The sequence below is a fragment of the Acinetobacter sp. ANC 7912 genome (assembly GCF_039862785.1).
Taxonomy (GTDB): Bacteria; Pseudomonadota; Gammaproteobacteria; order Pseudomonadales; family Moraxellaceae; genus Acinetobacter; species Acinetobacter thermotolerans.
In genome coordinates this window covers 2935520-3139974 of sequence record NZ_CP156795.1, presented here as the reverse complement: position 1 = coordinate 3139974, position 204455 = coordinate 2935520, and the positions used below count along the sequence as shown (strand labels likewise).

The following is a 204455-nucleotide window of genomic DNA, read 5'->3' as shown; positions in this document are numbered from 1 at the left end:
GTGAATCCCCTATTTATTCCATTTTCAATTAAAGACATTACCGCATCCGAAGCGGGTCGCCATTCTAACCAAGTTATCCACATCTGTCATGGCATATTCTGCAGAAATCGCTCAAAAAAGCACTTTTCACGCATAAATTTAAATTTAAAACCTGGTGTGGATAAGTTTATCCGCAAGCTGTGGATAAAATATAGCACAAAGTTATCCACAAAGTATAAAAATTATAAAAACAGTTTTATCCACAATATAAGATAATGTTAATTATTTAAAAAAGTGGATTTTCCACAGCAAATCGGCTCCCTAATATTAATAAATTTAAATTTTAAAATTTGAATTTATTAATAAACCTCGAGCTTTCTGTGGATAACTAGATTGAGTTTAAATTTGAATTCAAAACGTGAGAATGAATTTAATATGTGAATAGAATTGTGGATAAATATGTTGATATAAGTGTTTATAACTCACAATAGATTATAAAACAATTGTTTACATTGTGATTAACTCTTTTTTAATCTCTTTGATTACACTATTTGAAAATGTAAAGACAAGTCTGCTCAAAGAGTTATTTGAAAAGAAAACCGCATTTTCATTGACAGCTCAAGCAATGAGCACTAAAATCGCGGACCTTCATAGAAAGATCATTTTGGGAGTTTCGACATGAAACGTACATTCCAACCATCTGAATTAAAGCGTAAACGCGTTCATGGTTTCCGTGCTCGTATGGCTACTAAAGCTGGTCGTCAAGTTCTAGCTCGCCGTCGTGCAAAAGGTCGTCACAGCTTAACTGTTTAATCGGTTAGGCTTCGCCGACTTTGGGTGTTATGACAACACTTTATGGTTTTGGCACAGAGTTACGATTACGCTGTGCTGCCGATTATAAAGGTGTCTTTGATGGTGCGCTTTTTAAAGTGCATCAACCCCATTTCTTATTTCTTGCAAAACAGTCCGAACTGCCAAATAGCCGTTTGGGTTTAGTCGTTGCTAAGAAAAAAGTGCGCCGAGCGCACGAGCGAAATCGAGTAAAACGTCTTGCTCGCGAAAGCTTTCGTCTGCACCAGCAGCAACTCAGCGATCTGGATATTGTCGTGATGCCTAAAGTCGGCATTGAAGCAGTCCCGAATGCAGAATTACATCAGCAATTACAATTTGCCTGGCAGAAACTCAACCGTCTCGCCAAAAAGCATACAAAAATAGCTCCCTCCCCACAAAAGTAGAGATGACCAATGGTACGTTTACTGCATTGGTTAATACGTTTCTATCAGATTGCGATTAGTCCTCTTCTTGGACCCCGCTGTCGTTATATTCCAACATGTTCTCAATATTCATTGGAAGCAGTCCATACACATGGAGCTGTACGTGGTGTGTGGCTGGCTACTCAGCGTATTTGCCGTTGTCATCCGTGGGGTGGCTCTGGATATGATCCGGTTCCTCCGAAAGCGATTCGTTTTATTTCATTTCAGCAAATAGATTCTCAAACGCTTCACGTTGCTGTACCCTTTCGTGATCGTTTATTGAACCAAAATCACTCTAACCACTTGGGGTAATACATATGCAACAATGGGCCAGGATTGCAATTCTCGGGGCTATGTTTGTTGTCGCATATTTGCTCATTTTGGCGTGGCAAAAAGATTATGGAAATGCACAAACCAATGCAAAGCAGGAAACTGCTGTGGTTTCGCATGAAGTATCAGCAGATTTGCCGAATGGTCAGACGGCGACAGCCGCTTCTGATGTGCCACAAGCAAATGTAGCAGCGCAGCAAGCCGCGGATGCAACAGCACCTGTAAGTCAGCAGCTTATTTCAGTACAAACTGACCTTTATCATCTTTGGATTAACCCTAAAGGTGGTGATATTGTTCGTGTTGAATTACTCAATCATGACAAAAACAAAGACAGCGATGAACCTTTCGTGATGCTGGAAAGCGATGCGAAACGTACTTATGTCGCCCAGTCTGGTTTAATCGGCCTGAATGGACCGGACAGCAGCCGTAATGGCCGCCCAACCTATGAAGTGGAAAAAACCACTTATACCCTGAATGATGCTAAAGCAGGCAAGAACAAAGATGGCGAGACAGCGAAAGTGCTGTCTGTACCAATGGTATTCAAGACTGCTGATGGTGTCGAAATCATCAAAACCTTTAACTTCACTGAAGGTGAATATCCTGTAGTTGTGAACCACAAAGTGGTGAACCGCAGTGGACAGGCTTGGCAGGGTCAAATGTTTGGCCAGATCAAGCGTGACAATTCCGAAGATCCAGGCAAGTCTGATCAGGGTATCTTTACACTAGGTACTTTCTTGGGCGGTGCATGGGGTACGCCGGATGAGCACTACAACAAGTTGAAATTTGACAATTTTGTTGAAGAAAAGCTCAGCACTGAAGCTAAAGGTGGCTGGATTGCCATGGTTCAGCACTACTTCGTGAGTGCCTGGGTACCGGGTAACCTGAAACTGACTCAAGCTCAGGGTGAAGCGTATACAGCGAAGCTGGAATCACGTAAATCGACTGATGACATGAACATCATCAGCTTTACTTCTCCAACCTTCAATGTACCAGCAGGTACGGTGGCAGAAATTGATGCGACCTTCTACTCTGGTCCAAAAATTCAGTCAGAACTGAAAGATCTGGCTGTTGGTTTAAACCAGACCGTAGATTATGGCTGGTTATGGCCAATTGCTAAACTGCTGTTCCTCGGACTACAGTTCTTCCACGGCTTGGTGGGCAACTGGGGCTGGGCAATCATTCTGCTGACAGTATTGGTCAAAGTGATTCTATGGCCATTGTCGTCTAAGAGCTACCGCTCTATGGCGAAAATGCGTGTGATCGCGCCAGAAATGCAGCGTATGAAAGAAGAGTTCGGTGAAGACCGTATGCGTTTCTCTCAAGAAATGATGGCGCTGTATAAACGCGAGCAGGTGAATCCACTTGCTGGCTGTTTACCATTGTTACTGCAAATGCCAATCTTCCTGGCACTGTACTGGGTATTGATGGAATCTGTAGAATTGCGTCATGCACCATGGATGTTCTGGATCCAAGATTTATCTTCAATGGATCCTTGGTTTATCCTGCCATTGCTGATGGGTGCGACCATGTACATCCAGCAGTCTCTGAACCCGCAGCCTGCTGACCCAATGCAAGCTAAGGTGTTCAAGATCATGCCAGTGATCTTTACGGTATTCCTGCTGTTCTTCCCGGCTGGTCTGGTACTGTACTGGATTGTGAACAACCTGATCACGATCTTCCAGCAAAGCCTGATCAACAAGTCAGTAGCGAAAGAACGTGAAAAACGTGAAGGTGCAACCCCAGCAAACTAAGTCTTGCTGACGGGCTGAATAAATCCGCTTAAGATGGTAATCTTAGGCGGATTTTTTTGGCTGTATTTTTAGATCTTCTGCAGGTGAATTGTATGCTCAACCCAACCACAACCATTGCTGCGATTGCGACACCACCCGGACGTGGCGGCGTTGGGGTGATTCGCCTGTCTGGCCCAAAATCCTATGAGATTGCCCAGGCTCTGACCCAGAAAGAACTGCCACAGGCACGTTTTGCTGCTTTCAGAAAGTTCTATGATGCGGCGGGTGAAATCATGGATGAAGGTCTAGTGATCTGCTTCCCGAACCCGCATTCCTTTACTGGTGAAGATGTGGTGGAACTGCAGGGCCATGGCGGCCCGGTGATCCAGAATGCTCTATTGGCACGTTTACTAGAGCTTGGTGCTACTGCAGCCAAAGCGGGTGAATTCTCGATGCGTGCCTTTGAAAATGGCAAGCTGGATCTGGTACAGGCTGAAGCGATTGCTGACTTGATCGATGCGACCTCGCAGGCTGCGGCACGTTCTGCGGTACGTTCCCTGCAAGGGGCTTTTTCCACCAAAGTGAATACAGTGTTGGAACAGCTGATTCACCTACGTCTGCATGTGGAAGCCGCGATTGACTTCCCCGAAGAAGAAATCGATTTCCTTGCGGATGGCAAGATTCTCAAACTACTGGATGGTGTAGCTGCTGCCGTAACCCAAGTCCAGCAATCGGCACGTCAGGGCCAATTATTGCGTGAAGGTTTACAAGTGGTGATCGCAGGCAAACCGAATGCAGGTAAATCTTCCCTGTTAAATGCACTAGCAGGCAATGAACGCGCTATTGTCACTGATATTGCTGGAACGACCCGTGACGTGCTGCATGAGAAAATTACCCTGAATGGCTTGCCAATTACCCTGACCGATACCGCAGGTCTGCGTGAAACGGGTGATGTGGTCGAGAAAGAAGGCATCCGCCGTGCGATTAAGGAGATTGAACAGGCGGATCTGTTGTTGCTGGTTTATGATCTGAGCCAAGGTGAGAATCCGTTACAATTGGCACAGGAATACTTTGCTGAGCATCTTGAGCCAAAACGCTTGATGCTGATTGGGAATAAATGTGACCTCACTGGTGCTGAGGCTGCGATCGGTGATTTTGAAGGTTTCCGTCATATCACTGTTTCAGCCAAGCAGGAAACTGGTGTTCAGGCGCTCATAGATACGATTACAGCGCATGCAGGCTTTCAGCCTGAAGAAGATGCCTTTATCGCACGTACCCGCCATTTAGACGCAATGAAGCGCACTCAGGCATATCTGGCAGAAGCACGTGAGCAACTGGTGGTGTATAACGCGGGTGAACTAGTCGCAGAATCGCTACGTCTGGCCCAAAATGCTTTGGGTGAGATCACCGGTGACTTTAGTGCGGATGATTTGCTCGGCAAGATCTTTGGATCATTTTGTATTGGAAAGTAATTTCAATTTAAGCCTATATTCCAGTAAATTCTAATAAGTTCCAATGATAATTAAATAGCATTAAGTTTTAATAGCTTAGTGCTTTTTTTATGTCTTTTTATTGTTCCTATATGTTCTATGAGTTCATCTAGTGCTATGATTTTTTTAGTATCTAAATGGTATCGGTACTAAAAAAAATAGATTTTTTCTCATGGGTACTAAATGATGTCAAAAAATAGCAGTCTTGGCTTTTCAACATTTAGAGAGCTTGAGGCACTAAAGCCGAAAGAAAAACGCTACTCGGTGAGATACACACCAAGTCAAAAATTGTTTATTGAGGTGCTACCAACTGGGGTTAAGTCTTGGTGCTATCGTTACACACTGAACGGTAAGCAGGATAAATTGGTTTTAGGGCATTATCCTGATGTATCAATAAAAGAAGCTGCACAGCTTAGAGATGAAGCAGCGTCATTGGTGGCAAAAGGTATTTCACCTAAACAAGATAAGGCAAAACCTAAAGGCATTTTGTTCAAGGACTACGGCGAACGCTATTTAAAAGAAGTCATTAAAAAAGACCGCAAAGACCCTTACAACATGGTTTTATGCCTGAGCAATGACATTTATCCAATGATGGGCCACATCCCATTAGATCAGGTCAGTATTGAAGATATACGCCGTACAATATGGCGCAAAAAAGAACAGGGATATGATGCAGCAGCTAACCAAGTCAGAGGCTTATTAAAGCGCATGTTTGATTATGCAATGACGCTGGGCCTTGTACCTTATAACCCTGTTTTGGCTATCCCATCACGGCACGTACACAAGGCAAAGCCTAGAGATAGATATTTAAGTACAAATGAAATCCGTACCTATTACACCACCTTACTAAACTCAAGAATCTACCGACCTAGAAAGCTGGGCCTTTTGCTGTCATTGCTGACATTGGTCAGAAAGTCAGAGCTATTGAGGGCTAAATGGGAGCATATCGACTTTGATAGCCGTATATGGCTTATCCCTGAAACCAAAGCAGACAGCACGACAGGCCATAGCCGTGAAATGGTCGTTTATATGTCAGATCAAATCATTGAGATATTTAAGGAACTCAAGGCGATTGCAGGTAATGAGCCTTTTGTATTTGTAGGCAGAAAGCCAGGTACTCATATCAGCCATAACGCTTTTAATACGGCGCAAAAGGCAGCACTGGCACTAACAGACTTGCCACCGTTCACAGTCCACGACTTGAGAAGAACGGCCAGCACCCATTTAAACGAGCAAGGTTTTAATAGTGATGCAATCGAGGCTTGTTTAAACCATACGGCCAAAGGTGTAAGAGGTATTTATAACAAGGCCAAGTATGAGAAAGAACGTACAGAGATGATGCAAAAGTGGAGTAATCATATTTTTAGTGTGATTTATGAACCAAATCTGATCTTTTTTAATCAGGCTAAAGGTGCTTAATTGTATCTAATTGTAACTTGCTGAATATTTTAATTATTGAGGAATAATAGGGAATAATGAGGAAAAAGATTAAAACGGACTAAAAATCCTGAGTCTTAAAATTGAAAAACTGTTTATAGCTGCATTAGCGCGACAACAATTAACTCACTTGTTGGGTAAAGAGGTAGCCATTTAAGCATAACTCTTATAAAGTAAAACATAGAAATCTAATACGTTCATTAAGAAGCATTTATGTCTAATGAGTGTAGGAGAAAAAGAAAAAGGTCAAACACGCCAATGCTTGACCCTTTTCATGGAACTGGTGGCTTTAGTAACGCCAATTACTAAATGCCATTAATTTTTAACCGCCGTTGAAAGGGCACAAAACTAAAGGAAATTTAGAAATGTAAAACGATTAAAAACTAATTTTTATCGGATTGCCGATAGTGGTAAGCGGACTTACCTCTTAGGTAAATAGTAGTTCAAACATGGCATAAGTCAATAAGAATGTTCATAAAGGTGAACATTCATTGCTAGTCATTAGAACCTATTGAATAGCTATACGCTGCTATATCTAATTAATAAAACTTAGTTTTTCCCTCTTAATTACTTTTCTATTCCCTATTTTGTGTCTAGGCATTTCCATTATGGAGAATGTTTAGATGACTTTATCTAAAGAACAAAAAAACGAAAATGTACGCCTGATCCGCCGTAAAGAAGTGCAGGCCAAAACTGGCTTGGGTGCATCGTCAATTTACGCAATGATGCAAAAAGGCACGTTCCCGAAAGCAGTCAATATTTCTGAACGTCGAGTTGCCTGGATTGAATCCGATGTAGACCAGTGGATTAATGAACGCATAGCAAGCCACAAAGCCACCATTGCAACGATGGAGGCTTGAGCTATGGAAATTACTCTACAGGATGCAATTAGCATCACCCAGCAGGCACAAAGCAGACTTGAGCAGATCAGCCATGCAGTAAACGGCGAGCAGATAAAGAGCCTTTTTACTGATGTATCTGACTTCACTTGCTTGGCCCTTGATTACTTGCCTGATGAACTTAAAACCGAAGCCAATGCAAGACAGATTGAACAGGCAATTGACCTGCTAGACCATGTTTCGATCCGAGCATCCGAATTAAGTGCAGAGGTATTTTCTAAGCCTTATTCAATTGATGATTACTTAAAGGCCGAGGCCAGCAAGCTAAATACCTTTTTACGCTTGGCGCTGGAAACCTTGAGTATTACAGACCCAGCCGATCTATACGCCTATGCCCTTGCCTCATATTGTCCAACTGGCGAAGCGGATCAGGAAGCGGATTTAATCGTAAATGATGAATCTATGAAGTTTTTAGAGCTAAGAGGCTTTAACGGAACGATTAAAGAGCTACTTAGTGAACATGCTGACATGGTGAAGAAATCAGGCGTTAAGGACGTTCTGATAATCCACATCGGAACGATTCACAAGCTGACCGATGCACTGTCAGGAATGGGAGCATAAGAACATGAACAACACCCAATTAAAACAAGTCCTAGCACACCTCAAGCAAGGCAAGACCATTTCACAGGCCGAGGCTATCGACCTTTTCAACTGCTACCGCCTGAGCGCAATTATTCAGCGTTTACGCAATGCAGGCTATGACATTGTGACCCATAGCGAGCGCAATAAGTCAGGCATTGGCAGACATGCACGGTATGAGCTTGTTAAAGAGGTGGCAGCATGAAACCAGCAGTATTTAATTTTAATGAGTACGGCGTTCGGATTGCCTTTGATGTAAACGGACAGCCTTTGTTTTGTCTGCCTGATGTTGGTCAAGCCTTAGATATTAAAAACGCGACAGCAAGCCGTTTTAAGCTAAATCCAAAGGGGGTACATGAAATGTATACCCTTACAAATGGCGGTACTCAAAAGCTAACTTTTATCAGTGAAGAAAACCTGTACCGCATTGTATTTAGATCGACTAAACCCGAAGCATTGAATTTCCAAAACTGGGTATTTTCTGAGGTATTGCCGAGCATCCGCAAGACTGGGAGCTATTCAGCACGGCAGACAGCCTATGAAGAACTGAACCGCCTATGTATGCAAGCAAAGACCCAAAAGGCTAAAGGTTCATTTCATGGCACTGGCTTGGCAAACCACCGCTATTCAATGCGAGATTTAAACCTAAGAATTACAACATGCAAAGCAAATTTACAGCTAACTTTTGAGGGTATACACAATGATTGAACATGTAGACCCTGAATTTTTCAAAGCCTTTGACCATTACAAAGCAATGCTTGAGCAGTATGGGGAACACCACCCCGTCACTGAGCAAGCCCTTATTTTGACAATGCACTACACGCCTGAGCATATCAAAGCAGAGATGCACCAAAAGGCTAAGGAATTAAACCTACTGCCACCGCCAAGCGGTTACACCGATGACGGCGAACCTATGTACCGCCTAGAGGACATTGCAAAGCATTTCAGCATTAGCTTTGAGGAAGCAGAACAGCATTTACTGCAAATGATGGATAACCGCGAAAAAGTCGGATTATCAAATGACGGTGTTTTGATTAATTCAAATATCCATATCAACCGTGTGCAGTGAGGGCCAATAATGAAAAATGAATCATTAGAAAGTGCGGTTGATGTTGTTATGGAGGGAGTAGTCACAATGCTTGATTATGACCACCCCAAAGAACTAATAACACCCGAAGCCATTTTAAACGAATGTACGCAGCTTGTATCGTTTAATGATGCTTATTCATCACATCCACTCATACAGCGTTTTGGCAGTCCTGAGCAGCCGATCTATGTCGATGATGGCAATGTGGATATAAACGGCGTTACCTATGAACAGCCTTTGATTGTACCTGTCTATGATGGACAAATGGAGCTTGTACAGTGTGCAGTCATGCAGGATGGGCAGCGCGTGGCTGTCATGCCTGATGGATTGGCTAGAGGCTTTGCAAGGTATGGCGATTTTGACCATGCCCAGCCTGTCATTATCACGTACAGCCTGGAGGCATTCTTTAAGGTCGCACAGACTGGCTACGCCGTTGTGTTGGTGCTACTGCCTACCCTATGCAGCAACCATAAAACAGAACTCAAGCCGTTTGATTTTGAACAAATACAGTTCGTGATTAACCAGCTATCACAGGCAGGTTATAAGCAGCTTTATTTGCCTGTCAGAATTGAACAAATGCACCTTGAGCCATTTAAAAAGCTGGAGCAGAGTACGGCAGTTAGGTTGCTATGCCAGTATTTAAAAATCGGTGTAAGCGAGTTCCAGATTGAATTAAGCCAGGATGAGAGTGTAAGTGAAGTGCTGGCGTTTATTGAGGAAGCTATAGAGGCTTTACCAGTAAAAAATATTTTGCCTAAAGGCCACTTGGCTAAACCGATGAAATGGGAAAACGGACATTTCCACATCACGCAGGATGGGCTTTATTTTGTTGATGAAGATAAGAACGGCATAAGCCACAAGCGTTTTATTTCAAGCCCTGTATTGGTTGTTGCTAAGACTAGAGATGATTCTAGTAATAACTGGGGTGTATTGCTCAAGTGGAAGGATGATAACAAGGTAGAACACACACAGGCCCTATCTATGGAGCTATTCCAAACGGACGGCGCAGACCTACGCAAAGCATTGTCTTATCAGGGTGTAATGATTGCACCTGACCAACGAGCAAGAAACCTTTTTCAATGCTATTTAATGAGTTATCAAACAGGTCAATATGCCTTATGTGTGGATCGGGTCGGCTGGCATGATGACGTATTTGTACTACCTCATAAGCAGATCGGACAAAGCAGTAGTGATTTAATAGTTTACCAGGCTAACAATGCCTTAGATAACCGTTATCAAAGCAAAGGTACATTAGAGCAATGGCGAAGCAATGTAGCGCAATTGGCAGAGAATCATAGCTTGTTGGCTTTTTCATTGTGTACGGCCTTTGCTGGACAACTGCTAGACCCTCTTAACCAGCAAGGCGGTGGCTTTCATATCAAGGGCGGTTCGTCCAAAGGGAAAAGCACAGCCTTAAACCTTGCGAGTTCCGTGTGGGGCAATCCAAAGCAATTTTATAGAACATGGAGAGCCACAGGAAACGCCTTAGAGAATACAGCCTATATGCACAATGATGGTTTTTTAGTGCTGGATGAAATCGGAGAGATAGCGAACCCCAAAGAGTTAGGAAACATTGTCTATATGCTTGCAAATGGCTTGGGCAAAGGTCGCATGACAAAGCAAATCACAGCAAAGCCTATGCACCAGTGGAAAGTTATATTTTTATCCAGTGGGGAGAAAAGCCTTAAAGACATTATGAGCGAGCAAGGCCAAAAGACTAAGCTGGGACAAGAAATACGCTTAGCTGATATTGATATAGATCAGTCTGAGTACGGTATTTTTGACGGTATAGACTTTGCAGAGGATGCACCAAAACAAGCAATTGAACTGAGTAAGCGCATGGCAGACTGCTACGGCGTGGCTGGCATTGCATGGCTTGAGTATCTGACCAGCAACAAAGGCGAGCGTATGGATGAAGCTAGAGAGCTTTTAGACCAGTACCGCCAAGCCTTAACCGTGAACCAGTCGCAAGGGCATATTGTCCGAGTGGCTAACTACTTTGCATTGGTGGCAACGGCTGGAGAACTGGCAACAAAGGCCAATATTACAGGCTGGAAAACAGGCACAGCGTTTAACGCCGTACAAAAGGTATTTAATCAATGGCTGGGCAGTTTTGAGCAGGTCGGAGATTATGAGAATCGGGAAATTGTGACCCATGTTAAAGCATTCTTTGAGGCGAATGAATCAAGCCGTTTTGAAGCTATTACACCCGATCCCGATCATATCGAGCGTATCAATAACCGTGTCGGCTACTGGAAGATAGAAAACGGCGAAAAGATATTTTATGTATTGCCTGAGCAGTTTAAAAATGAAGTCTGCAAAGGCTATGACAGTCGCAAAGCAGCAAGGGCCTTACTAGCTTACAACCTACTTGAGCATGACACAGGCAAGACCAGCAAGACAGCAAGAATCCCATCACGGAAAAATGCAGTGAAGGTTTACGCCGTCAAAGAGGCTATTTTTAGCTGGGAATAGTAAAAAACGAAGGTAACAGAGGTAACACAGGTAACAGCCGCATGAATAAAGGCTTACAGGCGTTACCTATTGAAAATGGTAACAGGTAACAGAGGTAACAAGTTCTAAATTTTCCCTCATTTGTTACCCATGTTACCCATCGTTACCCAAGCAAAAAAATATAGGTAACACCCTGAAACGCTGTCATAGCGAGGATGTTACCCATGTTACCTATGTTACCCATGAAAAATAGACATTCTGAGAAAATTAGAGAGATTTAAACCAATGCCAAACGTAAACAAAGTAACTGTGATGGGTGTACTAGGCCGTGACCCTGAAACAAAACAATTCTCCAACGGTGGCAGCGTTACGACATTCAGCGTTGCAACTACTGAGTTTTGGAAAGACAAGACCACTGGAGAGCGCAAAGAGGCCACAGAATGGCATAGAATCACCACCAGCAACCGATTAGCTGAGATTGCGAGTAAGTACCTCAAGAAAGGTGGAAAGGTTTATATCGAAGGCTCATTGCGTACACGGAAGTGGAAAGACAGTAAAGGAGCAGATCGGGAAGTGACTGAGATTAGAGCGGATGAATTGCAATTGCTTTAATCGAAGCTCCCTAAATATGGGGAGCTTTTTTTATTGAATAAACGCTTCTTTCATAGGGTTTGTTTCACAAAATCATTTCTTTCATAGGATTGTTTCGCAAATCGCATAAATGGAGTGATTACACCCCCATTTTGTCGTTCTACGTCGTACAAAATCCGTATCAGTAAATGGCCTTAAATCTTGCATGACAAGCCTTGTATATTTGTTTGACAAGATACTGATAAAAGTACCTATAAAAATGCACTCAATGCCAAGCCATACAAGGCATACGCCGTTTTAAGTAGATATGCAGTTCGTCAAACTACGTCCAACAAGAAAGGCGGTTTTGCCATGCTACGTCCTGCTAAATTTTGCTTTACAGGGTACTTGTAAGAAATGCCACCTATGCCGATTACAGCAAGGCATACAGCGATTTGATAACTTTGATTTCGTACAGCTACGTACAGCAAAGACCCCCTATTTTGTATAGCTACGTAAAGAATTTCTTGTTTTACAGCACCACATTAAAAAGACCATCAAAACCACACTCAAACATAGTCATATCAAGGTTTATCGGTATTTTAAGAGAAACTCATTTCGTATCAGTACGTATCACAAAGATCAGGTTTTATCAGGTTCAAACCTTATCAATTCTTAACAGTGCAGCAGAAAAACATGCCGTAATCATGCCGTAATGAAAGTGAGGTTTTGTGAGGTTCAAAGCGTTTGAGCATCTTTGAATATTAGGTTTTATAAGGTTTTGTATTTTTAAAGCAGTCTGAAAAAACTAACATTTACTAACAGTATGATGGCGCAAAATTGCGTTGGCTAAATCCTTGTTTTATAAGGTAAACGCAAAATTGCGTTGGCTAAATCTATGTTTTAAAAGCGATGCTCAAAATTGAGCAACGGTATTCACTGAGCGCAAAATTGCGTTGTGTTTCGGAACAACTACGCGCGCGCACGCGAGGGATGGATGCAACTGTGGTTTTAAGGCTTAAAATCCCAATAGAACTACAATGCGATTATTCGGGCGGTTTACTGCTACAAATAACCTGAACATAGGATTACCCCCACTGGGGGATATGGTCAATCTTGCTCACATTTTAAAACTGACCAAGTGAGTACCTCAAAGTCACTCACAAAGGATAAGATTCTAAATCTACCCCCCCACCTGAGCCACCAATAAGGGGAGCAGCTTCAATACTCAATTTCGCCTCACTCAAATAATGGCAGCGAAAAAACACAGCAAACAATTGTTGAAGTGCTAGAGAATTAAAAAAAGCGTGGGCGTGCGAGGCAGACTTCAAAACTCTATTTTTCTAACAGTAAAAGAGCAGATTCATGGGGCGCAAAAAATGCCTTGCCTTGCTTTGAAAAGTATCCAATTAGTATCTATTTATTGTTTAATTCTATATGTTATTGTATTTATTAAATAAAAACATTTTAATTATCTTCTGTATTGGAAAGTAATTTTCTTGTTCAACGAAAAAAGCCCTCGATTGAGTAATGCCAGTCAGTTAAGCAAATATTAGTAAAATGTAGTAAAAATGAGTGTATGTAAATACGCTCATTTTTTTTTATGACTTTATCTGAAAATTTAGATTGCACCCTTCAACATTCTTTACCTTCACTTAGCCATTTTAGTGAATTTATTGATTTCAACTGGATTGGGAAAGTCTGAATCAAACAGGTAAGGCATCAATTAGAAGAAGGAAGTTACCCGCTGAACATGTGGTATGGCTTGTCATTGGACTCGCTTTATTTCGAAATCAACCTATCGGATATGTCGTAGAACAACTAAAACTTGTATTTGGTACAACAGAATATTGTGTTCCTAGCGCAGTAGTACAAGCACGACAACGTTTAGGATCAGAACCTTTAAATGCGCTATTTTCTTTACTTAGCCAAGCCTGGTTTGAAGAATCTCAGCAGCAATACTCAAACTTTCACGGTCTGAGTGTGTGCGCTGTTGATGGTGTTGTTTGGTCTATGCCTTATACAGATGAGAATTTTGCACACTTTGGTTCATCTAAAGGAAAAACTGCTGATGCTCCTTATCCACAAGTGAGAGCAACCTGCTTAGTAAATACCGCGACCCATGAAATTATAGATGCTCAAATAGGCAGTATGGATCAAGGTGAACTCACACTGGCAAGCCAATTATCTCCTTGTTCACACAGTATTACCCTATTTGATCGAGCCTATTTCTCTGCAGATTTTCTCATCGGGTGGCAAAAACGTGCAGAAGAAAGTCATTGGCTTATGCGTGCAAAAGATAATTTACAGTATGAGATTGTGGAGCGTAATTCGCAACATGACTTTCATATTAGAATGCCGATATCAACAAGAGCTAAAAAACTTAATCCAGCCTTAGGAGATTATTGGGAAGCACGTCTCATTGAGGTTGAGCAGGCAGGTAAGATTAGACGTTATATCACTTCACTAATAGATTCAAAGAGATATCCATTATTAGCTTTAGCAAAACTCTATGCCCAGCGTTGGGAAATAGAAATGTGTTACCGAGAAATCAAGAGTAACTTACAGGAAGGGAAGCATTTAAGGAGTAAATAACCTACCTTGATTTATCAAGAGTTATGGGGAGTCTTTATTGCCTATAATATTCTAAGAAGACAAATGAAATATATGGCTCAACGTGCAAAAGTCAGTCCTTTGAGAATGAGCTTTCATATTACCTCTATTGCTATCCTTAACCTATTGAAGTTTGATTCTTTGGCTTCCACAGGCAATTTGCCTAAACATCTAGAAAGTTTAATGGAAAAATCTAAAAGGTACGCCAATCTCAACTTTTTAAGTCATTGAAATAAAAAGGACATAACCTCATTTTAAATCCGTCTATGAAAATAAAATTACAGTTATGTCCACTGAAGAATTTATCATCATTGTCTATTTAATCATAGAGGAAATTTACCCAACTATAGTCTCTGAACCATTAAGAAAACGTGGTTTTCCACCTGCTTTAACCGATATTGAAATTATCACAATGCAAATTGTTGGTGAGTGTCTCAAAATGGATACGGATAAAAGCATATGGATGTTTTTTAAAAACAATTACTTAAGTTGGTTCCCTCATTTAGGTTCATATCCTAACTTTTGTAAGCATTGTGCAAACTTATGGCAAGTTCATCAAAAAATCACAGCCCAATTAACTGCACATTATGGTCAGGATCATATTCATTTTATTGATGGATTTCCTATACCTGTTTGTCGTTATAGTCGAGCAAAAAGACACAAGAATTTCAAAGAACATGCAGGTTTTAGTTATTGTGCTGCACAACAAGAGAAATACTATGGTTTTAAAGGGCATCTTGTAATTAATTTGGAGGGTATGATTACTGGCTATACTTTCGCTCCAGCAAATGTAGATGAGCGTGATGTTGCACCAGAAATCACAGAAAATATTCATGGGTTACTAGGTGCAGATAAAGGTTACTTAAGACCCAGCTTGAAAGAATACTATAAATTTCAGTATGTTGATCTACAAACTCCTTTAAGAAAGAATATGCCGGACTCTAGATCTCAAGAATCAATGAGGTTGCTTATGAGAGCACGAAGGAAAATTGAAACGGTCATTGGTCAATTAACTGATCGCTTTAATATTCAAAAAGTAAGGGCAAGAGATTTATGGCACTTATCGCATCGTTTTATCAGAAAGATTTTGTCACATACGGTCTGCGTCGTTATGAATAAAAAATGTGGTTATTCACCGATTCAATTTGAAAAGCTTATTTAAAGTTGAGATTGGCGTAAAAGGTATGTTTTACCGAAAAAAAGAAGTAGAAACTACCCACGAGTTGTGAAAGGGAAACCACAGAAATACCCAAAAAAATGCCAGTCAATCTCTTAACTGACTGGCATTACCTCGATTGAGGGCTTTTTTTTATGGTCATGATGCTTGATCAGCCATATCGCTTTAACAGCTTTAAAAATTCCTGCAGGTCCTGTTCATTGACTGCTTCTGGATCTTGAATCACATGTTCCCGCAGGTGTTCTTCAATCAGCTCACTCATCAGACCATTCACAGCGCCTTTAATCGCAGCAACCTGCTGCAAGATATCAATACAGCTCGGTTCTGGTTGGGTCAGCGCGGCTTCCACTGCATGAATCTGACCTTTTAACCGCCGTACACGATTTAATATTTTTTTGTCTTCATGCAAATGACTCACCACAAGTCTCCAAAAATAAATATACTAAGGGGGAGTATATAAACAAGACCGGACGAATGCAAAACAAGACCAACCTGCCGCATAGTCATCAGTTCGATGAAGGCAATCCACTGGCACAGAAGAAGATGTTGTTTGCCATTATCCTGACTGCGGTGATGATGGTGTTTGAGATTCTGGGTGGCTGGATTTTTAAGTCTATGGCACTCTTGGCCGATGGCTGGCATATGAGTTCGCATGTGCTGGCACTGGGACTGGCCTATGCAGCTTATAAGGCGGCTCGTCACTATGCCGATGATCCGCGTTTTAATATGGGTACCTGGCGCATTGAAATTCTGGCAGGTTATAGCAGTGCGATTCTGTTGCTGGTGATCGCGGGCTTGATGGCCTTTCATTCTTTCGAACGGCTGTTTTTTCCGGTGGAGATTCACTATAACGAAGCGATTCCAATTGCCATTCTGGGCCTGCTAATCAATCTGGTTTGTGCCTGGTTGCTGCATGAGGGTGGACATGAGCATTCTCATGGGCATGACCACGATCACGGTCATCATCACCATGAGCATGGACATAGCTATGAACAGCATGATCTAAACCACCAGGCCGCCTTTATGCATGTGGTTGCGGATGCGCTGACTTCAGTATTTGCCATCATTGCCCTGTTTGCAGGCAAATATTTTGGCTGGGATATTCTGGATTCGATTCTAGGGATTGTTGGTTCGGTGCTGGTCGCACGCTGGTCGATTGGTTTGCTGAAACAGACTGGAAAAACCTTGCTGGATGCCGATATGGATGCGCCGGTGGTAGAAGAAATCCGTGAAGTGATTGCCGGTTTTGGGCCAAAGGTGCAACTGACCGATATCCATGTCTCTCGGGTGGGTAAAGGCAAGTTTGCCTGCTTTGTGGCGTTAGATACGACTTTGGATTTAAATCCGGATCAGGTGCGTGATGCTATTTCCATTCACGAAGAAATCGTGCATATTTCGGTAGAAATCAATCCGATAACGTCAGGGTAAACAGGCTTTTATGTTCCACGTGAAACAACAGGAAAAGTCACTCAACAAGGACGCTACATAATTCATCTGATTTTCCTAGCTAAAACGCCTAGAATCAGGACACATTTATATACTGACATGAGCGGGAGATTCATGCTGAAACCTACCCTACTGCTGGCCATGACGGCGCTGGCTTCAAGCTTAAGCTTTGCCGATATTAATACCGTAAAAGCCAATCTGGCCAAGAACAGCCCAGACCTGAAAATTGAAAACCTGCAAACCACTGAGATGAAAGGCATCTATAGCGGTGTACTCGATGGTCAGGTGGTCTATCTGAATGAAGATGCCCAACATCTGATTGGCGGCAGCATGATTCGGCTGGCTGATAAGCACAATCTGACCCGGGACTTGGTCCTCAAACAGAATAGCATTGACTGGAAAAAACTGCCGCTACAAGACGCATTGAAAACGGTTAAGGGGACGGGTAAACGCCAGATTGCGGTATTTTCTGATCCAAATTGCCCGTATTGCAAACAGCTTGAGTCTGAACTGAAAAAACTCAATGATGTGACCATCTACACCTTTGTGCTACCACTGAAACCTCAGTCAATTTCACCATCGAAACAGCTGTTCTGTGAGAAAAATCCAGCGCAGGCTTGGGAAGACCTGATTGGCAAAGGTATCCAGCCAAAATCAACAAAAAGTTGTAGTAACCCCATTGAACGCAATATTGCCTTGGCGAAATCTTTAAGTGTACAAGGTACCCCAGCAGTGATTTTTTCTAATGGCTTTAAACTGATGGGTGCCTACCCTGCAGATCAGATCGAGAAAATCTGGAAAGAACTTGGGCTATAATTCCAGTCTATACAGATTTGACATCCTCTCCGACCTAAAGGACGGAGATTCCTCCTGCGAGACGCCCATGTCCGAGCGCAAGAATATTCAGTGCTGAGTTTATATCTCTATCGTGGAATGTACCGCACTCCACACACTGCCATTCTCTTATTCCAAGTCCTGCTCTACCTTTCAGACTACTGGAGCGTGAGCCGCAGCACGAGCAAGTTTGGGTGGTATAGGCTTCATTGACTTCTTCATACCATACCCCTGCGTTCTCGCATTTATACTTGAGCATGGTTCTTAAGGTCGTCCAACCTGCATCGAGTACAGACTTAGCTAATTTTGTCTGTGCCAATGCTTTGGCATTCACATTACCAACGAAGATGGCTGCATGTTCATTCACCAGTTTATGACTGAATTGATGCAGCATATTTTGACGTAGATTTTTGATCTTGGCATGAATCGCTTTGACACGTTTTTTATTTCTTGCTCTTTGAGCAATACCAAGTTTTTGTTCATATTGACGATAGATTTTAGGCGCTTTGAACTTTACACCATCTGAGCAAGTCGCAAGGTCTTTGAGTCCTAGATCAATGCCAATTGAGGTTTTAGCGGTGGTTTTCTCTGTTTTAATTGAATCAACCACAAGACATACATACCAACGCCCTCGGCTATCCTCGACAAACGAGCCTGTTTTAACATTGTATTTACTTAGTCCGTAACTGTCCCATAGCTTGAATTGATGCTTGCCGTATTGGACATACCCATCGGCATATTTCACCGCCACTTTTTTAAATGGAATCCAACCGAGAGAACGTCTAGCATTTTTTTGTTACTGACACGCCATTTTAGCTTGGCTTTTTTAAATTGCTTTCTTCGAGTAACTAATTCTTCCGCAACTGCCTGTATGGTTTGGCTGTGCAAATTGCACTCTTTTGATGTACCTTTCGTGTATTTAGCAATATCGTAAGCTGAAAAGAATTGTTGTTTTCTTTGCAAGTGTTTAAAACACAAATCATTGACATAGTTCCAGACAAAATTAACTTCAGATGCCAATTGGTCTAGCACCTTGCAATGTTTGTCTTTTATGCGTAATTTAAGTGTCTTCATCACTAAAATATATTTGGTCTATGGATAATAGTCAAGAGATTAGAACAGGTCGTCACTGTGTTTTTAATATGCACGTTCATTTAGTCTTTGTGGCTAAATATCGTAGAGATGTTTTTACCAAAGCTATGCTCGAAACTATGAATGAAGTATTCAAGCGCATTTGCTTAGACTTTGAAGCTAAGTTGGTAGAATTTGATGGTGAGCATGATCATGTTCATTTACTTGTGAACTATCCACCAAAAGTAGCTATTTCTAGCTTGGTTAACAGCCTAAAAGGTGCATCTAGTCGTATTTTAAGAACTAAACACCCTGAAATTAAAAACAAATTATGGGGGAATGCTTTGTGGTCGCCTAGTTATTTCGCTGCATCGTGTGGAGGTGCTCCCATTGGGATTATTAAACAATATATCCAACAACAGCAAACACCGCATTAGCAATCCTAGCTAATCCCCACAAGGGAGACTAGCGGATTGCAGCCTTATATCCCCGCCCTGAAGGGCATAGGTATCTACACAATTTCCATGTTTTGCGTTAAATTGAAGAGCATGCTCTTCAATTTTAACATCTCTCGCTTAGATCAGCGCCTTGTCAAACGTTACAACAACCTCGTTCAACTCAATATGAATCCTCTTGCTTCACTTGCTCCTGCAATCAAAGATATTGCCTCTGCTCAAAAAAATAGTTTCGCAACGACGCAAGCTGTATGGCGGTTTTTAAATAATGATAAAATCTCATTTAAACAATTAAATGAACCTATTCAAAAACTTGCTTGTGATCAGATTAAGACATCGCTGCATCGTTATGCTTTAGTTATTCATGATTGGTCACAAATCCAATATGTGACACATCGTAATAAAACCCAAAAACTCCAAAGGACACATCAGTACGACTCAGGCTATGAATTACAAACGAGCTTACTTGTTGATGCTGCTTCTGGACTACCTGTTGCTCCATTAGCTCAGACCCTTTCTAGTGCTTCAGGTTGCTATTCGACATTCAATGAGCAACAGACCGAACGTAAAACCCATTTAGACTCCCTTTCTGAACAAATTCAAAAAGTTGAACAGTTTCCTCTTGATAAAACCTGCGTACATATTATTGATCGTGAAGGAGATTCCATTGCTCATCTCAGGGAATTAAGCAGTCATGGTTTTCAATGGCTTATTCGAGCAAAGGAAGGAAATCGGATTGAGCATCAGGGTGAAATATGTAAAGTTGGAGAAGTTGCTGAACGTATCGAAATACAGCAAGTGAAACCCATTTCTTATAAGGGTAATCAACATATGCTTTATGTTGGAGAAACCAATGTTCGGCTTACCCGTGCTGCAAAATCAAATAAAAAAGATTGTTTAGGTCAAAGAGTTGCTCCTCAGAAAGGTGCTGCAATTGAGGCTAGACTGATTATTGCGGTGGTTAAAGATATTAATGAAAAGACAGTTGCAAGATGGTCATTGATCAGTAATGTACCAACTGAGATTACCGCAGTAGAACTGACGACTTGGTATTACTGGCGTTGGTCAATCGAATGTTATTTCAAACTTCTCAAGCAAGCAGGCCATGATATTGAGTCATGGCTTCAGACTACGCCAGAAGCGATTTTAAGGCGTTTGCTAATCAGTTGTATGGCTTGTGTGTTGACGTGGAGAGTACAGCGTTGTACAGATGAACAAAATCAGAAAGTCCGTGCATTTTTGACTAGACTTTCAGGTAGACAACAGAAAAGAGGCAAGGTAGAGAGTGCGCCTGCCATATTGGCAGGACTCTCGATTTTACTAAATACTCTTCAACTGCTCTCAGAATATTCAATAGATGAACTGAATGAAATCGCAACTATTGCACTAGGTACCTAAAGATGTGTAGATACCTATGCCCTGAAGGGCGAGGTTTTACGGCTAAAGGGATAAAAAAGCACCCAAACCGGGTGCTTTTTTATGGGAGAGATTTAAGGTTGTTTAAACATGTCTACGCTTGGTAATCAGGTTATAGATAAACAGAATAACGATAGCACCAATCACCGAAGCGATAAAACCGGCTGAGGAACCTTCATCATACAGACCTAACAGACGTCCACCGTAGGTGGCTAGCAAGGCACCCGAAATACCCAGCAGGGTCGTCATAATAAAGCCTGCTTTATCCTCTCCTGGATGGATGGCACGGGCAATTAAACCGGCAATAAAACCAACTACAATGGCAACAATCAGTGACCACATCAGCATGCTCCTTATTATCAAGTCTTTATTTTTACCTCATGTATATGACTGATCATCAAATAAAAAACTGTTTCGATCTAGCCGTGTACTGCAACGGCATGTTGTTTTTTTGTTCATGTGAAGCAGACATAAAAAAAAGTGGCTTGAAGCCACTTTTTTACGTATTCAGTCTTAAAGGCCAATTTCACCAATGAATGGAATATGGCGATATTTCTGGTCATAGTCCAGACCATAACCGACAATGAATTTGTCTTCGACTTCAAAGCCCAGGAATTTAACGTCCAGCTCGATTTCGCGGCGTGAAGGTTTGCTGACCAAAGTGCACAGCTCAATCGAATTTGGCTGACGAGTTTGCAGAATTTCCAGTACTTTGCTGAGAGTGTTACCTGAGTCGATAATGTCTTCCACCACCAGCACATCCTTACCACGGATTTCACCGTCCAGATCTTTCAGGATTTTGACATCACGCGTTGATACCGTACCACCACCGTAGCTGGATACAGTCATGAAGTCGAGTTCATGCGGCTTGCTGATGGCACGACACAAGTCCGCCATGAAGATCACTGAACCGCGTAATAAACCGATGAGCACGAGCTCTTTATCACTATTGGCATAGTGTGCATCGATTAGAGCACCAAGCTCTTTGACTTTAGCTTGAATTTCTTCAGCGGAAATCATTACGCTCATTTGAACGGTCATGGGTAGATACCTAAAAAAGTAAAAATAGCAAAATAAAAAAGGTGTTGACCTGCAACACCTGATATATCAGCAATTTTAATACATCCGGCAGGCAGATGCACCTGTTTCGCCCTGTGTTAATGTAATCATTTTTTCGGCACTTGTGAATCACGCTTGAGTAAAAAAGCACAGCCGAGTGCTATCGCCGACAGGATTAGCTAGCGACGACGTTTTGATTTTTCAGGCTTTTGGAGCGGATTGTTCTTTGACATAGACGGCTGTTCCGTAAACATAAGTCGCGGCAATATTGCGGTCATCACCAAGCATCATCAGGGCAAAAAAAGCATCTTCGATGTTTTTGGCCCGACTTTGACGTAATTGCTGTAACGCTGTTGCATTCAGATCCAGCACCACAAAATCGGCTTCTTTACCGACATTAAAATTACCCAGACGATCATCCAGACTCAGGGCTTTGGCACCTCCTAAGGTAGCATGATATAGCGACTCAAAAGCCGAGAGTTTTTCACCTTGTAACTGCTGTACCTTGTAGGCTTCATTCAGGGTTTGCAGCTGGTTAAATGAAGTCCCCGCGCCGATATCGGTACCAAGTCCCACCTTGACCTGCTTGTCCCAGGCTTTTTTCAGTGGGAACAAGCCACTACCGAGGAACAGATTTGATGTCGGACAGAAAGCGATGGCGGAGTCGGTCCGATGCATACAGTCCCATTCCTGCTCTTCCAGATGTACACAGTGCGCAAACACAGACTTAGGCCCGGTCAGGCCATAATGATGATAGACATCCAGATAGCCTTCGCGTTCTGGAAACAGCCCTTTGACCCAGGCGATCTCGTTTTTGTTTTCACTGAGATGGGTATGCACATACACATCCGGATATTCGGCTTTCAACTTGCCGGCTTGTTCTAGTTGCTCTGGTGTCGAAGTCGGTGCAAAGCGTGGCGTAATCGCATACAGGTTACGACCCTGACCATGCCATTTTTCAATCAGGACTTTAGAATCCTGATAAGCCGATTCTGCTGTATCGGTGAGTGCTTCGGGTGCATGACGGTCCATCAGTACCTTACCTGCGATCAGGCGCATATTACGCGCTGCAGCAGCACTAAATAGAGCATCTACCGACTCAGGATGTACGGTACAGAACACCAGCGCTGTCGTAGTGCCATTTTTCAGTAATTCTTCTACAAAAAACTCGGCGATTTTGCTGGAATATGCTGGGTCGGAAAATTGGATTTCAGTCGGGAAGGTATAAGTATTTAACCACTCGAGTAGCTGCTCGCCATAAGCTCCCACTATCTCGGTCTGCGGGAAATGGATATGGGTATCAATAAAGCCTGGCACAATCAGCTGTTCAGGATAATGCTGAACCTCAATTCCTTCCGGAAGGTACTGCTGGCCCTCTTTCCAGCTACCAAACCACTGAATCTTGCCGTTCTGGGTGATTAGCAAACCATCTTCTACATATCGCACTTGGTCGTGAATTTCACGCGCTTGGGCAACCGTATTCTTGATATCGAGGAAGCGACCGCGTACTGCCGTCGTTGCAATGATAGAAGACATTTAAAACCTGCACTTTGTGATTTTTTCGATTGATTGTAACTGATATTGTTCACTTAAACTGTATTGCATTTTATCTTCCCTGCTCTGCCGGAATATGACATGAGTTGAGATAAATGGAGAAAAAAGGAAAAGTCTGCATACCTGATTGTCCTGTGAAAGGTAATAGACAGATGCAATTTCTTTGCCACTCGGTCAAATCAGATAAAATGGGCGACACAAAAAAGCCTTCCAGAAGGAAGGCCTTTTGGGGTTCTGAGCTATGGAGATACTTAGAGTTTCTGTATATTGTATTTCTTGTTGTGACGAATTGACAGGAACGCAGTGATCGCAAGTACCAGTACAATCACACTTAAGGACAACCAGATTGGCACATGGAAAACGTCCAGCATCAACATCTTGAAGCCAATAAAGACCAGAATGATACCCAGGCCATAGGGCAGGTAATACATTTTCGATGCTGCACCGGCGAGCAGGAAGAACATTGCACGTAGGCCTAGAATTGCCATCAGGTTCGCGGTCAAGACAATAAATGGATCGGTGGTCACGGCGAAGATGGCCGGAATCGAATCGACTGCAAAGATCACGTCCGATGCTTCAACCAGAATCAGGACCAAAAATAGCGGTGTTGCCCATAACAGGCCATCTTTACGCACAAAGAATTTGTTGCCTTCCATTTGCGGTGTTAACCGCAGATGTTTACGCAGCCATTTCAAGATCGGCATGTCTTCAATATTGCTGGGTTCATCATGATGACCACGCAGGAACTTAAAGCCGGTATAAACCAGAAAGGCGCCAAACAGGTACAGCACCCAGGAGAACTCCTGCACGAACCATGCACCAATAAAGATGAAAATCGTTCTAAGAACAATCGCGCCCAGTACCCCATAGAGCAGCAGCTGGCGCTGTAAGGCTGGCGAGATGGAAAAGGCCGAAAAGATCATCAGCCAGACAAAGACATTATCAATCGCCAGGGATTTTTCCAGCAGATAACCGGCAAAATATTCCATGACTTTCTGGTTAGCGAGGGCAACACTGGCCGTCTGTTCCAGATATAGCCAGAGTCCGCCACCAAACAGAACGGCCATCGTGACCCAGGCCATGCTCCAATAGGCCGCAGTCCGGACTTTGACTTCTTTGCCGTGGTGATGTTTGAAGCCAATAAAATCAACGATTAGCATCACCGCGATGATGCCGAAAAAAACCAGATACAGCCACAGCGTACCAACAGTTTCCATGTGTATTCTCCACATCGGAAAACCGGCCATAAAAAAACCTTGACCCGTTGTCCGATGAAAAACATCCATAACAACATGATCAAGGTCTTGCCTACATCGTACTGTTGAAATTTTGCATAGCGAATTTTGCAAAATGCGAGTGACGATGCTCAGATACCGACTTTTTGCAAAGTGTAATGACGATATTCTGACACGTTTTAATTATCCCGCTGGGATACTTGTAACGTTTGGAGGAGGCTACTCCCCTTGTTCAAACTTAAATTTTTTTTGAGCAAAAGCTCAGTTACATCGAGTATGACAGATTTTTAAATGAGGTACAGGTTTATTTACAAAAATCATGGATTAAGAGCGAATAAAGTCTGGACGGTGCACCAGTGCTAAAGTCAGCATAAAGCCCAGAATGGTGATTAAGCCTCCAACCCAGCCAATACGGTCTAAACCGATCTGCGCAGTGACGATCCCACCGAGCAATGCTCCGCCCCCAATACCCACGTTATATAGCCCGGAAAAAATCGACATGGCGACATCGGTAGCATCAGATGCCAGATTCAATGTTTTGGCCTGTAGGGCCAGACTAAAGCCAATAATGCTGATGCCCCAGATCAGACTTAAACTGTTTAAACCAAATAAGCTCGTTGACATCGGCAAAAGCAGTAACATGGAAAGCCCCAGTCCCAAGGTGAAAAATGGAATCGTCAGCCTTGGAAATTGCGGTGCAAATTTGCCAAACAGATAGGAACCAAGAAAACCTGCTCCCCCGTAGATTAATAACAAAGTGGTGGTTTGTACTGAACTGAATTCCGCAACCTTTAAGGCGAAGGGTTCGATATAGCTATAGGCAGTAAACTGGGCAGAAATCACGATAATGGTCAGGGCAAAAACCAGCATCAGGCTGGGACGTTTCACCAGACTTTTTAGGCTGCTTAATGAGCCAGAATTGACGCTAGGTAAACGTGGCAAGGTTTTGACTAGGATTAGGCAGACCAGTGTGGCAATCACCGCAATCAGGCCGAAACTGTTACGCCAGCCATAACTTTCACCAATCATCCGGCCGAAGGGAATGCCCAGCACCATTGCCATGGCGGTACCAGTAGACAGTAAACCCAAAGCCTGAAATTCCTTGCCCTTCGGTGCGACCCGTACCGCAAGCGAAGCCGTAATCGACCAGAACAGTGCATGGGCAACCGCAATTCCGATCCGGCTAGTGACCAGGATGCTAAAGCTCCAGGCAAAATAGGACAGCACATGGCTGGCAATAAATACGATAAACAGTAAAGTCAGCAGGAAACGCCGTTCAATACTTCGAGTCAGCAGCATGATCGGCAGGGATAGCAAAGCCACCACCCAGGCATAAATGGTCAACATCAGCCCAACTTCGGTGGGTGTCATGGCAAAGCTATGCCCAATATCACTCAGCAATGCGACCGGGATAAATTCAGTGGTATTAAAAATAAACGCCGCGCAGGCCAGTGCGATCACGCAGATCCATTGACGGGTGACAGAAGGTGGTTGGGCAGAACTGGACATGTTGAATCATCATTCAGGAATTCCGGCATTTTAAGCTTTTGTTGGACAATTTCACATGAATCAGTATTAAATTTAGCTCATCCGGATTAAAAAAAATCCAACATTGTAAAGCTAAGGACTATGGCAGTCTCACTTAAAATCAAGAGTCACATGTATGCAGATTGAACACAAACAACATGACGGTAAGGGTGAATGGTTTATTGAACAATCCGACCAGCGCCTGGCAGAAATGACCTATTCTCGGGCGGGTGATGATAAATTGATTATTGATCACACCTGGGTGGATGACAGTTTACGCGGACAAAGGATTGGACAGCAGCTGGTTCAGGCAGCAGTCGCTTATGCCCGGAATCAGCAACTGAAAATTATTCCACTCTGCCCTTTTGCCAAGTCGGTATTTGATCGCGATCACAGCATACATGATGTTCTTGCTTAAGGATGTCATCTGAGGTTTCTGGGATCTAAAGATCATTGCAGATATGCAGCAGATGAAGAGGTTAATCACAGGCCGAGCCTGTTTAAAAACAAGAATAGGAATGAACATGAGTAGTATCAAACATCAGGATTCAAAACGCGGCGGTGTGTTCTATATGGAACAAGAAGGCGAGCGCGTTGCAGAAATTACCTACCAGTGGCGCGAAGCAGACACTATTGTCGCCGACCATACCTGGGTTTCACATGCCCTGCGCGGTCAGGGTGTCGCTCGTAAAATGCTGGATATACTGGTCGAGTTTGCCCGTCAAAAACGGCTGAAAATTATTCCCCAATGTTCCTATGTACATGTCATGTTCAAGCGTGATCGGAATTTGCAGGACGTAGCAGCTTTAGCTTTTTAAGCCAAGTCTTTGGCATGAACAGGTTCCAAGTGGTTAAAGTCCACCGACCGTCCTGTCGGATCTGTGGCAGTCGATAGATCAGAATCCCAATAAACAGACCGAGCCCTGTCCAGAAGATTTGCTGATACTGTTGCAGCATCAGCAAGATTACAATCATCAGGGCAATACTGGTCTGGAAAAAGACACGGCGGTCGATAAACTGTAACAGGCCCCAGCTCAGCACCACAGTGCTGATCAGTAGGTTGATTTCAAGTCGCAGGTCCAAATGATGCATCACGATCAGAAGCATGAAACACAGGCATAGCAAACTTAGCGTAATGATCAGGTCCTTCAGCATGATGTTTCACCCTCATTAAAAGCATTATCATTCGAATAATTGTGTTTCAATGATGTCTCTTTAATTTTTAATTACAAGACCTGAGTGATATTTTGGCCACCGCCCGAAAGTTCAATCATGAGCATCAGATTTATGGGGTGCTGTATTATGCGCAGGGGAAATTTTTCCAGTGTCTGCAGGGCGAGCCTGAAATTGTCGAACAGCTATTTCAAAGTATTTCCAAAGATCGCCGTCATCATCAGGTCTACCGCTTTGCCGATACCACCGTGGAAAAACCACGCTTTGCCGAGTGGTCGATGAAATATGTGCATAAGCATAGCGAGATTGCTGCCTATTTTTCCAGCTTGGGTCATTCCACTTTCCTGCCACATGAACTGAATCAGGATGATTTAAATGGCCTGCTGGATTTGCTGTATCAGGTGGATGAAAACCATCAGCAGCTGGTTTCACCGCAGGGCTATAAACAGCGTGGCTATGTCCCGTATTTCTAAAACTGGCTGAAATAAAAAAGCCCGCAATGCGGGCTTTTTATTGGATTAATCTAGGAATAATCAATCATCACTTTCAAGGCTTTTTCATCCGATGCATGTTTAAACACATCATAAGCTTTTTCGAATTCATTGAACTTAAAGTGATGGGTGGCCAGTTTTTCCAGCGGCAGTTTACCGGAACAGCAGGTTTTCAGCAGCATGCCGGTGGTATTGGTATTCACAAGACCGGTAGTAATGGTCAGGTTCTTGATCCAGAGCTTGTTCAGCTCAAAATTCACCGATTTACCATGCACGCCGACATTGGCCAGATGTCCGCCCTCTTTCACGATGTGCTGGCAGATATTCCAGGTCGCTTCCAGACCGACGGCTTCAATGGCACAGTCCACCCCTCGCCCATTGGTCAGTTCCAGTACGCGCTGAATCGCATCTTCCTTGGCTGAATTCACGGTATGGGTCGCACCAACGGTTTTGGCGAATTCCAGCCGGTTATCATCCACATCGACCATGATGATATTGGCAGGTGAATAAAACTGGGCGGTAAGCAGAGCACTCATCCCAATTGGCCCGGCACCAACGATTGCCACATTGTCACCGGGTTTGACTTGACCATACTGTACGCCAATTTCATGTGAGGTCGGCAGAATGTCGGACAGGAATACCGCGACATCTTCATTTAGGCCTTCAGGCAGATGATACAGTGAGGTATCTGCAAATGGCGTACGTACATATTCAGCATGGGTACCATCAATCATATAGCCCATGATCCAGCCGCCATCATTCAGACAGTGGGCATACAGCTGTTTCTGACAGTTTTCACAAGTACCACAGCGGCTGACACAGGAAATAATCACCCGATCGCCTTTCTTAAAATTTTTGACGGCAGAACCGACTTCTTCAACGATACCAATACCTTCATGACCGAGAATCCGGCCATTAAAGCTACCAGTCTTTTCTTTTGCTACCTCTTCAATTTCCGGGTTTTTGCCTTTCCAAATCCCGAGATCTGTCCCGCAGATGGTGACCTTGGTCAGCTTGATCACAGCATCATCAGGCTGCAGGATTTTTGGGATGGGACGTTCTTCAAAACGGATGTCATTGGCGCCATAGTAAACCATTGCTTTCATTGTATTTGACATGGCAACTATCCTTCTTTGTGATTATTGGGAATGATTGACCGTCGTTTGTATGGTGACGATGGTCAGCTGAGAAAGACGCAATGGCTTTAAGCTAGCAGGGCTTTATGAACAGTTCATTGGCAAAATGGTTAATTCCTTAAAAAATGTAAGTATTTTTATTACCCATGAAAAAAGGACCGTAGATATTGCTCTACGATCCTTTAGAAGTCTTAGGAAATAAAGACTAAAACGATTTAGACGCTTTGCTTTAAGGCACTAATCAGTTTCTGATGTAGACCACCAAAACCGCCGTTAGACATGATCACTACGGCATCACCCTCACCTGCTTCAGCTACTACCGTTTGAATGATCTCATCCAGCGTACGTGCTACGATCGCTTTGTTTGGTGCAGCATCGACCACCGGTTGCAGATCCCAGTCCAGACCTTCCGGTTGGTACCAGATCACTTCATCGGCCAGACGCGCGGAATGTGCCAGACCCTCCTTATGGCTGCCCATACGCATGGTGTTGGAACGTGGTTCAATAATCGCCCACAGTTTACGCTCACCCAAACGTTTGCGTGCGCCGTCAAGTGTAGTATCAATTGCAGTCGGGTGATGGGCAAAGTCATCATACACTTCAATGCCACGTACGGTATCTAACAACTCCATACGACGTTTAACACCACCGAAATTGGAAAGTGCTTCACAAGCCGTTTCAATAGAGACACCGACATGCTCGGCTGCCGCAATGGTTGCCAGTGCATTGGCTACACTATGTTGACCGGTCATATTCCATTTCACTTCACCTTTTACTACACCATGTTGCAGTACCTTGAAGTGAGAACCATCCGCAGAAAGTTGCTCCGCGTACAGTTCTGCATTTTCATTGGCATCTAGTGAAGTCCGTACTACCGGTGTCCAGCAGCCTTTTTCCAGCACTTCATCGATATTGGTTTCGGTAATTGGCGCAATAATACGACCTTCAGATGGAATGGTACGAACCAAGTGATGGAACTGCTTCTGGATCGCTGCCAGGTCTTCAAAGATATCGGCGTGGTCAAATTCCAGATTATTCAGAATTGCGGTTCTTGGATGGTAATGCACGAACTTGGAACGCTTGTCGAAGAAGGCAGAATCATATTCATCGGCTTCGACACAGAAGTATTTACCACCACCCAAGCGCGCGCTTTCAGAGAAACCAAGTGGTACACCGCCAATCAGGAAACCAGGTTCCAGACCGGCCTGATCCAGCACCCATGCCAGCATGGTAGTGGTGGTGGTTTTACCATGCGTACCGGCAACGCCTAACACGTGTTTGCCTTGCAATACGTGATCGGCTAGGAACTGTGGACCTGAAATATAAGGCAGGCCTTCGTTCAGCATGTATTCCACAGCATCAATGCCACGTTTCATTGCATTGCCGACAATTACCAGATCAGGATGTGGCTGCAGATGGCTGCGGTCATAGCCCTGCATTAAAGTAATGCCTGCATTTTCCAGCTGGGTTGACATTGGTGGGTACACGTTCTGGTCTGAACCCGTCACCTTATGGCCAAGATCTCGCGCTAACAAGGCCAGCGAGCCCATAAAGGTGCCACAAATGCCCAAGATATGCAGATGCATTTACTTTACTCCATTTATTAAATGACACATCACTTTGTATTTTGTGCTGTTGTCTTGATTTATTCGATTTACAGGCAACGATAGCAAGGCTTTGCGGGAAAAGATAGGCATATCTGGCGGATTTTTTATGTGAAGAAACGATGCTAAATACGATAAAAAAACCAGAGTCGCGATTATCTTTTCACGGAATAATCCGTAAAATATCCGGTAAATTTTTAACTGGCATTCGCTATGTTCTGGCCCCTACTCCTGCTTGTTTGCGCAAACTGCTTTATGACCTTGGCTTGGTATGGCCACCTGAAATTTTTGCCGCACGATGCACCGATGTGGCAGATCATTCTATTCAGTTGGCTGATTGCACTGTGTGAATATAGCCTGATGATTCCGGCGACCCGGCTGATGGCTCAGCAAGGTCTGGCAGTGGGACAGATGAAAATCACCCAAGAAGTGGTGACCCTGCTGGTCTTTGTACCGTTTATGCTGTTCCTGTTTAAACAGCCCTTCAAACTGGATTATCTCTGGGCAGGGCTGTGTCTGTGTGGCTGTGTCTATTTTGTCTTCCGCAGTTCCTAAAATGTCAGGAATCCCCTACTTTCCTATTTTTATTTAAAATTTTAAAAATCCTATAAAAAAACAAGAAAAATCGAGCCTTGCTTTGACCGTTAAATTTTATGAAGCTGAATTTTCAGTCTATAATATGCCTTCCCATTAAAGCTTGGCTCTCTCGTCGAGATTTATCTTCTCTTACTTTAATCTCTGGAAACATTGCAATGAATGCGGCTGCTGCACAAGATGCTCCTCTAGTAGGTATTATCATGGGTTCTCAATCAGACTGGGCAACTCTCGAACACACTGCCAATATGCTTAAGCAGCTTGGTGTCCCATTTGAAGCCGAAGTCGTTTCTGCACACCGTACCCCTGACCGTCTGTTTGAATATGCGGAAACTGCACGTGAACGTGGTATCCAGGTGATTATTGCCGGTGCTGGCGGTGCAGCGCATTTACCAGGTATGTGTGCAGCCAAAACTGATCTGCCAGTACTCGGTGTGCCAGTCAAATCTTCAATCTTAAATGGTGTAGATTCATTGCTTTCCATCGTACAAATGCCAGCAGGTATCGCAGTCGGCACCTTGGCGATCGGTCCTGCAGGTGCAACTAATGCAGCGATTATGGCCGCACAGATTCTGGGTCTGACCCGTCCGGACATCGCGAAAAATGTCGCCGATTTCCGTGCTGCACAAACTGAGAAAGTGGCAAGCAACAATATTCCAGGCCAAATGTAAGGCCAAGCTTAAATACGGGATCATACACAATGGATAAAACCATCGGTATTTTTGGTGGCGGTCAGCTCGGTCGCATGATGGCGCAAGCAGCCCTGCCCCTGAATATTCAATGTACCTTCTTTGAAGCCAATACAGATTGCCCTTCTGCGGCTTTGGGTCAAGTTTTCTCGACCAAAGCCGAAAATGGCTTACAGGACTTTATCAACAGTGCGGACGTGTTCAGCCTGGAGTTTGAAAATACCCCGCTGGCTGATGTGGATGTGCTGACTCAAACGAAACAGTTACATCCCCCTCGTCAGGCATTGGCGATCGCACAGCATCGTCTGTCTGAAAAAGCCCTGTTTGATGAACTGGATATTCCGGTTGCGCCGTATAAAGCGGTGACTTCACTGGAGAGCTTGCAGGCAGCTGTTGCAGAACTGGGCTTGCCGATCGTCCTAAAAACCTCACGTGGCGGTTATGACGGTAAAGGCCAGTTTGTCCTGCGTACAGCGGATCAAATCGACCAGGCTTGGGCTGAACTCGGTCCTGCCGGTGAACTGATTGCCGAAAGTTTTGTGACTTTCTCGCGTGAAGTTTCGATTATTGCGGTACGTGGTCAAAATGGTGACGTGAAAACTTGGCCATTGGCGGAAAACCATCACCACAACGGTATCCTGTCTCACTCCATCGTTCCGGCACCTAACAGTGTAGATCTGCAGCCAGTTGCGCAAGACTACATCACTCGCCTGCTCAATCACTTGAACTACGTTGGTGTATTAACGCTTGAACTGTTTGTGACAGACAAAGGCTTGTATGCGAATGAGATGGCACCACGTGTGCATAACTCAGGTCACTGGTCGATTGAAGGTGCGGTATGTTCACAGTTTGAAAACCATATTCGCGCCGTAGCCGGTCTGCCGCTCGGTTCAACCGATGTGGTACGTCCAACGGTGATGGTGAATATCATCGGTCAGCATCCAAAAACTGAAGATGTACTGGCACTGGAAGGCGCACACCTACACCTATACAACAAGTCAGAGCGTGAAGGTCGCAAGATTGGTCACATCACTCTGATGCCAACTGATAGCGCGCAACTGACAACTTTATGTCGTCAACTGGCGAAGATTTTGCCAAATCCGCTGGCATTGAGCGAAGATATGACCATCTAAACTTTAAGCTGCTGATAAAAAAAGCGATCACACCTGTGGTCGCTTTTTTATTTGTCTGGATTCAGGCATGATTGCGCCTCTCTGAAAACCAGCTGCCATTTATCGGAATATTATCAAAATCAATTGCTTATAAAATGCACAATCATTTATAAATAATTGGCTAAAATTTGATCTTATAACGTCTGAAATGATGTTCAGGATTTAAATTCAAAAATGAATTTAAAACGTACAAAAGTACAGTTATGAATTTAAATTCATAAAAATAAATTCAAATTTAAAATGAGAAGTTTGAATTCAAATCGATCTTTTGAATTTAAATTCAAAATAATAAATTTAAAAACTGAGGAATAAATTCAAAGTTTTGAATTTAGAAATTGATCCTGAAAAGTTGAATGAATTTAAAACTTAAGCCCTCAAATACTACAGTTTTGGGCTTTTCCTTCCTTTAGTTATCCATAAACCTATTTTTGAATTCAAATGAGTGATAACTGGTTTTGAATTTAAAACCACTCTGTGGATAAGTTTTTAAATTCAAAAAAGCGCGAATAAATTTAAAAATGTAGAAAATATGAATTTAAATTTTACGTTTCTAGACTTTAATTCTGTTCACAAGCTGATAAGGTGAATAGGAACATAATTCGAAATATAAGATTAAGGGTTCTATGCAACGGCTTGCACTTTTTCTTGGCTCAATCATTCTGTCTGCCTCCCAGGCGAATGCTGAACTGATTATTAATGGACAGCGTTTGAGTTCTTCTGAACTGTCTACCGGTTCGAGTGCCTATACGCCAAGTTCCAGCTCGTTCCAAAATTGTCTGGCAGGGCTAAAATCCCAGGCGCTGGTCAAAGGCGTTTATGGAGCAACGTATGACCGCTATACCCAGAATCTCACCTCAGATTATTCTGTGATTGAAAAACTGAATTATCAGCCGGAATTTTCGACGCCGATCTGGGATTATCTGTCTGGTCTGGTGGATGATGAGCGCGTGCAGCAGGGCCGTCAGAAATTGCAGCAGCATCGTGATGTATTGAATCGTGTCAGTGCTGCTTATGGTGTTCCTGTAGAAACAGTAGTCGCGGTTTGGGGCGTGGAAAGTAACTATGGGGATATTTCCGGTAAATATCCTTTATTACAGGCTTTAGGAACTTTGAGTTGTGAGGGACGTCGCCAAAGCTATTTCCGTGGTGAGTTCTTTACCACCATGAAGCTATTACAGCGTGGCGATGTCTATGAAAGTCAGCTCAAAGGTTCATGGGCAGGGGCTTTTGGGCATACCCAGTTTATGCCATCGACTTATGATGAACTGGCGGTAGATTTTGATGGGGATGGTCGTCGTGATCTGGTTGGTAGTGTACCGGATGCCTTGGCCTCTACAGCCAATTTCCTGAAAAAACGTGGCTGGCAAACTGGTCAGCCATGGGGCTTTGAAGTAAAACTACCTGCAGGTGCTTCAACTGCAGGTGAAAGCCGAAGCAATAAAAAGCCGTTGAGTTACTGGATGCAACGTGGTTTGCTGCGTGCTGATGGTTCATCCTTATTACAAGGAAATCTGTCTGAATATAGTCAGGCGGGGCTGATTGCCCCGGCAGGACAAAATGGCCCAATCTTCTTGGTGTTTAAAAACTTTGATGCCATTTATAGTTATAACGCTGCGGAAAGTTATGCCTTGGCAATTGCACATTTATCTGACCGTTTACAAGGCAAGGGTGCTTTCCTGACCGCTTGGCCAACGGAGGACCCGGGAACTTCACGTGCCGAACGTCGTGAAATTCAGCAGTTTTTGCTATCAAAAGGCTATGACATTGGTGAAGCAGATGGTTTGATTGGCGATAAAACCCGACAGGCGATTCGTCAGGAACAGATACGCTTGGGGCTGAACCCAACCGGACGTGCAGGGCAACAGATTTTAAAAGCATTCCGTGCTGAAAAAGCGCGGAATATGCTGCGCTAATGATTAGTTGCTTTGAAACCTAATTTTCAAAAAAAGGTCTGCATATGCAGACCTTTTTCATACCTATATATAGTTATCGTTTTTACACAGCAGTAATGGTACCAAGAACACGATAGCCAGATGCACCGGTCACAGCAGGCAGGTTGCCACTCTGATGATTCATGAAGCGCATGGCTAGCCAAGCAAAAGCGGTGGCTTCGACCCAAGTCGGGCTTAAACCTAAATCAGCTGTGGTTTGAACGCTCCATTGATGTTTGCGTAAACGCCAGCGGAGTTGTTCCAGTAAATGTGAATTATACGCACCGCCACCACAAACATAGACTTCGCCAGTATCCAGTCCGGAACGGTAAATGGCTTTCTTGATCGCGCGGGTCGTGAGCTTCATTAAAGTTGCCTGAACATTTTCAGGATTATCTTCCAGCTCGTCATATTCTAAAGAACTGCGCCAGTCGGCAATCTGTTCGTCCAGCCATTCCAGGTTGAAGTCTTCACGGCCGGTACTTTTTGGTGGCTCTTTGGAAAAATATTCATGTTCCTGCAGGCGGTCCAGCAGGCTGCGGATCGGGGTGCCATAAGCTGCCCAGTTGCCATTTTCATCATAAGGCTGGCCGGTATAGCGTTCACACCAGGCATCCATCAGGATATTGGCAGGACCGGTATCAAAGCCATACACCTTGTCAGGCTGGCCTGCCGGCAGAATACTGACATTGGCAATACCACCCAGATTTAGAATCACGCGGTGAATATTTTCGTGCTGGAACACATCCTGATGGAAAGCCGGAACCAGCGGTGCGCCTTGACCGCCCGCAGCAAGATCGCGGCGGCGGAAATCGGAAATGGTCGGAATCTGGGTAATTTCAGTAATAATGTTGGGATCACCAATCTGCAGGGTAAAACCATGTTCCGGACGATGGCGAATGGTCTGTCCATGAGAGCCAATGGCCTTAATTTGTGTACGGTCCAGATTATTTTTTTCAATCAGCGCATTAATCCCATGACCGATCATTTTCGCCAGAGCTACATCGGCCTTGCCCATGCGGTCAATTTCATTATCGCCAGGCAGAGTGAGCGCCATCAGCTCATCACGCAGATCCGGGTCAAATGGCAAGGTGAGGGTAGCATGAAGCTGTAAAGGATCAAAAGAAGCAGCAACAATATCGACACCATCCATGCTTGTGCCGGTCATTACCCCAATATAGATCGCCGTCATGATTATTCTTAAGCCTGCAATGTGCTGAAAAAGTGTTAGTATATCGCACAAATTGAATAACTGATGTATTTGGGTTTTGTGATGTCAAATTTCCTGCCGGCTGAAGAACAACTTGCCCTCATCCAACGAGGCACACATGAAATTATTTCTGAAGAGGACCTTCTAAAGAAATTAAAGCAGAATCGTCCGCTCAAAATTAAAGCGGGCTTTGACCCAACTGCACCAGACCTGCACTTAGGTCACACGGTATTGATCAACAAGCTGAAAGTATTCCAGGATCTGGGCCACGAAGTATACTTCCTGATCGGTGACTATACAGCGATGATTGGTGACCCGACTGGTAAAAGTGCAACCCGTCCGCCTCTGTCACGTGAACAGGTGCTGGAAAATGCCAAAACTTATCAGGAACAGGTCTTCAAGATTCTTGATCCCGAAAAAACCAAAGTGGTGTTTAACTCTGAATGGTTTGGCAAGAAATCTGCAGCTGACCTAATCCAGCTGGCTTCTCAGCAAACTGTAGCACGTATGCTGGAGCGTGATGACTTCACCAAGCGTTATAACAACCAGCAACCGATTGCGATTCACGAATTCTTGTATCCACTGGTACAAGGTTATGACTCTGTAGCACTGGAAGCTGACGTAGAGCTGGGTGGTACGGATCAGACCTTTAACCTGCTGATGGGTCGTACCCTGCAAGGCCGTTATGACCAGGAACCTCAGGTATGTATTACCGTGCCGATCCTGGAAGGTTTGGATGGCGTGAACAAGATGTCTAAATCTTTAGGTAACTACATTGCAGTATTTGATGCACCGGGTGCGATGTACCAGAAAGTGCTGTCTATGCCGGACTCGCTGATTGAGCGTTATTTTGATCTGCTCAGCTTTAAATCGGTTGAAGAAATTCAGCAGTTACTCAAAGAAATCGAAGAAGGCCGTAATCCGCAGGAAGTGAAACGTATTTTGGCGCTGGAACTGGTAGAGCGTTTCCATGGTGCTGAAGCCGCAGCACATGCACATAAAGGTGCGGGTAACATCATTACTGAAGGTGAATTGCCAGAAGGTACCCCAGAAGTAACCATTTCTCGTGGTGAATTTGGTGGCGAAATCTTCATTGCCTCTATTCTGCGTGCCGCAGGTCTGGTGAAAAATGCAGCACAAGCCAAAGATGCAGTTGGCCGTGGTGCTGTAAAAGTAGACTGGAAACCGGTTGATGCCTCTTTCTCAGTGAAAGAAAATGTCACTTTAATTATTCAGGCAAGCAAGAAAGCAATTGCGAAAGTCACTTTCGTTGACTAACAAACTTTCTAAGTTGTTGAAAAGAAAGCAGGCTTCGGTCTGCTTTTTTGTTGATTTCTATATTAATATTTCAAATAAGTAAATTCAAAAAAAACCTTATAAAAACAAGAATTAAATTTTGCCAAATACTTGCCTTTCCGCCATATTATGTTTAGTATTTATTCATCTGGAGAATTCGCGTAAGCGCATCTAGAGGGTAGTGGGAATAACAATCAGCTCCACAACTTAAAAAGTCTCTTCCCCAAGAGACTCTTTTTAAGATATTTAAAGCGAATAACTATAATAACGACATACTGGATCGGGTAAAGATTCATTCTAAGGGAGAGATTTTGGGAGAGATCTCTTCCTTTTTTATTTTCAAAATTTCCGTTTATTCATGACACTTTTATCATTTTTTGTGACTGCTGCTTTTATAGATAGACATTGGCCCTGGATTGTCGAAGTCAAAATTAGCTGGCATGATCAAAACACACATTGATGAGATCTCGCAGAAGATCGATAAAATTAAAATAGAGGGCTGCGCTGTATATGTATCATTATCAAACTCAGGACATCTTTGATGAGGAAATCGACTTTGTTTTGCGATTTCTATTTGAATACGGCACACCTGAGCAAAAAGAACAGTCTTATCAGCAAGCCTTTAGCCTGTTTCAGCAACTAGATTTAGCTTCTCATTATTTACTGTTTTCTCTGGTCAAGGAACGTTTACCGCGTCGGGCCAAATTGTTGTTTGCAGCAGAAGACTATACCGGTAAGAAAGAAGTGATTATAGAAGTGATGCAGCACTGGTTAAGTCACCATACTTTAGAGCAGGCCAGTTAAGTTCTTATTTTAGATTTAAAGCACATGATCAAAATTAAGTTTAATGTCTAGATAAGTCATTAAGCCTATAGAAATACCTCTCTCAAATATTTTTACTTACTTCTCACTCAAAAAAGACTTATATAAAGATAAAACTCAAGAAACTTTAAAAGTATCAAAATATTTTTAAAGTTTTGTATAAAACGATTCCGGAAAAATTTAAGTTCTTGAAATCATCATTATGAAAAGAGCTTAAAATAAGTCTTAGAGTGATCGTTATTAGGTCTTAAAAGATATAAGTGATTTTGGCTGTGTTGTACTGAATTAAATGTTTATTGGTTAAAAATGCTCAAAATTTAGATAAAAAAGCGATTTTTTGGCGATTTTCGTAGAAAAAAGATACATACGTGAAAAATATAGTGAATTGGGGGTTGCAATGATTCTGAAATCCTCTAGAATGCATCCCATACCGACGCGATACAGCGAAACGAACGAAGCCGATGGCTGAGTTGTTGAGTGTATTGAGTCCAGCTTCTAACACTGACGAGGTGTTAGAAAGATCATTAAGAGATTATGAAGAACAACTTGTGTGGATTTTTACCGGTTGATCGATTGAATATATTTTCATTGATTAATGGTAGAAATTACTCGAAGTTTATTTGAGCGAATTTTTGTCAGTAATTGATGAGCCAGAATTAAGTACTTTGTCTTAACTAAAGTACAAAATGATTTTAACTGAAGAGTTTGATCATGGCTCAGATTGAACGCTGGCGGCAGGCTTAACACATGCAAGTCGAGCGGAGATAGGTAGCTTGCTACCGATTCTTAGCGGCGGACGGGTGAGTAATGCTTAGGAATCTGCCTATTAGTGGGGGACAACGTTTCGAAAGGGACGCTAATACCGCATACGCCCTACGGGGGAAAGCAGGGGATCTTCGGACCTTGCGCTAATAGATGAGCCTAAGTCGGATTAGCTAGTTGGTGGGGTAAAGGCCTACCAAGGCGACGATCTGTAGCGGGTCTGAGAGGATGATCCGCCACACTGGGACTGAGACACGGCCCAGACTCCTACGGGAGGCAGCAGTGGGGAATATTGGACAATGGAGGCAACTCTGATCCAGCCATGCCGCGTGTGTGAAGAAGGCCTTTTGGTTGTAAAGCACTTTAAGCGAGGAGGAGGCTCCCTTGGTTAATACCCAAGGTGAGTGGACGTTACTCGCAGAATAAGCACCGGCTAACTCTGTGCCAGCAGCCGCGGTAATACAGAGGGTGCGAGCGTTAATCGGATTTACTGGGCGTAAAGCGCGCGTAGGCGGCTTTTTAAGTCGGATGTGAAATCCCCGAGCTTAACTTGGGAATTGCATTCGATACTGGGAAGCTAGAGTATGGGAGAGGATGGTAGAATTCCAGGTGTAGCGGTGAAATGCGTAGAGATCTGGAGGAATACCGATGGCGAAGGCAGCCATCTGGCCTAATACTGACGCTGAGGTGCGAAAGCATGGGGAGCAAACAGGATTAGATACCCTGGTAGTCCATGCCGTAAACGATGTCTACTAGCCGTTGGGGCCTTTGAGGCTTTAGTGGCGCAGCTAACGCGATAAGTAGACCGCCTGGGGAGTACGGTCGCAAGACTAAAACTCAAATGAATTGACGGGGGCCCGCACAAGCGGTGGAGCATGTGGTTTAATTCGATGCAACGCGAAGAACCTTACCTGGCCTTGACATACTAAGAACTTTCCAGAGATGGATTGGTGCCTTCGGGAACTTAGATACAGGTGCTGCATGGCTGTCGTCAGCTCGTGTCGTGAGATGTTGGGTTAAGTCCCGCAACGAGCGCAACCCTTTTCCTTACTTGCCAGCATTTCGGATGGGAACTTTAAGGATACTGCCAGTGACAAACTGGAGGAAGGCGGGGACGACGTCAAGTCATCATGGCCCTTACGGCCAGGGCTACACACGTGCTACAATGGTCGGTACAAAGGGTTGCTACTGCGCGAGCAGATGCTAATCTCAAAAAGCCGATCGTAGTCCGGATCGCAGTCTGCAACTCGACTGCGTGAAGTCGGAATCGCTAGTAATCGCGGATCAGAATGCCGCGGTGAATACGTTCCCGGGCCTTGTACACACCGCCCGTCACACCATAGGAGTTTGTTGCACCAGAAGTAGGTAGTCTAACCGTAAGGAGGACGCTTACCACGGTGTGGCCGATGACTGGGGTGAAGTCGTAACAAGGTAGCCGTAGGGGAACCTGCGGCTGGATCACCTCCTTAACGAAAGATTGACGATCGGTAAGAATCCACAACAAGTTGTTCTTCATGACGATGTATCTGAGGGTCTGTAGCTCAGTTGGTTAGAGCACACGCTTGATAAGCGTGGGGTCACAAGTTCAAGTCTTGTCAGACCCACCATGACATACTTTAGATACATTGACTTATTGATAAGCTGGGGACTTAGCTTAGTTGGTAGAGCGCCTGCTTTGCACGCAGGAGGTCAGGAGTTCGACTCTCCTAGTCTCCACCAAATTTCAAGAGTATAAAAGCACTGCTTTTACTTGAAATTTAAGCAAGAAGCTACGCTTCGCGCAGTATGTGATCATACGGCAGCGATGTTGTTTAGTTCCTAAGCGATCAAGTGATCAGATTATAGAGATTATCCAATGGATGCGCTAATATACGCACCACTTGATAATCTCTGTGATTTATCACAGTAACGTAGTCTGACGAAGATACGTTAAATCATTAACAGAATATATTTGAGTTGAAATAATTTGTTCAATCTCATAAGAGAGCGGAAACGACACAACTTTGGTTGTGAAGTTGAAGTGATTGAATGAGAACTAGCGAAATTAACTGAATCAAGCGTTTTGGTACGTGAATCTAATTGAAGCTGTACGGTGCTTAAGTGCACAGAACAACAAACTGTAAGAGAAGCCAGTTTACTGGTGGAACTTGTTGCTACACTGACTTGTAGGTGTAACGACTGTTTGGGGTTGTATAGTCAAGTAATTAAGTGCATGTGGTGGATGCCTTGGCAGTCAGAGGCGATGAAAGACGTGATAGCCTGCGAAAAGCTTCGGGGAGGCGGCAAATATCCTGTGATCCGGAGATGTCTGAATGGGGAAACCCACCGGCTATAAGGTCGGTATCATAAACTGAATACATAGGTTTATGAGGCGAACGCGGAGAAGTGAAACATCTCAGTACCCGTAGGAAAAGAAATCAATTGAGATTCCCTCAGTAGCGGCGAGCGAACGGGGAACAGCCCATTAAGTCATATCAGTTTTAGTGGAATGCTCTGGGAAGTGCAACCATAGTGGGTGATAGTCCTGTACACGAAAGGGCTGATATGATGATGTCGAGTAGGGCGAGGCACGTGAAACCTTGTCTGAATATGGGGGGACCATCCTCCAAGGCTAAATACTCCTGACTGACCGATAGTGAACCAGTACCGTGAGGGAAAGGCGAAAAGAACCCCTGTGAGGGGAGTGAAATAGATCCTGAAACCGCATGCATACAAGCAGTGGGAGCCCTTCGGGGTGACTGCGTACCTTTTGTATAATGGGTCAGCGACTTACATTCAGTAGCAAGGTTAACCGTGTAGGGGAGCCGTAGAGAAATCGAGTCTTAATAGGGCGTATAGTTGCTGGGTGTAGACCCGAAACCGGGTGATCTATCCATGAGCAGGTTGAAGGTTGGGTAACACTAACTGGAGGACCGAACCCACTGTCGTTGAAAAGCCAGGGGATGACTTGTGGATAGGGGTGAAAGGCTAATCAAACTCGGTGATAGCTGGTTCTCCCCGAAAGCTATTTAGGTAGCGCCTCGGACGAATACCATTGGGGGTAGAGCACTGTTTCGGCTAGGGGGTCATCCCGACTTACCAAACCGATGCAAACTCCGAATACCAATGAGTACTATCCGGGAGACAGACTGCGGGTGCTAACGTCCGTAGTCAAGAGGAAAACAATCCAGACCGCCAGCTAAGGTCCCAAAATCATAGTTAAGTGGGAAACGATGTGGGAAGGCATAGACAGCTAGGAGGTTGGCTTAGAAGCAGCCACCCTTTAAAGAAAGCGTAATAGCTCACTAGTCGAGTCGGCCTGCGCGGAAGATGTAACGGGGCTAAAACTATGTACCGAAGCTGCGGATTTACGCTTATGCGTAAGTGGTAGGGGAGCGTTCTGTAAGCCAATGAAGGTGTGTTGAGAAGCATGCTGGAGGTATCAGAAGTGCGAATGCTGACGTGAGTAACGACAAAACGGGTGAAAAACCCGTTCGCTGAAAGACCAAGGGTTCCAGTCCAACGTTAATCGGGGCTGGGTGAGTCGACCCCTAAGGCGAGGCCGAGAGGCGTAGTCGATGGGAAATTGGTTAATATTCCAATACTTCAGTGTAATGCGATGAGAGGACGGAGAAGGTTAAGTCAGCCTGGCGTTGGTTGTCCAGGTGGAAGGAAGTAGGCATGCATCTTAGGCAAATCCGGGGTGCTCTATGCTGAGATCTGATAGCAAGCCAGTTTACTGGTGAAGTGGCTGATACCATACTTCCAGGAAAAGTCTCTAAGCTTCAGTTACACTGGAATCGTACCCGAAACCGACACAGGTGGTCAGGTCGAGTAGACCAAAGCGCTTGAGAGAACTCTGCTGAAGGAACTAGGCAAAATGGTACCGTAACTTCGGGAGAAGGTACGCTGTCGATGGTGATAGGACTTGCTCCTTGAGCTGTTGACAGCCTCAGAAACCAGGCCGCTGCAACTGTTTATTAAAAACATAGCACTCTGCAAACACGAAAGTGGACGTATAGGGTGTGATGCCTGCCCGGTGCTGGAAGGTTAATTGATGGGGTTAGCGTAAGCGAAGCTCTTGATCGAAGCCCCAGTAAACGGCGGCCGTAACTATAACGGTCCTAAGGTAGCGAAATTCCTTGTCGGGTAAGTTCCGACCTGCACGAATGGCATAATGATGGCGGCGCTGTCTCCAGCAGAGGCTCAGTGAAATCGAATTCGCCGTGAAGATGCGGTGTACCCGCGGCTAGACGGAAAGACCCCGTGAACCTTTACTGCAGCTTGACACTGAACTTTGATCTTACTTGTGTAGGATAGGTGGGAGGCTTTGAAGTAGCGACGCTAGTTGCTATGGAGCCAATCTTGAAATACCACCCTGGTAATATTGAGGTTCTAACTCTGTCCCGTAATCCGGGACGAGGACCGTGTCTGGTGGGTAGTTTGACTGGGGCGGTCTCCTCCTAAAGAGTAACGGAGGAGTACGAAGGTGCGCTCAGCGTGGTCGGAAATCACGCGTAGAGTATAAAGGCAAAAGCGCGCTTAACTGCGAGACCCACAAGTCGAGCAGGTACGAAAGTAGGTCTTAGTGATCCGGTGGTTCTGTATGGAAGGGCCATCGCTCAACGGATAAAAGGTACTCTGGGGATAACAGGCTGATACCGCCCAAGAGTTCATATCGACGGCGGTGTTTGGCACCTCGATGTCGGCTCATCTCATCCTGGGGCTGAAGCAGGTCCCAAGGGTATGGCTGTTCGCCATTTAAAGAGGTACGCGAGCTGGGTTTAGAACGTCGTGAGACAGTTCGGTCCCTATCTACCGTGGGCGCTGGAAATTTGAGAGGATCTGCTCCTAGTACGAGAGGACCAGAGTGGACGAACCTCTGGTGTACCGGTTGTGACGCCAGTCGCATCGCCGGGTAGCTATGTTCGGAAGGGATAACCGCTGAAAGCATCTAAGCGGGAAGCCTACCTCAAGATTAGATTTCCCTAGGACTTTATGTCCTCTAAAGAGCCGTTCGAGACTAGGACGTTGATAGGTTGGGTGTGGAAGTGCAGTGATGCATGAAGCTGACCAATACTAATTGCTCGTGAGGCTTGACTATACAACGCCCAAGCAGTTGTATACAAAGCAACAATTGATTCATAAAGCATCAAAGCAACTTGATTTAGTTGAAATGCTAGATACAATGTTCAACTCAGATTATCCTGTTAATAACTCATTTGGAAAAAACCTTGGCGCAAACCTAAGACCAAGCGAGTATCCATCCCAGTTGTGCTGGCGACCATAGCAAGAGTGAACCACCTGATCCCTTCCCGAACTCAGAAGTGAAACCTCTTCGCGCTGATGGTAGTGTGGCGTTTGCCATGTGAGAGTAAGTCATCGCCAGCTCATTATTCTAAACACCCCCGATCAAAAGATCGGGGGTGTTTTTTTATGGCTGGATTTTAGCTTTTATTCATCGACTTTTTGCTAATGACTAATCTGTGTTCAATAGTAAAATGCTATACTAATAACTTAACGTGTCATTCTTACTGATGTCATATGCAGCAGTTTCTCCTTCAAGCCTTTCTGTTCATATGGCTCAGCCTGATCCATAGCCAGCTTTATGCGATTACAGAGCTTCATTTCACTCAACAGCAGAATATGAATCTGGATGGGGAGTGGGATTTTTATCCGAATCAGTTAATTGATCCGATTTCTCATAAAACAGTCTTTTTAGATCACAATAAAAATCAGAATACTGTAGAAAAGGTTCAGTTACCCAATTCATTCCAGACCATCACAGGGCATAAAGACGGGATCGGGACTTTCCAGAAAACTTTCCGTCTGCCTGAATCTGTACTTTCTCATGCCATTTATATGTATGTGCCATACCAGTATGGTGCTTACCGAATGTATGTGGATGATCATCTGCTGATTAATGCTGGACAGGTTGGGAAAGAAGGGCAACATCAGACTATGATGGCGCCTAAACTGGCTTCCTTTTTTCCGTCACAACGTGATGTCACTATTACCATTCAGGCCTCAAGTTACCAGCATATTCGTGGTGGATTGGAAAATAGTATTCTGATTGGTTTTCCGCGCCCGATTCTGCACAAGTTTTATCAGCAGGTCATTCCATTAAGTGTGGTCAGCGGCGTTCTGCTGATGATTGGCAGCTTTATGGTGTTCTTTGCCATGTTCCGCAGTATTCGCACCAAAGCGGGCAATATTCTGTTGTTTTTGGGCCTGTTTATCCTGTGCTTGAGTGTGCGTAGCTTTTTTGCGGTACCGTTTATTTATACCCTGTTTACCGATATTTCCTGGGTCTGGGGGACACGCTTTGAATATCTGCTGACCGAACTGGCCTGCCTGTTCTTCCTGATCTATATTTATTTATTACCTTATCGCCTGCTTAATCCGTATTTATTAAAGATTACCGCAGCGATTATTACTGTAAATGTAGCAGTGACCCTGTTTGCACAGCCGTACACCTTTCAGAGCTTCTTTTTTCAAAGCTTTAGTATCGCGCTTCTGGTTTTTATCAATTTGCTGTTTGCAGCCTATCGCATGCACAAATCTAATGTGAAGTATTCCAAGGTCAATTCCATTGCGGTGTTGCTGGTTTGTCTGACCTTCCTGCATGACTATCTGCTGGCACTCAAGCTGATTGATTCGGTGGAAATCGCTTTTTATACCTCTTGTTTGTATTTCATTCTGATTACTTTCCAGCTCAGTCGTGATTATGCGGTGCAAAGTATTAATACCGAGGTGCTGAACCAGAAACTGATCCGCTGGAATAAGGAACTAGATCAGAAAGTACAGGAGCGTACCCGGGATATTAGCCTGCTCAACCAGAAACTGGCGGAGCAGGTACGTCTGGATTCTCTTACCGGTGCTTATAACCGTTTTGCCCTAAATGAGCAGATCCAGCAACAATACGAGCAGGCGGGTGCAACACAACGTTCGCTGGCCTTTTTTATGATCGATGTGGACTATTTTAAAAACTACAACGATTACTATGGCCATCTGAAAGGTGATTATGTTCTAAAAACTATTGTGCAGACTATTCAGCAGATTCTGCCGGAAAATGGCTTTCTGGCACGTTATGGCGGGGAAGAATTTGCGGTGTTATTGCCAGAAATTAGCTATCAACAGGCCAAAACTTTTGCCGATCGGTTGTGTCAGGCGATTCGTGAACTGAACATGGAACATGCCAATCGTGATGACAACCGAACCTGGATTAGTATAAGTGTCGGGGCTGCTGTGATGGATGCCGAGCATATCTATCACAATGTGGACCGTCTAATGAAGACTGCAGACCAGCAATTGTATGAAGCGAAGGTTGAGCGCGATAGCGCCTGTATCAAATGATGGAAATAGCACAGGAATAATTCTATATCTGGGCTGGATTTAGTTAAATCTGTTAACGATTTCTTAACCTTTTTATGCTTTTAGCGTGCCCCTGAAATGCTACATTGTGGTTAATCCATTTTAATAAGTACGCAGAATAACAATGAATCAGGTCCATCTCGCAGCACTGTTATTTCTAGGTTTTATTCCTTATAGTCTAGGCTGTCATGCACAAGATAATACTTCTTCAGAACAAGGTAAGAGCCAGGAACAGGCTAATTCAGAGACATCAACCTCGAATACTGCCCAAGCCCAGCAGGCCTATAAGGTCAACAATATTGCCCAGTTTAATGAACCATGGGCAATCACCTCTTTAAAGGATGGCCGTTTGCTGATTACTGAACGTCGTGGCCGGTTGTATTTATTTGGTCCAAACACCAACAAAAAGACTGAAATTAAGGGTATTCCAAAAGTTGCCTATGGTGGTCAGGGTGGCTTGGGGGATGTGACTTTGCATCCTGATTTTGAACGTAATCAATGGGTCTATCTGAGCTATGCTGAGCAGGGACGAGGTGGCTATGGCGCTGTGGTGGTTCGTGGCAAACTGGATTTAACCAAGAACACACCACAACTCACTCAGAACAAAAAAATCTGGACGCAGGTACCGAAGTTTTCTTCCGGGCAGGGCCATTATGGACACCGGATTATCTTTGGCTCAGACGGCAAACTGTGGATCAGTTCGGGTGAGCGCCAGCAGTTTAACCCTGCTCAAGACATGAAATCTAATGCTGGCAAGATTATCCGCCTGAATGATGATGGTTCGGTTCCATCCGATAATCCATTTATGAATCAGGGCGAGATTGCCAAACAGATCTGGAGTTTGGGACACCGTAATCCTTTAGGTCTGGCTTTTGATCCACAAGGGCAGCTCTGGGTGATTGAGATGGGACCGAAAGGCGGGGATGAGCTGAATAAAGTGCTGAAAGGCAAAAACTATGGCTATCCGATCGTATCTAATGGCGATCATTATGATGGTAAACCAATTCCCGATCATAGTTCCCGTCCGGAGTTTGAAGCACCGGCTATCGACTGGACACCAGTGATCTCACCATCCTCCTTGATGTTCTACACGGGTAAAGTATTTCCACAATGGCAGAATAAGGCGATTGCTACAGGGCTGTCCTCTAAAGCCATCATGATCGTGGATACCACGCAACAACCAGTGAAAGAAGTGCAGCGTCTGGATATGAAAGCCCGGATTCGTGGGGCAATTCAGGCACAGGATGGTGGGATCTGGGTGATTGAAGATGGTCCACAGGCAAGACTGTTAAAGCTAACTGCACCCTGAGGTACTGGCTGTGAAATAAGGTCGGGAAGCGTCCTCTTTTCAATGATGCAGACCTGAAAAAGAAAAAAGCCCGAACATCCTGTCCGGGCTTTTTCCAGATTCATTCTAAAGGTATAACTCCTGTCATACCGGTCAGCTTCCTGCTGCATTTATTGTTTTTTATTCTTCAAGACTTCCTGTCCTGTATGTCTGTACTATACGTGCAGGTTAGTAGTCAGCATAGCCTCAATTCTCCCCAATCTATGTGCGCTACAGCGTACAGTAGTGCTGAATTTTGCAGCAAGGCAGTGGGATGACTCAGCTTGGTAAAAACTGATAAAGTAAAAGGCCCCGACATCCTGTCGAGGCCTTTTGAGTGTGCTATGACGATCTGACTCCTGTCGGATCTAACAACTTCCTGTTGAGATGCGCTTTTTCTTGTTCTTGTATCGCGGGTGGACATCCTGTCCGGCTATGGCTCTAATATAGCCCGCTTGCCTGTCACCCCATAGCCGTTATCTCTGCTTCCCGTGTAGGTTAAAACTGACGTGGCTGTCGGATTTTATTTAGGCACTGACATACTGAATCAGCTTGTCGATCACAGCGCGTAAGGTTTTATTGTCAAACTCATTGCCTTCAAAGGTGTAGTCCTTGTTACGGTTAAAGATGTCACGAATTTCGACAATGGCATTGGTATCGATCATGCCGAGCTGGGTACCGACCTGTCGGATCTGGTCGATGGAACGCGAGCCATTGGTGGCGCCATAACCCACATAAGCTGCTGGTTTGCCCTGCCATTCCTTGCCCAGATAATCCAGGGCATTTTTCAGGGCCGGGCTATAGCCATGGTTGTATTCTGGACTGACAAAGATAAAAGCATCGGCCAGCGCGATAAAATCGGCCCATTCCTGCTGTTTCGGCTGGTCATAAATTCCGGTGAGTGGTGGATGTGCCCCAGCAAAAATAGGCAGATTCCATTCTTTCAGATCGACAATTTCGGCCTCTACTGTACTGAAGTGATAGGTTTTCATCTGCTTAAAGATCCAGTCAGCCACTTTAATCGCGGTACGTCCCTCACGCACACTGCCTACTATGATGTAAATTTTCATCTTATTATCCTGTTCTACTTCACTAATTTTAAATTAATCAGAATTTTGCGGAGTGAATAGAGAGGATTTGTATCAGGCATGAAAAAAGCGCCCGAAGGCGCTTTTTGATTTGCATTGATTTACATCAACTGCACACCTTGCTGACCAGCAGGGGTGACCTTGAAGATTTCTACTTCAAAAGTAATGTTTTTGCCCGCCAGTGGATGGTTAAAGTCCACTTCGGTGATGTCATCATTTACCGATTTCACCACGCCATACAGGCTTTGTTTGGCCTTGTCTTCAAACTCGATCATGTGGCCTTCGACTGGACGTTCAGCAAATTTAACCGTGTCAAATTTCTGTATGTTTTCAGGGTTCCATGGACCGAATGCTTCTTCTGGAGGAAGGCTAACGGTACGGCGGTCACCGGCACGCAGACCAAACAGGGCTTTTTCAAAGCCAGGTAGCAGGCTGCCATCACCCATCACCAGACTGACCGGTTCAGGACGGCTACGGGTGTTGTCAATTTCAACACCATTTTCAATAGCGACAGAGAAATGAAGGTCGACTTTAGAGCCGGCTTCGATACGAGTTTCCTCGTTAGGATTAATAAAATCAGTCATTTTTCGCCTGTAAACGTTGAATTCGGTGTTTTTCCAGGAAAAACGTATCAATCAGCAGCAGAATAGTGCCAAGGGTAATGGCACTGTCTGCCAGGTTAAAGGCAGGGAAGTGGCTGTCCTGATAATAGACGTGAATAAAGTCGACTACATAGCCGAGCGTCACGCGGTCAATCAGGTTACCAACAGCGCCACCCAGAATCAGGGCAACAGCCAAAGGCAGGACTTTCATGTTCTTTGGCATACGCATTAGCCAGAACACGAAAATCACCGACACCAGACCTGCCAGTGAGGTAAAGAAATAACGTTGCCATCCACCAGCATCGGACAAGAAACTAAAGGCTGCGCCATAGTTATGCAGTAATGTCCAATTTAAAAAGGGCAGGACCGGTACTGGGTCTGCATAATTCAGACTAGTACTGGCAATCCATTTGGTCCATTGATCCAGAATAATTGAAACAATAGTCAGACCTATCCACCACAAATTGTGGGGATAGAACTGAAACAAGCCCTTTTTCTGCTGTGAATTAGGCATATTTTCTCTCTTCGCCTTGGCCTGTAGGCAAGTTGATGATACAGCGACCACACAAGCCTGGGTGTGATGCATGGGTGTTTACATCAGGCAGCACGTGCCAGCAGCGTACGCATTTTTCGCCGTCTGCAGCAGAGACTTTCACGTTCAGGCCTTCCAGATCAGAGGCTTCACCTTGTGCCGCATCAAAGCCATTTACGATCACTTGAGAAGTAATCAGGACGAAACGCAGCTCATTGCCTAACTTGTCGAGTACAGCTTTCAGCTCGTCATTGGCCCAAAGCTCAACTTTAGCTGACAGATTAGAACCGACAGTTTTAGCGGTACGTGCTGCTTCAATAAACTTGTTCACCGCAGATTTTACTGAAATCAGGGTTTGCCATTCAGCCTCAGTCAGGATATTCGCTTCAGAAGCCAATGGAATGTCATACCATTCCGCAGTGAATACGTATTTCTCTGACTGTTCAGGAATCAGTGGCCAAGCTTCCTGTGCAGTGAAGCTCAGGATTGGCGCCATCCAGCGAACAAATGCCTGTACCAGATGATACAACGCAGTTTGTGCAGAACGACGGGCTTGAGAATCCGCTTTGGTGGTGTACTGACGGTCTTTGATGATGTCGAGGTAGAAACCACCGAGGTCATTGATACAGAAGTTAGTCAGCGCGCTGGTGACGATATGGAAGTTCATATCTTCGTAGGCTTTCTTGATGATGTCCTGAACTTCATTGGCACGCTGCAGGATGTATTGATCCAGTGCAATCAGTTGATCCACTGGTAATGCATCAGTCGATGGTTTAAAGCCATTCAGGTTAGCCAGCAGGAAGCGTAGGGTGTTACGGATACGACGGTAACCATCTGATGCACGGCTGAAGATTTCCTTACCGGCAGTCATTTCATAACGGTAGTCTGAAGAGGCAATCCAGAAACGTAGACCGTCCGCTCCCATATCTTTGATAATGTCTTGTGGCGTGATCACGTTACCGATCGACTTCGACATCTTGCGGCCTTTTTCATCCACCACGAAGCCGTGAGTCAGCAGGCCTTTGTATGGCGCACGTTCGTTGATGGCCATAGATGTCAGCAGTGAAGACTGGAACCAGCCACGGTGTTGATCCGAACCTTCCAGGTACAGGTCTGCTGGATCTTGCAGCTCTTCACGTTCACGCAGTACCGCGTAGTGTGTTGTACCAGAGTCGAACCATACGTCCAGAGTATCGCGAACCGCATTGTATTGCTCAGCATCATCACCAATGAAGTCTTTGGCTTCACGGTTATACCAGCCATCAATGCCTTCTTTCTCGATCAGTTTTGCAACTTCTTCGATCAGTTCAGGGGTACGTGGGTGCAGCTCGTTGGTATCTTTATGTACGAAGAATGGGATTGGCACGCCCCAAGTACGTTGACGTGAGATACACCAGTCTGGACGGCCTTCGATCATGGCCTGGATACGGTTTTTACCCCAATCTGGTACGAAGCTGATCTCATTTTCGATCGCATTCAATGCACCTTGGCGTAGACCTTTATTGTCCATGCTAATGAACCATTGTGGTGTCGCACGGAAGATAATTGGAGTCTTGTGACGCCAGCAATGTGGGTAGCTATGTTTGATTGGCTTATGCGCCCATAGCTTATTGGCTTCACCCAATGCTGCAATAATTTTTGGATTGGCTTTGTAGATGTGTTCGCCTGGGAAGATCGGTGAAGTTGGTAAATACACACCATTTCCACCAACAGGATTATCCACTTTCAGGTTGTATTGCAGACCTACTTTATAGTCGTCTACACCGTGGCCCGGTGCTGTATGTACTGCACCAGTACCGCTAGTTGCGATGACGTGTTCGCCTAGAATTACAGGCACTTGACGATCTGCAATTAAAGGATGCTGCAGCACCAGATTTTCAAGTTTAGCTCCGGCAAATTCAGCAATCACTTCAACACTGTTGAATCCATAACGTTCAGTTGCAGATTCAACCAGATCTTTGGCTAGGATAAAGTTTTGATCCGCTTTTTCCTCACCGCGTGCTTTCACCAGCTGGTATTCAATTTCAGCGTGCAGGGCAACGGCCTGGTTGGCAGGCAATGTCCAAGGTGTCGTGGTCCAAATCACGATATCAGTTGAATCTTTAACTTCAACGCCCAGACGTGCAGATAAATCAGCTAGGTCAACGACAGAGAAACCAACGTCGATCGCGTCTGATTTTTTGTCTTCGTATTCAACTTCTGCTTCAGCCAGAGATGAACCACAGTCCAGACACCAGTTGACTGGTTTCAGGCCTGGCTCGATATGACCCGCTTTGGCAATCGCACCTAGGGCACGAACGATGTCTGCTTCCTGCTTGTAGTTCATGGTCAGGTAAGGGTTGTCCCAGTCACCGAACACGCCCATACGCACGAAGTCTTTTTTCTGTAATTCGACTTGGGTATACGCATATTCTCGGCAGTGTTTACGGAACGTTGCCGCATCTACTTTCACGCCGACTTTACCGACTTTTTCTTCGACTTTCAGTTCGATTGGAAGACCGTGACAATCCCAGCCTGGAACGTAAGGCGCATCATAGCCGTCCATCACACGGCTTTTAATGATGATGTCTTTCAGAACCTTGTTTACCGCATGGCCAAGGTGAATCTGACCGTTGGCATATGGAGGGCCGTCATGAAGTACATATTTTTTCTTGCCAATACGCGACGCACGAATCTGCTGATAAATGTTGTCGGCATACCACTCTTCTAACCATTTCACTTCACGTACTGCCAGATTTGCCTTCATTGCAAAGTCAGTACCTGGGAGGTTCAGCGTGGCTTTGTAATCCACTGCATTTTCAGGAGTTTGCTTATCGCTCATGCAAGTTGTCTTCCAATTCAATCTGTCATTTGACAGACACGTTTTACAATAAAAATACGGGGTATTAAAAGGGAAATTTGGGATGATTTCGACGAAACTCAAGCAGTTTCTCGACATCGTCATCAATTCCGGCTTTTAAGGCTTCTAGCGAAGGATAATTCTTTTCGCCATGTAAATAGTTTAAGAATGTCACCCGCATTAACAGGCCATACAGATTAGCAGAAACCTCGGGGAAATGTACTTCTAATCGCCATTCCGGATGTTCCTGCTGGATAGCCGGTCGGGTACCGACATGACCGGCACCAAACAGGCCGGTTGGGTCATAGCCAGCGATGCCTTTTTTACTTGGATCGCTGGTCTGGACTTTCGCTTTTAAGGATTCGGTTTCACAGACCACTTCCACGCCGTAGATGCCGTGCAGACAAGGCCTGTGACGATTCAGGCGCACATTAATGGTCGGGAAATCAATGGTACGGCCAATCTGATCACCATATTGCACTCGGCCGGTAATGCTATAAGGACGGCCCAACAGTTTCGCAGCCATAGCAAGATCACCGGCTTGCAGGGTCTGACGGATTCGGGTCGAGCTGACACGTTCGCCGTCCAGTGCCACGGTTTCCAGATTCGTGACCTGAAAACCGTAGTTACGCAGGAATTCGCTATTGCCCTGACGATGTTTGCCAAAGTGGAAATCATCGCCTAAGACCAGATGCTCAGCATTCAGCTTGGATTTTAAAATGTCAGCAAACTGTTCTGCACTCAGGTTACGGAAACTTTCATCAAACTTGGCCACGGCAATATAGTCCACGCCAAGTTCAGTTAAATATTCAACTTTTTCACGTAATGAAGTAATCCGTGGAGGTGCTTCATAACCTTTGAAATATTCCAGCGGTTGCGGTTCAAAGATCATCACTACACTTTTTAGCTGTTGCTGTTCAGCCACGGCTTTGAGCTGCTTGATCATCATCTGGTGACCTAAATGCACGCCGTCAAAATTACCAATGGTCACCACCGTTTTTGGCAATTCTGTATGGGAGCTTAAGGCATTTAGACGGAGCAGCTTCATGGGCGAATCAAGTGCTTGGAAATGTGAAAGGCTATATATTGCCATAATCTTTCCGTTTCGTCTTGTTGTTGTGTTTTTATGCAAAATTCTTTTGCCGGAAAATTTTCGGTGAAGTACTGATCTGTCTAATTGAAATAAAAATTACACAATTTTTCTTATTTCTTGTGGGAATAAAAGTGATCCATGCGACAGGGGAAGAAATCAATTTTTATTTGCAGGCTTACTGGGTTTATCTTTTAATAAGTCGGTGATTTTAAATTGAAGTGAAAACCTGATGTCCGACCATGCGCTGATTATGGCATTGCCCAATGAATCCAAAGGCTTATTTGAAGAAGCGGGTATAGAGGTGCATTACAGTGGCATTGGCAAGGTCAATGCAGCCTTCAAGGCGTTTGAAGTGATCCAAAAAACCGGTTGCAAGACTTTATTGAACCTGGGCACCGCCGGCAGTTCGCATTTTGATGCGCATGCACTGGTGGAAGTGAGCCAGTTTGTGCAGCGCGATATGGATGTATCACCGCTGGGTTTTGAAGTGGGCGTGACTCCGATGGATCAGCATTTCCCGGGTGCGATTGAATTGGAGCCTTACTTTGATCATTTGCCCAAGGGTATTTGTGGAACCGGGGATAGCTTCGAAACAGGACAACCGAAAGTGCCCTGTCAACTGGTCGACATGGAAGGCTATGCACTGGCCAAGGTATGCAAGAAACTCGGCATACGCCTGATTTCTGTGAAATACATTACCGATGGTGCCAATGACACAGCACATCTCGACTGGGAGGAAAACTTATTGTTAGGCGCTCAAAAACTATTGTTTTTATATCAGATGTTAAAATAATTCTAAGGTCAATAATCGGGTTGGCGACCATAATCACTATGGTCGTATGCCAAGCAAAACTTATGCGTTTTGTTCAGGACGAGGCAGGATACCATAAAGCATCATATGCACCGTATGTTGGATCACACGCTGTTGCATGCTGCGGTTACGCAGGGTTTTACCGGTGACCATTTCCATTTGGGTGGCGAAGTCCGCGTAGTTCTGTGTCACTGCCCAGATGTTCAGGATCAGCAGTTCAGGGTCGATGTCTTTAGAGATCTTGCCCTGTTCCTGCCAGTTACTGATCACTTTAGCTTTACGCTTCACCAGTTTTTTCAGTGGGCCTTTCAGGATGTCCAGAATATGCGGTGCCCCTTGAATGACTTCTAAGGCAAACAGACGCGATGCTTTCGGCTGGGTACGCGACACTTCAATTTTCTGCATCAGATAGTTGGTGATCGCTTCTGCTGGTTCCAGATCGGCTTCCAGGGTTTGCAGGGGTGCTAGCCATTTCTGTAGTACAGTGGTCAACACTTCGACATACAGTGCTTCTTTATTTTCGTAGTAATAGAAAATATTGGACTTATGCATTTCAGCAATTTGTGCGATCTCGTCCAGACTTGCCCCACTAAAGCCATACAGGGAAAAAACATCTAGGGCGGCGTTCAGCAGCTGGTTACGTTTTTGAGTACTCTTTTTTTGTTCCATCAGTAATATAAAAACAATTAAAAAGGGGGAATATTCAATTGTACGGCAAATCATCAGATTTGTGCATAAAGTCCATGGCTAATTTTTTGAATAATGATGATTTATTCTGTAGATCAACTGTGCAATTGCTTCAAATCGGCGACTCCCTGCACTTAAAAACAAGCTTTTGAAAATACTTAAGATATTAGGACTGGCTCAGATCGTTTAAATTTCATTATCTGAAAATGTCGATTACATCACATTGTGATTTTTAACTTGCAGTATGTAATCTGACTGATTCCATGCAGGATTTAAAAGTGCTACAAGATATGTAAAGAAAAAACCCGGATTCAAATCGAAGATCCGGGTTTTTAGTAGATGGCTTTTAAATAAATCAGGTCGCGAGTACTGCATTCAGAACCTGCTGTTCCAGTTCAGCGAACTTTAGGCACTTTTGACGCGGACGAGGCAGATCGACCTGGAATTCTTTGGCAATGTGGCCTTTATCCAGCAGGATGATACGGTCAGCTAGTTGTACCGCTTCGCTGACGTCATGCGTCACCAGAATCGCGGTAAAGCCCTGTTCAGTCCATAGCTTCTCGATCAGGTTCTGCATGTCCAGACGGGTCAAGGCATCTAGTGCACCGAGTGGTTCATCCAACAGCAGAATACGTGGTTTGTGCGACAGGGCACGTGCCAGTGCAGTACGTTGACGCTGACCACCAGACAGTTGCGATGGCCATAGGCCGGCTTTTTCCTTCAGCCCTACTTTTTCCAGCATGCTGGAAGCATTGGCATGTTCTTCTTTAGGCAGACCGAGTTGTACGTTCTGCTCGATGCTACGCCATGGCAACAGGCGGGGATCCTGGAACATCACCCGGATATCATCCGGAGTAATGCCTTCACGGATATGGCGCGCCGACTTGAACTTGATTTCGCCGTAGCTCTGTTGTTCCAGATCGGCAATCAGACGCAACAGGGTACTTTTACCACAGCCACTGCGACCCACAATCGCAATAAATTCACCTGGTTTAATATGCAGGTCCAGATCTTCCAGGACTTTGACTGAGCCATAGAACTTGTGTAGCTGCTCAATAATAATTTCAGCACCGATGACTGCATTAGGATTGATATCTGCTGCAGTGTGGTCCTGTGGCACAGTCTGTCCATTGGCAAGACGCCCTAAACTTAAATCAGTCATCACATGCTCCTCGATTTTTTAAATTATTTTTGATAGCCAGCATGCCAGCGCAACAGGAAACGCTCCAGTGCTACCGCCAGGACATCAGCCAGTTTGCCAAGTAGGGCATACAGTAAGATTCCGACCAGCACCACGTCAGTTTGCAGGAACTCACGTGCGTTCATGGTCATATAGCCAATACCGGACTGTGCAGAAATGGTCTCTGCTACGATCAGTAGCACCCAGACCAGACCTAGTGAGAAACGCAGGCCGACCAGAATCGACGGCATCGCACCTGGCAGGATGATTTCTTTGTACAGCTGCCAGCGGGTCAGACCATAGCTCTTACCCATTTCAATCAGCTGTGGATCCACTGAACGGATACCGTGATAGGTGTTGATATAAATCGGGAAGAACACACCAATTGCGACCAGGAACAGTTTCGCGGATTCATCAATCCCGAACCATAAAATCACCAGGGGAATTAATGCCAGTGCCGGGATGTTACGGATCATCTGCAAGGTGGTATCCAGCAGGGTAGAGGCAGTCTTGGATGACCCATTCAGCAGGCCTAACAGCAGGCCCAAACCACCACCGACCAGCAGACCACTTAAGGCACGACCAGCGCTGATCTTGACATGCGTCCACAGTTCACCACTGATCAGCAGGTTCCAGAACGCGACTACCACTGCACTTGGTGCCGGTAGAATACGGCTTTCCAGCAGACCGGTACTTGACGCAATCTGCCAGAGAATGATTAATCCAATTGGAACCAACCAGGGCAGCAAGCGCTGCCCGAGTTGTGTTCCACGTGAAACCGGCTTGTCTTTGACGGTTTCAACTGAAACGACTTTCGACATTAAGCTGGCTCCTGAGCACCCTCAGCCTTCTTGTTTTCATCTGGTGTATAGTTGTTTGCCACAATCTCACCAAATGGACCAGTCAGGTTAGGCTGAGTCAGTTTCTTTTGAGTTTCTAGCGGTAATAGTGGGAATACCAGTTCCGCGAAACGGATCGATTCTTCCAGATGTGGGTAACCAGAGAAGATGAAGGTATCAATACCAAGATCTGCATATTCCTGAATCCGTGCTGCAACAGTTTCCGGATCGCCGACCAGTGCAGTACCTGCACCGCCACGTACCAGTCCTACACCTGCCCACAGGTTAGGAGAGACTTCCAGTTTAGTCCGGTCACCATTGTGCAGTTCAGCCATACGGCGCTGGCCCACTGAGTCCATAGACTTGAATTTCGCCTGAGCTGCAGCGATGGTTGCATCATCTACGTACTGGATCAGCTCTTCAGCTGCTTTCCAGGCTTCTTCATTGGTTTCACGAACGATGACGTGCAGGCGGATACCATAGTTCAGCTTGCGGCCTTTGGCAGCGGCTTTGGCACGCACATTTTCAATTTTTTCTTTGACTGCTGCAGGTGGCTCACCCCAAGTCAGGTAAGTATCGACCTGGTCTGTTGCCAGTTCAATCGCAGCATCTGAAGAACCACCGAACCAGAGTGGTGGATGCGGGTGTTGTACAGGTGGGTACAGCAGTTTGGCATCATCGACGCTGAGACGTTCACCGTGGAAAGTATAGCTTTCACCAGTATGCGAACGTTTCAGGATTTCACACCAGATGGTAGTGTATTCAGTCGCAGTCTTGTAGCGAGTTTCGTGATCTTCGTACACGCCGTCGCCTTTTAATTCTTTTTCATCACCACCTGTTACCAGGTTCAACAAGACACGGCCACCAGACAGACGGTCAAAAGTCGCTGCCATACGTGCTGCCAGTGCAGGGGTTGTCACACCAGGACGCAGTGCCACCAAAAATTTCAGGCGTTTAGTGGCATCAATTAGGCTTGCTGCAGTCAGCCATGGATCTTCACATGAACGGCCAGTCGGAATCAGTACACCTTCATAGCCGAGGTTATCCACGGCAACCGCGATCTGCTTCATATAAGCATGATCGACCACGCGCGCACCTTTGCTAGTACCTAGGTAGCGGCTGTCACCGTGTGTCGGGATAAACCAGAAAATTTTCATGTTATGTTCCTCAATTTAAAAGATTTAGCTCGGTCATCAATGGGAGTTTGCTGTCCATACAATGGGCTGGACATGAATTTTGTTCGGGATCAGCCCTAGTTGCTGGAACTGATCGGCAATATTCTGTTGGGACTGAATCACTTCAGTGGTTAAAGGCTGTACTGGAGAAGGCTTCAGGCGGCGATCAAATGCATATTTCGCGACATCAGCAGGCAGGCCGGTGCTCTTTTGATAAGTGTGTAAAGCCTGGGTCTGATTTTTTACAATCCACTGGTCTGCCTGATTCAAGGCTTTCAACACACCTTCGGTAGCTTGAGGATGTGCAGTAACAAATTTGGGATTGGCGATATAGAAGGCATAGGTCTTGTCAAAATCACCAGTTTTGGTCACCACACGGGCCTGACCATGCAGTTCTGCCGCCGCCAGGAACGGATCCCAAACCGCCCAAGCATCGACCGATTTCTTGTCAAACGCAGCGCGGGCATCCGCAGGTGGTAACCAGATCGGCTGAATGTCCGTCCAGCTCAGGCCCGCTTTGGCCAGAATCTTGGACAGGAATTCATGAGCATTGGAACCCTTTTGCAGGGCGATCCGTTTACCTTTTAGATCTTCAATGTTTTGGATGTTGCTTTGCTCAGGCACCACCAGTGCTAGTGATTTATCTGCACTGACTTCATAACCGACATAATTCAGGTCTTTACCTGCAGCCTGGGCAAAAATCGGCGGGGTATTGCCGACATAGCCATAATCCACGGCACCAACTGCCAGTGCTTCCAGCATCTGCGGACCAGCCGGGAATTCTTTCCATTCAATTTTGGCATTCGGGAATTCCTGTTCCAGGAACTTTTCATCACGAGCAACCAGCAGGTTCAGGGCAGATTTCTGAAAACCAATGGCAATGGTCTTCACCTCTTGTGCAGGTGCAGCTTCAACGGCTGCAGACTGCTGTGCCTGTTCCTGCTTTTGGCAAGCGTTTAAGCCCAGGCTCAAGCTTGCCAATGCCAGATAACTTACTGTTTTCAGGTTACTCATGATGAACCCCTATATACTTTTTATTTTTTAATAATGGCTGCTTCAATATTCAGCTTTTGTGGAATCAGTTGCTGGCCGTAGAAGGCATCAGCCACTTGTTGTTGTTTTTGCACCACTTCTGAAGAAAGCGGTTTTACCCCAAAGCCCATACGTGAAATCGAGGTTTTCAGTACGTCTAGAGACAGGCCTGTCGGTTTTTCCAGTAGTTTTGCCGCTTCGTCCTGATTTTTTTCTACCCATTCTGTGGTCAGGTTCAGCTCATTCACCACCGCTTCAATGATTTGTGGATGCGCTTCAGCAAACTTACGATCTGCCAGGTAGAACTGGTGGTTGCTGACCACGTTCTCGCCAGTAGCAATCACACGAGCACCAATCTGGTGTTCAGCTGCGGCGAAGAACGGATCCCAGATCACCCAGGCATCCACGGCGCCACGTTCGAATGCGGCACGCGCATCAGACGGTGGCAGATACACCACTTCGATGTCTTTTAAGGTCAGGTTGTTGGCTTCCAGCACTTTCAGTAATAAGTAATGCACGTTTGAACCTTTGTTCAGGGCAACACGTTTACCTTTCAGGTCTTGGACAGACTGGATGTTGGAATCTTTTTGTACAATCAGTGCCTCAGCTTTTGGTGCTTCTGGTTGGTTCGCGACATAGACCAGGTTTGAATTCGCTGCCTGAGCAAAGATTGGTGGTGCTTCACCTGCTTCACCAAAAGACACGCTGCCGACATTCAGACCTTCAAGTAACTGTGGACCTGCCGGGAATTCCACCCATTTCACATTCACGCCCTGTTCTTTTAATGTGGTTTCCAGGGTGCCACGTTCTTTTAATAATGGCAGCATGCCGTATTTCTGGAAGCCGATATTTAAGGTTACGCTTTCTTCTTTTTTAGAACAGCCAGAAAGCATCATAACGCCAGCAATTGCAGCGCTCAGGACTGCAGTTTTTGCGATGAATTTAAGCGAAGACTGACGCATAAATAAAAACTCCCGACAAAAATGAAAAATAAGTCAATGAATAAGTCAGGCATACGCTAAAGGTTTTTTCTTTTCAGAAAAAATAACTATTCGGGAATTTCTAATGAGAAAAAAAGATAAATAAAAAAGCGCAAAACTTATGCAGAAAAGTGATTTAGTAAGGGAATAAATTATTTATTTTTAAATTATTAAGTAATTGAAATATAGGAATTATTTTATTAATGAAATAAAAAGATAAGGTTATGAATAAGATGGGAATTATTTTTAAGATAAATAGCCGAATAATTTAAATATTCTTAGCAGAAAATAAGATATATGAACCAATAAAAAGTCACATTAAAGTGACTTTTTACAGACCAGAGAATTACGCTGGTAGTTATATAAGGCCTGTCGGGCATCGGGCAGGTCATCGACTGAGACCTGTTCAAAGCCATGCTCCAGGAACCAGTGTGCGGTGCGGGTGGTCAGAATAAACAGTTGCTGGATACCTATGCTCCGGGCTTTATCTTCCAGATAATTCAGGATCTGACTGCCACGATTGGACTTGCGATAACTTGGATGCACTGCCACACAGGCGATTTCGGCGGAACGGGGTTCATTGCCGGTGGTTGGAATCGGGTACAGTGCTGCACAGGCCAGAATCATGCCATCGCGTTCAATCACGGCAAACTGTTCAATTTCATTTTCCAGCCGCTCACGGGATCGATAAACCAGAATGCCTTCTTCTTCCAGCGGACGCAGCAGGCTGATCAGGCCCCCAACATCCTGAATGGTGGCGGTACGTACATCTTCATAATGCGCATCGGTAATCAGGGTGCCGGAACCGTCACGGGTAAACAGTTCTTCCAAGAGAGCACCGTCATGGGTATAAGAAATCAGATGCACACGATTGACACCATTCAGCGAGGCTTCTTGGGCTGCACGCAACTGCAGGGTCAGTTCCGAAGGAATTTCCTGGGCATCCTGCGCAATATAGTGATCCAGCTGGCTCGGACGGACTTCACGCTGTAACTGTCCATCTGGATTCATCAGGCCATGCTGTTTGCCGAGGAAAATCAGCTTTTCGGCTTTGAGACGGATTGCCGTTTTGGTCGCGACTTCTTCGGCCAGCAGGTTAAACACCTCACCGGTAGTGGAATAACCGGTTGGTCCCAGAATCACAATGTTATGGCTGTCCAGATGACGCTGAATCGCATCGGTATCTACCGTACGTACTTCGCCAGTGAGCTGGAAATCAATCCCATCACGGATGCCATAAGGTTTGGCCGTTACAAAGTTGCCGGAGACCACATCAATACGTGCGCCATACATCGGTGAGTTGGCCAGTCCCATCGATAGCAGCGCTTCAATCTGCAGGCGAATGGAGCCAACGGCATTCATGACACAGCTTAAAGATTCACGTGTGGTAATGCGGCGCTGACGATGGAAAGGCGTAGTGATCTGGCAAGCGGCCAGATTCTGGTTAATCTGCGGACGTGCACCATGCACCAGAATCAGATGAATCCCAAGTGAATGCAGCAGGGCAATGTCATGAATGATGTGCTGAAAGTTATCATGCAGCACCGCCTCGCCATCAAACATGATCACAAAGGTCTTGTTGCGATGCGCGTTGATATAGGGCGCAGAATGGCGAAACCAATGCACATATTGCAATGTTGTGCTTTGAGACGGTTCTGCTGGATTCATGCGCTGTCCTATGCCAAGAAAATGTATGTGTTGAATTTGATTCTAAAAAAAGCCGGCAGGGAAGTACAGCAATAAAAAAACACCTGAAGCAAGCTTCAGGTGTAATGGAGAAAAGGTTTGGGATAGGGACTTAGTTGATGATACGCAAGATCTTGTCGTTACGGTCATTCACCAGAACGTAATCACCGTTGATTTTGTACCACTGCTGGTTTTTACCGGCTTTAGGCAGACGGCGTTCTTCAAAGCTGCTCACTTCAAAGCGTTTACTGTCGTACTGGTTTGGCAATTTCTGACCAACACGCCAGTCACGGCTTGGATTCACGCCACGTTTGTTGTCCCAGCGACGATCATCCCATTTTTTCGCATCTTTATGATCCCAGTGTGGAGCAGGTTTATGCGGCGCATAACGTGGATCGTGTTGTGGTGCCGCCATTGCAGAAGTTGCAACCAAAGCACTCAGGGATAAAGCGATTGTTGTTAAAACTTTTTTCATGGCTCTCACCTATGTTTCATCATTTGCGTTTCGATGAGACTAAATTAGCGAAGGAGTGGAGAGAAACCGTGAGCCCAGTTTAGGCGAATTGTTAAATTGATGAAGGAAAAAAGGAGAAAAAGCGCAGGATTACACGTTAAACCTCAAAGTCGGCTTAAAAATGCATCAACTCAAAATAAAAAAGACCCAAATCATTTGGGTCTTTGAAATCTGCTGAAAAATTGAAGGATCAGTGGCCAAGAATACGCAGAATGCTGTTGTTGTCAGTATCAACCAGAATGTAGTCATTATTGACTTTATACCACTGCTGTTTGCGATCCGGTTTCGGCAGTTTGTGGTCTTTATACTGGACTTTATAGCCATTACCCCGGTAGTGCTGCGGCATCACATAACCTGGTTGCCATTTCATCTGTTGCAGGCGTTTCACCCCACGCTCTTCACGCATACGGTGGCGATCTTCGGTTTTGTGCTCATCAGCCTGACGGTGTTTTTTTGCCTGGCCCGGATTGTTGAAACGTGGATGATCGTGACGTTCATCATCAAAATGCGGCGCAGCAGTGGCAACATTCGTCAACATCAATGTGCTGAAAGACATTGTCAAAGCGAGCAAAAGCTTTTTCATGGTGAACCCTCAATCAAATGTTCATTTTCTACAGGTCTAATTTACGCAAAAATTGCAGAGAAACTGTGAAGATCAGGCATCTATTCTTTAAAGAATGCAGAGAGATTATGATTATGCCGGATGTTCTGTGTGATTTTTAACGTTTTTTAGACTTAAGCATCTGAGAACCTAGGCAATATATCCTGACGGCTGTGGTCACGCAGGTCAAGTCAAAGGTCATCAATGAGGATGAAAAAGCTGCTGCTGTCAGGAAGAAGTTGTAAAAGAAATTTGCAGGCTTCTGTCTAATTCCATTGTTCTGCCAAACCTTGTAAAGACTGAATTGCTTCAGCAACACATTCAGCTTCAATCGCATCATCTAAAGCCTGAATCAGGGTTTCAGGTAACTGAAGATTTTCGATGCGACGAATGGTTTCGATTTTACGTTTTTGATCAGCCATGCACTTCACTCCTGTTACTGTAAATAGTTATTTATTGAGATTTAGCATAGCGGCAAATGGATAATTTGAAAAACCGAATATTTTTATGTAAACGATATGTAAAACCGATTTATTATTCTTTTTACAGATATTTTCAGTTAATAAAAGCACGACTAGCGTGCTCTTTTCTTTTAATTACTGAACTTAGTAGGCATAGTTCAGGTCAGTAAAATCAGTCAGCGATTTCTGGATATGGGCATTAATAAAGGCACGCACGTCATCCGCAGTCATCGGCTTGCCCTGGTTGGTAATTACATGCTCGATTTCCGGCTGATCCTGTACCTTGATACGGTAAACAAAGTGTTTGGCCAGACGGTAGCCATCATCCAGCTTTTCAACGCCGGTCACATAGTAGTAGGCATGTTCAAAGTTCAGGTCGGTATGGGAAAAGATAAACTGCTCCAGCAGTTTCAGCTTGCCGCCATTTTCCAGCGCCTTGATATCGTCAACAATACTGGCCTCAAATTTCACGCCGTATTTTTCTGAAATAGGCTTCTGGTCGATCAGCAGGGACACCATGCCATCGTCCAAAGTCGTCACGGTGATATTGTTCAGCTCAGTCATGTGGTTCTCGAATCAAAATCTAAAATCTGTCAGGTGCTAGTATGGGTGAATTTTAGCGAAACTCAATGCGACATGGGTGGAATCTGTCAAGATTTAGGCAAGATTGTGACTGCAAGAATCAATTAAAAGAGTGCATAAAAAAAGGGAGCCTAAGCTCCCTAAATTCAGATTATTCATGAAATGGATCATTAATCCTGCGCATCAATGCTTTCACCATTCATATGCAGGCTGTCATCTCCCATCAGGTACAGATAGGCTGGCATGATTGAATCAGGTGTTGGCAAGGTTAAAGGATCTTCATCCGGATAGGCCTTGGCACGCATTGCCGTCCGGGTTGCACCCGGGTTAATGCAGTTATAGCGGATATTCGGATAGATATTTTCTTTGGCAAACAGTTGGCTGACGGCTTCAATCGCAATCTTAGAGATGGAATAGGCACCCCAGCGTTCACGCACACCACGACCGACACCTGAGCTGGTAAACACCACCGAAGCATGCTCCGATTTTTGCAGCAGTGGCAGCAGGGCCTGAGTCAGCACAAACGGGGCGCGCAGGTTCACGGCCATCACATCATCCCAGACGCTTGGCGGATAATGTGCCAGTTCGGTACGCTCGCCGAGAATACCGGCATTGTGCAGAATACCATCCAGACGGCCAAACTGCTTGGTCAGGGTTTCGACTAGAAACTCGTAGTCACGTTCCGAAGCACTGGACAGCTGCAGCGGTAAAATTGCCGGCTGCGGTGCACCCAGACCTTCAATTTCGTCGTAGATGACTTCAAGCTTGTTCAGGGTACGCCCATGCAGGACCACAGTGGCACCATGCAGCGCATAGCTAATTGCGGCTGCACGTCCGATCCCATCGCCCGCACCTGTGATCAGGATAATGCGATCCTTTAACAGGTCAGTACGAGGCTGATATTCTGAATACTTCATGAACGACCTCCTTCATCTTGCTTATTGTTATAAAGTCTATAAATTTTAATTCGGCAGTGTTGCCTTAGCCGAGCACCGGCTTCAGCACCAGCGCCTGAATACATTGATGTAATTCTTCTACACTATGCACGATGCAATCTGCACGCCAAGCTGCCAGATCATCACGATATTCCAATGGCAGATAGCCATAGGCTGCCAGAATAGTGTACATCTCGGCTGCACGTCCGGCTTCAATATCACGCGGATGATCCCCGACATAGATACAATCTTGTGGTGCAATCTCGATCTGTTTGGCTGCCAGATACATTGGCTCCGGATGTGGCTTAGTATGACCCACATCTTCCGGGCAAACCAGTACCGAACAGCGCTCGGTCAGGTTTAGTGCCACGAGGAGTGATTCACTCAGCCAGCGTGGCTTGTTGGTGACAATGCCCCAGGGAATGCTGCGTGCTTCCAGTGCTTCTAATAGCGGATACATGCCTTCAAACAGGTCGGTATCTACAGCGATATCAGCACCATATAGGTCCAGAAAACGCTGACGATGCGCCAACAGAATCGGATCGGTCACTTCCAGCTCAGGATAGACCAGCTTGACCATGGCACGTGCACCTTCTGACACCTGGGTACGGATCAGTTCGGCAGGGACAATCTCACGGCTTTCTTCACGGCACATGTCCTGAATAATACGGACAAAGTCCGCGGCAGTATCAATCAGGGTTCCATCGAGGTCGAACAGGACTGCTTTCATTCAGCAGCTCCATTCACATTTTCTTTCAGGTTCTCTTCTTTGACAGTGTAGACCATGTAATTTACGTCGACATTTGGTGCCAGCCAGTAGCGCTTGGTCAGCGGATTATAGTGCAGACCAGTCATGTCTTTAAGTTTCAGGCCGGCATTACGAATGTCATGTGCCAGTTCAGATGGTTTAATGAATTTACTGTAGTCATGCGTACCTTTGGCTAGCATACGCAAGATATATTCTGCGCCAATAATGGCAAATAGATACGACTTCGGATTACGGTTAATGGTCGAGAAGAATACATGGCCGCCTGGTTTCACCAGCTTATGACAGGCTTGAATAATGGATGCTGGATCCGGGACGTGCTCTAGCATTTCCATACAGGTCACCACGTCATATTGACCGGCTTGTTCTTCTGCCAGTTGTTCTACTGGAATCTGACGGTATTGAATGTTGTTAACACCTTCCTGTTCAGCATGTAGACGCGCTACATTCAGTGGAGCTTCACCCATATCAATGCCGAGTACATCGGCGCCACGGCGCGCCATGCTTTCTGCCAGAATGCCGCCACCACAGCCGACATCCAGGACTTTCTTGCCACTGAGGCCACCCACATGCTCATCAATCCAGTTCAGACGTAGCGGATTGATCATATGCAGCGGACGGAACTCAGAATGCTGATCCCACCAGATGGCTGCGAAAGCTTCAAATTTGGCAATTTCCTGTGGATCAACATTCAATTGCGACATGGGTGTCACCTCAATCAAGTCATTATATTTTAAAAAAGTTCAATATAGATTAGTGTAGCGCTTCCTGTGAAAAAAGCGATAAAAGCCTTAAAAAAGTTCACAGAATAAAAACGAAAGCTGCGTATTTGCTTTATAGTATCTGCATAAGCTAATCATAAAGATTTTGAGGACTATAAGTTCAATGAAAAAATTCCTTTTTAGCGGCGTTGCTGCTGCTCTTTTTGCAATTTCTGGCAGCAGCATGGCTGCCCAATTCACTGCTGGTAAGGATTACACGGTTGTTCCAAATCCAGTGAAAGTTGAAGTTCCGGGGAAAATCGAAGTACGTGAATTCTTTTGGTATGGTTGCCCGCACTGCTTCCGTCTAGAGCCACACATGCAGACCTGGCTAAAACAGATTCCGAAAGATGTGCGCTTTGTCCGTACCCCTGCTGCGATGAATCCGCTTTGGGAGCAGGGTGCCCGTGCTTACTATGCGTCTGAACTGTTAGGCGTACGCCAAAAAGCCCACTTGCAGTTATTCCATGACATCCATGTGCGTGGTCAGCAGAAGCTGTTAGAACAACCGGGCTTTGCCAAGTTCTATACCCGTTATGGCGTGCCAGAAGCGAAATTTAACAGCACTTATAAATCATTTGCAGTGAGCTCGAAGATTGCTCAAGCTAAACGTCTGGCTCAGACTTATCAGCTGACCGGTGTTCCAGCCGTGGTGGTAAATGGGAAATACATCGTTCAGGGTGAAGATGCCAAAGTCACCCAGGTGATTTCTTATCTGGTAGAAAAAGAACGTAAGGCAAAATAAGCCTGCACTTTAGCCACAAAAACCTGTACATTGCTGCAGGTTTTTTTATTGTAGAAAATATTGATGCTCGTAGTTTAAAGCTGGTTTATGCGTGGATGCCCTGAAACAGCAGCTGCATTTGAATCACCGTTTGGGTTTTAAATTCTGCTGCGCGAATTTGTCTAAGATTCGCATCGGCCAGACCCTGAATATTCATCCAGCCCATGGCCCAGTTCAGGGATAAATCCACCAGCATCTGGATCAGTAGCTTTAAGTGTTGAGGCTGCTCGATGCCCTGAGCCGCATAAAGATTTTCCAGTTCATCGACCAGATCAGACATCCAATATTGTAGTTCCCGCTCAATACTGCTGCGCAGAAAGTCAGATCCACCCCAACGTTCGGTCGCAAAAAAGAGCCAGGGTTCAGGATGCTCTTCAACCGCCTGAAAGAACAGAGTAATGGAGGCTTCACTATCGGAATGTACCTGATGCAGATAAGCGTCAACCAGCTGATTCAGGACACTTTTCAACTTAAGCGCGACCTGGTCGAGCAGTTCTGTCCCCAGCTGCTGCATGTCCTTAAAATGTCGATAGAATGCCGTCGGAACCAGCCCAACTTCACGGGAAAGCTCACGCAGGCTGATATTGCTAAATGCCCGGCCACGGCTGCTTAACACCAGTGCGGCATCAATAATCGCCTGATGACTTTGCTGCTTGCGTTCTTCCCGTAAAGACATAGCCATATTCCCTCAATATTTCTACGAGTTTAGCAAAATAATACAGGGTCGAGCAGAGCCGTTCAGCAGTTTCCGAAAGTTGGAAAAGTCAGGGGCAATGATTGAATTTGTAAAACATCTGCCATGCCGGGCAACAGGGCATAGGCTTCTGTTATACTGTGCGGCAATTATTTTTCAGTCAAAGCAGGATTTGTTATGCGTATCGACCAGCGAGCATTAGATCAATTACGTGAAGTAAAAATTACCCGTAACTACACACGTTATGCGGAAGGTTCAGTATTGGTTGAATTTGGTCATACTAAAGTGCTTTGTACTGCCAGCATTGATAACTCAGTACCACGCTTTCTGAAAGGTCAGGGCCAAGGTTGGGTAACCGCAGAATACGGCATGCTGCCACGTTCAACCCATACCCGTAGCGACCGTGAAGCAGCACGTGGCAAACAGAGCGGCCGTACCCAGGAGATCCAGCGTCTGATTGGCCGTAGCCTGCGTGCCATGGTAGACCTGAAAAAACTGGGTGAAAATACCATTACCATTGACTGTGATGTGATTCAGGCGGATGGTGGTACACGTACTGCTTCTATTACCGGTGCGGCAGTAGCATTGGTTGATGCGATGAACGTGTTACTGGAAAAGAAAAAAATCAAGCAAGATCCATTGAAAGGTCTGGTTGCGGCGATCTCTGTGGGTATCTTTAAAGATGAAGTGTTGCTGGATCTTTGCTATGAAGAAGATTCAAACTGCCAGACTGACCTGAACGTGGTGATGACCCAGGCCGGTGAATTTATTGAAATTCAGGGTACTGCAGAAGACAAACCATTTACCCGTATGCAGTGCAACGCGATGCTGGAAATGGCAGAAAAGGGCATCCAAGAACTGATTAAGAAACAGCAGGAAGCGCTGGGCTGGTAATTGCTGTTATAAAGAAAAAACGCATCTCCGGATGCGTTTTTTTTATGTTGTTTTTTTAAGCTTCAACATTGTCTCACAAAAATTGAACAGGACCTGACTACTGTATCGCTGTGTTTCAGGAGATGATTTTCAATCTACAAAAATATAGAGGGTTCATCTATGAAAATCTGGTTGATGGCACTTTCAGTCTGTACTGTACTAGGCCTGAGCGCCTGTGATAATAATGCCCGTGATGCTGACCGTGACGGTGCTTCTGCACCAGCAGGACAAAATACCAATCAGTAAGCCTGCTTAAGCGGTTTATTTAAATCTCCCAAAATTTTGTACCGTGTCGTGCAAAATTTTTAAAATAAAAAGGGTGCAATATGCACCCTTTCTCTATATTCACTCTATCGTAGCTTAGGCATTAAAGCGCATAGAAAGATCGACTGCTTTCACGTCTTTGGTCAGCACCCCCATGGAAATATAGTCGACACCCGTACTCGCCACTTCACGCAGGTTGGCAATGGTGATGTTGCCGGATGCTTCCAGCTTGCAACGACCCGCCACGTGTTTTACTGCGTCAATCATTTGCTGCTGGCTAAAGTTGTCCAGCATCACGATGTCGGCTTTGGCTTCCAGCGCCTGATTCAACTCATCCCAGGTTTCCACTTCGACTTCCACCGGTTTGCCTGGCGCAATGCTATGTGCACGTTCAATCGCCTGCTGGATGCCGCCAGCAGCCATGATATGGTTTTCTTTAATTAAGAAAGCATCGAATAGGCCAAGACGGTGGTTTTGACCGCCACCCACAGTCACTGCATATTTCTGTGCAATACGCAGGCCTGGAATGGTTTTACGGGTATCTAACAGCTTGGTATTCAGGCCTTCCAGTTCTTTCACATAGCTGGCAGTCTTGGTCGCGACTGCTGATAGGGTCTGAACAAAGTTCAGTGCCGGACGTTCAACAGTGAGCAGACTACGTGCTGAGCCAGCCAGTTTTAGGAAAGCCTCATTGGCCTGAACACGGTCGCCATCATTTTTCAGCCAGATCACCTCCACCTTTGGATCATAGGCCTGAATCAGGGTATTTACCCAAGGCTGGCCTGCAAGCACCATGTCTTCACGGCTGATGATCGTTGCAGTGGCCTGTTCATCTTCAGGCGTGAGCAGGGCAGTGATGTCGCCATCACCAATATCTTCTGCCAGCGCCTGCTGGATATTGATCTGGATCGACTGTTCTAACAAAGCTTGAGGTATGCTCATGAGAATTTCCGTATGTTCTGAAGCCGTGAAAATTGCGCGTTATATTAGCACTGTTACATAAAAATGAGCGATTTTTCATACAGTCATCTCGGCTGAATTGAGATTTGCATGGGAAAGTTTTAGCATTGAACTGGCTGTGTTAAACAGCATCAAATACTCGATTGGGATAGGAAAGTTTTTATGCAACAGGCACCTGCGTTTCATGTTAAGGATGGACAACTCATCGGTGCACGCCAGGTTCCCTCTCCAAACTTCAATCAGCGTCCGGACAATACCGAGATCCAGCTGATTGTGATTCACAACATCAGCCTGCCGCCGTCGCAGTTTGGTGGTGGCTATATCGAGCAGTTTTTCCAGAACAAGCTGGACTGGTCAGTGCATCCCTATTTTCAGACCATTCAGGGCATGGAAGTTTCAGCGCATCTGTTGATTCTGCGCACTGGGGAAGTAATCCAGTTTGTCAATTTTAATGACCGGGCCTGGCATGCCGGCCGCTCGAGCTATCTGGGCAAAAAGGAATGCAATGACTATTCCATTGGCATCGAACTGGAAGGCAGTGATGACCAGCCGTTTGAGCAGGTCCAATATGATGCGCTCGTACAGGTAGTAGCCTGTCTGCAGGCACATTATCCAAAAACGCAGTACCATCTGGCTGGGCATTCCGATATTGCCCCGGGGCGTAAAACCGACCCAGGCCCGTATTTCAACTGGGCAGCATTCCGTGAACAATTACATCATTATAAAAAGGCATCAATACCTGAATAGGTATGTGATAAAGCAATGAACTTCTTTGGTAAGTTTCATTACAATAGGCAAAATTTAAACATTAGGTGAACAATATGGCGCTGTGGCGTTCGACCGTCATTGTCAGTGCGATGACCATGTTGTCACGGGTATTGGGTCTGGTCCGGGATGTGGTGCTGTTAAACGTCTTTGGTGCCGGTAAGGACTTTGATACCTTCGTGGTCGCATTCCGTATTCCCAACTTTTTCAGGCGCTTGTTTGCGGAAGGAGCCTTTTCTCAGGCCTTTATTCCGGTACTCACGGAATACAAAACAACGAAGACTCATGCTGAAGTGCAGATCCTGATCAGTCGGGTCTTTGGCTGCCTGTCGACCTTTATGAGCCTGCTGACTTTTGTGGCGATGGTGGCGGCGCCGGCGATTATCTATATCTACGCACCGGGCTTCCATGCCGATCCAGAGAAGTTTGCGCTGGCTTCAGACATGTTCCGTCTGACTATTCCATATCTGCTGTTTATGTCGCTGACGGCCTTCGCCAGTAGTATCCTGAATAGCTATGGCTCTTTTACCACACCGGCCTTTGCACCGGTGTTGCTGAATGTAGCAATGATTGCGGGGGCGCTGTGGCTGACCCCCTATATGGCGGAACCGATCATGGCGCTGGGCTGGGCGGTGCTGATTGCTGGTGCCCTACAACTAGCGATCCAGATTCCTGAACTGTGGCGCAGAAAACTGCTGATTCCCCCTAAAGTGGACTTCAAGCATGAAGGGGTAGAACGCATCATGAAACTGATGCTGCCTGCGCTATTTGGGGTCTCAGTGACCCAGATTAACCTGTTGCTGAATACCATCTGGGCTTCCTTTATGCAGGATGGTTCAGTGTCCTGGTTATACAGTGCCGAACGTATGACTGAGTTGCCATTGGGTCTGATTGGGGTAGCAATTGGTACCGTGATCCTGCCATCGCTGTCTGCACGTCATGCTGAACAGGACCAGGCCAAGTTCCGCAGTATGATTGACTGGGCAGCCAAAGTGATTGTACTGGTGGGTGTGCCGGCTAGTATCGCGCTATTTATGCTCTCCACCCCGATCATTCAGGCGCTGTTCCAGCGTGGTCAGTTTGACCTGGAAGATACCCATATGACGGCACTGGCACTGCAATGTATGAGTGCTGGCGTGATTTCCTTTATGTTGATCAAGGTATTTGCGCCGGGTTTCTATGCGCAGCAGGATACCAAGACCCCGGTCCGTGTTGGTCTGATGGCAGTCGCTGCCAATGCGATTTTGAACGTGGTGTTTATTGGTTTCTTCAAGCTGATCGACTGGCATGCAGAACATATGGCGCTGGCTTTAGCCTCTTCAGGTTCAGCTTTGGTCAATGCTGGAATGCTGTATTTCTATCTGCACAAACGCAATATTTTCCGTTTCGGTGCACACTGGAAAAAGATCGTGCTGCAATTCGGTTTTGCCAACCTGGCCATGATTGCGGCTTTGGCTTATGCTTTGAACTGGTATAACGGGAATGTCTCACAGTGGCTACGTGTCGCTGAAGTTCTAGGTCTGTGTATCGTCGGTATTTTGGCCTATCTGGTGGCTTTGTTATTCGTTGGTTTCCGACCTCGTCATCTTAAGCCATAAGTATTGATAATTGATAAAAATAAAGCACAAAAAATAAGAGCCGTTGGGCTCTTATTTTTTTACATCTTTTTTTAGTAGTATTGCTTAATTAACCTGAGTTCGATGAAATCCACTTAACCTTTTAGCATATTTTGGAAAGTTGGCTTATTGGGGTTCAAACAATAAGCCACTACAGCAGCCATGATATTCACCATGAAGTTATTTACCGAACGATGACGTGAATGTTCAAGTTGATGTAAATTTTTTAATTGATCATTCACTGTTTCGATCAATCCTCTTCTGCAAAGTAATTGTTTTTCTTCTTCAGTTTGGATGGGTTTATTTTTCATATTCCGACGTGATGGGGTCAATATTTTCAGTCCTCTTGCTGCTAAAGCTTCGGCTTTTGCTTTGCTCAAATAGCCTTTGTCTCCGAGTAGGATCCCTTTTAATTCTTGAGTTAAAGATTCTAATATAGCAACATCATGAACATTTCCCGATGTCAGCTTGAGATTAATAATTTCACCTAAATTATTGATAACGAGATGTAATTTAAAACCATAAAACCAACCCGTACTACTTTTTCCACGACCGGCCAAGCCTTTAAATACACGATGCCTTTTAATCCGAAGATTATGGCAAACTACCAATTTAGTGGAGTCAATGATACTGATTCCCGTATCTTTTCCTTTCACCTGATGGAAGAAGCTACTCAGAGCTTGCAAACAACGGGGCATGATTTCAATAAATCGGTTGTAGCTAAGCAGTTTAGGAAAAGCAGATTTCCAGAATGGAACGATCATTTGGCAATAAAAATATTTGAAGAATCTAAAACCGGATTGATGAAATAAAATGACAATGGTCATTGCTTCAGACAAGCTTAAAGCTGACTTTTTCAACCTGGTTTTTTGATTAGAAATTAAAGCTTTCTCTAAAGATTCATTAAATTTTTTGCAGAAATCATCCAAAATACAAAATAATTCGGTAATATGATCCATTGAGAAGCCTTGTTTTATAACATTTTGTCTTGAGAACCAATATGTTACAAAAACAGGGCTTTTTTTCTACTCTTTTTTTATATCGAACTCAGGTTAATTACTAAACCTTACCACGGGACAGGAAGCCGACAATTGCCAGGATGACGGCAATTACAAGCAGAATAATGGCGAAGTCTTTGGACAAACCGGCAACACCACCAAAACCGAGCAGACTGGCAATTAGCGCAATAACAGCGAATATAATAGCCCAACGAAACATCTTTGAATCTCCATGTGTTTTTATTCTCAAAATCAGTATAGGGACAATAAATCCTTCAAACTGTTCGTGTTTTGTTGAGGATGTATCAGCTCCTTAGCATTCGTGTGAGTATCGTTATCAGGCATTTACACACCGATGCCGGCAATCTGAGATGTTATAATCGTGATCTTCTGAACCACTCCTGCTGCTGTCATGACTGATACCTTGCGCCCTGAATTCTGGAAACACCATGCCCTAACCGAGCTGAATCCTGCGGAATGGGAAGCCTTGTGTGATGGCTGTGGTTTGTGTTGCCTGATCAAACTGGAAGATGAAGAAACAAGGGAGGTGGCCTATACTAAGGTCGCTTGTAAGCTGCTGGATTGCCAGACCGCACGCTGCTCGGATTATCCGAACCGGTTACAATATGTCCCGGATTGTATCCAGCTGACGCCGGAAAAATTGGCGAAAATTCACTGGTTGCCTTCGAGCTGTGCCTACCGTCGGGTGGCAGAAGGCAAAGCCTTACCTTCCTGGCATTATTTGCTGACAGGTTCACGTGAAAGTGTAATCAAGGCACGCAAGTCGGCAGCAGGACGTTGCCTGAGTGAAGTCGATGTTGATGAAGACGAGATCGATGAATATATCGTGCGCTGGGTACGTTAAGGCTTAAACAGATTTAGGCTGCACTTTCACTTTGCAGTAATTGCTGCGCCGCCTCACCAGACATTGGTCGATAGAAATAGAAGCCTTGTCCAATCTGACAGTCACAGGTGATCAGCGTCGATAACTGCTCGTTATTTTCAATCCCTTCCACCAGCACATCCAGTTTAATACTGGAGCCGATCTGGGTAATGGCTTTGACAATCGCCAGTGCAGATGGGTCGGTATTCAGTCGCATCACAAAGTTACGGTCGATCTTGATGCAGTCTACCGGGTACTCCTGTAGACGGGTCAGGGACGAATGCCCGGTGCCAAAGTCATCCAGTGAAATATTAATCCCAGCTTCTTTGAGCAGAGTCAGGGCGCGGATAACATAATTGGCACCGCGTTCAGACAGGCTCTGCTCGGTAATTTCCAGTTCAACTTTATCGGCTGGAATATCAAAGCGCGACAGGCGTTCTAATAGCTTTTCAGCATAATCATCACGCAGGAATTCCACCGGTGCAGCATTAATGGAAATCGGCAGGATTGCCAAACCTTGCTGCTGCCAGCGCGTCATATCCTCAAACACTTTCAACTGCATAGTTTCACTGATGCGTGACGCCAGTTCATAGTCCTGGAAAGCTGAGAATATATGTGAAGGTAGCTGAATCTGGTGCTTCTGGTCTTGCCAACGCAGTAATGCTTCAAAACCAATCACGGCGCCGTCAGAGAGACGCACTTTCGGCTGATAGTACGGCACAATCTGGTCAGAATTGATAATCTTGCGTGCCAGAATCAGCTGGCGGGTCATTTTGTCCAGGGACTCAAACATTTCCTGACTAAACATGCGGATGCCACCGCGACCACTGCTTTTCAGGTCATTCAGTGCGATATCGGCACATTTCAGCAGGTTGGAACTGTTATTGGCATCCCGAGGGTAGATCGCGCCACCGACGCTGATGCCACCATTAATGCTTCTACCGGCATATTTGATCGGCTGTTCAATCTGCTGGCAGACCTGCTTGGCCACGTCGATGAGTCTTGATTCATCCTGAATATTCGGTACCAGTACGGCAAATTCATCGCCGCCAAGGCGTGACACAATCGCTTCAGGATCCAGATTTTTCTGGAAACGCTCACCCAGCACATGCAGCAGATGGTCTCCGGCAATATGACCGAGGGTGTCATTCACGTGCTTGAAATAATCCAGGTCGATCAGCAGCAGGCCAACCTGACCTTGTTGTTGCTGGGCTTTGTAAAGAGTACGTTTAAAGAATTTATAGAAGGTGCGTCGGTTATACAGTCCGGTCAGCTCATCGCGTTCCATGATGGCTTTCAGGCGGGTTTCAGCCTGACGCTGCTGGCTAATATTACGGGATACGCACAGAATCTGCTGCGGCACATTATGCTCATCCATCATTGGTGTCAGCAGGTTGTCCCAATACTCAGGTTCCTGATCATCTAGTTGGCTTTTACCGGAAAAACGGGCATTCAGGCCTTGTGACGCACGTTTCAGCGCGCGTTTACCCGAAGCACGGACTTCAGGTGGCAAAAGATCCAGCCAAGGCATGCCAAATTCATGTTCATTTTCCGACAATCCTAAGGCTTGTCGGCCGGAACGGTTGACGTGGCTCAGCTTGCCATCTGGGGTAATGATCTTGATACAGTCCAAACTGGCATCCAGCATATTTTTCTGGGCAGTGATCATCTGCGATAACTGCTGCTGGATTTCAAAATAATCGTGAATATCAGTCAGACTAATCGCCCAATACAGGGGGCTTTGCACGGCATGATGAAACTTCATGCTGAGTAGGCACATGCGATAGGAGTTGTCTGGTTTACGGATACGGCTCTGGATTTCGATATTCTGGCGCACATTCAGCGCGGCATGCCATTCCTGGGTAAAGTTATTTAAATCATCAGGATGGATAAACTGTTGCCATTTTTCACTGCCATGCTGATTCAGGTCGATGCCCAGATAGTCGGTCATGGCCTGATTGAAATAGGCCTCATTATTTTGAGTTTGTACCCAGACCGGATGGGGCAGTGCATCAGCAAATTGTTGAATCAAAGACAGCTCTTCAGGTGTAGAAGAGGACGTATTCGAATAGAAGGAGTCCGGCGATTCAAATCGTGTGAAAGCGTCCAGATTTTGCTTATCAAATTCCATGTATTCACCGATACAGACTTTTAATTTGACCCGACTCCAGATCAGTTATCTATTATTAGAATAAAAGAATAATATTTCAGCATGAGTGCTGTCATACAGAATATGATCAAATTTGTATGAAGTTGCAAGAATTAATTCCAAAGAAATGATAAAAAGCATAAGGATATTATTTTTTGATAACTGAATACCCTGCAACTGCATCTGTGGAATCCGGATCACGGATGCTAGAATGCAGACAGATTCAATGTGAGCCAATAATAAAATGTCAGACAGCCATATTCCTCTTCCTGAACGTTTGAGGCCACGTGACCTCAGGGAAATTATCGGACAGGATCACCTGTTGGGTGAAAATGCGCCATTGCGCCAGATGATTGATCAGGGACATTTGCCTTCGATTATTTTCTGGGGGCCGCCAGGCGTAGGTAAAACTACGATTGCCTTGTTATTGGCGCAGGCGGTAGACCGTCCTTTTGTTAGTCTGTCGGCATTGAATACCGGGGTCAAAGAGCTACGTGAAGTGATTGCCGAAGGGGGCGATCTGCTGACACCTGTCGTCTTTATTGATGAAATTCACCGCTTTAACAAATCCCAGCAGGATGCGCTGCTGAATGCGGTCGAGAAGGGCAAAATTACCCTGATCGGTGCGACCACAGAAAATCCGTCCTTTGAAGTCAACAGTGCCTTGTTGTCTCGCTGTCAGGTTTATACCCTGAATGCCCTGAGTAATGAGGCGATTCAGACCTTGCTCACTCAGGCCGTACAACGCGATGATTTCCTGAAAGAACGTTATATCCAGATTGAGGAATTTGATGCACTGATCCAGTTCGCCGCAGGGGATGCCCGTAAGGCACTCAATCTGCTGGATCTGGTCGCCAGCACCTTTGAACCGGATATGGAAAATATCATCACCAATGCCGTGGTGGTGAAAGTCGCGCAGCAGAATATTGCCCGTTATGACAAGTCGGGTGAGCAACACTATGATCTGGTTTCAGCATTTATTAAATCCATTCGTGGGAGTGATCCGGATGCAGCGCTGTACTGGATGGCACGTATGCTGAAAGGCGGTGAAGATCCGGTCTTTATTGCACGCCGTATGTTGATTGCTGCTTCAGAAGATATAGGCAATTCCAACCCGAATGCCTTGCTCTTAGCTGGAGAATGTTTCCGTGCGGTACAGGCGATTGGTATGCCGGAATGCCGGATTATTCTCGGTCAATGTGCTGTTTATCTGGCGACCAGTGCCAAGAGTAATAGTACCTATCTGGCGATTAACAAAGCACTGGAGCTGGCAGATAAAACTTCCCACTTGCCAGTGCCGCTGCATTTGCGCAATGCGCCAACCAAGCTGATGAAAGAACAGGGTTATGGGGTGGATTATCTGTATCCGCACAATTATCCGGAACACTTTGTTTTGCAAGACTATCTGCCACCGGAGCTGAAAGGCACCAAGCTGTATGAGTCCGCGCGTAACAAACGTGAAGTCGAAGCAGAACGCTTACAGCAGCGTCGCTGGCAGCAGGCACAACAGCAGCAATAATAGAATGAATGGTCAAAAATACCGGTTCAATTGGGCCGGTATTTTTTATGGAGGATTGGAAGGAAAAAATAATTCTCCTTTACCGAAAAGATCAAGAAGTCGGGTGTTAAAGTAGGTTGATCATTTTATTTTGACAGAATTCAAGTAACCCAAGCTAAGCATTTAATCATCTGAATTATTGGCAAAAAAAAGCCCAGTTCTGGGAGAACCGGGCCAAAAATAGGATGTTCTTGGGGGAGATACATCCTAGAGGGTAGAAAAGAATCTGGTTGGCAATCTACTGGTGGAGAGCTGAGTGTCAGTAGCTTACCCGGTATGGAAGTTATTTTAAATATTTTACCGAACGTTGTAAAAACGGTGTTTTTCATTAAGAAAATTTATTTTTTCGATTATTGAACAAACAATAAAAAACCGAGCACTAAGCCCGGCTTTTTGAATCTATTTAAGAAATAGATTAGATGTCAGAAAGATCGATGCCGATACGTGCAGCAACTTCTTCATAAGCTTCAACCACACCACCTAGGCCTTGGCGGAAACGGTCTTTATCCAGTTTTTTCTTGGTGTCTTTATCCCATAGACGGCAACCATCTGGAGAGAATTCATCACCCAGTACGATACGGTCGTGGAACACACCAAATTCAAGTTTAAAGTCAACTAGAAGCATATTGCCCGCTTCGAATAATGCTTTAAGCACTTCGTTCACTTGGTAAGTCAGTTCTTTCATTTTTGCCAGCTGTTCAGCGGTCGCCCAACCCAAAGCAATTGCTTGAGATTCGTTCACCATTGGATCGCCCAGCGCATCATCTTTGAAGAACAATTCGAATGTAGGAGGAGTTAACTCTTTACCTTCTTCTACACCAAGACGACGGCATAAAGAACCTGCAGCATAGTTACGAACCACACATTCTACTGGAATCATTTTGAGTTTTTTCACCAGAACTTCAGTTGGTGACAGCAGTTTCTCAAAGTGAGTCTCGATGCCAGCAGCAGCCAGTTTCTCCATAATGAAGGCGTTAAAACGGTTATTCACCTTACCTTTACGATCCAGTTGTTCGATTTTTTCGCCATTGAATGCGGACGCATCGTCACGAAAAACTAAAATCAGGTGGTCTTCACTGTCTGTGGTATAGACAGATTTCGCTTTACCAGTATAGAGCAAGGTTTGTTTTAACATGAGGGAACCTTCTACAAAAAAAAATGCCTAGAAAATGTCTAGGCTGGCCAATTTTGGTAAATCTGATTTAACAGTTCTGCTGCCTGTTCACGGTCGGCAAAACTGTTATCTGGATTAAACACAGCCAGGGTGTTACTCGAACCTGCAGGAGAGAGTCTTAAAACATAGGTCTGCTGATCGACCTTGATCGTTACCTGGTAACGATCCTTGCTTTGACCAACGATGGAATGGTTAAGGCTGCTGAGCGTGGCAAGAGTGTATTGCCATATTGTAGCAGGATTTCCATCGATTTTGAGCAACGGATTTTGATTTCCGTCCATGACTAGCTGTGGTTTTCCGCTAATTTCTGTAACAGTTTCATCTGCTTGATTTGAACGAACAGCTTCTGTTGCTGGGCGTGGCAGGGCAAAACGCGTACCACGCTCGTTTTCCAGCTTCGGTGCATGCTCAATCGCAAGCGGATCCACTGTCGGAGCAGGATACAATGGCGTTGCAGGACGAACCATGGCACCTTCCGGATATTGCAAAGGATCTAGCGTGGTGGTGTTTTTGTAGTCCAAAGTCCCGTTTTTAAAGGTACTACAACCCGCTAAACTGATTGCTGAAAGGGCAAGGATAAGTCCTAAACGTAATTGCATAATCTTGTGCTCTTATTGAATAACGCCCGCAGCAGCAAGTGCTTCATGCAGCGGTGCGCGATATTGTTCTGCAAGTGGAGTCAGTGGCAAGCGAATACCAGTACCGATCAGACCCATGTCATGTAACGCCCATTTCACAGGAATCGGGTTGGATTCGCAAAATAAAATATTGTGTAAATTTGCAACCTGAGCATTCATCTGTTCTGCTAATGCTGCATTACCAGCAAGGGCAGCAGCACAAACTTCGCTCATGATTTTCGGTACAACGTTTGCAGTCACCGAAATGTTGCCTTTCGCGCCATGTGCCATCAATTGATATGCAGTTGCATCATCGCCTGAATACACGGTCATGTCTTTGCCTTGCAGGCCAGCAATCAGGGCTGCACCACGTTCTACATCCCCAGTCGCATCTTTGATTCCGACGATTTGTGGAATATCAGCCAGACGGATCACGGTTTCATTTGCCATATCTACGCCAGTACGGCCTGGTACGTTATATAGAATTTGTGGCAGATCAACCGCTTCAGCAATGGCTTTATAGTGCTGGTACAAGCCTTCCTGAGTTGGCTTGTTATAGTATGGGGTCACCAGCAGGGCAGCATCTGCGCCCAGGTCTTTGGCTTCCTGAGTCAGCTCGATCGCTTCACGAGTCGAGTTTGCACCCGTACCGGCAATAATCGGAATACGTTTGTTTGCAACACGGATGATTTCTTTGATCACCTGGGTGTGTTCGCTCATGCTGAGCGTTGATGCTTCACCAGTCGTACCGACAGCCACGATGCTGTTAGTACCTTCTGCAATATGCCACTCAACCAGCTTCTCGAGACCCTTCCAATCTACGCTGCCATCTTCAAACATGGGGGTGACGAGTGCGACAATGGAACCCTGAATGGTCTGTGCTTGCTGAGTCATTTTGAAAAACTATCCTATTTGTCCATCCGAAGAGAATGAGAAAACATAAAGCTGGATGGGTTTGTTTTGATTTGTAGCAAATTCAATATACTTGCGTTGAATTGAATATTGCGTATGCAAATTATGACCGATCGGCTGCATAAGAACAATATGCTTTCGCCAAAGTGGTGCAATTCTTTATACAAAGCTCTGGCTGAACAAGCAATCACTAAAAAGAATGAATTTTATAATGATTTCTTTGGTGAGGATTTTCTCAATGGTCTGGTTGAGGAACATATCTCTTGGTACAGCAGATATAAAGAAATGTGTTTATAGGAATAATTTATTTTAAATACAGTGTCTTAGTTGTTGTTTAGAGTAATAAAGAATGAGATAAGAGCTAAAATATATAGAAATAAAAAGTGAATTTATCGCCAAAAGTTAGATAAAAATAATCAATTAATTCTTTTTAGATATTAATTAAAATAGGTTTATTGATTGAATGTTGGATTTTTAAGATTGATTTATCACTGCTAAAGCGATGAACACAAAATTTTTCATGACTGGACTAATTGTTTTTTCGACTTTCTGTGATTGAGAAGAAAAGTAATAACATTTGGGTTTGTCCAGAGAAATCCTACAAAAATGTTCAACTTATTGGTAGTTAAATCCGACTTCGGTCTTAGCGATGATGGCGACTTTAATTTTGAACGCTGATTGAACAAGGATATTCCAATGGAAAAATCAGACAACAAGCACGCGATAATCACGGTCGGGATCTGTTTCCTGATCGCCGTGATTGAAGGCTTAGATATTCAGGCTGCAGGGATTGCGGCAGCGGGTATTCGTGAGCATTTTGGTCTCGATAGCTCGCAATTGGGGGTGTTTTTCAGTGCAGGGATTCTGGGTTTATTACCTGGTGCACTGGTCGGCGGTCGATTTGCGGATCGAATTGGCCGTAAGAAAGTCTTGATCTGGTCTACAGGGGTTTTCGCTCTATTCACCTTATGTACCGTTTGGGTGAACAGCTTTCACAGCTTGCTGGCAGTGCGTTTCCTGGCAGGTGCGGGTCTGGGTGGTGCGATGCCAATCCTGATTACCCTGGCATCTGAAGCCGTTGCTCCAAAAAATCGTGGTCGTGCGGTGGGCCTGATGTACTGTGGTATGCCCGTTGGTGCGGCGATTTTGTCGTTGATTGCGGCAACTGAATTCGGCGCTAACTGGAAAAATGTATTCTACCTGGGCGGTTTGCTACCTCTCATCGTGATTCCACTGATGATGCTTTGCCTGCCAGAGTCGAAAGAATACCTGAAAGCGCAAAACAAAACTGCGGCAGAACTGGCAGCCTCACCAAAAGGTTCATTCAAGGATCTGTTTAACTCGGACAACCTGTTACGTACGCTATGTATCTGGGTGAGCTACTTCTTCACGCTGATGGTGGTTTACATCATGCTAAGCTGGTTGCCATCCCTGTTTATGGAACTGGGCTTCACCCGTAAAGATGGTTCAACTGCACAGTTCTACTTCATGGTGACTGCAACCATCGGTACTGTGATTCTGGGTATGCTGACGGATCGCTTGAAAAAAGCCTATGTCATCATCTTGATGTACGGTGGTATCCTGGCAGGTCTGCTGGCGCTGAATGGTGCAAGCTCACTGGAGCAAATGTACATGGCAGCAGCATTGGCGGGTGCCTTCGTGATTGGCTGTCAGGGCGTACTGTATGCCTTCGGTAGTATCGTGTATCCAACTGAAGTGCGTGGTACCGGTGTGGGTGTTGCTTCTGCTGTTGGCCGTATCGGTGCAATGCTTGGTCCTGCAATCGCGGGTCAGTTACTGACTGCAGGCTTTGGTGCAGCAGGGGTAATCTCGGCAGCGATTCCATGTATCGTGATCTCTGCGGTATGTATGCTGTTCCTGGTGAGCCGTACCAAAGTTTAAAATAAGAAATGAATATCCAAAAAAGCCTGCCGTGATGCAGGCTTTTTTATTGCTGGAATGATGTGTTTTCAATGCGACAAGCTGAGTCGCAAAACATTTATTAAATCATTATTTTAAAAATAAAAAATGGCATAATGCTGTGTAAAAAATAATAAAGCCTGGAGGAAAGGGTTGAGCGCAAAGCAATTAATCGCCCAGTTTAAAATTGACCAGCATGAATTCCATCTTTACCTGCACGAATATGAAATCCAGCTGCATAAGGTTGCTGCAGCAGTTCCCAAAGTCCGGCTCAGTTCAGAGGCCTGGCTAAATTTCGAAGATGAGGCCCGTATGGATGATGTTGGGCAGAACATCAATGCCTTTGCTGTGATGATTCAGTGCCGAAAGCATTTACGCCACTATCTCGCCAAACATCCGCTACGTTATTTCTACTTTCACGCATCTACACCACGCAAGGCGCGGATCTACCCACGGTTTGCCGAGCGGCTGTGTCAGCAGTTGTCTGACTATGACTTTTGTCAGAATGATGAGTCATTCTATTTTTATCGTCGCGACTAAAAAAGTGCAGGTTTTTTCGCTATGCTGGACCATCATCAAATTTTCATGGAATGAGGACTTATGCAGCAAAACGCCGCGTTGATTGTTGTGGATGTACAAAAAGGCTTTACCCCGGGTGGCAATCTGGCGGTCAAAGATGCGGATCAGATTATTCCCAATATCAATCAACTAGGACAGTATTTTGACAATGTGGTGCTGACCCAGGACTGGCATCCAGCAAATCATATTTCTTTTGCCGAGAATCATGCAGGCAAGGCACCTTATGACACGATTCAGCTGGATTATGGTTCTCAGGTGCTGTGGCCAAGTCACTGCGTACAGGGTACGGAAGATGCCAAGCTGCATCCAGATTTGAATTTGCCGCATGCGCAGCTGGTGATCCGTAAAGGCTGCCATCAGCAGATTGACAGTTATTCAGCGTTTATGGAAGCGGACCAGAAAACCACGACCGGTCTGGCCGGTTATCTGCGCGAGCGCGGTATTGATACTGTGTTTATTGTCGGCATTGCGACGGACTTCTGTGTGGCCTGGACCGCACTGGATGCATGTAAACTCGGTTTCAAGACCTTTGTGATTTCGGATGCCACTAAAGGCATCGACTTAAATGGTTCGCTGCAGCATGCTTGGCAAGATATGCTGGCCAAGGGTGTAAAGCGTATCTATATGAAAGATATCGTAGAACTGGCCTAAACCTTTTGTCTTAGCCAGATTTTGCAGGCGGTTTGCCATGTTAAGTTGCCTGCATTCAATAGCCGTGGATTGCCATGGCATATTTCTTTTATGACCCATGGACTCCCCACATGTCGGCATTATTTAGATTTACCCAATTTTTTCAGAAAACCTTTGCGCTTTGGGTCATTGTATTCGCGGTGCTTGCCATTGCCTCGCCAGCGACGTTCGTCTGGCTGAAAGCCTATATTCCATGGATGCTCGGTATCATCATGTTTGGGATGGGCATGACTATGACCCTGGCCGATTTTAAAAGCGTCTTGCAAAGTCCTAAAGCGGTATTGATTGGTGTGTTCGCCCAGTTTGTGGTGATGCCGGGTTTGGCTTTTCTGCTCTGTCATTTGTTCCAGCTTCCGGCAGAAATTGCCATCGGGGTGATTCTGGTGGGCTGCTGCCCGGGGGGGACAGCATCGAATGTGATTACCTATATGGCTAAGGGCAATACGGCTTTATCGGTGGCATGTACTTCAGTATCCACCTTGTTGGCACCCATCCTGACACCTGCTATTTTTTATCTCTTGGCCAGTCAATGGCTTGAAATCAATGCCCTATCGATGCTGGTGTCGATTTTACAGATCGTATTATTTCCGATTCTACTCGGTCTGATTGTACGTGCGATTTTTAAAGCCAAAGTCAATGCATCTATCCAGGTGATGCCTTTGATTTCGGTAGTGGCCATTGTCACGATTGTGGCAGCGATCATTGCTGGCAGTAAAGCTCAGATTCTAGAATCGGGTCTGATGATCCTCGGGATCGTGGCACTACATAATGGTATGGGCTATCTACTGGGTTACTGGGCCAGCCGTATCTTTAAATTACAAGAAATTGACTGCCGTGCGGTATCGATTGAAGTCGGTATGCAGAACTCAGGTCTGGGCGTGGCTTTGGCGGCGGCTCATTTTACTGCATCACCGATTACCGCAGTACCCAGTGCCATTTTCAGCCTATGGCACAATATTTCCGGTCCTGCTTTGGCAACCTATTGGGCAGCTAAACAGCCGCCAGAAACAGATCAAGCTAACAAATCTCAGCAGCCATAAGTCATAAAAAAGCCCGATCTTGAATCGGGCTTTTTGTTATCTAAATTTCTTAAGAAGCTTTGGATTGTTTTGATTTCAGGATATCGGTTCGGAAGCTTTGCGCCAGTTCCGCCATCTCTGCATCCATGCCGTTCATGACAAACGCATGGCGAGTGAGGACATTGGTTGGATTTGGCATGCTGACCAGCTCATAGTGATCGGCAATCTCTTTCAGTAAGGTATTTGGCACATGCACAGCGCTTTCACGCGCCACCAGTTGCTGTACCAGTCGTTCCGCTGCTTGAGTTGAGTTCAACTGCATTTCATCCACTTTCGATGAAATTGCACAACGGGTCTGCAGCACAAAGCGTTTGTCTTCACGGTAGCGTTTATACAGCACTTCAGACAACAGCTGGAATACATAGCTGATTAGGGTCAGGCAGGCAAGAGCATCCGGTTTGTCCGCAGCAATGCTTAAGGTTGCACCTTTTTCATCAAACTTGTGCACGGTCTGGATATCCGAGCTGTTTAATTTGTAATGCTGTACGCACAGTTCAGTGGCCTTGTTCAGGAAGATCTGGCACAGGTTAAAGTAGGGCACAGAAACCGTCTTATTCACTGAATCCAGTAGCTGTTTAGGATCATAGAACTGGATATTCAGGGAAAGGGTATCTTTTTCCTCGGCCACTGGGGTGGAAGTTTTTTCTTTTGGCTTTTGCTGAATGGCTTGCTGTGCCTGGGCAATTGCCAGTGCGGCATTATGTTTTTCCTGTTCCAGTGCCTGAGTCAAGGTCTGAATCTCGAATTTCAGACGTGATTCATTGTTAATCCGTGCCAGATATTCACTACGGCTCGGGCGGGCGATGGCACGATAGCCTAACCACAGCAATGCATGGATGATGAACGAGAACAGAATTGCCATCCATTGGGTACGCAGAATTTCACCGATGCTGAGTTCGATCAGGGTAATTTCCACTGAACCGACTTTTTTCTCGTTGACTTGTGCATCACGGACAAAAACTTCGCCTTCACGGGTTTTGGTCAGTCCACCAGTGGCTAAAACTTGAGCATTTGAATCGAGAATACGAATTGACGCCACACTTGGGTTGGTGGCATAACGGTTTGCCAGCAAAGCCAGTGAAACCCGGTTGGGTGGATCAAGCTCGGCCAGGCTGTCTGTCACCAGTTGGCTGGTCATCAGCTGACCCTGACTGGCACGGTTTTCATTCAGCTGGTGAGTCGTTGCCAATACCAGCAAGAAGGTATGCAGGGCAAAACTTATAATCAGTAGGCTAGCAAATAGCCCTTGTCTAGGCGCATTCAACGTAAACTTCCAAGGCAATTCTGTTCAATTTCGATTATGATTCTAACAATAGTTGTAGCTCAGACCCGAGTCAATTCATGCGAGAAATCATTCTTATTTCATTTTTAGGACCGGACCAGCCTAATCAATTTACACGATTAATGCGGGTTTTGTCCGCTCATTCCTTACAGATCCTGGATGTAGGACAAGCGGTTATTCATAACCAGTTGACCTTAGGTATTGTTGTATCTTCGGACGACCAGACTGCAACCGCGTTAGCGATGAAGGAAATCCTGATTCTAGCACATGAAATCGGGTTAACAGTGCGCTTTAAACCAATCTCCGTCGCAGAATACAATCAATGGGTGCAGGAAGGCGGTCAGACCCGCTATATCGTGACTGCATTGGCTCCAGAATTAAAGGCTTCTGACCTGCAGGCGGTGACCCAGATCGTCTCCAACCAGGGCTTTAATATTGAAACCGTGACCCGACTCTCCGGTCGTCCGGTACTGGATGGTGCTGAAGCTGGGCCGAAACGTGCCTGCGTACAGTTTAGCCTGAAGGGCCAGATGCTGGATGCCACTGCCATGCGTACTGCGTGTCTGCGTCTGTCAACTGAACTGGGCATTGATGTGGCAGTCCAGGAAGACAATGTCTATCGGCGTAACCGCCGTCTGGTTTGCTTCGATATGGACTCCACCCTGATCGAGCAGGAAGTGATTGATGAGCTGGCCAAAGAAGCCGGTGTCGGTGCACAGGTCGCTGAGATCACTGAACGCGCGATGCAGGGCGAGCTGGACTTTCAGCAAAGCTTCCGTGCACGGGTGGCCTTGCTGAAAGGTATGGATGCATCGGTACTGCCAAAAATTGCTGAACGTCTAACCTTAAGTGAAGGTGCAGAACGCCTGATTTCGACTTTAAAAGCACTGGGTTATCGTACAGCGATTCTGTCTGGCGGCTTCCAGTATTTTGCTGAGCATTTGCAAGCGAAACTGGGAATTGATGAAGTGCACGCCAACGTCCTAGATGTTCAGGATGGTATTGTCACTGGTGAAGTCAAAGGTCATATCGTCGATGGTGCACGTAAAGCACATCTATTGATGACCATTGCTGAAGAGATGGGCATTTCCATGGAACAGACCATTGCTGTGGGTGATGGGGCTAACGACCTGCCAATGCTGTCAATTGCAGGCCTAGGAGTCGCGTTCCGTGCTAAACCACTGGTTCGCCAAAATGCCAATCAGGCGATTTCTAGCGTGGGTCTGGATGGGGTGCTGTACCTGCTCGGTGTGCATGACAAAGACCTAAGCCGTGCTTGATTTCAGATCGATTTAAACTAAAAAACGCAGTCCAAGAGCTGCGTTTTTTTATGCCATTTGAGAATGATTTAAAGATGAACAGGGCAGCCTGTATAGAAATACACCGATCATCTTAAACGGAAAAATAATTTTTTTAGTCCAAAAAAACAGCGTTGATTTTGTAATGACACGCCAGCGTCGATGACACAAATGTTTTGCAAAAACTCGAAAATCAAAAAATGTAATGACAAAATAATATCGCGACAATATATGTCGTTCCGTAAAAGAAAAGGACTTTTTTTAGTCAAAAAACTCATCATAATGCTGGCATAGACAAACAAATCAGTATGTTCCACTTGGTGGTTTTATCGACTTCAGCTGAAAGAAAGACTGCATCTGCAGCAGCTTCAGTTGAACGGAGGGGATGTTATGGTAACAGCGAATTTAGCAACAATTGTAGGCCTGAGCCTGGTAGCCGCTGCTGTGCTTATTGTGTTCTTCTCACCTTATCGTCGCTGGCTGAGCTTTATGGTAGCGGGTATGTTTACCTGGGGACTGATCGAAATTATTCGTTTTGGTACACAAACCCTGTTTGAACTGCCAATGACCTATGCTTATCTGGCGTCTTTAAGCAGTGTCATGGTGATTGTCACTCTGCTGCTGCTACGCGAAGATCGTCGTGCTGAACGTGCCTTGCTCGCCAAGCGCCGCTGCATCGAGCACACACCAGTATATGAAGATGACCAGCAGCAGTTATCCAGCCGCTAACAGTACTTAAAATAAAAAGAACAAATGCACCTTCGGGTGCATTTTTTGTTAAACAACATCAACAAACTGCATGCTTAACCTGCCAAGATTTTATGCTAGGATAGCTGTCAATTTTCGTACAATTACAAAATAGGCATAACGCATGAAACTGTCTTCGATTCCTGTCGTGAAACTTCCTTTGGTTGATGTCAGCACTGACCCGCTGGATTTGCTGGTGGCTGGTCTGGCTTTGCGCATGAAGCAGTTGGCACGTACCAGCCCAAAATTTATTGAACTGGTGCATGAGCGTCAGTTCCGAATCCAGATCGGTACTGATGAAGGCTTTGCCCGCCAGATTATTGTCAATAATGGTCAGATCGATACGGTATCTGGCAATCCTGAACCCGCAGATTTCGTGTTGCAGTTTGCCGATAGCGAGCAGGGTGTAAAAACCTTGATGAAAGGTGACCCGACTGCGTTTATGACCGGTATGCAAAACGGCAGTATCAAGATGGAAGGGGATTTTGGTTTGCTGGTTTGGTTTAACCAAGTCGCGAAAATGATTCCACCGAAACTGCCAAAACCAGTCAAAGAAAAAGTGAAACTGGTGCGTCAGTTTATTAAAGAAAAGACTGGTAAATAAATTAAAAATCTTTCATCCTTTTTACACCCTCTTTGTGTTTCTCCCAGAGGAAGAAAGAAAAGGTAGGATGAAAGATTTTTTAAAAGCAAAAGCCCTCAATCCGAGTAATGCCAGTCAGTTAAGAGATTGACTGGCTTTTTCTTGGGTATTTTTGAGGTTTTCCTTTTACAACCCTTGGATAACTCCTCACTCTTCTCTCAGGTATAACATACCGATTAGATTTCTCCATTAAACTTTCCAGATGTTTGGGTAGATTACCTGCAGAAGCCAAAGAGTCGAATCTGAGTAAATTAAGAAGGGCAATAGATGCAATATGAAAACTGATCCTCAACGGGCTTACTTTGGCACGTTGAGCCATATATTTCATTTGTCTTCTTAGAACATTATAAGCAATCAAGACACCCCATAATTCTTGATAAATTAAGTCTGGCTGTTTGCTCCTTAAGTGCTTACCTTCCTGTAAATTGCTTTTAATTTCTCGGTAACACATTTCAATTTCCCAACGCTGAGCATATAACTTTGCCAAGGCTATAAGTGGGTATGTCTTTGAATCTAATAATGAAGTAATGTAACGTCTGATTTTTCCTGCCTGCTCAACTTCAATTAAACGTGCTTCCCAGTAATCTCCTAATGCTGGATTAAGTTTTTTGGTTCTTGCTGATATTGGCATCCTGATATGAAAATCATGTGGGGAATTCCGTTTAATTATGTCATAACGTAAATTATCTTTTGCTCGCATCAGCCAATGACTTGATTCTCCACGTGTTTGCCAGCCTATTAAAAAATCAGCAGAGAAATAAGCTCGATCAAACAAAGTAATACTTTGTGCTGGAGGAGATAATTGATTTGCTAATGTGAGTTCACCTTGATCCATACTGCCTATTTGGGCATCTATGATTTCATGAGTATTGGTATTCACTAGACACGTGGCTCTAACTTGTGGGTAAGGTGCTACAGCAGTTTTACCTTTAGATGAGCCAAAATGATTAAAATTCTCCTTGGTCAGTGGCATAGACCAAACCACCCCGTCAACAGCACATACACTAAGACCTTGAAAGGTTGAATATTGTTGTTGTGATTCATCAAACCATGCTTGGCTGATTAAGGAGAATAAGGCGGCTAAGGGTTCTCGACCTAAACGTTGTCGAGCTTGGACAGCTGCACTAGGAACACAATAATCTGTTGTACCAAACACGAGTTTTAATTGTTCTACCACATAGCTGATGGGTTGATTGCGAAACAAGGCAAGCCCAAGAACAAGCCAAACCACGTGCTCAGCAGGTAATTTTCTCCTTCTGATCGATGCCTTACCTGTTTGATGCAGAGATGTTTCAATCCAATTTAAGTCAATAAGTTCACAAAAATGGCTAAGTGATGGGAGAGCATGTTCAAGAGTGGATTCTAAATGTTCAGATAAAGACATAAAAAAATGAGCGTATTTACATACACTCATTTTTACTACATTTTGCTAATATTTGCTTAACTGACTGGCATTACTCAATCCGAGGGCTTTTTTATTTGTTTATTCTACTTCCAGATTAAACGTCACCGGTCCATCATTGACCAGATGCACTTTCATGTCCGCGCCAAAAATGCCGGTCTGAACCGCTGGAAATTGTGATTTGGTATAGTCCACCAGTTGCTCATACATGGCTTTGGCTTCTGCAGGTGGCATGGCTGGTCCAAAATCGGGACGTAAGCCTTTCTGGGTTTGTGCCATCAGGGTAAATTGTGACACCAGTAAAATTCCACCATTAGCCTGTGTCACGTTCCAGCCCATTTTGCCTTGATCATCATCAAAGAAACGGTATTTCAAGATTTTATCAATCAGCTTCTGACCTTTTTCCAGAGTATCTTCTTTGCCAATCCCCAAAAACACCAGAATGCCATGCTGGATTTCGCCAGTGGTTTCACCCTCGACCACGACTTTGGCTTCAAGTACCCGTTGTAACAATGCACGCATATTTGACTCAAAACTAAAAAATTGCCTGCATTGTACAAGATCAGCAGAAAAGGTGTGGATGGATACTGCTTAAAATTTACTCCATTTATTGAGATTCAACAGACTGGACCGAAGACTATGGCTGAGTTTGCCAAAGTGATTGGCCAGGAAAAAACAGCTACAAAAAATCATTCAGACAGCCAAGAAATTTTCAGTAAAAGCAGATAAATAAGCTGTTTTTTACATTTAATTTTTCGTGATATTTTCACCTAGCTGTACGTAATTCCTGCAATATTACGAGCCGTTTTATGCTTTAATGCAGAGATAAGCACAGCGATATTTCTGAAGTTATGGCGCCAATCATCCAATCCCTGCTTGATACTGACTTGTATAAATTCACCATGTTACAAGTGGTCTTGCACAAGTTTCCGCAAACCCACAGCCTGTACCATTTCCGTTGCCGCAACCTAGAAGATACAGTTTATCCACTGACTGATATTCTGGATGATCTCAACCATCAGCTCGATTTGCTGTGCCAGCTGAAATTTAAAGAAGATGAACTGCAATACCTGCGTGGCATGCGCTTTATCAAAAGCGACTTTGTCGATTATCTGGAACTGTTCCAGCTGAAACGCCGCTTTATCAAAGCCAGCATCGACAGCGAAGGCCGTCTGGATATTACTGTTGAAGGTCCGATGGTGCAGGCGATGATGTTTGAAATCTTTGTGCTGGCGATTGTGAATGAACTCTATTTCAGCCGTATCCGTACGCCTGACGTGCTGACAGAAGGCGAGCGTCGCCTGAAAGCCAAGATTGAATTGCTAAAACAGTACGATGCAGCACAGGATCCGAATGATCCGCCATTCCTGGTCTCGGATTTTGGTACCCGCCGTCGTTACAGCTTCGAATGGCAAAAGCATGTGGTGGAAGAGTTTAACAAGGCTGCACCGCATGTGTTTCGTGGAACCAGTAATGTCTTGTTAGCCAAAGAATTAGGTATTACTCCAATCGGTACTATGGCACATGAATTCCTGCAGGCGTTCCAAGCTTTAGACGTCCGTTTGCGAGATTTCCAGAAAGCAGCGCTGGAAACCTGGGTACAGGAATACCGTGGTGACTTGGGGATCGCGCTGACTGATGTGGTCGGTATGGATGCCTTCCTGCGTGACTTTGACCTGTACTTTGCCAAACTGTTTGATGGCCTGCGTCATGACAGTGGTGACCCGTATGAATGGGGCGACAAGGCTTATGCCCATTACAAGAAGCTGAAAATCGACAGCAAAACCAAAATGCTGACGTTTAGTGATGGACTGAATCTGGAAAAAGCCTGGAAACTACATCAGTACTTTAAAGATCGCTTCCAGGTGAGTTTCGGGATTGGCACCAACCTGACCAATGATATGGGCCAGACTCCACTGAATATCGTGCTGAAACTGGTGGAATGTAACCGTCAGTCTGTGGCGAAAATTTCTGACAGCCCAGGAAAAACCATGACCGATAACGATACCTTCCTGGCTTATCTGCGTCAGGTCTTCGATATCAGCGAAATGGCTGAAGCCTAAGATAAAAAACCGTCTCAAACCTGAGACGGTTTTTTTATACAATGTTCTGTTTGCCAAATTCGTTATCATAAATTGTGATAAATAACCCATTAAAAACCGCATAATTGTAAAAATGAGCTGTGCTAAGATCAGACTGATTTGAACCATAATTCCTATGACAACGATGACAGCTTCAGCTTTTAATTTTGGTCTGCTGATTGAAGCAGAAGACCTGGTGCCACATCTGGGCAATGAAAAACTCCGTATTGTCGATCTGAGCCGTGCTTCGGTGTATGAGCAGTTGCATATTCCGAATGCCTTGCAACTGCAGCCGAAAATGCTGGTGCGTCAGGAAGAAAATGCGCTGGGTCTGTTGCCAGATCAAGCCGGTCTTGAAGCATTAGTGCGTTATCTAAATATCTCGACAGATCATCATGTCGTAGCCTATGACGACGAGGGTGGAGCATGGGCGGGGCGTCTGCTCTGGAACCTGCACTGCATCGGTTTTGAAAATACCAGCCTGCTGAATGGCGGGATTCATGCCTGGATCGCAGCTGGGCTGCCAACCTCGTCTGATCCGGTGAACTTACAGCCGGTAGAGAATTTGGTTCCCGTTCAGCTGGATCATGAAAAAGAGGTGCGTATTGATTATAAAGCGCTACGTCAGCAGGTCGAGCAGGGCAAGGTTCAACTCTGGGATTGTCGTACTGAAGAAGAATATACCGGTCTGCGCCTGACAGCGCGACGCGGCGGTCACATTACCGGGGCACGTCATTTCGAGTGGAGTACTGCCCTTAACCGGCAAAATCATTTAAAATTGCATCCTTTACAGCGCACTCAACAGCGTCTGGAACAGCTGGGCTTTGATCTGAAGCAGCCTGTGGTGGTGTACTGTCAGTCACATCACCGCTCAGGGCTGGCTTATATTTTAGGTCGTCTACTTGGCTGGGAAATCCAGGCTTATGATGGTGCGTGGAGTGAATGGGGCAACCGCCTCGATAGTCCAATCGCTACAGGGGAGTCGCCATCTTGAGCATCACATCGCGTTTAAAACAACAACTTTTTATCCAGGCTCAAAAGGTTGTGCCACAACACCGTCTGTCCCGTGTGGTCGGCAAAATTGCAGCCAGTGAAAATCCAGTTGTCAAAACTGCGGTGATTTCTGCCTTTAAAGCGAAATATGGCATCGACATGTCGATAGCTGAGCAGACCAATGCGTTGAAATATAGCTCTTTTAATGACTTCTTTACCCGTGGTTTGCGTACCGGCGTGCGTCAGGTGGATTCGGATGTGACCAGCATCGTTTCTCCAGCTGATGGTGCGATTTCCCAGCTGGGCAAAATTGAAGATGGTGATGTGTTTCAAGCCAAAGGACAGAAATTTACGGTTGAAGCCTTGATTGCCGATCCACAACTGGCGCAACCTTTTAAAAATGGTGAATTTGCAACCGTCTATTTGTCACCACGTGACTATCACCGTGTGCATATGCCATTTGCTGGTACTTTGACTGAAACCTTATATGTACCGGGTGAACTGTTCTCGGTGAATCAGGTAACTGCAGAAAATATTCCAGGTCTGTTTGCCCGTAACGAGCGTATGGTGTGCCTGTTTGATACTGAACTGGGCCGTATGGCGGTGGTTTTAGTTGGCGCCATGATCGTAGCGGGGATTGAAACCGTCGCAACCGGTAAGGTAAAACCGTCTGGGCGTATCGAACTGAACCAGCATGACCTGTTCCTGGAAAAAGGTGCTGAGCTAGGCCGTTTCTATTTGGGTTCTACTGCAATCATCCTGTTTGAAGAGAATAAGATGCAGTGGGATGAGAAGTTTAAGGCTAATTCAACGGTGTTGATGGGTGAGGCACTAGGTCATACGATTTAATTTGTAATAAATATTCCTCCTCCCTGTGGGAGAAAGTTAGGTGGAGGGGACTTATATGGAATTAGACCTCGCCCTAGCCCTCTCCTAAAAGGAGAGAGAATCTAACCATAATAAATATTTCCTAGATTTTCCCTCTTTGAAAAAAGTGAGAAGCACTGCTTTGCAAGGGGGAGGATTATAAAAATCGCAGATTCAAATCCCAAGTGCGACACATTTGTAGTTAGTTGAAAAAGTTAGGTGTATTCATAGAATCATTAGACTTTTTCAACTCGCAATTGGAAAGCACACAATGAAGAAATACACCCAACTTTCTCAAGATGAAAGATACGAAATTTATGCTACTTTGAAAAGTAAAAGCTCAATCGCTAACCTTGCTCGGGAGTTAGGGCGTTCACGATCAACCATCTACCGTGAATTAAAAAGAAATACTGGGCAACGTGGATATAGGGCTCAACAGGCAGCTAAATTTGCAAGTCAAAGACGGTACCGTCCTTCCTCATCAATGACAGCATTTGCCTTCGCCTATATTGATTATTTAATTGGCTTGGACTGGTCACCAGAACAAATTTCAGGTGCTTTAACACAACGCGGTTGGCTGGATGTACCTTCACATGAGTGGATTTACCAGTACATTTATCAAGATAAATCAAAAGGCGGTAAACTCCATCTACACTTAAGGCATCAGAAGAAATATCGAAAACGAGGTTACAAAAACACGGATCGTAGGGGGCAAATCATTGATAAAACAAGTATTCACTGTCGAGACCAGGTCATTGATCAACGACAACGTTTAGGAGATTTCGAAGGTGACACGGTGATTGGTAAACATCATAAAGGTGCTTTATTAACCCTTGTTGATCGAAAGAGCCTGTATGTACATATTGTTCATTTAGGATCAACGAGAGCATCCTCTCAAACGATTACTTGTGCGTTAGATCGTTTACGAATGAGCCATGCTTATAGTGTGACATTTGATAATGGTAAAGAATTTTCCGAACACAAAAGAATTACTGATGCCGGGATAGAGACGTATTTTGCTGATCCTTACAAGTCTATTCAGCGAGCTAGAAATGAAAATACGAATGGTTTAATCCGTCAATATCTGCCAAAATCATCATCGTTTGATGACGTGTCAAACGAACAAATAGAGCAGATAGAATTTGCACTCAACCATCGTCCTAGAAAAACGCTAGGTTGGTATACACCGAGTGAAGTTATGGCTGGTTTTTATACTGTTGCACTTGCCGCTTGAATCCGCCAGTTAAAAAAAAGCGCCAAATGGCGCTTTTTTATATATGTGATTTATTTCTGCTTCACAACAATTGAATCGATACCGCTATGTTGCAAGGTTTGCTGGGCAATCACGGCAGCCTCAACCGAGTCATACGGACCAGAAACCACACGGTACCAGACCTTGCCATTTTCCACACTTCGCACCACATCTGCAGACAGGCCATTCAGAATAATTTCGGCACGACGGGCATCAGCCTGATCCGGATCATCATAGCTGCGCACTTGCAGGATATAGCTGTGTACAGGGGCAGCCGGTTCATCAATCAATCCGGGTTCTGCAGGTGTTTGTTCTTCTTCCGCTTTTGGTGCTTCGACAATGACCACTGCATCCTGTTTTGTGGTTTCAGGTACGGCCTGCTCAGGAATTGGGGTAACTTGCTGTTTAGGCAACAGATCATAGAAGCGATAATCCTTGTTAGTATCCTCTTCTTCATAATGTTCAGAAGTCGTCTGATTGTTGTTTGGTTTTACAGGTTCCCATGGCTTCCATAGCATGAGCGCCACCAGAAAACTTAACACGATTAAAATGATCACGAGTGTGCCTAACCATGCAGGAATCAATGGTTTTTTAGGCTTGTTCGGACGTTCAGATACACCGCGCTGCGTTTTTCCAAACACTGGGGATTTCCTCTTTGTATTTATTATCAGATAGAAAAGGCATAACTGCGGTTATGCCTTCTTACTCTCTGCATCGTATGTGATCGTGACGCAAATGTCATTATGCAATACACGAACTTTACAGCATATTTTTGACCTGTATGCCCAAGTGAACATACAGGTCATAATTTTTGGGTTACTTACATGCTCACTTTGAGTACAGCTCTTCGTCTTGCATCAATGTAAAAGCAGTGCTTTACATTGACTCAGGAGCGGACACACCTAACAGTTCCAGACCGTTACGCAGGACTTGGCGGACATTGATAGACAACAGTAGGCGGGCCTGAGTCAGTTCTGCATCATCACCCAGTACCTTGTTCTCATTGTACCAACCGTGGAACAGGGCAGCCAATTCTTTCAGATAGTTACCCACCTGGTGCGGTTCGTAGTTATTCGCGGCACGCACCACGATTTCTGGATAAGCTGCCAGTTTGGCCAGGATTTCAGTTTCTGCATCCAGTTCAAGTTTAGCTGCAAACGCACGTGCAGCTGTAGCGTCAAAGTTTACGCCAGTTGCAGCAGCTTTCTCTAACATACGGCAGATACGCGCATGGGCATACTGGATGTAGTACACCGCATTGTCCTTGCTTTGAGAAACGGCAAGATCCAGGTCGAAGTCAATGTGCTGTTCAGACTTACGCATCACGTAGTAGAAACGTGCCGCATCGTTACCGACTTCTTTACGCAGGTCACGCAAAGTCACGAACTGGCCTGAACGAGATGACATTTGCACCATCTCGCCACCACGCCATAAGCTCACGAACTGAACCAAAAGTACAGTCAGTTTTTTCGAGTCATAGCCCATCGCATCAATGGCAGCTTTAACACGTGCGATATAGCCATGGTGGTCTGAACCCCAGATATCTACGATATCGGTATAGCCACGTTGCAATTTGTTCAGGTGATAGGCGATGTCAGAAGCGAAATAGGTGGTTTGACCATTACGGCGTTTTACCACGCGGTCTTTTTCATCACCAAATTCGGTCGATTTAAACCAGATGTTGCCATCTTTTTCGTATAGGAAGCCACGCTGATCTAAAGTCTGTAGCGCTTCATCAATTTTTTCAGTCAGGGTTGCTTCGCTGAACCATTGGTTGAAAGTGACACCAAATTCACCCAGGTCATCTTTAATGTCATCTAGAATGGCTTTCAGCGCAGCCTGATGGAAGACACGGTAGCCTTCACCCAGTAAATTTTGTGAGTTATGAATCAGGCCATCGATATGTTTTTCTTTGTCACCTGACAGAACGACTTTGTTGCCATCCGCATCGGGTTCTGGTGCATATTGCACGTCTTCAGGCACGTCTTTATAAACGTCTGCGACTGGACGGACATAGACATCACCATCTTTGTCGATAATGCTTTGTGCGATTTCTTTAACATAGTCGCCTTGATAGGCATTTTTCGGAAATACCAGTTCCTGACCTTGTAGTTCCAAATAACGCAGGTACGTAGAGGTCGCCAGGATATCCATCTGACGGCCAGCATCGTTGACATAATATTCACGATCCACTTTCGCACCAGTGGCTTCCAGCAGGTTTGCAACGGTCATTCCGTAGGCAGCACCACGGCCATGACCGACGTGTAGGCTAGAAGTCGGATTAGCAGATACAAATTCTACCTGGATGCGTTTTTCCGCATTGGCTTGGGTGCGACCGAAGTTTTCTTTTTGCGCTTGAATCTGGTCTAGAACTGCGAAGCGCTGATCCGCATTCAGGAAAAAGTTGATAAAACCCGGGCCTGCAATCTCAGCTTTGCTGATGTCTGCAACTTCAGGCAGGGCAGCAAGGATTTTTTCTGCTAAATCACGCGGTTTCATTCCCGCAGCTTTAGACGCGATCATGGCAATATTTGATGCAAAGTCACCGTGGCTACGGTCTTTGGTACGCGTCAAATTACTTGTGTTGTTCCAGTCAGATGGGAGTACGTTTTGTGCCTTTAAGGTTTGCACTGCATGATCGAGAGCTGCTTGGATTGCCGTATTCATAATCAGTCGAAAATAGATATCGCAGAAAAACAGCAAATATAGCAAATTTCCGACTCTTTAGGTAAAACCATTTACAGGGAATAAAAAATATACGGGTCGTTCCGGGCAGATTTTTACAGATTTGTAAGGGATGATTTGATAGATTATGTGATGATTAAAGTATTTATAACTAAACGCCAATCTCAACTTTAAATAAGCTTTTCAAATTGAATCGGCGAATAACCACATTTTTTATTCATAACGACGCAGACCGTATGTGACAAAATCTTTCTGATAAAACGATGCGATAAGTGCCATAAATCTCTTGCCCTTACTTTTTGAATATTAAAGCGATCAGTTAATTGACCAATGACCGTTTCAATTTTCCTTCGTGCTCTCATAAGCAACCTCATTGATTCTTGAGATCTAGAGTCCGGCATATTCTTTCTTAAAGGAGTTTGTAGATCAACATACTGAAATTTATAGTATTCTTTCAAGCTGGGTCTTAAGTAACCTTTATCTGCACCTAGTAACCCATGAATATTTTCTGTGATTTCTGGTGCAACATCACGCTCATCTACATTTGCTGGAGCGAAAGTATAGCCAGTAATCATACCCTCCAAATTAATTACAAGATGCCCTTTAAAACCATAGTATTTCTCTTGTTGTGCAGCACAATAACTAAAACCTGCATGTTCTTTGAAATTCTTGTGTCTTTTTGCTCGACTATAACGACAAACAGGTATAGGAAATCCATCAATAAAATGAATATGATCCTGACCATAATGTGCAGTTAATTGGGCTGTGATTTTTTGATGAACTTGCCATAAGTTTGCACAATGCTTACAAAAGTTAGGATATGAACCTAAATGAGGGAACCAACTTAAGTAATTGTTTTTAAAAAACATCCATATGCTTTTATCCGTATCCATTTTGAGACACTCACCAACAATTTGCATTGTGATAATTTCAATATCGGTTAAAGCAGGTGGAAAACCACGTTTTCTTAATGGTTCAGAGATTATAGTTGGGTAAATTTCCTCTATGATTAAATAGACAATGATGATAAATTCTTCAGTGGACATAACTGTAATTTTATTTTCATAGACGGATTTAAAATGAGGCTATGTCCTTTTTATTTCAATGACTTAAAAAGTTGAGATTGGCGTATAACTAACTAAAATTTTGTATAAAAAATGAATGATCACTGAAATTCAAATCACTGATATTGGTGAAAGTGACATAACAAAAAGAGCTGTCCATGGATTCGCAACAAGGTCCGGTGATTTTCGGCAATATTTCTAAACTTGCTGCCAAATTGGCGCTGATCATTGTGCCTTTTATTCTGTCCTGCTTGATGAGTGGCATCATTTCCTTGATCAATATGCTGTGCACTCTGGGCTGGATGGAAGGCTTTCTGTCACTTTGGCTGCATAACTGGATGATCTTTAAGCCTTCGCTTTTCCGATCGTGCTGTTACTGCTGCCGGTGGTGCACAAGATCACCGGGCTGTTGGTCGATATGAACGGGTCACAATCACCAAAATAAGCTATTGATTCTCCATGGGTGAATCAGCAGGTTGTTCAGTGAGAGGATGCTAAAAAGAGATATTCAAAGTGCTTAGAGTAGATGTTCGACCACAGCACGAATAATCCCCAGTGCCAAACCGATAAACCCACCGACTACCACACCATTGACGCGGATCATATGCAGGTCACCACCAACCTCATTTTCAATCTTGCTGATCATCTCGCGTGAATCCCATTCATGAATCCGTTCACTAATAAAACGGATCACTTTCTCGCTATATTGGTCACTGAGCTCTACCGCCAGGCCGCTCATACGATTATTCAGTAATTCACGTACTGAGTCATTGGACATGATATTTTCCCCGACCTGCTGAATCGCAATACGCAGGTTTTCGGCAATGCCAGAATCCGGTTTTTCCAGATCGGCCTTGATGGCATCACACAGAATCACCACCGCACCCCCGATAAAATTGAGCACCTGTGGGCTATCCAGCAGGGCATCCTTGGCATTATTCAGACGCTGGCTAGCTTCACTGTCATTGTTGGCCAGTTCCAGCATCAGTTGTTGTGCCGACTCTTCAATTTTCAGTCGCCATGGATGCTGGGGATCAGCGAGCATGGCTTCGACGCGCTGAATGACAGAATCAATACTGCGCTGCTGGACATCAATACCGATCCAGCTGGCCCCTTTGGCCAGTTTCCACACACCCATTTCCTTAAACAGGGTACGGGTCAGTTCACGGGTCTGGTCTGGATGCGAAGTCATCCAGACATGCACCAAATCTAGTCCACGCTGTAACACATCCTGATGGAAGTCATTTTCCAGCACGGCACGCAGCATTTCGCTGGCCAGATGGTTGATTTGGGTGTTTTTGACCCACTGCACACTGTTGGTCTGGATAAAGCTGGAAATTTGCTCCTGACCGACAAATTCAAAGATCCGCGGTGCAGTCTGCTGGATCACCTGGGTGACCTGAAGATTATTGGCCGGATTGGCCAGCCAGCGACCTGCGGCCAGACTCAGGTCAGTATTGGCCAGACTGCGCTGCACGATTTGCGGCGACAGGAAATTTTCTTGCACAAAGCGACCCATGGATTCAGCAATCCGCGCCTTGTTGCGTGGAATGATTTCGGTATGATCCCGCAGGAACTTTGGAATCGGTAACCGGCCAAAAGGATTGCGGAACAGCACGGTAATCGCGTACCAGTCCGCCAGACCACCGACCACACCGGCTTCTGCTGAAAGCATCAGGATATGGATCAGCCAGATATATTGCGGTAGCAGTTTGGCAGCCACCATTAGTGCCAGCCAGGCCAGTACGGCCGTAAGCAAAGCCATGGTAGCAAAGCGTTTGCTGCGTTGTAGGCTCGGTGAACTGGTCTGTTCTGGCATAAAGTCTCCTGTTATTTATTATTAGTCGTCGCTGGCTGTGGCTGTAGCATTTCACCGCTTGGACTCAGGCCATATTTTTGTCCCAGCGACTGCAGGATCAGCCGTGCATCAAAGGCATCCTGTGGCGCCTGTCCCTGTTTAAAGCATTCGATGGTATAGCCGACCTGTGCCGGTTCCACGGTCACGCGGTAGGGCATGTCATAGAATGGATCATACCAGCCATAGGGATGGCGGCGATAATAGCCATACGGATACGGTCTTGGGCTCGGATAGACAATCGCTTCACGTGGTGGCTGATGGGTTAAATTGCTGGGATCATCCTTGACCCGGAAGAACTGGAAGCCATTCTGCACGGTCGTTTGTGCAGCTTTGACCAAGGTAATTTCTTCAGCTGTACCAAAGCTCATATTTGGTCGTGCCTTAAAACTGATGCGATAAGTCTGGGCATTTAGCGGCGTGGTGGTGTACTGGCCGAGCTGGTCGAAGGTGAGTGGCTTGGATGGCGTTGTTGCACAACCCGAGAGCAGGGCGGAGCCTGCAAGGGCTAGGGCAATGATGGTCTTATTCATCTTGGTTCTCCTGATAGGTGATCCAGCTTTAGCAGCAGGTAAATATCTAGAAACTACTGTCCGGCTGGGTCAGGAAACTGAGTTCTTCCTCGGTCGATTCACGGCCCAGAATCTGGTTGCGATGCGGATAGCGTCCAAAACGGTCGATAATGATTTTATGCTTAATTTCATATTCGAGATTGGCTTGATTGCCGAGGCGCTGAAATAATTTCAGTGCAAATTCATGTATCAGCTTGGATTCACTGTGCATGAATGGCATATACAAAAAGGAACGCTGTTCCGGGCTCAATTGCTTGTCCAGATCTTGGCTGATGGCTTCTTGAGCCAGTGCCAGCGCCAGGCTGTCCTGGGCAAAAGCACGCGCTGTTCCCCGATAAATATTGCGTGAAAACTGATCCAGGACGATGATTTCTGCCAGACGGCCTTCCACCGATTTACGCCATGACCACAGTTCCGCCTGGCTGGCCTGCTGCAGAATTTCTGAAAATTTTTCAGTCAAACTTTGGTCGAACTGCTCGTTTTTGGCAAACCAGTTCGGCTGAGCCTCATCACTGAACCAGAAATTTAAAATATCTTCATAATTCATAATGTTTACAATTCATTAGCATTTATTTGTTAATAAAATCACAAATTTCACATGTCTTATAGAGGAAGTTTGTGTTAAAAAATTGCCGGATTAAAATCAACGGTTTGCCTGAAATCTAGGCGGGGTATAATGTGCAGCCCCCAAATCGCGTTATACTTGTATAAATCGATGATTTTATTTTAATAGTTTAGCCCATTAAGCGAGATTGTAATGAGTCAACCTGAATCGACTGCCCAAGCTGTATTGCCTTCTTGGGTAGATTCGTCGCTCATCCAAGGGATGCTACGCGGTATCGAGCGAGAAAGTCTGCGTATGCAAAGCAATGGCTTTCTGTCGCAAAGGCCGCATCCTCAAGCGCTCGGTTCAGCTCTGACCCATCCGCATATTACCACTGACTATTCTGAAGCTCTGATGGAGTTCATCACCCCCCCACAAGACACGATTCGGGGTGCGCTGAACTACCTGATGGATATCCACGCCGTGGTGAATCGCCAGCTGGAAGGTGAAGAAAAGCTTTGGCCGATGTCGATGCCATGCATGCTGGATAGCACAGATGACAATATTCCGTTAGCACAGTATGGCTCTTCTAATATCGGCCTGTTCAAGACCCTGTACCGCCATGGTCTGGGCGTGCGTTATGGCCGTCGTATGCAGACCATTTCCGGCGTGCATTACAATCTATCTTTCCCGGATCAATTGTTTGAAGCCTTGCAGGCCAATGAAACTGATGAAGCTTTAAAAAGCTTAAGCTTGCAGGATTACCGCAGCCATCGTTATATGGGCTTGATCCGGAACTTTATCCGTCTGACCCCATTGGTGATTTTTCTGATCGGTGCCAGTCCGGCGGTGTGTCAGTGCTTTATGACGGGTCGTGACCATCAGATGCTGCCATTGACGCGCGGAACTTTGTATACCCCGTATGCTACTGCGCTGCGTATGGGACGTTTTGGGTACCAGAATTCGGCACAAAAACAGCTCGGTATTCAATACAACAACTTGCATGACTATTTAGAGGGTCTGCAAAAGGCCGTCAAAACACCGTATAAACCGTTCACCCGTTTAGGCTTAGATGATGCTAATGGTGAGCCGATCCAGATCAATGACCATGTGCTGCAAATCGAAAATGAATACTATAGTCTGGTACGCCCGAAACAGGTACCGGAAGATGGAGAAACCCCCTCTCAGGCACTAGCGAATCGCGGCATTGGTTATGTTGAACTGCGTGCCGTAGATGTCAATCCATATAGCCCGATAGGGATCGATGAAAATACCGCTGGTTTCCTGGAAGTGGTAGCCCTGTATTGTTTATTACAGGATAGCCCAGCCCTGTTGCAGGATGAACAGGATGTGATTGACCAGAATCAGGCTGAAGTGGTGAACCGTGGCCGCGCTGCCAATGCAGCGATCTGGGAAAATGGCCAGAAATATCCAATTGAAGATTGGTGTGTGATCTATATGAAGCAGATGCAGCCACTGGCGGAACTGCTGGATGAGACTTATGGCACTGACCTGTATCGCAAAGCTATGCAAACCATGCAGATTCGGGTGGATGAAGTGGATACTACGCTGTCTGCATTGATTGTTGGCGATACCCGTACCCATGGGGGGATGTGGCATTTTGGCCAGATGCTGGCGCATCAGCATATTGAAGCTTATCAAGCACATCAGCTGAGCAAGAAAAAAGCAGCCTACTTTGCTGATTTAGCAGAAAAATCCTTGCAGAAGCAGCAAGAACTCGAGCAAGATAGCGGCATCAGCTTTACTGAATATCTTGCTCAATATCGATAATAAATAAGAGGGCCGACCATGAAATGGGGGTTTCGCTTCGTCAGTGGTGCGTTATTTGTCGCATCCGTGCTGGGGATGACATTTGCATTATATCTGGAACATGTACAAGGGCTTGAGCCTTGCCCGCTCTGTGTTTTCCAGCGGATTGGCCTGATTGGCCTGGGGATCATTTCGCTAATTGCTTTGCTGCATAATCCAAAATCCAATGCAGGCAAGCGTCTGTATGCATTTTTAGGTTCACTCAGCATTTTATGGTCTGCCGGTGTGGCAGCACGTCATGTCTGGCTGCAGAGCTTGCCACCAGATAAAGTGCCGAGCTGTGGTCCGGGACTGGATTACTGGCTGGAAACCTTGCCAATGAAATCGGTGCTGCAACAGGTGCTCACCGGTTCAGGTGAATGTGCCAAAGTGGACTGGACTTTCCTTGGGCAGTCATTGCCGGTCTGGTCATTGGTGTTCTTTAGCATTTTGCTCTTGGTCAGCTTGTGGCAGCTGTTCCGAAAATATCAGACCAAGCCGGTACAACGCTTAAGAGACAAATACTAAATAAAAAGGCCCTCGATTGAGTAATGCCAGTCAGTTAAGAGATTGACTGGCATTTTTTTGGGTATTTCTGTGGTTTCCCTTTCACAACTCGTGGGTAGTTTCTACTTCTTTTTTTCGGTAAAACATACCTTTTAGATTTTTCCATTAAACTTTCTAGATGTTTAGGCAAATTGCCTGCGGAAGCCAAAGAATCAAACTTCAATAGGTTAAGGATAGCAATAGAGGTAATATGAAAGCTCATTCTCAAAGGACTGACTTTTGCACGTTGAGCCATATATTTCATTTGTCTTCTTAGAACATTATAAGCAATCAAGACACCCCATAATTCTTGATAAATTAAGTCTGGCTGTTTGCTCCTTAAGTGCTTACCTTCCTGTAAATTGCTTTTAATTTCTCGGTAACACATTTCAATTTCCCAACGCTGAGCATATAACTTTGCCAAGGCTATAAGTGGGTATGTCTTTGAATCTAATAATGAAGTAATGTAACGTCTGATTTTTCCTGCCTGCTCAACTTCAATTAAACGTGCTTCCCAATAATCTCCTAAGGCTGGATTAAGTTTTTTAGCTCTTGTTGATATCGGCATTCTAATATGAAAGTCATGTTGCGAATTACGCTCCACAATCTCATACCGTAAATTATCTTTTGCACGCATAAGCCAATGACTTTCTTCTGCACGTTTTTGCCACCCGATGAGAAAATCTGCAGAGAAATAGGCTCGATCAAATAGGGTAATACTGTGTGAACAAGGAGATAATTGGCTTGCCAGTGTGAGTTCACCTTGATCCATACTGCCTATTTGAGCATCTATAATTTCATGGGTCGCGGTATTTACTAAGCAGGTTGCTCTCACTTGTGGATAAGGAGCATCAGCAGTTTTTCCTTTAGATGAACCAAAGTGTGCAAAATTCTCATCTGTATAAGGCATAGACCAAACAACACCATCAACAGCGCACACACTCAGACCGTGAAAGTTTGAGTATTGCTGCTGAGATTCTTCAAACCAGGCTTGGCTAAGTAAAGAAAATAGCGCATTTAAAGGTTCTGATCCTAAACGTTGTCGTGCTTGTACTACTGCGCTAGGAACACAATATTCTGTTGTACCAAATACAAGTTTTAGTTGTTCTACGACATATCCGATAGGTTGATTTCGAAATAAAGCGAGTCCAATGACAAGCCATACCACATGTTCAGCGGGTAACTTCCTTCTTCTAATTGATGCCTTACCTGTTTGATTCAGACTTTCCTCAATCCAGTTGAAATCAATAAATTCACTAAAATGGCTAAGTGAAGGTAAAGAATGTTGAAGGGTGCAATCTAAATTTTCAGATAAAGTCATAAAAAAAAATGAGCGTATTTACATACACTCATTTTTACTACATTTTACTAATATTTGCTTAACTGACTGGCATTACCTCGATTGAGGGCTTTTTTTACAGCTAAATCATGTGAGTGCAATACCTTCCACGCTTTCCAGATCCATCATATATTCATGGATTTGATGGAAGTCTTTGTCTTCATTGCTTGGATAGAACCAGCGTGCAATCTGCTCTGCGACCTGCGGATGACACTGTATTTCAAAGTGATTCAGGCCGTAGAAAATCGCTTTGTTGGCATCCGGAATTTTTAGCTGAAAACGCGGGTTAGGGTGTTCACCCAAGGCACTTTTTACACTGACCAGATAGTCTCCGATAACATTACGGGTGCGATTATGCCGGTTTTCATATTCGATGGTACCTGCGACAAAGTAAGCTTTGACATGTGAGGGAATAGGTGCTGGCTTACGGTTATCGTCCATCAGGCCAATGCGGACTTCATTATGCTCCCAGTCATCATCGCGAACACTACCATGCCTTAGGTCCAGAATACCGTTACTGCGGATATTCACCATATGTCCGATCATCTTGCCAAAAGGAAAACGTCCCAGTTTGTCCTGCAGACTAAAACCGAAACGCTCTAGTGCGGCGCCGTGGTGCGGGGAACCGAGGCAGACCAGATTTTCCACCATATGCACCCAGTCATAGACATGCTGTTTGCCATAGAACAAGGCACTGCGCGAGACCAGTCCACCCATGCTGTGTCCAATCAGGTCAATGCTGGTAATGCCGGGATTACGGGTGACTAAATCATTCAGGGTATGGGCCAGACTGCGGCCATTGGCCGAGATACGACGCCCAGTATTGTAGTTTAGGTACAGCATGGTGTTGTGGTCACGCTGCGCCAGCAATTTTTCCCCGATACCACTGTATTTGTTAGTAGACCAGCTCAGGTGATTCATACACAGACCATGCACAAACAGGGTTATTCGCCCGGTCAGTTCGCCTTGTTGTAAGGAGCCATAATGGTCATAGACCACCATCGGTAGTGCCATTGGGTTCTGATATTTCACCAGGTAGTCGCCAATGACCCCATTCATCACCCCAATCAGAAAATGCAGTGTTGGTGTTAAAGGCTTGTCATGCAAACGCGGGAATTTGGTAATGATGCCACGCAGGCTAGGAGCCACCAAGGTGTTCCCATAATGGAACAGCATGTCATAAGAATGTTGATACAAACGGACAATCGCAGGCAGGTTTTGTAGTTTTTCCGAATTTTTCTCACTCAGGCCAAAGAAGCTCAATAGCATATCCCGCTGGATAGTCTTGATCAGTTCTTGAGTCACCTCGCTGAATCGCATAGTCACAAGCTGAGCCAGACCCTCCAGTACATCTGCCTGGCTCGGTGGGGTACGGTCCCACTTACAGTAGGTTTCATGCAATGGCGTTAAGCTTGGCATCGGATCCTGTCCTTCATCAATCATGCGGACATCCAAAGTGATCTTTCTTTTTCAAGATGTTCGCGGTATAAATTCTTCTGAATTTCGATGTTTCTAATTATTCTGGGAATATTCTTAAAATACCGGGGAATACAGCACTGCACAGTGTTTTTTGTCAGACAATTCACCAAAAATGAATTAGATAAGCGTGATCCATATGTTACTTATAAAATAAATTTTGATCAGAATATAGGCGTTTTTGTTAATAAGCGATGAATGTCATCTATCTGCACGGCTTTAGAAGCAGTTCCGCGTCTATCAAGGGACAGCTGCTCAAAGATTACTGTGAAAAACATACTAAAGTTCAGGTGCATTTACCGGACCTGAACATGCCACCTGTGGATGCAATTCAGCGGGTGTCGCAGCTGATCGGGTCAATGAAAGACGTCGCACTGGTCGGCAGTAGCCTGGGCGGCTTTTATGCGACACATCTGGTCGCCAGGCATGCTGTACCGGCTGTACTGATCAATCCCGCCATGCGACCATGGCAGCTGTTCCGGGAACTGTTCGATGATGAACTGCCATTGCAGGTACATCCGAACTGGTGCCTGGATGAGGCAGATCTTGAGCAGCTTGAGGCCTTGGCGCTGCCAACTGCACAAGATGCAGACAAAATACTGGTGCTGCTGCAACAAGGCGATGAAGTTTTGGATTATCGTGAAGCACATCGCTATTATAGTGCTGCTCGTCCCCCGGCGATGCTGATGACTGAGGCCAATGGCAATCACGGGATGGATGATTTTGCGGAGAAGATTCCGCTGGTCTTACAGTTTTTATTGGACTGCATAAAAAAGGAAACCGAATAACGTGTCTCAATATACGGCTCAATCTCTTGAAGTTCTGTCTGGTCTGGACCCGGTCCGTCGTCGTCCGGGCATGTATACCGATACCACTCGTCCGAACCATCTGGCGCAGGAAGTGATTGATAATGCTGTAGATGAGGCACTGGCGGGCTATGCCAACAAGATTACCGTGACGGTGCATAAAGATGGCTCATTGTCGGTAGAAGATAATGGCCGTGGTATGCCGGTGGACATTCACCCGGAATATGGCCAGAGCGGGATCGAAATTATCCTGACCAAGCTGCATGCGGGCGGTAAGTTCAGTACCGATAATTACCAGTTCTCAGGCGGTCTGCACGGGGTGGGGATCTCCGTGGTCAACGCGCTGTCGAGCCGGGTTGAAGTGGCCGTGCAGCGTCAGGGTAACCTGTACAAAATGGCCTTTGAAAATGGTGAGCCAACAGGTCCTTTAGAAGTCCTTGAAGGCAAGGCACCCAAACGCGCGACTGGGACAACTGTACAGTTCTGGCCGGAAGCTAAATATTTTGATTCACCGAAGTTTGCACTAAAAGCACTGAAACATAACCTGAAAGCCAAAGCCGTTCTGGCAGCGGGTCTAGAGATCAACTACGTTGACCTGATCAATGATGAAAAGATTACCTGGCAGTTTGAAAACGGCTTGGTGGATTACTTGATGGATGAGCTGGAAGACCGAGAAATCATTCCAGCACCAGCCTTTGTTGCCACAGGGGATGCCGAACGTGCCAGCGCGGAATTCGCGATTTGCTGGAATGTGGAAGGCGGCGAAAGCATCCAGGAATCCTATGTTAACCTGATTCCAACCGCGCAGGGCGGTACTCATGTGAATGGCTTGCGTTCTGGTGTGACCGATGCGATGCGTGAGTTCTGTGAGCTGCGTAACCTTTTGCCACGCAACATGAAACTGTCTGCCGAAGATGTCTGGGATGGGGTGAACTATATCCTGTCGTTGAAATTCCAGGAGCCGCAGTTCTCTGGTCAAACCAAAGAGCGTTTATCCAGCCGTGAAGCCGCGGGCATCGTGCAGAATATTGCCAAAGATGCTTTTGCACTGTGGCTGAACCAGAATTCTGATATCGCCATGCAGTTGGCAGAGATGGCGATTTCCAAAGCCGGTCGCCGTCTGAAAGCCGCAAAAAAAGTTGAACGTAAGAAAATTGTGGCGGGTCCAACCCTGCCAGGCAAATTGTCTGACTGTGTCGGACATGATCTGGATCAGTCTGAACTGTTTATCGTGGAAGGAGATTCTGCGGGTGGCTCTGCCAAGCAGGCCCGTGACAAGAACTTCCAGGCCATCATGCCGATTCGCGGAAAGATCTTGAATACTTGGGAAGTGGCATCTGATGAAGTCCTAGCCTCTCAGGAAGTGCATAACATCGCGATTGCGATCGGGGTTGATCCAGGCTCGGATGACCTGTCTGAATTGCGTTATGGCAAGATCTGCATCCTCGCTGATGCGGATTCGGATGGTCTGCATATCGCAACTTTGCTCTGTGCTCTGTTCGTGAAACATTTCCCGGCACTGGTCGAAGAAGGGCACTTGTTTGTGGCGATGCCACCACTATTCCGTATTGATGACAATAAAGATGTCTACTATGCGCTGGATGAGGATGAGCTGGAAAGTATCCTGAAAAAATGCAAAACCAAGAATCCACAAATCACCCGATTCAAAGGACTGGGTGAGATGAATGCCAGCCAGTTACGTGAAACTACCCTGGATCCAAATACGCGCCGTTTGGTACAGCTGGATCTGGATGATACCCAGCATACGGCTAATCTGTTAGATAAGTTACTGGCGAAGAAACGTGCCAGTGACCGTAAGGACTGGCTGGAACAGAAAGGTAATCTGGCGGATATCGTGGTGTAATGAAAACCTATCCTTCACCGGAAGATATTCAAGAGATGAAACAGCGTGGCTATGATCTTGCGACCATAGCCGATGCTGAAGAAACCCTCTGTTTATGGCAGGCGATGAAGGATATTCAAATGCAGATCGAAACCGCATTTGCCAATGTCCGCTTAGGTGATGGCATTGGCTTATGGGAAGCACAAGGCATTGATGATTATAAATCTTTAGCAGAGCGTGGTGCTTTACGTGAGAAGGATGAAAAATCCAACTGGTCGAATATTTCTGCTCAAGATTTAAATGATTGTCATAGCAGCCTGGGATTTTTTGATGCTCAAGGTATGCGTTTCCATTTGCCGGCATTTTTGATTACTGATCTACAAGGGAAATATCGGTTTAATCTGGCTGGTCGGTTATGCAAAATGAATGATGAATTGCATCAGTTTCATCTGTTAAATAAAGCACAACGAGAAGTGGTTAAGGCTTATCTGAATTGGGCTGCTTCCGATCCAGATGATGAATTGCAACGTGATTCAATTTTCACAACATTACAAAAAGGATATTGGTCTCATTAGGTTAGATTCTTTGTCATATCTTTTAACCCGCAACTGCGGGATTTTTTATGCTTTAAATTGGTGCTGGTCATAAAAACCGCAATGCACCATTGCTGAGCAGGGTAGAAAAATAGAATATTTTGAGTTTGAACGCCATTTTCAGAATGTCCTGTTTATGAGTCTTCGAAAAGCCCTGCGATATAGATCACCGTTGATCTTCGGTATGATATTTTGTCATACCAATAATACTGTTTGTCTAACAGTTTGAACATCTTGTTGTTTTATTTTCTTCAGTTTGGCACAGAAATTGAATTGTTCTCTCGAGATTTAAAAATGCATTCACCGAAATGCCTGACAAAAGTTTGGAGAAAACAAAAGATGTTCCAACAAAATGTATTGACTAAAACTATTTTAGCCGCAACCGTGGCAGGGGCTGTTGTATTAACCGGATGTTCAAAACCTGCAGAAAAGGCAGAAGCTCCGGCAGCAGAAACTAAAACAACTGAAACTAGTGGTGAAACGATTAAAGTTGGTATCCTGCACTCTTTGTCAGGCACCATGGCCATTTCTGAAACATCATTGAAAGATACTGCACTGATGGCAATCAATGAGATCAATGCCAACGGTGGTGTGTTGGGTAAAAAATTAGAACCAGTGGTGGTAGATCCGGCATCTGACTGGCCACTGTTTGCTGAAAAAGCACGTCAGTTGATCACTCAAGATAAAGTCGCGGTTATTTTTGGTTGCTGGACTTCTGTTTCACGTAAATCAGTATTGCCAGTGGTAGAAGAACTGAATGGTCTGCTGTTCTATCCGGTTCAATATGAAGGTCAGGAACAGTCTAAAAACATTTTCTACACCGGTGCTGCGCCTAACCAACAAGCGATTCCTGCAGTGGAATACCTGATGAGTGAAGAAGGTGGTAAAGCAGAACGTTTCGTGCTGCTGGGTACCGATTATGTTTACCCACGTACCACTAACAAGATTCTGCGTGCTTTCCTGAAGTCTAAAGGCGTTGCTGATGCAGACATTATGGAAGAGTACACACCATTCGGTCATAGTAACTATCAAACCATCGTGAGTAATGTGAAGAAATTTGCTGCAGGTAAGAAAACTGCGGTGATTTCGACTATCAATGGTGACTCAAATGTTCCGTTCTACCGTGAACTGGGCAACCAGGGCATCAAAGCTTCTGATATTCCAGTAATGGCATTCTCAGTGGGTGAAGAAGAACTGCGTGGTATTGATACCAAACCATTGGTAGGTCACCTGGCAGCGTGGAACTACTTCATGTCTGTGAAGAATCCAACCAATACCGAATTCACTGGAAAAATGAAGCAGTACGCAGTTGATTTTAAACTGCCAAATGCCGACAAGTTTGTGACCAATGACCCAATGGAAGCGACTTACGTGGGGATCAACATGTGGAAACAGGCGGTTGAAAAAGCCGGTTCTACCGATGTTGATAAAGTTCGTGAAGCGATGGCAGGTCAAACTTTCAATGCACCATCAGGCTATCAGTTACAAATGGATGCCAGCAACCATCATTTACACAAGCCTGTGATGATTGGTCAGATCCGTGCGGATGGTCAGTTCGACGTAGTTTATAAGACACCTAAAACCATCCAGGCTGAGCCTTGGAGCCCATACATTCCTAAATAAGGTGATATCTGGCCTGCTGCTTCGGCAGCGGGCTTTTTTTGATTTTTTCCTTTTCCAAACGGTAAAAGTTCTACATTTATAGGGGGGACAGCCATGTTCACTCGCCTAAAATTCGCCGCTATTTTGCTGATCATGAGTCAGTGTTTTTTATTCAATAGCGCTTATGCGGATACTCAAATTACAGAAAACCCCGCAACAGTTCAGCCTGCAGCCACAGGCGATGCGATTCAGCAGTTTGTCAGCGGGGATTTTGTCAAGCGTCGTGCCTTGCTGAATCAATGGCCAGCCAGTATCGAATTGCTGGATCAGCTGGCAGAGTATGTTGCCAATGACCAGCTGTATAGTGACAGTGTTGGCAACACTTATATTCTGGAAGCAGAAGATCAACTGCTGAGTTATCCAGATCTGGCACTGGTTGAGACCTGGCCATCTGATCTGTCACAGGTGACTTTGGTGAATACCTTGAATAAGGCTTTAACCTTTGCTCAGGCACAAAAGAAATTAAAATCTGAAGAAGCATCACAGCGTCTAGAAGCGATTGATATTTTAGAAAATAACTTATCTGAACTGGATATAAAAAGTATCAATCAGCTCTATTTGGCTGAAAAAAATAACAGCGTTAAAGCACGTATTGCTCAGCTGAAAGCACGTCTGGACTACACATCGGATGATGTGCTGGTCAAAATCCAGGCTGCTCAAGTGCTGAAAGAATCCAACCGTCCCGATGTGCTGGCCATGATTGAAAGTGAACTGGCACAACCGAATCTGCATGCTGATTTAAAAGCGGCACTGCTGGATGCCAAGGGCAGTATCAAGACCCGTATTCAGGCCAGTGAGTGGACTGGGCACGTATTCTCAGGATTAAGTACAGCCAGCATTTTGCTGCTGGCGGCACTGGGACTGGCGATCACCTATGGTCTGCTTGGTGTGATTAATATGGCGCATGGCGAGCTGATTATGATTGGTGCATACACCACCTATGTGGTGCAAAGCCTGTTTAAATCTTATCTGGGCAGCTATGTGGACTGGTACCTGATTGCGGCGATTCCGGCAGCCTTTCTGGTCAGTGCGCTGATTGGCATGCTGATCGAGCGTACCGTGATTCGTCCGCTGTATGGCCGTCAACTGGAAACATTGCTAGCGACTTTCGGGGTCAGTCTGATTCTGATGCAAGTGGTGCGGATGATCTTTGGTGCGCAAAACGTTGAAGTTTCCAATATTTCCTGGCTCTCCGGAGGGATTTCCCTCACACCAAGCCTGATGCTGCCATATAACCGCATTGCGATTATTGTCTTTACTGTAGCTGTACTTCTGCTGCTGGTTTATCTGCTGAGTAAAACACGTTTTGGCCTGTTTGTTCGTGCCGTAACTCAAAACCGTCAGATGGCACGTGCAGTGGGGATTCGTTCTAGCCGTATCGATATGATGGCCTTTGGTCTGGGTTCCGGCTTGGCTGGGCTGGCTGGCTGTGCATTGGCGCAGGTGGGTAATGTCGGCCCCGACCTTGGCCAAAACTACATTATTGATGCCTTCCTGGTGGTGGTTGTCGGCGGTGTAGGACAGGTTTGGGGTGCGGTACTGGCTGCACTGGGCTTGGGCGTCAGCGGCACGGTACTGGAAATCGGTATGGGTGCGGTACTGGCCAAAATTATTCTTCTGGTTCTTGTGATTTTGTTTATTCAAAAGCGTCCACAAGGTTTGTTTGCCATCAAGGGACGATTTGTGGAGTAAGCCTATGAAAATCACATCATTACTTTCCGATAAACCATATAGCGCTGTTGCAATTGCGGTGTGCTTTGCAATCCTGCTGATTTTGCCTTGGTTGCATTTGTTACCTGCCGATTCAGCACTGCACTTATCCGCTTACTGGGTGACCCTGATTGGCAAAATCATGTGTCTGGCGCTGGTAGCGTTGGCCCTTGATCTGGTCTGGGGTTATGCAGGGATTCTCAGTCTCGGACATGGCCTGTACTTTGCCCTTGGCGGTTATGCTTTTGGTATGTACCTGATGCGCCAGTCTGCAGGTGATGGTCTGCCTGACTTTATGCGTTTCTTAAGCTGGACCGAGCTGCCTTGGTTCTGGGTGGGGACTAACCATTTCTGGTGGGCAATGCTATTGGTTGTGTTAGCACCGGGCCTAGTTGCTTTCATATTTGGTTTCTTTGCTTTCCGTTCCAAGATCAAAGGGGTGTATTTCTCGATTATTACCCAGGCGATGACCTTTGCTGCTGCGCTGCTGTTCTTCCGGAATGAAACCGGCTTTGGTGGCAATAACGGTTTTACCGGTTTTAAAACCATTCTTGGCATGGATATCACCTCTGCACCAATGCGTGCCAGCCTGTGCTTTATTACAGCATTGGTTCTATTGTTGTGCTTTATCGGCTTACGCAACCTGATGAACAAGCCTTATGGTCGTGTACTCGGTGCCATTCGTGACAGTGAAAACCGTCTGCAATATCTCGGTTACCGTACGCTGTGGTACAAGTTGTCCGCCTGGGTGCTCTCTGCGGTGATTGCCGGGATTGCCGGTGCATTGTATGTCCCACAAGCCGGGATTATTAATCCGAGTGAAATGAATCCGGTGAATTCGATTGAGATGGCGGTCTGGGTGGCGGCTGGTGGCCGTGGTACTTTGATCGGTCCGATCCTCGGCGCTGGCTTGATTAATGCCGTGAAGACCTATTTCACGGTGGCCTATCCGGAAGCCTGGTTACTGATTTTAGGTGCGTTATTTATTGTGGTGACCCTGTTCCTGCCGAAAGGCGTGATTGGCATCTTTGACCGTTTTAAAAAGGAGCGTAGCGAATGAGCGAGATTCTACAACCTCATGGTGGCCATGCTTCTGAAGGCTATGGCCGTCCAAAAGAACACGGTGCAGACTTTAGCCACGGTATTGCACTTTACCTGGAAAAAGTCAGTGTCTGGTTTGATGCTTTCCGTGCCTTGAATGACCTGTCACTATACATCGAAGAAGGTGAGCTGCGCTGCATCATTGGTCCAAATGGTGCCGGTAAAACCACCCTGATGGATGTGATTACCGGTAAAACCCGTCCAACCGAAGGTTCAGCATTCTTTGGTCAGACCTATGACCTGTCGAAAATGAGCACCGAAGAAATTGCTGAAGCTGGGATTGGACGTAAATTCCAGAAACCGACGGTCTTTGAAAACTTCACCGTGATGGAAAATCTGCTCCTGGCAGCGCCGAAAGACAAACGGGTAAAAAAGAGTTTCTTTAGCAAGCTGGATCCGGATGCACAAAATGCGCTGGATGAAACGCTGCAACAGATCCGTTTACAGGAATTTATTAACAAGCCTGCAGGCTTGCTGTCACATGGTCAGAAGCAGTGGCTGGAAATCGGCATGTTGCTGATGCAACGTCCCAAGCTGATTCTGCTGGATGAACCCGTGGCAGGCATGACCGATGCTGAAACTGAGCGTACTGCGGAGCTGTGTCTGGAACTGAAAAAGAACCATACCCTAGTCGTGGTAGAGCACGACATGAGCTTTATTGACACCATTAGTGAAAAAGTCACGGTACTAGCACAAGGGGCGATTTTGGCAGAAGGCACATTGGCAGAAGTTCAGGCCAATGAAGAAGTCATTGAAAAATATTTAGGGCGTTAAGGAGACCGCAATGTTAGAAGTCAAAGACGTCAATCAGTTTTATGGTGGCAGTCATATTCTGCGTGATGTGTCCTTTACTGCACCGATCGGTGAATGCTCGGTTGTTCTGGGGCGAAATGGCGTCGGTAAAACTACCTTGTTGAAATGTCTGATGGGGATTCTGCCGATTAAATCCGGGCAGATTTTGCTGAATGGCAAGGATATTTCCAAGCTTAGTCCAGAACAGCGCGTGCGTGAAGGTCTGGCCTATGTACCACAAGGCCGGGATATTTTTTCGACCTTAACTGTAGAAGAAAATATCCTGATCGGCATGGCCAAATTTAAAGGCGCCAAAACCCGTAAAGTGCCGGAGCATCTCTATGAAATTTTTCCAGTGCTGGATGAAATGAAGCATCGCCGTGGCGGGGATTTATCCGGTGGTCAGCAACAGCAGTTGGCGATTGCCCGAGCACTGGCTTCTGAACCGAGTGTCCTGATTCTGGATGAACCAACTGAAGGTATTCAACCATCCATTATTAAAGATATTGGCCGAGTGATTCGTAAACTAGCCGATGGCGGTGAGATGGCGATTGTACTGGTTGAGCAGTTCTATGACTTTGCTGAAGAGCTGGCAGACAGTTATACCGTGATGGCACGTGGGCAGGTGGTGGCACAAGGTGCGGGGAGTGAAATGCCAGAGAAGGGGATTCGGGAGCTGGTGGCGATTTGATGTTTCAAGAAGCCTCCCTTTGAAAAAGGGAGGTTTGGAGGGATTTAGATCTCTGTATTTTCATTCCAAAGGAAATAGCCACCATATTGGCTTGATCTAAACTCACCGCCAATCGCCTTACCTTGATCGGTTAGAAAATGCTTGCCATTTTCATTCAATTTTAAAAATCCTTTTTCAGTTAATTTATCCAGTAAATCTGCTGTTTTGAGTTTGTATTTTGCTGCAAGTTTAGAAGTGGTGAGCTTAGAAAAATTATTATTTTCTTCATCTGCTTCAACCTCTTTGGAAGATGAATCTGTTTTGACCTCATCTAAACTAATTCGCACTTCCTCACTAATACGGATAATCCGTTGAGCTTCTTCATAGGCATCTTTAAATACCTCGTTATCTTCATATTTACGAACGAGGATACCCATTTCATTATTATTCACTTGGCTAAATTCATATAAATTTAAGCTCGAAATAATGCACTCAGATTCATTCATATAGCATTTGGCATGTAAGTTTTTACAAAAGCTTAAACGGACATAATCGAGTTTTTGCATCCATTTAATTTCATCAGGGTGCAAATCACTTTTGCCATACACAATGCGAATATCAATTTTCAGGCGATCTTTATCTTCAAGTAACTCTTTAATTCGATCATTTAGTCTGAGAAATGGACTGATTAAAATTAATCGTTCTTTGGCATTTTTAATCAGTTCTTCAAGGAAAAAATTGGTTGCACTGGTATTGAGGAATTTTGCCATAGGTTACTCTAATCATTGTTATTTTGACTTCGATGTTAACTGATTATTTTAAACAGGTTAAGTCTTGAACAAGGATTAAAGCGTACCTTCAATACGGATCATTTCTGGGAACTGATACACATCACAGTTATGTCCAGTACCAATCCGATCCACCACGGCAAAATCACTCGGGGCTTCCAAGGTGAGTAGTGGGTGGTGCCAGGTGCCTGCACGGTAATTTACCCCTTGAGTCCCATCACTGATAAAAGCGCAAAGCTGGGATAAATCAGGTGTATCTGCATCCAGACCCGGTGCAACCACGATGAGAAACTTCTGACCCTGCATTGGAATAAAGGCCTGTGAACCATTCGGATGGCGTTCCAGCATCGAGATCTCAAACGGCACTCGGGTGCTTTTAATGTTCCGAAAAATACTGATACCGGCTTTGGCATCACCGATAATTTCAGTGGTCACAAGGGCATGATAGCGCTCGGTATGTGCATCATTGATATGAAAAAAGTCATTGCCCTGACAGCTAATCACTTCGCCAAAAGGGGCAAAATTTTCTGCGGTGAGTTTTTGAATTTTAACGTGTTGTTTCATTCTATTTCTAAGTAGTCAGTTTATCTAAAAAGAAGCATCAGTCGAAAAACTTAAACCGTCATACGACTGAGCCAACAATCGTCATCTTGTGGAGAGAGATGACATAAACTAGTTTGTGGTTTTACCCCACAAGCGGATACGGCTAATGCCGCCATCTGGAATCATGTTCACACGGATATGTGAGATTTTCTCATGTGCCAGAACCTCATTGATAAAGCTATGCACATGATCCATCTGCATAGGCTGAGCTTCTAACAGGAGCGGCCAGAACATGCTTTGTGGAATCAGTTGCGGATCCGTTGCATCTTCGACATACACTGCCTGAATCGACACTTCAGCAGGGTAGTTGCCTTTAAAGTGTGCAGTATCAATATCAATTTTTTCGATTTTTCCAGCTTGTCCTAATGCCAGAATACACCAGTCAAAACCTGGCGCACGGCGACGTGCAGTTTCCCAGCCATCGCCCATATTGACGCCACGACCCGGGTTAATCAGGTTACGTGGATGACCAAAGTGCGCATCACTATAGGCAATCACACGGCCGCCATTTTCCAGCGCGAGCAAGTCTAATATTTCATTGCTATTTTTCAACTGGATTTGTACTTCACCATAAACACGCAGACGTGCCACACCGCCATCCGGGTAGATATTTAAACGCACATGGGTATAGGTCGCGTCTGAATCCGCGTCAAAAATATGATGCTGACTTGGTCCTAATATACTATTTGGTAAAATTTGGTGCCATTCCGCCTGATCCAGGTTTCCATCTGGTGCATAACAGGCTTCCACTGCAGCAGAGGCTGGGTAGTTGCCGCTAAAGAAAGTGGTATCGATATCCAGTGCACGGATTTTTCCAGCCACACCGAGTTTAACAATAGCCCAGTCATAACCGGCATGACGCTTGCGACGGGTTTCCCAACCGTCCATCCATTTGCCATGATCATCAAATTTATCTTCAACAAATATTGGTGCTGCAAATTGCAGCATGCGTTGTGCTTCAGCAAAGAATTCATCTGAGCATTGCAGTACTTTTGCACCAATACGTTCATCTGCAAGATTAGTAAGTTGCTGTAATTGTGCAGGGATTTCAAAAGCTGGTGCAAATAGAGTCGCCATATTGATCTTCCATTTTAAATTCATTCATCTGTGATTCTTTTCAGGCTGTAAACAGCCACTTGCCTGGTTTTTTCTCCGGCGGATTCAAGCGGCAAGTGCAACAGTATAAAAACCAGCCATAACTTCACTCGGTGTATACCAACCTAGCGTTTTTCTAGGACGATGGTTGAGTGCAAATTCTATCTGCTCTATTTGTTCGTTTGACACGTCATCAAACGATGATGATTTTGGCAGATATTGACGGATTAAACCATTCGTATTTTCATTTCTAGCTCGCTGAATAGACTTGTAAGGATCAGCAAAATACGTCTCTATCCCGGCATCAGTAATTCTTTTGTGTTCGGAAAATTCTTTACCATTATCAAATGTCACACTATAAGCATGGCTCATTCGTAAACGATCTAACGCACAAGTAATCGTTTGAGAGGATGCTCTCGTTGATCCTAAATGAACAATATGTACATACAGGCTCTTTCGATCAACAAGGGTTAATAAAGCACCTTTATGATGTTTACCAATCACCGTGTCACCTTCGAAATCTCCTAAACGTTGTCGTTGATCAATGACCTGGTCTCGACAGTGAATACTTGTTTTATCAATGATTTGCCCCCTACGATCCGTGTTTTTGTAACCTCGTTTTCGATATTTCTTCTGATGCCTTAAGTGTAGATGGAGTTTACCGCCTTTTGATTTATCTTGATAAATGTACTGGTAAATCCACTCATGTGAAGGTACATCCAGCCAACCGCGTTGTGTTAAAGCACCTGAAATTTGTTCTGGTGACCAGTCCAAGCCAATTAAATAATCAATATAGGCGAAGGCAAATGCTGTCATTGATGAGGAAGGACGGTACCGTCTTTGACTTGCAAATTTAGCTGCCTGTTGAGCCCTATATCCACGTTGCCCAGTATTTCTTTTTAATTCACGGTAGATGGTTGATCGTGAACGCCCTAACTCCCGAGCAAGGTTAGCGATTGAGCTTTTACTTTTCAAAGTAGCATAAATTTCGTATCTTTCATCTTGAGAAAGTTGGGTGTATTTCTTCATTGTGTGCTTTCCAATTGCGAGTTGAAAAAGTCTAATGATTCTATGAATACACCTAACTTTTTCAACTAACTACAAATGTGTCGCACTTGGGATTTGAATCTGCGTCCCCAAAACAAGGCATTAGTTCCAAAAAATAATGCACAGCATGTGCCAACTTGAGTGCAATTAACTGGCAAGCCTGAGGAAATGGCACAGTTTTCGCTTTGTCTCCTCCAGATGGATCAAGATGAAAAAACATAGGGGGAACAATGAACATCACCATTATTGGCGCCGGGATGGCAGGCTTAACCACAGGCATTGCATTAAAAAAGTTTGGTCATCAGGTCAGCATTTATGAGCAGGCCGAACAGATTCTGCCGGTAGGTGCCGCTATTTCTTTATGGTCCAATGGGGTGAAATGCCTGAATTATCTGGGCCTGACTGAACATGTGGCTAAACTGGGTGGGCAGATGGACAATCTGGCTTATGTGGATGGTTTAACTGGTGATGTGATGACCCAGTTCAGTCTATATCCGCTGATTGAAGAAGTCGGGCAGCGTCCTTATCCGGTATCGCGTGCCGAACTGCAAAATATGCTAATGGATGCATTCGGTCGTGAAGATATTCATCTGGGCAAAAAGATGGTTGCACTAGTAGATGATGGTCAGCAGGTAACCGTTCGATTTGCCGATGGTTCAGAAGTGCAAACAGAGCTTCTTGTGGGGGCGGATGGTACGCATTCTATGACCCGTGCTTATGTTTTGGGTGAAAAGGTTGAACGCCGTTATGCCGGTTATGTGAATTGGAACGGTCTGGTGGAAATTTCTCCTGATCTGGCTCCAGCGGATCAATGGACCACTTTTGTCGGTGAGGGCAAACGTGCTTCCTTGATGCCAGTGGCGGATCACCGTTTCTATTTCTTCTTTGATGTGCCACTACCAGCGGGTCTGGAAAATGACCGCAGTCAGTACAAAGTTTTATTAAAAGAATACTTTAAAGGCTGGTGTCCTCAGGTGCAGCACCTGATTGATGCAATTGATGAGCAGCGTACCAACCGTGTAGAAATTCATGACATTGAGCCATTTACCGATTTCTACAAAGGTAACGTCGTAATTGTGGGTGATGCAGCCCACAGTACTACACCGGATATTGGGCAAGGCGGCTGTCAGGCGATGGAAGATGCGATTTATTTAGCTCGTGCCCTGCAAATTAATACACTGGGCTTGCAGGATTCTCTACGCCGTTACCAAAACAAGCGTAATGAACGAGCCAATGAACTGGTATTGCGTGCACGTAAACGCTGTGATGTCACCCATATGAAGGATGAAGAAGTCACCTTGGCTTGGTATGAAGAATTGCGCCGCGAGAAAGGTCCTCATATCATGAAAGGGATTATCAGCAATATTATTGGCAATCCATTGGACTAAAACTTGCATGAAATTTCATGAGAAAAAATACATAAAATAATAACAGTAGCGATTTATCAGCAGGGGGCTTCTAGGAGCCCTTTATTTTTTCTTGCGAATTTAATTTAAAGATCCTTCAAACAATGGATTCAATTTAAGGTTGATCCAGATTAAGTTGCATTAACACTAGATCACGCCACTGACCAAATTTCTCTCCCACTTGTGGCATATAGCCGGTTTGTACAAAATCCAGTTTTTGGTGCAGATGAATTGAAGCTGTATTTTCTGAATCAATCGCAGCCACCATGACATGCATACCCTGATTTTTGGCAATGTCAATCAAGCGTAACAACAATTGTTTTCCTAGCCCTTGCCCAGTGTAGTCTGGATGTAAAAAGATCGAGTGCTCAACCGTTTTATAAAAGCCCTGAATGCTACGGAACTGATCATAATTGGCATAGCCTATGACTTTCCCACTAGATTGATCTTCAACGACCAGTAGAGGGAACTGATGTTTTTGCAGATGCTGGAACCAGTTTTGAAACTCAGCCATGGTGTGAGTAGTATAGTTCCAGGTGGCTGTCCCGCCACGGATTTCCTGATTATAGATTTCACCAATACGTTCTAGGTCTTCTACTGTTGCTGGACGGATCAGGAATTGATTCATGGGACATACCTGCTGATCAATTTTTTCAAAGAATAAAAAAGCAGAACCGAAGTTCTGCTCTTAAGATACCATCTCTTAGAAGTGATACTTCACAAGGGCACTGACATCGTGTTGGTCTAGATCTTTAAAGCCATATTTATTGTGCCAAACAGAGTGTTCAACACCAACATATAGTTTGGTTTCAGGAGAAATGTGCTTACCAACATTCCATTTATATTGGCTTGTCCAGTTTAATTCACTTGCGTGATTAGGTTCATCTTCAGCTGTTGACCAGTCCAGGAAGGCATCTGCTAAGAATTCTTCACCACCAATTTTAAATGGCACAGCATAAGTAATGGTCATTTGATAATCATCTTTAGTATTATCATTTACAGCCTTATAGAAATTAATATTTGCATAGCTTGTATATGGGATATCTAATGCAAATCCAATACCATATAGGTAGTTATTGAAGTTTGAACCGCCTTCCCAAGTAGTGGAAATTAATACATCTTTAATTGGACCTACTTCAAGTTTTTGACCAGTTACAGCACCTAAGCTTAAACGTGGTGAAACCTCGAAATAAGTTTCATTGCCTGCATCGGTGTGGCTACGATCAGCAAAAGCAAAGAAATCACCATATTTAAGACCTGCTGCATATTCAGCAGTAATGGTTGTTTGGTGGTTATCTTCACCTTGGAATGGATATGCATAGTTTTCACCATACAAACCAGTCAGGCTAAAGTCTTGCCAGATTGGTGCTGCCTGCGTAAAAGCTGCAGCAGAAGCAAGTGCGCCAAGCGCTACGATTTGTTTAAGTTTCATTTAAAGTTCTCCCCCAAGAAAGCAGATAAAGCATACAGATTAATGGGTAAAAATAAAGTTAAAATTTAACAGCTGGTCGAAATTTATATGCAATTTTCCGACCAGCTTTCATGAAAATGAATTAGTGGTGTGAATCCACAACCTGTTCGGCAGGAGCCAATGCTTTACTCTTAAACAGATTGAGATGGTTGAATAAGAGGTTCAGCACGATCGCCATTAAACAGGTAGAACTGATACCAGAATGGAACAGGGTTTGTACCCATTTCGGGAAATCGGCATAGAAACTATGATCAATAATCGGCACCATGCCCGCAGCAATTGAGGTGGCAACAATGATCAGGTTCTTTTGGTCGTTATAGTCAATTTTCGCCAAGGTGCGGATACCACTGGCTGCCACGGTTCCAAAAAGTACCAACCCTGCACCACCGAGTACTGGTACCGGGATTGAGGCAATTAAACGCCCCATAATTGGTAATAAGCCCAATATCACCAGAATGACGCCACCGGCAGTTACTACAAAGCGACTTTTCACGCCAGTGATCGCGACCAAGCCCACATTCTGCGCAAAAGCACTTTGCATAAAGGAGCCAAAAATGGGTGCTGCTGCACTAGATAACATATCGGCACGCAGACCATCGGAAATACGTTGTGCATCCATTTTAGTGCCTACAATTTCCCCGACAGCAATAATGTCTGCCGTGGTTTCGGTCATGATGACTAAAGTCACGATCAGCATGGAAAGAATAGTTGTCAGTTCAAAGGCCGGCATGCCAAAAGCAAAGAAGCTCGGGAACTGCAACCATGCACCATCAGCTACTTTAGAAAAATCGCCAAAGCCCAGCAAAGCAGCAAAAATAGTTCCGAGTACAATCGATAGCAAAATGGATAAACGACGGATCGCTGCATTGCGAGACAGATTGAGCAGAATTACAATCGCTAGGGTCATCAGCGCCAGACCGATATTTTCTGCGCTGCCCCAGGTTTCTGCATTTTTATTGCCACCCATCATCCAGCGTACAGCGACTGGCAATAGTGACAGACCAATAATGGTAATTACACAACCGGTGACTACCGGAGGGAAGAAACGGATAATCTTGGAAAAATATGGTGCCAGGAAGAAGCCAATCAGGCCAGAAACAATGACTGCACCATAAACTGCCTGCAAGCCTCCTCCAGTCGTCACAATCGCGACCATGGTGGCAACGCCGGCAAAAGAAACGCCTTGCACTAGCGGTAGCCGGGCGCCGACATATTTTACTCCGACGGTTTGTAGAATAGTCGCCAGACCACCGACAAATAGCGCCGCAGCAATCAGCAGGCCAATTTCCATACCGCTTAAGCCCGCAGCAGTACCGACAATGAGTGGTGGGGCAATAATGCCGCCATACATGGTCAGGACATGCTGCAAGCCATAAGCAGCACTTTTGCCTGCCCCTAAAAACTCATGTTCGGGTGAGACCACTTTTTCTTGTTCTGACATATAAAATCCCTCTTTTTCTAAATCATGTGTGGCCTGGCTTAACTACCGCGGTAGGTCGAATAAGCAAAAGGGCTAATCAGGAGTGGAATGTGATAATGCTGGGTGGCATCCGGAATGTTGAAATGGATGATTGCTTTCGGAAAGAAGGTCGCGAGACCTTGGGCATCAAAATAAGGTTTGATGGCAAATTCGATGCTGTAATCACCAGTGGTAATGCTTTCCAGACCAAAGTCTGGCACCGGCACACGGCCATCGCTATTGGTTTGGGCTGTGGCTAATACCTGGCCATTAGCATCGAGGAGTTTCACTTCTACCTTGGCTGCAGGTTTGCCCAAATGAGTGTCTAGAATATGGGTGCTGATCATGCGTCAATCTCCTGTGCCAAACGCAATAGGGCAATTTCTAAAAGTTGTTGATGAACAATGCGTTTTTCCGTATCCAGATCATTGACCAGTCGATAATTCAGCGCAGTCAGAATCTCTTCACTGCTACGGCCTGCAGCACGGATCAGAAAAATGAAGTCAAATTTTTTCTCATAAGCCAGATTGCCTTTCAGCAACGCTTGCTGGGTTTCTTCATCCTGGGAAATGGCCGCTTGTTCACGTTCGGAAAAACTTTCCTCTTTGGCACTTAAAGCCGCCTGCGCCTGTTTTTCACCAATACGTGGGTGAGTCGCCAGTGCTTGGGAAATTTCTTCCCATGTCCATGTCTGCGCCTGTCTTTTCGCAGCCTCAAGTAGATCTTCACGACTGGCAAAAGGACGCTGTGAGCTGAGTTCGTTTGCCCAACGATCAATATGCACACACTGCTTGAGCAGCAGTTGAATATCGCTATCAGAAGCCTGGTTAAATTCAGTTAATTGCACAATTTAAGCCTTGTTTTTCTTGGTTTCTCACTGAAAATTGCAATAACAATGCCAAATTGCAGGGAAGGGTATGACTGGCAAGAGATAGTGGAATTGGAAAATAAAAAAGGGAGCAGATCGCTCCCTTTTGCTTTTTAGTTCAATGACTAATCTTGGTGCGCAGGAAAATGGTATTTGTACCAATGCTGTGCAATATCGTTACGGCGGCAAACCCAGACTTTGTGATGGCTCTGTACGTAATCCATAAAGCGTTGTAAGGCTTTGAAGCGTCCCGGACGTCCGAGCAGTCGGCAGTGCATGCCAATCGACATCATTTTTGGTGCAGTTTCACCTTCGCTGTAGAGCACATCGAAAGCATCTTTTAAATATTGGTAAAACTGCTCGCCGGAATTGAAGCCGCCTGGCGAGCTAAACTTCATGTCATTGCACTCTAATGTATAGGGGATGATCAAATGAGGGCGTTTTTGACCTTCTGGTGTAGTTAAAGTGCTCCAAAATGGGAGGTCATCGCCGTAATAGTCAGAATCGTATTGAATCTCAGGAAATTCAGCCAGAAGTTGGCGGGTATTGGGGCTGTCACGACCGGTATACCAACCAATTGGGGTTTCACCGAACAGCTCTGTCAGAACACTCAAGGCCTGATCCATATGCTGACGTTCAGTTTCAATATCCATGTTCTGGTAATGCAGCCAGCGCTGGCCATGTGACACCACATCGTAATTCGCTTCCTTAATCGCTTCGACCACATAAGGATTGCGTGCCAGTGCCATACCGACACCAAAAACAGTCATTGGCCAGCCACGTTTTTTAAATTCTTCATGAATACGCCAGAAGCCGGCACGGGAGCCATATTCATACATTGAGTCCATGGAACGGTGAATGGCTGGAAAGCTGGCCGCACCAACGATTTCAGACAGAAACTGCTCTGATCCGGCATCGCCATGCTCGACATGATTTTCCCCGCCTTCTTCATAGTTCAAAACAAACTGTACTGCGATGCGTGCCTGATTGGGCCACTGCGCATGTGGCGGTTTTCCGTGATAGCCGATTAAATCGCGTGAATATTCTTGCTTTTGTATAGATTCAATAAGTTGTTTTCCGCGTAAGTAAGCAGTTGTCACTATCGGTCGTCCTTTTGCTAAAAAAATAAAAATATCACTTGCATATTTCCGAGTTAGGCCCGATATTCAAAGTATAAGAACACGGATCTGCAGACTCAAAAAGGTGTTCATCATTCAAAGTGGAGGGTTGATTCCAAAGCGATTTGAAGAAGTGAAATGCAATACAAAGCAGCAAGCTACAAACGTGCCAAGATAATAATTTTGCACTAAAAAGTTACAATGATTTGAGGATGGTATTATATGAACATCGAACTCCGTACCGATAAAAATATCCGCAACAGCGACCGCCTAATTACTTACGTTCGTACCGAATTAAATCAGGAATTCCAACGCCATAGTGAGCGTATCACCAGTTTCTCAGTGCATCTCAGTGATGAAAATGCTGCCAAAGGTGGCGATGACGATATTCGTTGCATGATCGAAGCACGTCCTGCTGGCTTGAAACCAGTTGTAGTCAACCATCATGGTCATAATATTGACACAGCGATTCACGGTGCAATTGACCGCTTAAAACGCAGTCTGGAACATGTGATTGAGAAAAAAGACAATGTCCGTGGTGCTCAGCCAAAACTGGCAGCGGAAGAAGAAACCACTGACGTAGAAGAATAAATGTCTTTCTCTCGAAAAGCCCCCATCGGGGGCTTTTTTCAATTTTAGACAAAATAAACTGATGAGAATAAAAACAAATCCCTCTTTATTCGGCATAATAAGTGAAAACGAATTGAAGTGAGCTCCATCATGTTAACTGCGCAACAACAACTTTTTGTGCAAGCCCTAGAAGAACTGAATCTGGAACTGGTGAAAAAGCTCCTGGCAGATGGACTCAATCCGAATTTTATTGATATGGAAAAAGGTCCAGCAATTTCAGTCTGGTCTGATGGCTTGTTTAAATGGTGGGAAGAAGTCTGTGAGGCTTATGAAGCTGGACAGGCACTTTCTAGCGAAGAAAAACAGCAAAAACTGCAGGTGCATCTGGATATTCTGGATGCCCTGATCAAAGCTAAGGTCAATCTGCATCTGTGGGATGCTGAAGAAATGTATGGCCCGCTTTGGGATGCCGCTAGCGCCGCCTGTGTACCTGCCGTGCAGCGACTGCTGGATGAAAAGGTCGATCCAAATACCAAAGATGAAGATGGTCTGACCATCCTGTCCTCGATCTGTGACCTGTTCTTTGATTGCGACTTTGATGAAGTGAACTGGGCCGAAGCGCTGGAAGAGGAAAAACAGACTTTAGAATTGCTACGTAGCCGTGGCGCGAAAATGTCCAAGGAACTTGGAAAATAGGCTAGGAATATAAAGAGTACGTATTTATGACAACATTGAAGACATTGGGTTTAGTGATGCTCGCGGGAGCAAGCATGCAGGCATTTGCAGCTGATTTTGCCTTTGACCGTCCGGGTACCGGTTTTAGTACCACAACCACTCCGGTAGGCCAACTGGCCTGGGAACAAGGATTGCCTTCTGCGACCTATCGTGAATCAGGTGACGTACATACCACTACACTTAATGCCGATATGTTGTTGCGTACTGGTTTAACCGACAGCTTGGAATTACAAATGGGCTGGGATGGTCCAAGCTGGGCTAAAGTCCGTGAGCATGGCGTAAAAGTTGAAGATGATGGTCTAGGCGATGTCAGCATTGGTCTGAAAAAAGCCATCAATCTGGATGATGAAAAACTGTCGATGGCTGTGCTGGCAGAAGCCGTGATTGCAACCGGAAACCAGGGCTTTAGCAACGATGAAGATATCTACAGTCTGAGTTCAGCCGTAGCCTATCAGTACAGTGATTTGATCAATACATCCATTACCATGCGTTATGAATGGCAGGATGATCAATGGGCAGTGCAGGCTGTTCCAACCTTGGAATATAAAATTACCGATAAGCTCTCTGGTTTCTCGGAATTTGTCTATCGCAAGGCAGAAAGCCAGGACTATGAATATGGACTCGGTTCAGGTGTGATGTATGCACTAAATGACCGCGTGCAGCTGGATGCCAGTGTCGATGTTGACCTGAATGGTTCAGACAAGAGCTACAAGTCAGGACTGGGTGTTTCCTTCCTTTTCTAAGGACAGCAAGCCATTACCATGGATGTGAGCAAACTGAAAAGCTGGTTTCATTCTGGCTGCCGGATTTTATTCAGCGGCCTGCTGCTGAGTACTATAGTACAGGCAGAAGCATCGTTGCTATCTCCGGAGCAAGCTTTCCCATTCACGGTGATTTCTACCAGTGCGCAGCAGGCGGAACTAAGCTGGGATATTCCTGATAATTATTACCTCTATCAGCATAAGGTTGAAGTCCAGCAGGGTGGTCAGACCCTGCGGTTAAACCTGCCACCTGCTGAGGACCTGCATGATGATAATTACGGCCAAACCAAGGTTTATTATCAGCAACTCAAATTCACTATTCCAACCGAGGCTTCGCAAAGCTATCGGGTCAGCTGGCAAGGCTGTGCTAAAGATCGTCTCTGCTATCCACCACAAAGCATCGAGTTTAAAACTGATTTGTCCGGCCTGGTGCAATATCTACCCGCCGAGACAACACAAAAACGCTTACTGGATTTCAACAGTTCAGCAGTTGAGCAAAATACCCTTCTTGACAGTACTGAAGCAGAACGTACGGATCAGCCTCTCAGCAGTAATCTCAATGACACGGATGCAGTCGCCAAGGATCAGAAATGGTCAGCACGTCTGGCGGAAAACTCGCTGGCATATAGCCTGTTGTTATTCTTTGGTTTAGGCATGTTGCTGGCCTTTACCCCATGTTCCCTGCCAATGATTCCAATCTTGACCTCATTGATTGTGAGGGATCGACGTGGTTTACAGGCCTGGATGATTGCCTTGAGTTTTGTCATCAGCATGGCGCTGGTTTATGCGGTATTGGGCCTGATCGCGTCATCTGCCGGACTGAATTTTCAGCGCTGGTTACAGCAGCCGGCAACTTTAATTGCTTTTAGTTTGCTATTTGTGGTGTTTGCTCTGAACCTGTTTGGCCTGTTTGAAATCAAGCTGCCACAGCGACTGGTGCATCAACTGGATCGGGTACAGGCGATGCAGCAGGGTGGCACCTTGGTGAGTGCCAGTATCATGGGGATGGTATCAGCACTTCTGGTCGGGCCATGTATGACCGCACCATTGGCAGGTGCTTTGTTATTTATTTCCCAGACCCAGAGTCAATGGCAGGGAGCTTTGCTATTGTTTACTTTGGGTTTTGGCATGGGTACGCCGTTGCTGCTAGCCAGTGTTTTAGGTTCACGTATTTTGCCACGAGCTGGACACTGGATGAATCAGATCAAGGTGCTATTTGCTTTTATCATGCTGGCACTGGCGCTGTATTTTATCCGTCCGCTGATTTCTGAAGCGGCTTTGCAATGGCTGTCACTCGGGCTAGGCTTAAGCTTTGTGGCTTATCTGTTGGCATGCCTGTTTTGGAAAAATACCGGACTGCGATGGCTGTATATCATTAGTCTCGTGATTGCTGTGCCTTATATTGGCTATAGCCAGTATCAGCACAGCCAGCGATTTTTTGTCGAGACCAGTCCGCAGCAGGCCAACTGGCATATTGCCCAGACTGGGGCAGAATTTGAAAAGTTACTGGATGCTGTACCAAAAGGGCAAAAAGTTATTATTGATGTCTATGCCGACTGGTGTGTGGCCTGCCAGCCGATTGAACAGCGTATTTTAAAATCTAATAATGTGCAGGCGGCTTTGGCACCGTATTTCCTGATCAAGCTGGATCTCAGCCATTATGATGCAACCCATCAATCACTATTAAACCAATGGGAAATTTTAGGGCCACCAACGTATTTATTCTTAAATACGGAACAGCAGGAAGTGCGTAACCTGCGTTTGACCGGAGCATTTACTGAAAAAGAATTGCTGGCCCAGCTACAGCGTTTTGAACAGTCAAATTAAGCTTAGAGATAACCGTAAAGCCTAAAAAACTTAAGCGGAATCAGGATGTAATTGAGTGCTGTTTTCAAAGGACTGGTTATATGCTTTGACCAGATTTCGACCACAGGCTTTGGCCTGATACAAGGCCTTGTCTGCTTGACTCAGCAGCTGTTGAGGACGTAGATTCGGACTGGAGAGAGCAATCCCAAAACTTGCTGTCACCGGAATACGTTCGCCTTCATCGCTAAAGATTTCAATCTGCTGGATCGCAGCACGGCAGCGTTCTGCCACCTGACGGGCTTTTTCCAGATTGGAGTTTTTCAGCACCAGAATAAATTCTTCTCCACCAAAACGCCCGACCACATCACTTTCACGCAGCAATTGAGTCAGTACATGACTGACCCGAATCAGGGTTTCATCACCTTTGTCATGACCATAGTGGTCATTAATTTTCTTGAAATGATCCAGATCCAGTAACACCAGTGCATAGCTTTCCGGTGTTTGATTATTTAGTGCATCCAGACACTGGTTGATGCTGCGGCGGTTAAACAGGTTGGTCAACGGATCAATCTGGCTCAGGTGCTGGATCAGTTTTTCGCGATGCCGCCATTGACTGAGCAGAATTTCAAATAGCACCAGACAGATGGCAAGAATTGGCAGAATAAAATAAAACATGGATGCCAGCCAGAAACCATTAAAAAAGAGTTTCTCTTCAATGGTAAACACAGGGGCATAAGCCAGCTGATTGGTATAACTTAAATAACCACAGACTGTCAGAAAAATAGAGGCCGGAATCAGCATGCTATAGACCAGCACACGAGGGAAGAGGACCAAACCTACAGTGACCAGACTAACATAAGCAATCATGGAAACCGGACTCACCACCCCGACCACATAGGCATCACGGCAGAGAGAAAAGACAAATATTCCAATCGCAAAGAAGGGCAGATAGCGCTCAACCTGAAGGTTGTTGCGGAACTTATAGCAAGGATAGATCAGGAAAATCAGAATCAGCAGAAAGATGCTATTGGTACTGACCTGTTGTCGCACGATACTGGTATCGACATATTGCCAGTATTGTGGATTCAGTAGAACAAAGATATCCCAGATAAGCCAGCTCACATGAATGCCACAACCGAGCGCTAGCATGAGGATGCATTTTTTTAAAACTCCCCAATTCATCACCACTTCATCTTCGACCAGATACTTGGTGATTTTGTGCTTAAAAATAGCCTGCGTGGCGGGTGAAACGGGCTTCATACAAAGCGGATTCCCACAATAACCCAGTATGAAAATAACTGGCTAGAATTATGAATATGTTTTTATATCTGATAGTTAAGATAACAGGATTATGGTAAAAAGAGAATGTGTGAATTTTGTCCACAAGGGTCATTTTTCGCTTGTATGTAACCTAAAATGATAGGTGAATGCTAAGCCTGTAACAGGATAGAAAGCAGTTTGTAATATTTTTAGCGTTTTCTGAAATTTGCCGAATGGAAAATTTTTTTCTATCCTGAAGATGGAGCGGGTAAACAAATCAGTCTTGATCGAGACGATGGGCAAAGTCGGCAAGCTCAGCTAAGGCTTGGCGTGCCTCCTCAAACCAGGCGCTAAACATCTGGAAGTTATGCCACATGCCGGTATAGAGTTTGAATTCGACATGCACGCCCGCTTCCTCAGCCTTGTCACGTAGGCGCTGGGCATCATCCATCAGGATTTCCTTGGAACCAACCTGAATCAGCATCGGCGGCAAACCGCTTAAGTCAGCAAAATAGGGGGAAACTTCCGGATCACTCGGATCGACTGAAGATGGTAGGTAATACCCAATTCCGGTTTCTAGTGCATCGATCGAGAGTAGGGCATCATGAACCTGGTTATAACGCAGGGATTCACTGGTCAGGGTCAGATCAACAAAGGGTGACATCAGGATTAGCCCGCTCGGCAATGGTAACCCCAGATCTTTGAGCTTTAAGGCCAAGGTAAGAGCCAGATTGGCACCACAGGAATCTCCAGACAGAATGATGTCTTTGGCCTGAATGCCCTGATCAAGGAGTTCCGTATACACCTGAAAGAGGGCATCCGATGCTGCCGGATAAGGCGCTTCCGGCGCCAGTGGGTAATCGACATGCAGCACCTGCATCTGAGTACGGGCTGCAATCTGGGTCATAAAAGCACGATGGGTATTCAGCGAACCAGCAAAGAAAGCTCCCCCATGGATATGAAAAATTAGCTGGGTCGCCTCACTTTGCGGTTTGATTTCTTCAGCATTTAAACCCGCCAGTTTCAGAGAACGGATCTGAACATTTTTGTCCTGTGGAAACAGTTTGCACAGTTGTTCCAGGGCTTTGCGCTGGGTGGTAGGTGGGAGATTAAACTGGCTCGGTTTGCGAATTGTAGTTTTAAGAAAAGCTTCTGTAATCAATTGTTTCGTAAGGGGGCTCATCTTCATTTTCTTTCCATCTTTTTATGTTTCCATTGGTCTTGTGAGTTATTTACCAACAATATTTACAAGGTTACACTAAACGGTCACGTGCAAAAATTGATAAATTGTTGTGACTTAATTAATACTACAACAGTCTAATCACAGACTAGGGAAAGAAACAAAAATGAAAAAGATAGCGCTTGTGTTAGGATTACTGGGTTTAAGTGCATTGGCGAATGCTGCAGATCCATTAAATGGAACACTCTGGAAAACGATTGATGACAAAACCAAACAGCCAAAAGCGATTGTGAAATTTACCGAGCAAAGCAACGGTACTTTAAGTGCGAGCATCCAGAAAGTGTTAACGAAAGGTGAGGAAAATGCCTGCACCACTTGTGAAGGCCCATACCATAACAAATCGCTGAAAGGTTTAACAATTGTAAAAGGCCTGAAAAATGTTGGCGGTACAGAATATGACAGCGGTTCGATTCTGGATCCAAAAACAGGCAAGACTTATAAACTAAAAGGTCAACTGACAGATGGTGGCAAGAAGCTTGAATTACGTGGCTTCATCGGTGTAGCTGCACTAGGCCGTAACCAGACCTGGATTCGCGCGAACTAATCTTTTGCTAGCATTCATTTAAAAGCCTGACATCGATCAGGCTTTTTTTATTTTTCAAATTTGAATTTTTTATTTTTTCAGCGCCTGATAGGCGGCTTCATCAAAGCCGGCAATATAAGCTGCACCTGTATTGAGGATTGGACGTTTGATCAGACTGGTATGGGTGGTGAGTGCCTGAATCAGATTCTCTTCACTAGCTAAGGCAGTTTGTTGTTCTTCTTCGCTGAGTTTGTGCCAGGTCGTGCCTTTTTTATTCAGTACCACATCCTGACCTAAGGCATCTAGCCAGGTTTTTACGGTTTCAGCATCAATACCTTGTTTTTTATAGTCATGGAATTCATAGCTCAGACCGAGTTCAGTCAGCAGGTCAAAGGCTTTTTTCATGGAGTTGCAGTTTTTAATACCATAAATTTTTAACATCTTGATCACCTATCGTTTCTCTGCCGATAGCTTAGCGAAATTTGTTAAACAGGCATATGACTCTGAATTTAGAGATAGAAAAATTTACCTGAAAAAAGAGCAGAGGAACGCGCTGTCATCAGACTGACACCTTGATCAAGCAAAATAGCGATAAGAGTAAAGAAGTTGAATAAAACAATGGGAAAGATTTTCAGGGGTTTTAAAATGAGAAAACCCGCATCTAATCTTCCTGATTATGCGGGTCTCATCTTAACGTCCGTTGTCACATCCATGAAAACAAGCTATATCTAGTTTGTTTTTTAATTCTTCCTACGGCTTCCTGTCCTTTTGTTGTCATCCTGACATGTCCCTGTGCCGTGTGACTATAATGCTATGAATGTGATTGTAAAAATAGCTGTAAATACCGTATTGTTTTGTAAGTCATCATGACTCATTGAGTGAACAAATGTTCACTCAATGTAAAACGTGTTAATTCAGTTTATAGTCAATAATCACTGGGGCATGGTCGCTAAACCATTCATCTTTATAGACCCATGCATTCACCGTGCGGTCTTTCCAGTCCGGCGAGCAGGCCTGATAGTCAATCCGCCAGCCTACGTTCTTAGCCCGGGCCTGACCACGGTTCGACCACCATGAATACAGTTCCGCTTCCTTACGAACTTCACGGAAAGTATCGACATAACCTAATTCATAATAAATATGATCCAGCCACGCACGTTCATGGGGCAGACAACCTGAAGCCTTCTGGTTGCCAGACCAGTTTTTGATATCTATGCGCTTATGCACGATGTTGTAGTCACCGCAAACAATGATAGATTTATCTTCATCACGCCATTGTTTTAGGATCTTTTTATATTCTTCCAGAAAGTGGTCTTTACGCGCCTGTGCTTCATCACCAGATGAACCAGAGGGCAGGTATAAAGAGCAGATATGGGCAGGCTTATCTAAGCCCAGATCAAATTCTGCCGAGATAAAACGGCCTTGCGAATCTGCCAGTTCAAAACCCAGACCATCGGTAATGGAAACAAAAGGCAGGCGGCTATAAATCGCTGTACCGGCATAGCCAGGACGCTCTGCCGGGAACAGGTGTGTATACCAGCCTTCAGGCTTGAATTTATCGGTCCACTGCGCATGGGTAATTCGGCTTTCTTGCATGCAAATCACGTCAGCATCCGATTTTTCCATCCATTCCAGCAGGCCTTTGGTCACGGATGAACGTAAGCCGTTGACATTAATTGAAACGACACGAAGAATTTTTTGATCACCTGGATAGCTACTCTTTGGTATCATGCGCAAGTCTTACCTTAATTAATGGATTTAGGAGCACCTCATGTCAACGCCAGCTCAGTTTAACCCGCAAGCTTTTATCGAACTCGCATTATCACGCGGTGTGCTTAAATTTGGTGAGTTTACTTTAAAATCAGGTCGTGTGAGTCCTTATTTTTTTAATGCGGGTTTGTTGAATGATGGTGAAGCCTTGTCGCTACTGGCTTCTGGCTATGCAGCAAAATTGGTGGAATGTGACAATGTCGAAGTGATCTTTGGCCCTGCATATAAAGGCATTCCATTTGTTGCAGCAACTGCTGTGGCATTATCACAAAATCATGGCGTGAGTGTGCCATGGGGGTTTAACCGTAAAGAAGCCAAAGATCATGGTGAAGGCGGCGTGTTGGTCGGTGCTGCGGTACAAGGTAAAAAAGTCTGGATCATTGATGATGTGATTACTGCAGGTACTGCGATTCGTGAAGTGGTAACCATCCTGAAAAATGCTGGTGCGCAAATTGCGGGTGTACTGGTAGCACTAGACCGTCAGGAAAAAGGCCAAGGTGAACTGTCTGCAATTCAGGAAGTGCAAAAAGAACTGGAAATTCCAGTGCATGCACTGATCACAATGAAAGACCTGATGGATTATCTAGATGCGAAAGACGATAAAGAAGCGCTGGCAAAAATGGAAGCATACCGTGTGAAATATGGTATCTAAGATTTCTTAGTTCTTAGAGAGTCATAGAAAGGAAGCGAAAGCTTCCTTTTTTTTGTTTTTAATTTCATTTTAAGGAACACGAGGGATTAACTTCAGAGTTCTTTTCTTCCTCACATTTCTTGCAGTCCAATTTCATCCCTAACTTTTCCTTACGACCCGCTTCAGTCATGACCCAAGGGCGGTTTTGCCAAGGCGGATCATGCCGTACATGCTGGTCATGTCCACAGACAAGCTCAGCGACCCAATGATTTTCCTCATCTAAATGAAAACCGACAATGGCTTGCAGCATTTTCATTCCTCTTTAAACACATGAATGCATACATACTCATGCAAAATCTGAATAAACAAAAGAATAATCTCGGCTATACTCATTGCCAAATTCATTTTTAGAAAAGAGCCAAAGATATGCGCGTACTTGTTGTGATGGATCCCATCGAAAATGTAAACCTGAAAAAAGATTCAACCATGGCGATGCTATGGGCAGCCGCACGCCGTGGCCATGAATTGGGTTATGCATTACAGCAAGATTTGTATATTGATCAGGGCAAGGCCTTTGGTCTGATTGCACCATTACAGGTGTTTGAAGATTATGAGCATTACTATGAATTGGGTGAAAAGCGAAAGGAATCTATTGCAGCCTATGATGTGGTGCTGATGCGTAAAGATCCACCTTTCGACATGAATTTTGTTTACACCACCTATATTCTGGAACAGGCGGAACGTGAGGGTGCGTGGATTATTAACAAGCCGCAAAGCCTGCGCGACTGTAATGAAAAACTGTTTGCGACCCAATTCCCGGAATTGCAGGTCCCAACACTGGTGACTTCACAGGAAAGCCTGATCCGTGAATTCCTGAAAGAGCATGGCGATGTGATCGTGAAACCACTCGATGGCATGGGTGGTATGGGGATTTTTCGTCTGTTTCAGGATGGTGTAAATATTGGTTCAACCATCGAGATTCTGACCAATAACGGAACCCAGCCTATCATGGCACAGCGTTATATCCCGGAAATTGTGGAAGGAGATAAACGTATCCTGATGGTCAATGGTGAGCCGGTACCTTACTGCCTAGCACGTATCCCGCAAAATGGTGAAGTACGCGGTAACCTGGCCGCTGGTGGTCTGGGAAAGGCACGTCCTTTAAGTGAAAATGACAAACTGATTGCTGCGAAAGTTGGTCCATTCCTGCGTGAAAAAGGTCTGGTTTTTGTGGGTCTGGATGTGATTGGTAACTACGTGACAGAAATCAATGTCACCAGCCCAACCTGTATCCGTGAAATTGATACCCAGTTTGGTACTTCAATTGCAGATGATCTGTTTGATGTACTGGAAGCAGGTATTAAAAAATAATAACTAAACCGAGAGTTTATTGTGTTTTCATCTATTCAACGCATCTGGGGGAATGCACAGTTCCAAACTGTCGTCCAGGAGCTGAAAAAAGTGGCTCAAGCCAATCCGAAAAAGTTTGCAGCAGATGCTGTGACACTTTTCGGTACAGCTAAAAGCTTTGAATCTCATTCCATTATTGGCAATAAAACTCTAAATACCTTGGGGTTGCACCGTTTCCGGGTGAAGCAGGCAGCAAAACTCGCTGAATCCCGTCGGGAAAAGTTGGCGAAATACCTCGGCACAGATGAAGTTGAGTTCTTTCAGCAAAATGGTTTTATTTTAAAAGAGAATTTTTTGCCTGAAGATGAGTTTGAAGCTTTATCTAAAGAGTTATTGGAAACGGCTTTGGATACCCGTGAAACTTTGCAGGGTGATACGGTAACACGCCGGATGGCACTGGATGGTCAGGCACTTAAGCAACTACCGCATACCAAGCGCTTGCTTGAAAGTAAGCATTGGCGTGCACTTTTAAACTATGTGAACAGTTCCAAAGTACAGCCCATGTATTACGTGCAAGTGATTATTTCCCATGTACGTAAAGGCCGTCCTGATCCTCAAACCAATCTGCACAGTGATACCTTTCATTCAAATATGAAAGCTTGGCTATTTTTAACAGATGTGGCTGAAGATGAGGGACCATTTGTGTATGTACCTGGTTCGCACATCTTGAATGAAAAGCGCTTAGCATGGGAATATCAGCGTTCGATTGCTGTTAATCCAAAGACTGATGCCATGAGCCGCCGCGGTTCTTTGCGTATTCAACCCAATGAGTTGGCTGAACTCGGTTATGGTCAGCCTCAGGCTTTTGCAGTCAAGAAAAATACTCTGGTGATTGCAGATACTTACGGTTTTCATGCACGCGGGCCGAGTGTACGACCATCGACACGGATAGAGCTTTGGGCATATGGACGCCGTAGTCCATTCTTACCTTGGATTGGTCTACATCCACTGGCACTGCCAGTAATCAAAGACCGTTTAATTCCTTGGTATTGGAAAGGTTTGGATTATCTGGAACAGAAATACCAGCGTAAAAACCCATGGCGTAAAGTCGGTAAGCTGCTAGCAACCGATGAAGCTGTGGTAAAAACCAAATAAATTTTTTATCCATTAAAAGCAAAAATAAAAAGAGCCTCAATCGAGGCTCTTTTTTATGCAGTTTGCCGTCTAAACAGATAACCGCTCATCAGCAAACCGAGAACTGAAAGACAGGTAGTGACCAAGGCGATATTGCTCCATTGCCCGGTGGCTGAAACTAGCGATGCGCTGAGTGGCGGGATAAAAAACTGGGCACAGGCGGAGACTTGAATCACCAGTCCTACGCTCGCCGCGGCAGCATTGGACCGAGGTGCATATTTTAGAGTAATGGCAAATACGGTAGTGGGAATGATCCCGCCAACCAGAGAAAATAGGATGGCACTCAGTACCTGTAATTCCAGCATCAACCACGAACGTGCAGCAAAGGCCAGAAAACTGGTCAGCATCATGGTGATAAAGCCGGTCCAGAGCAGGGTTTTCGGCTGCCAGCCACGTTGCAGTAACATGCCGGCACCAAAGGTTCCACCAAGATTAGAAAGTACGACCAAAGAAGCCAGCATGCCGGCAATTTTCAGATCAATCCGGTCTGCCACATACATACTTGGCAAGAAGCCGGTGACGGTTAGCCACTGGCTGGTATAGCAGGCAAAAATCACCGCCAGACACAGAATCGGTGGATGAGTAATGGTGACACGGACAATTTCCCAAAAGGAAGAAGTCGTTGCAGGTGTAGCAGCTTGAGTTGCGGGAGTTTGTAATTCAAGATGTAGATAACGCTGTACCATCAGGGCAATCAGCAGGCATAATCCACCCAGTAAAGCCCAGATAGTCTGCCAGTTTAGCCACTCCAATAGTACCGGAATACACAGCACTGCCAGACTGACCCCGACGCCCATATAGGAGCTCCACAATCCCATCTTGAAATTCAGATGCTCTGGTCGGCTGATCCGTTTCAGAATCGCTGGGGCACAGAGGGAAATGGTCAGAAAACCGATGCCTTCAGTAAAACGGAAGAAATATAGTGCAGCGACATGCTGAATCCAGAGTCCGGCCATACTACTAAAGCCTAAAATCAGTAACGCGAGAATCAGGCAGCGTTTCAGCCCAAATCTTTCCGAAAAGGCGCCAATACTGAGGGCAAAGAGCATGCCAGCCCCTTGAACCAGAGACAGAGAAAAACCGGCTTGGGTAAAGCTGAGTCCCAAGTCTTGTTGCAGGATCGGAATCACGGCAGAAAGCTTGCCTGCATGAATCGCTGCCAAATAGCCAGCCAGGATTACCGAGCTGTCGTGCACTGAAATTCTGGACATAAGTCAGGTTTAATCCATAAAATCAATCTGTTCAGATATTTGTGTAAATTAAGAAAATGCATAAATAGCATACAACTTCATTATTTTTCATATGATTTAGTTATAAGTTGATACTTAAAATTAATGGATATACTGAGTAATTTAAGCGGTGAGATGTTAACTGAAACAGGCAGGGAAAATAGAGAAAAGCCGAAGCAAAAAAAGGTTTTTCAATAGACCTCTTGCGAAAGTAAAAACTACCTCAATATAGATTTCATGAAATATCAGAAATTAAACCGTTTTTCAGATTCTGAATTCAAGCGCTTGGTTGGTGTACCTCGACCAGTTTTTAGTGAAATGGTCGAAGTTTTAAAAGAAGCAGAATCACTTAAAAAGAAATCTGGGCGTCCTCATACTTTAGCTATAGAGGATCAATTATTATTAACACTCAATTACTTACGGAATTACAGCACTCAATTGGAATTGGCTGCAAATTACCATATCGCTGAAAGTAATGTGAATCGAACTATTAAAAAGGTTGAAGATGCATTAATGAAATCAAGACGTTTTACCCTGCCAAAACGAAGCATTACCACAGCAGACGAACAATTTAACTGGGTAATTATTGATGCGACAGAATGTTCAATAGAACGCCCGAAAAAAAAATCAGAGTAAGTTTTACAGTGGTAAAAAGAAGAAACATACGTTAAAAGCCCAAGTGATCTATCATCCGAAGAGCAAACAAATCATAGGAGTAGATATATCGTCTGGCAGTCAGCATGATATTAAATTGGCAAGAAAAACAGTTAAGAAATTCAAACATTGTGACTATGTTATGACCGATTTAGGGTACTATGGGTTAGAGCAAGATGGCTTTAAGTTATTGATGCCAATAAAGAAAAAGAAGAATTTCCCCTTATTTGATGCTGAGAAAAATTACAATAAAATGATTGGAAAAATACGAGTTGTAATCGAACATATTAATAGTCAATTGAAAAGATTTAGAATACTAAGTGAACGCTATCGAAATAGACGAAAAAGATTCGGTTTACGCATTAACTTAATCGCTGCACTGGTAAACCGGATGAACTTGCAATAACGACTTTCGCAAGAGGTCTAATAAAAATTGATGAAAAATGCAGACCTGATGACAAATACAGTTTAAACTTCAAAAACGCGTGAAAAAAAACAATGAAGTGCTTCGTGAAATAAAGTAAATAAACTTTCATGCCTAGGCGTTTGTGATTACAATTGACGACTTAAATCCTATTCCCCATTTTATTTTAGAATTGAAGAATTAGACCGTGACCGACGCTCCGCAAAAACAGCCTAAACATGTCATGATGATGGCCGCAGGTACCGGTGGACATGTATTTCCAGCTTTAGCTGTTGCAAAAGATTTACAACAACAAGGGATCGAAGTGTCCTGGTTAGCGACTCCGGCGGGCATGGAAAACCGATTATTAAAAAATCACAATATTCCAATTTATCAGATTGATATCCAGGGAGTGCGCGGTAATGGCATCGTACGCAAACTGGCTGCACCGTTCAAGATTCTGAAAGCGACACTCAGCGCCATGAAATACATGAAGCAGCTGAACGTGGATGCCGTTGCCGGCTTTGGTGGCTATGTCGCAGGTCCGGGTGGTCTGGCAGCGCGTATGCTGGGTATTCCCGTGATTATTCATGAGCAAAATGCGGTCGCCGGTTTTACCAATACCCAGCTATCACGTATCGCCAAAACGGTGTGCCAGGCATTTCCTAATACTTTTCCAGCACAGGATAAGGTGGTCACTACGGGAAATCCGGTACGCAAGGAAATCACCCAAATTCTGAATCCATCTTGGCGTTATCAGGAACGTGAAAAAGCCGGTGAACCATTACGTATTTTAATCGTGGGTGGTTCACTAGGGGCACAGGCACTGAATGAACGTGTGCCTGAAGCCTTAAAACAGCTGAATATTCCACTGAATGTTTATCATCAGTGTGGTCAAAATCATGCCGATGCCACCCGTGCACGTTATGTGGATAAGCCGGATACGTTGCAGGTCGAAGTGCAGCCGTTTATTGAAGATATGGCCCAAGCCTATAGCAATGCCGATCTAATCATTTGCCGTGCCGGTGCATTGACCGTCACCGAAATTGCCACAGCCGGTGTAGCGGCGATTTTTGTGCCGCTACCAAGTGCGGTGGACGATCACCAGACTGCAAATGCAAAGTTTCTGGCCGACCTGGGTGCAGCAAAAATCTGCCCGCAGGCGACTATGACCCCAGACAGTTTAAAAGCGCTGCTCGAACCGATGCTCAATCGCCAGCTCCTGATGGAAATGGCTGTGAAAGCACGTCGTCAGGCTCAACCCGATGCAACCCAACATGTGGTTCGTTTAATTCAAGAATTGTAAACCGAGTAAATTATGTCTCCATCAACCCCAGCTGACCAAGCGAAAAAGTTAATTAAAGTGCCAGAAATGCGCCGTATCAAACACATTCACTTTGTGGGGATTGGTGGTGCAGGGATGTGCGGTATTGCCGAAGTATTGCAAAACCAGGGCTACAAAGTTTCTGGTTCGGATATCAAGGCCTCGAAGACCACAGCACAACTCGAAGAAAATGGTATCAAGGTCTATATCGGTCATGCTGCGGAAAATATTCAGGGCGCGAATGTAATCGTCGTGTCGACTGCGATTGACCCTGAAAACCCGGAAATCAAGGCTGCAGTAGAAAAACGTATTCCGGTAGTGCGCCGTGCGGAAATGCTTGGTGAACTCATGCGTTACCGTCACGGCATCGCCGTTGCAGGTACACATGGTAAAACTACTACCACAAGTCTAGTGACTTGTATGCTGGCGGAAGAAAATCTTGACCCAACCTATGTGATCGGTGGTTTGCTGAACCGTACAGGTGTCAATGCTGCACTGGGTGCCAGTCGTTATATTGTGGCAGAGGCGGATGAGTCTGATGCTTCTTTCCTGTATCTGCAACCAATGGCTGCGATTGTGACCAATATCGATGCTGACCATATGGATACTTATGGTGGTAGCTTCGATGTACTGAAAGATACTTTCGTACAGTTTCTGCAAAAACTGCCGTTCTACGGTCTGGCAGTGGTATGTGGCGATGATGCCAATATCCGTGAAATCATGCCGCGTATTGGCCGTCCAGTGGTGACTTACGGTTTTAATGAAGATAACGACATCCGTGCAGTGGATATTGAACAGGATGGTATGTGTTCACACTTTACGGTGTTGCGTAAAGACCGTGAACCACTCCGTGTTACCATCAATATGCCAGGTGCACATAACATCCTGAATTCATTGGCAGCGATTGGCATTGCAACGGATGAAGGTGTATCCGATGGTGCCATCTGTCGTGCATTGGAAGGCTTTAGCGGTGTCGGCCGTCGCTTCCAGGTACAAGGTCAGTTCGAAATAGAAGGCGGGGATGTGAAGCTGGTGGATGACTATGGTCACCATCCGAAAGAAGTAGAAGCCACCATTAAAGCAGCACGTGCCAGCCACCCGGACCGCCGTCTGGTAATGATGTTCCAGCCACACCGTTTTACCCGTACCCGTGACTGTTTTGAAGACTTTGTGGAAGTGCTTTCTCAAGTTGATCAGTTGTTGTTACTGGAAGTATATCCAGCAGGGGAGAAGCCAATTGTTGGTGCGGACAGTCGTGCCTTGGCACGTAGTATCCGTTTGCGTGGGGAAGTGGAGCCAATCCTGATTGATCCAGTCGAAGGAAACCTGAGCAACGTCATGAAAAATGTGCTAAAAGCAAATGATCTGTTGCTGACCCAAGGTGCTGGTAATGTCGGTGCAATTTCAATTGAACTTGCACAGAATAATTTATACATCAAATAGTCGCTTAATGTGGCTTAAAATAGAATTGACCTGATTTAAAAAGTTTAAGGATATAAACGTGTCAAATGCTTCAAAATTCGGAAAAGTTGCCGTATTGCTAGGTGGAAAATCTGCAGAGCGTGAGGTTTCGCTGGACAGTGGTATGGCGGTACTTGAGGCATTGGTGCGTTCGGGGGTGAACGCAGAAGGCTTCGATCCACAGGAACGTAGTATCACTGAACTGTCGGGTTATGACCGTGCCTTTATCGTGCTGCATGGCCGTGGTGGTGAAGATGGCCAGATTCAGGGCGCACTGGAATGGTTGAATATTCCTTATACCGGTACAGGCGTACAGGGTTCAGCGATTGGCATGGACAAGGTCAAGACCAAGCAGGTATGGCAAGGTTCTGAACTGCCAACCGCACCCTATCGCATTGTGACCAAAGACTCCAATGCGGAAGAAATTGTTGCGGCATTGGGCCTGCCACTAATCATCAAGCCGGTACATGAAGGTTCAAGTATCGGCATGAGCAAAGTGGAAAAAATTGAAGACTTTGCCACTGCGATTGCCAAAGCGACTGAACATGATGCTGTAGTGATGGCAGAAAAATGGATTACCGGTCGTGAATTTACCATTGTGCTGTTGAATGGTCAGGCACTGCCAGTGATTCGCCTGCAGCCACCGGAAGATGTCGCATTCTACGACTACGAAGCCAAATACAACCGTAATGATGTGCAGTATGGTATTCCATGTGGTCTGAGCGAATCTGAAGAAAAAGCCTTGCAAGCACTGGCTTTACGTGCTTTCCAGGCAGTAGGGGCTAGCGGCTGGGGCCGTATTGATGCGATGCAGGATCAGGATGGCAATTTTTGGTTACTAGAAGTCAATACTGTACCGGGCATGACCAGCCACTCGCTGGTGCCGAAAGCCGCCGCTGCGGTGGGTTACAGTTTCGATGAGCTGTGTATGGCGATTCTGGAACAAACTCTGAACGGTGTGGCTCGCTAAGCTATGGCACAACTTCCTGCATCCATGCGCCGTAAACGTGCTGCGATTACCTCAATTCACGATAAGCCACCAAGCAAAAAGGAAAAGCTGGCCAACTTTGGTGGCTGGCTATTGCTGCTGGTCGCAATCGTGGTACTGGCTGCAGGAATCCTAGGTTTTTACCGGGTCATGACCGATGCCCAGGTGGCAGAGCTGGATGTGATTGGTACGCGATCGGCTGCAGAACAGCGTCAGGTGATACAGCATGTTTCCCCGATTATTACCGACAATTACTTTACTTCGGATTTAAGATCGATTCGTGACAAGACATTGGAATTGTCTTGGGTTGATCGTGTGGTGGTATCGCGTGCCTGGCCAAATGCGATTCGTGTGCGGATCATGCCGCATCATGCCATTGCCCGTTGGGGTACAGGTCGCTTGCTAAGTGACAGCGGACAAATCTTTGCGGAAGTGACGCCAAAGAACTATCCGGAACTGCCGTTATTACATGGCCCGGCCAGTCAGGCTAAAAACATGATGCGACGTTATAATGAAATCAACCAGCTGTTCGCACCACATGGAATTCGCCTGAAAGAACTTTATCTGACGGAACGCATGACCTGGTTTATGCAGTTTGATTCAGGACTACGCGTCATCGTAGATCAGGATCAAACCATGAGTAAACTGCAGCGCTTAAGCCATCTGTCCTATAGCGATTTGAAGCCAGTTTGGTCTAGAATCTCGTCAATTGATTTGCGCTATAGAAATGGATTAGCAATTCAGTGGAAAAATGCCGTTCCACCCAAGATACAAAATGGTCACTTTATTGTAACGAATAATGACACCGGCGTTGAGAACGGGGTTACAGTGAAGCCATAATGTTCGGCTTTAAAAAATGAAGAGGCAATTAAAGCCATAAATTAAACACATAGGTAATGGTAGTAGCAAATAATGAATGAAGCTGTTCCCTCAGTTGTTGCGATTGACATTGGGACGCACAAAGTTTCAGTTTTGATTGGTAAGGTACATGCGCCAGACAATATCCAGGTTATTGGGATGGCGACTGCTCGTAACCGAGGCATGAATAAAGGGAAAATTGTAAGTCTCGATAAAGTCATTACCGCAATAAAAAATGCCGTTCAGGAAGCGGAAGACATGGCGGAATGCCGTGTACACTCTGCCTGGATTTCTATTCCAAGTGCGGAGTTGAAAAGCTTCTATGCTTCTGGTCGTACTACGATTGAAAATGCTGAGCATACAATTACAACAAGCGAAGTCGTGCGTGTACTGGAACTGGCGAAAGCGAGTCATCTGTCTCCAGACCATTATATGGTAAGTGCTGTACCCCTCGGCTTTGAGCTGGATGATGCGCCAGAATGGGTGCTGAACCCGATCCGTATGTCGGCGCATAGCATGACTGGGCATTACCATCTCATGATGTTGCCTATCAGTACCATGCAGAACATCGACCGTGCCTTGAAAGGGGCGAATATCGGTGTGGAAAAAATGGTGGTGTCTAGCCTGGCCACCGCTGAAGCAAGCCTGCTGAAAGATGAAAAAGAATATGGCGTTTGCTTGCTGGATATCGGTGCGGGTACGACGGATATCGCAGTTTACTTGGATGGTCGTTTAGCTCTCACTCATACCATTCAGCGTGGTGGGGAGCATGTAACACGTGATATCGCAGCAGTGTTGCAAACCACAACCGAAGAAGCAGAGCGTATCAAGCTGCTTTATGGCTGTGTCGATTTAAAAGTAGTGAAACCGGATCACATGATCCAGTTCCAGGGCATTGATGGTCCACAAACCATTAGCCGGATTGAGCTGACCGAGATCATCATTGCTCGTTATAGCGAGATTCTGGGTCTAGTGCGTGAAGAACTAGAAAACAGTGGCGCGATGCAAGGCCTGTATCACGGTGTAGTCTTGACTGGTGATGCCAGCCAGATCGAAGGTATGGTCAGCTATGTCCGCCGTACCTTAGGGGTTTCAGCACATTTGGGCAATGCGCCAAGTCAGGTGCATGCCGATGAAGCGCATCAGGCCGCACTGCGCCGTTCCCAGTATGCAACTGCTGCCGGTTTACTGATGTTTAGCCAGAGCGATGCGCAGGAAACCATCGTGGAATCGGAAGATACTGAAAGACTATCGATGGGTCAGCGCATTAAGCGTGCCTTTTCAGGTTTTAATGAAACATTGAAATCGCTGTTTTAGTCGAATTTTATTGTGAATATTGTTGAGAAGTTGTACTAAAAAATGCCTGCACTTGACAACTCAGTTCTTGAGCAGCATTCTTAAAAACAATTTTTTATTAAGATCAGGGCAGTATACGGGCTTAGTGACTGCCAGTATTAAATTAGGAATTTTATAGGTCATGGCCTCATTTGAATTTTTTGAAGACGATCAAGACGATAGCATTGGTCAAGCCCGTTTCACTGTATTTGGTGTAGGGGGAGCGGGTGGTAACGCAGTTCAGCATATGCTGCAATCCGACATCAAAGGCGTGAAGTTTGTCTGTGCTAACACAGATAAACAGGCGCTGGATCGTATGGAAGCGGAATTTAAAATCCAGTTAGGTGAACAATGCACCCGCGGTCTGGGCGCTGGTGCAAATCCGCAAGTGGGTCAGGCTGCGGCAGAAGAAAGCCGTGAATTTATCCGCGCACATCTGGAAGGCACCGATATGGTGTTCGTGACTGCAGGTATGGGTGGTGGTACAGGTACCGGCGCTGCACCAGTGGTTGCGGAAATTGCTAAAGAAATGGGCATCCTGACCGTAGGTGTAGTGACTACACCATTTAACTTCGAAGGTAAACGCCGTCTGCAATCTGCTGAAAAAGGCATTGAAGCACTGGAACAGCACGTTGACTCGCTGATCATTATTCCGAACCAGCGTCTGCTCAAAGTATTCCGTGACATCTCAATGAAAGATGCCTACAAGAAAGCAGATGACGTCTTGCTGAATGCGGTACGCAGTATCTTTGATCTTGTGGTACGTCCAGGTCACATTAACCTTGACTTCGCCGATTTGAAAACTGCGATGAGTACTCGTGGCTATGCCATGATGGGTGTGGGCTTAGGCCGTGGTGAAAACCGTGCGCGTCAAGCTGCTGAACAGGCCATCCGTAGTCCGTTACTAGATAACGTGACCATTATGAATGCCAAAGGTATTCTGATCAACGTGACTGGTGGTGACGATGTCACCTTTGGTGAAATTGAAGAAATCACTGATGTGGTGAACCAGATCGTGGATCTGGACGAAGGTCAGGTGTTCTACGGTACGGTATTTGATCCAGATGCACGTGATGAAATCAGCGTAACCGTGATTGCAACCGGCCTGACCCGTAACTCGGCAGATGCCGTAGAACCTGCAAAACGTACCAACGTACAGCAGTCACGTCCTGCAACAGCACCAGCTGCTGTAGATGAAGATGATGTGCCAGCGATTCAGCGTCAGCAGGCGGGTACAACTGCAGCACCCACACCGGCAGCTTCGGTTTCCAGCCCTCGCCCAACGCCAATGAGCATCCAAGATTATCTTAAAAATCAACAACGTAAATAACATGTAACAAGATGTGTTTACGATGATCCAACAGAAAAGGTGGCTGTAGAGCCACCTTTTTATTTTTTATCAATGGCTAAATATGCTAACGTATAGCGGTTTTATTGGTGAACAGATGATAAAAGCATGTTGAAACAACGTACCTTGAAACGTGTCGTGAAAGCGAGCGGGATCGGTCTTCATAGTGGGCAGAAAGTGCTGATTAATTTCGTGCCACACCACGCCGATGGGGGAATTGTGTTTCGACGCATCGACTTGGACCCACCTGTGGATATTCCAGCCAATGCCATGCTGATCCAGGAAGCCTTTATGTGCTCGAACCTGGTACAGGAAAATGCCAAGGTTGGCACCATTGAACATGTGATGAGCGCCATTGCAGGTCTGGGCATCGATAACCTGATTATTGAAGTGTCTGCTTCCGAAGTGCCGATCATGGATGGTAGTGCTGGTCCGTTCATTTACCTGTTGATGCAGGGCGGATTGCAGGAACTGGATGCACCGAAAAAATTCATCAAGATTCTCAAGCCAGTCGAAGCTTTGATTGATGACAAACGCGCTGCGTTTACTCCGCATAAAGGTTTTCAGCTGAATTTCACCATCGACTTCGACCATCCTGCATTTAAAAAAGAATACCAGTCTGCAACTATCGATTTCTCAACGGAAACTTTCGTCTATGAAGTCAGTGAAGCACGGACTTTCGGTTTTATGAAAGATCTGGATTATCTGAAAGCCAATAATCTGGCACTTGGTGCAAGTCTGGAAAATGCGATTGGTGTAGATGATACAGGCGTGGTAAACGAAGAAGGGCTGCGCTTTTCGGATGAGTTTGTTCGTCACAAAATTCTGGATGCAGTTGGTGATTTGTATCTGATGGGACATCAGATTATTGCCAAATTTGATGGTTATAAGTCAGGGCATGCCTTGAATAACCAGCTATTACGCAATGTCAGTGCTGATCCAAGTAGTTATGAAATTGTAACATTTGATGACATAGATCAATGCCCGATCAGTTATGTGAGTGTGACATAAGTCATTGTCTTTTAGATGTTCGTTACATTATAACATTATAAAGTGAGACTCAGGTCTCACTTATTGCATTGTAAATCAAGATTATTTGATTAATATGTTATTTTTTATTGCTTGCCAAACGTAGTAAAGCTTGGCTAAGCTTAGGGTCATTAATAAAGTCAGCAGCACTGCGAAGCATCTCGCGTGTTTCTAGACTTAATACTCTTTCGGACTTTTCTGTAACCAAGGGTGTTTTGGAAGGATTTCGTAAACATACTTGGATTTTGGTCAGGTCCTTTAATTCATGAATTTGAGAGAGTTGTGAAACGTATTGCTTTTGCAAATATGCCAATTGAGAAATCATGGCCTGATTTTCACCAGTAAGCGTTAACACACCGTTTTGATAACAGACCACCTGCCATTGCTCCGGTTGGGGCAGCAACGGTTGGACGAGTTTTGTAAGTTTCTGCCACGCAGCAACTTGTGATGAGAGAAACGAGAAGTTTCCTGTTTTTATGTGTTTTCTTGTTTGTTGAAAAACGTTGACAGGTTCAGACATACATCATTCCTTCATGATTATGCCTTAATCTTATGCGCTCTTTTCGGTAGATATCAAGGAAGAGATCACCAAGGAACTCGATTAAGAACAGTTTTGGAGAGGTTTTTTTATGCATTTTCGACGTATTTTATTGGCATTTTCCCTGTCAGCGTCCGCAGCTTCAGTCGCGTTTGCCGACCTGGTGGAGTTAGGTTCGGAAAATGGTTCAGTTGATCGTCTAGAGCAGCTGACACGGACTTTGGCGCAGGGCTCTTATACGAATTCAGACGATATTTATATCCCTGCCGAGACGAAGCTTAATGTCCAGCTTCGTGAAAAGCCAGTAGAGCTAAATAACGCAACGATCGAAAAAAAATACGGCTCTTCAAAATCTACCTCTTATAAGTCTTCTTCCAGTTTCTCTTCTTCTCCATACTCTTGGTTAGTTGCTCATCCCCTTCCAGATATGAAACGTGTCAGCTCTAACTACGGTGGCCGTACCATGAATGGTCGTGCTGAGAACCATTCTGGCCTGGATTTGTCTGCACCAAGTGGTACACCGATTTATGCAACTGGCCCAGGGATCGTGACCAAATCTGGCTGGGGCACAGGTTATGGCCAATATATCGAAATTAATCACGGTAATGGTTACCTGACCCGCTATGCACATGCTTCACGTCTGATTGCCCGTGTCGGCGATCGTGTAGAAGCAGGTGAACACATTGCCAATGTGGGTTGTACTGGTCGTTGTACTGGTCCACACTTGCATTACGAAGTAGTAAAAGACGGTCAACGTAAAAATCCATCAACTTATCTAGCAATGTTGCCTTAATATGGAATCAATATAGCCTAGCTATTTACAGTCTTGTGTAGCAGCTCTGCATATAAAACGTATCTATATTTAAAAGCAATGAATCCCTTGTTTGAATAAAAACAAGGGATTTGTCATTTTAGAGATTTCTTCCATTAACAAAAAATAAGAAAAATATATAACTTTATGGCTGGATTGGCAGTTTTTTGTATTTTTGTGTAATAAATAATCAATAGGTATTTAGTTATTAAATACTGCATCCAATTCGCATTCAGCCCCAGCCATACCTGTGCCTCTCCCAAATGTGATACATATAAACGATTAGTGTAAGTCTTTAGGAATAGTAGATTATGGCGTTTTATGGTGATACAGACGCGCAAGAAACTCAGGAATGGCAGGACGCATTTGACTCAGTTTTGCAGCATATGGGCACAGAGCGTGCGGCTTTTTTATTGGAAAAACTTTATCAGCGTGCAATTGCTAAGCATGTTCCCATTCAGCGTTTAAATACTCCTTACTTAAATACGATTTCTGTTGAAGAGCAACCGCCAATGCCAGGTGACCAGGATATGGAGCGCCGTATTCGCGCCCTGATCCGCTGGAATGCCTTGGCGATGGTGCTACGTGCCAACAAGACTGGCGATGACTTGGGTGGTCACTTGGCCAGCTTCGCATCTTCAGCAACCCTATATGACGTGGGCTTTAACCATTTCTTCCGTGCTAATAATGAAAACTTTGGCGGTGACCTGATTTATTACCAAGGTCACTGTGCACCGGGAATCTATGCCCGTTCTTTCCTGGAAGGTCGTTTGACCGAAGAGCACCTGAATAACTTCCGTCGTGAAGTCGGTGGCAAAGGTCTGCCTTCCTATCCACACCCATACTTGATGCCGGACTACTGGCAGTTCCCGACCGTCTCCATGGGTCTGGGACCAATCATGTCGATTTATCAAGCCCACATCCAGAAATACCTGATGAACCGTGGCTTGATCAAAGAAGAAGACCGTAAAGTCTGGGCTTACCTCGGTGATGGTGAGATGGACGAGCCGGAAAGCTTGGGAGCAATCTCTCTTGCTGGTCGTGAAAAACTGGATAATCTGATCTGGGTGGTGAACTGTAACCTGCAACGTCTGGACGGTCCGGTACGTGGTAACGGCAAAATCATTCAGGAACTTGAATCGCTATTCCGTGGTGCAGGCTGGCGCGTGATTAAAGTGATCTGGGGCCGTCATTGGGATCCACTTTTGGCTAAAGACGAATCCGGCGCTTTAAAAGCCGTGATGGAAGAAGCGGTGGATGGTGATTACCAGCGTTATCAAGTGAAAGGTGGTGCTTATGCACGTGCGCACTTCTTCGGTAAATACCCAGAAGCGGAAGCCTTGGTGAAAGACCTGAGCGACGAAGATATTGATAACCTGAACCGTGGTGGTCACGACCCGTATAAAGTCTTTGCAGCTTATGCGGAAGCAACTAAAGCCAATGGTCAGCCAACTGTAATCCTGGCAAAAACCGTAAAAGGTTATGGTTTGTCTGATGAGATTGAAGCGGTCAACAAAACCCACCAGATCAAGAAAATGCAGCTGGAATCGCTAAAATACGTACGTAACCGTTTCAATCTGCCATTTACCGATGAGCAGCTGGAAGAAATTCCATTCTACCGCCCAAGCGAAAACTCGCCTGAAATTAAATATATGAAGGCACGTCGTGAAGCACTGGGTGGTTACCTGCCAGCACGCCGTAAAGAAAGCGAAGCATTGCCGATCCCAGAGCTGTCTATTTTTGACAGCGTACTGAAAGGTTCCAATGGTAAAGAGCAATCGACCACTATGGTGATGGTGCGTCTGATCTCAGCCTTGCTGAAAGAAAAAGCCATCAAGGATCGCGTAGTACCAATTGTACCGGATGAAGCGCGTACTTTCGGTTTGGAAGGCATGTTCCGCCAGCTGGGCATTTATGCCGCACACGGTCAGAAATATACCCCTGAAGACCAGGAACAGCTGATGCATTACCGTGAAGCCAAAGATGGTCACATGCTGCAGGAAGGGATTAACGAAGCGGGTGCGATGAGTGCCTGGGCGGCGTTGGGTACCAGTTATTCAACCAATAATCTGCCAATGATCCCGATGTACATGTACTACTCGATGTTCGGCTTCCAGCGTATTGGTGATATCGCATGGGCTGCGGGTGATGCACAGGCGCAAGGTTTCTTACTGGGTGCAACCGCTGGTCGTACTACCCTTAACGGTGAAGGTTTACAGCACCAAGATGGTCATTCACATATCTTGGCAAATACCATTCCAAACTGTGTGTCTTATGACCCATGCTTTGGTTACGAACTAGCAGTGATCGTACATGATGGTCTGAAACGCATGTATGTCGATCAGGAACGCGTGTTCTATTACCTGACCCTGATGAATGAAAACTATGAGCATCCAGCAATGCCACAAGGCGTTGAGGAAGGCATCAAGCGTGGTATGTACCTGCTGGAAGAAGATGAAAAGGCAACTGTTCAGCTACTGGGTTCAGGTGTGATTCTGCGTGAAGTGATCAAGGCAGCGAAAATCCTGCGTGAAGAGTATCAAATCCACGCCAACGTCTTCAGCGTCACCAGCTTCAACGAACTGGCGCGTGACGGTATGGCATGTGAAGAATACAATCGACTGCATCCATTGGCTGAAGAAACTAAAGAGCCATGGGTATCGCAACAGTTACGCGGTAAAGAAGGGATTGTAGTATCAGCTACTGATCACATACGCGCTTATAGCGAACAGATTCGTGCTTACCTACCAGACAGTCGTCCATTCGTCGCGCTGGGTACTGACGGTTATGGCCGTTCCGATACCCGTGCTAACCTGCGTAGCTACTTCGGTGTTGATGCAGCACATATCGTAGTAGCAACTCTGAAGAAACTGGCAGATGAAGGCGAAGTAGATCCACGTTTGGTTAAAGATGCGATCTCTAGCTTCGAGCTGGATACTGACCGCCCAGTGGCATGGGCACCACAGGCAACACCAGAACTGCACGCTGTTGCTGACTACAAGGAGGAGAACTAATCATGCAAATTACGACTCCTGATATTGGTGTAGATAAGGCCACTGTTGCTGAAATTCTGGTCAACGTGGGGGATATCATCGCGGTGGATGATAGCATCGTGCTGCTGGAATCGGACAAAGCCTCTGTTGAAGTGCCAAGCACTTCAGCAGGTGTGGTAAAAAGTATCCTGATCAATCAGGGTGATGAAGTTTCTGAAGGAACAGTGCTGATTGAGCTGCAGGCTGAAGATGACGCGAATGCGGTAGAAACCCAGCAAGCTAGTGCTGCTGACAAAACGTCTGAAAATACCCCAACTTCACTGCCAGATGATGAAATTTTGCAGGAAGTGGCTGCTCATCAGCCAGGTGCAGCTTCACAAAGCGCGGCATCTGCTGTTCATGGCGGTGCTTCTGCAACTGTAGAAGTACAAGTACCTGATATCGGCGTAGAAAAAGCACTGGTGGGTGAAATTCTGGTACAGGTTGGCGATGAAATCGAAGTTGATCAAAGCATCGTAGTGGTGGAATCGGACAAGGCGACTGTCGAAGTGCCGAGTACAGTTGCCGGTACGGTTGAAGCGATCCAGATTAAAGAAGGAGATACCGTCAAAGAAGGCGTGGTTTTGTTGACCGTGAAAACTGCTGGTGCTGCACCAGCAGCTCAACCGGCTGCAGCGCCTCAGACTGAACAGGTATCTGCACCAGCTGCTCCTGAAGCTAAAGCCGAAAATGTAGCGCCAGCACCTTCTGCTCCAGCCGGTGATATGGAAGTCAAAGTTCCTGATCTGGGTGTCGATAAAGCTGCGGTTGCTGAAATTCTGGTTCAGGTCGGTGACAAGGTCGAAAAAGACCAGAGCATCATCGTGGTGGAATCAGACAAAGCAACGGTTGAAGTGCCAAGCACGGTTGCGGGTACTATCAAAGCGATTCATGTTGAGCTGGGTCAAAGCGTGTCAGAAGGCGTTGTCCTGATTACAGTTGAGGCTGAAGGCCAGGCTGCTTCCGCTCCAACTCCAGTAGCCAAGGCAGAAGCGCCGGCGCCTAAAGCGACTCCTGCGCCAGCAGCTGTAGCAGCGGTACCTGCAGTGCATGGTGCAGACAAGCTGACCAAAGAGCAAAATGCCGCCAATGCCAAAGTGTATGCTGGTCCTGCAGTCCGTAAACTGGCACGTGAACTCGGTGTGGTACTGTCTGATGTGAAAGCATCTGGTCCGCATGCACGTCTGATGAAAGAAGACCTGTTCGCTTATGTGAAAAATCGTCTGACAGCTCCTCAGGCTGCTCCTACACCAGCAGCAGTTGCTGCACCGGCAGGTCTGCCAAAACTGCCAAGCTTCGATGCCTTTGGTGGGGTAGAAGAGAAAGCACTGAGCCGTCTGCAACAGGTTTCTATTCCGCAGTTATCTTTAAACAACTACATTCCACAAGTGACCCAGTTTGATGCTGCAGACATCACTGAACTGGAAGCATGGCGGAATGAATTGAAAGGCAACTTCAAGAAAGAGGGCATCAGCCTGACCATTATGGCCTTTATCATCAAGGCGGTCGCTTATCTGTTAAAAGAAGAGCGCGAGTTTGCCGGTCACCTGGCAGATGATGGTAAATCGGTACTGCTGCGTAAAGAAATCCATATGGGCATCGCCGTGGCAACGCCGGATGGTTTGACTGTACCAGTTTTACGTAATCCGGATCAGAAATCCATCAAGCAGATCGCGGTTGAACTGGGTGAACTGGGCCAGAAAGCGCGTGACAAGAAACTGACACCGAAAGACCTGCAAGGTGCCAACTTCACCATTTCCAGCCTGGGTGCGATTGGCGGTACTGCCTTTACGCCGCTAGTCAACTGGCCACAAGTGGCGATCCTCGGTATTTCTCCAGCAACCATGCAACCCGTATGGAATGGTGAAAGCTTTGATCCACGCCTGATGTTGCCGTTGTCGCTATCTTATGACCACCGTGTAATTAATGGTGCCGATGCAGCACGTTTCACCAATAAGCTGACCAAGCTGTTGAAAGACATCCGTACTTTATTGATCTGATTGATATAAGTGCAAAAATAAGACCCTGCTTTGGCAGGGTTTTTTTATATGTGATTATTTGTAAATGTATTCACGCTTGGCTATAATGAAGCCACTTCATTGGGGAGTAGCCGCCTTTTGCGCAAAGCGAAAGGGTGATGGTCAACATAATTGTCCTGAACCGGACATGGTCATCATAGCAAAGAACCGAATGAGCTTCTCGAAGCTTTCTTTTGTTGGCAAGACCTTTGATTTACCATTCTGCAGATTTTTGGCTGGCAGGAAGGGTAAGTCATGGGTATCGCACATGCCAGCCAGAGAAAGACACACATGTACGAATTCCTGCTTTCCACGTCTATCGTTGCCCTGGCTGAAATGGGGGATAAAACCCAGCTTCTGGCTTTGCTGTTGGCTGCACGTTTTAGAAAACCTGTTCCGATTCTGGTTGCGATCCTGTTAGCCACCATCATTAACCATGGTTTGTCTGCAGCTTTGGGTCAATGGATCACGACGGTTATCAGCCCGGATATTCTGTTGTGGGTGGTATCGATCGGCTTTATTGCCATGGCGATCTGGATGCTGATTCCGGATGAACTGGGTGATGAATCATCAAGCATCAATAAATGGCAGAAACTCGGTGTATTTGGTGCGACTTTCATTCTGTTCTTCCTGGCGGAAATCGGGGATAAAACCCAGATCGCAACCGTGGCATTAGCGGCGCGTTTTGACAGTGTACTCTGGGTGATGATGGGAACTACGGTCGGCATGATGATTGCCAATGCTCCTGCGGTATTTATTGGTGACAAGCTGGCAAATCGTCTGCCAATTTCCTTGATTCATAAAATTGGTGCGCTGATCTTCCTGCTGATTGGTGTGGGTACATTGCTAAAACATTATTATTTCTAATTCATCGGAATAATAACAAAAATCCTGAGCTAAAAACTCAGGATTTTTTTATTGTGAAACGGGTCTCAAAATATTGATAAGTAAAGCTATATATTCATTTTTAATTATTGTAAGTTTCTCTAAATACTTATATGTTAACAACAACACAAAAATCATTTTTAAATGAAAAATTGGGGAAGTTTATGGCTTTTGAACGCACCACATCACAAGTTTTATTTGATGATGGCACACATAAATGCATCAGTTTTACCAGTCTGGTAAAAGGCGAAGGCGTTCAGGCCAACCAGTTTCTGATTCTGGATAATAACCGTGCAGCAGTACTGGATCCGGGTGGTGACTTGACCTATGTGCCGCTGACCATGGAGCTGAACAAATATACACGTCTGGCCAATCTAGACTATGTCATGGCTTCACATCAGGACCCAGACATTATCACTTCAATGCCACGTTGGCTGGTGTATACCGATGCCAAAGTAGTGGCGTCCAAGCTGTGGGCACGCTTCCTACCACATTTGAACTCAGCCTTTATGAGTGACCGTATGAAGGGGAACTGGCTGGATCGTTTGGTCGAGCTGCCAGACCATGGCCAGATCATCAAGCTGGGCAATTCCGACATCATCGCGATTCCAGCACACTTTCTACATTCGGTGGGTAACTTCCAGTTCTATGACCCAATCGCGAAAATCCTGTTTTCAGGTGACATGGGGGCTTCCATGGTTGAGGATGCCTCACGTCCACTGGAAAACTTTGCTGCGCATATTCCGAAGATGAAAGCGTTCCACCAGCGCTATATGTGCAATAACAAGGTGATTCGCCTGTGGGTGCAAATGGTACGCACCATGGATGTGGAAATGATCGTGCCACAGCACGGTACACCGTTTGTGGGCAAGGAACAGATTGACCAGTTCCTGGACTGGATTGAAACGCTGGAATGCGGTACTGATTTGATGGATGAAACCATCTTTACCTGCCCAGAATAACTGGAAAAATCAAAAAAATTCTTGAGTGAAAAAACAACATTTTTTATATTTTTCGTTTTTCAAAAAACTTTATTTGATGACGAGAATCTATAAGAAATGTTGTCTCAAGTTCCAACACAGGATGCATGTTTAAGTTGTGGTGCATGTTGCGCCTATTTCCGGGTTTCGTTCTATTGGGCAGAGGGAATTCCCATGCCAGAAAACTATACCGAACCACTCACCCCGGTCTATTCATGCATGGCAGGTACCAACCAGAAAAATCCGCGTTGTATTGCCCTGCAAGGAACCATTGGGGAACAGGTCAGTTGCGGCATGTATGAGCTACGCAGCTCATCCTGCAAGGAAGTGCAGATCGCGGATGCGCAGTGTAACAAGGCGCGTATGGCTCACAATATGGTGCCATTTATCCAGATTGAAGCTGATGAAGCAGAAAATGACGATAACTTTGAACGCGTCAGCTAGGTAAAAAATTTCAAATGATCAAAGCAGGGCTCAGGCTCTGCTTTTTTTATGGGTAAAAATCAATGAAAATGCTTGGATTTAGTTGTGACCTCCGTAACAGAAAAATCAAAATTGAACAATAAAAAAGCGATTTATTATAGATAATTAAGTACAAAACCATAATTTTATTATGGATTAATTTGGTTATAATTTGATCAGAATAACAACAGTAATAATCAGTAAACGACAACAACGAGAAGGAAACAAAAATGGATAATAAGACCAGTTCCTATATTTTATTTGATAACGGTGAACATAAGTGCATTGTCTTTACCAGTCTGGTTAAAGGCGAGGGCATTCAGGCCAATCAGTTTCTGATCATTAATGACCGTGAAGGTGCAGTGATTGATCCGGGCGGTGATCTGACCTATTCACCGCTGACCTTTGAACTGCTGAAATATATTCCTTTGAATCGGATTCGCTATGTGTTTGGTTCGCATCAGGATCCTGACATTATCACTTCGATGCCACGCTGGCTGATGCATACTCAGGCCAGCATCGTGGCATCCAAACTTTGGGCGCGTTTCCTGCCGCATCTAAACTCGGCTTTTACCAGTGGAAAAATGACTGGGAACTGGGAAGACAGGCTGATTGAACTGCCAGATGAAGGCATGAGTGTGCCGATTGGCCAGTCAGAACTATGTTGTATCCCAGCGCATTTCCTTCATTCAGTCGGTAATTTCCAGTTTTATGATCCAATTTCCAAAGTCCTGTTTTCTGGTGACCTCGGTGCATCCGTCGTAGGTGACCCACAGACGCCGGTGACGGATATGGAGGCACATTTACGCAGTATGCGTGGTTTTCATCAACGCTATATGTGCTCGAATCGCATCTTGAGATATTGGGTGGAAATGGTTCGGGAAATGGATATCGACATGATCGTTCCGCAGCATGGCGCACCATTTGTCGGGCGTGAGCCGATTGAGCAGTTCCTGGACTGGCTCTGGCATCTGGAATGTGGTGTCGACCTGATTGAGCCGCGGATTTATCGTTGTCCGAAAACCAGGTTGGCTGTGGCTTAAGCTAAGTGCCTGATTTGCAGTAATCGCTAAAATATAGGACAGCATGATTTTCTATACAAAAAATACAGGGTAGGTTGGATAAAATTTATTCGATTAACTCAGGATATAAATCAATGCCTTAGCGAAGGAAAATAAAAATAAGTGCAGATTTGGCAAAAATAAATTTTGCAATTGCAATGAAATTTTAAGCCAAATTTGTTTATAATAGCGCACGGAAATTACCAGTGAGACTGTTATGTTGACCATCGTTCAAGACGCGTTAACCTTCGATGATGTCCTATTACTCCCTGCCTACTCTACTGTCCTCCCAAAAGATGTCTCTCTAAAGACACGCCTGACTCGCGGCATTAACCTGAATATTCCTCTTGTGTCTGCAGCTATGGATACGGTGACTGAATCCCGTATGGCAATCGCTATGGCACAAAATGGCGGTATCGGTATCCTGCATAAGAACATGGATATTGCTGCACAGGCTGCAGAAGTACGCCGTGTGAAGAAATTCGAATCAGGTATCGTAAAAGATCCGATTACAGTAACCCCTGAAACAACTGTACGTGAGCTGATTGCGCTGACTCAGGCGAACAACATCAGCGGTGTGCCAGTAGTGAAAGACGGTAAAGTAGTGGGTATCGTGACAGGTCGTGATACACGCTTTGAGACCAATCTTGAGCAGCCAGTGAGCAACATCATGACTGGTCAGGATCGTCTGGTAACAGTACGTGAGGGTGAATCGAAAGAAAACATCCAGGCGTTACTGCAAAAACACCGTATTGAAAAAGTGCTGGTTGTGAATGACAACCAGGAACTGAAAGGTTTAATTACCGTTACTGATTTCCGCAAAGCTGAAAACTATCCAAACAGCTGTAAAGATGACCTTGGCCGCCTGCGCGTAGGTGCTGCTGTAGGTACGGGTGCTGAAACTCCAAGCCGTGTAGAAGCGCTGGTTGAAGCGGGTGTGGATGTGATCGTAGTAGATACTGCACACGGTCATTCTGCTGGTGTGATCGAGCGTGTACGTTGGGTTAAACAAAACTACCCACAAGTGCAAGTGATTGGCGGTAACATCGCAACTGGTGATGCTGCACTGGCATTGCTTGATGCGGGTGCGGATGCAGTGAAAGTGGGTATCGGTCCTGGTTCGATCTGTACTACACGTATTGTTGCCGGTATCGGTATGCCACAAATCTCTGCAATTGATTCAGTGGCGAATGCATTGAAAGAACAAATTCCATTGATTGCTGATGGCGGTATCCGTTTCTCTGGTGACATGGCCAAAGCGATTGGCGCTGGCGCAAGCACCATCATGGTCGGTTCATTAATGGCCGGTACTGAAGAAGCGCCAGGTGAAGTTGAGTTCTTCCAGGGCCGTTATTATAAAGCTTACCGTGGTATGGGCTCACTGGGTGCAATGGCGGGTGCAACAGGTTCTGCTGACCGTTACTTCCAGGACTCTAAAGCGGGTGCTGAGAAACTGGTTCCGGAAGGTATCGAAGGCCGCGTACCGTACAAAGGCCCTATGGGTAACATCGTGCATCAAATGATGGGCGGGCTGCGTTCTGCGATGGGTTATACCGGTTCAGCAACCATTGATGACCTGCGCCAAAATGCGAAATTCGTGAAAATTACTTCTGCGGGTATGTCTGAATCACACGTTCATGATGTCACCATTACCAAAGAAGCACCGAACTATCGTATGGGTTAATTCCTAAAACAAATTGTTCGTATGAAAAAAGCCGTCATGCAAATGACGGCTTTTTTGTTTTGGTGTAAAGTGTGACTCATTGTAAAAATGGATGATGCAAATCACCCCATAAGAAGTGAGACAATGATGAGTTATTTTGGCACCGATGGTATTCGTGGCAAGTTTGGTGAGTTGCCGATTACGCCTGAGTTTGCATTGAAACTGGGCTTTGCCACAGGAAAGGTTCTCAAGCGCAATAGTAAGAAGAATAAACCGCTGGTAGTGATGGGCAAAGACACACGTTTGTCCGGTTATATTCTGGAATCTGCTTTACAGGCGGGGTTGAATGCGGCGGGTGTCTATGTGCACTTATTAGGTCCATTACCTACACCTGCGATTGCTCATTTAACTCGTGCCCTACATGCCAATTTGGGAATCGTGATTTCAGCATCGCATAATCCGTACTTTGATAACGGGATTAAATTCTTTTCGAGTGAAGGCAAAAAGGTACCAGACGAGTTGCAGGATGAAATCAATGCCGAACTTGAAAAAGAGCTGGTGATTGAAGATACCGCGAACCTGGGTAAAAGCTTCCGAGTGAAGGATGCCAACGGCCGTTATATCGAATTCTGTAAATCAACTTTCCCGTATCATCTGGACCTTAATGATCTGAAAATTGTGGTGGACTGTGCCAATGGTGCGGCTTATAACGTTGGTCCGGCGGTATTCCGTGAACTCGGTGCCAAAGTGATTGCGCTGTATGATGAGCCTGATGGTCTGAATATCAATAAAAACTGTGGTTCAACCCATCCGGAAAACCTGCAAAAAGCAGTAGTAGAACATGGTGCTGACCTTGGTATTGCCTTTGACGGTGATGCTGACCGCGTGATTATGGTCGATAAAAATGGTGAGCTGATTACCGGTGACCATATCCTGTATATCCTAGCGACACAGAGCAGTAAAAAACCAGCAGGTATTGTTGGTACGTTGATGAGCAATATGGCACTGGAACTGGCTTTACAAAAAGCAGGTGTTGAACTGCTGCGTGCCAAAGTCGGGGACCGCTATGTATTACAAGGTCTGGAAGAAAAAGGTTGGGTGATTGGCGGCGAACCATCGGGTCATATCCTGACTTTGGACAAGAGTACTACCGGTGATGCTATCATCTCTGCACTGCAAGTCCTGACTGTGATGGTCGAGCAGCAAAAAGCCCTACATGAACTGGTCGCAGATTTCCATTTATTGCCAAATGTGCTGGTCAATGTGCGTCTGGAAGCCATGTTTGACCCGTATTCAGTGCCTGCATTAGCCGTTGAATTTGCCAAAGCTGAAGAACAGCTGAAAGGTCGTGGCCGCCTATTGATCCGTAAATCCGGTACAGAACCAGTAATTCGTGTCATGGTGGAAGGCGAAGACCTGGAAGAAGTCAATGCACTGGCACATTCACTGGCAGATGCAGTACGTGCCAACGCAGCTGCCTAAATTTATCTTCTGACGAGAAAGGTATAATGACTGATTTAATTAAGGATCTGAGTGAACTTCGTCTGAATTATCAGAAAGGGGAGTTGCATGAAGAGCAGGTCAATCCGAATCCGCATGAACAGTTTTTGCTCTGGTTTAACCATGCGCTAGAAGCACGCTTGCATGAACCCTATGCGATGTCATTGGCTACGGCTAATGCAGAGGGACGTCCACATGTGCGTACCGTATTGTTGCGTGGTGCCACCGAAGAAGGTTATGACTTCTATACCAATTATGACAGCCAGAAGGGCATAGACTTAGCGAACAACCCTTATGCAGAGCTATTGTTTTACTGGCAGGAGCAGGAACGTCAGATCCGTATCTCTGGTCGTGTAGTCAAAATCTCTGAAGAAGAATCGACTGATTATTATCACAAGCGTCCACGTGACAGTCAGATTGCAGCATATGTTAGCACTCCGCAAAGTGGGGTAATTTCTAGCCGTGAAGAGCTGCAGCAACGTTTCTGGGATTTGCATGACCGTGTTGCCAATCAGGAGCAACTGGACAAGCCGGCATTCTGGGGCGGCTACCGTCTGGTACCGGATTATTATGAATTCTGGCAGGGACGTCCGAACCGCCTACATGACCGTCTCAGCTATACCAAGACCGATGGTCAGTGGACTTTACAGCGACTGATGCCATAAATGTCAAAACTTGAAATCAGACAGCGACCCTTTCTAACCTGTCCTGAAGCATTTCAGGGTGTGCCGCCTTTTGTTGCTGAAATTTTGGCACGTCGTGGTGTGGAATCTCAGCAAGAGCTTGAGCTGAAACTCAAGCATCTGCTGGCACCCACCATGAAAGGCTTGCCTGAAGCAATCCAGTTGATGGATGCTGCCATTGATGCAGGTCAGAAGATCGTGATTGTCGGGGACTATGATGCTGATGGTGCGACCAGTACAGCACTCATGATGCTGGCGCTACGGGATATGGGAGCTAATGTCGAGTATCTGGTACCGGATCGTTTCAAGTATGGTTATGGCCTGACCCCGGCGATTGCCGATCTGGCTTTTACTCGGTTTACGCCTGATTTGTTGATTACCGTGGATAATGGTATTTCCAGTCATGATGGGGTTAAGCAAGCCCAGGATCATGGCATGCAAGTGATCATCACCGATCACCACTTAACCACCAAGCCGACGCCTGCCGCAGAGGCTGTGGTCAATCCAAACCAGTTAGGTTGCGAGTTTCCAAGCAAGGCACTGGCTGGTGTGGGGGTGGCCTTTTATGTCTTGGCGAATCTGTCGACACATCGTAAAAAGCTGGGTAAATCTTTTACTAACATTACCAATTATCTGGATCTGGTGGCGCTCGGGACTTATGCTGATGTCGCCAGTCTAGACTATAACAACCGTATTCTGATTGATGCTGGTCTAAAGCGGATTCAGCAGCATTTATGCCGTCCGGGGATTAGTGCCTTGCTGGAGATTGCGGGTCGGGATGCCGCGACTTTAAAAGCACAGGATTTGGGTTTTGTTCTCGGCCCAAGGATCAATGCTGCGGGTCGTATGGAAACCATGGATATTGGTATTGAATGTCTGCTGGCTCAGGATTTGGCAACGGCTTATCCACTGGCAGAACAGCTGAACCAGCTCAATGTTGAACGCCGTCAGGTGGAAGGCAAGATCAAGCAGGAAGCCCTGGCTGAACTGGAAAAAATCCAGCTGGATGAAGCAGAGTTACCGGCTGCTTTGATCATGTTTGAACAGCACTGGCATCAGGGTGTGATTGGTATTGTGGCTGGCCGTTTAAAAGAGCAGTTCCACCGTCCAAGTATCGTCTTTGCTGCGGATGAAGATGGCGTGCATATCAAAGGTTCGGCACGTTCGATAGAAGGCATTCATATTCGCGATGCGATTGAATTGGTGGCAGAACAGCATCCGCATATCGTCAGTCACTTTGGTGGGCATGCAGCAGCAGCGGGGTTGACCATCAAACGCGAACACTTTGCCGAGTTTAAGCAGACCTTTGAACAGCTGATTGGTAGTATGGATGAGAGTCTGTTTACCGCGACGTTATGGACCGATGGTGAGTTGCCAGCTTCAGCTTTCCAGATTAATACTGTTGATTTACTGCATAACTTAAGTCCGTGGGGACAGAAATTTCCACAGCCGATATTTGAAGGTATCTTTAAGGTGCTGGATTACCGCTGGTTGAAGGATGTACATCTAAAACTACGTGTAGCTTTGGAAAATGGTCAAGTCGTGGATGCGATTGCTTTTAATGCAGCCAGCAAATATCAGTTTGATCCGATGCAGGACAGTGTGCGTCTGGTCTATGAGCTGGATAAAAATGTCTTTAATGGCAATATCAGCCTACAAATGCGGATTGCCCATCTGGAACAGTAAAAAAACCGCTCCGTTGAGCGGTTTTTTATTATTTGCTTAGGGGGATTAGAAGCGGTAAGCGCCGCGTACACCAAAGATATCTGCATCATCACCAAAAGCAATAGCACCTTCTAAGCTGAATTGCTGAGTAAAGAATTTCTTGGCACGGATAGTAAATACATCAGTACCGTCTAAGTCAGAATCAGAGAATCCAAGACCGACACTGAAAGTTTTATCCAGATATAAATCTGCACCTAAGTTATAAGCATCGATATCGCCAAAACTGGCACCTGCTTCAAAATTCATATCATAAGCGCCAACCTGAGTTACATATTTTGCACGTAAGGTCGGGTCAATTTCATCATCTGCATCATCTTCTGAAATACCGATAAGACCAAGCGCGACTAATAGTCCTGGAACTGGAAGATAACCTACTTCCGCAGCATAACTGGTTAAATCTCCAAGATCATTGTCAAAATGCGAAATACTGCCATTCAAATAAAAATCTGAATTTGGAACAAAGTATTCGATACCTGCATGAATGCCGAAAGTGTCGGAGTCATCAATATAACTTAGAGCACCATTTACATTGCTCGCACGGTTCAAGAAAGCAGCTTCATTTAAAGGCGAGTTTTTAATTTGAACTGGGTTGAAGTAATAAGTGCCATCAATCGCAAATCCTACATCTGAGCCCCCACGATCTCGGTCTAGAATCTCAATAGTGCCGCCTACTTCAGTTTGATAAGCATGAGCGGTTCCCAGGCTGGCAAGAAGTGCAGTTGTAAGAGCAATTTTTTTTATCATTTCAAAATCTCGGTTATTAGAAGGTTAAATCTGTCAGATTACAGATGTAACAAATAGTATGTTTTTTATTCTTTTGATCAATACCACTTGTCTTATTTTGGTGCAATAAAAAGCCTCTCCAGAGAGAGGCTTTTCTTTTCAACGTGTAAGGCTAGATGATTAGAAGCGGTATTTTGCAGCTACACCAAATTTGTTGTAGTCGTTATTACCGACTTCACCGAAACCTACACGACCTTCAAGGCTGACTTGAGGGGTAAAGAATTTACGGGCACTTACACCAAACTCGCTGCGGTCTGTAATATCATTGCTTTGATAATCAGCACCAACGCTTAAAGTTTTGTCGATGAAGTAGTCAGCTTTCACGTTGTACTCATCAAGGTCACCAAAAGCGGCACCGGCTTCAAGGTTAATGTCTTTACCATTTGCTAATGTAGTCACATATTTGGCACGAAGGGTAGGGTCTACACCGTCATCACGGTCATTATCCCAACCTTTCACACCAGCAGCGATTAATAAGCCAGGAGCTGGCAGATAACCTACTTCTGCTGCATAGGTAGTCAGGTCGTTATCTAACTCATTATTATCCTGGAAATCGTGGCCGCTGACTTTACCACTCAAGTAGAAATCAGAATTTGGTACGAAAACTTCTGCACCTACACCATAACGATGTGCTTCAGAATCACCAACTTCTTGATATTCATATTCAGCTTTTACGTTACTTGCACGATCTAGGAACGCTGCTTCTGCAAGAGGGGAGTTACGGGTTTGAACCGGGTTAAAGTAATAAGTACCCTCGACACCGAAAGAGCCGCTTGAGCTACCGTTATCCGGATCGACTAAGCCTGCTGATGCACCAACTTCAGCTTGGTATGCATGTGCTGCTGTGCCTGTAAGTGCGACTGCTGAAAGTAGTGCTGAAGCGATTGCTAATTTTTTCATGCGGATTCTCCCCTCTGAAAGTTTGGCTGGGATTAATACATTTTTTGTTACAGTTTCAGTCTAGCGCAACTAAAAATTGGGTCAATCAAGAGAAAGTTGCAGTAATGTGAAGATAGTAATTTTTTGTAATTTTTTAATTTTAAATATTTGAAATATAATAATAAAAATGAAATGTTTTGTTTTATTAAAACTGTGTAATAATTGTGGATTTTAAGGATTTTGATTAAAAAATAGGCTAAATGTTGTCATTTTATAATTCTATTTAAGAAGTGAAAAATCGGGAAATTCTTTTATAAAAAGAGGGGGATTTGAGGAATGCTTTTAGCTCTTTAAATATCTAAAATGAAACATAATCGAGTTGTATTTTTGCTTGGAACTGGATCATGATTTAAAAGAAAAAATCATATAACTGTAGCGCTAAAATTGCAGGAAAGGTCTGTGATATAATGGCCTGCTAAAAATTTATGCCTTATTGATTGAGAGAAATTCACGTGGAAATTAATCCTTATCTACTCCAGCTGAAAGACTTAAACGAACGTGGTCAAACACTACGGGGGTATCTTTGACTACGATCTAAAAAAAGAGCGTTTAGAAGAGGTTCTCCGTGAATTAGAAGACCCGGCAATTTGGAATGACCAGAACCGTGCTCAAGCCATGGCCAAAGAAAAAGGTGAGCTTGAAAACGTGATCAATGTGCTGGATGGTCTTTCTACCCAATTAGAAGATGTGCAGGCGATGCTGGATCTGGCAGTTGAAGCCGATGATGAAAGCATGCTGGCAGATGTACAGGCTGAGCTGGATGCTGCAGAAGCGGAGCTGGCGAAACTGGAATTCCGCCGTATGTTCAGTAATCCGATGGATCCAAATCCATGCTATGTGGATATTCAGGCGGGTTCAGGTGGTACCGAGGCACAGGACTGGGCATCGATGCTGCTACGTATGTACCTGCGCTGGATCGAACGTCATGGCTTTAAAGCTGATGTGATGGAAGTGTCTGATGGTGATGTCGCAGGTATTAAATCGGCAACCATCCGTGTAGAAGGTGAGTATGCCTATGGCTGGCTGCGTACTGAATCTGGTGTGCACCGTCTAGTTCGTAAATCGCCATTTGACTCAGGTAACCGCCGTCATACTTCATTCTCTGCTGTATTCGTATCACCTGAAGTCGATGACAATATTGAAATTGAAATCAATCCTTCAGATGTTCGTACCGATACTTACCGTGCATCTGGTGCAGGTGGTCAGCACATTAACAAAACTGACTCTGCGGTACGTCTGACTCACATTCCGACCGGTATCGTGGTCGCGTGTCAGAACCAGCGTTCACAACATGCCAACCGTGACCATGCCTGGAAGCAGTTACGTGCAAAACTCTATGAACTGGAGATGAGCAAACGTAATGAAGCGGCTCAAGCGCTGGAAGATTCCAAGTCTGACATCGGTTGGGGGAGCCAGATCCGTTCTTATGTTCTGGATGACTCACGTATCAAAGACTTGCGTACTGGTGTAGAAAACTCCAACACTGGCGCTGTTCTGGATGGTGATCTGGACAAATTTATTGAAGCAAGCTTGAAACAAGGTCTGTAAGCAGGCCTTTCTAAATCCCTGCATAACAAAGTTGATACAGCCTAGAATATGTATATCTAAAAATATCGATATATAAATCGAAAAAATACGATATACTGAAACAAATGCTGATTCAGCTTTGTTGCGCATGACATGTGATGTGACTATGGATCTTGATCTGATTTTCAAAGCCTTGGCAAATCCGACTCGCCGGCAAATTCTGCAATGGTTGAAAACACCAGAGCAGTATCTGTCTGCGGAAGAATGTGGTGGCTTTCAGCGTGGTGTATGCGCCGGGCAGATTGAAAAACTTGGTCAGGTTTCCCAGTCCACCATGTCCAACCATCTGTCCGTGTTACAGCAGGCGGGTCTAATTACTGCCACCAAACACGGGCAATGGTCCTATTTCTCCCGCAATGAAGCCCTGATTCAGCAATATATCGAACATCTACAACAACACCTCTGAGTCAAAACTCGAGGTCGGAGTCCGAATGGCTGAATTGAATTCTCCTCTCAAGCTCGGTGCGCTTGAGCTGAAAAACCGTGTCGTGATGGCACCGCTCACTCGCAGTCGTGCAACCGATGACCGTGTTCCAACGCCAATGATGGCAGAATACTATGCCCAGCGCGCCAGTGCCGGTCTGATCATTTCCGAAGCAACCGTGATTTCTGAAGAAGCCAATGGTTATCTGAATACTCCGGGACTGTTTACCGATGCGCAGGTCGAAGGTTGGAAGCTAGTAACTAAAGCCGTGCATGAGAAGGGCGGTTTGATCGTTGCCCAATTATGGCATGTGGGTCGTGTGTCGCATCCAGATTTGTTAAATGGAGAAATACCGGTATCAGCAAGTGCGGTACAACAGGCGGGGCATGTCAGCTTGCTACGTCCTAAGCGCCCTTATGTCTTGCCACGTCCACTGGAAATTGCGGAAATTCATGCGATCACCGAGCAATACAGACAGGCAGCGATTCGTGCCAAAGAAGCTGGCTTTGATGGGGTAGAGTTGCATGCAGCCAATGGTTATCTGATTGACCAGTTCCTGCAAAGCAAAACCAACAAGCGTGAAGATGAGTACGGTGGTTCAGTTGAAAACCGTGCCCGTTTCCTGCTGGAAGTGATGGATGCGCTAATTGAAGTCTGGGGTGCCGATCGTGTTGGTGTACATCTAGCACCACGTGGTGATGAGCATGATATGGGTGATAATGATCCACGTGAAACATTCGGCTATGTCATGGAGCAACTAGGTAAACGCAAGATTGCCTTCTTTTTTACTCGTGAATATCTAGCGGAAGACAGTATTTCTGAATACATGAAACAGCGTTCAGGCGGCGTACCCTATATTGCCAATATGCGTTTAAGTCGTGAGGATGCGATTGAACTATTAGCCTCTGGCAAGGCGGATGCAGTCTCTTTTGGTAAGGCTTATATTGCTAACCCGGATTTGTATGAGCGCCTGCTGCAGAATGCGCCATTAAATGAGCTGAAAATGGAAAATATGATCGGCAGTCAGACGGCTGAAGGTTATATTGATTACCCGGCTTTAGCTTAGTTAATTTTTCCGTTTAAAAATAATCCTGAGCCACAGTGATTAACATGTTGCTGTGGCTCTGTTATATTCAGCCGATTGAAAGGAATTCGGTAAAGCATTTGGCAACTCCATTTTGGTATAACGCAGCACTGGCACTCATCAAGCCTTTATATCAGTCACGTATTCGCAAGCGTGCGGAAAGTCCTGAACAACTGCAACAGGAACTGCTTGAGCGTTTTGGTCCGTTTCAAACACCAAAAAATCAACATGCCATCTGGTTTCATGTGGTCTCGGTTGGAGAGACCAATGCTGCGCAGCCCTTGATTGAACATTATTTAAAAGCCGGTTATCCGGTACTGGTCACCAATACCACCAAAACCGGTCAGGCTCGTGCAAAATCATTATTTTTAAAAGAGCCTTATTTAAATCTTTTTCAGGCAGTGTATTTACCTGCCGATCAAAAAACTCTGATCCGAGATTTTTATCAGAAATATCAGCCGAAATTACTGCTGCTGATGGAAACTGAACTGTGGCCGAATTTGATTGATCAAGCGCAGAATTTTAACGTCCCATGTTTGTTACTCAATGCCCGTCTTTCAGAAAAATCTGCCAAGGGCTATGGCAAGGTCAAAGGCCTGACACGTGGTATGCTCAGTTCAATGCGACAGTTATTGGCCCAAGATATTGCAACTCAACAGCGTTATATTACTCTAGGGATGTCCCCTGAAAAAACGCAGGTGTTGGGGAACATCAAGTTTGATATTACTGCACCAGAGCAGTTTATTGAGCGTGCTGAACAGTTAAAACAGGATTGGGGATTACAGGGCCGTAAAATTATTACTCTGGCCAGTACCCATGTACCTGAAGAACAGCAGCTGATGGTTGAATTGAAAGCAGCTTTAGATGCTGATTCAAGCTTACTGTGTATTGTTGTGCCAAGACATCCAGAGCGTTTTGAGGAAGTGTTTCAGGCAGCGCAGGCTTTAAATTTACGTACCCAGCGCCGTAGCTTAGGACAGACAGTTGAAGTGGATACTCAGATTTATCTGGCAGATTCGATGGGCGAGATGTGGCTGTGGTATGCCTTAAGCCAGGCTTGTTATGTTGGTGGTTCTTTAAATGAGCCAGGTGGTGGGCATAATATTCTGGAGCCGATTGCACTAAATGTGCCGACGATTTTGGGCAAGAATTATTTTAATTTCCAGACTATTGTTGATGAGTTTGTGGCAGCCCAAGCGGTGGAAGTAGTGGAGGACGCCAAGCAGGCTGCTGAGACCTTACTGAAAATTTTAAACAGTTCAGTAAAAGCAGAAAGTTTGAATGCTGCTGCACAAAAGATTATGCAGCAGAATCGAGGTTCATTGGCAAAGCATATTCAGGTGATTGATCAATATCTTTAAAAATTAAAGTTGCATCGTAGAACAATCTTTTTGTGGGAACGGTTGAGTTGCGATTTTTAATTATTTAAGTTGCATTATACCCTAATTTTACAGGATAAGTTCTTCAATCATTTGTCGGAATTCTCTACTTTTCAGAGATGAAAAGTAGCAAAAATCTTTTGCAGCACTGAAGGTACTTCCTGAGTATTTTTTAAAGCACTGCTTTTAAAAAATACGCTAGCCAGCACCGCGGGCGACATCCCTGTCGCCGATCTGGTAGCAAATGTTTAATTGAATTCGTATTTATAAGAATCTAGTGGTTCGCTTTGCCTATAATCTTAGTTTTATGATTCAGAAACTTAACCTTCTTTCTATTTTGGTTTTAATTCCTTTATGAATATCGTCCTTCTTGATCCCCGCCAAACTGAATCTGAGCTGTGGTCAATCAGTTCCAAGCGGCAATTGGAGCATCTACAACAGCATCTGGAGATTCAAGTGGGGGATACACTGAAAGTCGGGATTCGGGAGGGAAAACGTTATCTCACAGAAATTGTCGAGATCACCGAAAAAGTAGTTCGGTTAAAACCCTTGCAGGAAGAGCGAGTTCCAGCCAAATTGCCAGTAACTTTAATTGTGGCTTTACCACGGCCTAAAGTGCTACGCCGTTTGATTATGGATGCTGTGACATTAGGGGTAGAAAAGATCATCTTGCTGCATAGCTATCGGGTGGATAAAAGTTACTGGCAGACGCCATTTTTGCAGCAGTTGGATCATTATGTACAACTCGGGCTGGAACAGGCAGGGGACACTATTGCCCCACAGATTGAGTTGTATAAACGCTTTAAACCTTTTGTCGAAGATGTGCTGCCTACCTTGATCAGTACCGAGCGACCTGCCTATGTCGCGCATCCTTATACCGACAATAAAATGCCCTATGCGATTGAGCATCCGTGTACGGTAGTGATTGGTCCAGAGGGTGGTTTTATTCCGTATGAGGTGGATCTGCTCATAAAAAACGGCTGCCAGGCAGTGAGCCTTGGCAACCGTATTATCCGTACTGAAACGGTAATTCCTTATGTCTTAGGTCGTATGTTTAGCACGTGCTGAGACATCTTCGCCGCCACCACGATAGACTTTCACTTCCTGTACCGGATATGGAATGGAAATGTCATGTTCAGCAAAGGCTTGGATGATATGTTCCTGAACGGTACTGACCGAATTACCGATAGTCGATTCATCCGTATTTACCCACCAAGTCACGGTCAGATTAATGGAGAAGTCAGCCAGTTCAGTCACATTCACACTAAACGCGGGTTGGCTAAGAATAGTCTGATCTTTATCCAGAATCGCCATGATGATGTCTTTGGCTTTTTGTACATCATCTTCATAACCAATACCGACCACAAACTGGCAACGGCGGTGTGGATAGGCAGTATTCACGGTTACTGCGCTAGTATACACAGTTGCATTTGGAATCACGATACGGCGACCATCGGGTGAGCGTAAGAACGTTGCACGGATCTGAATGTCTTCCACGGTACCTTCCATGCCGGAAACAATAATGCTATCGCCGATTTTGAACGGTTCACCGAGCAGGATCAGTACCCCAGAAAGCAGGTTCTGGAAAATGTCCTTGAAGGCAAAACCGATTGCCACCGAACCAATCCCCAAGGCACTCATCAGCTGGCCTGGCGTAAAGCCAGGAATGGCGATAACCATGGCAATCAGGAAGCCGATAAAAATAATTGCGGAGCTACCGACACGGTTCAGGACCAGTACCAGATTCTGTTTACTGTAACTGCGCTCACTAATGGCTTTGCGCACAAATAGTTTAAACAGTTTCGACAGCAGATAAAAAATGCTGAACATCACCAGAGCGATACAGATATAAGGCAGGCGCTCCCAGAATGCCTCAATAAATTTATCGACGGTTGAGTACGCATCGTTATATTTTGCCGTGTGCTCAATGACGGTCTGAGCGGTTTTTTCCGTTGCCTGTTGCAACAGTTCAGTTGTCCCTTCAGTCACCTGGTTTAGAGCATTTTCTTTTTCAGCCACGAGTATCCCGATTTTAAAAAATTCGCGTTATTTTGCTTGATTTTTACAGTGAACTTAATAGAAAGTTGCACAGCCCTTGCGGGTGGTAGCAAAACTTAACATAAGTTTAAAAATATTCTGTGCCTTTCTGGATCACTTCCTGCGGGCTTTCCAGCTCACCGCTGCCCATCATAAAGGACACCACACTGCTGGCCGCAAACAGGCTGAGTACAGTGAGCAGAATCATCAGCCAGGCCAAGATTTTTTCCCAGACCGCAGCCGGACGTGGTAGCCCAAAACGGTTATGTCCCGGTGTACCAGCCGCCAGTAGTAGATAAAAAATAAAGAAAATATTTACTACTGGAATCAATATTAGCAACATCAGCCAGCCGGATTTATCTAAGTCATGCAGGCGGCGTGCCACCACAACAATATAAAAATAGATATAGAACACCACCAGCAACAGGTACCCCAGACCTCCTAGACCGGTCACGGCATTTACGACCTGCTGATTATCTAGCGACAAGGTGGTCAGGCTGAACATACCGCTAACCAGGCTTAAGGCAATCGAAGCAAAAAAGAAAATGATATTTAGGAAAGCGTACCAGCCGATAAAGCTGAGACGGCCAAAGCGGCCTTCCAGTGACAGCGGATTGTCATTGGCGGACGCCGGAGGGCGGGAGAAAAAGGGCGAAGTATCTTTAGAGTTCATGGGCTGAGCCAGTAGTAATCCAGTCGGAACAGGCAGGCATTTTTGTCTGCATGAAAGTATAAAAATTCAGCACTATTATAGAATTAAATCGGACTATGAGATACGAAAATTAGACAGGAATATGTTGGATTCGCCTGTAAAGCTATGTTTTAAATGGATTGATCAGAATACGACCAAAGCATGATTGTCCAACTTGAAATAAGCAGTTCATACTGCGATTATGCATAAAAAAACAATCAATAAAGTGGCATGAACCTCTCGTGATGAGATGGAAGAAGATCAAGGAAGTAAAGAATGAAAGAGATCTATCCTGTACCAGAAGAATTCAAGAAAACCGCACGGACCACCGAGGCTGAATATTTTGAACGTTATAAACGTTCTATTGAAGAGCCGGATGTGTTCTGGACCGAACAGGCTCAGCGCCTCGACTGGATCAAGCCATTTAGCAAAGTCAAAGATACCAGTTTTGATAAAGACAATTTCAAGATCGAGTGGTTTGCTGATGGTCAGCTGAATGTGAGTGCCAACTGTCTGGATCGACATCTGAAAGAACATCCGTATAAGCCGGCGATTATCTGGGAAGGCGACCATCCCTCCCGTCACAAGATTATTTCCTTTCATGAGCTATATGATGAAACCTGCCGCTTTGCCAATGTACTGAAAAAGAACGGGATTAAAAAAGGTGATCGCGTCGTATTGTATATGCCAATGGTCTCTGAAGCGGCGATAGCCATGCTGGCCTGTGCCCGTATTGGTGCGGTGCACTGTGTCGTGTTCGGTGGTTTCTCTCCAGACTCATTGGCCAGCCGAATTGAAGACAGTCAGGCGAAAATGGTGATTACTGCAGACTCGGGTATGCGCGGCGGCAAGCAGATTCCACTGAAAGCCAATGTGGACGAAGCACTGAAATTGCCAGGAACTGAGTCGGTACAGAACGTGATCGTGGTCCACCGGACTGGTAACCCGATTGAAATGAAGGAAGGTCGTGACCTGTGGTATCACATGGAAATCATGACCGTGAATGAAATCTGCCCGCCAGAGCCGATGAATGCGGAAGATCCGCTGTTTATCCTGTATACCTCAGGTTCAACAGGGAAACCGAAAGGGGTGCTGCATACCACCGGTGGTTATCTCACTTATGTAAACTGCAGTTTCCGTGAAGTCTTTGATATTAAACAGGATGATGTGTTCTGGTGTACTGCCGATGTGGGCTGGATTACTGGGCATTCTTATGTGCTCTATGGTCCACTGTCTAATGGTACCACTACCCTGATGTTTGAAGGTGTGCCGCAATATCCGACCTGGGCACGTACCGGGCATATCGTCGACAAGCACAATGTCACTATTCTCTATACCGCGCCAACTGCGATTCGCGCCATGATGCGTGAAGGCGATGCTTTCGTGCGTGAAAGTGACCGCAGCAGTCTGCGTCTACTCGGTTCGGTGGGTGAGCCGATCAATCCAGAAGCTTGGAACTGGTACTACAGTGTTGTAGGCGAAAGCCGCTGTCCGATCGTGGATACCTGGTGGCAGACCGAAACCGGTGGTTTCATGATCACACCATTGCCGGGTGCAACGGATCTGAAACCCGGTTCAGCGACACGACCATTCTTTGGGGTTCAGCCTGCGATTGTGGATGCTGAAGGCAAGGAGTTGGAAGGTGCAGCCGAAGGCAATCTGGTGATCAAGGATTCCTGGCCAGGTCAGATGCGCACCATCTGGGGGGATCCAGAACGCTTTATTGAGGCCTATTTCTCGACTTATCCGGGGACTTATTTTACCGGTGACGGCGCGCGCCGTGATGAAGATGGTTATTACTGGATTACCGGCCGTGTTGATGACGTGCTGAATGTATCCGGACACCGTCTGGGTACGGCGGAAATTGAAAGTGCACTGGTGGCACATGAAGCGGTTGCTGAAGCGGCTGTAGTCGGTATGCCGCACGACATCAAAGGACAGGGCATTTGTGCTTTTGTGACGCTGCAGGCTGGTACGGAAAGCGCAGAGGAGTTGCGTGCTGAGCTGGTGGCCTGGGTACGTAAGATACTTGGACCGGTCGCGACCCCGGATGCTCTGCACTGGGCACCGGCATTACCGAAGACCCGTTCTGGCAAAATCATGCGCCGGATTTTGAGAAAAATAGCGGCGAATGAGTTGGATAGCCTTGGCGATACCTCGACTTTAGCCGAACCACAGGTAGTCGATAACCTGATTGCTGAAGTGCAAAGAAAAGCTTAAATATTTTAAATTCAATTAAATACCGGCTACGATCAGCCGGTATTTTTATATCATTAATAAGCTCTGCATGCTTTCGGATATAGCCTGGAAGTTTGATCTGTTAAGCTTCTGACATGCTGTAGAGAGCTGAAATGAGTACACAATAATGAATGCGCGACAACAATACCTGGATCAATCTCCGCTGGATATTGCCCAATCCCTGGCAGATCAGTTTGCCCTGACCGCGGCTGAACGTGACAAACAGGGCGGCAATCCTAAGCAGCAACGCGATCTGATTCGTCAGAGCGGATTGCTGGGACTGTCGATTCCCAAGGAATATGGCGGGCAGGGTGCAGACTGGGAGACGATTTATCAGACTATCCAGATTATTGCACGCGTCGACAGTTCACTGGCGCATGTCTATGGCTTCCATCATCTGCTGATCGCGACAGTCGAGCTGTTTTCTCAACCAGAACAATATGGCAAATGGTTTGAGCACACTGCTCGAGAAAATCTATTCTGGGGCAACACCCTGAATCCGCTGGATCGCCGCACTACAGCGACAAAGATTTCTGAGAAAGAATATATTTTCCATGGGGACAAAAGCTTCTGCTCCGGCTCAATGGATTCCGATATTTTGCTCTGTTCCGGCTATAACGACGAAGGCAAGCTGTTGATTGGCGTAATTCCAACCCAGCGTAAAGGAGTGAGTTTCCTCGGTGACTGGAACAATATGGGGCAACGCCAGACCGATAGCGGTACCAGCCATTTTGAACAGGTGAAAATCCATGAAGATGAATTGTTGCTGAATCCAGGTCCACTGAGTACCCCGTATTCCAGCTTACGTCCATTGATTGCCCAACTGATCTTTGTACATATGTTCCTGGGTGTAGCTGAAGGAGCTTTTGAAGTCGCGAAACAGACCGTACAAACCCAGAAAGCCTGGTCGAAGTCATTGGTCGAAAATGCAGCCAATGATCCATTTATCCAAAAGCATTTCGCCGAATTCTATGTGCAGCTAGAAGGCGTTCGCCTTCTGGCTAATAAAGCGATTCAGACTTTGCAAAAAGCGTGGGAGGTTGGTCCTGATTTGAATGCCGAACAGCGTGGTGAAGTATCGATTGCGATTGCGACTGCTAAAATCGCCGCAACCAATACCTCTCTATATATTACCCAAAATATCTTCCAGGTGATGGGTGCACGTGCCACCACAGCCAAGCTGAATCTGGACCGTTTCTGGCGCAATGTGCGCACCCAGACTCTGCATGATCCGGTGGATTATAAATATCAGGAAGTGGGGGAATGGGTGCTGACCGGTAAAGTACCTGATCCAAGTTTTTATTCTTAAACAACCATTTGAATGATAGCACAGCCTCACATACCGTTATTCATCAAATAACTGTTGTTTAGGCAGTGTCCTGCTTTTGACGGGCCAAAAGCAGCAAAAGCCCTTTGTTTCCCATACATGACATCCATGTCATGATGGGAAACGGTGGCATCCATGCCACCTCTTTCATTCCAATATTCTTTTATGATTTAACTCAAAATTAGATTACAGATTTTTAAAGGCTTCAATGGCCCGGGTTCGGGACTGCTTTAAATCGACAATTGGCTTTGGATAATTCAGCTCTAAGTCTGGATTTTTGGCATAAGGTTCATGAATACTTTTACTGTCCAGATGCGCTAGTTCCGGTACCCATTTGCGGATATAGCCCCCGTGAGGATCAAACTTCTGGGACTGGCTGACGGGATTAAAAATCCGGAAATAGGGTGCAGAATCCATGCCGGTGGAAGCACACCATTGCCAGCCACCATTATTAGCAGCAAGGTCACCATCAATCAGGTGTTGCATAAACCAAGCTTCACCCAGTCGCCAGTCGATCAGCAGGTTCTTAGTGTGGAACATGGCGGTGATCATACGCACCCGATTATGCATCCAGCCAGTTGCCAACAGCTGGCGCATCCCGGCATCGACAATGGGAATACCGGTCTTTCCATATTTCCATACTTCTAAATCTTCAGGTGCCTCTCGCCACGCGATGGCTTTGGTATTGTCTTTAAAGGGCTGATGTTTGGATACTTTGGGAAAGTCATGCAGGGTATGCTGATAAAACTCGCGCCAGAGTAGTTCATCCAGCCAGGTCTGCTGGCCTTCATTTTTAAGCTGAAAATAACCTTGAGAAGAAGCGAATAAAGCCTGGACACATTCCCGGATCGAAAGGATACCGATATTTAAATAGGGTGATAACTGGCTGGTACCATCCACGGCTGGAAAGTCGCGATCAGTTTTATAGAGCTCTAGCCGATCATCTATAAATTCGTTCAGTAGCTCAAAAGCATGCTGATCTTCAACCGGCCAATATTGGCTGGTAGCTTCTTGCCGATAATTTTGCGCAAAAGCATCTAAGTCAAAATCAAAGTTAGAAAAATCGAATTGTAACTTGGACTGGGCTTCAATCTTTGGAAAGCAGGAAGGCACATCGATAATCAGTCGTTCATAGCATTTCTTTTTAAACGCGGTAAACACCTGATAAGGCTGCTGACTCTGATTGCGGATCGAGCCTAAAGGAAACAGGGTGCGGTCTTCATACGCTTCAAAGGCAATCTGATGCTGTTGCAACGACTGTTTAACTGTCTGATCACGTTGCTGTTCATTTACACCTGTTTCGATGTTGCAATGTACCGTACTGATCTGTAGTTGTTGGCAAAGGTCTAAAAGCTGTTCCGGAATATCTTTCCAGCGTGGAATTTTCAGAATCAGGAGGGAAATATTGTATTCTTCAAGTTGCTGTTTCAGGACTTTGAGTCGGCGTAGATAGAATTCGATCTTGATAGGTGCATCTTGATGCAGTTGCCATTGTTCAGGCGACAGGATGACTAGTGCCAGACATTGTTCACTTTGTGTGGCATGCCATAGGGCAGCCTGGTCATGCAGACGTAAGTCGTTCCGGAACCAGATCAGATGCATGGCAATCTTCTAAACATGAGATGCCATGCATTCTAGGCAATCTGGTCGAACAGAAATAGTAGAGAAATATTAACGTGATAGAGACCGAGCATTACCTTATTTGGCTTTTAAAAAAATCAGCCTTTGGTTAAATGGATATTTTCTAACGTATCCACCAGAGTACGGGTCATCTGGTCAATTTCATAATTGACTTCATCACCGACCTGAACAGATTTCCAGGTGGTCAGGCGTAAAGTTTCTGGAATTAAATCAATTGAAATTTCACTGTTGGCACGATCGACACGGTTCACGGTCAGGCTGCAGCCATTCAGTCCGATAAAACCTTTTAGAAAGAAGTATTTGATATTACCATCTGGAATCTGCAGGTCGATATGCAGGGTTTCACCGCGATGTTCAAGTTGGGTGACTTTAGCGGTGCCTTCAATATGCCCATACAGATTATGACCGCCATTTTCCACCCCGACTTTGGCCGAGCGTTCAATATTGACTTCATCGCCGACTTTTAGTGATTTCAATGTGGTCAGATCGAGGGTGACATTAGAAATATCGAAATGAATCTGTTGCTGTTCACGGTCAATCGTGGTCACAGTCAGGCAAACACCATTTACTGCTACACTGGCACCAATAAACACATCTTCAAAGAAACCTTGCTGATCGCTAACAATGATCGTAATAAAACCATCACCTTTACGAATCTCGATGACCTTTTCCAAGCCTTGGACAATACCGGTATACATAGTTAAAACATCTATTCTTGCAATTGCATTACATTGTAGGGAGGAAAGCTGAATCCGGCTAGCGTTGTGCTGTACCCCTTGGTTTTCTGCCTAGATAAAAAAATCCCCTAAGCCGAGCCTTAGGGGAGTGAATGGAGTCCGCTGAGAATTATCGGAATCGTTATACGAGCTCAGCTTCTTGTTGCACCGCCGTTGCCTGCTGTGCTTCAAGTTCACGGACCAGCGGTAGCACCTTCTGGCCAAAATATTCCACTTCTTCAATAAAGTGCAGGAAGCCAGACAGTACCAGATCAACCCCGATTTTTTTCAGTTCAACGATACGTTCTGCGATCTGCTGTGGCGTGCCAATCAGGTTGGTACGGAAACCATCGTTGTACTGTACCAGATCCTCAAAAGTGGACTTAGCCCAGTTGCCTTCACCTTCCGCCGTTGCTGCACCGGCTTCACGGGTCGCGTCACTGAAAGATTTCACCGCCTGCACATTGGCTTTGGCAATAATCTCTTGAAGAACCGCTTGCGCCTCTTCTTCGGTATCGCGGGCGATGATGAAGGCATTTACACCTATTTTCACTGTGTGATTGTTGGCTTTGGCCTTTTCACGAATGTCATCAATCTGCTTTTTCAGCTCTTCCGGTGTGTTGCCATTGGTGAAGTACCAGTCCGATACGCGTGATGCCATGTCACGTGCCGCACGGGAACTGCCCCCCTGGAAGATTTCAATATGCGGTTTTTGTACCGGTTTTGGACTCAAAGTATAGTCCTTGAACTGGTAGTACTTGCCATCAAAACTGAAATTGTTTTGGGTCCAGATGCCTTTCAGGCTGCGAATGAACTCTTCAGAACGTGCATAACGTTGATCATGCTCAGGCCATTCTTCACCGATCGCATCAAACTCGCCACGGAACCAACCGCTCACTACATTAATCGCGATACGGCCATTGGTTAAATGGTCAATGGTTGCCAGCTGTTTCGCTGCCAGTGCCGGTTTCCAAGGACCCGGTAGAATCGCAGCAATGACTTTCAGGCGTTCGGTTTTCGCCAGAATACCGTGACTGAAGCTCACTGATTCATGCTGGTTTTCTGCGTTATAACCTGCAGTAAAACGGATCTGGGTCAGGGCATAGTCAAAGCCTACTTTTTCTGCCGTTTGTGCCAGACGCACGTTATAGTCGTAGCTCCAGTCAGTGCGCTGCTCGATGTCACTAACCACCAGCCCGCCGCTCACGTTTGGAACCCAATATGCAAATGTAATGTTGTTTTTATTTGACATTCTTCTTCACCCTCTAGAAGAAGTGGCCTTATTAAGCCACTTGCGTTTTTGGAGCTTTGTTACCGTGTAAACGAGACTCTGCCGCATCTAGGCTAGGTACTGCTGCTGAAGGCAATACTTCTTCCTGCTCGATCTGTTTGTTAATACCCAAGTTCTGGTTGGCCTGTTGTGACTTTTCCTTGATCACTTCTGCACGTTTACCTTTGGCTGGTGCCCATTCCAGAATTGGTAATGCACGTGCGACAGCCAGTGTGATACGAGCGCGTAATAGTTCGCTGTGAATCGTATATTCAGGGGTGAAGTCACGATCTGTTGCATATACACCGATTGGCAGTGTTTGTGCCTGGAAGAAGCTGAACAATGGACGTAATTGATGTTCAAGCACTAGCGCATGGCGGTCACTACCACCAGAAGCGGCTAACAGTACAGGCACATCCACCAGCGCAGTTTGTTCTACGAAGTCGAAGAAATGCTTGAACAGACCAGTGAAGGATGCGCGGTAAACAGGAGTACCGACGATCAGAGCATCAGCGGCTTCCACAGCTGCCAGGTCGTCCTGAACGCGTTGTGGCAACTGGTTGCGGTAAATTGCGCCACCGAGCAGGTGAGCAATTTCACTGAATTTAATGAAATGCACATTGATTGGGGTTGCTTCACCCAGTTCATCAATAATGGCTTGAACCAGTGCTTCAGTTTTTGAAGGATTGTTTAAACCACCAGAAACGGCAACGATATTCAGTGGTTTTTGTAGATCTTGATTTGACATTTTGGAACCTAAAAATTCGGTTGGTCTCGGAATGAGCCTATTAATCCAAAATGGGCTTAGCAGTGTAAAATAAGGAAAATCAGAAAAGTTATCTCATTTTTATATATAAGTAATTTGTTTGGTTCTTGTCGGGATACAAGTTGCTAATATTTTGATATTTCAACTTATATTCAATATTAATAAGCTTTTCTGGCAGTAGATAAACCATATATAAAAAAATGCTGAGAATTCAAGAATTACTGAAATAGGGAAATTTTGGCTTTTATGTAGCAAAACTGGGCATTATTTTTAAAAATTGTACAGTCTTGCATATCCCAAAAGTGCCGAGTGTGGTTAGAATAGAGTCACCGTGCACAAGATCTCCTCAGGTCCTATGAATATTTTAATCGTTGATGATCATCCTTTGTTTCGTCATGCTTTAATTCAAGCCGTTCGTTATAGCTTGCCGCAAGCTCAAATCCATGAGACTGCTGCCGTCAATGAATTCTATGAACGCCTCGAGAATGGTCCTGAACCTGATCTTGTGCTGCTGGATCTGAACCTGCCAGGGGCTTCGGGTTTCTCGGCACTGGTGCATGTACGTGCTCAATATCCTTCGATTCCAATTATTGTGGTATCGGCACATGAAGAAGTCAGCATCATCCAGCGTGCGATTGCCCATGGTGCGATGGGTTATATTCCAAAATCAGCACACCCAAGCCATATTGGTGAAGCGATTCGTGAAGTTCTGGAAGGCGAAATCTGGTTACCACCAAATCTGCCGGTTGCCAACATGAACTTTGACCCGCGTGCGGCGGATGAAACGGCACTGGCTGAGCGAATCCAGTCTTTAACACCGCAACAGTTCCGCGTCCTGATGATGGTGGCAGAAGGCTTACTGAATAAACAGATTGCCTATGAACTGGATGTCTCAGAAGCGACTATTAAGGCACATGTGACTGCTATCTTCCGTAAGCTGGGTGTGCAAAACCGTACCCAGGCGGTACTGGCGATCAACGCGCTGAATATTGAAGAAAAGAAAATCTAAGCTTTCTCAAGCGACAAAAAAAGACCTCAAGCGAGGTCTTTTTTATTGCCTATATAGAAGTGATTAGGCGATGCAATCCTGTTTAGGTGTCAGGTCTGCACAGAACAGTGGATTTAGCGCGCATTGCAATTCATCAATCTGTTCTTGGCTGACATAACCTTTATCAATTAAGTATTCTGCCACGCGGTCATCACGCAGGCTCAGGAAAGCGGCATCATATACGCCAAGATCGACAAATAAGGCTGCGGTTTCCAGACTGTTGAAGCGGTCCAGATAGACGTCATTGCCATACATCAGGAACACATGATCATAGTTCGCCATTGGTTCCACGCGCAGGCGTTCTGCCAGTTCATGTGGCGGGGTCTTGATAAACAGCAGTTTTGACAGTTCATCAAACTGGTTAGTATCCAGCTGGTCTTCGCCGGTTTTGACTTTACCGAGCCAGGCTTTAAACACCAGTACCGCACCGCCACGCAGTAGCATGCTCCAGATCTGGTGACGGGTATGCTTGCTTAGTTCTGCTGATGCTTCTTCCAGAGACTGGATCAGCTTGTCTTCCTGTTCAGCCAGACGCTCGAACAGACCTAAGCCTTGTGGCTTGTAAGCATATGGTTCAAATACGTCGAAACGCAGTTCATCGAATACCTGCAGGGCGAGAGGGACTGCACATTGATATAAAGTTTCGAGTGCCTCGACCTGGGCTTCATTCAGCTTGCTGTATTTGAACAGCTTGGTCCAATCGATGTCAGGCAGCATGGCATTGGCACCATACTGGCGGTGAAATTGTCGGTTCTGATTCAGATCAATATCAGGGGTAGTATCTAAGCTCATGATTCGTCATCCTTTATGCAGTAATAACTGATCAGCTGCCATGGGGGATGAGGGTGATCGACATGGTTGAAACTGATCGTTTCTTGATTCCTATTTTCGGGGCTAAAACCTGGGTTAGGAAAGTACGACTAAAGTTTAAATTATGACCTTAAGGTATTATTAGTTTATTAAAAATAACAACTTACAAAATTTTAACCAAGCTTACACAGGTTGATAGCAACAATAGTGAGGTTTTGCCATAGCGATTTTTAAAATGATATTTTTAGTCAATCCATATCCAGATTTTGAGCCGGATTTTGATGCTTTTGGCCCATAGCTTTGAAAATTAGGCAAATATTGAAATTTTTTGTGACAATTGCAATAAAAATGCCTGCTTTACGCTAGGTAAAACAGGCACCAGAAAAGTTTAATAATCTTAGCGATCTGAAATTTTCAAACCGGATAACCAGGAACGTAGCGATGCTGGTTTCAGTGGCTTTTTCAGCAGCACGATATTTAAATCTTTCAGCTGTTGCGGCAGTTCCGGATCAGAATCTGCAGTGATCAAGGCGACTGGCACATCGTTTTGGCGATTTGCCATAATAAAGTCCAGACCACGCTTGTCATTATTCAGGTGCTGATCCACTAACCAGACTTGAATATTTTCCTGCTTGATCAGTTCTTGTGCCTGTTCCGGCTCAGTTGCCTTAAATACCTGATAGCCCCATTTGGTCAGCAGGGTCGACATGCCTTCCAGAATGGTTTCATCATTGTCCAGACACAGGACTTTAAAGGCTTTGGATTTCAGCGGAACCGCCTGTACCGGTGCTGCCACGACTTTTGGAGCCTCGGTCAGCGGTACGTCAATCATGAAGCAGGAACCTTTGCCCAGTTCGGAATAAACATGCACTGGATAGTCCAGCATGCTGGTCATACGCTGTACGATGGCCAGGCCAAGGCCGAGGCCCTGTTCACCCCAAGGTGAAGTATGGCCGCAGCGTTCGAATTCCTGGAACAGCTTGATGCGCTGTTCTTCAGCAATGCCTGGACCGGTATCCCAGACGCCAATGCGGATATGGTTGGGGCGGGTACTGGAACGCAGCACACCGACTACGACTTTACCGCGTGCGGTATAACGCAGTGCATTGCTGACAAAGTTCTGGATAATCCGGCGAATCCATTGCGGATCGGTATCAATCCAGAACTGGGCATCGTGTACGCTGAGTTTGATGCCACGCTGGGCTGCAATCGACTTAAATTGCAGTTCCAGATCGCTGAGCAGGTCATGCAATGGATAAGCCTGACGTTTCGGCTGAATCGTACCGCCTTCTAAACGCGCGATATCGAGCAGGGCGGAGAGCATGCTTTCGGCACCATGCAGCGCACGGTCCAGTTGCTGCAAGGTTTTGCGGTCTTCTTCACTCTGGACACTTTGTTCCAGCGCAGTACTGAACAGACGTGCCGCATGCATTGGCTGGAGCAGGTCATGACTGGCTGCCGCAATAAAGCGGCTCTTGGACATATTGGCCTTGTCCGCCTGTTCACGGGCCAGTTGCTGTTCAGATAAAGCATCAGCCAGCTGCTGGGTACGTTCACGCACGCGTGCTTCCAGCACGGCTTCATTTTCACGGAAGGCGGTAATGTCGGCAAAGGTCGTTACGAAACCACCGCCTTCAATCGGGTTCCCGCGCATCTGGATCACACGGCCATCTTTACGGATTCGCTCGAATTCATGTGCGCTACCGACCTGCATCCAGTGAATCCGTTTTCGCACATGTTCTTCGACTGAACCCGGGCCACATTCACCACGCTCAGCGTTATAACGAATCAGATCGGCAATCGGACAACCAACATAAACAATATCTTTTGGATAATCGAACAGCTTCAGGTACTGGTTGTTCCAGGCTACCAGACACATGTTTTCATCGACGACGCTGACCCCTTGGGTCATATGGTCGATCATGGTCATGATCAGGTTCTGGTTAAAACGCTGCCATTGCGATGCCTGGTCGAGAATGTTGGCGACCTGGCCGAGTGCCAGACCATTATTCACCATCGCCGTGGTCAGCAGGGTACGTGCCGAAGCGGCACCAATCGTTCCCGCCAGATACTGTTCGGTAAAACGCCACCACATGCCATTAGCACTACTGCTTTCATTCAGTTCGACATTATTCTGGGTACAGAACTGTTTGAATGCACGCATGGTCGGTTCTTCACCGGTAATACGCTTGGCCAGAGTAATCAGGTCACCGACTTTCAAACGTGCGACATCCTGATGGGAATAGCTCACATCCGTAGTTGGGCTCTGCGATGGCAACGGTTTGGTTTCATAATAGAAGAAACTTTCTGCCTGAATCTGTTCCGCCACGCTTGGACGGAAAATTCGTGACACCCAGACATACAGTAGCAAATTCAGGCCCAGTGACCAGACAACCCCATGGGTTAAAGAATTGAATGACTCAAAACCAATTAGCGCTTCCGGACGCAACCAGTTCCAGCCGAATGGGCCGAAATTCAGAAAGTCCTGACTAAACTGTTGGAACTGTACTGGTAGGCTACGCAGAATGGTCGGCAACAGTAAGGTATAGGCCCATAGCGCAAAGCCAGTGAGCAGGCCGGCATAAACCCCCTGTTTACTGCCGCCACGCCAGTACAGACCACCAATCAGGGCAGGGGCGAACTGCGCCACAGCACTAAATGCTAACAAGCCAAATACGGACAGCTGATCGATATCATTAAAGAAGTTATAGAACAGAAAGCCCAGCAGCATCACGGCAAGAATGCAGACGCGACGGGTAAATTTCAGTACTAATGGCAGGCGTTTGTCATGCCGTGAAATCAGATTTGTACGCCAGAGTGCGGGCATGATCAGGTCATTACTGAGCATGATGGACAGCGCCACAGATGACACCAGCAGCATGCCGGTGGATGCCGAGAAACCGCCAAGGAAGGCTAGTAAGGTGAGCCAGTCCTGGTTGTAACTGAGCGGCAGAGACAACACTGCGACATCCGGAATCGCCAGATAATGCGGTGCGGCATGTAGTGCCCAGCTGGCAATTGGAATAATCGCAATAGTAGTTAGAGTCAGATAGATGGCAAACCAGCGACGTGCGCCACGGATATGTTTTTCATCACGTAGCTCGACTACGGCAACGTGGAACTGGCGAGGCAAACAGATAATCGCTAAGGCAGCCAGCAGGGTTTGTACCCAGAAGCTTTCCGGTACGCCGAACATTTGCACATCGTGGAAAGTGCTACGGATGTCAGTGCTGATCTGGGTAATATTGCTCGGTTCAGCAAAGACAAAAAAGCCCGCGACGGCTAGTAAGGCAAATAGCTTAACGAAAGATTCAAAAGCCACCGCCAGCATCAGACCGCCATGCTGCTCGGTATTGGCAATCTGCCGGGTACCGAAAATCATCGCTAGAATCGCCAGTACACCAGTCAGGAACAGCACGCTGTTGGTCGTGCTGGCAATCCCACCGGTAGGTTCTAAAATCACGGAGGCACTTAAGGCAATGGCACGTAACTGCAAGGCCAGGTAAGGAATAATCGCAATGACGGCCAGAATCGTGACCAGCGAAGCGAGCGGGCCACTCTTGCCATAACGTGCAGCGACGAAGTCGGCGATGGAGGAAATCGCATGGTGCTGACGAACCCGTCCCAGACGTCGCCAGATATCATAACCGATGGCAACAAACAGTAATGGACCCAAGTATATTGGCAGAAAAATGATGCCTTCACGGACCGCTGCTCCAGTCGCGCCGTAGAAGGTCCAAGACGAGCAGTAAACCCCTAAAGTTAAGCTAAACAATAACATGCGCCCACGAGTACTCAAGCGACTCGCGTGTTTTTCTCCGAAGAAAGCGCAGATAAAGAGTAATGCGATATAGAGGGTGAGGACCCCGATGATGAGCCAACTATTCATATAGCCTTAAATGTATCGAGCATGCCGCTATGATACAGCATCATGCACTTTAGGACTTGAATTGATCATTTTTTAACGACCAAAGTCTAAATTACAACCAGTGACCAAGCTTGCTAATTTGATGGGGTGATAATTCGAATTAAAAAATAGCAGGCCCAAGGTTGGGCTACAGGAGTGTAATTATGGATGAGGTGCAGGTAGAAAGAATTCTACAGAATCCCAAATTCAAAGAAATGGTGCGCAGAAAGCGTAACCTGAGCTGGACCTTAACAGCCATCATGTTGTTTGTCTATGTCGGCTTTATGTTGCTGGTAGGCTACAACAAAGAATTTCTATTGTCTTCCATTTCAGGCGGTGTGACCACGTGGGGGATCCCATTGGGTCTAGGCATTATTGTTCTGTCATTTGTTCTGTGCGGTGTGTATTCCTATATTGCCAATAACAGACTTGATCAATTGAACCAAGAAGCGGTGCGCGAAGTTGAAGCGATTGCTCATGAAAAAGGACCACACTAAGATGAAATGGAATTCTCTTATCGCCCTGGCTGCAGCGGCAGTCAGCTCAGGCATCGCAATGGCTGGCCCGGATCTGGGTGCAGCAGAACAGCAGGCGACCAACTGGAACGCGATTATCATGTTTGTGATTTTCGTTGGTGCCACGTTATTTATTACCAAATGGGCTGCAAAGCAGACTACCAGTGCTAAAGACTTCTATACCGCCGGTGGTGGTATTTCTGGCTTCCAGAATGGCCTGGCGATTGCGGGTGACTATATGTCCGCCGCATCCTTCCTTGGTATTTCCGCGATGGTATTCCTGTCCGGTTTCGATGGGTTGCTGTATTCCCTGGGCTTCATGGTAGGCTGGCCAATCGTACTGTTCCTGGTGGCAGAACGTTTGCGTAACCTGGGTAAATATAACCTGTCTGACGTGGTATCTTTCCGCTTGCAGGAAAAGCCGGTACGTACCTTGGCAGCACTGAGCTCACTTGTAGTTGTTGCGTTCTACTTGATCGCACAGATGGTAGGCGCAGGTCAGCTGATCAAATTACTTTTCGGTTTGAACTACAACATCGCTGTGGTGATTGTTGGCCTTCTAATGATGGCTTACGTGATCTTCGGTGGCATGCTGGCGACCACATGGGTACAGATTATTAAAGCGGTAATGCTGCTGTCTGGCGCAACTTTCATGGCATTCATGGTCATGAAAGGCGTAGGTTTCAGTTTCACCAACATGTTTGAACAAGCAATCGGTGTTTATTCAAAAGTGCATGACCTGAACCTGGCTGATGCAACCAAAATCATGGGCCCAGGTAGTCTGGCGTCTAATCCGGTCGATGCGATTTCTCTTGGTCTTGCGCTGATGTTCGGTACTGCCGGTCTGCCACACATCCTGATGCGTTTCTTTACCGTAAAAGATGCGAAAGAAGCACGCAAATCAGTTGTGGTTGCAACAGGCTTTATTGGTTACTTCTACCTGCTGACATTCATCATCGGTTTTGGTGCGATCCTGTACGTTGCGAATAACCCGCAATTCCTGGATGTTGCAAAAATGGCACTTACAGGTAAGTTACAGCTTGTAGGTGGTAACAACATGGCGGCGGTTCACCTTGCAGATGCAGTGGGTGGTGACCTGTTTATGGGCTTTATTTCAGCAGTCGCATTCGCAACCATTCTTGCGGTTGTAGCGGGTCTGACCCTGTCAGGTGCTTCAGCAATTTCACATGACTTGTACGCGAACGTATTCAAGAAAGGTCAAACCACGCCTGAATCTGAACTGCGTATGTCTAAGATCGCGACTCTTGGTCTTGCTATCTTCGCGATGATTCTGGGTATCCTGTTCGAGAAACAGAACGTTGCTTTCATGGTAGGTCTGGCATTCTCGGTTGCAGCATGTGCCAACTTCCCGGTACTGGTACTGTCCATGTTCTGGAAAGGCTTAACCACTCGTGGTGCGGTGATTGGTGGTATCGTAGGTCTGGTGACTGCAGTAGTACTGATTGTACTGTCTAAAGCAGTTTGGGTAGATACACTGGGTATTGCAGAAACTGCAGTGAACCCATTCAATGGCCCAGCGATCTTCGCAATGCCGTTGTCGTTCTTCTGCTGCTGGTTGTTCTCTGTGACTGATAATTCGGCACAGGCTCAAGCAGAACGCAAAGCATTCGATGCACAGTTTGTACGTTCGCAAACAGGTATCGGTATCTCAGGTGCATCTGATCACTAAGATGATTTGATTCTCCATAAAGAAGTCCCGTAAGGGACTTTTTTATTGCCTGGATGTTTTGATGCTGATGCAGTATTTCATTGCATGATTCCTGTGTTTCTAGAGCAAGATTTTAGGGCCTTTGATAAACAAAATAGATCAAGGCTTTTCGCTTTTAAGTTACGAGAAGGGAACAGGAGTACAACCAAGTGAATAAGAACAATAACTTATCCTATTAATTAAGTTTCGATATGTGATCGAAACGCGTTCTTTTTACTCATGTCTTCTTTTTTGAGTAATGCCTGTGTGACCAATCTGGTCGGATAAATAAAAAGCAAAAATGGAGTGGATATGTCTTCCAGAATCACATCCTGGTATTCCAATGTGAATCCTCGTGTGTTTTTAACAACTGTCATCATTATTGGACTATTTCTTCTAATGGTGGTCTTGGCACCAAATTCGTTTGAACTGATGACCCAGCAACTGAACCAGTGGGTGACGACCTCTTTTAGCTGGTTCTATGTCTTGTCTGTGGCAATTTTTCTGATTCTCCTGATTTTCATTGCATTGTCTGATATGGGCAGGATCAAGCTGGGTCCAGACCATAGCATCCCGGATTATAAAAATACCTCCTGGTTTGCCATGCTGTTTACAGCGGGCATGGGGATTGGGTTGATGTTCTTCGGTGTGGCTGAACCGGTGATGCACTATGTCACGCCTCCATCGGGTGAACCGGAAACCATTCAGGCGGCACAGCAGGCGATGCGGGTTACCTTCTTCCATTGGGGACTCCATGCCTGGGCGATCTATACACTTGTCGGATTATCACTAGCTTATTTTGCTTATCGGCATCAGCTGCCTTTGAAAATACGCTCGGCTCTTTATCCTTTAATTGGCAAACGAATTTATGGTCCGATCGGGGATAGTGTGGATATCTTCGCGACCATCGGAACCGTATTTGGTGTCGCCACTACTCTGGGTTTTGGGGTCACGCAGATTAATTCTGGTCTGAACTATCTGTTTGGCATCGAGCAAAGTACCGGAGTACAGGTCATCCTGATCATTATTGTCAGTGCCATGGCTTCACTCTCAGTATTTTTTGGTCTGGATAAAGGCATCAAGCGCTTATCCGAGCTCAATCTAGTTCTGGCTTTAGGGCTATTGCTGTTTGTTTTCCTGGCTGGACCAACGATTTATCTACTTCAAACAACTATTCAGAATGTCGGACAGTATGCGTCAAGCCTGTTCAGTATGACCTTTAATCTCTATGCCTATCAGTCCAGTGGCTGGATTGGTGGATGGACCATCATGTATTGGGCCTGGTGGATTTCCTGGTCACCATTTGTTGGGATGTTCATTGCCCGCGTATCTCGAGGCCGAACTGTCCGTGAATTTATTGTGGGGGTGTTACTGATTCCAACCGGCTTTACCCTAATCTGGATGGGCTTTATGGGGAATGCAGCGCTATACAGCATTTTGCAAGAAGCCAATATTAACCTGATGCAGGCGGTACAGCGTGATTCATCTGTAGCGCTGTTTGAATTTCTGCATGGAATGCCTTTCTCAGCCGTGATGAGCGTAGTTGCCACACTTCTGGTGATGCTGTTTTTTGTGACTTCCGCTGATTCTGGTGCACTGGTCACCGATTATCTGACGGCTAAATCTGATCAGTCTCCTACCTGGCAACGTCTATTCTGGACAGTGATCATGGCTTTACTGGCAATCGTCTTATTGTATGCAGGTGGCCTAGCTGCATTACAATCAGCCACAATGCTCAGTGCCTTACCGTTTACCTTGATCATGTTGGTAATTAGTTGGGGACTGATTAAGGCACTACGGCTGGAAGTCACGAAAATGCAAGCCTTACAAGAAGCCCGGATAACCCCACGAGCCATTCATAATCCGCGTAGCTGGCAACAGCGTCTGGGACTGATCATGCATTATGCTCATGATGAGCAGGAAGTAACGGAGTATATCCAGTCGGAAGTCAGACAGGCATTTTTAAGTATTCAGAAAGAGTTTCAACGCCGTCATCATGCCGTGGTTATTGATGAAATAGAGCAGGGGCTATGCTTGCGAGTAGACCATCAGGATGAAGCGAATTTTGTCTATGCTGTAGTTGCGCGCCAGATCTTACCACCAAGTTTTATGCCGTCTCAGGATGAAGATTCAGGACAACACTTCCAGGCTGAAGTCTTCCTTAATGAAGGTGGACAAAACTATGATGTGATGGAATGGACGCGAGAAGATCTGTTACAGGATATTCTGGATCAGTATGAAAGGCATCTACACTTCTTGAGCAGGGTGCGCTAAGTTCTTTCACTTGGCTAGCCGAATAAAAAAGGATGCAAACTGCGTCCTTTTTTATTGAGATCGTCTTTCATGCAACAAAGATCAAATTATAAGAATCATAAAATTGAGCGTAATTTTATCTGGTCTTCAATTTAAATGTTGGTTTAATCCGTCTGAAGAGCTACAAGAAATTCGCATTCACTGAATAGATTATTCAGCATATTTAAATATTTATTTTTGAAATTAATACATCATTTTGCTACAAAGTACAGCTCTTCAAGCCACTAATTACATGCTAAGTTTAGAAAGATAAAAATAAAGCTGCAGATGTGTAGTGTCATGAAAAAGAAGGATTAGATGAAACAAACTTGGTTAATGTGCTGGACGACCTTTAAGCGCCTGCCTTCTGCTTGGCTGCTTTGTCTGCAATTCATTATCCTGATCCTATCAGTACTGAGCTATGAGTATGCTCCTTATCGGGCCGCGACTTGGGTAATAGGCGTATTGGTTTTGCTGGTGATTGCCCGAGTCATTCGTCAAACCCCCGTATTTACCATACTAGGATTAAGCTTTGTTATTGGTGCACTGTTCTTTTCATCACTGGTTTTATTAGGCGTGAAACAGGTCTGGGTATTAATTACCGCGCATGCCTTTGAAGCCTGTGCTTATTTCAGTGCATCCTATGGTCTATTACGTTATATGTTTCACGACCGTTATCTAACTAAAGATGAATTATTTGCAGCAGGGGCTGCTTTTACCTTAATGGCTTGGGGCTTTGCCTTTCTTTATAGTATTTGCCAGTTATTGATTCCATATAGTTTTGCTGACCCAGATCTTCAAGCTTATCAGCCTTGGCTGGACTTATTATTCTTGAGTTTTAGCGTACAATCCGCCACAGGATTAGCAGATACCATACCTGTGAGTCCTTTTGCCAGAATGTTGGCTATGATCCAGATGTTTTTTGGTGTGATGTATCTGGCTTTGATTGTGTCTCGACGTAAGCATCCGGCTAACACAGCCTTACCAAGCGATCCTATAAGCCTTAATTTAGTCCCCACTTAAAAACAAGTGGGGACTAAAATTTATGACTACAAATCACCAGACATCCATCGCATCTCTTGCGAAAAAACGAAGAACATACAGTGCTGAATTTAAACAGCAGATCGTTCAGGCTTGTAAAGCACCGGACGTTTCAATTGCTTCGGTCGCTTTGCAACATGGATTGAATACAAATCTTGTATCCAAATGGATTCGCTTAATTGATGGTAAGCCAGGGAATGATCGCTCACCACTACCGAATAAACCTGCATTTATTGCCTTATCTTGCTCTGCACCATTAGATCCTACTCCTACTGACATGTTAACGGTTCAAATTACTTTACCCCACTCAAAAGCAGAAATTGGCTTGAAATGGCAAGTATCAGAAATATCTGCTTTAGCAGAATTACTCAAGGCACTTGCAACATGATCCGCATTGATGAAATCTGGCTCTCCACCCAACCTCTGGACATGCGTGCAGGTATGGATACTATCATGGCTCAGGTGGTGAGAGCCTTTGGCTACATCAAACCGCATTGTGCTTACCTGTTCTGTAATAAACGTGGCCATCGCATGAAAGTGCTGGTACATGATGGACTGGGCATCTGGCTGTGTGCCCGGCGGCTGGAACAGGGAAAATTCCACTGGGCGCAGGTTCACCAGGGTGAAAGCATGGCGATCAGTCCGGAACAGTTACAGGCACTGATCCAAGGTTTGCCCTGGCAGCGCATTGGACGACAGCAGGTGGTGACGATGCTTTAAACCAGGCTGTTCCATTCTGCTATTCTCCAAACGTTCTATTTCATTCTTCTCATGACCTCAGGCATACTGCGGTCATGAATACGCTGCCTGACTTAAGCCAACTGACCCATGAACAACTGCTGGAATTCACCCGGCAGTTGGCAATGCAGCATCAGTCTCTGGCACAATCAAATCAAGAATTAGAAAAATCAAACCAACAATTAGATACCAAAGTTCAGCATCTTGAAGTCACCAATCAGCAATTAGATGCTCAAGTTCAACATCTTTCCATTCTCAATCAAAAATACGAGCATGAACTGGCGCTGTTTAAACAGCACAAATTCGGCAGTAAAAACGAACATCTCACCGCAAAACAAATCCATCTCTGGGATGAAGCGGTCGAAGAAGATATTGCCGCGGTTGATCTAGAATTAGAACGATTAAATGCAGATAAAACCGATGCAGCGACAGAGAAAGCCACAGTCAACAAACCTAAACGTCGACTGCTGCCCGATCATCTACACACCATTCGTATTGAGCATGAACCAGCATCAACCCAATGCAGTTGTGGCTGCCAGTTACGTCGTATCGGCGAAGATATCAGTGAAAAACTGCATTTCAGACCGGCACAGTTCTATAAGGAACAGCATGTCCGTGGCAAATGGGTCTGTGATCAGTGTGACACCCTGACTCAGCAAGCGATGCCTGCCTATGTGATTGATAAAGGCATTGCTTCACCTGAACTGCTCAGCCATGTGCTGGTATCGAAGTATGCCGATCATTTACCGCTGTACCGTCAACGTCTGATCTATCAGCGGGCGGGAATCGAGCTTTCTAGATCAACGTTATCTGACTGGATAGGTCGCTGCGGTGTAGAACTGGAACCTCTGGCCAATGCCTTAAAAGAGGTGGTACTACAACAGCAGGTGCTGCATGCAGATGAAACACCGGTCACCATCATGCGGATGGGTGAGAATGATAAAAAACCGAAGAAAGGTTATGTCTGGGCCTATGCCACTACACAGTACAATCCAGTTCAGGCAGTGATCTATGACTTTCAGGATAGTCGTTCAGGCCAGCATGCTGCAGAGTTCTTGAAAGGCTGGCAGGGTTATCTAGTCTGTAATGATTACAGTGGTTATAAAGCACGCTTTAAATCAGGCCAGGTCATTGAGGTGGGCTGCATGGCCCATGCACGTCGTAAATTCCATGAACTGCATGTGACCGGGAAAAGTCAGGTCGCTGAACAGGCATTAGTGCTGATTCAGAAACTGTATGCGATAGAAGCAGAGCTCAGGAAAAAGACCGATGGTACAGCGGAAGACCGCCGCGAATACCGACAACAGCATAGTCAACCAGTGATGCAACAACTATATGAATGGCTCAACCAACATCATCTGACGGTGCCATCGAGTTCTCCCACCGCCAAGGCGATCAATTACACTCTGAAGCGTTGGCCAGCCTTAAGCCGCTATTTGGATGATGGCAATCTACCGATTTGCAATAATTGGGTAGAGAATCAAATGCGACCTTGGGCCTTAGGGCGCAAGAACTGGCTGTTTGCTGGCTCGCTGCGCAGTGGACAGCGAGCGGCAAATATCATGACTTTAATCCAGTCAGCAAAGCTGAATGGCTTGGATCCGTATGCCTATTTAAGTGATGTGCTGAAAAGGCTGCCGACGCATAAAGCGACCCAAATAGAAGAATTACTACCACATCGCTGGAAATCCAACTCAAATTAAAAAATAGGCATGGGGTTCAGCGGACGCTTACGTCTCGACTAGTAGGGTTGCAATATATTTCCCATTTACCCCATAAAAAATCAGACCAATAAAAAAGGACGCATAAAGCGTCCTTTCTCAATTCAGAATCTAATTAGAGATTAGAAGCGGAATTTAGCGTTCAAGCCAACAGTTTGAGTGTCGCGGCTTTCATTTTCAGCATTTACATCAACAAAAGATGCACCAACAGCAACCGCTGGAGTGATGAAGTAGTTTACGTTAGCACCGATTGCTTTGTTCAGGTCAGCAAGATCAGATTCAAGGTAAGAAACACCAACGCTTAGTTTAGGAGTTACATATAGAGTAGTACCCAGGTTGTAAGCGTTTTCTTCACCATAAACTAAACCAGCATCAAAACCGATAGACATGTTAGTGCCATCGATCGCACCTACGTATTTAGTACGTGCAGTGATTGCGTCTTGGTCTTCGTTGATTGTATCTTTTTCGATCGCAGCTTTGGCAACACCGTTGTTAAACATGTTGAAAGCATCATAAGACGTTTGGTCTGCAACGCTTGTATAACCTACAGCAACCAAGAAGTTAGGCGCAACTACAGCACCCAGTTCTAATGCATAACGGTCGCCATTGTCGTTCGCTACACCACCTTTGTTATCAGTGATTGTGTGACTGTAAGACGCGCTAGCGTAAGCCGGAACAACTTTAGTTGGGATATATGCTTCACCTTTCGCACCGAAAGTATGAGAAGTTTGATCGATGTTGTCAGCGTCTACATCATATTCACCGTAAGTGTAAGATGCAGAAACGTTAGAAGCTTGGTTCAGGAATGCTGCTTCAGCTAAAGGACCTTTAGAAGCGTCAACATCTTTAAAGTAGTAAGTACCTTGAACAGCGCCAGAGAAGTCTTTGTCATTTACAGTATTGTCGATGAATTCTGATTGACCTTGAACTTCGAATTGATACGCTTGAGCACCGGTCATGGCTAATAATAAAGCAGTGGCTAAACCGAGTTTTTTCATGATATTTACCATTTTTAAAAGGGAGTAAAACAATTGGTAATTGTATTGTAACAATTTATTAAGTCAATGAACTCTAAGGTAATTATTGGAAGACAGAATTATAAGTTATTAATTTGATTAAAAATCAAACAATCAGGCATCAGCTATGTCAACTATAAAAACTACTGAAAGAACAATAAACTAAGGATACAGATAAGAAGGTTAGAGGATCTAAAAAGTAAATTTTTTATAATTTTGGTTATGGTTTAATCTAATTGATATATTTTGTGAAATAGAAAAAATCAATTTTAAGCGATATGCATTAAATTTACTGCTGCTTAAATTATGTAAGATTAAACGCATAAAGATTAAAAAACACTCAAATATTAAATCCAACTGAAATAATCAGCTTTACATTTTAAATGAAAGTTAACATAATTAGCTTATCGAGTCAGAAATGTATTTATTTGACCTGATTCTCCACAAGTTTTTGTTTTATCGGCCCAGCTTTCCCCAAGGTTGGGCTTTTTTTTGTCTAAAATTGGGGTGAAGGCTTTATGAAGCGATGAATATTAAAAATATATGCACCAAAATGATGCTTAATTTTAATATTTAAATATGAGCTAATAATCCTAAAGACAAAAAAAATCCCAATTTTCATGGAAAACTGGGATTTTTTAGCCAAAATTTGCGGGTTTATTAAAATATCTGCTGAGGAATAATTTAATTCGCCCTAATGCGGTGCATTATGCACTTATTTGTTGCATGTGTAAACAGTAAACAACGTGGATTTACAAATTTTTTAGAACTATTTGGAAAATTAAATTGAGGTTTATGAAATAAAAGATATTTATAAATGAATAAAGAAAGATAATTGTAAGAATGACCTAGGAGATCAATAAAAATATGAAATGTATAAGGTTTAATCTTTTAGACTTAAGTATTTTATTTATATAATATTTCAACTAAAGCAAATACCTCTTTCTATTATTTATCGAGCTGAGGGGCGTAACTTAAAGCCATGAATACCCTGCGCTCTGAGCAACTCAGTAAACGCCTGTATTGGGCGATGTCTATCGTTATTTTCTGTTTACTCCTGATTTGTATTCCGCTCATTGTTAACAGTAGCCAAAAATTTACCCAGTCCTATCGTACATATTATCAACTTGAAGCCTTACGTGATCTGGCAGACCTCGCCAATAAAATTTCCAGAGAACGTGGTCCAGCTAATATGCTGATGATCAGTTCGGCTGATGAATTTAAACAAAAACAAGAAATGCTGCTGGAATATCGCGCTAAAGTAGATGATCAATTGGAACATACCGCGCAACAATTAAAAGAGAGTGGTTTTAATGAGCTGAGTCAACAGATCTATACGGTATTAAAGCCCAGTCTTGAATATGGTCGTCAGCAAGTCGATGCCTATGTCGCGCTACCTTATGATGAGCGCAATGCAGCCCAGCTGGATACCAGTATTCTGGCAATGTTTCAGGTCTGGGATAATAGTCGCCGGTTGCTTAAAAGTTTGGTGATCGAGTCGGATGTTTCTTCGAGTAAAATTGCCCATTTTGTTTCCCAGATTTTATTGTTAGCGGATCTGCGCGATCAGGCCGGACGGGTGGTTTCCAATATTACAGCCCCTGTTACCTTTGGAGAGACGATTCCAGAACAAAACCGCAATCGTAGTCTGCAAACCCAATATCGGGTACGTTACTTGTGGGATTTAATTGACACGGTACAACCCAAAGAAGACAAAACCCCAGAATTTATCAAGTTGCATCAGGATATTAAAAAATATTTTATTGATCAGGGGATTCCTTTAGCAGCAAGTCTGATTGAGGATAGTTTGCAGCATCGTCCTTATCATTTAACGGCGATGCAAATTAGTGAAATGATAGGGGATCATTTTGCCAAAGTCGTAGATATGCAAAGCTATCTGTTGCAATATAGCCATGATGTCGCGCAAAAAGAAATGCGGTCGAATTTAAAATATTTGATTGGAACCATCGTAATTTCACTGATTTCTTTAATGACTGCTATTTCCAGTATGGTGTTTGCACGCCGACATATCTTTTTGCCATTAATTCATGCACGTAAAATTTTGTTTGATTTGTCTAGTTCAGCGAAAACAGATAGTTCTGCACTTCAGTCTCTTTCTAAAGATAATTCGGACAGTTTATTTGCCGGAATTAAAAAGCTGCAGCAGATGTTGCAACAACGTGATGCACTGGAGTTTAGATTAAAAAATATTGCTCATTCAGATCCTTTAACAGGCTTATCTAACCGTTTTGCACTGGATGAATACATTCGTTTTCTAGAACAAAGCCCATCTCAGTTTAGCCAGACTTGTTTGATGATTATTGATATTGACCACTTTAAGCAGGTAAATGATCAGTATGGACATATTGTTGGGGATGAGATTATTCAGCTAGTTGCACAGTGTTTAAAATCGAATGTCCGGACTTCGGATTTGTTGGTGCGTTATGGTGGAGATGAGTTTCTGGTTCTGATTGAAAATATTGAACTGGAAAATGCTTTGCAAATTGCTGAAAAAATTTGTCGTGAGATTGAGGCTGCCAGCATCCAGAATAAAGCAGGCGAGCGGATTCAAGTTTCAGTCAGTATTGGTGTAGCAGTGGGGGCATCATCTTGGGTCAATCTATTTACTCAAGCGGATAAGGCATTGTTTGGGGCAAAAGCGAAAGGGCGAAATGCAGTGGCGGAGGCTTAGATTTTTTTAAGCTACCTACTTTATTTATCCTTTAGGAAAAGAAGCTTCTTCTACTGGATACGTAAAAGAAAAGATAGAGTCTTATCATATTTAAAATCTTCCCTCGCCCTCCTTTATAAAAGGAGGGAATTTCTTTCTTAAATAAGAAAGACTAGGGAAGTGATTTGTTATTATTTTAACAACGGCTTTAAGAACTTCGCAGTATGTGAAACCTTATTCTTCGCCACTTCTTCAGGCGTACCTTCAGCAATAATCATACCGCCACCAGCACCACCTTCAGGACCGAGATCCACAATCCAGTCTGCGGTTTTAATTACATCCAGATTATGTTCAATCACCACAATGGTATTTCCCTTGTTGCGTAGCTCATGCAGGATGTCTAATAATTTGGCAATGTCATGGAAATGCAGACCAGTTGTTGGTTCATCCAGCACATATAAGGTTTTGCCGGTATCGCGTTTTGCCAGTTCACGGGCCAGTTTCACACGTTGGGCTTCACCACCAGAAAGGGTAGTCGCAGATTGTCCCAGACGGATATAACCCAGACCCACCTGATGTAGAGTTTCTAGACGGCGGTGAATCACTGGAATCGCATCAAAGAAATGCATCGCATCTTCAACGGTCATTTCCAGGACGTCAGAAATATTTTTGCCCTTGTAATTCACTTCCAGCGTTTCACGGTTATAACGCTTGCCATGACAAGCATCACAAGGCACATACATGTCGGGCAGGAAGTGCATTGCCACCTTAATCATGCCGTCACCTTCACAGGCTTCACAGCGACCGCCTTTCACGTTAAAGGAGAAACGGCCAGCGGTATAACCACGGGCTTTGGCTTCCTGAGTCTGCGAAAACAGTTCACGAATTGGGGTAAATAGACCAGTATAGGTTGCCGGATTCGAACGTGGGGTACGTCCAATCGGGCTTTGGTCAATATCCACCACTTTATCCAGGTACTGCAGACCATCGATGGAATCAAATTTTTCGGCGGTCAGCGTGGTCGCGCCATTTAACTGGGTTGCTGCCAGTGGCAACAGGGTACGGTTAATCAATGTCGATTTACCAGAACCAGACACCCCGGTGATACAGGTCATCACACCTAACGGAATAGTTAAGTCGACATTTTTCAGGTTGTGCCCGGCAGCTCCCATCAACTTAATCTGTTCTTCCGGTTTTGGCGGTTTGGTGCGCTGTTTTGGCACTTCAATTTTCAGCTCACCTGACAGGTATTTACCGGTGAGTGAGTTTTTATTGGCTGCCAGTTCTTTATAGTTACCTTCGGCGATCACATGACCGCCATGCACACCGGCACCCGGACCGATATCAATAATATGGTCGGCAGCACGAATGGCATCTTCATCATGTTCTACGACTAATACGGTATTACCCAGATCACGCAGACGCACCAAAGTTTCGAGCAGGCGGTCATTGTCGCGCTGGTGCAGACCAATCGATGGTTCATCCAGGACATACATCACGCCCATCAGGCCGGCACCAATCTGCGAAGCCAGACGGATACGTTGTGCTTCACCACCAGACAGGGTTTCCGCAGAACGTGACAGGCTGAGATAGTTCAGGCCAACAGATACTAGGAAGTGCAGACGTTCACGGATTTCCTTGAAAATCTTGTCGGCAATTTCACCTTTGGCTCCTTCAAGGTTGAGACCCTGATAATAGCTTTCAGCATCACCAATCGACATTTTGGTGATTTCAGCGATGGTCTTGTCTTTCACCCGGACATGACGGGAAATTTCATTCAGACGTGAACCCCCGCAGGCATCACAAGCCGCATTAGACAGATACTGGGCCAGGTCATCACGCACATAATTGCTTTCGGTTTCACGGTAGCGGCGTTCTAAATGTGGCAATACACCTTCAAATGGAATCACGCGGTTATGACGACGGCCACGTTCATCGATATAGCTGAGGTCGATTTTTTCCCGCCCGGTACCATACAGAAGTTTCTTTTTAACATCAGCTTCCAGTTGATTCCAAGGCGTGTCCAGCGAATAGCCAAAGTGATTCGCTACTTTCTCAATCATACTGTAATAATATGGACGCTGACGGTCCCAGCCGCGAATCGCGCCTTGGCTCAGGCTGAGTTCAGGATTCGGAATCAGTTTTTCGGCACTGAAATGGCTGCGGGTACCTAGGCCATCACAGACCGGGCATGCGCCGAACGGGTTGTTGAACGAGAATAAGCGTGGTTCCAGCTCCGCCACGGCACGGTCACATTCCGGGCAGGAGTGCTTGGCTGAGAAAACACGGTCCGGCTGCTCGCCTTTCATCCAGGACAGGATGGCAATATCCCCACCCAGACGCAGGGCAGTTTCAAAACTTTCCGCAATCCGGTTGCCAAGGTCATCACGCACTTTAAAACGGTCGACCACCACTTCAATGGTGTGTTTTTTCTTTTTATCCAGTTCTGGTGGCGGATCGATTTCTACTATCTCACCATCCACGCGGGCACGCACGAAGCCCTGGCTTTGTAACTGTTCGAACAGTGCCGAGTATTCACCCTTACGCTCACGTACTACAGGCGCCAGCAGCATCAGCGCTGTGCCTTCTTCCAGGGCTTTCACGGCATCGACCATTTCTGTCACGGTTTGCGCGACCATTGGCAGGTCATGCTCAGGGCAATATGGGGTACCGACACGGGCATACAGCAGACGTAAATAGTCGTAAATTTCCGTGATGGTTCCCACAGTAGAACGCGGGTTATGGCTGGTGGATTTCTGCTCGATGGCAATCGCCGGGCTTAGCCCTTCAATTGAATCGACTTCTGGTTTTTCCATCTGGGACAGGAACTGGCGCGCATAGGCAGACAGTGATTCGACATAGCGACGCTGGCCTTCGGCATAGAGGGTATCAAATGCCAGTGAGGATTTACCTGAACCGGAGAGTCCCGTAATCACCACAAACTTGTCGCGTGGAATATCAAGGTTCACATTCTTAAGGTTATGCGTACGTGCACCTCGAATACGGATATGACTTTGGCTCATGCAATAATCCTGGATGATTCTTTTAAAAACCTATATATGATAGCGCATGAAAAATGTTCAAGTGCAAAGATTAGTACATTTAACGTCAAGTTATGACGGTTGAGTTCAGCCATCTGTCTCAATTTACAAACAAAAGTAAATATCTGAACAGTTAAATGAAGTTTTTATAAAATTTTTTAGATCAGAAATAAGACCGTATCAGCATGCCCATGTTGAAGTAGCTAGGCAAGTCTAAAGATTAACCAATTGCAAAATCGAAAAATAATCAAAAACAGACAGGGAATTGCTTTGGTTTCATCCATAAAAGTTTCATAATGGCGGCAAATTTTCACAGCAATTCATTTTTTGTACTGCGAAATGATTTTTGAATTCTACTTAATACAAGGTCGATTTGTATGTTGAAACATTTTGGTTTCTCATTTGCATTTTCGATTGTGTGTCTTAGTTTAGCAGCATACTGGGGCTTTACCCACGGCCCTGAAGCCGGTCTGCAAACCATGTTCACAGCACTGACCATCACTGCAATTCTTGCAATCATGGAAGTGTCGTTGTCGTTTGATAACGCGGTTGTCAATGCCTCAGTCCTGCGTGGCTGGGATCACTTCTGGAAAATGGTCTTCCTGACCGTCGGGATCCTGGTCGCCGTGTTCGGGATGCGTCTGATTTTCCCGGTGGTGATTGTAGCTGTCACTGCCAACATGGGTTTTATGGAGGTGGTGCAGCTCGCGTTAAATGCACCGAAGGAATATTCAGCCAAACTGATGGCGCATCATGCGGAGATTTCTGCCTTTGGTGGTGCCTTCCTGATGCTGGTGTTCCTGAACTTCTTCCTGGATGAAGAAAAAGATACGCACTGGTTCCGCATGCTGGAACGCCGTCTGGCGCATCTAGCCAATGTTCCAGCGATGTCAGTTTTTATTACCCTAATTGCCTTGCTGGTCATGGATGCGCAGATCGTAGAAGAGAAGCGTCTAGATGTGATGCTGGCGGGGATCTGGGGCATTGTGGTCTATATCGGGGTGCAGGTGCTGAGTCATATGCTTGGTGGTGAACCGGAAGTGGACGAAGAAGGCAATGCCATTCGCCACGATGCTGAAGGTGTACCAACGGGTGTAGTGAAAGCCGGTTTTGGTGGTTTCTTGTACTTAGAAGTACTGGATGCCTCTTTCAGTTTTGATGGTGTGATCGGTGCTTTCGCGATTACTTCCGATGTGGTGATCATCATGTTGGGTTTGGCGATCGGTGCGATGTTTGTACGTTCGATGACTATTTATCTGGTCGATAGAGGCACGCTAGATTCTTATATCTATCTGGAACACGGGGCACACTACGCGATTGGTGCTTTGGCATTCATCATGCTGGCAAGCAGCACCGGTGTACATATTCCGGAAGTGGTGACTGGCCTGATCGGTGTGGCATTTATTATCTGGGCGGTGATTGCATCAATCCAGTACACCAAGCATGAGCAGAGAAAAATCAAAAAATAATTTTCTCTTCCTCATCAAAGCGTGGCTCCGGCCGCGCTTTTTCTTTTTCAGCTCCTTATCAGTTTTAATTTCAAATAAAATTCCTGCATCCATTCCGGCTGAATGTCCTATAATCTTCGCCTGAAGATCCACCAATTGAACTGTCAAAATTTATGATGAATGCCATAGAACGTCGCTCAACCTTTGCACTGAGTAGTATTTTTGCGCTGCGCATGCTTGGGTTGTTTATGATTATCCCTGTATTCTCGGTTGCAGGGCAGTCATATCAATATGCGACACCGGCATTGATTGGTCTGGCTGTGGGAATCTATGGCCTGACCCAGGCGATTTTACAGATTCCATTTAGTCTGATTGCGGACCGTTATAGCCGAAAGCCACTGGTGGTTTTAGGTCTGCTGCTGTTTGCGATTGGTGGAGCAATTGCGGCAATGTCGGATACTATTTATGGCGTGATCATTGGTCGTGCTATTGCAGGTGGTGGGGCAGTATCAGCGGTAGTGATGGCCCTGCTGGCAGATGTCACCCGTGAAGAAAATCGCATGAAAGCCATGGCAACCATGGGCATGAGTATCGGCCTGTCCTTTGTGGTTGCTTTCACTTTGGGCCCTTGGCTAACGGGTCTGGTCGGCATTTCTGGCCTGTTCTGGGTGACCACCATTATGGGTCTGGCAGCAATTGTGATGTTACTGATGGTCCCGAAAGTGACCCGTCATCATCGTAACTTCCAGCAGGGTTATCTGACCCAGCTAAAACAGGTGCTGAAAATGGGTGACCTGAACCGCCTGCAT

At 45.3% G+C, this 204455-nt stretch carries 182 protein-coding genes, 2 tRNA genes, 3 rRNA genes, 3 pseudogenes and 1 riboswitch (1 of these 191 cut by a window edge); of the genes and pseudogenes, 111 read left to right on the top strand and 79 right to left on the bottom strand.

Features of this window, described 5'->3' with window-relative positions; genetic code table 11:
- The first annotated feature begins 657 nt into the window (after nucleotides 1-657).
- The 15 genes and pseudogenes from rpmH to ABEF84_RS15265 all read left to right on the top strand — a co-directional run bounded on the left by rpmH (nucleotide 658) and on the right by ABEF84_RS15265 (nucleotide 15583).
- Nucleotides 658-792, top strand: a complete 135-nt coding sequence (gene rpmH, locus ABEF84_RS15335; RefSeq protein ID WP_000831329.1) for a 50S ribosomal protein L34 — start codon at nucleotides 658-660, stop codon at nucleotides 790-792.
- A 29-nt stretch (nucleotides 793-821) separates the two neighbouring features.
- The gene (gene rnpA, locus ABEF84_RS15330) at nucleotides 822-1214 is read left to right on the top strand and encodes a ribonuclease P protein component (RefSeq protein WP_034581844.1); all 393 of its coding nucleotides are present in this window, start codon (nucleotides 822-824) and stop codon (nucleotides 1212-1214) included.
- A 9-nt stretch (nucleotides 1215-1223) separates the two neighbouring features.
- The gene (gene yidD / locus ABEF84_RS15325) at nucleotides 1224-1544 is read left to right on the top strand and encodes a membrane protein insertion efficiency factor YidD (RefSeq protein WP_004780345.1); all 321 of its coding nucleotides are present in this window, start codon (nucleotides 1224-1226) and stop codon (nucleotides 1542-1544) included.
- 5 nt (nucleotides 1545-1549) lie between these two features.
- On the top strand, nucleotides 1550-3313 hold the full coding sequence (gene yidC, locus ABEF84_RS15320) for a membrane protein insertase YidC (RefSeq protein ID WP_347453338.1): 1764 nt from the start codon (nucleotides 1550-1552) through the stop codon (nucleotides 3311-3313).
- A 92-nt stretch (nucleotides 3314-3405) separates the two neighbouring features.
- Nucleotides 3406-4764, top strand: coding sequence for a tRNA uridine-5-carboxymethylaminomethyl(34) synthesis GTPase MnmE (mnmE, locus tag ABEF84_RS15315; protein WP_347453337.1), 1359 nt, complete (start codon nucleotides 3406-3408; stop codon nucleotides 4762-4764).
- 204 nt (nucleotides 4765-4968) lie between these two features.
- Nucleotides 4969-6201, top strand: a complete 1233-nt coding sequence (locus tag ABEF84_RS15310; RefSeq protein ID WP_347473885.1) for a tyrosine-type recombinase/integrase — start codon at nucleotides 4969-4971, stop codon at nucleotides 6199-6201.
- Nucleotides 6202-6842: 641 nt separating this feature from the next.
- On the top strand, nucleotides 6843-7079 hold the full coding sequence (locus ABEF84_RS15305) for an AlpA family transcriptional regulator (RefSeq protein WP_347473702.1): 237 nt from the start codon (nucleotides 6843-6845) through the stop codon (nucleotides 7077-7079).
- Between the two features lie 3 nt (nucleotides 7080-7082).
- Nucleotides 7083-7679, top strand: a complete 597-nt coding sequence (locus tag ABEF84_RS15300) for a hypothetical protein (protein ID WP_180179796.1) — start codon at nucleotides 7083-7085, stop codon at nucleotides 7677-7679.
- 4 nt (nucleotides 7680-7683) lie between these two features.
- Complete coding sequence (locus tag ABEF84_RS15295; RefSeq protein ID WP_347473701.1) at nucleotides 7684-7902, top strand: helix-turn-helix domain-containing protein; 219 nt, start codon at nucleotides 7684-7686, stop codon at nucleotides 7900-7902.
- Nucleotides 7899-8405 carry a BRO family protein gene (locus ABEF84_RS15290; protein WP_180177465.1) on the top strand — a complete coding sequence of 169 codons (507 nt, stop codon included), beginning with the start codon at nucleotides 7899-7901 and terminating at the stop codon, nucleotides 8403-8405. Before ABEF84_RS15295 ends, ABEF84_RS15290 begins: the two co-directional genes overlap by 4 nt.
- Nucleotides 8398-8766, top strand: coding sequence for a hypothetical protein (locus tag ABEF84_RS15285; RefSeq protein WP_347473700.1), 369 nt, complete (start codon nucleotides 8398-8400; stop codon nucleotides 8764-8766). The genes ABEF84_RS15290 and ABEF84_RS15285 overlap by 8 nt, the downstream gene beginning before the upstream one ends.
- A 66-nt stretch (nucleotides 8767-8832) precedes the next feature.
- A complete protein-coding gene (locus ABEF84_RS15280) occupies nucleotides 8833-11259 on the top strand; it encodes a DUF927 domain-containing protein (RefSeq protein ID WP_347473884.1) in 2427 nt (808 codons plus the stop codon).
- 264 nt (nucleotides 11260-11523) lie between these two features.
- Complete coding sequence (gene ssb, locus ABEF84_RS15275; protein WP_347473699.1) at nucleotides 11524-11850, top strand: single-stranded DNA-binding protein; 327 nt, start codon at nucleotides 11524-11526, stop codon at nucleotides 11848-11850.
- A gap of 1561 nt (nucleotides 11851-13411) precedes the next feature.
- A pseudogene (locus ABEF84_RS15270) lies at nucleotides 13412-14625 on the top strand (IS4 family transposase); the annotation flags it as partial.
- A gap of 82 nt (nucleotides 14626-14707) precedes the next feature.
- Complete coding sequence (locus ABEF84_RS15265) at nucleotides 14708-15583, top strand: IS982-like element ISAba825 family transposase (RefSeq protein WP_000102417.1); 876 nt, start codon at nucleotides 14708-14710, stop codon at nucleotides 15581-15583.
- Nucleotides 15584-15749: 166 nt separating this feature from the next.
- Here the strand turns inward: ABEF84_RS15265 and ABEF84_RS15260 are convergent, their stop codons facing one another.
- The gene (locus ABEF84_RS15260) at nucleotides 15750-16016 is read right to left on the bottom strand and encodes a metal/formaldehyde-sensitive transcriptional repressor (RefSeq protein WP_034584845.1); all 267 of its coding nucleotides are present in this window, start codon (nucleotides 16014-16016) and stop codon (nucleotides 15750-15752) included.
- A 56-nt stretch (nucleotides 16017-16072) separates the two neighbouring features.
- On the opposite strand from ABEF84_RS15260, the gene dmeF reads away from it, so the two are divergent.
- Together dmeF and ABEF84_RS15250 are read left to right on the top strand one after the other, a co-directional pair.
- Nucleotides 16073-17026 (top strand): CDF family Co(II)/Ni(II) efflux transporter DmeF, encoded by a 954-nt coding sequence (gene dmeF / locus ABEF84_RS15255; RefSeq protein WP_347456673.1) that lies wholly within the window; start codon nucleotides 16073-16075, stop codon nucleotides 17024-17026.
- Nucleotides 17027-17158: 132 nt separating this feature from the next.
- Nucleotides 17159-17860 (top strand): DsbC family protein, encoded by a 702-nt coding sequence (locus ABEF84_RS15250; protein WP_034584851.1) that lies wholly within the window; start codon nucleotides 17159-17161, stop codon nucleotides 17858-17860.
- Nucleotides 17861-17894: 34 nt separating this feature from the next.
- Here the strand turns inward: ABEF84_RS15250 and ABEF84_RS15245 are convergent.
- Nucleotides 17895-18952 (bottom strand): annotated as a pseudogene (locus tag ABEF84_RS15245) (RNA-guided endonuclease InsQ/TnpB family protein).
- 20 nt (nucleotides 18953-18972) lie between these two features.
- Here ABEF84_RS15245 and tnpA (ABEF84_RS15240) point away from each other — a divergent pair.
- Complete coding sequence (gene tnpA / locus ABEF84_RS15240; protein ID WP_075167884.1) at nucleotides 18973-19386, top strand: IS200/IS605 family transposase; 414 nt, start codon at nucleotides 18973-18975, stop codon at nucleotides 19384-19386.
- Nucleotides 19387-19572: 186 nt separating this feature from the next.
- A complete protein-coding gene (locus tag ABEF84_RS15235; protein ID WP_168419539.1) occupies nucleotides 19573-20802 on the top strand; it encodes a transposase in 1230 nt (409 codons plus the stop codon).
- Between the two features lie 102 nt (nucleotides 20803-20904).
- On the opposite strand, the gene ABEF84_RS15230 is transcribed toward ABEF84_RS15235, so the two are convergent.
- The 5 genes from ABEF84_RS15230 to ABEF84_RS15210 form a co-directional block, all read right to left on the bottom strand.
- The gene (locus ABEF84_RS15230; RefSeq protein ID WP_347453335.1) at nucleotides 20905-21162 is read right to left on the bottom strand and encodes a GlsB/YeaQ/YmgE family stress response membrane protein; all 258 of its coding nucleotides are present in this window, start codon (nucleotides 21160-21162) and stop codon (nucleotides 20905-20907) included.
- Nucleotides 21163-21333: 171 nt separating this feature from the next.
- The gene (hpt, locus tag ABEF84_RS15225; RefSeq protein WP_034588501.1) at nucleotides 21334-21861 is read right to left on the bottom strand and encodes a hypoxanthine phosphoribosyltransferase; all 528 of its coding nucleotides are present in this window, start codon (nucleotides 21859-21861) and stop codon (nucleotides 21334-21336) included.
- Between the two features lie 219 nt (nucleotides 21862-22080).
- Complete coding sequence (gene guaD, locus ABEF84_RS15220) at nucleotides 22081-23415, bottom strand: guanine deaminase (protein ID WP_034588499.1); 1335 nt, start codon at nucleotides 23413-23415, stop codon at nucleotides 22081-22083.
- A 269-nt stretch (nucleotides 23416-23684) separates the two neighbouring features.
- Entirely contained in the window at nucleotides 23685-24650 is a 966-nt protein-coding gene (locus tag ABEF84_RS15215; protein WP_034586811.1) for a TerC family protein, read from the bottom strand.
- A 342-nt stretch (nucleotides 24651-24992) separates the two neighbouring features.
- Complete coding sequence (locus ABEF84_RS15210) at nucleotides 24993-26177, bottom strand: sugar transporter (protein ID WP_347456672.1); 1185 nt, start codon at nucleotides 26175-26177, stop codon at nucleotides 24993-24995.
- A 154-nt stretch (nucleotides 26178-26331) separates the two neighbouring features.
- On the opposite strand from ABEF84_RS15210, the gene ABEF84_RS15205 reads away from it, so the two are divergent.
- Nucleotides 26332-26613 carry a GNAT family N-acetyltransferase gene (locus ABEF84_RS15205; protein WP_034586806.1) on the top strand — a complete coding sequence of 94 codons (282 nt, stop codon included), beginning with the start codon at nucleotides 26332-26334 and terminating at the stop codon, nucleotides 26611-26613.
- Nucleotides 26614-26719: 106 nt separating this feature from the next.
- Nucleotides 26720-27013 carry a GNAT family N-acetyltransferase gene (locus ABEF84_RS15200; RefSeq protein ID WP_347453334.1) on the top strand — a complete coding sequence of 98 codons (294 nt, stop codon included), beginning with the start codon at nucleotides 26720-26722 and terminating at the stop codon, nucleotides 27011-27013.
- On the opposite strand, the gene ABEF84_RS15195 is transcribed toward ABEF84_RS15200, so the two are convergent.
- Nucleotides 26967-27350 (bottom strand): hypothetical protein, encoded by a 384-nt coding sequence (locus ABEF84_RS15195; RefSeq protein ID WP_034586801.1) that lies wholly within the window; start codon nucleotides 27348-27350, stop codon nucleotides 26967-26969. The two genes, ABEF84_RS15200 and ABEF84_RS15195, sit on opposite strands and share 47 nt — an antisense overlap.
- A gap of 92 nt (nucleotides 27351-27442) precedes the next feature.
- Here ABEF84_RS15195 and ABEF84_RS15190 point away from each other — a divergent pair, with 92 nt between their 5' ends.
- A complete protein-coding gene (locus tag ABEF84_RS15190; protein ID WP_347453333.1) occupies nucleotides 27443-27841 on the top strand; it encodes a BLUF domain-containing protein in 399 nt (132 codons plus the stop codon).
- Nucleotides 27842-27891: 50 nt separating this feature from the next.
- On the opposite strand, the gene ABEF84_RS15185 is transcribed toward ABEF84_RS15190, so the two are convergent.
- Nucleotides 27892-28977: a zinc-dependent alcohol dehydrogenase family protein gene (locus tag ABEF84_RS15185; protein ID WP_034586795.1), complete on the bottom strand. Its 1086-nt coding sequence runs from the start codon at nucleotides 28975-28977 to the stop codon at nucleotides 27892-27894.
- A gap of 233 nt (nucleotides 28978-29210) precedes the next feature.
- A complete protein-coding gene (mpl, locus tag ABEF84_RS15180; protein ID WP_034586793.1) occupies nucleotides 29211-30581 on the bottom strand; it encodes a UDP-N-acetylmuramate:L-alanyl-gamma-D-glutamyl-meso-diaminopimelate ligase in 1371 nt (456 codons plus the stop codon).
- Between the two features lie 231 nt (nucleotides 30582-30812).
- Here mpl and ABEF84_RS15175 point away from each other — a divergent pair, with 231 nt between their 5' ends.
- The 4 genes from ABEF84_RS15175 to ABEF84_RS15160 all read left to right on the top strand — a co-directional run bounded on the left by ABEF84_RS15175 (nucleotide 30813) and on the right by ABEF84_RS15160 (nucleotide 34967).
- Nucleotides 30813-31154, top strand: coding sequence for a DMT family protein (locus tag ABEF84_RS15175; protein WP_034586791.1), 342 nt, complete (start codon nucleotides 30813-30815; stop codon nucleotides 31152-31154).
- A 197-nt stretch (nucleotides 31155-31351) separates the two neighbouring features.
- Complete coding sequence (purE, locus tag ABEF84_RS15170) at nucleotides 31352-31864, top strand: 5-(carboxyamino)imidazole ribonucleotide mutase (RefSeq protein WP_034586789.1); 513 nt, start codon at nucleotides 31352-31354, stop codon at nucleotides 31862-31864.
- Nucleotides 31865-31893: 29 nt separating this feature from the next.
- The gene (locus ABEF84_RS15165) at nucleotides 31894-33015 is read left to right on the top strand and encodes a 5-(carboxyamino)imidazole ribonucleotide synthase (RefSeq protein WP_347454610.1); all 1122 of its coding nucleotides are present in this window, start codon (nucleotides 31894-31896) and stop codon (nucleotides 33013-33015) included.
- Between the two features lie 662 nt (nucleotides 33016-33677).
- Nucleotides 33678-34967: a lytic murein transglycosylase gene (locus ABEF84_RS15160; RefSeq protein WP_347456671.1), complete on the top strand. Its 1290-nt coding sequence runs from the start codon at nucleotides 33678-33680 to the stop codon at nucleotides 34965-34967.
- Between the two features lie 82 nt (nucleotides 34968-35049).
- On the opposite strand, the gene ABEF84_RS15155 is transcribed toward ABEF84_RS15160, so the two are convergent.
- Nucleotides 35050-36177: an anhydro-N-acetylmuramic acid kinase gene (locus ABEF84_RS15155; RefSeq protein ID WP_347456670.1), complete on the bottom strand. Its 1128-nt coding sequence runs from the start codon at nucleotides 36175-36177 to the stop codon at nucleotides 35050-35052.
- Between the two features lie 63 nt (nucleotides 36178-36240).
- On the opposite strand from ABEF84_RS15155, the gene tyrS reads away from it, so the two are divergent.
- The 9 genes from tyrS to ABEF84_RS15110 all read left to right on the top strand — a co-directional run bounded on the left by tyrS (nucleotide 36241) and on the right by ABEF84_RS15110 (nucleotide 47737).
- A complete protein-coding gene (tyrS, locus tag ABEF84_RS15150; RefSeq protein WP_347456669.1) occupies nucleotides 36241-37473 on the top strand; it encodes a tyrosine--tRNA ligase in 1233 nt (410 codons plus the stop codon).
- Between the two features lie 528 nt (nucleotides 37474-38001).
- Entirely contained in the window at nucleotides 38002-38295 is a 294-nt protein-coding gene (locus tag ABEF84_RS15145; RefSeq protein WP_347456668.1) for a hypothetical protein, read from the top strand.
- Between the two features lie 711 nt (nucleotides 38296-39006).
- Nucleotides 39007-40544, top strand: a 16S ribosomal RNA gene (locus ABEF84_RS15140).
- Nucleotides 40545-40605: 61 nt separating this feature from the next.
- Nucleotides 40606-40682: transfer RNA gene (locus tag ABEF84_RS15135), tRNA-Ile, on the top strand.
- A gap of 36 nt (nucleotides 40683-40718) precedes the next feature.
- Nucleotides 40719-40794 (top strand) — tRNA-Ala (locus tag ABEF84_RS15130).
- 475 nt (nucleotides 40795-41269) lie between these two features.
- Nucleotides 41270-44158, top strand: a 23S ribosomal RNA gene (locus ABEF84_RS15125).
- A gap of 172 nt (nucleotides 44159-44330) precedes the next feature.
- Nucleotides 44331-44445: ribosomal RNA gene (gene rrf / locus ABEF84_RS15120) — 5S ribosomal RNA — on the top strand.
- Together the 16S, 23S and 5S rRNA genes with 2 tRNA genes alongside form the textbook arrangement of a ribosomal RNA operon.
- A 153-nt stretch (nucleotides 44446-44598) precedes the next feature.
- Nucleotides 44599-46410, top strand: a complete 1812-nt coding sequence (locus ABEF84_RS15115) for a GGDEF domain-containing protein (protein ID WP_052127867.1) — start codon at nucleotides 44599-44601, stop codon at nucleotides 46408-46410.
- 142 nt (nucleotides 46411-46552) lie between these two features.
- Nucleotides 46553-47737: a PQQ-dependent sugar dehydrogenase gene (locus ABEF84_RS15110; protein WP_347453330.1), complete on the top strand. Its 1185-nt coding sequence runs from the start codon at nucleotides 46553-46555 to the stop codon at nucleotides 47735-47737.
- A 545-nt stretch (nucleotides 47738-48282) separates the two neighbouring features.
- Here the strand turns inward: ABEF84_RS15110 and ABEF84_RS15105 are convergent.
- The 5 genes from ABEF84_RS15105 to ribF all read right to left on the bottom strand — a co-directional run bounded on the left by ABEF84_RS15105 (nucleotide 48283) and on the right by ribF (nucleotide 53864).
- Nucleotides 48283-48825 (bottom strand): NAD(P)H-dependent oxidoreductase, encoded by a 543-nt coding sequence (locus ABEF84_RS15105; protein WP_347453329.1) that lies wholly within the window; start codon nucleotides 48823-48825, stop codon nucleotides 48283-48285.
- A 119-nt stretch (nucleotides 48826-48944) separates the two neighbouring features.
- A complete protein-coding gene (locus ABEF84_RS15100) occupies nucleotides 48945-49427 on the bottom strand; it encodes a peptidylprolyl isomerase (RefSeq protein WP_034582781.1) in 483 nt (160 codons plus the stop codon).
- Nucleotides 49420-49959 carry a signal peptidase II gene (lspA, locus tag ABEF84_RS15095; RefSeq protein ID WP_034582779.1) on the bottom strand — a complete coding sequence of 180 codons (540 nt, stop codon included), beginning with the start codon at nucleotides 49957-49959 and terminating at the stop codon, nucleotides 49420-49422. Before lspA ends, ABEF84_RS15100 begins: the two co-directional genes overlap by 8 nt.
- Nucleotides 49952-52798 (bottom strand): isoleucine--tRNA ligase, encoded by a 2847-nt coding sequence (gene ileS / locus ABEF84_RS15090; RefSeq protein ID WP_034582776.1) that lies wholly within the window; start codon nucleotides 52796-52798, stop codon nucleotides 49952-49954. Before ileS ends, lspA begins: the two co-directional genes overlap by 8 nt.
- Before the next feature lie 64 nt (nucleotides 52799-52862).
- Entirely contained in the window at nucleotides 52863-53864 is a 1002-nt protein-coding gene (gene ribF, locus ABEF84_RS15085) for a bifunctional riboflavin kinase/FAD synthetase (protein WP_034582773.1), read from the bottom strand.
- 271 nt (nucleotides 53865-54135) lie between these two features.
- Between ribF and ABEF84_RS15080 the strand changes: the two genes are divergently transcribed.
- The gene (locus ABEF84_RS15080; protein ID WP_171077649.1) at nucleotides 54136-54702 is read left to right on the top strand and encodes a 5'-nucleosidase; all 567 of its coding nucleotides are present in this window, start codon (nucleotides 54136-54138) and stop codon (nucleotides 54700-54702) included.
- A 60-nt stretch (nucleotides 54703-54762) separates the two neighbouring features.
- On the opposite strand, the gene ABEF84_RS15075 is transcribed toward ABEF84_RS15080, so the two are convergent.
- The 14 genes from ABEF84_RS15075 to ubiG all read right to left on the bottom strand — a co-directional run bounded on the left by ABEF84_RS15075 (nucleotide 54763) and on the right by ubiG (nucleotide 66862).
- The gene (locus ABEF84_RS15075; RefSeq protein WP_171077648.1) at nucleotides 54763-55398 is read right to left on the bottom strand and encodes a TetR/AcrR family transcriptional regulator; all 636 of its coding nucleotides are present in this window, start codon (nucleotides 55396-55398) and stop codon (nucleotides 54763-54765) included.
- 364 nt (nucleotides 55399-55762) lie between these two features.
- The gene (locus tag ABEF84_RS15070; RefSeq protein WP_034586065.1) at nucleotides 55763-56569 is read right to left on the bottom strand and encodes an ABC transporter ATP-binding protein; all 807 of its coding nucleotides are present in this window, start codon (nucleotides 56567-56569) and stop codon (nucleotides 55763-55765) included.
- Between the two features lie 23 nt (nucleotides 56570-56592).
- A complete protein-coding gene (ssuC, locus tag ABEF84_RS15065) occupies nucleotides 56593-57408 on the bottom strand; it encodes an aliphatic sulfonate ABC transporter permease SsuC (protein WP_034586068.1) in 816 nt (271 codons plus the stop codon).
- Nucleotides 57408-58583, bottom strand: a complete 1176-nt coding sequence (gene ssuD, locus ABEF84_RS15060; RefSeq protein ID WP_347453328.1) for an FMNH2-dependent alkanesulfonate monooxygenase — start codon at nucleotides 58581-58583, stop codon at nucleotides 57408-57410. The genes ssuC and ssuD overlap by 1 nt, the downstream gene beginning before the upstream one ends.
- 36 nt (nucleotides 58584-58619) lie before the next feature.
- Entirely contained in the window at nucleotides 58620-59615 is a 996-nt protein-coding gene (locus tag ABEF84_RS15055; protein ID WP_034586074.1) for an aliphatic sulfonate ABC transporter substrate-binding protein, read from the bottom strand.
- 20 nt (nucleotides 59616-59635) lie between these two features.
- Nucleotides 59636-60595 carry a sulfonate ABC transporter substrate-binding protein gene (locus ABEF84_RS15050; protein WP_034586077.1) on the bottom strand — a complete coding sequence of 320 codons (960 nt, stop codon included), beginning with the start codon at nucleotides 60593-60595 and terminating at the stop codon, nucleotides 59636-59638.
- 336 nt (nucleotides 60596-60931) lie between these two features.
- Entirely contained in the window at nucleotides 60932-62281 is a 1350-nt protein-coding gene (argA, locus tag ABEF84_RS15045) for an amino-acid N-acetyltransferase (protein WP_347453327.1), read from the bottom strand.
- 130 nt (nucleotides 62282-62411) lie between these two features.
- Complete coding sequence (locus tag ABEF84_RS15040) at nucleotides 62412-62774, bottom strand: RcnB family protein (RefSeq protein WP_347453326.1); 363 nt, start codon at nucleotides 62772-62774, stop codon at nucleotides 62412-62414.
- 229 nt (nucleotides 62775-63003) lie between these two features.
- A complete protein-coding gene (locus ABEF84_RS15035) occupies nucleotides 63004-63396 on the bottom strand; it encodes an RcnB family protein (RefSeq protein WP_347453325.1) in 393 nt (130 codons plus the stop codon).
- Nucleotides 63397-63680: 284 nt separating this feature from the next.
- The gene (locus ABEF84_RS15030) at nucleotides 63681-63836 is read right to left on the bottom strand and encodes a hypothetical protein (RefSeq protein ID WP_171077684.1); all 156 of its coding nucleotides are present in this window, start codon (nucleotides 63834-63836) and stop codon (nucleotides 63681-63683) included.
- A 183-nt stretch (nucleotides 63837-64019) separates the two neighbouring features.
- Entirely contained in the window at nucleotides 64020-64439 is a 420-nt protein-coding gene (locus ABEF84_RS15025) for a hypothetical protein (protein ID WP_347453324.1), read from the bottom strand.
- Between the two features lie 188 nt (nucleotides 64440-64627).
- Nucleotides 64628-65374 carry a YciK family oxidoreductase gene (locus ABEF84_RS15020; protein WP_347473698.1) on the bottom strand — a complete coding sequence of 249 codons (747 nt, stop codon included), beginning with the start codon at nucleotides 65372-65374 and terminating at the stop codon, nucleotides 64628-64630.
- Between the two features lie 64 nt (nucleotides 65375-65438).
- Nucleotides 65439-66122: an HAD family hydrolase gene (locus ABEF84_RS15015; RefSeq protein ID WP_034586096.1), complete on the bottom strand. Its 684-nt coding sequence runs from the start codon at nucleotides 66120-66122 to the stop codon at nucleotides 65439-65441.
- Nucleotides 66119-66862, bottom strand: coding sequence for a bifunctional 2-polyprenyl-6-hydroxyphenol methylase/3-demethylubiquinol 3-O-methyltransferase UbiG (ubiG, locus tag ABEF84_RS15010; protein ID WP_034586099.1), 744 nt, complete (start codon nucleotides 66860-66862; stop codon nucleotides 66119-66121). The genes ABEF84_RS15015 and ubiG overlap by 4 nt, the downstream gene beginning before the upstream one ends.
- A gap of 181 nt (nucleotides 66863-67043) precedes the next feature.
- On the opposite strand from ubiG, the gene ABEF84_RS15005 reads away from it, so the two are divergent.
- Nucleotides 67044-67664 carry a thiol:disulfide interchange protein DsbA/DsbL gene (locus tag ABEF84_RS15005; protein ID WP_034586103.1) on the top strand — a complete coding sequence of 207 codons (621 nt, stop codon included), beginning with the start codon at nucleotides 67044-67046 and terminating at the stop codon, nucleotides 67662-67664.
- Between the two features lie 85 nt (nucleotides 67665-67749).
- Here the strand turns inward: ABEF84_RS15005 and ABEF84_RS15000 are convergent, their stop codons facing one another.
- Nucleotides 67750-68379 carry a TetR family transcriptional regulator gene (locus ABEF84_RS15000; protein WP_347473883.1) on the bottom strand — a complete coding sequence of 210 codons (630 nt, stop codon included), beginning with the start codon at nucleotides 68377-68379 and terminating at the stop codon, nucleotides 67750-67752.
- A gap of 195 nt (nucleotides 68380-68574) precedes the next feature.
- Between ABEF84_RS15000 and rph the strand changes: the two genes are divergently transcribed.
- On the top strand, nucleotides 68575-69291 hold the full coding sequence (gene rph / locus ABEF84_RS14995) for a ribonuclease PH (protein WP_347453322.1): 717 nt from the start codon (nucleotides 68575-68577) through the stop codon (nucleotides 69289-69291).
- Nucleotides 69292-69450: 159 nt separating this feature from the next.
- Nucleotides 69451-69576, top strand: coding sequence for a hypothetical protein (locus tag ABEF84_RS14990; protein WP_264673525.1), 126 nt, complete (start codon nucleotides 69451-69453; stop codon nucleotides 69574-69576).
- 114 nt (nucleotides 69577-69690) lie between these two features.
- Here ABEF84_RS14990 and nadC read toward each other — a convergent pair whose 3' ends face one another.
- Nucleotides 69691-70536, bottom strand: a complete 846-nt coding sequence (gene nadC / locus ABEF84_RS14985; RefSeq protein ID WP_347453320.1) for a carboxylating nicotinate-nucleotide diphosphorylase — start codon at nucleotides 70534-70536, stop codon at nucleotides 69691-69693.
- Between the two features lie 180 nt (nucleotides 70537-70716).
- Here nadC and ampD point away from each other — a divergent pair, with 180 nt between their 5' ends.
- Nucleotides 70717-71301 (top strand): 1,6-anhydro-N-acetylmuramyl-L-alanine amidase AmpD, encoded by a 585-nt coding sequence (gene ampD, locus ABEF84_RS14980; RefSeq protein WP_347453319.1) that lies wholly within the window; start codon nucleotides 70717-70719, stop codon nucleotides 71299-71301.
- A gap of 65 nt (nucleotides 71302-71366) precedes the next feature.
- Complete coding sequence (murJ, locus tag ABEF84_RS14975) at nucleotides 71367-72917, top strand: murein biosynthesis integral membrane protein MurJ (RefSeq protein WP_347453318.1); 1551 nt, start codon at nucleotides 71367-71369, stop codon at nucleotides 72915-72917.
- Nucleotides 72918-73030: 113 nt separating this feature from the next.
- On the opposite strand, the gene ABEF84_RS14970 is transcribed toward murJ, so the two are convergent.
- On the bottom strand, nucleotides 73031-73894 hold the full coding sequence (locus tag ABEF84_RS14970) for an IS982 family transposase (protein ID WP_004679438.1): 864 nt from the start codon (nucleotides 73892-73894) through the stop codon (nucleotides 73031-73033).
- A 100-nt stretch (nucleotides 73895-73994) separates the two neighbouring features.
- On the bottom strand, nucleotides 73995-74153 hold the full coding sequence (locus tag ABEF84_RS14965) for a DUF1328 domain-containing protein (RefSeq protein WP_004647174.1): 159 nt from the start codon (nucleotides 74151-74153) through the stop codon (nucleotides 73995-73997).
- Between the two features lie 192 nt (nucleotides 74154-74345).
- On the opposite strand from ABEF84_RS14965, the gene ABEF84_RS14960 reads away from it, so the two are divergent.
- Nucleotides 74346-74798 (top strand): YcgN family cysteine cluster protein, encoded by a 453-nt coding sequence (locus ABEF84_RS14960; RefSeq protein WP_347453317.1) that lies wholly within the window; start codon nucleotides 74346-74348, stop codon nucleotides 74796-74798.
- 13 nt (nucleotides 74799-74811) lie between these two features.
- On the opposite strand, the gene ABEF84_RS14955 is transcribed toward ABEF84_RS14960, so the two are convergent.
- Nucleotides 74812-76947, bottom strand: a complete 2136-nt coding sequence (locus tag ABEF84_RS14955; protein ID WP_347453316.1) for an EAL domain-containing protein — start codon at nucleotides 76945-76947, stop codon at nucleotides 74812-74814.
- 262 nt (nucleotides 76948-77209) lie between these two features.
- On the opposite strand from ABEF84_RS14955, the gene ABEF84_RS14950 reads away from it, so the two are divergent.
- Nucleotides 77210-78484: a replication-associated recombination protein A gene (locus ABEF84_RS14950; RefSeq protein ID WP_034586122.1), complete on the top strand. Its 1275-nt coding sequence runs from the start codon at nucleotides 77210-77212 to the stop codon at nucleotides 78482-78484.
- 454 nt (nucleotides 78485-78938) lie between these two features.
- Here ABEF84_RS14950 and purC read toward each other — a convergent pair whose 3' ends face one another.
- Genes purC through dapA form a run of 3 tightly spaced genes read right to left on the bottom strand, consistent with a single transcriptional unit; the run spans nucleotide 78939 to nucleotide 81208 of the window.
- On the bottom strand, nucleotides 78939-79658 hold the full coding sequence (purC, locus tag ABEF84_RS14945) for a phosphoribosylaminoimidazolesuccinocarboxamide synthase (protein WP_034586124.1): 720 nt from the start codon (nucleotides 79656-79658) through the stop codon (nucleotides 78939-78941).
- Nucleotides 79659-79696: 38 nt separating this feature from the next.
- Nucleotides 79697-80296 (bottom strand): lipoprotein-34 precursor (NlpB), encoded by a 600-nt coding sequence (locus ABEF84_RS14940; RefSeq protein ID WP_034586125.1) that lies wholly within the window; start codon nucleotides 80294-80296, stop codon nucleotides 79697-79699.
- A gap of 12 nt (nucleotides 80297-80308) precedes the next feature.
- Entirely contained in the window at nucleotides 80309-81208 is a 900-nt protein-coding gene (gene dapA / locus ABEF84_RS14935) for a 4-hydroxy-tetrahydrodipicolinate synthase (RefSeq protein WP_034586127.1), read from the bottom strand.
- A 714-nt stretch (nucleotides 81209-81922) separates the two neighbouring features.
- Between dapA and mhpT the strand changes: the two genes are divergently transcribed.
- The 4 genes from mhpT (at nucleotide 81923) to ABEF84_RS14915 (ending at nucleotide 85455) form a co-directional block, all read left to right on the top strand.
- The gene (gene mhpT / locus ABEF84_RS14930; RefSeq protein WP_034586133.1) at nucleotides 81923-83128 is read left to right on the top strand and encodes a 3-(3-hydroxy-phenyl)propionate transporter MhpT; all 1206 of its coding nucleotides are present in this window, start codon (nucleotides 81923-81925) and stop codon (nucleotides 83126-83128) included.
- 171 nt (nucleotides 83129-83299) lie between these two features.
- Nucleotides 83300-83686: a hypothetical protein gene (locus ABEF84_RS14925; RefSeq protein ID WP_034586136.1), complete on the top strand. Its 387-nt coding sequence runs from the start codon at nucleotides 83300-83302 to the stop codon at nucleotides 83684-83686.
- Nucleotides 83687-83746: 60 nt separating this feature from the next.
- Nucleotides 83747-84376, top strand: coding sequence for a bifunctional nicotinamidase/pyrazinamidase (pncA, locus tag ABEF84_RS14920; RefSeq protein WP_034586139.1), 630 nt, complete (start codon nucleotides 83747-83749; stop codon nucleotides 84374-84376).
- A 110-nt stretch (nucleotides 84377-84486) separates the two neighbouring features.
- Nucleotides 84487-85455 carry a bile acid:sodium symporter family protein gene (locus ABEF84_RS14915; RefSeq protein ID WP_034586142.1) on the top strand — a complete coding sequence of 323 codons (969 nt, stop codon included), beginning with the start codon at nucleotides 84487-84489 and terminating at the stop codon, nucleotides 85453-85455.
- Nucleotides 85456-85504: 49 nt separating this feature from the next.
- On the opposite strand, the gene ABEF84_RS14910 is transcribed toward ABEF84_RS14915, so the two are convergent.
- Complete coding sequence (locus ABEF84_RS14910; protein WP_034586145.1) at nucleotides 85505-86758, bottom strand: hypothetical protein; 1254 nt, start codon at nucleotides 86756-86758, stop codon at nucleotides 85505-85507.
- A gap of 77 nt (nucleotides 86759-86835) precedes the next feature.
- Here ABEF84_RS14910 and serB point away from each other — a divergent pair, with 77 nt between their 5' ends.
- The 3 genes from serB to ABEF84_RS14895 all read left to right on the top strand — a co-directional run bounded on the left by serB (nucleotide 86836) and on the right by ABEF84_RS14895 (nucleotide 89425).
- Nucleotides 86836-88056 carry a phosphoserine phosphatase SerB gene (gene serB / locus ABEF84_RS14905; RefSeq protein WP_034586148.1) on the top strand — a complete coding sequence of 407 codons (1221 nt, stop codon included), beginning with the start codon at nucleotides 86836-86838 and terminating at the stop codon, nucleotides 88054-88056.
- Between the two features lie 408 nt (nucleotides 88057-88464).
- Nucleotides 88465-88803, top strand: a complete 339-nt coding sequence (aciT, locus tag ABEF84_RS14900; RefSeq protein WP_034586151.1) for a ciprofloxacin tolerance protein AciT — start codon at nucleotides 88465-88467, stop codon at nucleotides 88801-88803.
- A gap of 142 nt (nucleotides 88804-88945) precedes the next feature.
- On the top strand, nucleotides 88946-89425 hold the full coding sequence (locus ABEF84_RS14895) for an SCP-2 sterol transfer family protein (protein WP_034586155.1): 480 nt from the start codon (nucleotides 88946-88948) through the stop codon (nucleotides 89423-89425).
- Between the two features lie 118 nt (nucleotides 89426-89543).
- Here ABEF84_RS14895 and ABEF84_RS14890 read toward each other — a convergent pair whose 3' ends face one another.
- Together ABEF84_RS14890 and dtd are read right to left on the bottom strand one after the other, a co-directional pair.
- On the bottom strand, nucleotides 89544-90848 hold the full coding sequence (locus ABEF84_RS14890; RefSeq protein WP_347464168.1) for an IS4 family transposase: 1305 nt from the start codon (nucleotides 90846-90848) through the stop codon (nucleotides 89544-89546).
- Between the two features lie 99 nt (nucleotides 90849-90947).
- Nucleotides 90948-91388, bottom strand: coding sequence for a D-aminoacyl-tRNA deacylase (gene dtd, locus ABEF84_RS14885; RefSeq protein ID WP_034586157.1), 441 nt, complete (start codon nucleotides 91386-91388; stop codon nucleotides 90948-90950).
- Between the two features lie 329 nt (nucleotides 91389-91717).
- On the opposite strand from dtd, the gene pncB reads away from it, so the two are divergent.
- From pncB to ABEF84_RS14865, 4 genes are all read left to right on the top strand, one after another.
- Nucleotides 91718-92929: a nicotinate phosphoribosyltransferase gene (pncB, locus tag ABEF84_RS14880; RefSeq protein WP_034586160.1), complete on the top strand. Its 1212-nt coding sequence runs from the start codon at nucleotides 91718-91720 to the stop codon at nucleotides 92927-92929.
- A 163-nt stretch (nucleotides 92930-93092) separates the two neighbouring features.
- The gene (locus ABEF84_RS14875) at nucleotides 93093-93941 is read left to right on the top strand and encodes a sulfurtransferase (protein ID WP_034586163.1); all 849 of its coding nucleotides are present in this window, start codon (nucleotides 93093-93095) and stop codon (nucleotides 93939-93941) included.
- Nucleotides 93938-94789 (top strand): archaetidylserine decarboxylase, encoded by an 852-nt coding sequence (gene asd / locus ABEF84_RS14870; protein ID WP_034586166.1) that lies wholly within the window; start codon nucleotides 93938-93940, stop codon nucleotides 94787-94789. Before ABEF84_RS14875 ends, asd begins: the two co-directional genes overlap by 4 nt.
- 289 nt (nucleotides 94790-95078) lie before the next feature.
- Nucleotides 95079-96041 (top strand): IS30-like element IS18 family transposase, encoded by a 963-nt coding sequence (locus ABEF84_RS14865; protein WP_075174500.1) that lies wholly within the window; start codon nucleotides 95079-95081, stop codon nucleotides 96039-96041.
- Between the two features lie 50 nt (nucleotides 96042-96091).
- Here ABEF84_RS14865 and ABEF84_RS14860 read toward each other — a convergent pair whose 3' ends face one another.
- The 3 genes from ABEF84_RS14860 to ABEF84_RS14850 form a co-directional block, all read right to left on the bottom strand.
- Nucleotides 96092-96700 (bottom strand): SPOR domain-containing protein, encoded by a 609-nt coding sequence (locus ABEF84_RS14860; protein WP_034584563.1) that lies wholly within the window; start codon nucleotides 96698-96700, stop codon nucleotides 96092-96094.
- Between the two features lie 235 nt (nucleotides 96701-96935).
- The gene (gene argS, locus ABEF84_RS14855; protein ID WP_034584565.1) at nucleotides 96936-98726 is read right to left on the bottom strand and encodes an arginine--tRNA ligase; all 1791 of its coding nucleotides are present in this window, start codon (nucleotides 98724-98726) and stop codon (nucleotides 96936-96938) included.
- A 188-nt stretch (nucleotides 98727-98914) separates the two neighbouring features.
- Nucleotides 98915-99790, bottom strand: coding sequence for an IS982-like element ISAba825 family transposase (locus ABEF84_RS14850; protein WP_347454369.1), 876 nt, complete (start codon nucleotides 99788-99790; stop codon nucleotides 98915-98917).
- A 176-nt stretch (nucleotides 99791-99966) separates the two neighbouring features.
- On the opposite strand from ABEF84_RS14850, the pseudogene ABEF84_RS14845 reads away from it, so the two are divergent.
- Nucleotides 99967-100253: pseudogene (locus ABEF84_RS14845) on the top strand (DUF2798 domain-containing protein).
- Nucleotides 100254-100325: 72 nt separating this feature from the next.
- Here the strand turns inward: ABEF84_RS14845 and ABEF84_RS14840 are convergent.
- From ABEF84_RS14840 to ABEF84_RS14830, 3 genes are read right to left on the bottom strand one after another with little or no spacing between them, the layout of a single operon-like run.
- The gene (locus ABEF84_RS14840; RefSeq protein ID WP_034584790.1) at nucleotides 100326-101627 is read right to left on the bottom strand and encodes a DUF445 domain-containing protein; all 1302 of its coding nucleotides are present in this window, start codon (nucleotides 101625-101627) and stop codon (nucleotides 100326-100328) included.
- A gap of 11 nt (nucleotides 101628-101638) precedes the next feature.
- Entirely contained in the window at nucleotides 101639-102196 is a 558-nt protein-coding gene (locus tag ABEF84_RS14835) for a CC0125/CC1285 family lipoprotein (RefSeq protein ID WP_347453312.1), read from the bottom strand.
- A gap of 46 nt (nucleotides 102197-102242) precedes the next feature.
- Nucleotides 102243-102782 (bottom strand): DUF924 family protein, encoded by a 540-nt coding sequence (locus tag ABEF84_RS14830; protein WP_347454626.1) that lies wholly within the window; start codon nucleotides 102780-102782, stop codon nucleotides 102243-102245.
- A 210-nt stretch (nucleotides 102783-102992) separates the two neighbouring features.
- Here ABEF84_RS14830 and gshA point away from each other — a divergent pair, with 210 nt between their 5' ends.
- Together gshA and ABEF84_RS14820 are read left to right on the top strand one after the other, a co-directional pair.
- Entirely contained in the window at nucleotides 102993-104570 is a 1578-nt protein-coding gene (gene gshA / locus ABEF84_RS14825; protein ID WP_347454627.1) for a glutamate--cysteine ligase, read from the top strand.
- 18 nt (nucleotides 104571-104588) lie between these two features.
- Nucleotides 104589-105116 carry a disulfide bond formation protein B gene (locus ABEF84_RS14820; RefSeq protein ID WP_034584778.1) on the top strand — a complete coding sequence of 176 codons (528 nt, stop codon included), beginning with the start codon at nucleotides 104589-104591 and terminating at the stop codon, nucleotides 105114-105116.
- Nucleotides 105117-105150: 34 nt separating this feature from the next.
- Here the strand turns inward: ABEF84_RS14820 and ABEF84_RS14815 are convergent, their stop codons facing one another.
- Together ABEF84_RS14815 and ABEF84_RS14810 are read right to left on the bottom strand one after the other, a co-directional pair.
- Nucleotides 105151-106455, bottom strand: coding sequence for an IS4 family transposase (locus ABEF84_RS14815; protein ID WP_347473656.1), 1305 nt, complete (start codon nucleotides 106453-106455; stop codon nucleotides 105151-105153).
- Nucleotides 106456-106560: 105 nt separating this feature from the next.
- On the bottom strand, nucleotides 106561-107892 hold the full coding sequence (locus tag ABEF84_RS14810) for a hypothetical protein (RefSeq protein WP_034583666.1): 1332 nt from the start codon (nucleotides 107890-107892) through the stop codon (nucleotides 106561-106563).
- Nucleotides 107893-108143: 251 nt separating this feature from the next.
- Between ABEF84_RS14810 and ABEF84_RS14805 the strand changes: the two genes are divergently transcribed.
- From ABEF84_RS14805 to urtE, 8 genes are all read left to right on the top strand, one after another.
- Complete coding sequence (locus ABEF84_RS14805) at nucleotides 108144-108737, top strand: YqiA/YcfP family alpha/beta fold hydrolase (RefSeq protein WP_034583624.1); 594 nt, start codon at nucleotides 108144-108146, stop codon at nucleotides 108735-108737.
- A 1-nt stretch (nucleotide 108738) separates the two neighbouring features.
- On the top strand, nucleotides 108739-110619 hold the full coding sequence (parE, locus tag ABEF84_RS14800; protein WP_034583626.1) for a DNA topoisomerase IV subunit B: 1881 nt from the start codon (nucleotides 108739-108741) through the stop codon (nucleotides 110617-110619).
- Complete coding sequence (locus ABEF84_RS14795; RefSeq protein ID WP_052127877.1) at nucleotides 110619-111173, top strand: DUF6714 family protein; 555 nt, start codon at nucleotides 110619-110621, stop codon at nucleotides 111171-111173. Before parE ends, ABEF84_RS14795 begins: the two co-directional genes overlap by 1 nt.
- 357 nt (nucleotides 111174-111530) lie before the next feature.
- Nucleotides 111531-112814 (top strand): urea ABC transporter substrate-binding protein, encoded by a 1284-nt coding sequence (gene urtA, locus ABEF84_RS14790; RefSeq protein ID WP_034583628.1) that lies wholly within the window; start codon nucleotides 111531-111533, stop codon nucleotides 112812-112814.
- Nucleotides 112815-112907: 93 nt separating this feature from the next.
- Entirely contained in the window at nucleotides 112908-114545 is a 1638-nt protein-coding gene (urtB, locus tag ABEF84_RS14785; RefSeq protein ID WP_347473697.1) for an urea ABC transporter permease subunit UrtB, read from the top strand.
- Nucleotides 114546-114549: 4 nt separating this feature from the next.
- A complete protein-coding gene (urtC, locus tag ABEF84_RS14780) occupies nucleotides 114550-115623 on the top strand; it encodes an urea ABC transporter permease subunit UrtC (RefSeq protein ID WP_347453307.1) in 1074 nt (357 codons plus the stop codon).
- The gene (gene urtD / locus ABEF84_RS14775; protein WP_034583636.1) at nucleotides 115620-116438 is read left to right on the top strand and encodes an urea ABC transporter ATP-binding protein UrtD; all 819 of its coding nucleotides are present in this window, start codon (nucleotides 115620-115622) and stop codon (nucleotides 116436-116438) included. Before urtC ends, urtD begins: the two co-directional genes overlap by 4 nt.
- Nucleotides 116439-116448: 10 nt before the next feature.
- Nucleotides 116449-117147: an urea ABC transporter ATP-binding subunit UrtE gene (urtE, locus tag ABEF84_RS14770; protein WP_034583638.1), complete on the top strand. Its 699-nt coding sequence runs from the start codon at nucleotides 116449-116451 to the stop codon at nucleotides 117145-117147.
- Between the two features lie 44 nt (nucleotides 117148-117191).
- Here the strand turns inward: urtE and ABEF84_RS14765 are convergent, their stop codons facing one another.
- The 4 genes from ABEF84_RS14765 to ABEF84_RS14750 all read right to left on the bottom strand — a co-directional run bounded on the left by ABEF84_RS14765 (nucleotide 117192) and on the right by ABEF84_RS14750 (nucleotide 120641).
- Nucleotides 117192-117896: a phospholipase D family protein gene (locus tag ABEF84_RS14765; protein WP_347453306.1), complete on the bottom strand. Its 705-nt coding sequence runs from the start codon at nucleotides 117894-117896 to the stop codon at nucleotides 117192-117194.
- Nucleotides 117897-117971: 75 nt separating this feature from the next.
- Nucleotides 117972-118478 (bottom strand): ureidoglycolate lyase, encoded by a 507-nt coding sequence (locus ABEF84_RS14760; protein ID WP_347453305.1) that lies wholly within the window; start codon nucleotides 118476-118478, stop codon nucleotides 117972-117974.
- A gap of 108 nt (nucleotides 118479-118586) precedes the next feature.
- Nucleotides 118587-119594: an allantoicase gene (gene alc, locus ABEF84_RS14755; protein ID WP_347453304.1), complete on the bottom strand. Its 1008-nt coding sequence runs from the start codon at nucleotides 119592-119594 to the stop codon at nucleotides 118587-118589.
- Nucleotides 119595-119678: 84 nt separating this feature from the next.
- Nucleotides 119679-120641 (bottom strand): IS30-like element IS18 family transposase, encoded by a 963-nt coding sequence (locus ABEF84_RS14750; RefSeq protein ID WP_075174500.1) that lies wholly within the window; start codon nucleotides 120639-120641, stop codon nucleotides 119679-119681.
- A 248-nt stretch (nucleotides 120642-120889) separates the two neighbouring features.
- On the opposite strand from ABEF84_RS14750, the gene hpxO reads away from it, so the two are divergent.
- Nucleotides 120890-122047: an FAD-dependent urate hydroxylase HpxO gene (gene hpxO / locus ABEF84_RS14745; RefSeq protein WP_347456660.1), complete on the top strand. Its 1158-nt coding sequence runs from the start codon at nucleotides 120890-120892 to the stop codon at nucleotides 122045-122047.
- Nucleotides 122048-122180: 133 nt separating this feature from the next.
- Here the strand turns inward: hpxO and ABEF84_RS14740 are convergent, their stop codons facing one another.
- The 6 genes from ABEF84_RS14740 to puuE form a co-directional block, all read right to left on the bottom strand.
- The gene (locus ABEF84_RS14740) at nucleotides 122181-122693 is read right to left on the bottom strand and encodes a GNAT family N-acetyltransferase (RefSeq protein ID WP_034583644.1); all 513 of its coding nucleotides are present in this window, start codon (nucleotides 122691-122693) and stop codon (nucleotides 122181-122183) included.
- A gap of 75 nt (nucleotides 122694-122768) precedes the next feature.
- Nucleotides 122769-123497, bottom strand: coding sequence for an outer membrane protein OmpK (locus ABEF84_RS14735; protein WP_034583647.1), 729 nt, complete (start codon nucleotides 123495-123497; stop codon nucleotides 122769-122771).
- A 121-nt stretch (nucleotides 123498-123618) separates the two neighbouring features.
- Nucleotides 123619-124977 carry a nucleobase:cation symporter-2 family protein gene (locus tag ABEF84_RS14730; protein WP_347473343.1) on the bottom strand — a complete coding sequence of 453 codons (1359 nt, stop codon included), beginning with the start codon at nucleotides 124975-124977 and terminating at the stop codon, nucleotides 123619-123621.
- A gap of 38 nt (nucleotides 124978-125015) precedes the next feature.
- Nucleotides 125016-125342 (bottom strand): hydroxyisourate hydrolase, encoded by a 327-nt coding sequence (gene uraH, locus ABEF84_RS14725; RefSeq protein ID WP_034583651.1) that lies wholly within the window; start codon nucleotides 125340-125342, stop codon nucleotides 125016-125018.
- Nucleotides 125339-125842 carry a 2-oxo-4-hydroxy-4-carboxy-5-ureidoimidazoline decarboxylase gene (gene uraD / locus ABEF84_RS14720; RefSeq protein ID WP_034583655.1) on the bottom strand — a complete coding sequence of 168 codons (504 nt, stop codon included), beginning with the start codon at nucleotides 125840-125842 and terminating at the stop codon, nucleotides 125339-125341. The genes uraH and uraD overlap by 4 nt, the downstream gene beginning before the upstream one ends.
- Nucleotides 125843-125988: 146 nt before the next feature.
- On the bottom strand, nucleotides 125989-126963 hold the full coding sequence (gene puuE / locus ABEF84_RS14715; RefSeq protein WP_034583658.1) for an allantoinase PuuE: 975 nt from the start codon (nucleotides 126961-126963) through the stop codon (nucleotides 125989-125991).
- Nucleotides 126964-127203: 240 nt separating this feature from the next.
- Between puuE and ABEF84_RS14710 the strand changes: the two genes are divergently transcribed.
- The 4 genes from ABEF84_RS14710 (at nucleotide 127204) to dsbD (ending at nucleotide 130874) form a co-directional block, all read left to right on the top strand.
- Nucleotides 127204-127572: an HPF/RaiA family ribosome-associated protein gene (locus ABEF84_RS14710; protein ID WP_034583661.1), complete on the top strand. Its 369-nt coding sequence runs from the start codon at nucleotides 127204-127206 to the stop codon at nucleotides 127570-127572.
- A gap of 129 nt (nucleotides 127573-127701) precedes the next feature.
- On the top strand, nucleotides 127702-128247 hold the full coding sequence (locus ABEF84_RS14705) for an ankyrin repeat domain-containing protein (protein ID WP_034588607.1): 546 nt from the start codon (nucleotides 127702-127704) through the stop codon (nucleotides 128245-128247).
- 26 nt (nucleotides 128248-128273) lie between these two features.
- Nucleotides 128274-129029, top strand: a complete 756-nt coding sequence (locus ABEF84_RS14700) for a transporter (RefSeq protein WP_034588609.1) — start codon at nucleotides 128274-128276, stop codon at nucleotides 129027-129029.
- Between the two features lie 18 nt (nucleotides 129030-129047).
- The gene (gene dsbD, locus ABEF84_RS14695; RefSeq protein ID WP_034588611.1) at nucleotides 129048-130874 is read left to right on the top strand and encodes a protein-disulfide reductase DsbD; all 1827 of its coding nucleotides are present in this window, start codon (nucleotides 129048-129050) and stop codon (nucleotides 130872-130874) included.
- 30 nt (nucleotides 130875-130904) lie between these two features.
- Here the strand turns inward: dsbD and ABEF84_RS14690 are convergent, their stop codons facing one another.
- Together ABEF84_RS14690 and ABEF84_RS14685 are read right to left on the bottom strand one after the other, a co-directional pair.
- Entirely contained in the window at nucleotides 130905-132113 is a 1209-nt protein-coding gene (locus ABEF84_RS14690; protein ID WP_034588614.1) for a GGDEF domain-containing protein, read from the bottom strand.
- 277 nt (nucleotides 132114-132390) lie between these two features.
- Nucleotides 132391-133302 carry an alpha/beta hydrolase gene (locus tag ABEF84_RS14685; protein WP_034588615.1) on the bottom strand — a complete coding sequence of 304 codons (912 nt, stop codon included), beginning with the start codon at nucleotides 133300-133302 and terminating at the stop codon, nucleotides 132391-132393.
- 157 nt (nucleotides 133303-133459) lie between these two features.
- On the opposite strand from ABEF84_RS14685, the gene ABEF84_RS14680 reads away from it, so the two are divergent.
- On the top strand, nucleotides 133460-133897 hold the full coding sequence (locus ABEF84_RS14680) for a DUF2147 domain-containing protein (RefSeq protein ID WP_034588617.1): 438 nt from the start codon (nucleotides 133460-133462) through the stop codon (nucleotides 133895-133897).
- A gap of 69 nt (nucleotides 133898-133966) precedes the next feature.
- Here ABEF84_RS14680 and ABEF84_RS14675 read toward each other — a convergent pair whose 3' ends face one another.
- Both ABEF84_RS14675 and ABEF84_RS14670 read right to left on the bottom strand, forming a co-directional pair.
- Nucleotides 133967-134317, bottom strand: coding sequence for a Spx/MgsR family RNA polymerase-binding regulatory protein (locus tag ABEF84_RS14675; RefSeq protein ID WP_034588620.1), 351 nt, complete (start codon nucleotides 134315-134317; stop codon nucleotides 133967-133969).
- A gap of 468 nt (nucleotides 134318-134785) precedes the next feature.
- On the bottom strand, nucleotides 134786-135607 hold the full coding sequence (locus ABEF84_RS14670; protein ID WP_347456042.1) for an exodeoxyribonuclease III: 822 nt from the start codon (nucleotides 135605-135607) through the stop codon (nucleotides 134786-134788).
- A gap of 40 nt (nucleotides 135608-135647) precedes the next feature.
- Here ABEF84_RS14670 and pyrE point away from each other — a divergent pair, with 40 nt between their 5' ends.
- Nucleotides 135648-136298: an orotate phosphoribosyltransferase gene (gene pyrE / locus ABEF84_RS14665; RefSeq protein WP_034588625.1), complete on the top strand. Its 651-nt coding sequence runs from the start codon at nucleotides 135648-135650 to the stop codon at nucleotides 136296-136298.
- 64 nt (nucleotides 136299-136362) lie between these two features.
- Here pyrE and ABEF84_RS14660 read toward each other — a convergent pair whose 3' ends face one another.
- The gene (locus tag ABEF84_RS14660; RefSeq protein WP_034588627.1) at nucleotides 136363-136587 is read right to left on the bottom strand and encodes a DUF3565 domain-containing protein; all 225 of its coding nucleotides are present in this window, start codon (nucleotides 136585-136587) and stop codon (nucleotides 136363-136365) included.
- A gap of 116 nt (nucleotides 136588-136703) precedes the next feature.
- On the opposite strand from ABEF84_RS14660, the gene gshB reads away from it, so the two are divergent.
- Both gshB and ABEF84_RS14650 read left to right on the top strand, forming a co-directional pair.
- Nucleotides 136704-137648 (top strand): glutathione synthase, encoded by a 945-nt coding sequence (gshB, locus tag ABEF84_RS14655; RefSeq protein WP_034588629.1) that lies wholly within the window; start codon nucleotides 136704-136706, stop codon nucleotides 137646-137648.
- 21 nt (nucleotides 137649-137669) lie between these two features.
- Nucleotides 137670-138782 carry a phytanoyl-CoA dioxygenase family protein gene (locus ABEF84_RS14650; RefSeq protein ID WP_161788393.1) on the top strand — a complete coding sequence of 371 codons (1113 nt, stop codon included), beginning with the start codon at nucleotides 137670-137672 and terminating at the stop codon, nucleotides 138780-138782.
- A 53-nt stretch (nucleotides 138783-138835) separates the two neighbouring features.
- Here ABEF84_RS14650 and ABEF84_RS14645 read toward each other — a convergent pair whose 3' ends face one another.
- The gene (locus ABEF84_RS14645; RefSeq protein WP_034588631.1) at nucleotides 138836-140032 is read right to left on the bottom strand and encodes a CynX/NimT family MFS transporter; all 1197 of its coding nucleotides are present in this window, start codon (nucleotides 140030-140032) and stop codon (nucleotides 138836-138838) included.
- Between the two features lie 255 nt (nucleotides 140033-140287).
- On the opposite strand from ABEF84_RS14645, the gene ABEF84_RS14640 reads away from it, so the two are divergent.
- The 8 genes from ABEF84_RS14640 (at nucleotide 140288) to lpxC (ending at nucleotide 149432) form a co-directional block, all read left to right on the top strand.
- Nucleotides 140288-141110 (top strand): IS5 family transposase gene (locus ABEF84_RS14640; RefSeq protein WP_141667073.1). Its coding sequence is split into 2 segments (ribosomal slippage): nucleotides 140288-140668 and nucleotides 140670-141110, totalling 822 coding nucleotides; the frame shifts between segments, so codons are not numbered across the junction.
- 205 nt (nucleotides 141111-141315) lie between these two features.
- Nucleotides 141316-142413 carry an undecaprenyldiphospho-muramoylpentapeptide beta-N-acetylglucosaminyltransferase gene (gene murG / locus ABEF84_RS14635; protein ID WP_347460870.1) on the top strand — a complete coding sequence of 366 codons (1098 nt, stop codon included), beginning with the start codon at nucleotides 141316-141318 and terminating at the stop codon, nucleotides 142411-142413.
- Nucleotides 142414-142425: 12 nt separating this feature from the next.
- Entirely contained in the window at nucleotides 142426-143874 is a 1449-nt protein-coding gene (gene murC, locus ABEF84_RS14630) for a UDP-N-acetylmuramate--L-alanine ligase (protein ID WP_034588635.1), read from the top strand.
- Between the two features lie 58 nt (nucleotides 143875-143932).
- Nucleotides 143933-144862 carry a D-alanine--D-alanine ligase gene (locus ABEF84_RS14625; protein WP_034588639.1) on the top strand — a complete coding sequence of 310 codons (930 nt, stop codon included), beginning with the start codon at nucleotides 143933-143935 and terminating at the stop codon, nucleotides 144860-144862.
- A gap of 3 nt (nucleotides 144863-144865) precedes the next feature.
- Complete coding sequence (locus tag ABEF84_RS14620; protein ID WP_347456041.1) at nucleotides 144866-145720, top strand: cell division protein FtsQ/DivIB; 855 nt, start codon at nucleotides 144866-144868, stop codon at nucleotides 145718-145720.
- Nucleotides 145721-145792: 72 nt separating this feature from the next.
- Complete coding sequence (gene ftsA / locus ABEF84_RS14615; RefSeq protein WP_347456654.1) at nucleotides 145793-147055, top strand: cell division protein FtsA; 1263 nt, start codon at nucleotides 145793-145795, stop codon at nucleotides 147053-147055.
- 160 nt (nucleotides 147056-147215) lie between these two features.
- Nucleotides 147216-148403, top strand: coding sequence for a cell division protein FtsZ (ftsZ, locus tag ABEF84_RS14610; protein WP_347453296.1), 1188 nt, complete (start codon nucleotides 147216-147218; stop codon nucleotides 148401-148403).
- A gap of 126 nt (nucleotides 148404-148529) precedes the next feature.
- Nucleotides 148530-149432 (top strand): UDP-3-O-acyl-N-acetylglucosamine deacetylase, encoded by a 903-nt coding sequence (gene lpxC, locus ABEF84_RS14605; protein ID WP_347453295.1) that lies wholly within the window; start codon nucleotides 148530-148532, stop codon nucleotides 149430-149432.
- Between the two features lie 97 nt (nucleotides 149433-149529).
- On the opposite strand, the gene ABEF84_RS14600 is transcribed toward lpxC, so the two are convergent.
- Nucleotides 149530-149970: a DciA family protein gene (locus tag ABEF84_RS14600; protein WP_347453294.1), complete on the bottom strand. Its 441-nt coding sequence runs from the start codon at nucleotides 149968-149970 to the stop codon at nucleotides 149530-149532.
- Nucleotides 149971-150079: 109 nt separating this feature from the next.
- On the opposite strand from ABEF84_RS14600, the gene ABEF84_RS14595 reads away from it, so the two are divergent.
- From ABEF84_RS14595 to recJ, 11 genes are all read left to right on the top strand, one after another.
- Nucleotides 150080-150781: a M23 family metallopeptidase gene (locus tag ABEF84_RS14595; RefSeq protein WP_347453293.1), complete on the top strand. Its 702-nt coding sequence runs from the start codon at nucleotides 150080-150082 to the stop codon at nucleotides 150779-150781.
- Nucleotides 150782-151110: 329 nt separating this feature from the next.
- The gene (aceE, locus tag ABEF84_RS14590; protein WP_034588656.1) at nucleotides 151111-153813 is read left to right on the top strand and encodes a pyruvate dehydrogenase (acetyl-transferring), homodimeric type; all 2703 of its coding nucleotides are present in this window, start codon (nucleotides 151111-151113) and stop codon (nucleotides 153811-153813) included.
- 2 nt (nucleotides 153814-153815) lie between these two features.
- Nucleotides 153816-155831 carry a 2-oxo acid dehydrogenase subunit E2 gene (locus tag ABEF84_RS14585; RefSeq protein WP_347473696.1) on the top strand — a complete coding sequence of 672 codons (2016 nt, stop codon included), beginning with the start codon at nucleotides 153816-153818 and terminating at the stop codon, nucleotides 155829-155831.
- An 89-nt stretch (nucleotides 155832-155920) separates the two neighbouring features.
- Nucleotides 155921-156063, top strand: a riboswitch (yybP-ykoY riboswitch).
- A gap of 77 nt (nucleotides 156064-156140) precedes the next feature.
- A complete protein-coding gene (locus tag ABEF84_RS14580) occupies nucleotides 156141-156716 on the top strand; it encodes a TMEM165/GDT1 family protein (RefSeq protein WP_034588733.1) in 576 nt (191 codons plus the stop codon).
- 182 nt (nucleotides 156717-156898) lie between these two features.
- Nucleotides 156899-157696 (top strand): MBL fold metallo-hydrolase, encoded by a 798-nt coding sequence (locus tag ABEF84_RS14575; protein ID WP_034588660.1) that lies wholly within the window; start codon nucleotides 156899-156901, stop codon nucleotides 157694-157696.
- Nucleotides 157697-157792: 96 nt separating this feature from the next.
- Entirely contained in the window at nucleotides 157793-158158 is a 366-nt protein-coding gene (locus ABEF84_RS14570) for a YkgJ family cysteine cluster protein (RefSeq protein WP_081403508.1), read from the top strand.
- Between the two features lie 248 nt (nucleotides 158159-158406).
- Nucleotides 158407-159219 (top strand): MBL fold metallo-hydrolase, encoded by an 813-nt coding sequence (locus tag ABEF84_RS14565; protein ID WP_034588664.1) that lies wholly within the window; start codon nucleotides 158407-158409, stop codon nucleotides 159217-159219.
- Nucleotides 159220-159454: 235 nt separating this feature from the next.
- Nucleotides 159455-160921 carry an IMP dehydrogenase gene (guaB, locus tag ABEF84_RS14560; RefSeq protein ID WP_034588666.1) on the top strand — a complete coding sequence of 489 codons (1467 nt, stop codon included), beginning with the start codon at nucleotides 159455-159457 and terminating at the stop codon, nucleotides 160919-160921.
- Between the two features lie 126 nt (nucleotides 160922-161047).
- Nucleotides 161048-162382, top strand: a complete 1335-nt coding sequence (gene glmM / locus ABEF84_RS14555) for a phosphoglucosamine mutase (RefSeq protein ID WP_347454185.1) — start codon at nucleotides 161048-161050, stop codon at nucleotides 162380-162382.
- Nucleotides 162383-162408: 26 nt separating this feature from the next.
- Nucleotides 162409-163065, top strand: coding sequence for a pyridoxamine 5'-phosphate oxidase (gene pdxH / locus ABEF84_RS14550; RefSeq protein ID WP_034588671.1), 657 nt, complete (start codon nucleotides 162409-162411; stop codon nucleotides 163063-163065).
- The gene (gene recJ, locus ABEF84_RS14545; RefSeq protein ID WP_034588672.1) at nucleotides 163066-164769 is read left to right on the top strand and encodes a single-stranded-DNA-specific exonuclease RecJ; all 1704 of its coding nucleotides are present in this window, start codon (nucleotides 163066-163068) and stop codon (nucleotides 164767-164769) included.
- 45 nt (nucleotides 164770-164814) lie between these two features.
- Here recJ and ABEF84_RS14540 read toward each other — a convergent pair whose 3' ends face one another.
- Both ABEF84_RS14540 and ABEF84_RS14535 read right to left on the bottom strand, forming a co-directional pair.
- Nucleotides 164815-165549, bottom strand: coding sequence for a putative porin (locus ABEF84_RS14540; RefSeq protein WP_347454960.1), 735 nt, complete (start codon nucleotides 165547-165549; stop codon nucleotides 164815-164817).
- Nucleotides 165550-165711: 162 nt separating this feature from the next.
- Nucleotides 165712-166491 (bottom strand): putative porin, encoded by a 780-nt coding sequence (locus tag ABEF84_RS14535; RefSeq protein ID WP_034588678.1) that lies wholly within the window; start codon nucleotides 166489-166491, stop codon nucleotides 165712-165714.
- 491 nt (nucleotides 166492-166982) lie between these two features.
- Between ABEF84_RS14535 and prfB the strand changes: the two genes are divergently transcribed.
- From prfB to ABEF84_RS14510, 5 genes are all read left to right on the top strand, one after another.
- A protein-coding gene (gene prfB / locus ABEF84_RS14530; RefSeq protein WP_152598555.1) for a peptide chain release factor 2 occupies nucleotides 166983-168078 on the top strand; the annotation gives its coding sequence in 2 pieces (ribosomal slippage) (nucleotides 166983-167054 and nucleotides 167056-168078; 1095 coding nt in all).
- Between the two features lie 145 nt (nucleotides 168079-168223).
- Nucleotides 168224-168523: a helix-turn-helix transcriptional regulator gene (locus ABEF84_RS14525; RefSeq protein ID WP_034588683.1), complete on the top strand. Its 300-nt coding sequence runs from the start codon at nucleotides 168224-168226 to the stop codon at nucleotides 168521-168523.
- 25 nt (nucleotides 168524-168548) lie between these two features.
- Nucleotides 168549-169607 carry an alkene reductase gene (locus ABEF84_RS14520; protein ID WP_034588686.1) on the top strand — a complete coding sequence of 353 codons (1059 nt, stop codon included), beginning with the start codon at nucleotides 168549-168551 and terminating at the stop codon, nucleotides 169605-169607.
- A 98-nt stretch (nucleotides 169608-169705) separates the two neighbouring features.
- Nucleotides 169706-170986 (top strand): 3-deoxy-D-manno-octulosonic acid transferase, encoded by a 1281-nt coding sequence (locus tag ABEF84_RS14515; RefSeq protein ID WP_034588734.1) that lies wholly within the window; start codon nucleotides 169706-169708, stop codon nucleotides 170984-170986.
- Between the two features lie 372 nt (nucleotides 170987-171358).
- Complete coding sequence (locus tag ABEF84_RS14510; protein WP_034588688.1) at nucleotides 171359-172072, top strand: 16S rRNA (uracil(1498)-N(3))-methyltransferase; 714 nt, start codon at nucleotides 171359-171361, stop codon at nucleotides 172070-172072.
- Here the strand turns inward: ABEF84_RS14510 and ABEF84_RS14505 are convergent.
- Together ABEF84_RS14505 and ABEF84_RS14500 are read right to left on the bottom strand one after the other, a co-directional pair.
- Nucleotides 172046-173023 (bottom strand): mechanosensitive ion channel family protein, encoded by a 978-nt coding sequence (locus tag ABEF84_RS14505; protein WP_034588690.1) that lies wholly within the window; start codon nucleotides 173021-173023, stop codon nucleotides 172046-172048. The genes ABEF84_RS14510 and ABEF84_RS14505 overlap by 27 nt on opposite strands.
- Nucleotides 173024-173129: 106 nt before the next feature.
- Nucleotides 173130-173714, bottom strand: coding sequence for a DUF805 domain-containing protein (locus ABEF84_RS14500; protein WP_034588692.1), 585 nt, complete (start codon nucleotides 173712-173714; stop codon nucleotides 173130-173132).
- A gap of 294 nt (nucleotides 173715-174008) precedes the next feature.
- Between ABEF84_RS14500 and acs the strand changes: the two genes are divergently transcribed.
- On the top strand, nucleotides 174009-175952 hold the full coding sequence (acs, locus tag ABEF84_RS14495) for an acetate--CoA ligase (RefSeq protein ID WP_034588694.1): 1944 nt from the start codon (nucleotides 174009-174011) through the stop codon (nucleotides 175950-175952).
- 145 nt (nucleotides 175953-176097) lie between these two features.
- Nucleotides 176098-177279: an acyl-CoA dehydrogenase family protein gene (locus ABEF84_RS14490; protein ID WP_034588698.1), complete on the top strand. Its 1182-nt coding sequence runs from the start codon at nucleotides 176098-176100 to the stop codon at nucleotides 177277-177279.
- Nucleotides 177280-177305: 26 nt separating this feature from the next.
- On the opposite strand, the gene ABEF84_RS14485 is transcribed toward ABEF84_RS14490, so the two are convergent.
- From ABEF84_RS14485 to msuE, 5 genes are all read right to left on the bottom strand, one after another.
- Nucleotides 177306-177434 (bottom strand): hypothetical protein, encoded by a 129-nt coding sequence (locus ABEF84_RS14485; protein WP_347453288.1) that lies wholly within the window; start codon nucleotides 177432-177434, stop codon nucleotides 177306-177308.
- Between the two features lie 49 nt (nucleotides 177435-177483).
- The gene (phrB, locus tag ABEF84_RS14480; protein ID WP_347454633.1) at nucleotides 177484-178899 is read right to left on the bottom strand and encodes a deoxyribodipyrimidine photo-lyase; all 1416 of its coding nucleotides are present in this window, start codon (nucleotides 178897-178899) and stop codon (nucleotides 177484-177486) included.
- 116 nt (nucleotides 178900-179015) lie between these two features.
- On the bottom strand, nucleotides 179016-179636 hold the full coding sequence (locus ABEF84_RS14475) for a riboflavin synthase subunit alpha (RefSeq protein WP_347454634.1): 621 nt from the start codon (nucleotides 179634-179636) through the stop codon (nucleotides 179016-179018).
- Nucleotides 179637-179796: 160 nt separating this feature from the next.
- Nucleotides 179797-180906 carry a dimethylsulfone monooxygenase SfnG gene (gene sfnG / locus ABEF84_RS14470; protein ID WP_347454635.1) on the bottom strand — a complete coding sequence of 370 codons (1110 nt, stop codon included), beginning with the start codon at nucleotides 180904-180906 and terminating at the stop codon, nucleotides 179797-179799.
- A 31-nt stretch (nucleotides 180907-180937) separates the two neighbouring features.
- Nucleotides 180938-181672 carry an FMN reductase gene (gene msuE, locus ABEF84_RS14465; protein WP_347453287.1) on the bottom strand — a complete coding sequence of 245 codons (735 nt, stop codon included), beginning with the start codon at nucleotides 181670-181672 and terminating at the stop codon, nucleotides 180938-180940.
- Between the two features lie 373 nt (nucleotides 181673-182045).
- Here msuE and ABEF84_RS14460 point away from each other — a divergent pair, with 373 nt between their 5' ends.
- Complete coding sequence (locus ABEF84_RS14460) at nucleotides 182046-182699, top strand: response regulator transcription factor (protein WP_034588710.1); 654 nt, start codon at nucleotides 182046-182048, stop codon at nucleotides 182697-182699.
- Nucleotides 182700-182762: 63 nt separating this feature from the next.
- Here ABEF84_RS14460 and ABEF84_RS14455 read toward each other — a convergent pair whose 3' ends face one another.
- Complete coding sequence (locus tag ABEF84_RS14455) at nucleotides 182763-183530, bottom strand: hypothetical protein (RefSeq protein ID WP_347454636.1); 768 nt, start codon at nucleotides 183528-183530, stop codon at nucleotides 182763-182765.
- Nucleotides 183531-183945: 415 nt separating this feature from the next.
- The gene (locus ABEF84_RS14450; protein WP_347454637.1) at nucleotides 183946-187437 is read right to left on the bottom strand and encodes a PAS domain-containing hybrid sensor histidine kinase/response regulator; all 3492 of its coding nucleotides are present in this window, start codon (nucleotides 187435-187437) and stop codon (nucleotides 183946-183948) included.
- Nucleotides 187438-187619: 182 nt separating this feature from the next.
- Between ABEF84_RS14450 and ABEF84_RS14445 the strand changes: the two genes are divergently transcribed.
- From ABEF84_RS14445 to tnpC, 7 genes are all read left to right on the top strand, one after another.
- Nucleotides 187620-187952 (top strand): DUF485 domain-containing protein, encoded by a 333-nt coding sequence (locus tag ABEF84_RS14445; RefSeq protein ID WP_034588715.1) that lies wholly within the window; start codon nucleotides 187620-187622, stop codon nucleotides 187950-187952.
- Between the two features lies 1 nt (nucleotide 187953).
- Entirely contained in the window at nucleotides 187954-189660 is a 1707-nt protein-coding gene (locus ABEF84_RS14440; protein ID WP_347454638.1) for a cation acetate symporter, read from the top strand.
- A gap of 330 nt (nucleotides 189661-189990) precedes the next feature.
- Nucleotides 189991-191952 (top strand): choline BCCT transporter BetT, encoded by a 1962-nt coding sequence (locus ABEF84_RS14435; protein WP_347454639.1) that lies wholly within the window; start codon nucleotides 189991-189993, stop codon nucleotides 191950-191952.
- Between the two features lie 336 nt (nucleotides 191953-192288).
- Nucleotides 192289-192993, top strand: coding sequence for an ion channel (locus tag ABEF84_RS14430; protein ID WP_347454640.1), 705 nt, complete (start codon nucleotides 192289-192291; stop codon nucleotides 192991-192993).
- Between the two features lie 22 nt (nucleotides 192994-193015).
- Nucleotides 193016-193399 (top strand): IS66-like element accessory protein TnpA, encoded by a 384-nt coding sequence (tnpA, locus tag ABEF84_RS14425; protein ID WP_004762545.1) that lies wholly within the window; start codon nucleotides 193016-193018, stop codon nucleotides 193397-193399.
- Nucleotides 193396-193731 (top strand): IS66 family insertion sequence element accessory protein TnpB, encoded by a 336-nt coding sequence (gene tnpB, locus ABEF84_RS14420; RefSeq protein WP_004691519.1) that lies wholly within the window; start codon nucleotides 193396-193398, stop codon nucleotides 193729-193731. Before tnpA (ABEF84_RS14425) ends, tnpB begins: the two co-directional genes overlap by 4 nt.
- 74 nt (nucleotides 193732-193805) lie before the next feature.
- Nucleotides 193806-195452, top strand: coding sequence for an IS66 family transposase (gene tnpC / locus ABEF84_RS14415; RefSeq protein WP_347454641.1), 1647 nt, complete (start codon nucleotides 193806-193808; stop codon nucleotides 195450-195452).
- A 140-nt stretch (nucleotides 195453-195592) separates the two neighbouring features.
- On the opposite strand, the gene omp33-36 is transcribed toward tnpC, so the two are convergent.
- Complete coding sequence (gene omp33-36, locus ABEF84_RS14410) at nucleotides 195593-196468, bottom strand: porin Omp33-36 (protein WP_034588720.1); 876 nt, start codon at nucleotides 196466-196468, stop codon at nucleotides 195593-195595.
- Between the two features lie 1000 nt (nucleotides 196469-197468).
- On the opposite strand from omp33-36, the gene ABEF84_RS14405 reads away from it, so the two are divergent.
- Nucleotides 197469-199178, top strand: coding sequence for a GGDEF domain-containing protein (locus tag ABEF84_RS14405; RefSeq protein WP_034588722.1), 1710 nt, complete (start codon nucleotides 197469-197471; stop codon nucleotides 199176-199178).
- Nucleotides 199179-199348: 170 nt separating this feature from the next.
- Here ABEF84_RS14405 and uvrA read toward each other — a convergent pair whose 3' ends face one another.
- Nucleotides 199349-202180, bottom strand: a complete 2832-nt coding sequence (gene uvrA, locus ABEF84_RS14400; RefSeq protein WP_347454642.1) for an excinuclease ABC subunit UvrA — start codon at nucleotides 202178-202180, stop codon at nucleotides 199349-199351.
- 395 nt (nucleotides 202181-202575) lie between these two features.
- Between uvrA and ABEF84_RS14395 the strand changes: the two genes are divergently transcribed.
- A complete protein-coding gene (locus ABEF84_RS14395; RefSeq protein ID WP_034588726.1) occupies nucleotides 202576-203667 on the top strand; it encodes a DUF475 domain-containing protein in 1092 nt (363 codons plus the stop codon).
- A 152-nt stretch (nucleotides 203668-203819) separates the two neighbouring features.
- On the top strand, nucleotides 203820-204455 hold the 5' end (the start) of the coding sequence (locus ABEF84_RS14390) for an MFS transporter (protein ID WP_034588727.1). Its footprint extends 729 nt past the window's final position; 636 of the gene's 1365 nt are visible here — the first part of the coding sequence; its start codon is at nucleotides 203820-203822; its stop codon lies off the right edge, out of view.

What these genes read in the sequence shown, in the direction of transcription:
- ABEF84_RS14950 (WP_034586122.1), top strand. Translation starts at nt 77,210, where the DNA reads ATGTCAGACAGCCATATTCCTCTTCCTGAACGTTTGAGGCCACGTGAC.
- ABEF84_RS14675 (WP_034588620.1), bottom strand. Translation starts at nt 134,317, where the DNA reads ATGTTAAAAATTTATGGTATTAAAAACTGCAACTCCATGAAAAAAGCC.
- tnpB (WP_004691519.1), top strand. Translation starts at nt 193,396, where the DNA reads ATGATCCGCATTGATGAAATCTGGCTCTCCACCCAACCTCTGGACATG.
- ABEF84_RS15210 (WP_347456672.1), bottom strand. Translation starts at nt 26,177, where the DNA reads ATGTCCAGTTCTGCCCAACCACCTTCTGTCACCCGTCAATGGATCTGC.
- ABEF84_RS14490 (WP_034588698.1), top strand. Translation starts at nt 176,098, where the DNA reads ATGAATGCGCGACAACAATACCTGGATCAATCTCCGCTGGATATTGCC.
- ABEF84_RS14890 (WP_347464168.1), bottom strand. Translation starts at nt 90,848, where the DNA reads ATGTCTTTATCTGAACATTTAGAATCCACTCTTGAACATGCTCTCCCA.
- dsbD (WP_034588611.1), top strand. Translation starts at nt 129,048, where the DNA reads ATGGATGTGAGCAAACTGAAAAGCTGGTTTCATTCTGGCTGCCGGATT.
- ABEF84_RS14850 (WP_347454369.1), bottom strand. Translation starts at nt 99,790, where the DNA reads ATGTCCACTGAAGAATTTATCATCATTGTCTATTTAATCATAGAGGAA.
- ABEF84_RS15035 (WP_347453325.1), bottom strand. Translation starts at nt 63,396, where the DNA reads ATGAAAAAGCTTTTGCTCGCTTTGACAATGTCTTTCAGCACATTGATG.
- ABEF84_RS14525 (WP_034588683.1), top strand. Translation starts at nt 168,224, where the DNA reads ATGGATCTTGATCTGATTTTCAAAGCCTTGGCAAATCCGACTCGCCGG.
- ABEF84_RS15030 (WP_171077684.1), bottom strand. Translation starts at nt 63,836, where the DNA reads ATGGCTGATCAAAAACGTAAAATCGAAACCATTCGTCGCATCGAAAAT.
- ABEF84_RS15195 (WP_034586801.1), bottom strand. Translation starts at nt 27,350, where the DNA reads ATGCTGAAGGACCTGATCATTACGCTAAGTTTGCTATGCCTGTGTTTC.
- uraH (WP_034583651.1), bottom strand. Translation starts at nt 125,342, where the DNA reads ATGATCAGCACCCATATTCTAGACACTCATTTGGGCAAACCTGCAGCC.
- ABEF84_RS14955 (WP_347453316.1), bottom strand. Translation starts at nt 76,947, where the DNA reads ATGGAATTTGATAAGCAAAATCTGGACGCTTTCACACGATTTGAATCG.
- ABEF84_RS15000 (WP_347473883.1), bottom strand. Translation starts at nt 68,379, where the DNA reads ATGTCTTTACGGGAAGAACGCAAGCAGCAAAGTCATCAGGCGATTATT.
- ABEF84_RS15015 (WP_034586096.1), bottom strand. Translation starts at nt 66,122, where the DNA reads ATGAAAGCAGTCCTGTTCGACCTCGATGGAACCCTGATTGATACTGCC.
- ABEF84_RS15185 (WP_034586795.1), bottom strand. Translation starts at nt 28,977, where the DNA reads ATGTCAAATACAATGAAAGCAATGGTTTACTATGGCGCCAATGACATC.
- sfnG (WP_347454635.1), bottom strand. Translation starts at nt 180,906, where the DNA reads ATGTCAAATAAAAACAACATTACATTTGCATATTGGGTTCCAAACGTG.
- ABEF84_RS14565 (WP_034588664.1), top strand. Translation starts at nt 158,407, where the DNA reads ATGGATAATAAGACCAGTTCCTATATTTTATTTGATAACGGTGAACAT.
- ftsZ (WP_347453296.1), top strand. Translation starts at nt 147,216, where the DNA reads ATGGCCTCATTTGAATTTTTTGAAGACGATCAAGACGATAGCATTGGT.
- ABEF84_RS14645 (WP_034588631.1), bottom strand. Translation starts at nt 140,032, where the DNA reads ATGTCCAGAATTTCAGTGCACGACAGCTCGGTAATCCTGGCTGGCTAT.
- ABEF84_RS15025 (WP_347453324.1), bottom strand. Translation starts at nt 64,439, where the DNA reads ATGACTGAGCTGAACAATATCACCGTGACGACTTTGGACGATGGCATG.
- ABEF84_RS14795 (WP_052127877.1), top strand. Translation starts at nt 110,619, where the DNA reads ATGAAAACCTATCCTTCACCGGAAGATATTCAAGAGATGAAACAGCGT.
- ABEF84_RS14440 (WP_347454638.1), top strand. Translation starts at nt 187,954, where the DNA reads ATGAAATGGAATTCTCTTATCGCCCTGGCTGCAGCGGCAGTCAGCTCA.
- urtE (WP_034583638.1), top strand. Translation starts at nt 116,449, where the DNA reads ATGTTAGAAGTCAAAGACGTCAATCAGTTTTATGGTGGCAGTCATATT.
- aceE (WP_034588656.1), top strand. Translation starts at nt 151,111, where the DNA reads ATGGCGTTTTATGGTGATACAGACGCGCAAGAAACTCAGGAATGGCAG.
- ABEF84_RS14865 (WP_075174500.1), top strand. Translation starts at nt 95,079, where the DNA reads ATGAAGAAATACACCCAACTTTCTCAAGATGAAAGATACGAAATTTAT.
- lpxC (WP_347453295.1), top strand. Translation starts at nt 148,530, where the DNA reads ATGTTGAAACAACGTACCTTGAAACGTGTCGTGAAAGCGAGCGGGATC.
- lspA (WP_034582779.1), bottom strand. Translation starts at nt 49,959, where the DNA reads ATGCCTAATTCACAGCAGAAAAAGGGCTTGTTTCAGTTCTATCCCCAC.
- ABEF84_RS14915 (WP_034586142.1), top strand. Translation starts at nt 84,487, where the DNA reads ATGTCGGCATTATTTAGATTTACCCAATTTTTTCAGAAAACCTTTGCG.
- pyrE (WP_034588625.1), top strand. Translation starts at nt 135,648, where the DNA reads ATGTCAACGCCAGCTCAGTTTAACCCGCAAGCTTTTATCGAACTCGCA.
- ABEF84_RS15285 (WP_347473700.1), top strand. Translation starts at nt 8,398, where the DNA reads ATGATTGAACATGTAGACCCTGAATTTTTCAAAGCCTTTGACCATTAC.
- guaB (WP_034588666.1), top strand. Translation starts at nt 159,455, where the DNA reads ATGTTGACCATCGTTCAAGACGCGTTAACCTTCGATGATGTCCTATTA.
- ABEF84_RS15310 (WP_347473885.1), top strand. Translation starts at nt 4,969, where the DNA reads ATGTCAAAAAATAGCAGTCTTGGCTTTTCAACATTTAGAGAGCTTGAG.
- ABEF84_RS14710 (WP_034583661.1), top strand. Translation starts at nt 127,204, where the DNA reads ATGAACATCGAACTCCGTACCGATAAAAATATCCGCAACAGCGACCGC.
- ABEF84_RS15165 (WP_347454610.1), top strand. Translation starts at nt 31,894, where the DNA reads ATGGATAAAACCATCGGTATTTTTGGTGGCGGTCAGCTCGGTCGCATG.
- ABEF84_RS14815 (WP_347473656.1), bottom strand. Translation starts at nt 106,455, where the DNA reads ATGACTTTATCTGAAAATTTAGATTGCACCCTTCAACATTCTTTACCT.
- ABEF84_RS14600 (WP_347453294.1), bottom strand. Translation starts at nt 149,970, where the DNA reads ATGTCTGAACCTGTCAACGTTTTTCAACAAACAAGAAAACACATAAAA.
- ABEF84_RS14835 (WP_347453312.1), bottom strand. Translation starts at nt 102,196, where the DNA reads ATGAATAAGACCATCATTGCCCTAGCCCTTGCAGGCTCCGCCCTGCTC.
- ABEF84_RS14810 (WP_034583666.1), bottom strand. Translation starts at nt 107,892, where the DNA reads ATGCCAAGCTTAACGCCATTGCATGAAACCTACTGTAAGTGGGACCGT.
- ABEF84_RS14760 (WP_347453305.1), bottom strand. Translation starts at nt 118,478, where the DNA reads ATGAAACAACACGTTAAAATTCAAAAACTCACCGCAGAAAATTTTGCC.
- ABEF84_RS14820 (WP_034584778.1), top strand. Translation starts at nt 104,589, where the DNA reads ATGAAATGGGGGTTTCGCTTCGTCAGTGGTGCGTTATTTGTCGCATCC.
- nadC (WP_347453320.1), bottom strand. Translation starts at nt 70,536, where the DNA reads ATGAGCATACCTCAAGCTTTGTTAGAACAGTCGATCCAGATCAATATC.
- ABEF84_RS15100 (WP_034582781.1), bottom strand. Translation starts at nt 49,427, where the DNA reads ATGACTGATTTTATTAATCCTAACGAGGAAACTCGTATCGAAGCCGGC.
- omp33-36 (WP_034588720.1), bottom strand. Translation starts at nt 196,468, where the DNA reads ATGAAAAAACTCGGTTTAGCCACTGCTTTATTATTAGCCATGACCGGT.
- ABEF84_RS14690 (WP_034588614.1), bottom strand. Translation starts at nt 132,113, where the DNA reads ATGAAGCCCGTTTCACCCGCCACGCAGGCTATTTTTAAGCACAAAATC.
- ABEF84_RS14575 (WP_034588660.1), top strand. Translation starts at nt 156,899, where the DNA reads ATGGCTTTTGAACGCACCACATCACAAGTTTTATTTGATGATGGCACA.
- ABEF84_RS14670 (WP_347456042.1), bottom strand. Translation starts at nt 135,607, where the DNA reads ATGATACCAAAGAGTAGCTATCCAGGTGATCAAAAAATTCTTCGTGTC.
- ABEF84_RS15055 (WP_034586074.1), bottom strand. Translation starts at nt 59,615, where the DNA reads ATGAGTAACCTGAAAACAGTAAGTTATCTGGCATTGGCAAGCTTGAGC.
- ABEF84_RS15235 (WP_168419539.1), top strand. Translation starts at nt 19,573, where the DNA reads ATGAATCCTCTTGCTTCACTTGCTCCTGCAATCAAAGATATTGCCTCT.
- ABEF84_RS14735 (WP_034583647.1), bottom strand. Translation starts at nt 123,497, where the DNA reads ATGAAACTTAAACAAATCGTAGCGCTTGGCGCACTTGCTTCTGCTGCA.
- rnpA (WP_034581844.1), top strand. Translation starts at nt 822, where the DNA reads ATGACAACACTTTATGGTTTTGGCACAGAGTTACGATTACGCTGTGCT.
- purC (WP_034586124.1), bottom strand. Translation starts at nt 79,658, where the DNA reads ATGTTAAAACAAACCTTGCTCTATACTGGTAAAGCGAAATCTGTCTAT.
- ABEF84_RS14705 (WP_034588607.1), top strand. Translation starts at nt 127,702, where the DNA reads ATGTTAACTGCGCAACAACAACTTTTTGTGCAAGCCCTAGAAGAACTG.
- yidC (WP_347453338.1), top strand. Translation starts at nt 1,550, where the DNA reads ATGCAACAATGGGCCAGGATTGCAATTCTCGGGGCTATGTTTGTTGTC.
- msuE (WP_347453287.1), bottom strand. Translation starts at nt 181,672, where the DNA reads ATGTCAAATCAAGATCTACAAAAACCACTGAATATCGTTGCCGTTTCT.
- ABEF84_RS14475 (WP_347454634.1), bottom strand. Translation starts at nt 179,636, where the DNA reads ATGTATACCGGTATTGTCCAAGGCTTGGAAAAGGTCATCGAGATTCGT.
- ABEF84_RS15040 (WP_347453326.1), bottom strand. Translation starts at nt 62,774, where the DNA reads ATGAAAAAAGTTTTAACAACAATCGCTTTATCCCTGAGTGCTTTGGTT.
- ABEF84_RS15305 (WP_347473702.1), top strand. Translation starts at nt 6,843, where the DNA reads ATGACTTTATCTAAAGAACAAAAAAACGAAAATGTACGCCTGATCCGC.
- ABEF84_RS15115 (WP_052127867.1), top strand. Translation starts at nt 44,599, where the DNA reads ATGCAGCAGTTTCTCCTTCAAGCCTTTCTGTTCATATGGCTCAGCCTG.
- ABEF84_RS14875 (WP_034586163.1), top strand. Translation starts at nt 93,093, where the DNA reads ATGACAGCTTCAGCTTTTAATTTTGGTCTGCTGATTGAAGCAGAAGAC.
- ABEF84_RS15160 (WP_347456671.1), top strand. Translation starts at nt 33,678, where the DNA reads ATGCAACGGCTTGCACTTTTTCTTGGCTCAATCATTCTGTCTGCCTCC.
- ABEF84_RS14685 (WP_034588615.1), bottom strand. Translation starts at nt 133,302, where the DNA reads ATGAAGATGAGCCCCCTTACGAAACAATTGATTACAGAAGCTTTTCTT.
- ileS (WP_034582776.1), bottom strand. Translation starts at nt 52,798, where the DNA reads ATGAGCGATAAGCAAACTCCTGAAAATGCAGTGGATTACAAAGCCACG.
- pdxH (WP_034588671.1), top strand. Translation starts at nt 162,409, where the DNA reads ATGACTGATTTAATTAAGGATCTGAGTGAACTTCGTCTGAATTATCAG.
- ABEF84_RS14520 (WP_034588686.1), top strand. Translation starts at nt 168,549, where the DNA reads ATGGCTGAATTGAATTCTCCTCTCAAGCTCGGTGCGCTTGAGCTGAAA.
- ABEF84_RS15205 (WP_034586806.1), top strand. Translation starts at nt 26,332, where the DNA reads ATGCAGATTGAACACAAACAACATGACGGTAAGGGTGAATGGTTTATT.
- ABEF84_RS14700 (WP_034588609.1), top strand. Translation starts at nt 128,274, where the DNA reads ATGACAACATTGAAGACATTGGGTTTAGTGATGCTCGCGGGAGCAAGC.
- ABEF84_RS14430 (WP_347454640.1), top strand. Translation starts at nt 192,289, where the DNA reads ATGAAACAAACTTGGTTAATGTGCTGGACGACCTTTAAGCGCCTGCCT.
- uvrA (WP_347454642.1), bottom strand. Translation starts at nt 202,180, where the DNA reads ATGAGCCAAAGTCATATCCGTATTCGAGGTGCACGTACGCATAACCTT.
- ABEF84_RS15250 (WP_034584851.1), top strand. Translation starts at nt 17,159, where the DNA reads ATGCTGAAACCTACCCTACTGCTGGCCATGACGGCGCTGGCTTCAAGC.
- ABEF84_RS15300 (WP_180179796.1), top strand. Translation starts at nt 7,083, where the DNA reads ATGGAAATTACTCTACAGGATGCAATTAGCATCACCCAGCAGGCACAA.
- ABEF84_RS14830 (WP_347454626.1), bottom strand. Translation starts at nt 102,782, where the DNA reads ATGAATTATGAAGATATTTTAAATTTCTGGTTCAGTGATGAGGCTCAG.
- ABEF84_RS14405 (WP_034588722.1), top strand. Translation starts at nt 197,469, where the DNA reads ATGAATACCCTGCGCTCTGAGCAACTCAGTAAACGCCTGTATTGGGCG.
- ABEF84_RS14620 (WP_347456041.1), top strand. Translation starts at nt 144,866, where the DNA reads ATGGCACAACTTCCTGCATCCATGCGCCGTAAACGTGCTGCGATTACC.
- ABEF84_RS14965 (WP_004647174.1), bottom strand. Translation starts at nt 74,153, where the DNA reads ATGTTTCGTTGGGCTATTATATTCGCTGTTATTGCGCTAATTGCCAGT.
- ABEF84_RS14580 (WP_034588733.1), top strand. Translation starts at nt 156,141, where the DNA reads ATGTACGAATTCCTGCTTTCCACGTCTATCGTTGCCCTGGCTGAAATG.
- ABEF84_RS14445 (WP_034588715.1), top strand. Translation starts at nt 187,620, where the DNA reads ATGGATGAGGTGCAGGTAGAAAGAATTCTACAGAATCCCAAATTCAAA.
- tnpC (WP_347454641.1), top strand. Translation starts at nt 193,806, where the DNA reads ATGAATACGCTGCCTGACTTAAGCCAACTGACCCATGAACAACTGCTG.
- ABEF84_RS15020 (WP_347473698.1), bottom strand. Translation starts at nt 65,374, where the DNA reads ATGAAGTATTCAGAATATCAGCCTCGTACTGACCTGTTAAAGGATCGC.
- urtC (WP_347453307.1), top strand. Translation starts at nt 114,550, where the DNA reads ATGAAAATCACATCATTACTTTCCGATAAACCATATAGCGCTGTTGCA.
- ABEF84_RS14435 (WP_347454639.1), top strand. Translation starts at nt 189,991, where the DNA reads ATGTCTTCCAGAATCACATCCTGGTATTCCAATGTGAATCCTCGTGTG.
- ABEF84_RS14485 (WP_347453288.1), bottom strand. Translation starts at nt 177,434, where the DNA reads ATGGATGCCACCGTTTCCCATCATGACATGGATGTCATGTATGGGAAA.
- ABEF84_RS15215 (WP_034586811.1), bottom strand. Translation starts at nt 24,650, where the DNA reads ATGGAAACTGTTGGTACGCTGTGGCTGTATCTGGTTTTTTTCGGCATC.
- ABEF84_RS14990 (WP_264673525.1), top strand. Translation starts at nt 69,451, where the DNA reads ATGAAAATCTGGTTGATGGCACTTTCAGTCTGTACTGTACTAGGCCTG.
- mnmE (WP_347453337.1), top strand. Translation starts at nt 3,406, where the DNA reads ATGCTCAACCCAACCACAACCATTGCTGCGATTGCGACACCACCCGGA.
- rph (WP_347453322.1), top strand. Translation starts at nt 68,575, where the DNA reads ATGCGTATCGACCAGCGAGCATTAGATCAATTACGTGAAGTAAAAATT.
- ABEF84_RS14570 (WP_081403508.1), top strand. Translation starts at nt 157,793, where the DNA reads ATGTTGTCTCAAGTTCCAACACAGGATGCATGTTTAAGTTGTGGTGCA.
- ABEF84_RS14535 (WP_034588678.1), bottom strand. Translation starts at nt 166,491, where the DNA reads ATGAAAAAATTAGCAATCGCTTCAGCACTACTTTCAGCAGTCGCACTT.
- ABEF84_RS15070 (WP_034586065.1), bottom strand. Translation starts at nt 56,569, where the DNA reads ATGACTGATTTAAGTTTAGGGCGTCTTGCCAATGGACAGACTGTGCCA.
- mhpT (WP_034586133.1), top strand. Translation starts at nt 81,923, where the DNA reads ATGGAAAAATCAGACAACAAGCACGCGATAATCACGGTCGGGATCTGT.
- ABEF84_RS15265 (WP_000102417.1), top strand. Translation starts at nt 14,708, where the DNA reads ATGTCCACTGAAGAATTTATCATCATTGTCTATTTAATCATAGAGGAA.
- ABEF84_RS14765 (WP_347453306.1), bottom strand. Translation starts at nt 117,896, where the DNA reads ATGGCAAAATTCCTCAATACCAGTGCAACCAATTTTTTCCTTGAAGAA.
- ABEF84_RS14585 (WP_347473696.1), top strand. Translation starts at nt 153,816, where the DNA reads ATGCAAATTACGACTCCTGATATTGGTGTAGATAAGGCCACTGTTGCT.
- ABEF84_RS14395 (WP_034588726.1), top strand. Translation starts at nt 202,576, where the DNA reads ATGTTGAAACATTTTGGTTTCTCATTTGCATTTTCGATTGTGTGTCTT.
- ABEF84_RS14595 (WP_347453293.1), top strand. Translation starts at nt 150,080, where the DNA reads ATGCATTTTCGACGTATTTTATTGGCATTTTCCCTGTCAGCGTCCGCA.
- yidD (WP_004780345.1), top strand. Translation starts at nt 1,224, where the DNA reads ATGGTACGTTTACTGCATTGGTTAATACGTTTCTATCAGATTGCGATT.
- gshB (WP_034588629.1), top strand. Translation starts at nt 136,704, where the DNA reads ATGCGCGTACTTGTTGTGATGGATCCCATCGAAAATGTAAACCTGAAA.
- ABEF84_RS14500 (WP_034588692.1), bottom strand. Translation starts at nt 173,714, where the DNA reads ATGAACTCTAAAGATACTTCGCCCTTTTTCTCCCGCCCTCCGGCGTCC.
- ABEF84_RS14455 (WP_347454636.1), bottom strand. Translation starts at nt 183,530, where the DNA reads ATGAGCTTAGATACTACCCCTGATATTGATCTGAATCAGAACCGACAA.
- recJ (WP_034588672.1), top strand. Translation starts at nt 163,066, where the DNA reads ATGTCAAAACTTGAAATCAGACAGCGACCCTTTCTAACCTGTCCTGAA.
- ABEF84_RS15280 (WP_347473884.1), top strand. Translation starts at nt 8,833, where the DNA reads ATGCTTGATTATGACCACCCCAAAGAACTAATAACACCCGAAGCCATT.
- acs (WP_034588694.1), top strand. Translation starts at nt 174,009, where the DNA reads ATGAAAGAGATCTATCCTGTACCAGAAGAATTCAAGAAAACCGCACGG.
- mpl (WP_034586793.1), bottom strand. Translation starts at nt 30,581, where the DNA reads ATGCATCTGCATATCTTGGGCATTTGTGGCACCTTTATGGGCTCGCTG.
- ABEF84_RS14970 (WP_004679438.1), bottom strand. Translation starts at nt 73,894, where the DNA reads ATGGATCATATTACCGAATTATTTTGTATTTTGGATGATTTCTGCAAA.
- ABEF84_RS14450 (WP_347454637.1), bottom strand. Translation starts at nt 187,437, where the DNA reads ATGAATAGTTGGCTCATCATCGGGGTCCTCACCCTCTATATCGCATTA.
- rpmH (WP_000831329.1), top strand. Translation starts at nt 658, where the DNA reads ATGAAACGTACATTCCAACCATCTGAATTAAAGCGTAAACGCGTTCAT.
- serB (WP_034586148.1), top strand. Translation starts at nt 86,836, where the DNA reads ATGCGAGAAATCATTCTTATTTCATTTTTAGGACCGGACCAGCCTAAT.
- urtD (WP_034583636.1), top strand. Translation starts at nt 115,620, where the DNA reads ATGAGCGAGATTCTACAACCTCATGGTGGCCATGCTTCTGAAGGCTAT.
- tnpA (WP_075167884.1), top strand. Translation starts at nt 18,973, where the DNA reads ATGGATAATAGTCAAGAGATTAGAACAGGTCGTCACTGTGTTTTTAAT.
- glmM (WP_347454185.1), top strand. Translation starts at nt 161,048, where the DNA reads ATGAGTTATTTTGGCACCGATGGTATTCGTGGCAAGTTTGGTGAGTTG.
- ABEF84_RS14660 (WP_034588627.1), bottom strand. Translation starts at nt 136,587, where the DNA reads ATGCTGCAAGCCATTGTCGGTTTTCATTTAGATGAGGAAAATCATTGG.
- alc (WP_347453304.1), bottom strand. Translation starts at nt 119,594, where the DNA reads ATGGCGACTCTATTTGCACCAGCTTTTGAAATCCCTGCACAATTACAG.
- phrB (WP_347454633.1), bottom strand. Translation starts at nt 178,899, where the DNA reads ATGCATCTGATCTGGTTCCGGAACGACTTACGTCTGCATGACCAGGCT.
- urtA (WP_034583628.1), top strand. Translation starts at nt 111,531, where the DNA reads ATGTTCCAACAAAATGTATTGACTAAAACTATTTTAGCCGCAACCGTG.
- ubiG (WP_034586099.1), bottom strand. Translation starts at nt 66,862, where the DNA reads ATGTCGCAATTGAATGTTGATCCACAGGAAATTGCCAAATTTGAAGCT.
- pncA (WP_034586139.1), top strand. Translation starts at nt 83,747, where the DNA reads ATGCAGCAAAACGCCGCGTTGATTGTTGTGGATGTACAAAAAGGCTTT.
- ABEF84_RS15050 (WP_034586077.1), bottom strand. Translation starts at nt 60,595, where the DNA reads ATGCGTCAGTCTTCGCTTAAATTCATCGCAAAAACTGCAGTCCTGAGC.
- ABEF84_RS14730 (WP_347473343.1), bottom strand. Translation starts at nt 124,977, where the DNA reads ATGTCAGAACAAGAAAAAGTGGTCTCACCCGAACATGAGTTTTTAGGG.
- ABEF84_RS15230 (WP_347453335.1), bottom strand. Translation starts at nt 21,162, where the DNA reads ATGTGGTCACTGATTGTTGCCATTGTAGTTGGTTTTATTGCCGGTTTA.
- ABEF84_RS15105 (WP_347453329.1), bottom strand. Translation starts at nt 48,825, where the DNA reads ATGAAAATTTACATCATAGTAGGCAGTGTGCGTGAGGGACGTACCGCG.
- ribF (WP_034582773.1), bottom strand. Translation starts at nt 53,864, where the DNA reads ATGAAGCTGCTCCGTCTAAATGCCTTAAGCTCCCATACAGAATTGCCA.
- aciT (WP_034586151.1), top strand. Translation starts at nt 88,465, where the DNA reads ATGGTAACAGCGAATTTAGCAACAATTGTAGGCCTGAGCCTGGTAGCC.
- urtB (WP_347473697.1), top strand. Translation starts at nt 112,908, where the DNA reads ATGTTCACTCGCCTAAAATTCGCCGCTATTTTGCTGATCATGAGTCAG.
- purE (WP_034586789.1), top strand. Translation starts at nt 31,352, where the DNA reads ATGAATGCGGCTGCTGCACAAGATGCTCCTCTAGTAGGTATTATCATG.
- ssuD (WP_347453328.1), bottom strand. Translation starts at nt 58,583, where the DNA reads ATGAAAATTTTCTGGTTTATCCCGACACACGGTGACAGCCGCTACCTA.
- ABEF84_RS14740 (WP_034583644.1), bottom strand. Translation starts at nt 122,693, where the DNA reads ATGAATCAATTCCTGATCCGTCCAGCAACAGTAGAAGACCTAGAACGT.
- ABEF84_RS15295 (WP_347473701.1), top strand. Translation starts at nt 7,684, where the DNA reads ATGAACAACACCCAATTAAAACAAGTCCTAGCACACCTCAAGCAAGGC.
- ABEF84_RS15145 (WP_347456668.1), top strand. Translation starts at nt 38,002, where the DNA reads ATGTATCATTATCAAACTCAGGACATCTTTGATGAGGAAATCGACTTT.
- dapA (WP_034586127.1), bottom strand. Translation starts at nt 81,208, where the DNA reads ATGACTCAGCAAGCACAGACCATTCAGGGTTCCATTGTCGCACTCGTC.
- tyrS (WP_347456669.1), top strand. Translation starts at nt 36,241, where the DNA reads ATGTATTTGGGTTTTGTGATGTCAAATTTCCTGCCGGCTGAAGAACAA.
- ABEF84_RS15155 (WP_347456670.1), bottom strand. Translation starts at nt 36,177, where the DNA reads ATGACGGCGATCTATATTGGGGTAATGACCGGCACAAGCATGGATGGT.
- pncB (WP_034586160.1), top strand. Translation starts at nt 91,718, where the DNA reads ATGGCGCCAATCATCCAATCCCTGCTTGATACTGACTTGTATAAATTC.
- argA (WP_347453327.1), bottom strand. Translation starts at nt 62,281, where the DNA reads ATGAATCCAGCAGAACCGTCTCAAAGCACAACATTGCAATATGTGCAT.
- ABEF84_RS14805 (WP_034583624.1), top strand. Translation starts at nt 108,144, where the DNA reads ATGAATGTCATCTATCTGCACGGCTTTAGAAGCAGTTCCGCGTCTATC.
- ABEF84_RS15005 (WP_034586103.1), top strand. Translation starts at nt 67,044, where the DNA reads ATGAAAAAATTCCTTTTTAGCGGCGTTGCTGCTGCTCTTTTTGCAATT.
- ampD (WP_347453319.1), top strand. Translation starts at nt 70,717, where the DNA reads ATGCAACAGGCACCTGCGTTTCATGTTAAGGATGGACAACTCATCGGT.
- ftsA (WP_347456654.1), top strand. Translation starts at nt 145,793, where the DNA reads ATGAATGAAGCTGTTCCCTCAGTTGTTGCGATTGACATTGGGACGCAC.
- hpxO (WP_347456660.1), top strand. Translation starts at nt 120,890, where the DNA reads ATGAACATCACCATTATTGGCGCCGGGATGGCAGGCTTAACCACAGGC.
- dtd (WP_034586157.1), bottom strand. Translation starts at nt 91,388, where the DNA reads ATGCGTGCATTGTTACAACGGGTACTTGAAGCCAAAGTCGTGGTCGAG.
- argS (WP_034584565.1), bottom strand. Translation starts at nt 98,726, where the DNA reads ATGAATACGGCAATCCAAGCAGCTCTCGATCATGCAGTGCAAACCTTA.
- ABEF84_RS15290 (WP_180177465.1), top strand. Translation starts at nt 7,899, where the DNA reads ATGAAACCAGCAGTATTTAATTTTAATGAGTACGGCGTTCGGATTGCC.
- ssb (WP_347473699.1), top strand. Translation starts at nt 11,524, where the DNA reads ATGCCAAACGTAAACAAAGTAACTGTGATGGGTGTACTAGGCCGTGAC.
- ABEF84_RS14750 (WP_075174500.1), bottom strand. Translation starts at nt 120,641, where the DNA reads ATGAAGAAATACACCCAACTTTCTCAAGATGAAAGATACGAAATTTAT.
- ABEF84_RS14460 (WP_034588710.1), top strand. Translation starts at nt 182,046, where the DNA reads ATGAATATTTTAATCGTTGATGATCATCCTTTGTTTCGTCATGCTTTA.
- murC (WP_034588635.1), top strand. Translation starts at nt 142,426, where the DNA reads ATGTCTCCATCAACCCCAGCTGACCAAGCGAAAAAGTTAATTAAAGTG.
- ABEF84_RS15110 (WP_347453330.1), top strand. Translation starts at nt 46,553, where the DNA reads ATGAATCAGGTCCATCTCGCAGCACTGTTATTTCTAGGTTTTATTCCT.
- ABEF84_RS14895 (WP_034586155.1), top strand. Translation starts at nt 88,946, where the DNA reads ATGAAACTGTCTTCGATTCCTGTCGTGAAACTTCCTTTGGTTGATGTC.
- guaD (WP_034588499.1), bottom strand. Translation starts at nt 23,415, where the DNA reads ATGTCTTCTATCATTGCAACGACGGCAGTACGCGGTCGCTTCCTCGAT.
- ssuC (WP_034586068.1), bottom strand. Translation starts at nt 57,408, where the DNA reads ATGTCGAAAGTCGTTTCAGTTGAAACCGTCAAAGACAAGCCGGTTTCA.
- ABEF84_RS14510 (WP_034588688.1), top strand. Translation starts at nt 171,359, where the DNA reads ATGAATATCGTCCTTCTTGATCCCCGCCAAACTGAATCTGAGCTGTGG.
- ABEF84_RS15200 (WP_347453334.1), top strand. Translation starts at nt 26,720, where the DNA reads ATGAGTAGTATCAAACATCAGGATTCAAAACGCGGCGGTGTGTTCTAT.
- ABEF84_RS14960 (WP_347453317.1), top strand. Translation starts at nt 74,346, where the DNA reads ATGACTGATACCTTGCGCCCTGAATTCTGGAAACACCATGCCCTAACC.
- ABEF84_RS14840 (WP_034584790.1), bottom strand. Translation starts at nt 101,627, where the DNA reads ATGCCAGAACAGACCAGTTCACCGAGCCTACAACGCAGCAAACGCTTT.
- dmeF (WP_347456673.1), top strand. Translation starts at nt 16,073, where the DNA reads ATGCAAAACAAGACCAACCTGCCGCATAGTCATCAGTTCGATGAAGGC.
- tnpA (WP_004762545.1), top strand. Translation starts at nt 193,016, where the DNA reads ATGACTACAAATCACCAGACATCCATCGCATCTCTTGCGAAAAAACGA.
- ABEF84_RS14940 (WP_034586125.1), bottom strand. Translation starts at nt 80,296, where the DNA reads ATGCAATTACGTTTAGGACTTATCCTTGCCCTTTCAGCAATCAGTTTA.
- hpt (WP_034588501.1), bottom strand. Translation starts at nt 21,861, where the DNA reads ATGACCGTTCAAATGAGCGTAATGATTTCCGCTGAAGAAATTCAAGCT.
- ABEF84_RS14680 (WP_034588617.1), top strand. Translation starts at nt 133,460, where the DNA reads ATGAAAAAGATAGCGCTTGTGTTAGGATTACTGGGTTTAAGTGCATTG.
- ABEF84_RS15175 (WP_034586791.1), top strand. Translation starts at nt 30,813, where the DNA reads ATGTTCTGGCCCCTACTCCTGCTTGTTTGCGCAAACTGCTTTATGACC.
- gshA (WP_347454627.1), top strand. Translation starts at nt 102,993, where the DNA reads ATGAGTCAACCTGAATCGACTGCCCAAGCTGTATTGCCTTCTTGGGTA.